Consider the following 187,943-nt stretch of genomic DNA (forward strand, 5'->3'; position numbering starts at 1 on the left):
TGCACGATCCGATACGCATGCTTATCCGGAACGAAGTGCATGACCGCCAGCATCAGCACCGCCACCGGCCGGTCATCCCCGCCGAAGATCTCCCGCGCCGCCTCGACGATCTTCTCCGGCTCGTACACATCCCCGTGCACCGCATGCGTGTGACGGTCGGTGGCCAGCAACGCCCGCGCGTGCGCCAGCACCACCGGATCGTTGTCCACATAGACCACTTCGGCATCCGCACGCGTGGCCTGCGCCACCTCATGAACGTTGTTCATCGTCGGCAGCCCAGAGCCGATGTCCAGGAACCGGCCGATCCCCGCCTTACCGGCCAGGAACTTCACCGCCCGACCCAGGAACCAGCGGTTCTGACGGGCCAGCAACGGCATCTGCGGAACGACCGCCTTGACCCGATCACCCATCTCCCGGTCGGCGGCGGAGTTGTCCTTACCGCCGAGCCAGTAGTCGTACACCCGAGCGATATTCGGCATTGTGGCCTTCACGCTGTCAGCCGGTAGAACGATGCCATGGATATTGCGCCGTTCATACTCAACCAAGCGCGCCCTAAGGATGTCGCTATTCGGTGCGCTTAGCTTGACTTCTTCGTTGTCAAGCCGCTGAGCGACCCATTCCTGATGGATGCCGCTTGGCTTCTGGTCACGCCATATGTTCCAGCGCTCGAAGTACTCGGCCTGCAATTCTTCAACCGAACTCGGCCACGGGCCATGCAGACTTTCAGCTCTCTCCCTCTCGGGTCTCACCTCTCCGCACCTCCTTGCCGCCCTGATTGCTGCAAAGGTAGGTGAGGAGTTCCCCACTAAACAGGAGCGCAGCACAGCCATTTGACTGTGCTGCGCCGGGAAAGGACTACGTTACGTGGTCCTACTCCTGGATGCCCATGAAGTCTGCCAACTGCCGTTGATGCTCTGTGAGTGATCGAACTCGCAGGGTGATCACGTCGCGTACCGTATCGCGCGCCATCTGCTGGTAGCGAAGCCATTGCGGGCTTCTCTGTCGTATGTCCAGCAGAAGCCCAACTGCCTTGTCTGGGTCGTTCGTCTGCACGTGCGCACGCGCTTCGTCGAGCAAGTGACGATCCCACTCCTCGCCTGTCATGTTCGCGTCTCGGGTCAACGAGGCAGACAGTTCGAGCGTCTTGGAAGGGTTGCCACCAACTAGGGCGTTCTCTGCGGACTTCAGGGCAACTGTTGTCGGGCCGAACGTCTTGCTATCGACGGTCTTGTGCTCGCGGTGGAGCGGGCCAGCCGCCGCCGCCGCCATGCCTATGTACTCGCGAGCCTCGTGAGGGCGATTATTCCTCGCTGCGGCTGCACTCGCTCTCAGGAGCATCCAGCCCCACGCTGCTAGCTGATCAGGCGTGGCTTTGGAGATCTGCGGCTCAAGCTCTTGCGCGGTCGAGGCACACAACCGCTCGACCTCATCGAAACGCCCCTGACGCAACATTGCGTGCGCTTGGCCACTTACCGCCGCCGCCGCAAGCGGCGTATCTCCGATCTCCAGCGCATCACGCAACGACATGTGAAGCGCCACCAGCGCCAAGTCATGTGCTCTGACTTGGATGAGGTATCGACCGGCCAGCCCCACGATGTTGGCACGCGTGCGGAGTGTTTCGCCTCGTTGCGCCTCCCCGCCGCCTTCGACGTGGTGATGAGCCGACCGGATCAGCGCAGGAAGGAATCCGGCAAGACGATCGTAACGGTCAGAGTGATAGGCGTCGGTCATCGCGTTGACCGCCCTGTTCAGGCGCGCTAGATCGAGTTCATCGCCGTCAGCCGTGCCATATACAGGACGACCGCTTAGGCCCAACGGCGGATTGATCGCAGACCGGATATCACTTAGCACGGCTTCATCGTGATCAGCTTCACGTGGTTCGGGTGAGGTAGATCCGACGAACGTAAGGGTTACCACGCCAAGTGCGCGCGCTAGCTGATGAAGCGTCTCCAGCCGGGCACTACCGCCCTGTTCGATCTTCTTTACCACTCCCACACTGAGGTTGGCTGCGTGGGCTACCTCCTCCTGGGTCATCCCCCGCCGTCTGCGAATCTCTCTTAGGCGATCCCCGATTGACTCATGATCAGGCACTGTGCACCTTCTCCTAGCCCGTCCTAGATGCACTCCTAGGCTATCTGCCCGTAGCCGAGAGCGCTTAGTCCCGAAGCCCACCCCGGATTCCTGAGTCATGCCCGAGGGGGATAGATCAAAATCAGGGGGCGCTCAGCTCTGGGAGGGGGAGGCCCGCTCATCCTGACGGCCCGTTGTGGCTGGGGTGGGCTGGTTCTCCCGCCCGACTTCGGCCCCGGGGCAAGCTGAGCATGCCGACTCCTCCAGATCAAGGCCGTCTGTGCGGGATGGCATCCCATGACCGAGGAACGACGACCGGTCAACGTACACGCGAAGACGGCCTTGACCTTCCGTCCCCGGCATGCTGCCCCGGTATCGGGCCGAAGCAGACGGGAGAACCAGCCAGCGGGTATGGTGCGGGAAGCGAGGCGACCCCCACGCCACCGGCCCGCGAGCCGACACAGACTAGGCCCCTGACCAGGGGAAACAGCCCGCCAACGTTGGCCCGTGTATGGCCCGTGAACAGTGAGCCCCGGCGAGTCTCAGCGAGTACCAGTGAGACACCGCCACCTACCCCAACGCCGCATCTTCCCAGGTCAGAGCACAGATCAGCCCCATGACCAGCTACCCAGCTCCGCTGTGGGATGGTGCGTCCTTTTGTCGTGCTGATGGACATCCGCATGCCCGGCGTGGACGGCCTGGTCGCCACCAGGCGGATCACCGAGGACCCGGAGCTGGCCCACACCAAGGTGATCGTGCTGACCACCTTCGAGCGCGACGAGTACGTCTTCGACGCCCTGCGCTACGGCGCCAGCGGCTTCCTGCTCAAGGACACCAAGCCCGCCGACCTGCTGTCGGCGATCCGGCTGGTCGTGCAGGGCGGCGCGCTGCTGTCGCCCTCGGTCACCCGCAAGGTCGTCAGCGAGTTCGTCTCGCGGTCGCCGCGCCCGATCCGGCCCCACCCCGGCCTCGACCGCCTCACCGACCGCGAGCGCGAGGTGCTGTGCCTGGTCGCGGAGGGCCTGAACAACGACGAGATCGCCGCCCGGCTCGGGGTCAGCCCGGCCACGGCCCGCACCCATGTCAGCCGGACCATGATCAAGCTCTCCGCCCGCGACCGCGCCCAGCTCGTGGTCTTCGCCTACCAGTCGGGCCTGGTGCCGTGATCCTTGTGTGGTCTGTTCAGCCCTGCCCGATCAGATGCGGTTCGGCGCCGCGCCGCAGGATGCGCCGCCGCAGCCGTACGATGCCGGGGCCCGGCTCGGCGCCGGCCTCCTCGGCGAGCCGGTTGCGGAACCTGGTGTAGACGTTCAGCGCCTCGACCGGGCGGCCGGAGCGCTGGTAGGCCAGCATCAGCAGCTCGGTCACCCGCTCGTCGGGCGGCCCGGCGTGCGCCACGGCCGACAGCTCCGGGATGAGCCGCGCGTGGTGCCCCAGCCGCAGCTCGGCCTCCAGGCACTCGATCACCGCGTCCCGGTGCTCCTGCCGCAGCCGCTCGCGCTGCTCGGCCGCCCACCGGCCGGGAAGCCCGCGCAGCGGCTCGCCCGCAGGCACCAGCCCGTCGGCGCCCCACTCACGCAGCGCCGCGCGCAGGCCCCGCGCCGCCGCCTCGTCGTCGTGGCGCAGCGCCGCCCGCGCCTTGTGCGCCTGGTCGCGGAAGCGGTGCACGTCCACCTCTTCGCGCCCCGCGATCAGCCGGTAGGCCCCGCCCCGGCCGTCGGGCAGCATGTCCTGGGTCCCGGACGCGGTCCTGCCCAGGCTGTGGCGCAGCTCGCTGGCGTAGTGGTGGACGACCTTGCGCGCGCTCTTGATGGGCTCGTCGTCCCAGAGCGTGACGATCAGCTCGTCGATCGAGACCGGCTCCGCATCGGCGAGCAGGAGTACGGCCAGCATTAATCGCTGTTTCCGGTCGCCGATATGCACCCAGCTCTGTCCCCTGTGGGCGTCCACTTCGCGTAACAATCGAAAGCGCATCATGTGCCTCCTCCTTCCGGGCGTGCGCATGGGCACGGGGTACGGCATTCGCGTGCGGTCCCGCGCAATTCCGCGGCGGGCCTGTGGTGAGCCGCCAGGATCATCTCCCCGCCGAGCGCGGCAGGCGATATTTGATGCGTATCGCGCGCAGAAGGAGAAATGATGGGCAGCGCTCGGGAAAACCGGCGGCGGGGCGCCGAATGGTTCAAGGCGAGCTTCAGCGACAACGGCGGCGGCTGCGTCGAGGTCGCCATCGGCGATGACGGCGTCGCGGTGCGCGACTCCAAGGACCCCTCGGGCCCGGTGCTCCGCTTCACCGACCTGGAGTGGGCGGCGTTCATCGCCGGAGTGCACGCCGGGGAGTTCGACCTCGGATAAGGGCCCGAGCCCAGGCGAGGGCCACGGCGGGCGGGGGGCGCCGCGTACGGGGAGCGGCGCCCTCCGTCGCCGCGGGCGGCCTGGCTGAGCGGCGCGGACATCGAGGTCATCGGTCCAGGGCGCGGACGTCGGCGGCGAGCGCCGAGAGGAACTCCCGCGCCTCGTCGTCGTAGATCGCGGTGCCGCTCAGCAGCGACCACTGCCGGGTGTAGATCGCGACGTCCTCCGCGTCGTGCGCCGTCAGCCTGACGTGGGTGGTCTCGATCTCCACGAAAGTGCCCTCGGCGGCGTCGTCGCCGATGTCGGTGTCATAGATGGTGAAACCGTGGGAGGGGAACACCACGGCCTCCCTGTTGTGCGGTATCAGCCCGATGGTGACGTTCTCCAGCGTGCTGACCGACGCCACCCGGTCCAATTGCGCGAGCAGCAGCCGGGGCGGTCCGGGCCGGCACCGCAGCGCCGCCTCGGTAATCAGGAATTCGAAACGCCGGCTTTCCTGATAAAGCGCGAGCTGGCGCTGCAACCGGGCCGCGAGCGCCATCGCGAGGTCACCGTCCGAATACGGAGGGTCGAACAGCGCGAACACCCGCCTGGCGTACTCGGCCGTCTGCAGCAGGCCCGGAATCAGCGTCGGCTGGAAAACCCGCACCAGCCGCGCCTGGTCCTCCTGCTCCCGGATGTCGTCCTGGAGGTGGGCCTGCCGCTGCAGCTCCGCCCGCCAGGTGTGCACCTCGGTGAACGCCGACTCGGTCATCTCGCTCAGCCACGCCCGCGTCTCCGGGGACGCCTCCACCGCCTCGGCCCACGCCGTGACCTCCGGCATGGTGGGGATCACGGTGCCGGACTCGATCCGGGACACCTTGGACTGGCTGATCCCGATGCGGGTGGCCAGATCGCGCCCGGAGATCCCGGCGAGATCGCGCAGCCGGCGCAGTTCCGTGGCGAGCCGCTGCCGCTTCCCCGGCGCCGCCCCCGTGCCCTTCATCTTCCGCACCCCCGGGGCCGCCCGGCAATCGCGCACGGCCCGATTACCTGATTCGATCAGATGCCAAACGATGTAGCACTTAATCAGTCCGCACGGAGGATGTCAACACCGTGTAGATCTGACGGCGTTGCCGGGCTTGCAGGGGTAATGGGGGTAAGGCCGGGTTCGCCGACCCGAACCGAGTTCGGGTGATTCGCTTTGAGTTGTTTTGATGCGAACGCCCACGTTTACCGGGCGAGCCTGCGGACTGAGTACTCTCACATGGCTGGCGGTGACTCAAAGGGCGGGTGCGATGACGACGGCGGCCACAGGCGACGACATCATGGCGGAGGCGCGGCGGCGGCGGACCTTCGCGGTGATCAGCCACCCCGACGCGGGCAAGTCCACCATGACCGAGGCCCTGGCGCTGCACGCCTCGGCGATCATCGAGGCCGGCGCGGTGCACGGCAAGGCGGGGCGGCGCGGCGTCACCTCCGACTGGATGGAGATCGAGCGGGCCCGCGGCATCTCCATCACCTCGGCCGCGCTGCGCTTCGAGTACCGCGGCCACATGTTCAACCTGGTGGACACCCCCGGCCACGCCGACTTCTCCGAGGACACCTACCGGGTGCTCGCGGCCGTCGACTGCGCGGTGATGCTGATCGACGCGGCCAAGGGCATGGAGCCGCAGACCATGAAGCTGTTCGAGGTCTGCCGGCACCGCCGCATCCCGGTCATCACCTTCGTCAACAAGTGGGACCGCCCGGGGCGTGAGGCGCTGGAGCTGCTGGACGAGATCGAGCAGCGTACCGGCCTGCGGCCCACCCCGATCACCTGGCCGGTCGGCATCGCGGGCGACTTCCACGGCGTCGCCGACCGCCTGGAGGACCGGATCATCCGCTACGTGCGCACCCCCGGCGGGGCCACCAAGGCGCTGGAGAGCGAGCTGACCCCGGCGCAGGCCGAGGCCGAGCTGGGCGACGACTGGCGGCGCGCGGAGGAGGAGATCGCGCTGCTCGCCGAAATCGGCGCCGACCACGACCAGAAGGAGTTCGAGGCGCACCAGTCCACGCCGGTGCTGTTCGGCGCGGCGCTGTCCAACTTCGGCGTGGCCCGGCTGCTGGACGCGATGGTGGATCTGGCCCCGCCGCCCTCGCCGCGCGACGACGTCGCCGGTGCGCCGCGCCCGCTGGCCGCGCCGTTCTCCGGCCTGGTGTTCAAGGTCCAGGCCAACATGGACCCGGCCCACCGCGACCGGATCGCGTTCGTCCGCGTCTGCTCCGGCCACTTCCGGCGCGGCATGGTGCTCACCCACGCCGCCACCGGCCGCCCGTTCGCCACCAAGTACGCCCAGGCGGTCTTCGGCCAGGACCGCGCCACCATCGACGACGCCTTCCCCGGCGATGTGGTCGGCCTGGTGAACGCCGGCGCGCTGCGCCCCGGCGACACCCTGTACGAGGGCCCGGCCGTGACCTTCCCCCCGATCCCGAGCTTCGCCCCCGAGCACTTCGCGGTGGCCCGCTCGCGCAGCAGCGGCAAGGCCAAGCAGTTCCGCCGCGGCATCGACCAGCTCGACGCCGAGGGCGTGATCCAGGTGCTCCGCTCCGACCTGCGCGGCGACCAGGCCCCGGTGCTGGCCGCGGTGGGGCCGATGCAGTTCGAGGTGGTCCAGCACCGCCTGGCCGCCGAGTTCGGCGCCGAGATCACGCTGGACCGCCTCGACTACACCCTGGCCCGGCGCACCGACGCCGCCTCGGCCGAACGGCTCGCGCGGCAGCGCGGCGCGGAGGTCCTGACCCGCAGCGGCGACCAGGCCCTGCTGGCCCTGTTCACCGACCGCTGGCGGATGAACTCCATCAAGGCCGACCACCCGGACCTGCTCCTGGCCCCCCTGATCGCCGACACCACGGCCGGGAGCTGATCGGGCGGCCGATCAGGCGCCGGCCTTCTGCAGCGCCTTCTCCAGCTCCTCCCTGGACATGTGCGAGCGCCCCGGGATGTCGGCCTGCTGGGCGCGCTCGTACAGCTCGGCCTTGGTGAGGTGTTCGCCCTCGGCCTTCCGCTGGCGGGGCGGGCGGGCGCCGGCGGCCTCGACGGCCAGCGCGTTCATCTCCTCCTTGCGGCGCTCCATGAACGCGGCGCCGAGCTTGCTCCGCTGCTTCTCGTCGGTCTTGTCCGCCAGTTTGGGCAGGATCTCGTTCTCCTCCTCCTGGACGTGCTGCGTGACGGACTTGATCAGCTTGTCCAGCGCCTGACGGAACTCCGGGGAGCCCGGCTCGGCCCGCCTGACCGAGTCCATGAGGATCTCGGCCTCCTTGTGCTCCTCCAGGCTGTGGTGGGCGTCGAGCCCCGGGTAGACGCGGTCCTCCTCGGCGCGGGCGTGCGCGGTGAGGAGGGCGTGCAGCTCCAGGACGGACTTCTTCTGGTCGCCCTGGCCCGACTTGATCCGCTCGAACAGCTCCTCTATCTTGCGATGGTCGTCCGTGATCAGCGTGATGACGTCGTTCTTCATACTGACGCCGCTACCCGTGACCCGCGGTCCCATTCACCCGGCCGCGTCTTGTCACCTGGCCGGATCGTCCACGGCGGCGCTCCCCGCGGCACACGCCGGCCGGGGCACGTCCGCGCCCCGGCCGGTGGCTCCGCCGCTCAGCCCTTCTCGACGGCGATCCGGCGTCCGGGCTGCTTCTCCTCCTCCAGCCCGACGCTCACCTCCAGGACGCCGTCGGTGTAGGACGCCTTGACGTCCTCCTCGTTGGCGCCCCGGGGCAGCATCACGCTGCGGCGCAGCGAGCCGTACCGGAACTCCGAGCGGTGTTCCTCCTTGGTCTCCGAGGTCCGCTCGGCGCGGATGTCCAGCATCCCGTCACCGACCGTGATCTCGACGTCCTTGTCGGGGTCCACGCCGGGCAGCTCCGCCCGCACGACGTAGCGCCCCCCGGCGACGAACTCCTCGATCCGGATGGCCGGGGCGAGCGAGCCGAACCCCGCGAGCGGCGACTCCAGCCAGTCCATGATCTCCGGGAACCCCCACCGCACGGGCGCCGTGCGGCCGCGGTCCCGGCGGGACAGCAATGCCATCGTCACATCCCTCCTTGACGCGAACACCTCCAGTCCACGCCCGCCGCGCGGGCAGGACCAGGGACGAACGTCCCTACTCCCGCTACCCACCTCCCCGTCCGGCAGGCACCCCCTGCCATCGCCGGACTCGCTATGCCATGATAACGACAACCGTTTTCATACTTTCGGACACCGAGGAGGTCCTGTGCCGACCCCACTCGTCCTGGTCGCGGGCCTGCACGCGGGGGCGCGGACCGCCGCGGTCGATCGGCTGCTCCGCCGCCATCCCGGCGCCGTCGCGATCCACCACGACATCCACCTCGCCGCCGGTCGGGCGGAACGGGTCGTACGCGACGCCTCGGGCGTCCTGGAACGCGCCCGCATCCGGGTGGCGCGGAGCCGCGCGGCCCGCGGCGTACGGGAGGACCTGCGCGCCCAGCTCGCGCTCCACGCCGGCTCGGCGCCCCTTGTGATCGCCGACCTGTGGGACTCCGCCGAGCCGCGTCCGGTGGCCGAGGCGCTGGCCGGAGCCGGCCCGTTCCGCCTGACCTGCGTGCTCACCGCGCTCGACGCCGCGCACACGCCCCTTGACCTGTGCCGGGGCGACCGGCTGGCCGAGACCGGCCGCGAGGAGGCGACCGGCGACCGGCGCTACCTGGCCGAGGTGCTGGCCCGGCAGATCGAGTACGCCGGCGCGCTGAGCCTGCACGGCGGCGACGAGGAGGACATCGACCTGTCGGCCGCCGTGCTTCGCCACCTCGCGCCCGCGACCCCGATCACCGCCGATCCCCCCGTCACCGGCCCCACGCTCTCCGTACGCGCGCTGGCCGAGCGCGTCGATCCGGCCACCGCCCTGCTCCCGGCCGAGACGCGCACCGGCGAGATCACCACGGTCGCCTGGCGCCGCCTGCGTCCCCTCCACCCGGGCCGCCTGTTCGAGGCCGTGGACGAACTGGTCACCACCACCGTGCGCTCCCGCGGCCGGTTCTGGCTGGCCAACCGCCACGAGCGCATGCTGTCCTGGGACGCCGTGGCCGGCGTGATCGACATCCGCGACGCCGGCCCCTGGCTGGCCGCCCTCCCCGGCGCCGCGTGGGACCTCGCCACCCCCACCCGCCGCGTCGCCGCCGCCCTCGACTGGCACCCCGAGGTCGGCGACAGGGTGCAGCACCTGGTCTTCACCGGCCCCGGCCTCGACCGGCGCCGCATCCACGCCCTGCTCGACTCCTGCCTGATCGACCAGGGCCCCGCCGTGCCCGCCCCCGCCGACTGGAGCGGCTTCGACGACCCGTTCGCGGGCGTCCTGACGCCGCCCCCTCCGGTCAAGGGGTGGTGAGACGGGGCATCACCTGGGCGTGGGCGAGCCGGACTGCGGCGTACGAGTGCTCTCCGCCGCGCCGCGGCGCCCCGCCCGCCCCGGGACCGGCAGGCCGACGCCCGCCGCCCAGAGCGCGACGCCGATGTAGAGGACCTGCTCGGGGATGCGCTGCCACAGCGGTGAGGCCGCCTCGCCGCCCAGGGTCACCCCGGCGAGCGCGGCGTGGATGTTGGCCGGGAGCATCAGCACGAACAGCAGGGCCAGGCAGACCCCGGCGGCCCGCCGGGTGGCCGGGAGCACCAGCCCCACGGCCCCGGCCAGCTCCAGCACCCCGGTCAGGTAGACCACGGCCGCCGCGAACGGCACGAACGGCGGCACCATCGCCACCATGTCGGCGTGGTTCGGCATGAACGTCACGCTCGATGGGACGAAGTGCGCGCCGGCGGTCATCACCAGCATGACGGCGAGCCCGTGTCCCGCGCTCACCCGCCAGGTCGCGAACCGGCTCACGCCGAGCGCCCCGAGCAGCCGGAACCCCAGCGTGGCCACCAGTAGCACGATCACGGTCATAACAGCCCCCCATTAGATAGTGGAGCTATCCTAGCATTTGGATAGCGCCACTATCCAGTCGCGAGGTGCGGCCAGTGGAGGTTCGGGGCCGCGTTGGGGCGCGACGCGCTCCTGGAGGCCCGATCAGTGCAGTCGGTTGCCCGCACCCATCTGCCGGTCATGACCGGCCCCGGACGGTCTCACGCGCCGTAGGGCAGGGTCACGTCGAGGACGGTCGGCCCGCCGGGAGGGCTGTCCAGCGTGAACGACCCGTCGTGCGCCTCGACCCGCCGGCGGATGCCGACGAGCCCGGAGCCGCTCTCGTCCGCCCCGCCCCGCCCGTCGTCCACGACCTGGAGGCGCAGCCGGTCGTCCAGGCGGCGTACGCTGACGACGGCCTGCCGGGCCCCGCTGTGCTTGGCGATGTTGGTGAGCGCCTCGGCCACCACGAAGTAGGCGGTGGCCTCGACGGACGCGGCGGCCCTGACCGGGAGGTCGGCGTCGATCGTGCAGGGCACCGGGCAGGCCGCGGCCAGGCCGGCGAGCGCGTCGGCGAGGCTCTTGTCGGCCAGGATGGGCGGCAGGATGGTGCGCACCACGCCCCGAAGCTCGGCCAGCGCCTGCTCGGCGGCGCTCTGCGCCCGTTCGAGCGACGCCTTGGCGGTCGCGGGATCGCGCTCCAGCGCCCGCAGTGCCGCGCCGAGCAGCACGTTGACCGCGACGAGCCGGTTCTGCGTCCCATCGTGCAGCGACCGCTCGATCCGGCGCAGCTCGGCGGCGTGCGCGTCGAGCACGGCGGCGCGGGTCGCGGTGAGCTGCGCCACGCGCAGGCTCAGATCGACGTCGGGGCCGGGCCGAAGGAGGCGCCGGCCGAACCATGCCTGCAGCCGGGCCATCCGGGGCGCCAGGAGCAGGGTGAGAGCGACGTCGATCGGGGCCAGGGCGGCGACGGCGAGAGCGCTGGGCGTGTCCCTGACCTCCCACAGCCCGTAGGCCGCGGTCGCGGCCTCCTCCGGAGGCAACAGCCACCACCACAACGCGAAGGTCGCGTCCTGCACCGCGTGGACCGGGAGGGTGAGGGCGACCAGGCCAAGGAGCAGCCCGGCGGAGCCGTGCGCGACCACCCAGGCCAGTTCGCGCCGTACCGTCGGGTCGGCCAGGGCGGCGCGCAGCCCGGCCGGCGGCGGGGGCGGGGCGATGATCTCTTCCGTGCCCCAGCGGGAGAGCCGGTCCCGTTCCCGGTCGGCCACCGCGCGCAACCCGCGCAGTACGGCCGGCCCCATTTTCACCCCCACGCCGACCAGGCAGGCCAGGGCGGTGACGGCCACCGCCATGAGCACGACCAGCGCCAGGACTCCCGTGCTCATACCGCCGACGAGGTGTTCGAGCGCGTCCAGGGTGGCACGGCCGCGGGCGCCCAAGTCCCACCGTCCCGGCCGCCGCAGGGGCAGGTGCCGCAGGGCCCGGCCATTTCCGGCCGCCATAGGTACGTACCTCCTCGGCTGCTCACAGGCCGTTCGCGATCGCGGGAGGTTCAGCAGGCTATAGCGGACTTGTCGTTTTGTCAGGGTCTCCGGCTTGGCGGGGTCTCCGTCTTGTCAGGGTCTGGGAAAGGTTCCGGGACGCCGGCGCGCAGGTCTCGATCGCCTTCCCCATCACCGCCGGCGCAGGAAGAGACGGCCGGCAGCGCGTACGACGGCCGCGTGGTGCACGGCCCGGTCGCCGACGTCGGTCATCGCGCCGTTTCGTGCTCGATGCCGGCGCACCACACCCGCAGGACGCGTTCCGTCGCGGTGATGTCGGCCAGCGGGTCGCCGTCGATGAGGAGCAGGTCGGCCCGCTTGCCAGGGGCGATGACACCCCGGTCGGTGAGGGAGAAGTGCCGTGCGGGCAGGGAGGTGGCCGAGCGCAGCGCCTCGGCGGGGCTCAGCCCGGCCTCCACCAGCAGTCGCAGCTCCTCGTGCATGCTCCGGCCGTGCCGCACCGGGAACGGGGCGCCGGGTTCGTCGTTGGCGTCGGTTCCGGCCAGGATCGGCACACCGGCCGCGTGCAGTGCCGAGACGGTCGCCATGCTGCCGGCGAAGCCCTCGGGGTGGCCGACGGACCGCGCCACCCCCTCCATCATGATCAGAGTGGGGATGGTCACGCGTCCCTCGGCGCGGATGCGCTCCACGTCGGCGGGGTCCGCGGGCGGGCCGATCGGGCAGTGGGTGATGAAGTCCGCGCCGGAATCGACGGCCATCGTGTACGCGCCCGCGGACGAGGCATGCGCGACGACCTGCTTGCCGCGGGCGTGGGCGGCCTCGACGAGCGCCTTTGCGACCCCGGCCTCCAGGCCGCCCCCACCGGGCGCCTCCATGACGATCTTGATGTACTCCGAGCCCTCGGCGATCCGGTCCGCCACCCACTGCTCGGCTTCGCCCGCGTCGGTGACGACGGCCAGCGGGGTCATCGCGGCCATGCGTGCGTGGGGACCGGCGGGCCCGATCGCCGGGATCCCGGCGCTCATGATGTCGGTGGTGCCTTTCGCGCCGCGCAGCGATGCCGGCAGCTCCGGCGGCCAGGCGGCCATGTCCAGGGCGGTGGTCACGCCGTACCGGGCCAGCGCGTCCAGGCTCTCGGGACCGTGCAGGTGGACGTGGGCGTCGATCAGTCCGGGAAGCAGCACGGCGCCGTGGGCGTCGATGCGCTCGGCCCCGGGCGCATCCCGTGTGATCAGACCGTTCTCGACCTCGACGGTGGTCGGTTCGGTCAGGTGCCGCCCGTCGAAGACGCGCACGTTGACCAGGGCGAACGCGGTCGCCATGGCATACCCCCTCAAGTTAAGGGACAGTTTTGTCCTCTATGTGGGAGACTAGCCAGCCGGAAAGGCCGCTGTCCACCGAGATCGTGATCACGGCGGTTCGGGCAGATTGGAGGGAGCATCCGGGATGCCCCGTCGAGGACGCCTCCCAGGGACGTACGGACGACTTCCCGGGTCGGCTATAACCGGAAGCGTGGTCACTCATCCCGCTGCCTCGGCGCCTTCCGGCCACCCGGAGAAGAGCGCCACAAGCCCGAAAGGGACGGCGAAGACCACCCGCAGGCGCGGCGTGGCGCTCACCCGCGCGATCTATCGCGCCGCGTTCGAGGAACTGGCCGAGAACGGCTTCGACGCCCTGGCCTTCGACAAGCTCGCCCCGCGCGCCGAGACCGGCAAGTCGGTCCTCTACCGGCGCTGGTCAACCCCCTACGAGCTGCTGCTGGAGGCACTGAACGATCCGGTCGAGGGCTTCGGCGACCCCCCGGACCCCGACACCGGCACCCTGCGCGGAGACCTCCTCGCCCTGCTGGAAGGGCTGGCGCGCGTCCTCGACGAGCCTCGCGGCAAGGCCCTCATCCCCCTGCTGACCGACCGGGGCCGCCCGCCGGAGCTCCACACCGCCGCCCGCGAACGGGTCATCACCCCCCACCAGAAGATCCTCATCGGCCGCCTGCGAGCCGCCGCCGAACGAGGCGAAGCCGACCCGGCGTCCGTCACACCCCTGGTCGCGTCGGTCGGCCCGCGCATGATCCTGTTCGAGTCGATGGACAAGGGACATGTGACCCGGCAAGACGTCGTCGCCATCGTGGACCACGTCCTCCTCCCCCTGACCGCACCACGCCACCGCCCCTAGCCAGAGCACCTTCCGGGCGCCCGGAAGGGCGCGTACCAGGTACGCCGTCGCCCAGCACAGCGGCAGCGCGAGGATCGCGAGCAGCGCGGCCTTCGCGACCGCGGGCGCCTGTACGTCGCGGAGCGCGTAGTTCAGGACGACCACCACGACCGGGTGGATGACGTAGACGGCGTAGGCGTGCGCCGACAGGAACCGGCGGCGGCGTCCCTGGTGGCCGAAGCGCTCCCGGAACAGAACCAGCAGGCCGAGGATGATGCCGACGGCGAGAGCCGACTCACAGGCCGCCGCCACCAGGGACGGCAGGGTTCCGCGACCCAGGCCCGCCTCCCCGCCCGCGCCCAGGACGAGGACGAGCGCGACCGCGGCGACGGCCGCGGCGGCGAACCCGGCCCGGCCCGCCGTTCTGGACAGGCTCCCCAGCCGGCCGCGCCGGGCCGCGAGCAGCCCGACGGTGAACAGTGCCGCGTACTGCGGCAGGTAGGCGGGGGAGGGCAACCCCAGGATCGTGACCCCCATCGCCCATCGACCGCGGCCTGCACGGTGACGGACATCATGCGGGGGTCGAAGGAGCGGAACTCGCCGTTCTGCCGGCCGAGGCGGAACAGCGCCTCCCGCGCTTCGTAGATCGGCTCGTTCAAGGAGATGCCGTAGCGCGGCTTGCCGTCGGGGAGGCGGAAATTGTCGCGGATCTCTCTCGGGTCAGGTTCGACGGCTGCCGATGGGCTTCCTGGCGTCGTAGTCCAGCCGGGCCTGCTCGACCTTGCCCAGATTGACCGACCACTCGGCGAGTGCCGCGAACACCGGCGCGAGGCTGCGCCCCAGTTCGCTGATCTCGTACTCCACCCGCGGCGGAACCTCGGGGTGGTAGGTGCGCACGACGAGCCCGTCGCGTTCCAGTTGCCGCAGCCGTTCGGTCAGCACCTTGGGCGTGATGGTGGAGATACGGCGTTCCAGCTCCACGAATCGATGCCGCCCGTATTCATGGAGCACCCACAGGATCGGAGTGGTCCAGCGGCTGAAGACGATGTCCACCACCGGGGCGATCGGGCACGCCTGCTCGGGGGCGACGTCCGCAGGAGCCGCCCAAGCTGTGTCGTTGGTCACAATGAGCCTTCCTCGCCAATACTTTCGTCTAGGTACCTACTATCACGCCACTAGTAGCTTCCATCGAGTCCGCAAAGGGGCATCGACAACCGGGAGCGAAGATGATTGTGGTGACTGGAGCCACGGGCAACGTCGGGCGGCCGCTCGTGCAGGCGCTCGTTGCGGCCGGCGAGCAGGTGACGGCGGTGTCACGAAGGATCTCAGAGCCGGACGTGCCGGTGGGGGTGCGGCACCGGCGAGCCGACCTGGCCGAGCCGGCGAGCCTCAAGCCCGCCCTCGAAGGAGCCGAAGCGCTGTTCTTGTTGACCTCCGCCGACTTCATGGCGAACGGCGATCTCGGTGAGGTCATGAACGTCGTGCGGGCGGCCGGCATTCGGCGGGTCGTGTTGCTGTCCTCCCATGGTGTGGGCACGGGACGCCACCCCTCGGGCCTGGAAGACGCCGTCAAGCAGTCGGGTCTGGAATGGACGATGCTGCGGCCGGGCAACTTCGACTCCAACACGTTCCGATGGGCCGATTCGGTCCGGGCGCAACGGGTGGTCACGGCACCGTTCGGCGACGTCGCGGTGCCGGCCATCGACCCGGCCGACATCGCCGAGGTCGCCGGCGTCGCTCTGCGCGAGCCGGGCCACGAGGGCAACGTCTACACGCTGACCGGACCGGCTCCGATCTCACCCCGGCAGCAGGCCACGGCGATCGGGGACGCCCTCGGCGAGCCGGTGCGGTTCATCGAGCAGAGCCGCGAGGAGGCACGCCGCCAAATGCTGCGATACATGCCCGAACCGGTCGTGGAGGCCACCCTCGGCGCCCTGGGCGCACCGTCCCCCGCCGAGCAGCGCGTCAGCCCCGATGTCGAGCCGATCCTCGGCCGCCCGCCCCGCACCTTCGCCCAGTGGGCGGAGCGCAACATCGCGGCCTTCAGATAGCGCGTCCGGGCGACCGCCAGACCCTGGCGGTACGCGCCTCAGCCCGTCGTCCAGCGACGGAGTTTCTCGGGGTTGCGCACTACCCAGATGTGCTTGATCCGGTCGCCCGCGACCTCGAACGCGAACACCGTCACGGTGACGCCGTCTTGCTGAGCCACCAGACCGGGCTGACCGTTGACCGTACGCTCCAGCAACGTCATGTTGCCGGAGATCCGGTCGGCGATCTCGGCCCAGGCGCGCGCGATCTGCTCGGCGCCTTCGATGGGGCGCAGGAAGGTGGTGGCGAGGCCGCCGCCGTCGGCGATCGCCCTGGCGTCGGGGTCGAGCAGGCCGATCAGGGCGTGGATGTCCTTGGCCTCCCATGCCTGCTTGAAGTCCCTGACGATGCCGGCGTGCTGGGCTGCCGGACTCGCGGGGCCCCGCGACTCGCGAACGCGGCGGCGGGCCGAGGAGGCCAGTTGGCGGCATGCCGCCGGAGTCCGGCCAACGATCTCGGCCACTTCGGCAAAGGAGTGGCAGAAGACGTCGTGCAGGATGAACGCGACGCGTTCGGCCGGGGTCATCGATTCGAGCACGACCAGGAAGGCCATGCTGACCGACTCATCCAGGGTGACCCGGTCGGCCGGGTCGGCGGTCGCACCGCCCGGCCGCCCGCTGATCCACTCCGTACGCTCGGGCAGCGGTTCGGGGATCCACTCGCCCACATACCGCTCCCGCCTCGCGCGCGCCGAGCCGAGCACGTCCAGGCAGATGCGGCCGGCGACCCGCGTCAGCCAGGCGCCGGGGGACTCGATGGCGTCCTGCTGCTGCCGGGACATGGCGTACCAGCGGGCGTAGGTCTCCTGTACGACATCCTCGGCCTCGGCCAGGGAGCCCAGGAGCCGATAGGCGAGATTGATCAGCTGACGCCGCTCGCTCATGATCGCACTCAGGCCGGGATCTGGCCGGCCGTGTCCTGGCTCGGATGGGGTGGTCACGGTATCGACGGCTCCCTTGGTCGCATCTAGCCTCCCCCGTCCGACGAGATAGCGCGCCGGACTGTGAGGTCGGCCCGTCGCCTGACATCCCGGAGGGCTGTGTCGTCGTACGGCCGAGACGAACACATCATCAAGCGAACAGGAAGCTCAGCGACATCATGACCATCTCAATGCCGGCATCACCCTTCGCCGACCCGGCACCCGCGCAGCGCCTGGAGCGGGCGGCCGCCGCGCTGACGGAACACGGTTTCACCGTGGAAATCCTCGACGACGCCGCCGCCGCGCGTGCCCGCGTCAAAGCGCTGATACCCGAGGGCGCCAGCGTGTTCACCGGGGCCAGCGAGACCCTCCGCCTGTCCGGCATCGAGGAGGACATCAACACCAGCGGGCGCTACGACGCCGTCAAGCCACGCGGCCTGGCCATGGACCGCGCCACCCAACTGCGCGATATCTGGCGGCTGATGTCCGCCCCCGACGTCATCGTGGGCAGTGTCGCTGCGGTCACCGAAACCGGCTCCCTCGTGGTCGCCTCGGCCAGCGGAAGCCAGTTGCCCGGCTACGCCGGCGCCGCCGCCCACGCGATCTGGATCGTCGGGGCGCAGAAGGTGGTGTCCGACCTGCCCACCGCACTGCGCCGCGTCGAAGACCACTGCCTCCCGCTGGAAAACGACCGCGCCATGAAGGTCTACGGCAAGCCCAGTGCCCTTAACCGCCTTCTCATTCTCAACGCGGAACCCCACCCTGGGCGCGGCACCGTCCTGCTGCTCCGCGAAACCATCGGATTCTGAACCACCGGCATTCCTCGTTGGGGGACCCCGCCCGGAGAGTGCCCGGTGCCGCACCGGCGCCGGGCACTCTGGTCCGGCGGGCGGGGGTTTCATCGTGCCGGCGACGGCAGGACGCCAACGAACCCCTCAGCGTCTGGCCGGCGACCGTCGCCGGGCGCGTCCGCCTGGCCCTGCTCGGCCGGTGACGCCCCGGTCATCGGTTGCGCGTCGGTCACCAGGCGACGGGGCCGAGGCGATCGATGAAGATCCCCGTCGGCCCGTCGGCGTCGATCATCGCGAGCTTGACGATCGGGTCGGTGCCTTCTGTGACCGTGAGCTGGCCGGTGTGATGGTTCATGTCCGTGGCGGCGAACTTGTGGTTGGCGACCTCTCCGGGAGTGACGAGGTTGAATTTGATCTCCGGGAGCGCCTGGGCGTACCGGACGGTGATCATGTTCAGCGCCGCCTTCGACGAGGTGTAGGCGAGCTCGTGCATCTTCGAGACGGGCTGCTCCGGATCGGTCACGACCGCGAAGGAACCGCCGGCGCTGGACACCATCACCACCCGCGGATTGTCCGCCGCCCGCAGCAGGGGCAGGAACGCATGCGTGACCCTGATCGGCCCGTACACGTTGGTGTCGTAGACGGAATGAATCTCGTCGGCCGTCGCTTCTGCCGGCGGGACGGCCCTTCCCGGCGTGCCGGCGTTGTTGATCAGCACATCCAGCCGATCGGTGTGCTCGCGGACGAGCCGTACGGCGTCGGTCACCGACTGGTCCGAGGTCACGTCCAGCGGGACCATGACCACGTTCGCGCCGCCGGCGGTCAGCTTGTCGGCGGCAGCCCGTCCTCGCCCTTCGTCGCGTGAGCCGAGGAAGATCGTCCAGCCCTGTTCCCCGAGCCGGCGGGCCGCCTCGAAGCCGAGCCCCTTGTTGCCTCCGGTGATCAACACAGATGTCTGTTCCGAGTTCGTCATGCCCTCTGAGACGAGATGCCCCGATGGGCTGTGACACGGTGTGAGCGGCCTCACAACGCGAGCGTGTGGGCCGGTATCCATCAGCCAGCCAGTCACCATATTTCGGAGATGTCACTGGTGGGGGTCGCTGTCTCGTCCAGGGGATACAGGCAATCCTCCATCAAGGAGCAGATGATGAACCTCACCCCGCAAGCGGCGGTTTCCGCTGGTCGAGGGCAGTACCGGCTCCTCCTCCCGGGTGCGTCTGGACGAGGCGGCGAGTGCTACGGTCCTAGCGGTGAAGCAGAAGGCCAGAGGGGTGTTCGACATCGTGGACGACGAACCGGCCCCGGTCGGCGAACGGCTGCCGTATCTGGCGGAGGGCGCGGGAGCGAAGCGGCCGAAGCGGCAGGCGGCGGTGACGACGATGACCGGGGGGCGCGGCGCCTCCAACGCCAAGGCCAAGCGGGAGCTCGGCCGGCGGCTGCCGCAGGGTTTCCCGGAGGAGCCGGCATGAGCAGGGCCGAGGAGTTCCAGGAGCTGCGGCCGCTGTTGTTCTCGATCGCCTACCGCATTCTGGGCAGCGTGAGCGAGGCCGAGGACGCGGTCCAGGAGACCTGGCTGCGCTTCGAGGCCGCCCCCGCCGAGCCCAGGTCGGTCAAGGCGTTCCTGTCGGCCACGGTGACCCGGCTCTCGATCGACGTGCTGCGCTCGGCCCGCGTCCGGCGGGAGGAGTACGTCGGGCCGTGGCTCCCCGAGCCACTGCTCGCCGACCCTTACCAGGACCCGGAGCGCTCGGCGGAGCTGGCCGACTCGTTGTCGATGGCGGCCCTGCTCCTGCTCGAACGGCTCAGCCCGCTCGAACGGGCGGTCTTCGTGCTGCGGGAGGTGTTCGACTTCGCCTTTCCCGAGGTCGCGTCGGCCGTGGGGCGCTCGGAGGCGGCGTGCCGCCAGCTTGTGGTGCGGGCGCGGCGCCACATGGCCGCAGGCCGGCCCCGCTTCGAAGCGGACCGCAAAGAGCGAGAGGCGCTGGCGTCGCGGTTCTTCGACGCCCTCCGCGAAGGCGACGTCGCCGGCCTGCGGAACCTGCTGGCCGCCGACGTGTCGATGGTCGGCGACGGCGGCGGCAAGGCCCCGCAGTTGGCCAAGGCCGTCATCGGCGCCCAGAGCGTGGCCCGGCTGCTCGCCTCCGTCTTCCCCCGGATGGCCCGAATCGGCGTCGCCGCGGAGCCGCACGAGATCAACGGCCAGCCGGGCGCGATCTTCCGCGACCGGGACGGCAAGGTGCTCCACACCCTGGCGCTCGACATCCTCGACGGGCAGATCCAGACGATTCGCGCGGTGATCAACCCCGACAAGCTCCGGCATGTGGGCCCAGTGGCCGATGCCTGGGCGATCGACCGCGAAGTAAGACAGGCACGACAGGCACGCCGACCCACCGAATAGCCGCGACAGGCGGGCCGGCGCATCCGGCACGTTGGCGCAGGAGGCGCTGCTGCGCCGCATGGCGGTCCTTGCCGTCACACCAACCTGGGTGAATCCACGGCGGCTCTCGCGCGGTGGGCTCAGCTTCGCGCCTGATCCGGGAAGCTGAGCTTCTCCTTGGCCACGAACTCGGCGAACGTCTGCGGCCTGCGGCCACCCAGCCTCTCGATGTTCTCCGGCCCGTTGTACTTCGCGTACTCCGGCGGCTGGGTGCGGAGGGTGGCCCACAGCTTGGACAGGTGCTCGACCGCATGGGCGTTGATCCGGGTGGCGGCCGCCTCCGCCCAGAACTCGTCGGACACCTCCTGGTACCTGATGTCCCGGCCGAGCCCGTGCGCCAGGGTCGTGACGATCTCCTTCACCGTCAGGACCTGGCCGATCAGCGAGTGGGACGTGCCCGCGGGTACGTCCTCGGCGGTGAGCACACCGGCGGCCACCCGCGCCACATCGTCCCCGGCGACCAGGGGGATCAGGGTGCTGTCGTCGCCGAAGGGCGCCATGAAGACGCCCGAGGCGATCGTCGCGTTCGCCAGGGCGCGGATGTTCTCGAAGAACACGGTTGCGCGCACGTGCGCCGCGCCGATCCCGGCCCACTCGAAGACCTGCTCGGACAGGTAGTTCTCCCGCATGCGCGGCGTCGGCGCGTCCGGGGTCGAGACCAGCATCACCATGTCGACAAGCCGGGTGACTCCGGCGTTGCGCGCCGCCACCGCCATGTTGACTGTCGCGTCGAGCAGGCCGTGCTGGACGGGGTAGGCGAAATAGACGGTGGAGACGCCGTCCACGGCCTTCTGGATCGACGGGAAGTCGAGGAAGTCGCCCACCACCACCTCCGCGCCGAGGCCGCGCAGGTATTCGGCGCGGTCGTCGAGCGTGCGGACCATCGCGCGGACCGGCACGCCGCGCTCCCGCAGCAACTCGGTGACGCGCCGCCCGGTCTTGCCCTGCGTGCCGCCGGCCGCGCCGGTCACGAGCACCGTTCCCTCCACCATGATCCTGCCTCCTTGGCATCACCCCACGCTGGTACCGACCGGTACCAACACTTGGATGCTATGGTACTGCCTGGTACCAGGTCAAGGGGAGGTGCTGTCCGCAGTGGCGGTGTCGAAATCAGAGGGGGAGGCCGCCGGCGAAACACCGGTTCGCCGGCGCATCCTCGAAGCGGCCTTCTCGGCGTTCATGGAGGCCGGCTATACCGAGACCAGCACGCTGGAGATCGCCAAGCGCGCGCGGGTGTCGAAACGGGAGCTCTATGCCCTGGTCGGCAACAAGCAGGAAATGCTCGCGGCCTGCATCCGCGAGCGGGCCGAGCGGATGCAGGCCCCCGCCGAGCTGCCCGAGCCCCGCGACCGCCAGACCCTTGAACGCGCGCTCGTCGCCTTCGGAACGCAGCTCCTGTCCGAAACGACCAACCCCACGGTCATCGCCGTCTTCCGGCTGGCGATCGCCGAAGCGGTGCGCGCGCCCGAGGTCGCCCGCACCCTGGACTCCTTCGGACGCCAGACCGGCCGCGCCGCACTGACTTCGATCATGGACAAGGCCAAGGCGCACGGATTGCTCAACGGCTCCCCGCCAGAGATGGCCGAGCAGTTCGCCGGGCTGCTCTGGGGCGACCTGATGATCAGCCTGCTGCTCCGTACCGCCGACTCGCCGGACCCCGAGGAGATCACCCGGCGAGCCCGCAGCGCGGCGACCGCTTTCCTCCAGGCGTTCATCGGAGCCGGACAATCCGGATAGGACCTCGCGGCCGGGCTCGGCCTCCGCGGCGACACCGCCGCGGAGCCCGAGGCCGGGCGCGGCCCGGCCGAGGTTCGGCATCGCCCCTGGCGCCGAGCTCGCCGGCGAGGGGATGACAAATGATCAAGGGCCGGGTCTCCGATTTGGAGAACCGGCCCTCTGCCTGGGAAAACCCAGTCGGGGTGGCGGGATTTGAACCCACGGCCTCTTCGTCCCGAACGGAGCCAGCGAATCCGGCCGATCAGGGAGATCAAGGAACGGCCTGGTAGAACCCTAAATGCGAGTAAATTTTGCGAAATCCTGGGGCGTCTCGATAAACCTCAATCAAGATCGTTTCTCCCAGATTTCTCCCACGCTCTCCCGCCCCGATGTGACGGCGAGGCCTTACTCGATAGGCACTCTGATCTCGGCCACCTCGGCCGGGATCACCTCCGCGTCGCTGTCGAGTCGCTCGATCACGAACACAGGGGCGCCGGGGGTCACGGCGAACTCCTCCGCTTCCATCTCGGTGGCGGAGCGAGCCGTGATTCTCATGCCGGGCTCGGCGGTGATGGTCTGGCGGCCGTGGGCGACGTAGCTTCCGCGGTTGCGCACGGTGTAGACCAAGCCGAGCGAGCGCAGATGTGAGATCGCCTGTAGCACGGTGTTCCGCGCCACGCCGTACTCCTGTTCCAGATGTACCACGGACGGAAGTCGGCGCCGTGGCTGCCATTCGCCTGCGTCGATCCGGGCCCGGATCTTCGCAGCCACCTGCATATACACAGGAATCTCCGACTCGTGATCGATCACGCCTGAACCGTAGGCGCGATAACCGTTAGGTCCCGGTTCGGCTCAACTTACCGGGTGAAACCTAAACCATCATGGGGTGAAACCTGCGATGGACCCTAGACTACTCATCAGTAACGCTTTACGGTCTGGCACATGGCCCTCCTACCGAATTCGCTTCACGGGATCGGACTCGACCACGAGCTGGGCGTCGACGAGACCTCGCTCCCGCGAGCGCAGTGCAGGCACTGCCAGCTCGACATCATCGAGATCAGGCCGGACGTATGGCGTTCCGACACGGGCGACGTGCGCGAGGACCGGATCAAGTGCACGGCCGCGCCGGCCCCGGACCAGCACCACGCCCCACGGCGTCGCGACCGGACGTGAGTGTGCGGTGGCGGTATCGACCTTCATCTACCGCGGCCGAATCGTGCCGTACGTGACCAGGTGGTCAGCCGAGGTCCTCGATGAGAGACAGCCGATCTACCGGAACGGCCGGCTCACCTACTCCGACCCGCTCCCGTCTGATTGGCGGCACGGCGCACTGTGGCGACGCGATGGCATCGCTCGCGGGCGGGGTACGCCTGAATGGCGCAGCGTGCACAGCGCTCGGCAGCTCCGGTGCATGGAACGCCGCCTGTGCCAGGTGTGCGCCAGGACCGCCTACGCCCAGGGGCGGATCTGGTGGCTGCTGCCTCGCCGCGAGTCGGAGGCCTCGCTGGCGGATGCGCGCCCCTGGACCACGACCCCGCCCACCTGCCGCTCCTGCATCCGGTTGGCCATGGAGGAGTGCCCGATCCTGCACCGGGATGGCGCCGTGACGGCCAGCGTCCTGGACGTCACGGTGTACGCGTTGACCGGTGACATGTTCCGGCCGAACCGGGCCGAGCCGATCGAGTGGGGCGTTGCCGTACCACTGGGCTGGGCGCAGGCCCTGCGCAACCTCCGAGCGACGCAACTCGGCGTCCTCTTGATCGACCTCCGCGAGGAGGTCATCACCTGAGACACCGGCCGCCGGCGACACGCTGAAGGCGGCGGCCGGTCCTGGTGGCCCCGCGGCGCTTGGGAGGGCCTCGGGGTTGAGGAACCTGCGGACAGCCGTTGGCGGTACCCGCGAGTAACTTAGCTGGACGCTTCGGCAGGTCGTCCTATGGTTGATCATTGCCGTTCAAGATCTGGACGTACGGCGTGTGTCCGCTTGTTACCGGGCGCTAGGTGATGTGCCTACGGTCGTCGGTCATGCCTGCGGAGTTTTTGTCTGATGAGCAGAGGACGGCGTACGCGAGGTTCAACGAGATGCCGTCGCTGCCGGACCTGGAGAAGTTCTTCTTCCTGGACGCGTTCGACCGGGAAGTGATCGCGCGCTCGCGCCAGGATTCGCATCGCCTCGGCGTGGCGATCCAGATCGGGACGGTCCGGCACAAAGGTCTGTTCCTGGAGGATCCGCTGGAGGTGCCGTGGCCGGTGGTGGACTACCTGGCCGAACAGTTGGGTATCGGGGACCCGTCGCAGGTGAAGCGGTACGGCGAGCGGCCCAAGACGGTCTATGAGCATGCGTGGATGATCCGGGATGTCTACGGCTACCACGGCTTCGATGATCGGGAGTCGTGGGAGGGCCGGGTGCTGTCGAAGCGGTTCTTGACGTTCCTGCACGGGCGGGCGTGGACGCATGCCGAGGGGCCGACGGCGTTGTTCGATCAGTCGGTGGCGTGGCTGCGCCGGCATCGGGTGCTGCTGCCGGGGGTGACGGTGCTGGAGCGGCTGGTCGGCTCGGTGCGGGAGCGGGCTGATGAGCGCCTGTATGCGACGGTGACGCGTCAGGTGGAGCGCGCTGATGCGGGGTTGCCGCGGGCGTTGTCGGGGCTGCTGGTGGTTCCTGAAGGTGCGCGGATTTCGGAGTTGGAGCGGTTGCGGCAGGCTCCTAAGCGGCAGTCGGGCACGGAGATGGCCAAGGCGCTCAAGCGGGTGGACGACATCGCGGCGTTCCGGCTGGGGCGGGTGCGGGTGGACAAGGTGCCGGTGCGGCGGATGAAGACGCTGGCCAAGTACGGGGCGGGCACCAAGGCGCCGCTGCTGGCCCGGCTGGCCGAGCCACGCAAGACGGCCACGATGCTGGGGGTGACCCGGTCGTTGGAGGCCGAGGCGATCGACGACGCGCTGGATCTGTTCGCGCTGCTGATGGCCACCCGGTTGATCTCGCCGGCGCGGCGCAAATCGACGGGCGAGCGGCTGGTGATGCTGCCGAAGCTGGAGAAGGCCTCCAAGTTGCTGTCGCGGGCGGGCCGGGTCCTGGTGGAGCGGCTGGACCTGGTCGCCGAAGTGGGTGCCGATCTGGATGTGGCGGCGTTGTGGACGGCGGTCGCCGACCAAGCGGGCGCGAGCAAGCAGCAGGTGCTGGCCGCGCTGGAGCAGGTCGAAGAGCTCGTGCCGGAAGACGACGGGGCCGCGGAGGCGGCGCTGCGCGCCGCGCTGGTGGACAAGTACAACACCGTCCGGCCGTTCTTGAAGCTGCTGGGGGAGTCGAAGGCGCTGGAGGCTGCGGCCGGAGGCCGCAAGGTGCTGGCCGCGGTACGGCGCCTGCCGGAGCTGGCGCGCCGGCACGTTTCGCGCAAGCCGCTGCTGCCGAAGGAGATCGACGTCTCGCTGGTGAGCGCGGCGTGGAAGCGGCCGGTCTTCGCCAACCCCGACCTGCCGGCGGGGGCGGTCGATCGTGACGCCTACGCGGTGTGCGTTCTGGAAGCCCTGTTTCGCGCGCTGCAGGTGCGGGACGTGTTCGCCACGCCGTCGCTGCGCTGGGCCGACCCGCGCGCCCACCTGCTGGACGGGGCGGCTTGGGAGGCGATCAGCGAGGACGTGCTCGCCTCGCTGTCACTCACCGATCCGGTCGAGGCGCACCTGGACGCCAAGCTGCTGGCGCTGGATGCGGCGTGGAAGCAGATGGCCGGCCGTCTCGAGGAGGCCGGTGACGACGCCCTGGTGCGGGTGGTCACCCCGGCCGATGGGCACGCCCGGTTGTCGGTGGAAAAGCTCGGGGCGCTCGGTGAGTCGCCGTCGCTGAAGTGGCTGCGCACGGCCTGCCAGGCGATGCTGCCCCGCATCGACCTGCCCGAGCTGCTGCTGGAGGTGCACTCCTGGACCGGCTTCCTGGACGCCTACTCGCATCTGGCCGACATCTCCACCCGCATGCACGACCTGCCGAGATCGCTGGCGGCGCTGCTGATCAGCGAGGCCTGCAATGTCGGCCTCACTCCGGTGATCAAGGACGGGGACGAGGCGCTCACGCGCGGCCGGCTCTCGCACGTCGATCAGAACTACGTGCGCGCTGAGACTCACGCCGCGGCCAACGCGATCCTGATCGAGGCCCAGCGCGGTGTGTCGATCGTGAAGTTGTGGGGTGGCGGGCTGCTGGCCTCGGTCGATGGGTTGCGCTTCGTCGTTCCGGTGCAGACGATCAACGCCGCTCCCTCGCCGAAGTACTTCGGCTACAAGCGCGGTCTGACGCTTTTGAACGCCGTCAATGATCAGGTGATGGGGATCGGGCAGGTGGTCGTCCCCGGCACGCCGCGCGACTCGCTGTACATCTTGGACTGCCTGATCAACATCGACGCCGGGCCGAAACCCGAGCTGGTCACGACGGACCAGGCGTCCGAGAGCGACATGGTGTTCGGGATCTTCTCCATGCTCGGCTACCGGTTCGCGCCCCGCTTCGCCGATCTGGGCGATCAGCGGTTCTGGCGCGCTGAGCTGCCCGACGGGACGGCGCCGGCGTACGGGCCGTTGGAGGCGATCGCCCGCAACAAGATCAACCGGAGCAAGATCCATACCCAATGGGCGGACATGACCCGGGTCGCCGGATCGCTGGTGACCAACCAGGTCCGCGCCTACGACCTGCTGCGCATGTTCGCCCGTAACGGGCGCCCGACTCCGCTCGGGCAGGCGTTCGCCGAGTACGGGCGGATCGACAAGACCCTGCACCTGCTGTCCATCCTGGACCCGATCGACGACACCTACCGGCGCAAGCTCAACAAGCAGCTCACCGTGCAGGAATCCCGGCACCGGCTGGCCCGCAAGATCTGCCACGGCAACGGCGGGAAGATCCGTCAGGCCTACCGCGAAGGACAAGAAGACCAACTGGCGGCTCTGGGCCTTGTCGTCAACGCGGTCGCGCTGTGGAACTCCAAGTACCTGTCGGCCGCCGTCGACCGGCTGCGCGCCGAAGGCGTCCCGGTCAAAGACTCCGACGCCGCCCGGCTCAGCCCGCTGGGTCACGCCCACCTCAACGTCCTGGGCCGCTATGCCATCTCCTCCTCCGCGCCGGCCGAAGGACTGCGGCAGCTCGGCGAGATCCCCGACGTGCCTGAGGTCGACGGCGGCGTGGACGAGGAGGGCGTGTAGCGACGGCGATCGCGGCCGCTGCCATTCTGATGAAACGTGAACCGGACTCCTTGCCTTCGTGCCTGACAGGCCTTCGAGCCGCTGACCAGCTAGTTCGCTTGACAACACCAGATAACAGGGGCTGCCCCCTTCACCCCGCGCGATGATCTGCACGTGCTGGCCGCGCCCTTCGCACGCGGCCTGCAGGCCCTGGTCGATGCCCGGGTCAGCGCGGGCGCCAGGCGTGTCCAGCCACGAGGGGGATCACGGCGAGGCTGGCGAGCATCCAGGCGGCGGCGTAGCCGAAGGCCACCGCCGGGGACACGGTCGCCCACAGCAGCCCGACCACGGCGGAGGAGAGCAGGTCACCGCCGGCCTGGACGATGCCGAGCAGCCCGAACCCGCTGCCCCGCAACCGGTCCGGCAGCGCCCGCGCCACCAGCGTGGACTCGGCCGTCTCGGCCAGACCGATCCCGACGCCGGCCAGGGCGAACGCGGCCACCAGCAGCGGCCAGCCGCCGATGCCGGCGGCCAGCGCGGCGTAGGCCAGCACGTAGGCGGCGGCGCCGGCGGCGAACACCGGGCGCGGGCCGGCCCGGTCGATCAGCGCCCCGCCCGCCAGCGACGCGGCGGCGGCGACGGCGTTGTGACCGGCGTAGATCAGGATGGCCAGCGAGGTGGCGGCGGCCAGGTCCCGGCCATCGGTGTGCAGCAGGCCGGTGGCGCGCAGGATCAGCAGGGTGGTGGCGATGTTGCCGCATTCGAACATGGCGACCGGCAGCAGCGCCCGCCCAAGGCCGGCCTGGCGCAGCTCGGCCACGTTCAGCCGCAGCCGGCGCCGTCCCTGGGGCGCGCGCACCGCCCGGCCCGCCTCGCGGGCGGCGATGCTGATCGCGATGGCGGCCAGCAGCCCCGGCAGCGCGGCCAGCAGCAGCGTGTGCCGCAGCCCGACCACCGCGACCAGGGCGGCGGCCAGCAGCGGGCCGGCCACCGCGCCCAGGTTGTCCCCGGCCCGTTCCAGCCCGTAGGCGCGCCCGTAGCCGGTACGCGGGGCCAGCACCCCGAGCAGCGCGTCCCGCGACGGCGAACGCAGCCCGCGGGCCACCCACGAGCCCGCCCGCAAGATCGCCACCTGCCACACCGCGGCGGTCAGCCCGATCGCGCCGCCGAGCAGCGCGGTGCCCAGATAGCCGCCACGAGCCAGCCGGGCCCGCATCGGCGGATCATCGGCCAGCGGCCCACCGGCCAGCTTCGACACCCCGATCAGCGCATCGGAGGCGCCCTCGATCAGCCCGAGGGCGCCCGGCCCGGCGTGCAGCGTCGTGGTGAGAAAGGACGGCAGCACCGCGGTGGTGATCTCGTGGCCGGCGTCGGAGAAGAAGCTGGCCGCGCCGACCCCCGCCACCCCGGGCGTCAGCCACCGATCCTGCCGGGCCTCGCCGGGCGCTGCGGCGTCCTCGTCCGCATGGCTGGCCGGGTCGCTGGTGTCGCTGGTGGGGTTCTCCTCAGATGTCATGCGTGTTCTCCTTCAGCAAGGGGCGGCGCGGGAGCGGCGAACGTCGGAGACGCGGAGCAGTCCGGTCGGCGGATGGGGGCCTGTCGGGCGTGAGGGGATCCGGTCGGCGACCCACCAGCAGCCCAGCCCGAAGCCGAGGCCGGCGATCACGTCAGCCGGCCAGTGCACGCCCAGCGCCACCCGGCACAGCCCGACCGTCACCCCGGCCGCCGCCGGCACCGTCCACCGCGCCGGCGCGGGCAGCCCGGCGGCGCGGACGATCGCTCCGGCGGCCAGAACGGCGAGGGCGGTGTGCTTGGACGGCAGGCTGTAGCCCTCGGCCGGGGCCAGCCGGGCGCACTGCGGCGGGCGGGGACGGCGAACCAGCTCGCAGCACAGGCGCCGCACAGCCCCGCTCGCGCACACCACCGCCACCAGCCGCAGTGGCCCATCACCGGCCTGTTCGCCGGCCCGTACGACTCGCGGGCGGGCCGTCACGCCCGCCACGGCAGCCGCCGCGGCCACAGCGGCCAGCGGATAAGCGAGCTTGGGGTCGCCGAGCGCGCCGACCACCCGGGCGGCGGCCACCATCGCGGGGCTGCGGCGCCGCCACACACCCGCGGCCAGCGCCCGATCGGCCCGCACCAGGCACGCGGCCGCACCCACCAGCCCCGCCCCCAGCATGCCGCGGGCCACGCCCGGGCGGCGGCGCAGATCACGGTCCCGGTCGATGGCGGTCGAGGCTACGACGGACCTGCGTGGCCGCAAGGACGTCATCCGGTCACGGCGCGGGCCAGGGCCATCCCGCACACCCCGCCGCCGAGCCCGGCCATCACACTCGCCAGGACGTTGGCCAGCGCCGCGAAGCGCGAGCCGTCCTGGGCCAGGCGCAGCGTCTCATAGCTGAAGGTGGAGTAGGTGGTCAGCGTTCCGCAAAAACCGACCCCGGCGGCGGCCATCACCGCAGCATCGGCGGGCAAGGCGGCCAGGAAGCCCAGCGCCAGGGAACCGCACACGTTGACGGCGAAGGTGCCCCACGGAAACACGGTGTCGTGACGGGCCTGGACGAAACGATCGGCCAGGTAGCGCAGCGGCGCACCCAGCGCCGCACCGAGCGCCACAAGCAGGATCGTCATCGGGGCTGCTCCGCGCCGGTACGGCCGACGTAGCGGATCACTTCGACCGGGTCGATGATGACCAGCCCCTCGGTGACCAGCTCGTCCAGTTGAGGCAGGAAGGCACGGATCTTCTCGCCGGCGTCCACGATGATGATCGCCAGCGGCAGGTCTTCCGACAGCGACAGGATGCGGCTGGTGTGGACGCGGTTGGAGGCGCCGTAGCCTTCCATGCCGCGAAAGACGCTGGCGCCGGCCAGCCCGGCCTGGTGGGCGCGGTGCACGATCTCGTGATACAGCGGCCGGTGGTGCCAGATGTCGGTGTCGCCGACGAACACGGTCAGCCGGAGCGCGGACCCTTCCAGCTTCATGCCTGCCTCCTTCGCCCGGCCCGGCGGGCCACGGTACGTGTCGCCGCGCTGCCCGCCCATACCGCTGCCAGCGCCATCACCGGCGTGGCCACCAGATACAGCAGCGCCTCACGCGGGGCACCGGCCGTCAGCAACTGGCCGGTATCGACGATGTAGGTGGAGAACGTGGTGAATCCGCCCAGCACGCCCACACCCAGCAACGGCCGCACCCACGCAGGCGCGTCCCAGACTTCGGTGATGGCCACCATCAGCACCCCGATCAGCAGACAGCCGCAAACATTGACAGCGAACGTCGTCCACGGGAACTCGCCGGGAAAACGCGGGAAGGCCACCCCCAGCCCGTAGCGGGCCAGCGCACCCAGCACACCGCCCAGCGAGATCACCGCCAGCGTCGCCAATGGGGCACGGCGCAGCTCAGCACGCTGAGCGGGCACACGCAAATCGACATCGGCGTCCACCGGACGCTCCACCTCACGACGGGACACTCCAAGCCTCCTACCGGCATGACGACCACACCTGGTAGGGACCGTTGGCGGCCGAAAGCCACGGTTACCCGCCGCCGGACGGCAGCGAGGCGGTGGGCCCCACCACCGCGACCTCCCCACAGGGGAGATTCCCCCCGAGTCTACCGATCAGCCAGATCTTGCCAGTACCGGACCCTCCTGCCACCGCCCTGCGACGACGGCGCCACGGGTACGGCGCCCAGCACAGTAGCCCTGCCCTGGCCACCGTCATCGGGGTTATCGCCGGTGAGCACGCCATCCCTGGGCACCCCCTGGATGCGGTCAGGGCCCACGCGGTGCGCGGGCCCTGATCCACTGTGGGGTTGCTGGGTTACGCGGTGGCGGGCTGGAGGAGTTCGATCTCGATGGCCAGCACGCCGAGCGCTTCCTTTTCCGGGCCGTAGATGCGGCGGATGTTGGCCAGCTGCTGCTCGCGGGGGCTGTCGGGGTTGACGTTGGCCGGGCCCTCGGCGTCGAGCATCTCCTCGAACGAGGCGTACCGGCTCACGCGCTTGACCCGGGTGAGGGCGTCGTCGCGGCCGCACACGAACCGGATGTGATCTCCGGTCTTGAGGTTGCGCAGGTTGGGGTACTGCACGCGGACTTCGATGGTTTTGCGGCCGTCGGCGACCAGGTCGAAGTAGCGGCGGTAGAGGTTCATCTCGCGGGCGCGCACGCCCGGGCTGCTGGCGGGGCGGGCAATCATGATCTTGTCCAGTTCGGCGGTGGTGTAGGAGCGGTAGAAGTGCTTGGGGTCGGCGAGCATCTTGCTGACCAGCCAGACCAGGGCGTCGACGTAGGAGTCGGTGTCGCCCTCCCACGCGGTGACATCCAGCATCCACGCCCGAGCGCCGGGAGGCGGGGCGACCTTCCCCTCCCGGATCAGGGACTTCGACAGTTTCGCGCCGGTGTCGGTGAGCACCATCGGCGTGAAGATCCTCGGTGGTGGAGGCAGGCCGGGCAGCTGGGCGAAAGCCTCGTCGACGAGTTGGCAGCCGAACGCCCAGTCGCCTCCCTTGACCATCACCGACAGGGTGACGTGGTCGCGGGCGGCCAGGCGTTCCTTGACCAGGTTCCGGTACAGGGTGGCCAGGTCCAGGTAGGTCGTGGTGGTGTCGGCGCTGACCGCGACCTCGTAGTCGCCGTGGTCGGTGCAGACGGCGGCGAAGTCCGCGCCTCCCGACCCGGCGCGCAGCAGCTGTGTGCGCTCGGCCCGCTTCTCCGCCCAGCCGCATTCGGGGCACGGCAAGCGCAGGTGGACCTGGCCGTGGGAGGGGGCCAGCGGCCAGCGGATCTGATCCAGCCGTCCGAGGGTGGCCAGGAACTCGTGCCGGAAGGCCGGTGAGGCCTGCTGGTCGGAGTAGGTCTCGATCTCGTAGTCGACGCCGGTCGCATCCGCCAGGGAGTCGAACATGGCGCGGTAGTACTTGCCGAGGAGGTCCTCGATACCGTCAGCGCCCAGGGCGTGGAAGTAGGTCTGCTGGTAGGCGTGGTGGGTCTCGGGATCGAGGCGAATGTCGTACGGCGCGTTGTCCAGCGCTCCGAACCGGACCACGGTGTCGACGCCGAAGGCCCGCTTGGTCTGCTTGGCCAGCAGGAACGCGGCCGTCTGCACCAGCGAGGTGCCCAGGTGCGGGGCTCCGTTGATCTGGGTGCCAACGCAGAAGGCGACCCGGTCCGGTCCCATCGCCTGAAGCCGGGGGCGCACCATGTCCACCGAGCGGAGCATCGCGTTGGCCAGCACGTTGTTCGGGCTGATGATCTCCACACTGGCCTCCAGGTCAGGCTGGGACGGGGAGCTGGGCGAGGATGAAGTCGACCCGCCGGGCGGCGTCGTCGGCGGGCACGAAGATCGGCCGGTAGCCGGCGTCGTAGTAGCCCTGGATGATCAGTTCATGGACGCGGCGGATCTCGCGCTCCTTGGCCCACACCAGGTCGTCTTCGGAGTCGAAGTCGTCCAGCGGGTCCAGCACGAACACCGCGTCGTAGCGGTAGACGCGCGATGCCTCCTCCAGTTCGGCATACGGGCCCAGGCCGAAGAAGGCGTCCCAGCCGTATCCGTCGGGGATGCCCCGGTTGTAGAACCGCAGCCCGAAGGTGTGGTCGCAGAACTCGGCGACGAACGCTTCCAGCACATCGCGGGAGTAGGCGCGGCGATCGCCCACCTGCAGGTGGCGGCCGAGCCGGTCGCGGTGCTTGCGGTAGATCTCCCGCGCGAACTCGCCCTGGCTGGCGGGAATGCCCCGCTCGTGCAGCTCGGCGAACACGCCCTCCTTCCCCGAGGAAGGGCCGCCGGTGATGACGTAGCGGCGGGGCGAGGTGGAGGGGTCGAGAAGCTGGTCGAGACTCATGCCGGTTGTTCTTCCTGTTCGAGGCCAAACCCGGTGAGGGAATGGCCGGTGAGTGCCTGCCGCCAGGTCGCGGTGAGCTCGCTGCCGCCGCGGGCGGCGGTCAAGGCGGAGGTGAAGTCGGGCAGGCTCGCCTCGGGGTCGGCGAGCTCGGCCAGGAGCAGCTCCTGGGCGGGCGTCAGCTCCGGTGTCCATCCGGCCGAGGCGGCGATCTGCGCGGGGCCCAGAGCAGGGCCGAGGTCAGCCGCCGTGTGCAGCAGCACGTGGCCGTAGCAGGCCCGGTAGGACGCGGCGGCATGCAGCACCTGGGCGTGCCGCCACAGCGACCTGTCGGCGGCCGCTCGCAGGGTCGGCTGGTCGGCGGCCATGCTGACCAAGGCGGCGAGGCCGAGGAGTTCGGCGCGCAGCAGGTAGACCGTGCCCCACAAGGCGGCCAGGGCCTGCTGGTGCTCGGCCGCCTCCCAGGCGAACACATCGGCTGGGAGCACCAAGGGGCCGCGGGCGGGCTGCAGCACGGGCGCGATCAGACGGGCGGCGTCGCCGGCGCGGGCGAGTTGCCCGGTGAGGAGATCCCGGATCTTCGGTTCGATCCGTTTGCGGAAGTGGTGGAGTTCGTAGCCGGCGACCCGAGCCGCCGCCTCACGGCGCACGGTCAGCCTCGCGCCCGCAGTCGACGGGTCGATGCCCAGCAGCAGCCGAGCCGCGGGCGCGAGCTCGTGGTTCAGCCGGTCCAGTTCCTCGCGCAGCGCCGCCTCCAGCGCGCGGGCCAGGCTGGCCCGGTCGCCGAGGTCGCCGGCCCGCGCCCGGACTGCGGGCAGGGCCAGCAGATGCGGGCCTGCCCGGTCGGGGTGAACCGGCAGCCCGTACCGCACGATCGCACGCATCTCCTCGGCGAGCTCCGGCAGCGAGCTGTCCTCCTGATCAGGAAGGGAGATCTCGGAAGGGGTCATGACCCCAGCATCTCACAAGATGCCCACAAAAAGCCCACTCGATGGCCCAGAAAATGCCCATCACGGATCCGTGCATCCGTTCATCTAACGACCGTTTGACGAACACGCGCCAGACACACACCCAGGAGGCCCCCGAACCTGGCCCGAACGTTCATTTTGCCGTTCATTTTCCAGTACGGTTCATCTACCTCATGCAGGACGTTTGATGAACGGAAGGCGGTCACCATGGCGCTCATCGGCCTGGTCCGGGTCAGCACCGACAAGCAGAAGACCAGGCGGCAACACGACGCCCTCGACCCCATCTGCCTGAAGGTGTTCGAGGAGAAGATCAGCGGCAAGCTCGCCACCGACGACCGGCCCGCACTGCTGGAGGCGCTGTCCTACATCCGCGACGGGGACATGCTGACCGTCCAAGAGGTCGACCGTCTCGGCCGTAACCTCCTCGAAGGGCTCATCGTCCTCAACGACCTGTTCCAGCGCGGCATCGCGGTCAAGGTGCTGGAGGGCATCGCGGCCGGCGAGCACACCGAGCGCTCCCTGATTCTCGACCTGGCCCTGGCCCTGTCAGAGGACCGGCGCCGTGACATCGTCCGCAAGACCAAGGACGGCCTGGAGGCGGCCCGCCGCCGCGGTCGGGTCGGCGGCCGCCGCCCCGTGGTCGACGACGACAAACGCGCCGCCATCCTCGCCCGCCGCCAGCGCGGCGAATCCATCCGCACCATCGCCGCCGGCGTCAAGGTCTCCATCGGCGTCGTCCACAAGACCCTCGCAGACGCCAAGGATTCGTAGGCCGCCCCGGCAGCCACCCGGATCGGAACGGCGAGTGGCGGTAAGCCGGGCCCCGACGCCTCGCTAACGCCACTGTCCGTTTCCATTGCTGCTCGCCCCCCCACCCTCGTGGGACGGCTGACGCCAAACCCCAACCCCGACAAGCCGGCCGCCGGCCGCTTGCGTACGCCGACCAGCCGGCGGGCCCGCGGCTACAACCGGCCGGTCAGGTCTCGCCAGACTTGGCGCACCTCGGCGGACAACCCGCGCTTGCTCTCAAGGGCTGTCCCGCCGTTGCTCGGCGTGAGCCGGATGAAGTACTCCCCGCCCTCGCTCATCAGCTCCAGCTCGGCCGCTCCCACCGTGGCGAAGTCGACCACGCGCGGCCGAGGCGACCGGCACCCGTACGGGTCCCACTTCAAGCTCTCGACCGCCATCACGGGTCCCTCGTCGGACCTGTCACGCCTGGCGCCCATGCACCAACGGTAAACCCATGGCCCGACCTGCGGAAGCGAATTGGAGCGCCCGCGTCCGATCAAGCCGAACCCGGACTTGCCCGCCGCATTCATCACGAACCGCAATCGTGATCACTCACACAGCTACTTTGGGGCTGGGGACACCTTCAGGAGCGGACAGCCGTGGCACCCACCGCCACGCGCTGACCTGCAGCTTGCTCCTTCACGTCACTACCCGGCGAATGGGGTTCCCGGATCATACGACGACCCCGCTGAGGCCTCCAGCTAAGTTACTCGCTGGTACCGCCAACGGCTGTCCGCAGGTTCCTCAACCCCGAGGACCTGGCGGCCGTGCGCGCCGGCGAGCTCGTGCTCTCGGCCGGTCGGCTCGTGGTCGCCGAGGTGGACGAGATCCCGGCCGATGAGCAGGACACGGCGCCGATGCCGGCGATCGCCGCGGCGGCGATGAGCGAGGCTGCGCACTGGGCCCAGCGCTTCGTGCCCTTGCAGGTACCCGGCCAGGTACCCGAGGTACCTGAGGATGAAGCGCTGCAGATCCGGGCCGCTGCCACGTTCCGACCCGAGCTGGAACGCGGGCGCGTGCCGGGGGTGAAGCGGATCAAGACCACGCTCAACGTGGGCCAGCCGAAGGCGCAGGAGGTACGGGCCTACCTGCGGACCGCGGCCGCCCGGGCCTGACCGTACCCGGGCACGACGAAAGGGCCCCCGCTCCTTCGGGAGCGGGGGCCCTACGTGTGCCCGGCCGGGGCTACCCGCCTACGGCGGTGCGTGTGGCCCTGGTGCCCAGCCGTGGTGCGGCACCAGGGGTGTTACCTCAATGGGGCGGGGGGCCAGGGCCCGCTTCCGGTTGCGGGAACCGGCCAGCACGTACGCCACGGGCGACGGCTGATCTACCCATCCCTGAGCGGCCCCCTATCGGGAGTCCTTCGGCGTACGGGCGCGCGTACGCCTGGCGCGGATCTTAATACGGCCGGCGCTGCGCTGGCACCAGTGGCACGCCCTCGGCGTTCCGCGGAGTGGCCACGGGGGTGACGACCCGGTGAATGCTCCGGAACGTCACACCCATGATCACCACGTCAATGGCGCGCTCGACGTCGGCGGCGTCGATCTCGCCCCACTCCGGCGGCACCCACCCGAACGCGACGGCCGCGCGGATGAGGCCGAGCAGGATGAGCGCAACGGCCGCGCGCAGCAGCAGCGGCTGCCGGGCGTTGATCTTCTTCAGCATGGCGATCCCCTCAGACGAAGGTGGAAAACAGGAAGCAGGCCCATGCAGGAGCTGGTGGCTACGGAGAGGGCCAGGGTCGGGAAGCGCCGGGTACTGCTCGCCGGCGCGCATGAGGTATTGCAGGATGGCGCCGTGGTTCACGACGTCTCCGGCGGCCGCCAGGACCAGGTCATGTTCCAGGTGGCGCGATCGACCCGGCCGGTCACGGGCAGGCCGGTGGCGCGCTGGTAGCCCTTGCAAACGGTGCGGGACTGCGGGCCGTACCAGCCGTCGACATCGATGGTCCAGCCGCGGCGGGCCATTCGTTCCTGCCAGGTCTCGACGTCCTCGCCGTGCATCATCGGGTCGGTGACCTCCAGGACGCGGCCGGGGAACAGGGCCACGTCGCCATCCCACCTGACCTTCGGCACGGGCTTGGGCGCGGCCGCGCCCGGACGGGGCGCGCCCTCCTGAATCCACTCGTACAGCCGGTCGCCGGGGCATTCGGTGGCGTACCCGTCGCGGTGGCCGGCGATCTCCCGGCCGGCGCGGCCGTGGGCGCGCAGGTAGGCGATGGCGTCCAGGATGCCGTGCAGCATGCCCGGCGGCGGGACCACCAAGCCGGAGGTGCCGACCAGGCCGAGTACGGCGTAGTGCCCGGAGTTCAGGCCGGGCCCGTTCGCGGCCGGCAGGTTGTTCGGGCCGCGCCCGACGAACACACGCCGGTGTGGACAGCAGGCATAGGTGTACCCGATGTCCATCCAGCCGTTACCGTCCTGGTGCTGCTTTTGGATCTGGCGGACCAGCGCCTCGCACCGGTCGTGATCCTCGACGATCGCGGGGTCGACCCGGCCGCCGGTGTAGTGGATCTTCACCCCGCGCGGGCGCGGCATCCCGTCGTAGCGGCCGCGCGCAGGTCGCGCGCCCCACTCGCGGCGGGTCACGAGATCGATCGACATTCAGCCTCCTCCTACGACCGACAGGGCGGCCTGGATGATCTGGGCGGCTATGGACAGGAACGCGGTGAGCAGGGCGCTGACGACCATCCGCCGGTCGGCCTGGCGGCGGTCGGCCTCGGCACGCCGCTCCGCCACGTGGCTTTCCTGCTCGGCGCGCAATGCCTCGCGCAGCTCGGTGATGTCCTCGACCATGGCCACGCGTTGCACCTCGTACAAATCCCGCGTGACCATTAGGGCCATGGAGGCGGACAGCTCGGCGAAGCGGGCTTTCGTGTCGGCCTCGAAGCGCTCGATGGTCCGCGTGATCTCGCCGAGGCTCGGTTCGCTCGCAGGCATGGGCATGGGCCCCCTCTCTGTGCTGTCCGGATGCGGCCACGCCGGGGCGTCATCCTGACGATCACCTCGGGCGTCTCATGAGCACCGCCGACCACAGGAGAGAGTGCAGCAGTGTCTCAGCCGCAGCCGCCCGCGCAGTACGGGCACCAGCCGCAGTACGGGCAGCCGATGCCGTATCACCCTCCGGCGCCCCCCGCGCCTCCGGTGCAGCACACGCAGCCGGTGGCGTACCCGCCGGTGGTCCCGATGCCGTACCCGCCCCAGGTGCTGCCGCCGCAGGGGTACCCGGTGCCCCCGGCCGGATACATGCCCATGCACGTGGGCCACGCCTCGCAGGTACAGCAGGTACGGCAGGTCGGTATGAGCGTGACCCGCCCGGCCTGGTCGCTGGGCGAGATCATGATCGTCGTGATCACCTGCGGCCTGGCGTGGCCACTGGTGTGGCTCGCCCGCCGCGGGAAGACCACCTACACCACCCACCGCTAGAACTTCTCCAGGCTCATCCAGGAGCCCTGCTTGAGGATCGTCGCGGTGGCGTTGGCGGCGTTCTGTGCCCACTGCAGCCGCAGGGTGCCGGGGGCGGCGCTGGTGACGAGGGTGCCCTTGAACCAGATCGGGCTGAACGCACCCACCCCGCACCCGAACTCGGTGAAGCCCGCACCGGCCCCTCCGGAGAGGTTGAACCACTGGAAGGTCGGCATCTTCAACTGGCTGTCCGTGGTGGCGCCGATCTGGTAGCCGAGCACGCTGAAGAAGATGTTGGTGTTGGTCGGGCCGGTGAAGCACATCTTGAAGTCGCCGGCGGCGCTGCTGGTCACCCACAGGTACATCTCGAATCGGTAGGTGCTGTTGGCCTCGACCGGCAGGAACAGGTGGTCGTCATCCTGGTAGGTGATGGAGTTGCCGACCAGCTCGTCATTGGTCTTGGTGGCCATCAGCCGATCGAGGCCCTGGGGCACCCACGCGCCCGCCTTGTAGACCAGGAACTTGCCGGTGTCGGTCTCGTAGATGTGCCAGCCCTCGCCCGGGCTCAGCGGCCGGGTGGTACTGGTGCAGCGGATGATGACCTGCTGCATCAGGTAGGTGTTGACGTCGCCGGCGGTCAGCACGTCGAACGGGGCCCAGGTCTTAAAGGGCATGTCGGGTCACCATCCCAAGACGTTCTCGTCGAGCCGGCCGAGGCCGAAGTGATCAAGGGTCAGGGCCGCGGTGCCGGAGAGCGGGGAGGTGTCCAGGGCCATCTCCCAGGTGGAGTCCCCGATGACCTCGGAGATCCCCTCCACCCACAGGTCCAGCAGGTCGCTGGGCGCCTCGGGGGGCAGGTCGGTCACCTGGACGCGGTCGCCGATCTCCAGGAACAGCAGGTCCAGCCACAGCTCGGGCACCTGGTGCGCGGCGATGGTGATCGGCGCAGCCCGCGGGCGCGGCTCCTCATACATCCGGAACATCGCCCGGCCGCGGTCGATGATCTGATCGGCGGGCAGCAGGGTGTCCAGGGTGTAGCTGTAGCGGCCGTACTCGCCGATGCTGGTCGCGCCCAGCGAGCGATGCTCGGTGCCGTCGAACGCGCGCACCGTGATGTCGTTGTAGAGCAGGGCGTCGTCCACCTGGATGGTCAGGTCGCTGCCGAGCAGGTGGGCGGGCAGTTCCAGGACCTGATTGGTCACCGCCTGACGGCGGCCGCGGTCGTGGAAGGCGGGCAGCCCGTCGCTGCGGAAGAAGAACAGCCCCGCCTCGCTCACCTCGCACGCGCGGATCAGCGGCGCGATCTTCTGGCCCTCCTCCTGTCCGGACAGGCGCAACTGCGACAGCCCGTTGTCGATGTGCTCCAGGTCGGTGATGCCGGCGATCGTGAGCAGGTCCGCGATGCGCTCGCCGGAGAGCTGGAAGTCGGCCAGGGCGTCGTCCAGGCTGGCCCGGGCGAGGATCTTGGAGCTGTTGGTGCAGGTGATCGCGGCGTACCCGAGCACGCCGTTGTACCAGGCCAACGGCCAGCGATCGACGTAGCCGCGGTAGCGGATGAACTCCCTGCCCGGGCTCGTCCAGGTGGTCGGCGCCGGTGCCTGCTCGAACTGCAGAGCCGCCACGTAGACATCTATGGATGCGCCGGGGGTGACGCGGTGCTCGACCACCACGCGCGCCCACTCGGCGCCGGCGGGGGCGGTACCGGTGGCGGTGACCGGCTGCCAGCTCGTGGTCAGCGTGACGTCGGCGCCGACGCTGTCGCCGAGCTGGTCGCCGGCGACGTCGTACCAGCGGATGAACATCCGCACCATCGAAGGGCCGGTGGCGCCGCGGCGGGCCAGGCACTGCACGGCGTAGGGCTGGCCCTCGGTCACCGTGATGGCCTGGTCGGTGGGGGTGCTGACGGTCGAGCCGCCCACGTACAGCAGCTCGCCGTTCCACAGCACGCCGCTCCACCGGATGCTGCGCATGAACGAGAACCCCGGCGGGATCACCGCCAGATCCACGGCCAGGTCCCCGTCTGAGGCGGCGAACATGCTCGCGTTGGAGGCGGTGGCCTGGCCGGAGTAGAGCAGGTTGGGCGAGATCGGCCAGCGCGCCCGCACCCTGATCGGCCGGTTGATCTTGACGTTGGGGTAGTACGGGCTGTCCGGCCGATCGGGGGTGAACCGCCCGTCGCTGTTGAGCAGCTCCAGGGTCATGGTGCCGGGCGAGACCTGGTCGAGCTCGTGACTGCGGCGCCGACTGATCTTCACGCCACGGTGCCACTGCACCCACGGGTTGACGTTCACCCACAGCGGGCTGTCGTCCAAGGGGTCTCGGGCGAACGCGATGTCCAGCCAGACCTGCGGCAGGACCAGTTCCAGGGTCATACGGTCACGCTCCCGATCGGGCCGAGCGGGAAGCCTCGCCGCGCCGCCTCGGCCACACCGTCGATCACCAGCCGGGCGATCTCCTCCCGGGAGACCAGCGGCTGTCCGGAGAAGTGCAGGTGCAGGTGCGTCTGGCCGGCCTCGCGAACCACGGTCACCCCGGCCGCGTAGCCGCTGCCGGCGGACAGGCTGCCGGCCAGCGAGGCACGCACGCGGCCGAACGCGGCCTGCCGCTCGGCGCCGGCCAGGACGTCCAGCAGCCCGGACTGGCGGGCGAGCTGCAGCGCCCGGGCCGGGCGGGTCAGCGGCAGCACCACCTCATCGCCAGCCTCGCCCACCAGCGCCAGGGTGGGGCGGCGGATGATCGCGCCCTGGGCCAGGCGCGGCAGCCGTACAACGGGCAGGCCAGGCACCAGACCGGCGAAGCTGTTCATGGCGCCTTCGACCCAGCCGATGATGTCGTTGATCCATTTGCGGATCGCGTCGCCGATCCGACTCAGGCCCTGGTTGACCATGTCGGGGCTGCCGATGACCACGCCGATGAAGGTCTGCACGGCGCCGAGCACGAGTTCGAACGCGCGTTGCAGGGTCTTCAGGGCGAAGACCCCGTTGTTGGCCAGCATCTTGACCGCAGCCAGGGCCTCGGGGCTCTCCAGCAGCTTGGCGATCAGGGGCGACGCTTTGGCGAACAGGTCGGCGAAGATCCGTACCAGGTCGATGAAGGGCGGCAGCAACTTCGGGACCTCGGGGATCAGCGGCTTGACGATCTCCAGCAGGAGCTGCAGCATCGGCGGGATCAGGGGCGTGGCAGCCTGGAAGATCGCCAGGAGCTGCTCGGCCAGGTCGGCCAGCATCGGGGCGAGCACCGGCGCCTGGTTGATCAGCTCGACCAGGATCTCGCCTCCGAAGCGGATCAGGTCCGGTAGGAGCTTGACCAGCTCGGCCGCCACGCTGGCGAAGGCGCGCGCCAGGTCGCCGATGTGGGGGGTGACCTGGGGCAGGACCTGCTGCAGGGCGGCCAGGACCTCCCCGCCGACCTCGCGCAGCGCGTCGGTCACCGGCTGCAGGAAGGACTGCGTGTCGCGCAGCGCGCTGGCGAGCTGGCCGCCGAGCTGCTCGGCGAAGGGCAGCACAGCCTCGGCCACCTGGCGGAACAGCTCGGCGAGCTGGGGCAGGATCGGGGCCAGCACGTCGGCCAGGGCGGAGACCACCGGCTGTAGCAGCGTGGCCAGCAGGGTGAGGTTGGTTCCCAGCCTCTCGACAAGGATTCCGGCGAGCTCGACCAGCGGCGGGATGAGGGGCGACAGGGCGATCAGCAGATTGCTCAGCCCGGTGCCCAGGGTGAGCAGGCCCTGGGAGACCTGCGGTGAGGCGAACGCGCGGGCCAGGGCGTCGGCCACGGACACCAGGCCGGGCCCGAGCGCGGCCACGGCCGGCCCCAGGGCGGAGATCGCGGCCGACAGCGCCGGCCCCAGGGCGGCGGCCAGGTCACCCACCTGGGGGGCGATGTGGGCGACGGCGCCGGCCAGGGACTCCAGCACGGGCCACAGGGCCCGCCCGATCTGCTCCAGCGCCCGGAAGACCTCGACCAGGACCGCCTGGCCCTCGGCGCTGTTGACCCAGGCGTTGAACGCGTCGACCAGGTTGCCGACCACGCCGAGCGCGCTGCCGCCGGCCGCCGACACGGCGCTGAAAACGCCGCGCACGATCCCGCCGACGTCGGCGGCGATCGAGCCCAGGGCCCGGAAGACCTCCAGGGCGGTCTCCATCCAGACCAGCGCCCGGCCGCTCTCGGCGGCCAGGGTCAGGAACCGGCCGAACTGGGCGGCCGCCTCGCCGATGCCCGGCGCCAGTCCGGTCAGGAACCCCGACCCCACCACGCCGATGTCCCGGAACCCCGCCAGCAGCGGGGCCAGGGCCGGGGTGACCTCGGAGATCGAGGTGCGCAGGTCGGCGAACACCCTGCGCACGGCCTCCAAGGACTCGGCCGAGCGGGCGAACTCCATCAGCCGCACCGCGCCGTTGCCGAACTCGCCGGCGACCAGGACCATGCTCGGCCGCAGCACCTCCAGCAGGGCCCGGCCGGTCTCCTGGATCTCGGCGACCAGGGGCGCGAAGACGGCGTCCTGCACCGCCCACTTGAGGGTGTCGAAGGTGGGCTTGAGCGCGCGCAGCTCGTACGCGGCCGCGACCGCCCGTTCGGACAGGCCGTCCAGGGAGAGTCGGCGAAGCCGAGGAAGTCCTCGGTCAGGGCCGCGCTGAACGCTTCCCCGACGCCGGCGAAGGCGACCTTGAGCGTCGTCATGGCCGCGGCGCCGAGCAGCGCGGCGCCGGGCAGCGCCGCGACGATGCCCACGGCCGGGGCGAGCGCGGCGGCCAGGCTGGCGGCGCTGGATGCGGCCGAGGCGGCCGCGCCGGCCATGACCGACAGGCGGCCGGCGGTGGCGAACGCGTTCGCCCCGGTGCTGGCCAGGCTGGTGCCGAGGCTGGCCAGCGTGCCGCCGATGCCGCCCAGGCGGGCGCCCAGCCCGGTGACCGCATCCGACAGACCCGACAGTCCGTCGCGGGCGGAGGAGCCGGAGCGGCCGAGGGACTCGATCCGCCGGCCGGCGCGGTCGGCCTCATCGCCCACGTTGCGGAAGGTCTTGCTGGCGAAGTCCCTCGCGAAGATGTCGAAGGACATCGTTGAGGCCACGAGGGGTCACCCCCCCTCATGGCGGCATGGCCGACCGGCCTCAGCCGGTCAGCGCGTCTGCTTCAGGTATTCGTCGATCCAGCGGCACATCAGCTCGAACTCCACCCACGTCAGTGCGTCGACGTCGCGGGGGGTGAGGTGCAGCAGATGGGCCAGCAGCGGCAGGTACCTCAGCCGCTGGAGTTCGATGTCTTCGCCGTCGCGTCGGCGCCGGTAGGGCCCGGCGCCTCCTGGTCGTCCACGATCTCCACGGCGGTCAGGTCGACCACGTACTTGCCCTCGGCGATCTCATCCAGGGTGACCTCGTCATAGCCCATGCGGAACTTCATGATCAGCCAGACCAGGGCCAGCATGGCCTCCATGTCCTGGGCTTGCAGCCCTTCGGCCATCTGCGGTACGCGCATGCCGGTGGTGCGCTGCAGCGCCAGGCCCTCGTGCAGCGCCAGGCGGTCCAGGTCGATCTCTGCGGGCTTGCCGTCGATCATGATGCGGGAACGCGGCATCGGTGTCTCCTAGCTCTCGATCTCTTTGGCCAGCTCGTCCATGGCCTTGAGGATGGTTCGGCGGATCTTGCGGACGTGCTTGCGGATGGTCACCTCGAACCACGGCTTGCCGCTCTGGGCGTACCAGCGGTCGCGGTCACCGAACAGGGGGTGTCTCCAGCCGCGCTTGCTGTTGAGGTGCCGGGGCAGCGTGCGCTGGTCCTGGGGCAGCTTGTTGGCGTCCACGACGATCCGCACGCCGGCCTTGCGGCCGCCGGTCTGGATGTCGGCCTTGATCGCCGCGGCGATCGAGCGGCGCAGGCCGCTGCGGGCCGCGGCGCGCTTGCGGGCGCGCTCGCTCTCGGGGTCCTTGACCCGGGTCAGGTGGTGCTCGGTGCGGGCCTTGCCGCCGCCGCCGCGGGCGCCGGTCACCGGGATGGCCAGCACCGCCCGCTTGGTGTCGGCCACGGCCGGGCGCACGCCGTCGCGGATGCTCTTGGACAGCCGCCGCCGCACCTTGGCGTCGGCGCCCTTCAACCGCTTGGCGAGCTCGGCCATCTGCTCGGCCCCGCGGACCTCGATGCGGGCCATGCCGCTACAGGGTGGTGTCGGCCGAGATGCTCATGATCTGCAGCGGCGCGTTGACGCCGTCGTCATACGCCTCCCAGGACAGGTCCATCATGACCGTGCCCGGGCCCTCGACCACCGCGGGCGCCTCCTTGATCAGCATCGCCGGCGTGATGAAGCTCAGCGTGTCGACCTCGCCGCTGACGCCGATGGGCTCACCGGTCAGGCCGAACTCCATCGCGACCGGATCACCGGACTTGAACAGGTCGTAGACCTCGACCTGGGAGAACTCGGCCTTCATGCTGCCGGTGATCGTGGGGATGTCGTTTTCCAGCGGCTGCGCCTTCACTCCGCCGTTGCCGATGCCGTAGCGCTCGGTGTCCAGCGGAGTGGTGCCCTTGATCGACAGCTCCCGGATGATGGTCGCCACCGCCGTGCCGCCGGTGATGGACATCAGCCCGCTGTTGGTGGCGGCGGTGCCGCCGAGCTTGAGCGTGGCCTGGTGGAAGCCGAACAGGTTCGCCGCGGGGAAGCTGGCGGTGGCCAGCGCGGTGGCGGTGCTCTCGTCCATGCCGTCCAGCGACAGCTTCAGCCGCAGGACGTCGTTGTCGCTGAGGCTGATCTCCCACTCGGTGATCTTGCATCCGCGGTAGGTGAACGGCCGCACGATGCCGGTGGCCGGCTCCGGCCTGCCCACCTGGACCGTGAGCCCGAGCCCGAGCTTGCCGACCGGGACGTGCACCTGCCGGTAGGCGGTGGTGGACCCGATCTGCGTCGCCACCGCCGTACTGCCGATCATGTGCTGGAACAGTATGCCCATGCCGCGGCTGCTGACCGGCAGCTCGATCTCGCCCGAGACGGTGATGCGGCTGCGGGTCACCCGGGATGCCTGCTTGTACTTGCGGCCCGCGCGCAGTGTGGTCGGCTCCAGGAACCCCGGGGAGTACTTCAGGCTCTCCTTGTCGATCTCGTGGAACCGCGACACCGTGACCGGCGTGCCCACCACGGTCTCGGCGGCCAGGCCGATCTGTGCATCCAGGCCCGTGCCCGTGGCCATCACTCACCACCACCCTTCTTCTTCGGCGCCGGCGCCGGCGCGCCCAGCAGCTCCCACGTGACCTTCGGCCAGGCGCGCAGGGCGCCGCGCTGGCGCACGATGTAGGCGTCGGCGAGGTCCTCGGCCAGCTCGGCGTCGTCGACGATGGCCACCTCGCCGGCGCGTACCACGCGGCCCTCGCGGTGGTCCAGGTGCAGGTCCTGGTCCGTGATGTTGCGGAACCTGATCATGTCCTCGGCCACGCGGGCCCCCTTCCTAGATGCGGGCCTGAACGCCCACGGTGAACGGCAGCCGGACCTCGACCCCATCGGCGTTGCACTCCTGGTGCAGGCGCCCCTGGGCGACGGTGGCCACGCCGGGCGGCGGCAGCCCGATCGACACGTCACCGCGCAGCCCGGTCTCGATCGCCCCGAACAGCGCGAACGCGTCCTGCCGCACGGCGCGCAGGTCATCGCCACCGGATCGGCAGATGACCACGCACGTGACCGTGATCAGCTCCTGCTTGGCCTTCGCGCCCAGGCCGTTCCACTGCTGGTCCCACTCCACCGCCTGGCCGTCGCCCTCGTCATCGCCGTCCCAGCCCACGCACACCACGCGGGGCTGCGGGTCGGCGGTCACCTCGGGCCCGTCGAGCACGTCGACGTCGGGGTGCGCGCTGGCCAGGGACACCCGGATGATGTCCACCAGGGTGTCCAGGACGAACGGGATCTGTGAGGTTCTCATGCGATTCCCATCGGGTGATCTCCCAGGAGCTCCAGGGCCCGGCGGGGAATGGAGTAGCCCCAGCGCGGGTCCCAGACTTCTTCCGAGCCGCCGGCCCGGACGCTGCCCATGCGGCCGCGCTGCGTCTCCCACAGGTGCTGGATGATGATGCGGGCCGCCTGGGTGATCGTGTCGGGCACCACCGCGCGGCCGGCGGTGTAGTTGACCGTGATCCGGCCGGGCTCCCAACAGCTCTCGTAGTCGCCCACCATGCGGGTCAGCACCCCGGCCTCGGCGTCCAGCTCGTACCCCGTGGGGTCCAGGACCTGCCCGCCGGGCAGGGTCACGCTGGCCACGGACACGACCGGCCGGTGGTCCAGCAGCAGGTCCCGCCACCCGCCCCGCAGCCGGGCGGTGACCGGGAGGGGCAGGACGCTGCCGGCGTGCCGCTGGACGATCTCCGTCGTGGCGCGGATGAACGTGCTGATCTCGTCATCGTTGCTGGTGTCCGCGGGGGAGACCTTGAGCTGCCGCTTGGCCGCGCCGAGGCTCACGATGCCGGCCTCGCCCCACATCGGCGCGACGTCGAACGGCTCCTCATCGACGCCGCTCGGCGCGGTGGTGATCCAGCGGGCGACGTGCCGCCCCGCCTGCACGGTGGCGTAGTCGTACCGGTAGACGCCCACCCCGCCGGAGATCAGGTCGGCACCGGTGAAGGGGCCGGCGATCGTGCCATCCGGCAGGCGGATCGACAGCGAGACCGTGGCCGGGGTGACCAGCGCGCCGTCCGCGTACACCTGCGTGGCCAGCCGTACGGCGGTGCCCAGCGCCCAGGTCATGAATCGCTCCCTCTCAGTGTGGCGACCGGTGCCGCCGAGGACCTCAGCCGGGCGGGCCCGGCCACCGGCGCGCCGGGCGTGCCGCGCGCGGCGAGGATGCCGCCGCCGGCCATGGCGGCCGTCATGGTGAGGCTGGGACCAGGCGTCGCGGCCGCGGCCGCCAGGGCGCCGCCGGACAGGCGCGCGGTCATGGTCACCGACTTGATGCCGACCGCGCTCATCAGCCCGCCGCCGTGCAGGGTGGCGGCGGCCGGCGCCGAGCCGAACCCGTACTCGGAGAAGTCGACCGGGACCGGCTTGACCAGGTCGACCTGGCGGGAGGCGTCGGGGCACTGCACGCCCATGTCGGCCAGCAGGTTCATCACCATCTGCTGGATGTCGGGCTGGGCCGGCCGCACGGTGCGGTCGTGCCAGGCATCCAACCCCCACGCGAGCTGCACGGTCCCCACGCCCAGGACCACGGCGCCGGAGGGCGCCTGGTAGGCGCCCATGTGGTGCGTGACGGTGCCGCTCCCGCTGTAGTCGTTGCCGTTCTCGTTGGAGATCAGGTTGGTGACCGTGAACGTGGTCTCGGACAGGCGCACCCATCCCGGCGGCCGTTCCTGCTCGCGGTCCTCATCGGTCTCGAACCCGATCAACCCCGGGTAGGAACGGGACTCGCCGGGGCCGAGCTCGGCCACCGTGGTGTCGCGCCAGATCGGGTGTGCGGCGTAGGCGTCGGGCACCGTTAGGGCGAACTCATGCAGCCCATTGACCCGGAAGAACTGGCCGGTCACCGTCGCCGGCGAGCGGCGCTGCGGGTTGAACGCCCGGGTGTCCTGCCAGGTCCCCGAGTACAGGCCGGTCGGGTTGAGCTGCCCGTCCATGCTGTCTTTCCAGCAGGCGTACGTGCGGCGGCCGCCGTCCCACCGGATGCGCCAGAACAGCTCATTGCCCGCGGCGATGATCAGGTGCACGCCGGCGTCGCGCGCGGCCACCAGGTTGTCCCACATGGTCGCCGACCAGTACTCGCTGTGCCCGTGCACGATCACGATCTGGCGGCCGGTCAGCAGGCTGGGATCGGCGTCGATGTCGGGGCAGCTCGCGTAGTCGACGTCGTAGCCGTTGCGCTCCAGCCACCTGATCGCGGGGTACTCGCTGTTGAACAGCCACGTCTGCGGCAAGTGCTCCCGCGTCACCCACGGCCGGTCATAGCTGACCGCCCGGCAGCGCTGGGAGAGGTTGAACACGAAGCTTGCCGCGGTGCCGGCGCCGTACAGCGACCGCCCGTTGAACGGGTCGGCCGGGTTCGCCCCCGCGTGGTTGTACGCCTGCCACGTGCTGTCGCTGGTGACGACCAGGATCGGCGCCTTGCGGGCGGGGTTGCGCACCACGAAGGGGATGTGGCTCGCGCCCCCACCGCCGAGCACCGGCCGGGCCAGGTAGACACCCGGGCAGGCGTCGGGGGGAACCGTCCAGCTCGCCGACACCGTCCAGGACGCGCAGCTCGCCATGAGCGTGGTCGGGTCGATCGTGCCCGTGGGCTGCGTCGTTGGGGTGCCTGTCACGGTATCGATCAGGCGGGCGCCCGCCCCGTTGTAGTAGCCCAACCGGTAGATGGCGACGTCGAACGGCGCGCCGCCGCTGTGGATCTTCAGATCCAGCGTGCCGCCCTGCTCGACGCTCATCGCGGTGGCGAATCCCTGGATGCCGGGATCGCCGGCGCCGTCGATGTCCCACCCGGCGCTGCCCTGCTCGCGGTTCTCGGCCTCCACCGGATTCTCCGGCGGCGGCAGGCTCCCCCCGCTGTTGGAGAAGACCGCGATCACGCCCTGCTGGATCGGGCCGCTGGCCAAAAGCCCGGTCGCGCTGTAGGCGAGGTTGCCGGTCGACGGCGCGGTGCCGCTCGCGGCCGCCAGCCACACGTCCTCATCGCCGGAGACCGCGGCGCCGAGGATGCGGTCCAGGTGCTCATCCAGCGGCGGCGTCCAGGGGCCCACCGCCTCGCCGGCCAGGCTGATGTGGTGGATCGCGCCGAGCGCGACGAACACGTGGTCGCCCTCGTTCATGGCCAGCGCGTTGAACGCCCACGACCCGCTCGGCGCTTGGTTGCGGCCCACCGCGGTGATGAAGGCGTCGATGTCATCGCGCTCCAGCACCACCGCCTGCAACCGCCGCGGCCCGGACAGGTTGACCTGGATCGAGGTCTCGCCGCCGGCCATGTCCATGGAGAAGATCGACACATCGGCGTTGGACACGTTCGTGCCGCGCTTGATCGCCCCGGGGATCGTGATCACGGCGGGCGCGGCCGCCAGGATGATCAGCGTGCTGCCGGCGGTGGCCGGCTGGTCGAGCGGGACCGTATGGGTCGACGCGGCGGCGCCGGGCGGGGCAGCCGGGTAGATGACCTGCTGCAGGAGCATGACCAGGTCCTCGGGTCAGACCAGGGTGAGCAGGTCGCCCACGGTGGGTTCGGCGACGGTCAGCACCCCGGCGCTGGCGAACGTCTCCACCGTGATCGGCATGATGATTCCGGCGCCGTCCCCGGTCAGGTTGATGGCGGCGCCGCCCTGGCTGGCGGCGAGCTTGAGCGTGGCGCCGGCCACGTCTCGAACGTGGTAGACCGTGCCCGCGGTGAGTCCGGCGGGCAGGCTGGCCGCGGCGCCGGGGAAGACCACCACGGTGTCGCCGTCGACGAAGGCGTGCCCGGGCGCGGTCAGCACGTCCGTGGCCGCGGCCGCGGTGTACGCCGCCGGCGGGGCGGTCACATCGGCACCCGTGAGCGGGGTCATCCCGCCGTGGATGCCGCCGCTGGCCTGCGACCACCAGCCCACCCAGCCCACGGTGGAGCCGGCCGGGACCTGGAACGCCACGGAGGCGGCCAGGGCCTTGCTGCCGCCGGACGCCGCGGCGTAGGTCGGCGCGACCCGCGCGTACCCGCCGCCGGTCAGCTCATTGCCGCCGGTGGCGCTGTAGGCGCTGTGCAGCGACAGGTGCGTGCCGCGGCCGGTGACGAACTGGTCGAGCATGTAGTCCCGGCCGGCTACCGCGAACGGCATGGGTCCTCCTGTCAGGCCGTCTTGGCGGGGCGCTTGGCGGCCGCGCGCTTCGGTACGGCCTGCTCCGGCGGCGCCGGCGTGGCTGCGTCCTCGGTGCCGGCCGCGTCCGGGTACAGCGGGCGCAGCCGCTCGGGCCGGTGCTCGGGCGGCAGCTCGGCCGCCAACCGCTTGGCCTCCACGCGGGCCTGAGCGGCCAGGACCTCCTGCCCCTTGCTCTCGTGCTCCTCGGCCTGGTCGAGCAGCTCGCCGATCCGGTCCTGGATCGCGGCGATGACGCGCTCGCCCTCACGGCGAGCAGCGGCCGCGCGGTCCTCACGGCCGCTCTGCTCGTAGCGCTGGTACTCCGCGGCGTACCCGTGCAGCTCGGCGATCAGGTCATGACTCATCGCCTCGTCCTCTCTTCTCAGGGTCGGGGGTGGTGGCCCCGGGCGGCCGGGCCTCACTCGGCAGCCGGCCGCCCGGGCGCGATCAGAAGCCGGCCTGCGGGATCATCCCGGTGCCGGAGATGACCGAGATGGACTCGGCGCGGCGGTCGGGCATGAACGCCAGGTAGTTGTAGACCTGGAGCCGGACCTGCAGGGTGCCGGACAGCACCTCGGACAGGACGCGGCTGCGCATGCCGCCCTCCCACAGGTACTGGTCGGAGGTCCGCAGCGTGATCGTGCGGGTCTCGTTCGTGGCGGCGCCGAGGTTGGTCGGCATGTTGCCGGCCAGGATCACCGGCGTGCCGACCGTGAGCCGGCCGACCGGACCCTCGGCGGCCTCGCCGGTCTGCAGCGCCAACGCATTGAACGGGCCATGCTGCTCCGGCAGGATCAGCGGCCGGCTGTTCCCGTCGAGCTGGGAGCAGGCCCAGTACCAGATCGCCGGGTGCACGAATGTCGCGGTCGCCGGCATCTTCCGCTTGGTGAAAATCTGGGAGACCGACTGGACCCACGGCACCCACATCTCCGGCAGCGTCGGGTCCGCGTCGGTGTAGGTCACCGCGTTGATGCCCGCGACCGTGAGCAGACCCTTGAGCTGCGTGCCGGTGCCGGTGCCCGCGATGATCTGCAGCTCCTTGCGCATCGCGTAGTCGGCCAGCAGGTCGGCGAACACGACCTCGTCGAAGGAGATCGGGCTCTGGTCCAGGAGCTGCAGGGCGATGTCCTGCTGACCGGCGAGGGTCTTGACCGGAGCGCTCACGAACGTGTCGGTCAGGTCCACGCTCGTGACCGCGCCGCCATCGGCCTGCATGCCGGTCTGCGTGCCGGTCGCGACCTTCGGCACGTTGATCGAGTCGGTGCCGGGCGGCAGAGTCAGGTTCCGCACGCTGTTGGCGATCGGCGAGCCGAAGCGAGCGAAGTCGATGTACTCATCGATCAGCCACAGCGGCGGCACGAAGTACCCGCCCTGGCCGTCAGTGCGGTTCGGCGCGACCCGCTGCTCGGGGGCGCCGCGCTCGAACAGCGACTCCAGGCCGCGCCGGTGGTGGCCGAGGTCGCGGTCGAGCTGTTCCAGGTCGCCCCGGGCACGGGCGAGGCGGCGCTGCTCGCGCTTGGGCAGATCCACGTCCAGCTCCTGGGCGTGGCGCTGCAGCCGCTCGCGGGCCGCCTGCACACCGCCGTCGCCGTCGCCGCGGTTGAGCTCGGTACGCGCGAGGTCGAGCCAGTAGGAGTGCCGGCGGCCGCGGCCGTACTGCGTGGGCTCCGACAGCACCTCGACCCGGGGGCGGTGGGGGTCCTCCGGGCCGGTCTGGCCGAGCTTGGCGGCGAGCTGGTCGGCGTTGGCGCGGCGCTGCTGGGCGGCCTCCACCTCCTCCACGCGGGCGCGGGCCTCGGCGATCTCCGCATCGTGGGCGCGCAGCGCCGCGGCCGCGGCATCGAACGCGCTGCGCTCCTCCTCGGTCAGGTTGCGGCTCTCGGCCTTCGGCTTCTCCAGGACCGCGGTCAGCTCGCTTTCGAGCGCGGCCCTCTTGGCCAGCAGCTCCTGAAGCTGCTGGCGCAGGAACTCCAGCATGGAGTCCTCCCATCTACTGTTCGGGGGTCGCGCCTGCGATCCGCGGTGGTGGCGGCAGTGGTGGCACGCAGGCGCGCGTGCTCCGGCTGCGGCTCCGGCACGTCGGGTGAGCAGGCGTACAGGGGGATCAGCGGCCGAGCAGCAGGGCGTGCGCCTCTGCCTCGGCCAGGCCCAACGGGTAGACCCGCCGGGAGTCTGGGGCGCCGTCCAGGCGGCGCTGCAGGCGGGCGATCAGCGCCCGAGCCTCCTCCTCCGGAAGCTGGTCGAGCTGGGCGGCGCGCACAGCCTCGACCGAGGTCTCGGGGTTGGCGCCGAAGTTCACCACCGACACGTCGCCGCGGTGCATGTCCACCTCAAGGATGTCCCGCTGGTCGTAGTCCGGGGACCACTGCGACTTCCCGTAGGGCACGCGGAACGCGAACGACATCTCATCCACGTTGCCGTCCTCGATGGCGATCACCATGTCACGCACGTCCGAGCGGGTCGCGTTGACCTGCGCGCGCATGTGCAGGCCCTGGGAGTCCTCGGAGAGCTCCAGGGTGCCGGCCTTGGTGTAGGCCATGGACAGGCCCCGATGGTTGAGCAGGAGCTGCACCTGCGGGTGCTCGGACAGGGTCTTGGCGAACGCGCCCGCCCTGATGACCTCGGTGTAAGGGCCGTACCAGTCGTACATCTCGTACGGCGCCTCCGTCACGGACGCGTAGCCCTCCACGATGGTGGGGCCGCCGCCGCCCTGGGCACGCACCTCCAGCCGCACCGGGTAGGCCCGGCGCTCCAGGCCGGAAATCTTCGCGCGGTCGCTCTTGTCAGGCACGGCTACCTCCCGAGTCGCTGGTGGGTGCAGGGCTGGGCAGGCTGTCGAACTCGGCCTGCTGTTCAGGCGTCAGCGGCGGCAGGTCCTCCAGCTCGCGCGCCTCGGACGGGGCCTGGATACGGTTGCGGATCGCGAGCTGGTAGGCGCGGTAGCGGGTGAGGATGTCCGTGCGCAGCAGCGCGCCGCGGTTGATCCGCACGTACTGGCCGCGCGGCAGCATGGCCGACAGCGCTCGCTCCAGCCGGACCAGCCACGGGTCCAGCGCGTAGATCAGGAGCTGGATGTTGCGCTCCTGGATGTTCTGGTAGGTGAGCGCCCCGCCGGTCTCGTACCCCAACACCTCGGCCAGACCGGGCCCGAAGATGCGGCAGCACTCGATGCTGGTCAGCTTGTGCGTCTCCAGGAACTGCGACTCCTCAGGCGCGATCTGGATCGCCTGGTACTCCCAGTCGCCGCCGAGCACCACCGGCTCACGACGCCCACTCACCGCGGCGAGGAATCGGGTCTTGGCCACCCTGGCCGCGGTCTCGTTCAGGCTCGCGGTCGTCTTCAAGATCGCGGTCGGGTGTCCGCCGTCCTCGAAGAACTGGTTGCCGAACCGCAGCACGTTCAGGCCCAGGCCGATGGTCGCCGCATGGTGTCCGATCGGAGACAGGCCCTGGATGCGGCCCGGCATCGGATAGGCGCGCTGGTGCCAGATGTCCGAAGTCGGAATCTGGGTGCCGGCCACACGCCACTCGACCTCGCCCGTGGTCGGATCGCGGCGCACGCCGATCTCATCCGGGTGCTGCATCACGATCTGCGTCGGCAGGCCGCGGGGGCCGCGTGCGGCGATGATGCCCACGGCGTTGCCGCGCAGCATCTCGCTGGCCAGCACCTGATAGGCCCAATCGCCGTACCCGTAGCCATCGCCGGCCGGGTCCTCCATCCACGTGGGCAGATCGATCTGCCGCGTGCTGGTGCCCGTTCCATCGAACGCGTCCAGGGGCAGCATGCCCGCGGTGCCGGCGATCAGCGACACCGACGCCCACACCGCGATCTTCTGCAGCGAGACCTCGGTGGCGCGTAGATCCACCCCAGCGCCGGCCGCGCCGGCCTGGCTGGGCGGGGGGATCACCCACCGGCTGGGGTGAAAGATCCGCTGCTCGCTGCCGAAGAACAGGCTCATATCGACACCTCGCGGCGCTGACTCAGGCGCGCGTATGCGCGGTCGACCAGAATCAGCGCCCCCAGGGTCATCCACCCGGCCGGCGGCCAGGCCAGCCACGCTCCGTAGGAGACCGAGGCCAGACCCACCAGGCCCGGCCCGGCCTGGCGCAGGACCCTCACCACCGTCCCGGCCGGGCCCGCGGTGGCCACCATCACGGCCCCCAGGCGCGCGCGTACGCTCATCGCCCACCCCCTCACCAGATGTTGTTCAGCGGGTCGACCTCGGCCGGCGCGGTCGCCAGGCCCCACGCGGCACCGGTGACCGCGACGATGGGGGAGATGTCCACGCTGGCGTGACGCCGGGCCCACCCCCAGCCGCCGTCCCCGATGACTCGCTTGACGGCGCCCGCCACCGCGGTGGTCAGCGGCGCCTGTCCGATCGTGCGGAACTGGCCCTGCTCGATCAGGTCGTACAGGCCACCGCACGCCTGGGCCATGTCCCGGGCGCCCATCACGGTGACCTCCAGGCCCGCCTGCTGCAGCGGCGCGATCAGGCTCCCGGCCGGGCCGGCACCGTCCACGACGATCGCCAGCGGCCGGTGGTCGGCGGCGAGCTGGGCGGCGCGCTCGACCATCCACCCGGTGCCGCGCTCGTAGGCGATCAGCTCGCCGTGCACGCGCCCGTCCGCGCGGCGGCCGGCCACCGCGATGACGCCCATGCTGCGGTCGGGCGGGACGTCCAGGCACAGCGCGATCGCACCCGAGCGGCGCGAGCCAGGGTCGATGCAGGAGGTCCACAGCTCCTCGCCGATGACCTGCCAGCCGCCCTCCTCCATCGGGTAGGTGCCGATCCCGAGCCGCTCGCGGGCGAAGGATTCGGGGTCCATCGCCCGCAGCTCCTTGGCGATGTAGTCCTCGGAGATCCGGATGCCGAGCGCAGGGTTGGCCATGGCCCACAGCCCGCGGTCGGCCAGCGCCGTCTTGACGTCGGCCAGGGGCCGGCCCTGCAGACGCGACAGGGTGTCGTCCGGGGCGCTGTACTCGTGGAAGCACAGCGACGGGTCATCGCCGGCGAGGCCCCGCTGGCGTACGGCGCCGAGCTGATAGGAGTCCTCGAACCCGGCCGAAGACCCGTAGAACAACTGCGGGTTGCGGCGGGCGGACATCGTGGGGAGAAGCGCGGCCATCTCGGCCGGGCCGAGCCGGAACGCCTCGTCCATGATGTTGCAGTCACCGGAGAAGCCACGGCCGGAGGAACGCGAGCGGGCGATGATCCGCAGTCGCTGCCCCGACAGCAGCTCGATGCCCTCCTCACCGTGGCTGGTGATGACGCGGCGCACGCGCCGGCGATAGGCGTCCTTGCCGTCGATCAGGTCCTTGATCCGCAGGAACATCTCGCTAGCCGTCTTGAACTCGTGGGCGCTGTAGAGGATCAGCCGCTCATCGAACAGGAACAGCCCAGCGAGCACGCGCGCCTCGAAGATCCCGCCCTTGCCGTTCTGGCGGCTGACGATGATGCCGCACTCGAAGCACACCCACATACCGCGCTCGTCCTCGGCCTGGGCGTCGTTGAGGAACAACTGCTGCCAGGGGTCCAGGACCAGACCGACGTCCGCGGCGAGCTCGGCCACCTCGGGCCCGCTGGTGTGGGTGTAGGGCGGGACCGAGCGGATGCGCGGGACCTGGCAGCCCAGGGCCAGAGCGGCGGTCACGCCTGCTGCTCCTGCTGCTCCTGGCGGCGCTTGCGCTGCTGGCGGCGCTGACGCAGTTCGTCCAGGTTGTCAGCGACGGGCTTCTTCGTCCCGACGCGGCCGAGCTCGACCAGCGTACGGCGCAGCTCGGCCGCCAGGCGAGCCTGCTCGCCCGGCTCCAGGTTGCCGGCGTCCAGGCGCTTGGCGAGCTCCAGCGCCACCGCGGTGTACGCCTCGATGCCCGTACGATCCGCGAGCGCTCGAACATCTTTTCGAACGGCGCGCTCGTGGGCACCGATCGGCCGCCGCTCGGCCACGATCACCCCCTGGTTTGCGCACGTGGGGAGAGAAACGGGAGCGGATGGACTGGGGTCCCCCAGCTCGCAGTCAAAAACGCTCTGACCTGCGGAAACGCGAATGTCCGATTCGGTTCGGATTTCGCGCGAGCACCCCGAGTTCGCATCGCACCAGGTCAGGGCATGTGTGCATGCCTCGCCGCGTCACCAGTCCTCGGACGTGGGCAGCGCGCGCCCGCGCGAGCCGAGGCGGTTGCCCCTGCTGCTGTTGCAGTGCCGGTGCGCCGGCCTCAGCAGGCGAGGATCTCGCGGCGCTCCGCCGAGGCTGATCGGGTCCACGTGGTCAGCGGTCCAGCTCTCCCGGTGAGTGGCGGGCAACGTCTTGTCGATCGGTTCGCCGCACAGCCAGCACACCTCACTGCCGGGGCTGTCGCGCAGCCGCTTCCATATGCGGCGCCACGGGCGGCCCGTGCGCCCCTTGCTACGCGCCATGGCGAGTTCCTCCGACATGGAGTGCGGGCGGGCGGCAGGGCCCAGGACCAGTGAATCCTGCCACCCGCTCCAGCTTCCCGGGGCGCCGACCACGGGAAGATCATCTATCGTCTCGGCCACGGCCGCCTCGGATGGCGAGGGAAGGTCCGGGGCGGCCGCGGGGCCCTGCAGGCCGAACGGTCCCGGGGGCCGAACATGCGAAAGCCCCGCTCGCGGGCGGGGCCTGTCCTGCGGGCACAGTTCACCTCGCAGGTCTTCAGCCTGACATACAGACGATCATGACGGCAAGTCGGCGCGCGCCGCTCGCCGCGGCTACGATGGGGGCAACTCCTCTGGGAGTTGTCAACCTGCTGGGACCGGCGAGCTTGCCATACAGCGCTTCGGCGCCGCTCGCCGGTCCCGTTGGTTTCGGGGGGTTGACGTCGTGAGAGGGGCGGGCGTGGGGTGCCGCCCCGGGCGGGGTGCCCGGGGCGGCGACGGTTCAGCTTGCGTCGAACCGTTCTTCCAGGACCTGCAGGAGCGTGGCGAACCGGAGGAGTCCGAACTCCGCCGCGTCCAGTCGCCAGGGGGTCACCCCGGCTTCCTGAGCGAGGCCGCCCAGCTCGTACACGGTGAACCACTCAAGTACGAGCTTGTCCAGGATGGAGACGGTCAGTTCGTCCATGGGCTGGATTTCGAGGTAGGTCCGGGCCCTCTGGAGGGTGACCAGGGCCTCGCCCGGCTCCCAGTCCTCGGTGAGCGGGCTCAGCGTGAGGGGCAGGGGGAGCCGCTGGAGGGTCTTCTCCAGCATGCGGTAGGCCCCGAGCAGATTCTCGCTGATCCACTCCAGCCGCTCGTGCGGGTCGCTGTGATCCACGACCACTTCTCCTCTCTTGACTTGTCAACGTGCTGCCGGTTCGGGGTTGCCACCCCCTTGCCGACATCTCCAGTATGACATAAGCCTTGCGGTATCGCAAGTCTTCTGACATGCTGAATCCATGACCACGGAGAACACGACCTCGCGCGAGCTGGAGATCGTCAACGCTGTCCGGCGCGTAGCCGTCGCGCTGGGCTACGACGATGCGGAGGCGGCCAGAGTCGCCCAGGACCTGGAGCAGGACGGACGGGAGGACTGGAGCAGCGCCGAGCTGCTGCTGCTGGCGCTGGGCGAGCTCACCAAGCGCGATCCCGACCGGCGCGACCTGGTGAGCGCGGCCGAGGCGGCGGAGATACTCGGGGTGTCCCGGCAGCGCGTGCACCAGCTCGCCGATCGGGACGACTTCCCCCGCCCACGCTATGAGCTCGCGACCGGGAAGCTGTGGACACGCGCGGACATCACGGAGTTCAACAAGCGGTGGGAGCGCAAGACGGGCCGGCCGCGCCGCGCCAAGTGATCACAGACGCGGGTCGTTCAGCAGCGTGAAGCCGTCCGCGTCCCGCTCGGTGAGGATGCGCACGGAGAACTCCCGGCCGGGCAGTTCGTTGGCCGGGAGGCCCGCCTGCTCGGCGATGCGTGCGGCGGGCACGCGCAGGGGCGCGGCGGCCGGGTGCAGCGCGGTGCGCAGCTCGGCCCACTCCCCGACCAGCAGCAGCACCCGCACCACCGAGTTGGGGGCGACGTCCTCGGCGACGTCGGCGGGCGCGGCCGCGGCGGTGCGCGCGGCGAGCAGCCCGTCCGCGGCCGCGGCCAGGCGCCGCGCCGCCTCCGCCACCACGGTGAGCTGCTCATCGTCCATCTGCTGCAGCGTTGCGCCGAGTCGCTCGGCGTCACGCTGCATCGCCCAGCCCATCGCCCCCTGGGCGGTCAGGGTGCGGGCGGCGCGCTGCAGGCCCTGGGTGGCGCGGTACAGGGCTTCCGTAAGGTCGGGCTGATCGGTCATGGCGTGTCCCTTCGGTGTCGGTTCTATGGTGAGGGGTCAGGCGGCACGGCCCGACCGGGCGCGGCGGGCGCGGATGAGGCGGCAGGTGTCGTGTCGGCATCGGTGACGGCAGGCGGGGCCGTGCAGCTCGTCCAGGCCCTCCAGCAGCGTCATGACCTCGCCGACGCGGTACAGCGGGATCAGGCGCCGCCCCTCGCGGCGGTAGCCGCGGACGGTCAGGCGGCCGCGGTGGGCCCACTGCCAGATTCGCTCCGGCGTGATCGGGTGGTCCAGGCTGGTCAGCGCGCGGGCGATCTCGGTCGCGCTGGCCAGCGTGCGCCAGGCAGCGCGCAGCAGCCGGTCCCGCCGCTGGGCCACGTCCCAGATCGCCCCGCAGCGGCACTGCACGCGGCCGGCCCCTGCACGGGCGTACAGGTGCATCTCGCACTCGCCCTGCATGGTCCAGGCGCCGCAGGGCCCGCAGTACAGAAGATCGGCACCGCGGGTGGTGACGGCCTGGGCCCGGCGGATGGCGTCCAGGATCTCGTCCACGCCGGCGGCGCCGTGCGGATGCCGCCGGATGGCCTCGGCCCTGCTGGCCAGCCATTCGGCCATCGCCGGCAAGGTCTCCTCCGGCGGGCGGCGGGGGTTGCGAATCCACCCGCAGGACGGGTGCCCGCAGCCGGTGCGGCCGCACGTGGCACCGCGCGGGCGCGGCTGCTCCTCATCCAGCATGACGAGGACCCAGGACACCAGGGTGGTCCGCAGGGCCCATGCCACCTCGCTGGCGGCCACGCCGAACGGGATCGGCGTCTCGCGGCCGGGGCGGCCGCCCGTGCCGGCGCCGAGCCGCTCCTGCCGCGTGATCGCCATCTCCAGGTCCTCATCCATGGCTGGGACGGTGAGCAGCTCCTGGCGCAACAGGTCCCCGCAGGACCTGCACGCCGGCGCCAGGTCCGGGCTGGGGCGCGCGCATCCCGGGACCCGGCACAGCGGGTAGGTCACGGGCACCCTCCCTGTTCGGTGGCATCGCCCGGCTGGTTGCGGTAGCGCCAGCGCTGCCACCAGGTCGCACGCCGCCAATCGCGGATCTCGATGAGACCGGTGTCGTGGCTGACCACGACCCGCCAGAGCATCCGGCACGCCTCGCAGCGCCAAAGGTCGCCAACGGCGCCATCGGCCATGGGAAACCCGCTGGTGTACGGGAGCACGCAGCAATGCCGCGAGGCAGGCTCGATGCGGCGGACCCAGATCATGCGTCCTGGCGTTCGGTCTCGGTGGTGTCCGGGACGAAGTCGCCGGCGGCGAGGCAGTGCGGGCCGCCGGTGTGGCGGTGACAGACCGCCTTCCAGGTGCGCGCGACGCGGAACCAGCGCCATCCCACGGCGCCGTTACGGTCGCCGAAGGAGCAGGCGCTGGCGCCACTCGGCGGCGGCGGCAGCGGGCGATCGGCGGTGTTCATGCTGCCCATCATGATCCGTTCGCCGCGCTGCCCTCGATGGCGCTCAGGGCCTCGATGTAGGCCCGGGTGGCGTCGATGAGCTGCCGCTGCTGGGGCAGGCTGAGCTCGCCGGCGGCGCACGCCGGGCGCTGCTCGGGCGCCAGGGCCTCCCACGCGGCCAAGTGCTCGCCGGCCTGGCTACCCACGATCGTCCCCGCCGGCGATGAGGGAGGGGATGGCCGGGGCCGTGCCGTGCGAGGTCATCTCCAGGTCGCTCAGGTCCTGCATGGACCACCGGCCGCGGAGTTGGTACACCGCGGGGGCCTTGCACAGCGAGCAGCGCATCAGCGCCAGCGTGAGGACTCCGCCGAAGGGGCCGGCCGCCTCGTGCTGGACGGTGACCGCGCGGTACTGGTGACGGTGCCCGACCCAGCGCCTGAATATGATCATGATCACTTCCTTGTGTCAGCGCCGCCGGTAGCGGCGGGGTCGGGGGCGGCCGCCGGCGAGCACCAGGCCGGGCAGCGGGCGCTGCGGCGGCGGTGCGGGTCGGCAGGCCGGTGAGGCGGCCACGTGCGGCATGAACACGTGCTCGTAGGTCTGCACCGGCATGGCGTCGGCGGCGTTCAGCGCGCGCGAGCGCCAGGTGCCGGTGCCGGTGCGATGGATGGCCTGGTTACCGGCCGGGTCGGGGGTCGGCTCGACGGCCAGGCGGCGGCCGTGGTCGGTGATCGTGACCAGCACCAGCCGGCGGCAGCCGTACGGGCACCACTCCAGGTCCGAGCGGGTGGGGATCATGGCGGCTCGCCTCCTCCGGGCCGGGTCACTCGACGCGGGTACGGGTGCGCAGGCACAGGGCGCACCGCGAGCTGACCACGCGCCCGATCCGCTCGTATGTGCGCCAATCATGCGGGCATAACAGCCGCCTGATCAGGTCAATTATCAGCATTCGCAGTCCTGTTCGAGTGTGTTCGAGAAAGTTAGGCGGCGCGGGCGCGACGGCGGGCCAGCGCGTCCGCGGCGGCGCCGCCGCGGCGCAGCATCGCCTCGCGGGCCGCGGCGGCACCGCGTACGGCTGCGGCCTGCGTATCCTGCGGCGCCTCGGTGGCCACCGCGGGCGGCCGCCAGGACTGGGCGACCTCGGCCGGGGCCGGGGCGAGCAGCAGCCGGTCCAGGCGCCACCGGGCGGCCGCGGCCGGGTGGTCGGCCGCCTCGATGCCGACCAGGGTGCGGCTGATCTGGCCCGGGGTGTAGCCGGCGGCCATGAGCGCCATCACCCGCGGGGCGAGGTAGAAGCCGAGGCCATGGTGGGCCAGCACGCCGAGCGCCTGGTCGGCGTGCCGCGCCGGGTAGTGCTCGGCCAGGCCGAGCACCTGGGCGGGGGTGAGCCACAGGTCGCTGAGCTCCTCCGGTGCGGGCAGCGGCGGCAGCGTGGCCAGGCGGCGCAGCCCTGCCAGGGTCGCCACCACGCTGGGGCCAGGCTCGCGCTCCTGATCGGAAGGGGATGAAGAGGAGGAGAAGGGGTTAACCGGTTTTATGTGCGCGTTTTCGGCAGATGTTGCGACCTGGGGCGATGCCGCAGCGGTGCTGGTCGGGACATGTGCCCTCTGCGGCGGCATGTCGGCCTCGGCGGCGGGGGCGGCCTCCGGCGCATCGGCGGGGGCGGTGGCCGCGGCGGCCGCGAGGGAGGCGTCCAGCAGCGCCCACGCCTGGGGGGCCGTGGGGAGGCTGCCCGGGGTGTCGGTGACGAGCAGCAGGTGCTGCCAGGTCCCGCGGACTGAGCGGCGAATCTCGCGCAGGTACCCGGCCTCGGCGAGCTCGCGGTTGTCGCGGCGCAGGGCGTGCAGCGACAGCCCGTACAGGGCGGCGAGCTCCGCCCGGCCGATGCCGGGCGCGGGCGGGCAGGCGAGGTAGCGCAGCAGCAGCCCCAGCGCGGCCGTGCTCAGCATGGTGGCGCGCGCCAGGGCGTCGACGGGGTCAGCATGGGGGAAGGCCAGAACGAACGTGCCAGCGATGGTGACCGTGCTCATCGCCCCCCTTCCGATCGGGCGGCGTGGGTCACAGCGGCCACCCGAACGCCCAGGAGAGTCCCACGGCGAAGATCGCCATACCAAAGAAGGCGGCGCTGCACCCGGCCGCGGTCACGCCGTCGACGCGTCGACCGGCGATCCAGAAGCGTCGGCCGAGCGATGCGAACGTGACGGCGAGGCCCAGGAGCAGCGCCACTACGAAGACGAGGCTCATTCGGTGTCGCCGCTGTCGTGCATGGTGTCCGCCATGAGCGCTTCGTACATGCCGCGCAGGTGCTCCAGACCGCCATCGCTCAGCGCGATGGCCACCGCGGCGGCGTATCCGGCGTAGTGCGGGCCGGCGAGGTAGGCGCGCTGGGTGTCGGTGGCGATCACCAGCAGATCGATCAGGGCCGCGTGGAAGGCGTCGGGCTTGGTGCCGGTGGCGTGGTCGTAGTACCACAGGACCTCGGCCAGGATGCGCGGGGTGATGTCCTCGCGGGTCGGGGGCGCGTACTGCAGGCGTGCGGCCAGCTCGCGCGCCTCGCGGGCGGGCATGGCCAGCACCCCGCGCAGCGCCTCGCCGCTGCGGATCTGGACCAGTTCGTCGGTGCTGTCTTTCCGGCCGGGCAGGCGGACCACGTGCAGGCCAGGGTGGCCGGCGGGCGCGGGGACCGGGACAGCGTGAGGTGTCAGGATCATCATCGTTTCCGGGTCAGTGCGGGTAGGGGGGCGCGCGGCGTAGGAGGGAGCACCGCGCACCGAGGTAGGGCAGGTGACAGGCCCGGGCCGCCCCCGAGGCAGGGCCCGGGCCGGCCACCGTCAGATCCAGGCGTCCGGCCGCCAGACGGGCTCACCGGCGCGGCGCCAGTACCGCGTCACCGTGAGGCGGGCCCGCGCGTACAGCACGCGGATGCGGCGGCGGCGCAGAGCGGGCGGGATGGCGTGGCGGCCGCGCCGGCCCGGCCGGGTCACAGGCGAGCCGCCAGGGTAGGGTCCGGCCCCGCCTCCCCGGCCTCAGCGTGGGAGCCGGGCGGGGTGTGGGGGGTGAACGGCGCGCGCACCGCCGCGACGGGCGACTCGGCGACGTACGGCCGGCCCAGCTCGGGCTCGGTCGGCGCGGGCTCGGCCGAGCGCGGGGCCGGGAGCGGCCCGAGGGAGGTCACCTCTCGCGCCTCCTGCTCCAGCTCCTGGGCACGCTTGCGGTGGGCGCGCTCGGCCTCCCGCAGCAGCTCCATCCGCTCCAGGTGGTCAGCGAAGATCGCCTGAAGCTCTCGGATCTCCTGCTCGGACACCACCAACTGCCGGTTCGGCCCGAACAGGACCACCCCCGCGTACACGCCGGGTTCGGTCTCCTGGACACCACCGTTGGCCGGTGGCTGCAGACGCGAGTGTGCGGTCTCGGAAAGCAGACTCATGATCTGGCCTTTCGCATCGGGATCGTGACCACGGTCACGTGACAGCCGCTGATCAGGCCACTGGACGTCAAGCGGCCAGGGCGGTTGTCCTCGTGGGCCACCAGGCCCAGGGCCTCGACCCACTTCTCGTAGATCGGGATGGGGTTACGGTCGACGGCGTGGCCGGGGAAGATCTCGGCGCGCAGGGCGGAGCCACGGCGGGCGATCTGCCAGGTCAGCGTGGGCAGGTCGCGGTGGCGGGAGAGGATCTCGCCGAGCACCCGGTGAGCGCTGCGCTGCAGGGCGGTGTTGTCGATCCCCCGGGCGGGGCGCCGGGATGCAGCAGACGGGGCGGTGGTCATGACGTTCCTTCCTCGGCTGCAGCCAGCGCCGCGTCGACTTCGGCGGTCGCGGCCTTGATCCGGGGCTTGTGGTACAGCTCGGCCGTGCGGCCGGTGCTGGTCACACAGGGGCGGCCGGGCTGTGCCGAGCAGGTCGTGCAGGTCTCCTGCAGGGCCTGCTCCTGGATGGCGGCCTGCCGGGCGGCCTCGCGGCGGCGCGCGGCCCGGGGCGACTCCCACTCCTCCAGGTCGGGCAGGCCCTCGATCCCGGCCAGGTACGGGATACCGGGCTCCTCATCCCGCCAGGGCAGGTCATCGGCGGCCAGGTAGATGATCTGCCGCATGGACAGCACGGTGGACAGCCGCTTGCCCCACTGCTCCCGGTCGCTGCCGTGCGCGCGGGTGCCCCACGGCTCGCGCTGGTGCAGGTACGGGCGCAGCGGCTGCAGCTCGGTGATGATCGTGTCGATGCGCGCCACGTCGCGGGCGAGCGTGGCGAGCTCCTTGCTCATGTGCTCCAGCCGGTCGCACACGTTCTCGCCGAGTTCGACCGGAACGGCGGGCCGCTCGGCTGCGATCGACAGATCGCGCAGCCACACCGCCGCGCCGTCCAGGTCGACGGCGAGCTGATCGAGGGTGATTCGCCTGGACTGGCTCATGATCCTCCGTTCGCCGGCTCGGCCGCGTGCTGTACGACCCAGGTCGCGGCGGCAGTGCGAGAGGTCAGGGCATCGTGGGTGTGCCTCGGGTGGGCCCCGTACCGACTGGGCGTGAAGTGGGCGCCCGCGGACCAGCGGGACTTGACCTGGCGCCCCCGCCTTCGCGCGGGTGCGATGACGCCGAGCACGTCGGCCCAGGTAGCGGGCGGGGTCTTGCTCCGGGTGACGGCGAAGTAGTCCGGGCGCGACTCCGGCCAGCCGAGCAGCGCGGGGCCCGGGTGCAGCCACACGCCCAGTCCAGGCACCGGGACCGGGCGGACACCGTAACCGATGCCCTCGACCGGCCCCCCGCTCGTCGTCACCTTGGACCGGGGGTCTCCGTGCTCGTCGCGGTCTGCGGCGATGGTGATCTTCCACTCGTGGTACGTACCGCACCCGCCGTCCTGCGGGCACACGGCCTGCACGGTGGTCACCTCGCCGCCACGCGGGCGGTCGACGGTGTGCACGCGCAGGTCCCAGCCACGTCGGCGGCATCCCTCGCGATGGGGGATAGCACGCCAGTCCAGGAGGTCCTGCTGCAGGCTCATCGGTCCCACCTCGGGCAGGTGCAGCGCCGGGCCGGGGCGCAGATGGAGGGGGTCGTGCAGTACTGGAACTCGTTGGGCTGGGCGGGGGCGAGATGCGCCCCGGCGGTCTGCGCGTAGGTCAGGGGGATGGTCTCCATGCGCTGGGCCAGGAGTCGGGCGCCGGGCCCGATGTGCCACGGCACCGGATCGTCCAGCGCCCAGCGCAGGATCTCGACCACGTGGTGCACGCGCCGGGTGATGACCTGGCCCCGCGCTGCCTCCCCGGCCGGGGAGGCGTGCGGGATGTCCAGCGCCTGCCGGATCGCCTGCAGCAGCGCGAGCTGGTCGCTCGCGCGTCTCGTCGCTGCGGCGGCGCGCTCGCGCTCCTTCTCATAGGAGGCGATCAGCGACAGCACCTCCGCCGGGGCCATGAATACCGGATCGGAGACCCCTGCCTCGTGCTCGTAGAGATCGCGTATGGCCGCGATCTCCTGCTCGGTGAACGCGCGCCGGGTGCTCATCGTGGTCATCAGCCCCGCCGGGTACGCCGGGCGCGCAGCTCGGCCGCGCGGGCACGCAACTCCTTGGCGGCGCTGGTCGCCTCGATGGCGAGCTGCTCCATGGCCTCGGCCTCGGCCTCGACCTCCTCCGGCTTCAGGCTGAAGCCGAGCTCGTAGAACACCGTCACGCGCGACGTGGGCTCGTTCTCGGTCAGCCCGAGGTACAGGCTGCCGGGCATCTCGGCCGACCTGAGCTCGATCCGGCCGGCCCGGGGCGCCAGCAGCGCGACCTCCACCGGCCCCTCGAAGTCGCCCGGCCGCACCGGGCGGAGCATCGCCGGCGGCATCTCGGCAGCGCGCGGGCTGTCCGCGGTCTGGGGGGTGTCACTACGATCAGTGATCGTCATCTGTTGTGTCCTCATCAGGTGGTTGGGGTCCCTCGGCGGTGGCTCGCCGAGGGACCCGGCTTGTCGGGGGTGGGGTGTAGGGTCCGCCGCTTGCGCCCGGCCATCAGTCGTTACGCCCGTAGCGGCTACCCCGGCGGATCTCGAAGGGGGCGATGTTCCCGGCCCGCGATGCGTCGGGCGTCTCCTGCTTTCGCTTGGCGCTGTCGGGCTTCTTCGCGCGCTTCCCGGCGCCCTGGCTGAGGTGCTGCACCACGGCGGCGAGGTGCTCGTCCGTCCACCCGACCTTCCGCCCGTTGCGCACGTGGGGGACAGCGCCGGTGCGTGCTAGCCGGGCCAGGGTGGAGGGCCGGATCACCTTGAGGTCGTTGCTGATCCGCTGCGCGCCCTCGGTGTTGTCGTAGATGTGTGGAACGCTCATTCTGCGAGCAGGCCCTCGATGTCGCACTCGAGCGCTGTGGCGATCCGGTGCAGCATCTCCACCGACGCAGACCTGTGCCCCCTCTCGATGTTGCACATGTGGTTGGCGCTGACGCCGGCCTTCTCCGCCAACGCCTTCTGGCTGAGGCCGGCGATCAATCGCTGACGGCGGACTGCCTTCGGGTTCTGGTTGAGGCGTCCCGGGGCAACAACCTGTCGTGTCGTCATGCGGTGGGACACTACTGAAGAGTTCTGGTGAATTCAAGAGAAGTCTAGAGAATTCGCCAGAACTCACCGAACTGAAGTTGCACTCCCCTGTTGCGCTGCGGGATCCTGCCGGAAGTTCTCCGAAATTCTCTACAGTTCTCCGAGGTTGGTGATCATGGACCAGGTGGAGCCAACCCCTGAGGGTGCTCTGATCAGGCGGATCAGACTGAGTCGCCGTATCACACAGGAGGTGGCAGCCCGGAAGGCCGACATCACTGCCGAGATGTGGGGGCATGTAGAGCGAGGCCATCGCTCTGCTGGTCGCGGCCAGGGCCGAGTCAAGGTCACGGCCTCGGAGGCGACGTTGGCGCGGATGGCGCATGCCATTGGACTGCAGCCGGCAGACCTTGTTGCGGTCGGGCGCTCAGACGCTGCGGAGATACTCGCTGAGATGCTTGAAGTGGAGCCTGACCGCCCAATCCTTGAGGTTCGGGAGCGGGAGCCTGAGGTGATGGAGGTTCCGGTCAGTGCGGGAATCATGCTGGTGGCCGTGGATCCTCGGCTGCCGGAGAGTGCGCGCGAATTGGTTCGTCGGCAGGCTGAGCAACTCGCTCAATCGCTCATCGAGGAGGGTCTCGTCAAGATCGACGATGAGCAGTCGTAGTACCTGCAAGGCCATAAATTACTTACCTGGCTTCCGGTAAGTCCCTTTTGTTACCTATTTGCTCAAACGTAACTATGCCTTCGTGGTGCACCGTAGTGCTACGAAACGCGTCCTTTATCCCATAAAAGGACATCTGTCACATGCACCACCCGAAAGGCATCCTGCAACATGCACTATGTGAACCACGTGCACCACATTGTTCGATTCGGCACATTCTGTTCCCGCGAGCTCCCCTTCCTCGGCCCCGCTGTACTACTCGCGGCACGGCAGTTAACGTACGTCCTGGTCGACGGGGGCCAGATCGACCCCCGCGCGCTCTGGCTTCTGAGCGACATCGGAACAAGGCTCGCGAGCGAGATTCACCTACGGTCGGCGTGCCTTCCGCCGTGGCAGCGCCGTATTCGCCTCCTGCTGGAGGAGGTCAGCGCCGAGGCAATAGCACCTCGCTGGACGTCTCGCGGCGTCGATATCCCGTTCCCTCACCACCTCACGACCGAGGCGGTGGCCCGGTCTTTAAGCTCCCACGGCACGGCCCGTTGGAACGAGGGCGACTTTATGTCGGCCCCAGGCATCCCCTGAGGAGGAGGAATGGCGTACGCAGAAAGGCGCGGCGACAAGATCCGCGTCCGCTGGAAGCAGGCCAACGGCAAGTACAACGGCGGTGTCACCTACAACGAGGAGACCGGCGAGGACTTCACGACTCTGGAGGAGGCGAAGGCATACGGCGAGCTGCAGGAGAAGCGCATCCAGCTCGGCCTACGGCGAGACCGGGAGCGCATCAAGTTCGGCGAGTGGGCGTGGACGTGGTACACGGGCCTGGAATTGGAGCCGTCGACCATGGCCACCTACCGCAGCATGCTCCAGGGGCACCTGCTCCCGGAGTGGGCGGACACCTGGCTGGACGACATGAAAGACACCGACTTCGACCCGTGGGAGCGCGGCATCGTCCGGGCAGGATATGCGCCGCGCACCGCACAGGACGCACGTCGCCTGATGGGCAACATTCTCGGTGACGCGATCCCACGCTACCTGGATCGCAACCCGGCCGCCCGCAAGCGTGGCAAGGGCAAGAAGGGGATTCGGCGGATCCAGGCCTACCAGCGGGCGACGAAGGTATGGCCCAGCCCCGGCGAGGTCCTGGTGATCGCCGAGCGGGCGGCGCTGCTCGCCGGGGACCCAGATCTGCTCCTGGCGGCGATCACAAAGGCCTGGACTGGCCTGCGCTGGAGTGAGCTCATGGCGTTGTCGCCGGACCAGGTCCTCGCGGATGACGCGCTGCTGGACATCAACCGGAAGCTCTACGAACTGCGCGGGTTCTACATCGGATGGCCCAAGGACGGCAGCGTGCGCCAGATCGATCTGCCCGCGTTCCTGGTGCCGCTGCTGAAGGAGCTGGCCGGCCGCGCGCGCAAGTGCACGTGCCGGGGCCGCGATGAGGACCTGCCGCCCGTCGACGGCGGCGAGGAGGTCACGTGGTGCCCGGGGGCCCGGTACCTGTTCCTCACCCCGGAGCGGACCCACTACGGCCGCGGCGAGGCCTCGGCCATCATGCGCCCGGCCGCGGACGGGGTCTATCCGGAGCGCAAGGACAAGCGGTGGCCACGACCGGCTCGGCCGGTGCTGGCCGACGTCGCAGTGTACGGGCCGCGCCCGGCGCGCGGCCGGCCTGAGGTAGTGGCGGCGAACGCATGGCCGGGCGTGCCGGTGCATGTGCCCTGGCCGTACGCCGTCGCCGATGAGCCCTTCGTCCCGCCCCGCGGCCGCGGCCGCCCTGACTACGCCGCCTGGCCGGATCGTGAGCAGCCGCACCTGGTGACGTGGTTGCCCATACGGCCGGGCCTGACCTGGCACGGCCTGCGCCATGGCCATCAGACCTGGATGGACGACGCCGGGTTGCGCAAGGCGTTCAAGACGCACCGGATGGGCCACGAGGACAGCACCATGTCCGGCCGGTACGGGCACATCACCGCGGGCATGCAGCGGGCGTTTCAGGAGGCGTCAGAGACCTGGTGGGAGAGCGCGATCGCCGAGCGGTTCCAGCTCTGGCCGACCTCGCAGATCCCGATCCTGGACGCCGAGCTCGCGCGGTGGCGGGACGGTACGGCAAGCCAGGTGGTTACGGCGATCGGGCCGCGGAACCGTGCGAGGTCGCGGTCTGCCTAGCCTGCCCATAAGACCTTCGTGATCGTGATCGCCTCGGCCTCATCGTCCACGACGAAGTGAACCACCCCGTAGCCGCCGAACGTTGTCTGCCTCAGGTCTCGCCGGTCTGGGCGGATGAGCTCGGCGTCCCAGGGTTCTTCGGTCAGGTCGGCGACGCGGGCGGCCAGGGCAGAAAGGGCGTCCCCGGGCAGGCCCTGCATACCGGCCAGAGCGGACAGGGCCAGGGTGAACTTGTAGCTCACCGCTCGCGCCGCGCACGGGCTTGCGTGACCAGTTGGTCGAAGCCGGGGACGGCCTGCTCGATGGGGATCGTGGCGGCGGTACCGTCCAGTACCTCTTGAAGGGCGCCCTCGTAGCCGGGGTCAGACAGGGCCAGGGAGGTCAGCGACCACATGTGCAGCACGTCGTGCACGCGGTGGTAGTTGTCGGGTGTGCGGGCGTCCTCCAGGGCCTGCCAGTACTGGGTGAGGAACTCCTGGCGGTACGGCTCCGGCAGAGATTCCAAGATCGCCTTGGGGTTATGGGACGCCTCGTGGACGGGCTGGGCGCTCATGGCGCGATCCTAGGCGCGTGGCCGGGCCGATTGTCCAGGATGACCGTCATGAGCGTCTCCCGTCATCTCCCAGATTTCTCCCACCGAAAGCGTCAGGGCCTTGCCCGCCTTAGCAGGCAAGGCCCTGACCTTGCACTTTCGGGTCGGGGTGGCGGGATTTGAACCCACGGCCTCTTCGTCCCGAACGAAGCGCGCTGCCAAGCTGCGCTACACCCCGGTGCGCGGGCTTCTTGCGTGCCCGTGCTTGGGAAAGTCTAGCGGACTTCCGCGGTGCTTGCGTCACGCCGCGGTCAGCGGTGGGGGACGAGGGTGAGGAGGGTGGCCTCGGGGTAGCAGGCGAAGCGGGCGGGGGCGTACGGGTTGGTGCCCAGGCCGGCGGAGACGTGGAGCCAGGCGGTGTCGTGGCGGTGCAGGCCCTTGGCGCGGGCGCGGTCGATGCCGCAGTTGGTGACCAGGGCGCCGTAGAAGGGGACGCAGATCTGGCCGCCGTGGGTGTGGCCGGCCAGGAGGAGCTGGTAGCCGTCGGCGGCGAAGCGGGTGAGGTTTCTGGGCTCGGGGGAGTGCATGACGCCGAGGCGGAGGTCGGCGTCGGCGGGGGCGGGGCCCGCGATCAGGTCGTAGCGGTCGCGGTCGATGTGGGAGTCGTGGATGCCGCCCACGGCCACGTCGAGGTCGCCGACCTTCATGCGGGCGGTGGTGTTGTTCAGGTCGAGCCAGCCCTCGGCCGCCATGCCCGCGCCCAGCTCGTCCCACGGAAGGTCGGGGACGGTACGGCGGTTGCGGTCGCCCTTGGAGGTGCGCCACAGGTAGCGGGCCGGGTTGCGCGGGGCGGGGGAGTAGAGGTCGTTGGAGCCGTAGACGAAGATGCCGGGGCGGGCGAGCAGGGGCTCCAGGGCGTGCAGGAGCGACGGCACGGCGTCGGGGTGGGCGATCGAGTCGCCGGTGTTGACCACGAGGTCGGGGCGGAGGTCGCCGAGCGAGCGCACCCAGTCGATCAGCCGGCGGCGGCGCGGGGTGAGGTGGAGGTCGGACAGGTGCAGCACGCGCACCGGGCGCCGGCCCCGGGGCAGGACCGGGACGTCGAAGCGGCGAAGCCGGAACGCGTTGCGCTCGATGACGGTCGCGTAGCCGAGGCCGGCCGCGCCAAGGCCGAGCAGGGACAGGGGTATCGCTGCTGCTTTCCGCACTTTCCCATCATGCCCGACTCCCCGTCGCTCGTACGCCGCGGCGCTCGGGAAGCGGCAAGATGGTGCGCATGAGCGCTTTGAAGGACAAGCTGAAGGCCGACCTGTCGGCCTCGATGAAGAGCCGGGACGAAGTGCGTACCCGGACCATTCGCATGGCTCTCGCCGCGATCAGCACCGAGGAGGTCTCCGGCAAGGCGGCCAGGGAGCTGTCGGACGACGAGGTGATCAAGGTCCTGACCAAGGAGGCCAAGAAGCGGCGCGAGGCCGCCGAGGCGTTCGCCGGCGCCGGGCGGGCCGAGCAGGCCCAGGCCGAGCTGGACGAGCAGGCGGTGCTGGAGGAGTACCTCCCGGCGCAGCTCTCCGACGAGGAGCTGGCCGCGCTGGTGGACGAGGCCATCGCCGAGAGCGGCGCCGAGGGGCCGCGGGCGATGGGCCAGGTCATGAAGGTGCTGAACCCGAAGGTGGCCGGGCGCGCGGAGGGCGGCCGGGTGGCCCAGGCCGTACGGGCGCGGCTGGGCGCCTGAAGCCCGGGGCGGCGGGCCGTCAGGGCGGTCTGGGGTAGCGGGCGGGCCGTCAGGGCGCCCGGGGGGAGTGGGCGGGCCGCGATGGTGGTCTGGGGTAGCGGGCCTCGTCATGGGCCCGCGTCATCGTCCCGCGCACGGGCGGGCCCGGCCTGGGCGGTGGTCGCGGGGGGCCGCCCAGGTTTCCGGGTCACTGGCCGGGGGTGATGGGCACGTTGCCGGGGCCGTCGTCGTCGCCCCACCAGCCGCCGCGGCCGTCGTCGTCGCCGCCGTCGTCACCGCCGCCGTCGCCCCGGTCGTCGTCGCCTCTGTCGTCGCCGCCCCGGTCGTCGCCCTTCTTCTTCTTGGGCGGCTTGGGGGCGCAGGCGGTGCTGCAGCCGCCGAAGCGCTCCATGTTCATGGGGTGGAAGCTGGTCGGCTCGGTGCCCTTCAGGGCGTCGATCATGGAGTACTTCCAGATCGGGCCGGCGATCGAGGCGCCGTACACGTAGCCGTAGGAGCGTCCGCCGATGGTGACGCCGATCAGGTCGTTGCCGAACGCGCCGCGCGGGTCGCCGATGCTGACCGCGGAGGCGAGGTCGGGGGTGTAGCCGGCGAACCAGGCGGCGGTGTAGTTGTCGGTGGTGCCGGTCTTGCCGGCGGCGTCGCGGCCGATGCCGCCCACCCCGCTCATCGTGCCCTTGGTGAACACCCCGGACAGGATGTGGCTGGCGGCGTCGGCGACCTCCTCGTCCAGCACCTGCTTGCACTTGGGCTCGTACTCGGTGGCCTTGCCGTAGCGGTCGGTCACCTGGGTGATGGCGATCGGGCGGCAGTAGGTGCCGCGGGCGCCGAGCGTGGCGTAGGCGGCCGAGACGGTGATCGGGTCCATCTCGTTGATGCCGAGCGTGAAGGTCTCGAACTCCTTCAGCTTGCGGCCGTCGGCGCGCTTGATGCCGAGCTTCTTGGCCATGGTCACGGTGTCGCAGAGGCCGACCTTCTGCTCCAGGGCCATGAAGAAGGTGTTGACCGAGCCCCAGGTGCCGGTCTTGAGGCTCTTGAAGCCGCCGCCGCCCTCGCTGGAGTTGTGCACGGTGTGGGAGGGCTCGCCCACCCGGTCGCCGTCGCAGTTGCGGAAGGAGCTGGGCGCGGGGGCGCTGTACGCGTCGGGCGCGACGATGCCGTCGTCGACCTTCATGCCCTCGTCGAGCGCGGCGACCAGGGTGAAGACCTTGAACGTCGAGCCGGCCTGGAAGCCCGCGCCGCCGCCGTGCTGCGCGTCGGCGGGCAGGTTGTAGCTGATCTCGTTCTTCTTCTTGTCGCCGCCGAACTTGCGGCTGGCCGCCAGCGCCCTGATCTCGCCGGTGCCGGGCACCACCATGGCCTGCGACGCCACCGGCTTGTCGGTGGTGTGGACGTAGCGCTTGATGGCCTTCTCGGACGCCTTCTGCATGTCGGTGTCGAGGGTGGTCTTGATGGTCAGGCCGCCCTCCTGGAGCAGCTTGAGCCGGTCCTTGGCGGTCTTGCCGAACGCGCTGTTGGTCAGGATCTCGTTCTGCACGTACAGGCAGAAGTAGGGGTACTTGCTCTCCTCGCAGCCGCCGGGGACCTCGATGTCCTTCCAGCCGAGCTTGGCGGCCTTGGCCTCGTCGAGCTGCTGCTTGGTGATCTTGCCGATCTCGAACATCCGGTCCAGCACGACGTTGCGCCGGTCGAGCAGGAGCTCGCGGCTCTCCTTGCTCACGTTGGGGTCGGTACGCGAGGGGTTCTGCACCGCCCCGGCCAGGGTGGCGGCCTCGGGCAGGGTGAGCTTGCTGGCGGGCTTGTCGAAGAACCGCTTGGCGGCGGTCTGGATGCCGTGGGCCCCGGCGCCGAAGTAGGAGATGTTGAGGTAGCGCTCCAGGATCTCGTCCTTGGAGTACTTCTTCTCGATCGCCATCGCGTAGCGCAGCTCGGTGAGCTTGCGCGAGAGCGTGGTCGCGGTGGCGGCGAGGCGCTCCTCCTCGGTCTCGGCCTTGTTGATCAGGACCTGCTTGACGTACTGCTGGGTGATGGAGGACCCGCCCTGGGTCACGCCGCCGGTGGTGAGGTTCTTGGCCAGGGCGCGGATGGTGCCCTCGATGTCGAGCGGGCCGTGCTCGTAGAAGCGGAAGTCCTCGATGGCGACGATGGCGTCGCGCATGACCGGGGCGACGTCCTCCAGCTTCACCGACTCGCGGTTTTCGAAGTAGAACTTCGCGAACTGCTTGCCGCTGGAGTCGAGCAGCTTGGTCACCTCGGGCAGCGGCGGCTCGTCGAGCTCCTCGGGGGTCAGCTCCAGTGCCTCGGTCGCCGACTTCACCCCCATGCCCGCGCCGCCGACCGCGGGCAGCGCGACCGCGGCGATGAGCACACCGGCGACTCCGCCGGCCGCGATGAGTCGCAGGACGTTCCCGATCACCGACCCACGATCTTTGCCCTGAGCTTGCACAACATCAAGAGTACGACGGACTGATGACCTAATCGGCGTGGTAAGTCGGATTTGCCGTGAACGTGATGTGGTAACCCAAGGGAAGTGTGTCCCTTCCGATGGGGTGACTAGTCATTCCCGGCCACGTGGCCCTAGATGACCATGCGGGAAATTGGTCCAGCCGGGGACTGTCGGCCCGAACGCATGGTTGCGTACGTTCTCCTCTGCGGCAACTGAATAAGGAGGCTCGACGCCCGCGCCCGTCGGCCGACAAGACGACTGACCACCTAAGGGGAGTGGGGTCGAAATGTGGATCACGGATTGGACCTCCCGAGCCGCCTGTCGTGGTGCGGATCCTGACGCGCTTTTCGTGCAGGGTGCCGCCCAGAACAGGGCGAAGCTGATCTGTCGAGGATGCCCGGTCCGGACCGAATGTCTGGCGGATGCGCTGGACAATCGCATCGAGTTCGGTGTCTGGGGCGGCATGACCGAGCGGGAGCGCCGCGCGCTGTTGCGCAGGCGTCCCGAGGTCACGTCCTGGCGCGAGCTCCTGGAGTCGGCCAAGGAACAGTACGAGCGGACGAACGAGTTGATCGCAGGCTGAGCATGGCGACCGGCCGCCCGCCCCACACCCCGGGGCGGCGGCCGGTCGATGCATGACCGCCCGCGAGCCCCCGATCAGGCGCCGGAAGGCGCCAGGGGGGTGGCCAGCAGGTCGGCTATCCGGCGCAGGCCGTCGAGGTCGTGTACGTCGTCGGGCATGGCCGGCACCTGGGCCAGTGGCACGGTCGGGTGAGCGGAGACGAAGTGGTCCTGCTCCCTGTGCTCGCGGGCCGCGAGCTGCATCCGCCCCGTGTGAAGCCGCAGCACGGCGGCGGTCAGCAGATGCTCGCCCCGGGATTCCAGGTCCTCGGCCGCCGCGGCGCTGCGCGCGGCCGAGAGCCCCCCGGCGGGCGAGACGTGCACCCGGTTCACCACGATGCCCGCCAGTGGCATGCGGTCCTCGGCGAGCCGCTCCACGAAGTACGACGCCTCGCGCATCGCGTCGCGCTCGGGCGCGGCGACCACCAGGAACGCGGTGCCGGGGGCCTGGAGCAGCCGGTAGGTCTGCTCGGCGCGCTGCCGGAACCCGCCGAAGACCGCGTCGAGCGCCGAGACGAACATCTGGATGTCGGTGATCACCTGGGCGCCCAGCACCTTGGTCATCATCCCGGCGACCAGCCCGAAACCCGCGTTCAGCAGCTTGAACGCGTTGCGCCCGCCCGCCTTGGCCGGGGCCATCAGCAGCCGGATCAGCCGCCCGTCCAGGAAGCGGCCCAGGCGCTCGGGCGCGTCGAGGAAGTCGAGCGCCGAGCGCGAGGGCGGGGTGTCCACCACGATCAGGTCCCACTTGCCCGAGCGGCGCAACTGGCCCAGCTTCTCCATCGCCATGTACTCCTGCGTGCCGGAGAAGCTGGAGGACAGCGACTGGTAGAACGGGTTGGTCAGGATCTGCCGGGCGCGGTCGGGATCGGCGTGCGCCTCGATGATCTCATCGAAGGTGCGCTTCATGTCGAGCATCATGGCGTGCAGCGCGCCGCCCGCCTCGGTGGTGGTCACCAGCCGGGGCGTGTTGTCCAGCTCGGTCAGCCCCATCGACTGGGCCAGCCGCCGGGCCGGATCGACGGTCAGCACCACGACCGTACGCCCGCGCTCCGCCGCCCGCAGCCCGAGCGCCGCCGCCGTCGTCGTCTTGCCCACGCCGCCGGAGCCGCAGCAGACCACGATCCGGGTGTCGCGGTCGTCCAGGATCGCGTCCATGTGCAGTGTGGGCGCGGTGCGCGCCATCATGCGGCCCCCTGTGAGGTGATCTGCTCGGCCAGCTCGTACAGGCCGGCCAGGTCGACGCCGTCGGCGAGCAGCGGCAGCTCGTAGCGGGGCATCTCGGCCTCGGCCAGCGCCTCGCGCTCGCGGTGTTCCAGTGCGGCGCGCTTGGCGTGCTCGACGACCTCGGCGGCCAGCGCCTCGCCGATCGCCGAGGCGTCGGCGGGGCCGTCGGCCAGGCCCGCGGCCTTGAGCCCGAGGGCCAGCTCGCCGACGTCGAACCGGCCGGCCAGGGCGGCCTCCAGCGACTCCGGGGGCAGCACGGCCGGGCGCACCATGTTGATGAAGATCCCGCCGGCCGGCAGGCCCGCCTCGCGCAGCTCGGCGACGCCGTCCAGGGTCTCCTGGACCGGCATCTCCTCAAGCAGGGTCACGAAGTGGACCGCGGTCTCGGGCGAGGCGACGACGCCGCGCACCAGGTCGGCGTGGTTCTTGATCGGGCCGACCCGGGCCAGCCCGGCGACCTCCTGGGTGACGTTCAGGAACCGGACGATCCGGCCGGTCGGGGGCGCGTCGAGCACCACGGCGTCGTACACGCGGCGGCCGTTCTTGCCCCGGCGGCGCACGGCCTCGGTGGTCTTGCCGGTCACCAGCACGTCGCGCAGGCCCGGGGCGATGGTGGTGGCGAAGTCGACGACGCCCATCTTGGTCAGCGCCCGGCCGGCCCTGCGGATGCCGTAGAACATCTCCAGGTACTCCAGCATGGCGTCTTCGGGATCGACGGCCAGCGCGTAGACGTCGCCGCCGCCCGGAGCGACGGCGATCTTGCGCTCCTCGTACGGCAGCGGCGGTATGTCGAAGACCTGGGCGATGCCCTGCCGGCCCTCCACCTCGACCAGGAGCACCTTCTTGCCCCCGGACGCCAGGGCGAGGGCGAGCGAGGCGGCGACCGTGGTCTTGCCGGTCCCGCCCTTGCCGGTGATGACGTGCAGCCGCACGCCGTCCCAGTCCGAGTCCCGAGCGCTCACGTTTTGAAGGCTACCGAACGGTCAATTGAGGAGCGGGACCGGATGCGAGTGAAATGGTTCACGCACCCCGGCCTCGCTAATGTGACCCCCATGAAGAAATGGGAGTACGTAACGGTGCCGCTGCTCACGCACGCGACCAAGCAGATTCTCGACAACTGGGGCGAGGAGGGCTACGAGCTGGTTCAGGTCGTGCCGGGGCCGAACCCGGAGCAGCTCGTGGCCTACATGAAGCGGGAGAAGGCGTGAGCGCGGGCCCGACGCCCGAGGAGCGGCTGGCGGAGCTGGGGCTGACGCTGCCCGAGGTGGTGCCGCCGGTGGCGGCGTACGTGCCGGCCCTGCGCACCGGCGACCTCGTCTACACCTCGGGCCAGATCCCGGTCGCCGAGGGCAAGGTGCTGGCGACCGGCAAGGTCGGCGCCGAGGTCGATCCGGAGCGGGCCAAGGAGCTGGCCCGGGTCTGCGCGCTCAACGCGCTCGCCGCGGTGAAGGCGCAGGTGGGCGAGCTGTCGAATGTGGCGAGGATCGTGAAGGTCGTCGGGTTCGTCGCGAGCGCGCCCGACTTCACGGGGCAGCCACAGGTCGTCAACGGCGCCAGCGAGCTGCTCGGCGAGGTCTTCGGCGAGGCGGGCAAGCACGCGCGCAGCGCCGTGGGGGTGGCGGTGCTGCCCCTCGACGTGCCGGTGGAGGTGGAACTGATCGCCGAGGTCCGCTGAGGACCCCGCCACTTGTGCGTCCAGAATGACGTTCTAGGCTTGCGTGGCGAGAGCAGGCGCGCCGACCCGAGCCCGCCTGCGGGCGGAGGCAGCATGAACGGCATCCCCCTCCCAGGGGCGATCGGCGAGCACGCGCGCGACATCCTGGCCGGGCGGGTCAGTCCCGTCGCGGCCAGGGACGCGGCCACGGTGGTGATCCTCAGGGACGGACCACCGGGGCTCGAGGTGTACATGATCCGGCGTAAGGCGAGCATGGCGTTCGCGGCGGGCGCGTACGTCTTCCCGGGCGGGGCGGTCGATCCGCGCGACGCCGACCACGCCGTGGCCTGGGCCGGGCCCCCGGCCGCGGAGTGGGGCGCGACCTTCGGCGCCGACGAGAGCACGGCCCGCGCGCTGGTGTGCGCCGCCGTGCGCGAGACGTTCGAGGAGTCGGGCGTGCTGCTGGCCGGCCCCGACGCCGGCTCGGTGGTCGCCGACACCACCGGCCCCGGCTGGGAGGACGACCGGCTGGCCCTGATCGCCAAGAGCCTGTCGTTCGCGGAGTTCCTGAACCGGCGCGGGCTGGTGCTCCGCGCCGACCTGCTGCGGCCGTGGGCGCACTGGATCACGCCGGAGATCGAGTCGCGCCGCTTCGACACCCGGTTCTTCCTGGCGGCGCTGCCGCCGGGGCAGCGTACGCGCGACGTGGGCGGCGAGGCGGACGAGGTCGCCTGGGTACGCCCGGCCGAGGCGGTCGAGCGGGCCCACGAGGGCGAGATCTTCCTGATGCCGCCCACCTTCCACACCCTGGGCGAGCTGGCGGAGTACGGGAGCGTGGCCGAGGCCCTGGCGACCGGGCGGACGATCGAGGCGATCATGCCCGCGGCCGTCGAGGTGGACGGCGAGCTGCGCCTGCTGGTCCCCGACATGGACTACCGGATGCCCGGAGGACGCCCGTGAGCGGTCTGGTCATCCCGATCGAGGGGCCCGACGGCGCACGCACCCCGCGCGCCACGAACCTGCTCGCGCCCAACCCCTCACCGATGACGCTCGACGGCACCAACACCTGGGTGCTGGCCGAGCCCGGCGCCGAGGCCGTGATCGTGGTGGACCCCGGCCCGCAGGACGAGGGTCACCTGCGCCGCGTCGCCGGGCACGTGGGGGAGCGCAGGGTGGCCGTGATCCTGCTCACGCACGGCCACGGCGACCACAGCGACGGCGCCAAGCGGTTCGCCGAGATGACCGGCGCCCCCGTACGCGCCCTCGACCCGCGCCACCGCCTGGGCGGCGAGGGCCTGGCGGACGGCGACGTGGTGACGGCGGACGGCCTGGAGGTGCGCGTCATCGGCACGCCCGGCCACTCCTTCGACTCGCTGTGCTTCTGGCTGCCGCAGGACCGGGCGATGCTGACCGGCGACACCGTGCTCGGCCGGGGCACGACCGTGATCGCCCCCGACGGCGGCCTGACCGACTACCTGCACAGCCTGGACCGCCTGCGCACGATGGCCGAGGAGGCCGGCGCCGAGGCGCTGCTGCCCGGCCACGGGCAGGTGCTGCCCGACCCCACCGGCGCGCTGGACGGCTACATCGCGCACCGGCGCCAGAGGCTGGACCAGATCAGGGCCGCCCGCGCGGCCGGGGCCCGTACGCCGGCCGAGATCGTCGAGATCGTGTACGCCGACGTGGACCGCTCGCTGTGGCCCGCGGCCGAGATGTCGGTACGGGCGCAGCTCGCGTACCTGGACGGGAGCGGCTAGATCACCGGGAGCGGTTGTACAGGCGCTCCATGTCCATGATCACCACGGCCTTGGCCTCGATGCGCAGCCAGCCGCGCTGGGCGAAGTCGGCCAGGGCCTTGTTCACCGTCTCGCGGGAGGCGCCGACGAGCTGGGCCAGCTCCTCCTGGGTGAGGTCGTGGTGCACGCGCATGCCGTCGTCGGTGCGCTGGCCGAACTTCTCCGCCAGGTCGAGCAGCGCCTTGGCCACGCGGCCGGGCACGTCGGTGAAGACCAGGTCGGCGAGGACGTCGTTGGTGCGGCGCAGCCGCTGGGCCAGCGCGCGGAGCAGGTGCAGCGCGACCTCGGGCCGCCCGGTGAGCCAGGGACGCAGGTCGTCGTGGCCGAGGGCGGCCAGGCGCACCTCGGTGAGCCCGCTGGCGCTCGCCGTGCGCGGGCGCGGGTCGAACAGGGACAGCTCGCCGAACATCTCCCCGGGCCCGAGCACGCTGAGCAGGTTCTCGCGGCCGTCCGGGGCGGTGCGGGACAGCTTGATCTTTCCTTCGAGTACGACGTAGAGCCGATCACCGGTCTCGCCCTCGTTGAAGAGCGTCTGGCCCTTCGACAGCTTGACCTCGTGAACGCTCGTGCGCAGCGCAGCGGCCCCCTCGCGATCGAGCGCGGCGAACAGGGGGGCCTTGGCCAGCACGTCGTCGGTGTTCACAGTGCCTCCATGAGTCAGCTCGCTGTCGCGCGGTCCCCCTCGGGCCGGCTCGGCGATCCACACCCAAACATTGTGACGTACCCCACGCGGCGGGTCGTGCGGGGCTACCCGCGTAGGCTGTTGCAGGTGCCCCACGATGCAGAAACCCCTACCGGGGAGACCCGTCTCGCACTTGTGCGGCGTGCCAGGCGGATGAACCGGATTCTGGCGGAGACCTACCCCGACGCCCACTGTGAGCTCGACTTCACCAACCCGCTTGAGCTGCTGGTCGCCACGATTCTCTCTGCCCAGTGTACGGACAAACGGGTGAATATCGTCACACCCGTAGTTTTCGCGAAATACCGGACAGCGGAGGAGTACGCGGCGGCCGACCGCGGCGAGCTGGAGGAGATGATCCGCTCCACCGGCTTCTTCCGCGCCAAGGCCAACAGCATCATCGGCATGGCCCAGGCGATCTGCGAGCGCTACGGCGGCGAGGTGCCGAACAAGCTCAAGGACCTCGTCACCCTCCCCGGCGTGGGCCGCAAGACCGCCAACGTCGTGCTCGGCAACGCCTTCGGCGTGCCGGGGATCACCGTGGACACCCACTTCGGCCGGCTCGCGCGCCGGTTCGGCTGGACGGGCGAGACCGATCCGGTCAAGGTCGAGCACGAGGTCGGCGCGCTGATCCCCAAGCGCGAGTGGACCATCCTGTCGCACCGCATGATCTGGCACGGCCGCCGCATCTGCCACTCCCGCACGCCCGCCTGCGGCGTCTGCCCGCTGGCCGCGCTGTGCCCGTCGTACGGCACCGGCCCCACCGACGAGGCCCGCGCCGCCAAGCTCGTGCGTCCGGGGCCGTTCTCATGACCCACCCCGGCACCACCCCGCCCCCGCCCCCCGACTGGCTGTACGACCTCGCCCGGCGCGCCGCCGAGCGTCCGGTGCCGCCCGTGATGCGCCCGCCCGACGGCCGGGGCCGCAGGGCCGCCGTGCTGCTGCTGTTCGGCGAGGGCCCCTTCGGCCCCGACATCCTGCTCATCCAGCGCAGCGCGCGCGGGCGCAGGCACGCCGGCCAGCCCGCCTTCCCCGGCGGCGGCGTCGATCCCGGCGACGACGGGCCGATCGGCGCGGCGCTGCGCGAGGCCGAGGAGGAGACCGGGCTCGACCCCGCGGGCGTACAGGTGGTCGGCACCATGCCCGAGCTGTACATCTGGCGCAGCGACAACCGGGTGACCCCGGTGCTCGGCTGGTGGCACACCCCCGGCACCGTCCACGCCGCCTCGCCCGACGAGGTGGACGCGGTGGAGCGGGTGCCGATCGCCGAACTGACCGACCCCGCCAACCGGCTGCGCCTGCGCCACCCCAGCGGCCACTCCGGCCCGGCCTTCCGGGGCAGGGGCCTGCTGGTGTGGGGCTTCACCGCGGGCGTGCTGGACGACGTGCTGGCCATCTCCGGCTTCGAGCGGCCCTGGGACCGCGACCGGGTGGAGGACCTGCCCCCGGACGTCCTCGACCTGGCCGCCCGCGGCTGAGCCGCCAGGCAGCCACCCGGCAGTCACCAGGGAGCGCTCGCCACCGGCCGGGGTCGCTTACCGGCCGGGGTCGCTTACCGGCCGGAATCGTCTACCGGTCGGAATCGTCCAGGTCGCCCGTGACGAGCGCCATCCCCAGCCGGGCCCAGTCGGCGACGTCCTCGTCGGGGTCGTCGGCCAGCTTGCGCAGCGTGGCCAGCCCTTCCTCGTCCGGCGGGTCGCCGAGCACGTTCGGCAGCGCGTACGCCGCGCCGTAGCGCACCCTGGAGTCGGGATGCGCGGCCAGGTCGATCACCGACGGCAGGGCCTTGGGGTCCTTGAGGTGCCCGAAGGCGATCAGCACGGAGTACAGCACCATCACGTCGTGCTCGCTGGCCGCGATGTAGCGCAGGACCGGCATGCTGCGGTGCGCGAACGGCAGCCCGGGACGGCCGAGCTGACCGAGGATGTCGACGCCGAGGATCCGCTCGTGGCTGGTCGCGCCCGCGCACAGCCGCCTCGCCTCGGTGAAGGTCTCATGGTCGGCGCGCTTCTGCAGCAGGGTGATCGCCTGCCACCGGGCCGCGCCGTCGGGATCCGGGTCCGTCAGCGCGGCAGTGACGAGATCCCGCACCGTTCCCCCGATCGATGCCATGGGGCAACGATAGCCACGGGTAGGCGTCCGTGTGGCTCAGGTTACCGGTGTGTCAGAAGACGTGCCGCACTTTCCCGTGTGCGGCAAGACGTGCACGCCGGGCCCCGCCGCTGGCTACCGTTGAGGGGTGCGCGGCGATCTCCTCGACCTCATCCTGATCGGGCTCGCGATTGCCTTCGGCATCTCGGGCTACCGGCAGGGCTTCATCATCGGCGCGCTCAGCTTCGTCGGGTTCGTCGGGGGCGCCTTCCTGGGAGTCGCCATCGCACCGCCGATCGCCAAGGCGGTCGTCGACGGCGAGACGGAGCGGGCGCTGCTCGCCATCGTGATCGTGTTCCTGGCCGCCACCATCGGCCAGTTCGCGGCGTCCACGCTCGGCGCCGTGGTCAGAAGCCATGTGACCTGGGAGCCCGCCAAGGTCGCCGACGCCGTCGGCGGCACCTTCGCCAGCGCCCTGTCCGTGCTCGTGGTGGTCTGGCTGATCGGCGGCCTGCTCGCGCACGGCCCGTTCCCGCCGCTCAGCCAGCAGGTCAACAACTCGCTGCTGCTCGCCACCGTCGACCAGACCCTGCCCGAGGCCGCCAAGGACTGGCGGCGCAAGTTCAAGGAGTTCGTCGACACCTCCGAGTTCCCGCAGGTGTTCGAGGCCATCGGCGGCGGCCAGTTCGTCGATGTGCCGCCGCCCGACGCCGGCGTGCTCAAGGGCCAGCGGCTCGCGCGGGCCCGCAACGGCATCGTCAAGGTGCAGGGCACCGCGCCGAGCTGCCGCAAGCGCATCGAGGGCACCGGCTTCGTCTACGCCAACGACCGGGTCATGACCAACGCCCACGTCGTGGCCGGGGTCACCCAGGAGCTGCGCGTCACCGACTTCGAGGGCACCTCCCACGCGGCCAGGGTGGTGCTGTACAACCCCGACCGCGACATCGCGGTGCTCTACGTCCCCGGGCTCGACCTGCCCGTGCTGCGCTTCGACGGCACCGCCGAGAAGGGCGAGGACGCCATCATCGCCGGCTACCCGCGGGGCAAGGGCTTCACCCCGCTGCCCGCCCGTATCCGGATCAAGCAGGACGCCGAGGGCTACGAGATCTACAACCGCAAGAAGGTCGTGCGCGAGGTCTACGCGATCCGCGGGCTGGTCCAGCCGGGCAACTCGGGTGGCCCGCTGCTCACCACCGAGGGCCGCGTCTTCGGCGTGATCTTCGCCGCCGCCACCGACCAGGCCGAGACCGGCTACGTGCTGACCGCCAAGGAGGTCACCCCCGACGCCGAGGCCGGCGCCACCGCCACCGAGCGGGTGGACACCCAAGACTGCGACTGAGCCCCGGCCCAGGGCCCGGGTCGGGGCCCCGGACAGGGCCCGGCCAGGGCCCGCGTCAAAGCCCGGGGCGGGCCTTAGGACGGGGACAGGACCGGGCCTCAGAGCCGGATCGGGACAGGGCCGGGCTGGATACGGGACAGGGCTGGATACGGGACAGGGCCGGATCAGGGCGCCAGCGTCGCCCTGATCCGTGCGATGGCCGCGTGCGGCGCCACCTCGTCGGCCTCGGCCGCCAGGTCGTGCGCCTGCCGCACCGTGCGCGGGAGGTCCATCCCGTACGGCGTGCGGGGCTCGCCGCCCCGCCCCTCCCAGGCCTCGCCCCCGGTCTGGTCCCCGGGCTGGTCCCCGGTCCGGTCCCCGGCGAAGGGGCCCGGCCGCCGGGCCGGCCCGCCGTACGGCGTGATCCTGGCGGCGCCGCGCGTCAGCAGCACGGCCGCACCGCGCCGGTTGTCGCGCTGGAGGTGGGTGAGCCCGACGCAGATCTGCGCGAGCCCCTGCCACAGCTCCCGCTCCTCCTCCGGGCCGTGCTTCCAGCGCGCCTCAAGCACCTCGTGGGCGTGGAACGGCCGGTCCTCGGCCAGCATCCGCACGGCCTCGGCCACCGCCTCGTCGCCGCTCGGAGCGTAGTCGTCGGGCACCCGCGGCACGCCTTCGGCGTCGCGGGGCAGCGGGCGGCCGAAGGCGTCGCGCGGGCGCGCGTTCCGCGGCCTGCCCTGGGGGTCCCTGTCGCGCATGGTCATGGTCACGTGGTCACTGGTTCTCGGTCATCGGTCGGGCTCGGGGTCGGCGAGCCAGGCGAGCAGCTCGGCGTCGAAACGCTCGGGCTGCTCCTCGTGCGGGAAGTGGCCGACGCCCTCCAGCAGGCGCCAGCGGTAGGGGGCGGCGACGTACCGGCTGGAGCCCTGGGCGGTGCGCGGCAGCACGCACGAGTCGAGCGCGCCGTGCAGTTGCAGGGTCGGGGCCTCGATCTCGGCGCGCATGCCCCGCGCGTACCGCGCGCCGTCGGGGCGGAGCTGGGAGCGGGCGAACCACCGGTAGTACTCAAGCGCGCAGTGGGCCACGCCCGGGATGCGGAACACGTCGCGGTAGGTGCGCGCGACGGACTCGTCGGGCCAGCCGGGGCCGGACCACGCCTTGAGCAGGTGGCCGACCTTGGCGGCCCCGCGCCTGGTCAACTGGATCTCCGGCAGGAAGGGGAGCTGGAAGCCCAGGGTGTACCGCGAGGCGCGCAACTGGCCGCGCAGGTCGGTGAACATCGCCGCGCGCAGCCGCAGCGGGTGGGCCGCCGAGACCGGCACCAGCCGGTGCACGACCTTGGGGTCGCGGGCCGCCATGGTCCAGGCGAGCAGGCCGCCCCAGTCGTGGCCCACCACGATCGCGCCGCTCTCGCCCAGGGCCCGGATCAGGCCCGCGGCGTCCTGCGCCAGGGTCGGCAGGTCGTAGCCGCGCGGCGGCTTGTCGCTGGCGCCGTAGCCGCGCAGATCCACCGCCACCGCGCGGTAGCCCGCCTCGGCCAGCGAGACGAGCTGGTGCCGCCAGGTCCACCAGAACTGCGGGAAGCCGTGCAGCAGCAGCACCAGCGGCCCCTGGCCGGCCTCCACGACGTGGAAGCGGGTGCCGCCCGCGTGCACGCCCCGGTGGGTCCAGGGGCCGTCGAGGGTGGTCAGCGACTCGTCAGGGCGCATGGGACACCGACTCGCGGTGAGCGCCGATCTCGCCGGCCCTCGGTCCCGTCGTGATCTCGGCCTTCTCGTCGGCCGGCAGCTCCGGCCCGCTCTTGAGGTTCTTCAGGCTGCGGGTCGTGCGCTTCATACCGGACAGGCCCTTGAGCCTGCGTACGCCGATGAAGCCGAGCAGGGCGGCCGTCAGCAGGTAGAAGACGGTCACGATGGTGAAGGCCAGCCACTGCCACACGCCGAGCCCCACCAGGGCGTACGCGATGGCGAAGGAGGCCAGGATGAGGCACAGGTGCAGGATGAACGCCGCCGCCGCGAACAGCCCGGCGGCCGTGCCGACCCGCTTGGCGTCGAACCTGAGCTCGGCCTTGGCCAGCTCGATCTCCGAGCGGATCAGCGTGGAGATGTGGTCGCTCGCCTGGGCGACGAGCTCTCCGAGGCTCTCTTGCTGCGGATCCACGGCCGGGTTGTTCGGCATGGACGATCTCCTATCGCTACCCGAGGACGATGTCAATCATCCTGTCCACTCACGCGCCCGAGCGCGCAACCGGCCCCTCCGCACGGTCGATCCGCCCCGGCTCCGGCCGTACGCATCCCATGCCCCGGCAGGGGCGCCCCCATACACCGGCTCCCGCCCCGGACAGCCGGAGGGCCGGCGACCCCGCAGGTCACCGGCCCTCGCGCGCGATGATCCGTCAGTCCTCGGGCTTGGCCGTGGGCAGCTTCTCCGAGATCAGCTTCATCACGGAGCTGTCGGTCAGCGTGGTCACGTCGCCGAGGGAGCGGTTCTCGGCCACGTCGCGCAGCAGGCGACGCATGATCTTGCCGGAGCGGGTCTTGGGCAGCTCGGGCACCACCAGGATCTGGCGCGGCTTGGCGATGGGGCCGAGCGTCTTGGCCACGTGGTTGCGCAGCTCGGCGGCGATGTCGTCGCTCTCCTCCGCGCTGCCGCGCAGGATCGTGAACGCCACGATGGCCTGGCCGGTCACCGGGTCGGTCGCGCCCACCACGGCCGCCTCGGCGACCTTCGGGTGCGAGACGAGCGCCGACTCCACCTCGGTGGTGGAGATGTTGTGGCCGGAGACGAGCATCACGTCGTCCACGCGGCCGAGCAGCCACAGGTCGCCGTCCTCGTCGCGCTTGGCGCCGTCGCCGGGGAAGTACATCCCCTCGAACCGCGACCAGTACGTGTCGATGTAGCGCTGGTCATCGCCCCAGATCGTGCGCAGCATCGACGGCCACGGCTCGCGTACGACGAGGAAGCCGCCCCCGCCGTTCGGCACGCTCGCGCCGGTGTCGTCCACGACGTCGGCCACGATGCCGGGCAGCGGGCGCATGGCGGCGCCCGGCTTGGTCGCGGTCACGCCCGGCAGCGGGCTGATCATGATCGCGCCGGTCTCGGTCTGCCACCAGGTGTCCACGACCGGGCAGCGGTTGCCGCCGATGTGCTCGCGGTACCAGACGTACGCCTCGGGGTTGATCGGCTCGCCCACGGAGCCCAGCACCCGCAGGCTGGACATGTCGTACTTCGCGGGGATGTCATCGCCCCACTTCATGAAGGTACGGATCGCGGTGGGCGCGGTGTAGCAGATCGTGACCTTGTACTTCTGCACGATCTCCCAGAACCGGCCGCGGTGCGGGGTGTCGGGCGTGCCCTCGTAGATGACGCTGGTCGCGCCGTTGGCCAGGGGGCCGTACACGATGTAGGAGTGGCCGGTCACCCAGCCGATGTCGGCCGTGCACCAGTAGATGTCGGTCTCGGGCTTGAGGTCGAACACCGCGTGGTGGGTCCAGGCGACCTGGGTCAGGTAGCCGCCGGTCGTGTGCAGGATGCCCTTGGGCTTACCGGTGGTGCCGCTGGTGTAGAGGATGTACAGCGGGTCCTCGGCGTCGTGCGGCACCGCGGCGTGCACGTCGGACTGCTTGTCCACCAGGTCGTGCCACCAGATGTCCTTGGGCGTGACCGCCACGTCCTGGCCGGTGCGCCGCACCACCAGCACGTGCTCCACCCCGGGACACTCGGCCACGGCCTCGTCCACGGTCGGCTTGAGCGCGCTCGGCGCCCCCCGCCGGAACCCGCCGTCGGCCGTGATGACCAGCTTGGCGTCGGCGTCGTCGATGCGGCTCTTGAGCGCGGTCGCGGAGAACCCGCCGAAGACCACCGAGTGGATTGCCCCGATGCGCGCGCAGGCCAGCATCGCGATCGGCAGCTCCGGGATCATCGGCATGTAGATCGCCACCCGGTCGCCCTTGCCGACGCCCAGCTCCTGCAGCGCGTTCGCGGCCTTGTTCACCTCCCGCTGGAGGTCGGCGTACGTCAGCGTCCGCGTGTCGCCCTCGGGCTCGCCCTCCCAGTAGTAGGCGACCTTGTCGCCGCGCCCCGCCTCGACGTGCCGGTCGACGCAGTTGTACGCGACGTTGAGCTGCCCGCCGAGGAACCATTTGGCGAACGGCGGGTTCCACTCCAGCGTGGTGTCCCACCTCTTCGCCCAGGTCAGCCTCTCGGCGGCACGCTCCCAGAAGGCTAGGCGATCCTCGGCCGCCTCGTCGTAGGCCGCGGCGGTCACGTTGGCCGACGCCGCCAGCTCCTCCGGAGGTGCGAACCGCCTGGTCTCCTGCAGCAGATTGGACAGCGTCTCCTGGGACTGGTTGGCTCCGCTAGGGCCTTGACCAGGGGTTTCCGGGGCCACAATGCACTCCTTCAGGCCTGTTTCGTGTCTACGGGGTCCACTTCACCAGTCGCCGGGCGCGGAGGACAAGAGATCCGGCCAGGTCAACACCGAACGGCGCACACCACGCCGGGGGCAGAGGTGATCCCGGCACCTCGTACGGCACACGTCTGTCCCTCTCCTCCCCTCCACCACCATGACAAACTCCGCGAAACCGTTGTAATACCGAAATCTTAGGAATGTGGCGGGAGTAGCGGTTGAGGCATTTTCCAGGCTGCGCCGGACGGCGCGAAGGCGTCGCTGAACGGTCGCTGAACGACGTTCGGAGGCCACTCGCTAGGCTCATCCGTCGTGAGTGACCCATTGGCCGTGATCGCCGACCTGCCGGGCGTACCCGAGGCCGTCGCAGAGGCACGCGAGGCGGTGGACCGCCTCTACCGGCACCGCGTACTCCGCCGGCGCAGCCCCGAGGTGTCGGCCGAGTCCGCCCTGCGCGGCGCCCGCGCCTCCGCCGCCCTGGAGGGCGTGGACGTCCCGCTCGGCTCCCTGCGCGCCGGTGAGGTGACCGACCCCCTCGTCCAGGGCGCCCTGCGTGTCTCCGCCGAGATCGGCCGCCTGGGCGCCACCTGGCGCACGGCCCCGCGCCAGGTCCTGGCCCGCCTGCACACCGTCGCCGCCGCCGACCTGGCCCCCGAACCCGCCCTCGGCCGCCCCCGCTCCGCCGCCACCCCCGCCGCCGACCCCCACGACCTGGGCGAGGCCCCCTCACCCCCCGAGACGGCCGCCCGCATGGACGCCCTGGTCGCCCTCCTCACCGAGCCCACCAAGGCCCCCGCCCTCGTGCTCGCCGCCGTCGTCCACGCCGAACTCGCCGTCCTACGCCCCTTCGGCACCGCCGACGGCATCGTGGCCCGCGCCGCCGAACGCCTCACCCTGGTGGAGTTCGGCCTCGACCCGAAGTCCCTGGCCGCCGTCGAGGTGGGACACAGGGGGCTCCCGTACGCCGAGAGCCTGCGCGCGTACCTCACGGGCACCCAGGAGGGCGTCGGCCAATGGCTCCGGCACTGCGCCCAGGCCGTCGTCGAAGGCACGAGAGAGACGACCGCCATCTGCGAGGCCCTGATCCGCGCCTAGCCGGGCCCGGCACGCCCGCCGCGCCGCGCCTGCCTCGGGTGGCCACGCCTCCTCGGTGGCCGCGTTGCTTGCCCACTTGCCGCACCCGTGCGCGCGACAGGACGCACTGGGCGGCGGTGCGCCTTCATTCGTCCGGACCCCGCCCACAACGGCCCGTGCGCGCCCCCTCGGTCACGGCGTCCACGTGACGCAGTCAACCCGAGCGCGGCCTCCGGCGTTCGCCCAAGCACAGGACCTCAGCCTCACATGCCCCTCCGCCCAGTGCCCGTCCAACACACCGGCCTCGCACCCACTGGCCCGCAGGCACACAGCGCCCCCACAGACACACCCCGGGTAGACACACGCCTCGGGGTGGACACAACCCCGCTCACACAGCCCTCGCCCACACCGCCGGGGCCGACACACCCGGCCGGCATCGCAGCGCCAGCCGACACCAGCGGCTCCGCACAGGCACACACGGCCACGCACAGGCACAGACCACCCCGCACAGGCATAGACCGCCCCCCACAGGCACAGACCGCCCCCGTAAGGCACACACCGACGCCGCCGGACACAACAGACAGCCCGTCTAGGCGCATCCGCTGCCTCAGACACAGCGGACGGCGTCCCTGGCATGGGACGCCGTCGCCTGTGCGCGCACCGGGTTACCAAGCGTGCACCTTCAATTCGTCGGAGCGGGTCAAGCCCGTCTCGACGCGCCTCCCGCGGCTGATCGCGCGTGGGTGCCCGGATGACGCACGTCGGACAAGTGGTCCGTGACACCTTTCTACGTCGGATCTGCATCCATGGGAACCCCTGAGAGCAAGACCTTTACTCATCACAGGGACGCATCACCACAAACCCCCTCAGACGCCGCGAAACCCCTCCCGCAACGGCCTTCCGGTCGTCCGCGTCATCCGCCTCGGCGATCACAGAACGTGACGGAGAGGGGCCGATTGAGGGTGGACCGGATTGGGCGACAGACCGTAGTCGTATCGTTACCTCGAAAAAAACTAGCGAAAATTAGAGATTGCTCCTCGACGAAACTCAAGTGGATCGGGCAGCATACGGGGGTATCTCCCTAAACTGGAGCGACTGTGCACGGGGTAGCTTTGCAAGTCCCTTGCCATGCTCTGGTCAAGTGTTGAAAGCTTTCTTCTGAAACGGGACCGGCTCTACCCCCCCGGAGCCGGACCGGTTGGCGACCCCCGCTCTCCCCCCCGGCGGGGGTCGCCCCTTTTCCCGCGATCCCGCGCCCCGCGATCCCCGCGATCCCCGCGATCAGAGCCCCGCGATCCCCGCGCCCCGCCCCGCGATCCCATCAATCAGAGCCGCGCCGCCGCACGCATGGTCGCGATAGGCGCCGCCGTCACCCCAACGGCCAGGCAGCCGAGGAGACTCCGCAGGAACGCCGGCGACACAAACGCCCAGCGACACACCCGCCCCTCGCGGCCCCTCACGGCCCCTCGCGTCATCCACAGCCACCCATTCCCCACACACGCGCCCCGAAGGTTGTCCACAGAACGCCGTTCGGCTCCCCTCCGTGACCGCCCCATGACCAAAAGTGGACCTCCCACACCTCAGGGAGGCATCCATGACACCCCACGCACCCACCACAGCCCTGTATCGCCCGCTGGTCATCACCCAGGACGACGACCTGCTCGACGACCTCCTCCGCATAGCCGCGGCCGCGGGCACCGAGATCGACGTGGCACACGCGCCCGCGCTGGCGCGTCCGTACTGGACCCGGGCCCCGGTCGTCGTGGTCGGCGACGACATGGCCGACGCCCTCGCCGCCGCCGATCCTCCGCAGCGATCCCGGGTCCTGCTGGTCACCAGGGCGAAGGACGACCCCGACATGTGGCGCCGCTGCGTCGCGGTCGGCGCCCAGGAGGTGCTCGACCTGCCCTCCGGCGAGCGCCGGCTCGTCAACGAGTTCGCCGACACCGCGCTGACCGGCGAGATGACCGGCCTGCTCGTGTGCGTGGTCGGCGGCAGAGGCGGCGCGGGCGCGAGCGTGCTCGCCGTGTCGCTGGCCCGCTCGGCGGCCCGGCGCAGGATCTCGACGCTGCTCGTGGACGCCGATCCGCTCGGCGGCGGCATCGACGTGCTCCTCGGTCAGGAGGATCTCGACGGTTCCCGCTGGGCCGAGCTGGTGGAGCGCGAGGGCAGGATCAACCCGGGCGCGCTGCGCGAGGCGCTGCCGGCCTCGGGGCACCTCTCCGTGCTGGCCTTCCACCGCGGGGACGCCGAGCCGGTCCCCGCCGAGGCCATGCGCTCGGTCCTCGAAGCGGCCCGGCGCGGCTTCGACCTCGTGGTCGTCGATCTGCCCCGCCACCTCGACCCCGCGACGACCGAGGCGCTCGCCCGCGCCACCACCACGCTCCTGCTCGTCCCGGCCGAGGTGCGCGGGGTGCTCGCCTCCGCCCAGGTCCTCAGCGTCCTGAAGGCCAACACCGGCGACATCCGCGCCGTCGTGCGTCCGGGCATCCTCGACGAGGACGTCGTCGTCGGCTCGCTCGGCGTGCCCGCGGCGGGCGTGCTGAACGACCAGCCGCGTCTCGCGGTGGCCCTCAACCGGGGCGACGCGCCGCCGCTCGGCCCCAAGACCCCGCTCGGGCTGTTCTGCGAGTCGTTCCTCGACACGATCCTGTCCGAGCAGACCGGCACCTACGTCGTCGAGCACGGGCGGGAGTCGTGAGGGCCGAGGGGGCGGCGGCCCCGGTCATCCCGCCCGAGCTGGTCGAGGCGGTGCGCGTACGCCTGGCGCGCGCCCGGGTCAAGCCGAGCGCCGCCCACGTCGCCGTCGCCCTGCGCGCCGAGAAGGCGGTCCTGGGCGACGCCGAGGTCCTGAGCGTCGCCAGGGAGCTGTGCGCCGACCTGATCGGCGCCGGGCCGCTCGAACCCCTGCTCGCCGAGCCCGACGTCACCGACGTCCTGGTCAACGGCCACCGGGAGGTCTGGGTGGACGACGGCCACGGCCTGCGCCGCACGTCGGTGTGCTTCCCCGACGAGGACTCGCTGCGCCGCCTGGCCCAGCGGCTGGCCTCGTCCGCGGGCCGGCGCCTCGACGACGCCTCGCCGTACGTCGATGCCAGGCTGGCCGGCGGCGTACGCCTGCACGCGATCCTGCCGCCGCTGTCTCCCGACGGCACCTGCGTATCGCTGCGCCTGCCGCCCCGGCGTACCTTCACCCTCGACGACCTGGTCGCCACCGGCATGGTCCCGCCCGGCGCGGCCTCGATCCTCACCGCGATGGTCACCGCCCGCAGGGCCTTCCTCGTCACGGGCGGCACGGGCACCGGCAAGACCACCCTGCTCAGCGCCCTGCTCTCCCTGGCCGACCCCGCCGAGAGGCTGCTCCTGGTCGAGGACTCCGCCGAACTCCGTCCCCTGCACCCCCACGTCGTCCGGCTCGAATCGAGGCCGCCCAACCTGGAGGGCAAAGGGGGAGTGACCCTGCGCGACCTGGTGCGCCAGGCCCTGCGCATGCGCCCCGACCGCCTGGTGGTGGGCGAGGTCCGGGGCCAGGAGGTCGCCGACCTCCTGGCCGCCCTCAACACCGGCCACGAGGGCGGCTGCGGCACCCTCCACGCCAACACCGCCGCCGACGTGCCCCCACGCCTGGAGGCCCTGGCCTGCGCCGCCGGCCTGACCCGCGAGGCCGTCCACAGCCAACTGGCCGCCGCCTTGGACATGGTCGTCCACCTGACCCGTGACCCATCGGGCGGCCGGCGCCGCATAGCCGAGATCTGCCTCCTCAACCGCCGCCCCACCGGCCTGGTGGAGGCCGACCCCGCCCTGACCTTCCCACCCACCGGCCCACCCGTCCCCGGCCCCGCCTACTCCCGCCTCCCGCAGCTCTCCCAACTCTCCCAACTCTCCCAGCTCTCCGAGCTCTCCGAGCCGCACACCCCGATCCCGCCACCACCCCCACGACCACCGAGGTGACACCAATGACCACCTCGCGGACGTCCCGCCCCCTGCCCTCCCCGCTGAAGGCCCTGGCCGCCCGGACCCGCCGCACCGACACCCCGGCGGCCTGGCACCGCGCCACCCTGGACCTCTGCCACGGCCTGAGCGCCGAACTCGCCGCCGGGCGCCCACCGCACGAAGCGCTCGCCCGCGCCCTGCCGTACGTCCGCTTCCCGACCGAGGCCGCCGCCCACATGCTGCTGGCCGCCACCCAGGACGGCGGCGACGTACCGGCCGCGCTGAGAACCGCGGCGCCCCTCCACGGCGGCGAAGGCCTCCGCCGCCTGGCCGGCTGCTGGGAGGTGAGCATCACCGCCGGAGCGGCCCTCTCCGGCCTCCTGGACCGAGTAGAAGCGACGCTCAGAGCCTCTGAGGCCCATCGTCAAGACGTGGCGGCACAACTAGCCGGACCCCGCGCCACAGCCCGTCTCCTTGCCGCTCTGCCCCTCCTGGGCCTACTTCTCGCCGTAGCCCTCGGCATGAACCCCCTCGGCTTCCTCCTCGGGCACCCCGCGGGCCTGGCCTGCCTGACCCTCGGCGCCGCCCTCGACGCCTGCGGCCTGTGGTGGACCCACCGCCTAGTCACACGAGCCGAAACCGCCTGCCCCTCCTGACCCAAGCCACCCCGGTCATCCCGACCCGAGCCAGCGTGCCCGTCCTGCCCCGAGCCCGCCCGGTCGTCCCGACGCGAGCCCGCCCGGTCGTCCCGACGCGAGCCCGCCCGGTCGTCCCGACGCGAGCCAACCTGTCCACCTCGACCCGAGCTGGCCTGCCAGTCGTGAGCCCAACCACCCCGCCATTCGGAAGGAGCGAGCCTCATGCATCTCACCCTGCTGACCGCCGCCTGCCTGGCGGGCGCCGCGGCCTGGCTCTGGCATTCACGCGACACGCCACAGGACAGGCTCCACAGGCTCCTGCCCCCAAGAATCCCCACCCTGGGCGCCGCACAGCCACGGCAGGCCACGCGTCCCCGAACCCGCCACCCAGAACGACCGCCGCACCACCTTCACCACTCGGAACGACCCGCGCCCCACCCCTCGGAACCCTCCCCACTCTGGCCATCCCCGCCCACGCTGGCCTCCCGCCAACCACCCCCAGCGCGCCGATCCACGGTCCCCGCCACTCCCCGGCCACACCCCTCCCCGATCGCGCCGACAGCCCTGCCGCGACCACCCCAGCACCCACGCCCCGCCCCGCCGCAACCACCACCAATCGCAGTAACCTCCGATCCCCAGCCACCGCCACTCGCAGTAACCGCCGATCCGCAGGCACCGCCACTCGCAGTAACCGCCGATCCGCAGGCACCGCCAATCGCAGTAACCGCCGATCCGCAGCGACCTCCGGTCGTGCCGACCGCTACTGCTCCGCCGCGACGCCGGCTCCCGCCGAGCGTCGCTGTTCCCCAGCCGGCCCAGTTCCCGCTGACCGTTCCGCAGCCATCTCCGGTCGTGCCGACCGCTGCCGTTCCGCAGCCACCTCCGGTCATGCCGACCGCCACTGCTCCGCAGCCACCCCAGCCACCCCGGCTCCCGCCGACCAGCATCCCGCAACCAGCCCGGCTCGTACCCACCCCCACGCCACCGCTCGCGCCCACTCCCACCCACGTCCACGCTTCCCCAGCATGGACACCCACATCCGCGCTCACGCGATGGCAGTCAGGCTCGGCATCGGCCACCCCGGCGGCCCATGCCCCACCTTCACCCCACGACACCGAGAGAAGCCGCACCGGCAGGAACACACACCGCACCAGGAGGAACAGTCCCGCCACAACGCACCCCGAGCTCCCCACAAGCAACACCCCCGCCAGGACGAACACCCGGCGTGAGTTGGCCGCCGCGCTGGCCGCGGGCGTGATGGGCTTTCTCCTCCTGGAGGGCGTCGCCGGGATCGTGCTCGGCCTGTGCGCAGCCGTCGCCACGGTCGTGGTCCTGCGCAGACGCAGCGCCGCCGACGACGCAGCAGAGCTCGAACGCGTAACGGCCGATCTCCCCTTCGCGACCGACCTCATGGTGGCCTGCCTGCGCGCAGGCCGGTCCCTGGACGCGGCCGTGGAGGTGACCGCGGCCACCGTGGGAGGCCCGCTGGGCAGGCGCCTGGGCTGGGTGAGCGGGCAGTTGCGGCTCGGGGCCGATCACGAGGAGGCATGGTCCTCACTCGCGTACGAGGAGGCGACGGCACCGCTCGCCCGGGCGATGATCCGCGCCACCTCCACCGGCTCGCCCGTGGCGGACGCCCTCATCAGAATCGGTGACGACGCCATGCACGCCGCCCGCGCCCGCTCCTCAGCCTCCGCGCGCCGCGTGGGCGTCCACGCCGTGGCCCCTCTCGGCCTGTGCTTCCTGCCTGCCTTCGCCCTGCTGGGCATCGTCCCGGTGATCGCCGCCCTGGCGTCCCAGATCATCATCCCCTGACGAGGCACAAGGCATATCCCGGCCGACGGCCCAAAATGCCCAGCACACATCCCGAGCGGCCAAGGGGGAAGGATCGGACCACCAACCTCACACACATCCGAACCGGCACGGCGAAAGCCACCACTCCCAGGCCGGGCCCCACGATCGCGGCTGCCCAGCCTCATGGACCGGTGCTGCCCCAGCCCCATGGTCCGACCCGGGCCACCCCGCGAGGGCCGTACTCACGCTGCCCGGTCGACTGACGCTGCCCGGTAGGCGTCCTCACATGGCAAGGGGCAGCAGTCCCGCGCTCTGCGTAGAACCGCAGGGCACGTGGTGCCTGCCGACCGCGGCCGAGGCACCGCCGCCGATGCGCATCCCACCCCTCAAGGCCCTCCAGGCCCGCAGACGGGGCGGGGGCACCCGTCCGAACGTCATCACGAACCCGAGGTGCCGTCTGTCGATCACCTCGCGCCGCGCCAGCGTGCTGACGGCCATCCAGAAGTGGTGGTAGGCGGTCGTGTCTTGTGAAGGTAGGCGGTCACGGAAGTGGCGGTGGTCGGACAGCGAAAGTGCAGTCCAGGTTCGGTCAGGACGGCGGTTCCGTGTCGCGGGGACCCGGGTGATGGGCTGGGCGGCCGACTCGGTGGCCGTGGTGTCCAGGGCAGCATGGCTGCGCTGGTTCAGGTCGATGGCTAGGTTGCGTGAATTCTCCTCCGCTTGACCCGGCTGGGAGTCTGCTGCCGGTGGGCCGCGACGGTGGTCGCGGTGCGGACGAATGCCGCGAGTGCGGATGCTCGGTGTCCTTGTGGCCAGGCGAGGATGAGGGTGGTGGGCTGGGCGTCGGTGACGGGTACGCAGGTCAGGTCGTCGCGGAGTTGGCCGCGTACGGATGCGGGCACCACGGCGATCGCGCGGCCAAGTGCGATGAGCTGCATGAGTTGGCCGACGTCTCGTACGGACAGCCTGTTCGGGGTGTTGTGGGGATCGGCCGACCAGTGGGGCATTGTCTCGCCAGCCAGGTCGGCAAGACATACGCTTACCCGGTCGGCCAGGTGGTGGCTGTGGGGGAGGACAACGACCTGGTCTTCGGTCAGGAGTTCCTCGATGTCGAGACCGGTCAGGTCGGTGTTCGAGCGGTGCAGCAGGCCGACGTCGGCGCGGCCGTCGCGGATCACCCCGGCGCACTCGTGGGCCGAGCACAGGACGATGTCGACCGGGACCGCGTCCGGGTCGGTCTCGTAGGCGGCCAGGATGTCGGGCAGCAGGCCGCAGTCACCGCCGGGTTTCATCACCAGGACCAGCCGCGAGGCGGGCCGGCCCGCGCGCTGGGCGCGTCGCACGGCAGCGTCGACCGCATCCAGGGCCCGGCGACTCTCGGTGAGGAACACCTCGCCGGCCGGGGTGAGCGTGACCTTTCGGCTGTTGCGTTCCAGCAGGGGCACGCCCATCCGGCGTTCGAGCCGGCTGATGGCCCTGGACAGCGGCGGCTGCGCGATGCCGAGACGCTCGGCCGCCCGGCCGAAGTGCAGTTCTTCGGCGACCGCCACGAAGTACGCGAGTTCGCGGGTCTGTAGTCGATCCATACCGTGAGGGTATCGGCTGAGACTCAGCCGGGCATTGTCCTGATGCGGCCCCCGGTGGTGAGGTCATCCCATGACTGACGAGACGATCGCCCTGATCACGGGAGCGAACAGAGGAGTTGGGCGTGCCGTCGCCCGCCAGCTCGCGGATCGCGGCGCGACGGTCCTTCTCGGCTCCAGGGACCTTGGGCGTGGCGAGGAGGCTGCCGAGGCGCTCAGGTCCGGCGGCGGTGATGTACGCGCCCTCATGCTCGACGTCACTGACGCGGCGACGATCGAGTCGGCTGCCAGACAGATCGACGAACGCTTTGGCCGACTCGACGTGCTGGTCAACAACGCCGGAATCTCCGGCAGCCCCGGACCGACGGAGCCGGCGACCGCCGACCTTAACCTGGTCAGGCGGGTGTTCGAGACCAACTTCTTCGGTGTGATCGCGGTGACCAACGCCATGCTGCCGCTGCTGTCGCGCTCGGCGGCGGCCCGCATCGTCAACGTGTCCAGCGGTATCGGGTCGCTCACCTACATGACCGATCCGGATCACTACATGTCCCGGTTGGCGGGGCACGCGGCGTACCCACCCTCGAAGACGGCGCTCAACTCCTTGACCGTGCAGTACGCCAAGGACCTTCGGGAGCAGGGCATCCTGATCAACGCCTGTACCCCTGGTCCCTGCGCGACGGACTTCACCCGGCACCTCGGCCTCCCCGTCACCCGCACGGCCGACGACGGCGCCGCGATCGTGGTGCGACTGGCCACCCTGGGCGCGGACGGCCCGACCGGAGGGTTCTTCGACGACGACGGAGTGGTGCCGTGGTGATCGCTCGTATGCAGGCCCGCGTATTCGGCTGACCGATCCAATCCCGGCCCACCAGATTTCCGCCCGCGTCCCGCAACCTGACGTACCGCCGCACCGTCGCCGGGCTACACCCCACCGGCTCAGCAGCCGACCACACACTGCGTGTCAGATCGTAGGCGCCCAAGATCTCGCTGATCTCCGTGCCAGACTTCACCTATCGGGGTCCCCTCCGTGAGACAGGTTCGATGACCGACATCACCGGACCTCACCCCTCACGGAGGGGACCCCGACGCATGAACACACCCACTTGATCAACACAGGCCCGATCCCCGACCTGCACTTTCCCTGTCCGCCTACCGCCACTCCGCTGTCCGCACACCGCCACATTCGCTGTCCGTCAGCCTCCACCTAGGTGTCCGCCTGCCGCCGCTTCCACTGTCCGCCTACCGCCACGCCCTGTCCGCCTACCTGCAGTTTTCGGTGTCCGCTAGCACCAGCGGAGCCCGCGCGATGCCCGGCACGCGCACATGCGGGACAAAGTTCGTACGTACGAGGAGGGCTGCGTCTGATCAGTGCCCGGCACGCGCATGTGGCCTCATGCGGGACAAAGACTTCCCTGGAGCACAGCCAGGCGCCGAGGCCGCCGTCCCACTCCGTCCGCGCTCGCCCGTCGTCTGGGCCCCGCAGCCGTGCATCGAGATCCGCTTGAGGATGAGCTGGTACGCGTCCAGCCCGACCGGTAGTTCCGCGCCAACCGCTCCACTTCGCCGGGCGATCCGGTACTGCCGATCACGTGGCCCGCGCGGCACAGCCGGGCGATTTGTCATGCCTCGACCTGTTCGCCCCGGCCCCGCCGCTGACGAACACCCTGTCGTCCGGTGACAGCCCGCCGAGCCGGATGAGGGTCGCGCACGCCGTTCGGCCCTGGTTCAGGCGGGCGACCGGCTGGGGGAGCGCGTCGTCAAGCATGTCGAGCGCGACGCACTGGTGCGCGGACACGCGGCGTATGCGCGCCTTCCCCTGCCGGTGCGTGACCAGGTCGCCCAGACGCAGACCGTTGCCCTCCGGCGCCAACACCACGTTGCCAGCCCTGGTTCCGAAGAGAGTGTCGCCGGTAAGTATCGGCAGCAGCGACGCGCCCGTGGCCCCGCCGCCAACCGGGGCGGGCAGCGCGCCGGAGACGGGCAGTAGCGGTCCTCGAATCGCGACCGTGACTGTAGGCCGAACCCAACACCCAGCGCGAGCAGCGGGAACACCTGGACGCCGACGTGCAGACCCTGCCCCGCTGCCGGCCGGCGCACGCTGGGCACCAGCACTTGGCCGTCCTGCCGCACCGGCAGCGGCACCTCGCACACCTCCAAGTCCTCGGCCCACGACAGCCGTCGCGCAGGGTGGCGAGCCGCACTTCACCGGAGACGCCCGGCACCGGCAGAGATGACATGGACCTCCACAGCACGATCGGTGAACCCGAGACGACCTCCGCCGGGCGCCATCACCCTGACCCCTGACACGCACCTCACAGACAAGCCCTCACCCGGGGAAAGACCACCGCTGTCCACAGGTTGTGCATAGCCACGCCAAGCCGCCCCGCCTGTCCACAGAACCGCGTTCGGCGCCGAACGCCTCACGTCGAATCGGCGAACCTGGCCGCACATCGCCGGGCGCAGGGTCCGGCGCCGGAAAGCGGGAGGCACGATGCGCGGGTCAGAGACGAGAACACAACCGAAGCGCTTGCTCGGTCAGGGACGCGGCACCATCTGGCTGCGTTCGGCCTCCCGGGTGGACGCGCTCCGCGCCTGGGCGGCGAGACGGTGCGCCCTGATGGTGACGGTTCGTGGCGACCGCGGCATGTCCACGGCCGAGTACGCCGTGGGCACCATCGCAGCCTGCGCGTTCGCCGGCTTGTTGTTCAAGGTGGTGACGAGCGGCGAAGTCCAGGAGCTCCTGGTCGGCTTGATCGACCGGGCGCTGAAAGTCGCGGAGTGAGTGGCGCCCGGCCGTCGCGGCGCGGGGCGGGGTGCCGCGGCTCCGTCACGGCCGAGACGGCCGCGGTGCTCCCCGCCCTGATGGCGGTGCTCGCCGGCGCCCTGTGGATGGTCGCGGTCGTCGGCGCGCAACTCGAATGTGTGGACGCCGCGCGGGCCGGCGCACGGGCGGCGGCACGGGGCGAGTCGTTGGAGGAGGTGCGCCGGATCGCCGCCCGACTCGCCCCGGCCGGTGCCGAGATCGCCATCGACCGCGGAGCGGAGACGAGCAAGGTCGAAGTGTCGGCCACAGTACGTCCGAAATGGGGGGAAGCACTCCCCTCGGTTACCGTCGAGTCGGTTGCGGTCGCCGCAACCGAGCCCGGAGCGGCGTCATGAACCAGGGCACATCCGAACGCGATCCCGAGCGGGGATCGGCCACCTTGTGGGCGGTCGGCCTGATGGCCGTGCTCATGGCCGCAACCATGGTCATCGTCTACGTGGGCATGGCCCGCGTGGCCCGGCACCGCGGCCAGAGCGCCGCCGACCTGAGCGCGCTGGCCGCCGCGAGCCGGGCCCTGCAAGGCCAGGAACCCGCGTGCACCGCGGCCTCCGAGGTGGCCACCGCCAACGGCGCCCAGCTAGAGCGCTGCACGATCAACGAGGACGCGACGGCCGACGTGTGGGTCTCGTTCCCCTTCACCGCCCCCGCCGCGGCGACCGGCGTGACAAGACGCCCGCACTACCACGCCCGAGCCGGCCCGGTCTCCCCGCCCATCCACCCCACCCCCAGCGGCCAGACGCCATAGCCCCAGCCCGATCGGCAAACCGCGAGCGGTCATGACCGGCCGTAGGAAGTCGGCATCCCCCCAGGAACGGCCTGCGGGAAGTCGGCATCGGCCGAGGACGGGGCGGTCCGCGGCAAGAGCACATCGGCCGGAGCTGCCAGCCCGTGGAAAACCTGCATCGGTCCGGGGCGGTGGTCTGCGGGGTGGGTGTGTCGGTCCGGGGGGTGGTTGGTGGGATGGGTGTGTCGGTCCGGGGTGGTGGTTGGTGGGGTGCGTGCGTCGGTCCGGGGAGGTGGTCTATGGGATGCGTGCGTCGGCCTGGGGGTGGTCTGCGAGAAGCGTGTATCGGCCGAAGAGGGCGGCGGTCTGCGGGAAGCGTGCATCGGCCCAAGAGGGCGGATCGCGGGACGTTCGGGTACGCCTGCTGGGCCCTTTGCCCGGTTGCACGTACGCTGCTCGGCCTGCAAGCCGATCAAGGCTGCCCTAATGGTTCGCACCTCAGGCCAGGGCACCGACGTCTGGCTTCGCCGTAGAGAGGCTTCGCCATAGAGAGCTGACCGGGGGCGTGATCAGGCGGGCCCGACGCGATGGGTGCGGGCCCGATGCGGTCGTCGAGACGCGGCCCCGGCATCGCACTGGGCCGGGGCGAGCACGAGGAGACCCGCCGGCTCATGGCCGACCTGCGCACGCTCGCCACCGGCATTCGCTTGACCCGTTGGGGCGCCGCCGCCCTCGCCCAGAACATGATCGCGTGGGGGCACGCCGAGGGCGACATGGACGGCGCGCTCGACGCGACCGAGGAGGCGCTCGACCGTTTCGCACCGATGACCACTCCCTGGTACCTGTGGCCCATCCTGCTCGCCGGGATGCGGGTCTGCGCCGACGTGGAGCCCCGGGCGGCGGCGCGCGGGCGTGGCGGGCGGCGGGAGCGCGTCTCGGCCGTACGGGAGCGGTTGCTGGAGGTGGCGGGGCCGCTCGCCACGCCGGGGCGGTTCTACCGGGCGCGGCGGGTGGCGTTCGAGGCGGAGGCCGCCGGCCGGCACGACGTGGCCATGTGGGACGCCGCCGTCACCACGTGGGAGGAGGCCGGCGAGCCGCACCACCTGGCGTACGCGCTGCTCCGGGCGGCCGAGGCGTCCGGCCGGGCCGGCGACAGGGAGGCGGCGGGCGCACGGCTGCGACGGGCGGGCGAACTCGCCGCGTCCCTGCGCGCGGCGCCGCTGCTGGAGGAGATCGAGCGGATGGCCCGGCGGGTCAGGATGCCCGTGGGGACGGACGCGGAGCAGGAGCGCTTCGGACTGACCCCACGGGAGTTCGAGGTACTGCGGCTGGTGGCGGCGGGCAGAAGCAATCGCGAACTGGCGCAGGAGCTGTTCATCTCGGTCAAGACGGCAAGCGTGCACGTGTCCAACATCCCTGGCCAAGCTCGGCGCCGGCACCCGTGGCGAGGCGGCGGCCCTGGCGCACCGCCACCGCCTCTTCGACCGATCGGATGAGGGGGTGGGTGATCGGTGATTGCGTCGTCCGCTCGGGTGACGGGGTGGGTGATCGGTTATCCGTCATCGCTCGGGTGACGGGGTGGATGATCCGTGATGCGCCATCGCCGGTACGGGGTGCGGATCGGGGCCGGGGGAGAGGGGGAGCGGGGCCGGTCCCGTCGGCACCGGCGACGGCACCGGCGGCGTGTGATGGTCGGCTGGATGGTGGATGGTGGGCGGTGGCGATGGAGTGCGCATTGCGGCCGACGTCCGGGTGATCCGGGCGCTTGGGGCGGCTCGCGCTGTCGGCGTCGGTGGCGTGCGGTGGCTGGCCGGGGGGTTGGTGGCGGTGGAGTGCGCATTCCCGCCGCCACCCGGATGGCCTGGGTGTCCGGGCGGCTCGCGCCGTCGGCGTCGGCGTCGGCGGTGTGCGGTGGTCCGCTAGGTGGTGGGTGGTGGCCGTGGAGTGCGCATTGCCGCCGCCGCCTGGGTGGGCTGGGCGTCCGGGGTGGCTCGCACGCTGTGGTCCGGTGTGTGCTGATCAGTCCTCCGCGAGGGCTGTGGGCGTGGCGGGGGCGGGAGAGGGGCGTGTGACAGCGAGCCCTTGGGGTTGGTCGCCTGGGGTGGTGAGCGAGCATCGCTGCTGGTGGCAGTGAGTGAAGGGCTTTGGCGCGGTCGTGTCGGCGGGCGGACGGGCGGCGCGAGGGCGGGGTGTGCGGGTGGGGAAAATGCTTTGACGAGGCGTGATGGGGGCCGTTAGGTTGCCGCACATGTCCAGCCCCGAGGCGAACAGACCGTAGCTCTGCGATCCTGCGAATCGCGGGATCAGCCCGGTTAGTCGGGAACGCGCTGGTTGATCCGCGGGATCGGCCGGTTGGCGGTGCGCTTCTGTCGAATCCCGTGCCTCTGTTCACCTCTGTTCGTGGCCGGTTGATTCCTTCGCTCGGTGGCCGCGTCGCGGTCCGGCGTCCATCTGTCCATCCGCCTATGTGAGTGCGGAAACCATGTCGTCTGTTGCTTGCCCGCTCGGGGCTGCCGCTGCGCTGCGGCCGGTCGGCGAGCGGTACGCGTCCGTGGGACTCGCGCTGAGCCTGCGGCCGGAGATCGGTCCTGATCCGCCACGGCTCTCCTTAATTCGCCGATCACGACGTCAGCTCAGAAGGAGAAGCCAATGGCCGCATCAGGGTTCAGGAAGAAGTCGCGGGCGAACACGCGGGCGCGGCGCTCGCAGTGGAAGACCGCGGCTCCGACCTTGGTCACCTGCCCGAACCCGGCCTGCCGGAAGCCAAGGCGGCCCCATACTGTCTGCTCAGCGTGCGGGCAGTACCGGGGACGCCAGGTCATCCCCCCGACCACCCCGGCCTGACGGCTCCGGGGAGAGGGACGCTGCCCGGTGTGCGGCCGTACCGCTGCGCACCGGGCGGCTCCCCGCCATCTCGGGCATCCGGGCCTTCGGGGTGGGGGCCGGTGTAGTGGGGGTTCTGGGTGGTTGGTGCGCTGCTCCTGCCCTCCTTCGCCGCGGTGACTCGGGCCACCACGGGTGCCTCTCGCTCGGCTTGGGCTATCTCGGGCATGCCGGGCCTCGCTGGCACCCCGCGCGGCCCGGCGTGCCCCGGGCAGCCTGGGCATCCCGCACTCCGGGCCGATGTGGGGCGGGTCAGGCGCAGTGGGGGCCGGACGGTTGGTGCGCCTCCGCAGTCTCGTCACCCGCCCGGGCATCACGGCCGGGGGCTGGATGGGGTTTCGGAGGCGGGGGGTGATCGGGCAGGATCGGCGGGCGTGGGTGAGGCGGAGTGTGAGGGATGGGGGATTCGTGGGATCTGCGTTTGACGCGGTGCTGTGCGACTTCGACGGTGTGGTGCGGCACTACGACACGAGCGCGTTGAGCGAGCTCGAACGTTCCTACGGCATCGCGACCGGCACCACGGCGAGGGTCGCGTTCGCGCCCGAGGTGATGGGGCCGGCGGTTCTGGGGCGGATCACGGTCGATGAGTGGGTGGTGTCGATCGCGGCCGAACTGGAGGGGGTGCTGGGCGACGGCTCGGCGGAGCGGGCGGAGGAGCTGGGGCGGGCGTTCACCCGGGCTGAGGTGCGGCTGGATGAGGAGGTGCTCGATCTGCTGCGGGCGGCGCAGGCGCGGGTGCCGGTGCTGCTGGTGACGAACGCGACGCTGCAGTTGGAGGACGACCTGCACGCGCTGGGGCTGACGCACTTCTTCGATGACGTGGTGAGCAGCGCTCTGGTGGGGGTGGCCAAGCCGGAGCGGCGGATCTACGAGATCGCCGCCGAGCGCGCGGGGGCCGCTCCGGAGCGGTGCCTGTTCGTGGACGACCGGGACGAGAACGTCGAGGCCGCGCGGGCGCTGGGCATGACCGGGGTGGTGTACGGCGGGGTCGCGGATCTGCGTGCCGCGCTTGTGGGGGTGTAGGGGCCCGGCCTCGTAGAAAGGCTTCTGCTGGGGATGGGGTGGGCGTCCGGGGGATGTGGCTGGGGGCGGGGACGAGGGGGGTGGGCGGTGGGCGGAGGCGGCTGCTGCTGCTGCTGGGGATGGGGTTCGCGGGTGGTGGGTGGATGCGGCTGAGGGCGGGGACGAGGCTTGTGGGGGGCGGGCGGAGGCGGCTGCTGCCGGGGGTGGGGGGTCCGGGCGGTGGGGACGGGGCTGCTTGGTGAGGGTGGGCTTGGGAGGGGGACGGATGTGGCTGGACGGTGGGAACACCGGGGGTGCGTACCGGGTCGGGGACACGGTGCGGCGGCAGGCGGGGCCGTGGACGGTGGCGGTGCACGGTGTGCTGGGGCATCTGCGGGACAAGGGGTTCGCGGGGGCGCCACGGCCGCTGGGGTTCGATGCCGAGGGGCGGGAGGTGGTGTCGTACCTGGACGGCGAGACCGTGGGCGTTCGGAGGCCGTGGCCCGCGTGGGTGTACGCGGAGAGCGCGCTTGACGATGTGGGCCGTTGGACGCGGGGCCTGCATGAGGCCGTCGCCGACTATGTGCCGCCGGAGAGGGCGGTCTGGCGGGGCGGGGGCGAGTGGGCTCCCGGGCTGGTGATCGGGCACAACGACGCGGCGCCGTACAACGCCGTCTGGCGGGACGGGCGGGTGGCCGGGTTCTTCGACTGGGACTTCGCCGGGCCTGTGACGCGGGAGTGGGATCTGGCGTTCGTCGCGTTCAGTTGGGTGCCGCTGCACGCGCGGAGGGTGGTCGAGGCGGAGGGCTTCGCGGACTTCGCCGGGCGCCCGCGCAGGCTGCGGCGGCTGCTGCGCGCGTACGGGTGGGAAGGCGACGCCGGCGACTTCCTGGACGTGGTGCGGGCGCGGGTGGAGGCGCACGCGGACGGCGTCCGCCGCCTCGCCGCCGGGCCGGGTGGCGATCCGGTGTTCCGGGAGCTGGTGGAGCGGGGGGTCGTGGCGGATCTCGATCGGGCGCTGGTGGAACTGGCCTCGTTCACCGTGTGACCGGTGTGACCGGGCCCTCCGGTGGTGCGCCTCGCCGCCTGGCGGGCGCCTCCGGTGCGTGGAGGGCGGACAGGAGCTTGTCCATGGCCGATCTCGCGCTCGCCGACGCGTACGGCCCCACGGCCACCAGGGCGACGACGAGGGCGGCGGCCTCGCCGGGTGTGAGGGCGATCGGGGCGAGGCTGGGGCGGGTGTCGAGGGCGTACCCGCCGCCTGGACCCGGGCGGACCTTGATCGGGACGCCGGCGGCCCGGAGGCGCGCGATGTCGCGCTCCACGGTGCGTACCGCCACTCCCAGGCGCTCGGCGAGCAGTCGGCCGGAGGTCGTGCGCGGCGCGCGGGCCCGCAGCACCTCGATGAGCGCGTGCTGCCGTTCGACCCGGCGCAGCACGAGGTGCTGCTGGTCCGGTGAGGGCGCGGGGCGGTTCGACGGGGTCATCGGGGCGTCCGTGGAAGGGGGGCGAGGGAACGGGGCGGTATGACCGACAGCAGCCTGTCGGAGATGCCCCGTTAGCTTCGCGGTATGCGGATCGACGAGTTCTTCGCAACCTATGCCGCTGCGCTCGTTGCGGGCGATCTCGATGGGATCGCGGCGGCCTATGCCTATCCGTGCCTGATTCTCGCGGACGACTTCTCGCTGGCCGTGCAGGAGGCGGCGGAGGTGAAGCGGGCCTTCGACGGGGCCGCCGAGCGGCACCGGGCCCAGGGGCTGGTGGGGGCCCGGCCCCTGGTCGGTGCGGTGGACAAGGTCACGGAGCGGCTGGTGGACGTGGACGTGCGGTGGGAGTACCTCGACGACGGCGGGGTGGTGCGCGAGCGGGATCACTACCGCTACACCCTGCACCTGGGCGAGGGGGGAGAGGCGGCGATCCGGGTCGTCGTGGCGATCCCGGGGTGACTCACACGTACGGCTTGAGCAGGGTCAGGTCGGCGGGGGACAGGCGGTCCTTGGCGGTGCGGGCCTGGTGCCAGTAGGGGTAGATCAGCGGGGGCGCGCTGGCGGCGTCGAGGCGCTCGATCTCCTCATCGGACAGCTTCAGGTCGGCGGCGGCCAGGTTGTCGGCCAGTTGCTCCTCGGTGCGGGCGCCGATCACCAGGGAGGTGACGGCGGGCTTGCGCAGCAGGTACGCCAGCGCGACCTGCGCCGCCGAGACGCCGTGCTCCTCGCCGATCGCGACGAGGACGTCCACGATGTCGTACAGGCGGTCCTGGTCGTAGACCGGGGGCTCGTTCCACTCGGTGAGCTGGCGGCCGGAGGAGGGCTGAACGCCACGGCGGTACTTGCCCGACAGCAGGCCGCCCGCGAGCGGGCTCCACACCAGGACGCCGAGGCCCTGGTCCACGGCGGCGGGGATCAGCTCGTACTCCGCCTCGCGGGCCTGCAGCGAGTAGTAGATCTGCTGGCTGACGAACCGGGGCAGGCCGCGCAGGTCGGCGATGCCCAGGGCCTTCATCAGGTGCCAGGCGGAGTAGTTGGAGGTGCCGACGTAGCGGACCTTGCCGGAGCGTACGAGGAGGTCCAGGGCCTCCAGGGTCTCCTCCAGCGGGGTGTGGCCGTCCCACTCGTGCACCTGGTAGAGGTCGATGTGGTCGGTGCCGAGGCGGCGCAGGCTGGCCTCGCAGCCCGAGATGATGTGGTGCCGCGACAGGCCCGCGTCGTTCGGGCCGGGGCCCATGGTCATGCGGACCTTGGTGGCGATGAGGACGTCGTCGCGCCGGCCCTTCAGCACCTCGCCGAGGATCTCCTCGGACATGCCGGCCGAGTAGACGTCGGCGGTGTCGATGAGGTTGATCCCGGCGTCGAGGCACCGATCGACCTGGCGGCGCGCCTCGTCCACGCCGGTCGAGCCCACGTGCGCGAAGGGGCCGGTGCCGCCGAAGGTCATGGTGCCCATCGTGAGCACCGACACCCGAAGGCCCGACTTGCCCAATGCCCGATATTCCACGTGTCCCACCATACTCAGAACGCGATCATTTGCACGGGCGACGCGCCCCGCGCCGTCCCGTTATGGTCGGATGATGGACGGCGGAGACGTGCGGCGCGCGGTGGCGGAGATGGCGCGGGTGCTGGGGCCGCACGAGGCGGCCGACTGGAGCCTTCCGGCCGGGCCGCTGGAGTGGAGCTGCTGGACGACGGCCGCGCACATCGCGCACGACCTGCTCGCGTACGCCGGGCAGCTCGCGCACGCCGGCGAGGCCGGCAGCGGCCTGCCGTACGGCGGCGCCGTGCGGGAGGCCGAGGCGTACCTGCCGTTCGACCTGCGGGTGGCGGAGGGGGCGTCGCCGGGCGAGGTGATCCAGGTGGTGGTGGCGTGCGGCGGGCTGCTGAGCGCCGCGCTCGCGACCGCCGATCCGGGGGTGCGGGCCTGGCACTGGGGGCCGTGCGACCCGGCGGGGTTCGCCGCGATGGGCGTCGCCGAGACGATCCTGCACACCCACGACATCACGCGCGGGCTCGGCGTGGCGTGGCAGCCGCCGGCGACCCTGTGCGCGGGCGTGCTCGACCGGCTGTTCCCGGACGCCCCCCAGGGCGATCCCGTACGCGTGCTGCTGTGGGCCACCGGCCGGGGCGAGCTGGAAGGGCGCCCCCGGGTCACGTCGTGGGTGTGGCGGGCGGCTCTCCCTCCAGAAGGGTCGTGAGGAGGCGGACCGCGCCCCGCTTGTCCAGCGGGTCGTTGCCGTTGCCGCACTTCGGCGACTGGATGCAGGACGGGCAGCCGTGGTCGCACTCGCAGGACTCGATGGCCTCGCGGGTGGCGCGCAGCCACTCCAGGGCCCGGGTGTAGCCGCGCTCGGCGATGCCGGCGCCGCCTTCGTGCCCGTCGTAGACGAAGACGGTGAGCAGGCCGGTGTCGGGGTGGATCTCGGTGGAGACGCCGCCGATGTCCCAGCGGTCGCAGGTCGCGAACAGCGGGAGCAGGCCGATCGAGGCGTGCTCGGCGGCGTGGGCGGCCCCGCCGAGGTCGTGCCCGGCCTCGACGAGGGGGACGACCCGGCCGGGCGGCAGGGTCCACCACACGGCCCTGGTGCGCAGGGTGCGCGGCGGCAGGTCGAGCGGCTCCTCGCCGATGACCTCGCCCGTCTGGTAGCGGCGCATGAGGTACGACACCACCTGCCGGGTGACCTCCACGGTGCCGAAGTGGATCTCGCCGGGGCCGAGCGGCCGGGAGCGGAGCGAATCCAGGATCGTGATGTCGGTGGTGTCGCGGGCGAAGGTGGTGTAGTCGGGGTCGGCCGCGGTGACCAGGGCCACGCCGGCGTCGAGGTCGAGGGTGTCGACGAGGTAGGTCTCGCCCTGGTGGATGTAGACGGCGCCCTCGTGCACGGTGGAGTGGGACGAGGGCTCGTCCACGGTGCCGAGGAGCATGCCGGTGTCGCCCTCGACCACCTGCACCGGGCTGCCGCCGGAGCCGCGGATGTCGGCCAGGTCGGTCGCGCGTTCGCGCCGGGTCCAGTACCAGCCCGACTCGCGCCGGCGCAGCAGGCCGCGGCTGACGAGGTCGTCGAGCACCTCGGCCGCCGCCGGGCCGAACAGGTCGAGGTCGGCCTGGGTGAGCGGGATCTCGGCCGCCGCGGCGCACAGATGGGGGCCGAGGATGTACGGGTTGTCGGGATCGAGGACGATCGCCTCGACGGGGCGGCCGAACAGCGCCTCGGGGTGGTGCACCAGGTAGGTGTCGAGGGGGTCGTCGCGCGCGATCAGGACGGCGAGGGCCTCCTGGCCGGCGCGGCCCGCGCGCCCGGCCTGCTGCCACAGGGAGGCGCGGGTGCCGGGCCAGCCCGCGATCAGGATCGCGTCCAGGCCCGAGACGTCCATGCCCAGCTCCAGCGCGTTGGTGGTGGCCAGGCCGACGATCTCGCCGGAGCGCAGCGCCTTCTCCAGCAGGCGGCGGTCGTCGGCGAGGTAGCCGGCGCGGTAGGCGGCCACCCGGTCGGCCAGGTCGTCCGGGATCGCCTCCCAGGCGGCGTTCGCGGGCTCGGCGGGGTGGGGGGCGAGCTCGCGCAGCCTGGCCTTGGCGGTCAGGGCGACGGTCTCGGCGGCGCGGCGGGAGCGTACGAAGGCGAGGGTGCGGACGTCGGCCGCCACGAGGTCGGCGAGCAGATCGGCGGTCTCGGCGGTGGCGGCGCGGCGTACGGGGGCGCCGCCCTCGCCCCTCAGGTCGGTCAGAGGGGGTTCCCAGAGGGCGAAGGTCATACCACCGCGAGGTGACATGTCTGTAGCCACTTCGGCCATGTCCAGGCCGGTGAGGCGGGTGGCGGCCACGGCCGGCTCGCTGGCGGTGGCCGAGGCGAGCAGGAACACCGGGCTCGTGCCGTAGCGGGCGCAGACGCGGCGCAGCCGGCGCAGGATCTGGGCGACGTGGGAGCCGAACACGCCGCGGTAGCCGTGGCACTCGTCCACGACGACCATACGGAGCCGGCGCCAGAAGGAGGACCACTGGGAGTGCCGGGGCAGCAACGTCCGATGCACCATGTCTGGATTTGTCAGGACGTAGTTGGCGTGGCGGCGGACCCACGCCCGCTCCTCGTACGGGGTGTCGCCGTCGTAGCAGGCGGCCCGCAGCGCGCCGAGCCCCAGCCCGCGCAGGTTCTGGAGCTGGTCGGCGGCCAGGGCCTTGGTCGGCGTCAGGTAAAGCACGGTGCCGCCGTCGAGCACGTGGGTGAGCGCCGGGACCAGGTAGGCCAGGGTCTTCCCCGAGGCGGTGCCTGTGGAGATGATCACGTTTTGGCCACGGTGAACGTGCTCGGCGGCCTCGGCCTGGTGCGGCCACAGGCCGGTCACGCCCTGGTTCGCCAAGCGCGTAACCAGGGCCTCTGGCACCCACTCGGGCCAGCGGGTCTGCCCGGCCTGACGTGCCGGAACATGCTCCACATGGGTGACGCGGTCACGGCGCGCGGGACCGGCGAGCAGGTCGGCCAGGAGGGAGCCTGCTCGCTGCGGGTAAGAGGCTGCGGTAGTCACTGGTTTCCAGTCTGGCATCTGCGGGCAGAGTCGCCGGGACTCGCGATTTCGTATAGACACAGAGGCAGACCGTGGTTGAATGCCGCGCGTCGGGGTCTTGCGTTCTGGAGCGGCCACGCTCCGGATTGCCAGTCCTAGAAGAGTACTTTTCGCAGGCAAGGCGCTGGAGGATCTGTGGATCTGAAGTTGGACCACCGTACCGAGGACCGGCTCACCATCGTCGAGGTTGAGGGTGAGATCGACGTCTACACCGCGCCGAGGTTGCGTGAGCTCCTGATAGACCTGGTCAACAAGGGCAACTTCCACTTGCTCGTCAACATGGAGAAGGTCGATTTCCTCGACTCGACCGGCCTTGGCGTGCTCGTGGGCGGTTTGAAGAGGGTCCGGGCGCACGATGGCTCGCTGGAGCTCGTGTGCACCCAGGAACGCATCCTGAAGATCTTCCGCATCACCGGCCTGACCAAGGTCTTCGGGATCTACGCCTCGGTGGACGAGGCCAAGGAAGCCCACGGCCGAGACAAGTAGTCATGGCTACAGTCGAGCTGACGTTCAGCGCCCTCCCGGCGCATGTACGTACGGCGCGCCTCGTGGCGACCGCCATCGCGCGGCGCACGGGGGTGGAGGAGTCGCTGCTTGACGAGGTACGGCTCGCCGTGGGCGAGGCGTGCTCCCGGGCCGTGGAGGCGCACCGCGTCCATTGCCCGGGGGAACCCGTGCGCATCGAGTTGCGCGACGATTCGGGGCGCTTCGAGGTGGTCGTCACGGACGTGGCGCCGAGCGACGACATCGAGGCCGACCTGCCCAGCGTGGTGGACCAGCCGCTGGGCATGATGCCCGACCCGCTCGCCGCGGGCTTCGGCATCGCCGTCATCGCCGGCCTGGCCGACGACGTCGAGGTCCAGGCCAGCCCCAAGGGCATGCGCATCCGCATGAGCTGGCCCGCCGCGGCCAACGGCCTGGCCGCCCCCGCCTGACCCTGCTCTGCCCGCCGGGCCCCGGCGCGTGCTTCCAGGTCCGCTCCTGACCCGATCGGCGGCTCCGGGGCGGGCCATCAGCCATGCCTGGAGCCCTGCGAGGGAACGTCCTGCTGCCGGGCGGGCCCGCGGCACTCGCCCCGCCGGCTCGGGAGCGGTCGCGGGGCCGCGGGAGATCAGGGGGAGCGTCGCGCGTCCGGCCCCAGCCGACGGAATGACACACCTGGAACGCGCGGCGAGGTTTCACCCTTTCGCCGGATCGACCATGCGGCCTTCCGGTGGATGCGGCCTTCCGGTGGATGCGGCCTTCCGGTGGGTGCGGGCCGAACGGTGGCCGGTCTGCCGGGTGTGGGTGGGGCGGAGTGCGGGCCGTGTGCGGTCAGGGTGTGCGGTGGTTGCAGGGGGCCATGGTGGACGGTGCGGAGACGGGTTCGGGGGCAGGGCCGAGCGGATGGCGGGTCTGCCGGGTGACGCGGGCCTGAGGTGCGGTGTGGTCGCCATGGTGTGTGCGTAGGGGGAGCGGGCCTGGGCTGATGTCGCGGTGCCGAGGCGGTTCCGGCGGATGTGCGGCCTTCAACGGCCGGGCTGAAGTGGGTGCAGGGCCGGGTGGATGGCGGGCTTGTCGGAGAGCCGGTCGGCCGGGCCGTGTGGCCGGCACGGTGTGAGGTGGTTGTAGCGGGCCTCCGGTGGAGGAGTGCCGAGGCGCGCTCGGTGGGGTGTGCGGCCTTCAGGGGTGGACGCTGAGATGGGTGCACGGCCGGACCGCTGGGGTGAGGTGGCTCGGGCGGACGGTGTGGCCCGGGAGGCTGTGGGTGGTGGTCGTAGGGGGCCTTGGGGATGTGCGGTGCGGAGGCGCGTTCGGCGGGGGTGTGCGGCGCGCTCAGGGGCGCGGCCTGAAGCGTGCGGCTGAGGCCGGTGCAGCTTGAGGCGGGTGCGAGCTGACGCCAGCAGGCTGAAGCGGGTGCGGGCTGAGGCCGGTGCGGGCTGAAGCGGGTGCGGGCTGAAGCGGGTGCGTCCTGAGGCGGGTGCGTCCTGAGGCGGCGCGGGGACGAGCGGGTGGTGGCGGGTCTGGTGGGTGAGGTGGGGTGGGCGATCTTCGGGGGGGGCGTAAGGGCGATCTTGCGCGCCACGCCCGGCGGGAAATTCGGGTGGGCATTAATGAGGATCAGTGTCGGCCCGGAATCTGCCGGAAAAGTGGCGATCTATGCCGCACGCCAGGTCAAATCAGGGTGACTGCCAGGGCAAGCGTCGGTGAATAACGGACGTGGCGTTAATTCCAGACGCCGAGAGCCTTCATATCCGCGGTCGCCGTGCGTAGACTCCCCGGCACCGGCCAAGGTTTGTCCCGCGGGCTTCGACATGCTGCGGGAGGTCTGCGGACTCAACCGGAAGCGGCACAGCCCACCGACCCGGATGCGCGCCGCCGCCCGCCGAACGATTATCGCAGCGCCGTCCGGGCAGGACGTACCCGTCTTGCCGAGGAGAACGGATGTCTGGCCCCTATCTCGCCGCCGTAGACGATACAGCGGTGTCCCTGAGCGGAAACCACATCACGCTCGTGATCGTGGTCGCCGCCGTAGCCCTGCTCGCGCTGGCCGTCGCCGGCGGTCTGGTGCGCGAGGTGCTCGGTGCGAATCAGGGCACCGAGCGCATGCAGAACATCGCACGAGCCGTGCAGGAGGGCGCAGCGGCCTATCTGGCGCGGCAGTTCCGTACGCTCGCCGTCTTCGTCGTCCTGATCCCCTTTCTGCTGCTGTTGTTGCCGGCGCCCTCGACCGGCGTGCAGATCGGACGGTCGGTCTTCTTCGTGGTCGGCGCGGTGTTCTCCGCGCTGACCGGTTTCATGGGCATGTGGCTGGCGGTGCGCGGCAACGTGCGCGTCGCCGCCGCGGCCCGCGAGTCGGGTGAGAAGCGCGCGATGCGGATCGCGTTCAGGACCGGTGGCGTGGCGGGCATGTTCACCGTGGGCCTGGGCCTGCTGGGCGCGGCCATCGTGGTGCTCATCTACAAGGGCGACGCGCCCGCCGTGCTCGAAGGCTTCGGCTTCGGCGCCGCGCTGCTCGCCATGTTCATGCGAGTCGGCGGCGGCATCTTCACCAAGGCGGCCGACGTCGGCGCCGACCTCGTCGGCAAGGTCGAGCAGGGCATCCCCGAGGACGACCCGCGCAACGCCGCCACCATCGCCGACAACGTGGGCGACAACGTCGGCGACTGCGCGGGCATGGCGGCCGACCTGTTCGAGTCGTACGCGGTCATGCTGGTCGCCAGCCTCATCCTGGGCAAGGTCGCCTTCGGCGCCGAGGGCCTGGTCTTCCCGCTGCTGGTGCCGATGATCGGTGTGATCACCGCGGTGATCGGCATCTTCGTCACCGCGCCGCGCGACGGCGACCGTAACGGCATGGCCGCCATCAACCGCGGCTTCTTCATCTCCGCCGCGATCTCCGCGGTGCTCGTCGCCGCCGCGGCGTTCCTGTTCCTGCCGGCCCGCTTCTCCGAGCTGACCGGCGTCAGCGCCGAGATCGCCGGGCTCACCGCCGACCCGCGGCTCATCGCGATCGGCGCGGTGCTGATCGGCCTGGTGCTCGCCAGCCTGATCCAGATCCTCACCGGCTACTTCACCGAGACCAACCGGCGCCCGGTCCGGGAGATCGGCGAGAGCTCGCGCACCGGCCCGGCCACCGTCATCCTCGCCGGCGTCAGCGTCGGCCTGGAGTCCGCGGTGTACTCCGCGCTGATCATCGGCGCCGCGGTGTACGGGGCGTTCCTGCTCGGCTTCGGCAACGTCACCATCGCGCTGTTCGCGGTCGCGCTCGCCGGCACCGGCCTGCTGACCACGGTCGGCGTCATCGTCTCCATGGACACCTTCGGCCCCGTCTCCGACAACGCGCAGGGCATCGCCGAGATGTCCGGCGACGTGGAGGGCGAGGGCGCCCAGGTGCTCACCTCGCTCGACGCGGTCGGCAACACCACCAAGGCGATCACCAAGGGCATCGCCATCGCGACGGCGGTGCTGGCGGCGACCGCGCTGTTCGGCGCGTTCCGCACCGCCGTGGAGAGCGAGCTGGCCGCGGCCAGCGCCTCGGTCAAGGAGGCGCTGGGCACCTTCCAGGTGTTCAGCCTGGGCGTTGACGCGCCCAACGTGCTGGTCGGCCTGGTGATCGGCGCGGCCGTGGTGTTCATGTTCTCCGGCCTGGCGATCATGGCCGTGGGCCGCGCGGCCATGCGGGTGGTGTTCGAGGTGCGCGAGCAGTTCCGCACCAAGCCCGGCATCATGGACGGCACCGAGAAGCCCGAGTACGGCCGCGTCGTGGACATCTGCACCCGCGACTCGCTGCGCGAGCTGGCCACGCCCGGCCTGCTCGCGGTGATGACCCCGATCGCGGTCGGCTTCGCCCTCGGCTACGCCTCGCTCGGCGCCTACCTCGCCGGCGCCATCGCGGCCGGCACCCTGATGGCGGTGTTCCTGGCCAACTCCGGCGGCGCCTGGGACAACGCCAAGAAGCTGGTCGAGGACGGCCACCACGGCGGCAAGGGCTCCGAGGCCCACGCCGCCACCGTGATCGGCGACACCGTCGGCGACCCGTTCAAGGACACCGCGGGCCCGGCGATCAACCCGCTGATCAAGGTGATGAACCTGGTGGCGCTGCTGATCGCGCCCGCGGTCGTGGTCTACGCCGACAACGCCGTGCTGCGCGTCGTCATCTCGATCGTCGCGGTCGCGGTCGTGGTCGGCGTGATCGTGATCTCCAAGCGCCGCTCGGCCAGCGCCGCGCCCTCCCCCGAGAGCGAGGAGCGCGAGCCGGAGCCGGTCGGTAGCTGACCCCCTCGTTCGGCGGGCATCGCGGCCCGCGGTCCCCTCGCCGGGACCGCGGGCCGCACCGCGTCCGGGGGATGCGAAACTTGGTCGCGAACGGTGAACGAAGGGGGGCCGCACGGTGACCGGACCCGATCGTCCCTCCGGGGCGAAGACCCTGGCGATCATCCTGCTGGTCATGATGGCGGTGCTGGCCGGCATCGCCGCCATCGCGATCTGGGCCGCCAATGGGAGCTGAGGCGATGACGGGCGAACAGGACACGAACGGCGGACGGCACCGCACCCTTATCGTGCTGCGGCACTGCAAGGCCGCGCACATCCCCGGCCTGGCCGACCGCGAGCGCCCGCTGACCGGGCGCGGCGAGCGCGACGCCAAGCGGGTGGGCGAGACCCTGCGCGCCCTCGCCCTGCGCCCGGACCTGGTGCTGTGCTCCCCCTCCGTGCGCACCCGGCGTACGGCGGAGCTGGCCCTGGTCGAGCTGGCCCCCGACGCGCCGGTGGAGTTCCCGCGCGGGATCTACGAGGCGTACGCCGACGAGCTGCTCGACCTGATCCGCGCGACCGACCCCGGCGTGCGCACCCTGATGCTGGTCGGGCACAACCCGGGCGTGCACGAGCTGGTCATGGGCCTGACCACCCGCGACGGCGACCCCGGCTTCCCGCCGGGGGCCTTCGCGGTCATCGAGGCCGACGGCGCGTGGTCCATGCTCGACTCCGGCCACGCCACCACGCGCTGGAACCCCAAGACCGAGGTCAGGTGAGGGTCGTGTGCAGGCCGTCCTCGGCGTCGGCGGCCTCGACCTCGGCGCGCGGGATGCCGAGCAGGTAGAGGATCGAGTCGAGGTAGGGCACGGTGACCGCGGTGTCGGCGGCCTGGCGCACGACCGGCTTGGCGTTGAAGGCGATGCCCAGCCCCGCCGCGGCGATCATGTCCAGGTCGTTGGCGCCGTCGCCGATGGCGACGGTCTGGTTGATCGGGATGCCCGCCTGGGCGGCGAAGCGCTCCAGGGCGCGGGCCTTGCCCGGCCGATCGACGATCTCACCGATGACCCGCCCGGTCAGCTTGCCGTCCACGACCTCCAGGGTGTTGGCCGCGGAGTAGTCGATGCCCAGCTCCGCCACCAGCGAGTCGGTGATCTGGGTGAAGCCGCCGCTGACGATGGCGAAGCGGTAGTCGAGCCGCTTGAGCGTGCGCACCAGGGTCCGCGCCCCGGGGGTGAGCACGACCTCCGAACGCACCCGCTCGAAGACGTCCTCGGACAGCCCGGCGAGCAGCGCGACCCGCTCGCGCAGCGAGGCGGCGAAGTCGAGCTCGCCGCGCATGGCGGCGGCGGTGACCTTCTCCACCTCGTCCAGGCACCCGGCGTGCCGGGCCAGCAGCTCGATGACCTCGCCCTGGATCAGCGTCGAGTCGACGTCCATGACGATGAGCTTCTTGGCCCGCCGGTACAGCCCGGAGCGCTGCACCGCGACGTCCACCTGCTGCGCTGCGGCCTCGATGGACAGCGCGGCGCGCAGCGCGTCGGGGTCGGCCCCCGACACGGCCAGCTCGATGCAGGTGACGGGGTAGTGGGCCAGCCGCTCGATCCGGTCGATGTTGGCCCCGGCGGCGGCGATGCGCCCCGCGATGCCGGCCATCGCGGCGGGCTGCAGCGGGGCGCCGAGCACGCTGACGTGCAGGCGTCCGCGGCGCCGCTGCTCCTTGGCCATCGAGCCGGTGGAGAGCTCAAGCTCCATGCCCAGGTCTTCGGCGATGCGCTCGACGGCCGTCCACAGGGCCCCGAGCGTGCCACCGGTCCCGGTGGGCGGGCCCCCGGCGTATGCGACGAGGACGCCCAGGGTGAGGCGTCCGCGGATGACGACCTGCTCCACATCGGCCACGGTCACCGGGAACCCGGCGAGCACCGAGAAGAGCCGAGAGGTCACGCCGGGTCGGTCAGGCCCGGTAAGCGTGATCAGGAGAGTGCGCTGATTCATCTCCTCCAACGGTACTTGGCCCTCTGAACGGTCGTTGACGGGGTTCATCATTCGGACGCCTGCCGTCGCTGAGTGTGCCGTGTACGCGTCGGGCTGTGGCCATTTTCCCATGTCTTCATGGGTGCGGTTGGGAGAACAAGGAGGACAGCCGGCCATGACGATCACTCCCTCACCCGTGACCCGCCGCGCCGCCGCCGGCTCCGCGGCCATCGCCGACCCCCGGGGACGCTACACGGTGAGCCTGGCCCAGACCGCCGCCGACGTCCTGGACGCGCAGCGGCTGCGCTACCAGGTCTTCGCCGGGGAGATGGGCGCCCGGCTCGACACGCCCATGACCGGCGTGGACGGCGACCGCTTCGACGCCTACTGCGACCACCTCCTGGTCCGCGAGAGCGCCACCGGGCAGGTCGTGGGGACCTACCGGCTGCTCGCCCCGGGCCGCTCCGACCGGCTGTACTCCGAGACCGAGTTCGACCTCGGGCCGCTGTCGGGGATCAGGAAGGGCCTGGTCGAGGTGGGCAGGTCGTGCGTGCACGCCGAGCACCGGGGCGGCGCGGTGGTGGGCCTGATGTGGGCGGGGATCGCCCGCTACATGGTGGAGGGCGGCTACTCGTGGCTGGGCGGGTGCTGCTCGGTGCCGCTCACCGACGAGCCGCTCGCGGCGGCGGTGCACGACCGGGTGATGACGCGGCATCTCGCGCCTCAGGCGTACCGGCTGGTGCCGCACCGGCCCTGGTCGCCGGAGGGCATCGAGCGGCCGGACGGGTTCCAGATGCCCGCGCTGCTGCGCGGCTACCTGCGGCTCGGCTCGTGGGTGTGCGGGCCGCCGGCGTACGACCCCGACTTCCACAGCGCCGACTTCTTCGTGCTGCTCTCGCTGGCCAACGTGGACACCCGCTACCTGCGGCACTTCCTGGGTGTGGAGTCGTGAACATGTGGGTGCCCGTGGCGCCGTGCACCCCCGCCGCGTGTGTGGCCGATCAGGGGGGCCTGGCGGCTCCCGGGTGGGTGCGGGTCGCGCGGGTCCTCGCGGGGGCCCTGGTGGTGCTGGCCGGGCTGCCGCTGGCCGTGCTCGCGGCCGGGCTGGGCACGGCGGGCCGGATCAGGATCACGATGCTGTGGTCGCGGGTGCTGCTGCGCGCGATCGGCGTGCGGGTGGAGGTGCGACGGGGGTTCACCTTCATCGCGGGCGCCGGGGAGCCCGCGGCCGAGGGGGAGGCGGGCCCGGCGGCCGGGACGCTGGTCGTGGCCAACCACGTGTCGTGGCTGGACCCGCTGGTGATCGCGGCGTCGGTGCCGTGCCGGGTGCTGGCCAAGCGCGAGGTGCGCCGCTGGCCGCTGATCGGCCTGCTCGCCGGCGGGTCGGGCGCGCTGTTCATCGACCGGGACCGGCTCTCGGCGCTGCCCGGGGCCGTGCGCGAGGTCGCGGCGGCGCTCGCCGCGGGCCAGTCCGTGGCGGCCTTCCCCGAGGGTACGACGTGGTGCGGGCGCGGCATGGGCGCGTTCCGGCCCGCGGTGTTCCAGGCGGCCCTGGACGCGGGCGCCGTCGTGCGCCCGATCGCGCTCCGCTTCGAGGTGCCGGCCGGCGGCGGGCGTACACGCACCTACGCGGCGGCGTTCGTCGGAGACGACACCCTGGTCAGTTCCGTGCGGCGGGTGATCGGGCTGCGCGGTCTGGTGGTCGAGGTGACCCTGCTCCCGCTGCTCGCGCCGCCCGTCGCGAACGGCAGGCCCCCGGCGCGGCGGGCGTACGCGCGACGGGCGTACGCGCGGCTGGCGGAGGCGTCGGTCGCCTCGGCGACGCTGCCCTCCGCGGCCCAGACGGAGCGGCACCGCGTGCCACCGGCGGCGGGGCGCGTCGCGCCCGCGCCGCCGGTCGCGGTGCGGTAAGGACAGGGACTAGGCGGCAGGCACTAGCGGACGATCTTGGTCTTGACGTTCTTGGCGAACAGCCAGCCCTTGATGCCGCCGATGCGGTCGAGCTCCTCCTTGCTCAGGTTCTCGGCGCCGGTCGGCACGTCGTACGCGATGACGCCGAGCTGGGCGCGGGCGTGGCCCTTGGTGGACTTCTTCAGCTTGACGTGGATCTTCAGGGCGTCGGTCTCGCCGACCTCCAGGGCCCAGTCGCCCCAGCACCAGAAGCCGGACTCGTCCCAGGCGCACTGGGTGCCCTTGGGACCGTTGTAGTAGACCGTGCCCACGATGCCCTTGGGCAGCTTGCCGCCGATGTAGTAGGCGTCGGCGACGTACGGGCCGGTGTTCTTGGCGGAGATCGAGTAGGTGATCTTGCCGCCCGCCTTGACCTTGGCCGGGGCCTTCACGCTTACCTTGAAGACCGAGTACGGGTCGTCGGCGACCGCGGTGACCGCCTTCGCGGGCGCGGCGACCTTGACCGGCGCGGCCGAGGCGGGGGCGGAGGCGGCGAAGAGCATGGCGCCCGCGAGCGGAGTGACCAGCGCGAGCGAGGCGACCTTCTTCAACGAGCGGGACATGAGGGGTTTACTCCCGGTGAGAAAGTGACACGGGAGCGCTGCGGAGGCCCCCGTGCAAACGGCACAGCGTTCTATCACGGGAAGCCGAGCGGCGTAAAGATCTACCCGCCCTTTACCTCAATCCAAACATGGTGTTAGGGGTGTCCGGCACGACGCCGACTGCCGGCGCCCGATCCCGCGCGGGGGGTGGAGGGCCCGCGAGTCCAAACGGGCTTTCGGCCGGCGCGCGGTGGTGGGTCGCGCCCTGGTCGGCGCCCGCACCGTGCCGGACACCCCGGTCCAAAGGGCCGGCTACCAGCGCACGATGCGGGTCTTGACCTTGACGTAGCGCAGGTCGGTGCCCAGTTCCAGGCCGTAGATGTCCAGCACCTCGGGCTGGCCGGCCGGGACGTCGATGGAGGCGGAGGCGAACTCGGCGTACGCGTTGCCGGTCGTGCGGCGGCTCAGCCACGCCTTGACCTTGATGGTGGCGGTCCTGCCCGGCTTGAGCGTGTCGAGCAGGCAGCCCACCTCGCGGCCGGAGCGCTCGCAGTACGCGCCGGACGGCTTGCTGATGATGCGGACCTTGCTCACGCCCTTGGGCACCAGCCCGCCGACGTAGGCGATGTCGGTGGCGTACTCGCCGACGTTCTTGGTCTTGAGGGTGTAGGTGATCGCGCCGCCCTGGTAGACGGCCTTCGGGTAGTAGACGGTCAGCTTGAGCGGCGACAGCGGCGGGCCCGCCTTCACGGGCGCGAGCGCCGGGGTCACGGCCGGGACGTGGGCCGGGGCCGCGGCGGCGGTGCCGGGCGTGGCCAGGACGGCCGCGGACCCGCCGATGGCGAGCGCGGCGAGGACGGACAGGTGCCGGCGCATGGTGCTACTCCAGTCGGACATCAGGTTCTCCCCCGTTTTCGTTGCCGGGATCAGCATGCGGGGCCCGACTTGGGATCTTCTTGTCGTCCGGCTGGAACGACTTGCGTCCGGCTGGAAGCCGCCTGCACGGCGCTCGCGGGCCGTTCCACGGGCGGCTGCCACAGGCCGTCTCACATGGCCGTCTACAGGGCGCTCAGGACGCCAGGATGAGGTGGGTGTCGCCGAACTCGTGCCACAGGTAGCCCTCCCGCAGCGCCTCCTCGTACGAGCGCGACACCAGTGTCTCGCCGCCGACCGCCGCGAGCATCATCAGGTGGCTCGACCGGGGCTCGTGCAGGCCGGTGAGCAGCCCTGTCGTCACCCGCACGCCGTCCTGCGGCGTCACCACCCGCGAGGTCCAGCCCTCCGCGGCCTCCACCCGGCCATCCGCCGTGACCGCGGTCTCCAGGGCCCGCACCACCGTGGTGCCCACCGCCACCACCCGGGCGCCGCTCTCGCGCGCCAGGTTGACCAGGCGCGCGGTCGGCGCCGGCACCCGGAACCGCTCCCGGTACGGCGGCTCGTCCTTCTCCGGCGACGCCACGCCCGTGTGCAGGGTGATCGGCGCGATCGTGACCCCGCGGGCGACCAGCGCGGTCACCAGCGCGGTGCTGAACGGGCGGCCCGCGCTCGGCATCTCGGCGCTCCCGGGCACGGTCGCGAACACGGTCTGGTAGTCGGCCAGCGGCCAATCGCGCGGCACGTACGCGTACCGGATCGGGCGGCCGTAGCGGGCCAGGTACCCCGGCACGTCCCGGTCGAGCCGGGCCCGCCACAGCCGCGGCGTCTCCCGGCCGAGGAGCCGCAGCGTCGCGCGTCCGGGCAGCGGCAGCCACTCGCCCGGCGAGCCGCCCGCGTACGGCTCGGTCGTGCCCTCCGGCGTACGCCGGCGCAGCTCCACCAGCCACGAGCCGTCCTCGCGCTCGGTGGAGAAGTGCACGGCCAGGCGGTCCAGGCGGACGGCGGCCGGCAGCGTGGCGGAGTTGTTCACCACGAGCAGGTCGCCGGGGGCGAGCAGGCCGGGCAGGTCGGTGAACGCGTGGTGCTCGATCGCGCCGGTGTCGCGGCGCGAGACCAGCAGCCGTACGCCGTCGCGGGGCAGCCCCCGCGCCTCGGGAGGTTCGTGCGCCTCCCGGACCGGCGGAAGCGCGAACTCCACGCTCATGCCGACTCCTTCGCCGGCGCCACGAGTGAAACCGCGTGTTCCATCGTTCACTCGCTCCGCTCGTTCACGTGCACCACCCGGCCGCTCCCCGGGCGCTCGGCGAGGAGGCGGAGGACGGTGGGGACCACGGTCTCCGGGGCCGGGGCGCCCCCCGCCTCGCCAGGGCCGATCGCGTCGGCTAGCATGCGGGTGTTCATCTCGCCCGGGTCCAGCCACCAGACCGCGACGTCGGGCTCCTCCACCGCGAGCACGTTGGAGATCTGGTCCAGCGCCGCCTTGGTCGCGCCGTACCCGCCCCATCCCTCGTACGCCTCGACGGCCGCGTCCGAGGAGATGTTCACCACCGCGCCCCGGCGGGCCCGCAGGCCGGGCAGCGTGAGCTGGAGCAGCGCGAGCGGGGCCAGCACGTTGACCGAGAACAGGTCGAGCAGCTCGCGTACGGGATAGTCGGCCAGCTTGGGCAGCGGCGTGGGGCCGAGCCCGGAGGCGTTGTTGACCAGCAGGTCCAGGCCGCCCAGCGCGGCGGCGGCCTCGGCCAGGCGGTCGCGGTGGCCCGGGTCGGCCACGTCGCCGGGCAGGGCGGTCACGGCGGCGTGGCCCAGCTCCGCCGCCGCCTTCTCCAGGTCCTCCGCGCCGCGCGCGGTGAGCACGAGCCGCCAGCCGTCGGCGGCGAGGGCGCCGGCCAGGGCCCGGCCGAGGCCCCGGGAGGCGCCGGTGATCAGTGCGTTTCTCGTCATGCCCCGACGTTAGGCACCGGTCCCGGGGCCGGGCATCGGCCCCGGGACCGGGTACGCCTGCGCACATGGGCGTAGGACCGCCGCCCCATGGCCCGCGCCCGCGATGCGCCTAAGGTGTGCCTATGAACCGGGACGCGATGAACCGGGAGGCGCTGAACCCCGACGCGATGAACCCCGACGCGATGGACCGCGACGTGGCGAACCGGCACGAGGTGGAGCGCGACGAGGTGCTGCACGCGGTCAGCTCGGCCGTGCTCTCGGTCACCCGCCACCTGTCGGTGCGCGAGGTGCTCCAGGTCATCGTCCGTTCCGCGCAGCGCCTGCTCGACGCCCGGTACGCGGCGCTCGGCGTGCCCGACGACAAGGGCGCGTTCGCCGAGTTCGTCGCCGAGGGCATCACCGACGAGCAGTGGGAGGCCATCGGGCCCACCCCGCGCCAGCACGGCATGCTCGGCGCGATGCTGCGCGAGGCCCAGCCGGTGCGCCTGCCCGACATCCGCAAGGACCCGCGTTTCGAGTGGTGGCCCCGGGCCCACCCGGTGGTCAAGGACTTCCTGGGCGTGCCGATCAGGGACGGCGAGGCCGTGCTGGGCATCATCTTCCTGTCCAACAAGCGCACGCCCGGCGGGTTCACCGAGGCCGACCAGGAACTGCTGACGCTGTTCGCCGCGCACGCCGCCATCGCGCTGACCAACGCCCGGCTCTACGAGCGCGGCCGGGAGCTGGCCCTGGTCGAGGAGCGCACCCGGATGGCGCGCGAGCTGCACGACGCGGTCACCCAGAAGCTGTTCTCGCTGCGGCTGGCCGCGCAGACCGCGGGCGCGCTGCTGACCAGCGCCCCCGAGCGGGCCGCGGCCGAGCTGGACCGGGTGCAGCGGCTCGCCGGCGAGGCGCTGGCCGAGCTGCGCGCGGTCATCGTGGAGCTGCGCCCCGCCGAGCTGGACCGGCACGGCCTGGCCGAGACCCTGCGCAAGCACGTGCGCCTGCTCGACCGCATCCACCCGGTGAGCGTGGTCTTCGAGGGCTCGGTGCGGGACCTGCCGGAGAACCTGGAGCCCGAGGTCGAGGTCGCGGTGCTGCGCGTGGCCCAGGAGGCCCTGCACAACGCGCTGCGCCACTCCGGCTGCTCCACGGTCTCGGTACGCCTGGAGCGCGGTGACGGCGGCCGGCTGGCGCTCGAAGTGCGCGACGACGGCACCGGGTTCGACGCGGCGGTCCCGCCCGCCCGGGGGCTCGGGCTGGCGTCGATGCGTGACCGGGCCGAGGCCGTGGGCGGCAGGGTGGAGGTCGCGTCCCGTCCCGGCGAGGGCACCACGGTGCGGATGGAGGTGTGACGCGGTGGCGGAGATCAGGGTGGTGATCGCGGACGATCATCCGATCGTGCGGGAAGGGCTGCGCACGTACCTCGACTTGCAGGACGACGTGAGCGTGGTCGGCGAGGCGGCCGACGGGGCGCAGGCCGTGGAGCTCGTGGCCGAGCATGCCCCCGACGTGCTCCTGCTCGACCTGCGCATGCCGGTGCTCGACGGGCTCGGCACGCTGACCGAGCTGGCCGCGCGCGGGCTGAGCGTACGCGTGCTGGTGCTGACCTCGGTCAGCGACCGCGGCGACGTGGCCCCGGCCATGCGGGCGGGGGCCTCCGGGTTCCTCTACAAGGACGTCGATCCGCCGGCGCTGGTGCAGGCGATCAGGGCGGTGGCGCGCGGCCAGGTGCTGCTGGCCCCGGAGGCGGCGGAGGCGGTGCTGGCGGGAGCCGCGGCCCCGGCGCCCGAGGCGCCCGCCCCCGAGGCGGCGGTCCCGCTGACCGAGCGGGAGCGCGAGGTGCTGCGCCTGCTGGCCTCCGGCCGCTCCAACCGGGAGATCGCCCGGGAGCTGACCGTGGCCGAGAAGACGGTCAAGACGCACGTGTCCAACGTGCTGATGAAACTCGGCGTACAGGACCGCACCCAGGCGGCCCTGTACGCCGTGCGCAACGGACTGGCCTGATCAGGTGTCCTTCTTCTCGTTGCGCTCCACGTTCTTCTTCGGCGGGGTCCAGTCGGGCTGCGGCGGCAGCGGCGACGGCGTGTAGCCGGTGTCACGGCGCGGCGGCTTCGGCCAGACGATCGCGGTCTTGGCGGTCTTCAGGAACCGCCAGCCCTGGACGCCGCCGATGCGGTCCAGCTCCTCCTCGCTCAGCCCGGTGGCGCCGGTGGGCACGTCGTAGGCGAGGATGCCGAGCTTGGCCACGGCGGTGCCCTTGGTGTTCTTCTTCAGCGTCACCTGGAACTTCAGCCAGTCGGTCTGGCCCTTGTAGAGCACGTAGGGCCCCCAGCACCAGAACCACTGCCCCTCCCAGGAGCACTTGGTGCCCTTGGGGCCGTCCCAGTAGAGGGTGGGCTTGACGCCCTTCGGCACCTGGCCGCCGATCCAGTAGTAGTCGGCGTAGTGGGGGCCGAGGTTCTTGGCCCGGATCGAGTAGGTGATCTTGCCGCCGCGCTTGGTGCGCTTGGTGTAGGACAGCGAGACCTGGAACTTCGAGTACGGGTCGTCGAGCGTCGCGCCGGCGGTCTTCGGCGCGGTCTTAGGCGCGGCGTTCGGCGCGGCGTTCGGCGCGGTCACGGAGGCGTCGGCCGTCTTGGCCGCGGCGGGCGGGGCGAAGGCGAGGGGAGCGACGAGGCCGATCCCGATGAGAGTGCCGAGTTGTCGGCGCATGGCGTCTCCGGGCGTAAACGTGGTTTGGGAGGCTATGGGAGGGATTGCGAAGATTCTTGGTGAACCCCCGAGTTGCCTAGATGATTATTACCTACAACGATCAGTGGCAAAGGCCGCAATCTTTCGAGATATGTCGGTCTCGCGTATCTTTGGTCACTTGAGCGCGCTATTCGGTCACGGTGTGACATGGCGTGTCGCGGTGGGGCGGGGAGGAAGGCGTGCCGGACATTCAGCCGCTGCGGCAGGGGGATCCGCAGACGCTCGGTGACTATCGCGTCACCGGGCGCTTGGGCGAGGGTGCTCAGGGCGTCGTGTACGCAGCCGACCGCCCCGACGGCACCCGGGTGGCGATCAAGCTGCTCCGCGCCCGCCTGGACGGCGACGGGATCGAGGCGGAGCGCTTCCTGCGCGAGGTCGACGCCGCCCGCCGGGTCGCCCAGTTCTGCACCGCCCAGGTGCTCGACGCGTCCCTGAGCGGCGAGTCGCCGTACATCGTGAGCGAGTACGTGGACGGCGTCTCCCTCCACCGCGTGGTACGCGAGGAGGGCCCGCGCACGGGCGGCGTACTGCACCGCCTGGCCGTCGGCACCGTCACCGCCCTGGCCGCCATCCACCGCGCGGGCATCGTGCACCGCGACTTCAAGCCCAGCAACGTCCTGCTCGGCTCCGACGGCCCCCGAGTCATCGACTTCGGCATCTCCCGGGCCCTGGACTCGGCCATGACCCTGACCAGCGGCGTCGTCGGCACGCCGGCGTACATGTCGCCGGAGCAGATCTCGGGCCAGCGCGTCGGCCCCCCGTCCGACATGTTCAGCTGGGCCCTGACCATGACGTACGCCGCCACCGGCCGGCCCGCCTTCGGCCACGACAGCGTCCCCGCGGTCATCTACCGCGTCATCAACGACGACCCCGACCTGTCCGCCCTCCCGGACCGCCTGCGCCCCATCGTCGCCGCCTGCCTGAACAAGTCCCCCGACCAGCGCCCCACCGCCGCCGACACCCTCTTCGCCCTCCTGGAGCAGCAGGACCCGGCCTCCGACGCCATCCCCCTCCCCGGCATAGCCCCCCTGGTCCACCCCGAACCCCAGGACGCCCCCCCAGCCGAACCCCAGGACCCCGCATCCCGGGACGAAGGTGCGGCCTCCACCCCTGGTACGTCATCCCCCACCCCGGTCGCGGCTCCCCCCGTGACCTCCACCCCCAGCACGGGCCAGCCCCCGACCACGGGTGGGGTTCCGCCTGCGGGCCCGGTCCCGACCACGGGCGGCCTTCCGTCTGCGGGCCCGGTCTCGGCTGTGGGCGGGCTTCCGTCTGCGGGCCCGATCCCGTCTGCGGGCCCGGTTTCGACTGCGGGCCCGGTCCCCAGCGCGGGCCAGGTTCCGGCCACGGGATGGAGTCCTGCCGCGGCCTCGCCGCCCGTTCCGGGCCCCGCTCCCACCGCGGCCCCCGCCTCCGAACCGGCACGCGATCCGCGACCGGGCCCGGACCAGCGACCGGCCGCCGCCGCAGGACCGGCCGGACCTGTCCCGACGCCCGTTCCCGCCCCCACCTCCGGTCCCACCCCGACCCCAGGCCCGCTTCCGGCCTCCGGCCCGGCGCCCGCTTCGGGCCCGGCCCCAACCGGGGGCCCGACCGCCACGCCGACACCGGGGCCGCTTCCGGCCTCGGGTGCGGGCCCAAGCGCGGGCTCGGGCCAGACCTCAGCCCCCGCCTCAAGCCCGGCCTCAGTCCCGGCCTCGGGCCCGGCTTGGGGGCCGCTTCCGGCTGTGGGGTCGGCGCCCGCTTCGGGGCCGGTCCCGGCCGGGGGGCCGACCGCCGCGCCGACACCGGGGCCGCTTCCGGCCCCGAGTGTGGCCTCGACCCCGGCCTCGGGTCAGACCTCAAGCCCTGTCTCGGGTCAGACCTCAAGCCCGGTTCCGGGGCAGACCCAAACCCCGGCCTCTGGTCAAGCCCCAACCCCCGTCTCGGGTCAAGCCCAGAGCCTGACCACCGCGACCTGGAGCCTGCTGCCCGCCTCGGGTCCAACCCCGGCCCCAACCCCGGCCCCGACCTCGGGCCCGGACTCGGCCCCGGCTCCGACGCCAGCCCTGGGCGCAACCCCAACCCCGGCCCCAACCGGGGCCCCTGCCCCGACTCCGGCCCCGGCTCCGGGGGCCGCAGGTGGCGCGGGTGTGTCGGCAGACCTCGGTTCGGGTTCCGCCACGGTGCCCGAGCAGGGGGCGGGGGATGGGCCGGTCGCGGCGAAGGGCTTCGGCGTCCCCGGAGCGGACTCCGCGGGAGAGCCCAGAACGGGAGAGCCCGGAACGGGCGGGCCGGGACCGGATGCGTCGGGAACGGGTGAGCCGCGAACGGATGCGTCGGGAACGGGTGAGCCGCGAACGGGTGCGTCCGGAACGGGTGAGCCGCGAACGGATGCGTCCGGAACGGGTGAGCCGGGAACAGGTGCGTCGGGAACGGGCGCGTCCGGAACGGGTGAGCCCGGGGAAGCTTCGGGTGTCCTGCCTGTGGTCATCGTGCCGGTCCAGCGGGGCAAGCCCGGCGCAGGTGGCGGCGCTTCGCAGGGTTCCTCTGCCCCTTCGCAGGGTTCCTCTCTTCCTTCGCAGGGTTCCTCTGTGGAGGGTGCCGTGACGCCGCCCTTCACCTCCATCCTCCCGCAGCAGGCCCCGTCCGCCGGTGACCCCACCGTGCGTACGCCCCTGGGGGAGCGGCCGCCGAGTCTGCCGCATCCGCCCGCGCCCGGGAGTGGGGCGCCGGGGGCGTTCGAGCCTCCGGGGCCCAGTGACCCCAGTACGCCCGTCCTGCCTCCCCCGGTGCCGTACTCGTCCCCGATTCCCCCGGGGGCGACGGTGCCCAAGGCCCCGCCGGCGCCGCCCGTGCCTCCCGAGGAGGAGGGCGAGTCCGAGGAGCGGGGGCGGCGGCGCGGTGTGGTGACCGGGGTGATGGTGGCGGCGGTGGCGCTGGCCGCGACCGTGCTCATCGTGGTGCCCAGCGCGCTGGACGACGGCGGCGGCAGCGGGACGGTCACGGTCACCTCGGCGCCGCCGAGTCAGGACCTGGCGCTGGCCACCTCGCCCGCCGTCACGGCCAGTCCGACGCCCACGGCCACCCCGACTTCCACCCCCACCCCCACCCCGACCCCGGGGGACAGCGTGGCGACCGTCGTGGCCAGCGTGGGGCTCGGTGAGCAGAGCGGGAAGTCGCTCAAGGGCCACAGCAAGGCGGTGCAGTCGGTGGCGGGGATCACGATCGGCGACCGCTACACGGTCGTCTCGGGCGGCCAGGACGGCAGCCTGCGCCTGTGGGACCCGGTCAAGCACAAGTTCCTGCACCGCCTCACCGGCCACCGCGGCGAGATCTACGCGGTCTCCACGATCACGATCAAGGGCACCCCGTACGCCGTGACCGGCGGCTACGACCACACCGTGCGGCTGTGGAACCTCAAGAAGCGCACGCACCGGATTCTCGGCTACCACCCCATCGCGGTGTTCGCGGTGGCGGCCGGGAACGTCAAGGGCAAGCCGGTGGCCGTCACCGGCGACGGCGACGGGATGCTGCGCTTCTGGGACCTGAGCAAGCGCCGCCAGATCGGCTCGGTGCGGGCGCACGGCAAGGACGTGAACTGGCTCGCCTGGGGCAAGATCGGCGACCGGGTCGTGGCGGTCTCGGCCAGTGAGGACGAGTCGCTGCGGGTCTGGGACGTCGCCAAGCGCAAGGCGTACGGCAAGCGCTACACCGGCCACACCAAGCCGGTCTTCTCGGTCACCCTGGGCGAGGTGGACGGCAGGACCGTGGCCATCTCCGGCGGCAAGGACGAGAAGATCCGCATCTGGGACCCCAAGACCGGCAAGTCGATCGGCAAGTCGCTGACCGGCCACAAGGACAACGTGTACACCCTGTGCCTCGGCACGGTGGACGACGCGCCGGTGCTCGTCTCCGGCAGCACCGACGGGACGATCCGGGCATGGGACCCGGTAGCTCGCAAATCCGTCGGAGAGTCGGTCAAAGCCCACAAGGGCGGTGTCTACACCGTGGCCATCACCGAGGTGGACGACAAGCCCGTGGTTGTCTCCGGAGGTAAGGACAGGTCAATCAAGATATGGAATCTGGAGACGACCTTCACCGGAAGCTGACCGGCGTATTGTGTGGACCCACCACAACTTACGTGGACCCCCCACAAGTACCCCGGGTCTCCGCGAACACCCGCGAATACCCGTGATCCCGGCCTTGCCGGAGGAGGTGCGCATGCCGCTCGCCCCATCCAGTGGGACGGGTGATCCCGATGCGCTCGGTGGTTACCGGATCTCTGGCCGCCTGGGCGAGGGCGACCAGGGTGTGATCTACGCGGCCGACGGCCCCGGCGACGAGCCCGTGGCGGTCAAGCTGCTCCACCCGCGGTTCCGGCTCACCGGCGAGGGCCCCGAGCGATTCCTGGCGGCGATCGACCCCCTGCGCGACGCCGAACACCCGCACACCCCGCGACTGCTGGACGCCGGCATCCACGACGGCCGCCCGTACGTCGTGCACACCCTCGCCCACGGCTTCCCGCTCTCGGTCAACGTGTCCGGCGACCGGCTGATGGACCTGGTCGAGGGCACCGCCGAAGCCCTGGCCTCGCTGCACGGGGCCGGCGTGGTGCACCGCGACGTCAAGCCGGGCAACATCCTGCTCGGCGGCGACGGCCCCTGGCTGCTGGACGCCGGCATCGCCGCCGCGCTCGACGCCGCCACCACGATGTTCAGCGCCGTCATCGGCTCCCCGCAGTACATGTCGCCGGAGCAGGTCGCGGGCGACGAGATCGGCCCGGCGTCCGACGTGTTCAGCTGGGCCGCCACGATGGCCTTCGCGGCGACCGGGCGCGGCCCGTTCGAGGACGACTCCGTGCCCGCCGTGCTCAACCGGGTCTTCGCCGCGGCCCCCGATCTGTCGGCCGTACGGGAGGACCTGCGCCTGGTCCTCACCCGCTGCCTGGCCAAGGCCCCGGACGCCCGCCCCACGATGCCGGAGGTCCTCACCTCCCTCCCGGCCCGCCCCGTCGTCCTCGCCGCCGCGTCCCCACCACCCGAGCCCGAGCCCGAGCCTGAGCTCGAACCCGAGCCGGAACCGGCACCTGAGCCTGAGCCCGAACCCGAGCCGGAACCGGCATCTGAGCCTGAGCCCGAGGCCGAGCCGGAGGCGGGCGCGGGATCCGAGCCTGAGCCCGAGCCTGAGCCCGAGCCGATGCCGGAACCGACGCCGATGCCCGTGCCGGTGCCGGTCGCGGCGCCGCGGCGGCGTACCGGACGCAAGGTGCTGCTCGGGATCGGGGTGGCGGCGGTCGTCGGGACGCCCGCGTGGCTGGTGTTCGGGGGCGGCGCGCAGGTGGTGTCCGGGCCGCGTCCGGTGCCCACGGTCGGGATCGTCAACCAGGCGGGCGTCGCCACGCCGGAGCCCTCGGAACGGCCCGTGGAGGAGGAGAGCGCGCCGCCGCCGACGGGCACGTCCTGGCTCGGCTACGGCTTCCGGGTGCGCTCGGTACGGGTGGCGGACGTGCGCGGCCTCGCCACCGCCGAGGTGGACGGCCGGCCCATAGTGGTCACGGCGGGCGCGGACGGCGCGGTGCGGCGCTGGGAGCTGGAGACCGGCGAGCCGGTCGGCAAGCCGCTCAAGGGCCACAAGGGCGCCGTGGAGGCCGTGGCCGTCACGACGCTCGGCGGCGCCCCGGTGGCGGTCTCCGGGGGCAGGGACGGGACGCTGCGGTTCTGGGACCTGGCCGACGGCGGCCAGGCGGCGCGGGCGTACCGGCTCAAAGGGGGCGGGGTGACCGCGCTCGCGGTGGTGAAGGCGGGCCGGCGCACCCTGCTGGCCGCGGCCACCGCGGATCGCCGGATCACGGTGCTCGACCTGAAGACCCGCCGCCCGGTCGGGAGGCCGCTGCGCGGGCACCGGGGCGCCATCGCCGCGCTCGCGGCGGCCGAGACGGCGAGCGGCCGGCCGATCCTGGTCTCCGGCGGCCGGGACGAGACCGTACGCGCGTGGGACCCGCTGCGGGCCCGCCCGTTCGGCAAGCCGTACCACGCGCACACCCGGCCGGTCGAGGCGCTGGCGTCGGGCGAGATCGGCGGCCGGCCGGTGGTGATCTCGGCGGGTCAGGAGCGGGCGATCCGGCTGTGGCGCCCCGACCGGCTCCGCTCGGTCCGGCCCGCGCTCGCGGGCCCCAAGGGCACCGTGCACGCCCTGGCGCGCGCCGAGCTGGACGGCAGGCCGACCCTGATCGCGGCGAGCGGTGACGGTGTCCTGCGCGCCTGGGACCTGGCCACCGGCAAGCTGCGCGGCAAGATCGAGGAGGCGCACGACGGCGCGGCGACCGCCGTGGTGCCGCACGTGGACGAGCAGGGGCGGCTGATGCTGGTCTCGGCCGGGAGCGACGACGCCCTGCGCATCTGGCGGTTCGGCTCGCTCACCTGATCCCGGGCTCGTGCAGGATCGCGTGGTGCGCGGCGACGCGGGCCCGGCGCACCGCGCGGTCCAGCTCGCGCAGCGCGTCGCCGCGGGCGGTGATCTGGCCCGAGGTGAGGCCGCGGTCGTCGGCCAGCCGCAGCGCGGAGGCGAGCCGCGCCGACAGCACCGCCACCCGGTGGGCGCGGGCGGGGTAGCCGGGCGCCAGCGCCTCCTCGGCGGTCTTCAGCGCCGAACCCGGATGGGCCTGCCGCGGGCCCTCGACGGTGCTGAGCGTCTCGGTGGCCGAACGCATCGCGCTGCTCAGCGCGTGCTCGGCCTCGGCGAGCGAGGGCAGGTCGGGCGTGGCGGGGGCGGCCGGCAGAACCGTCCACCGGATGCCGACGTAGGATGAGCCGCGCCGGTCCACCGCGGGCACGAGACCAAGACACGTGTCCGGCAACACGGCTATCGCGGCCTCGCCCGCCTCGATGGCCGCGGAGTTGAAGGAGGGCGGTCCTGTGAGGCCGAGCGGGTCGCCCGCGACGGGAAGCGCCAGACGCAGCGCGCTCAGCCCGGCCGTCCGCAACTCCGCCAGGAACCGGCGCAGGGGGATGTCCGCGCCCGGGTCATCGCCGGACGGACCGGAGAGGCCGGCGAGCCCGGAGAGCCCGGAGCGCTCAGAGACCCCGGAGAGCCCGCCGAGCCCGGTCGCCGGGTTCGGCGCGGCCGATGGGGGGAGGTGCGGCAGGGGTGCGGCGATCAGGCCGGGCCCGGCCGTACGCTCGACCTGGTCCACCGCCTCGTCGAGGCCGATGTGGCCGGTGAGCCAGGCGTTTCCCCAGCAGACGAGCGTCGCCGATATCGGTGAATCAACGTGCACCGCACCACGATATGCGCTGAGCCTGCAATAGGTTTTAGCCAGACGGATGTAAGGGAGTGATCGGGGATGGGCGGTCAGGTGCTGCGACTGGCGGATGTCGCCGTCCGCAGGGACGGTGCGGCGCTGCTGCGCGGCATCGACTGGGCCGTGGGGGCGGACGAGCGCTGGGTGGTCATCGGGCCCAACGGGGCGGGCAAGACCACCTTGCTCCAGGTGGCGGGGGCGTTGCTGTACCCCACCGAGGGCACCGTCGAGATCCTCGGCGAGCGGCTCGGCCACACCGACGTGCTCGAACTGCGTACGCGGATCGGCCTGGCCAGCTCGGCGCTGGCCGAGCGGGTGCCGCCGGAGGAGAAGGTGATCGACCTGGTCCTCACCGCGTCGTACGCCGTGCTGGGCCGGTGGACCGAGGAGTACGACTCCCACGACGTGACCCGGGCCGTGGAGCTGATCGACCAGCTCGGCTGCGCCCACCTGATCCGGCGCCGGTTCAACACGCTGTCCGAGGGCGAGCGCAAGCGGGTGCAGATCGCCCGCGCGCTGATGCCCGACCCCGAGCTGCTGCTGCTCGACGAGCCCGCCGCCGGGCTCGACCTGGGCGGGCGCGAGGATCTGGTCCGCCGCCTGTCGGGGCTGGCCCAGGATCCGAAGGCGCCCACGATGGTGCTGGTCACCCACCACGTCGAGGAGGTCCCGGCCGGGTTCACCCACGCCATGCTGCTGCGGCACGGCTCGGTGGTGGCCCAGGGGCCGATCGACTACGTGATGACCGCCGAGAACCTGTCGGCGACGTTCGGGGTGCAGCTCACCCTCGACCGGGGCGGCGACGGGCGATGGTACGCCAGGGCCAACGGCTACTGAGCCCCATACGCCCTCTTCTGCCGGGTTGACGGGCCGGTAAAGGGAAAACCAAATATCATTTCGGCCAACGTTCCACCGGCAGTGCAGTCGACATGGGGGCCGGAATGGCATGGGAACAGGTGCTCGCCGCCGTCGTCGTCGTGGCGTTCCTCGGATTCACGGTCGCCCGCACGATCCGGGTGGTGCCCCCGGCCACCGCCGGCGTCGTCGAGCGGCTGGGCCGTTACCACCGCACGCTCAACCCCGGGGTCAACGTGGTGGTCCCGTTCATCGACCGCATCCGCGACCTCACCGACCTGCGCGAGCAGGTCGTCTCCTTCCCGCCCCAGCCCGTCAGCACCGCCGACAACCTCGTCGTGTCCATCGACACGGTCGTGCACTACCGCATCACCGACCCCAAGGCGGCGATGTACGAGGTCGCGGGGGTGCTGTCGGCGGTGGAGCAGCTCATCACCACCACCCTGCGCGGCGTGGTCGGCCGGATGGAGCTGGAGCGCGCGCTGACCTCGCGCGATGAGATCAAGGAGGAGCTGCGGCTCGGCCTGGCCACCGCCACCGAGCGGTGGGGGGTGGCGATCGAGCGGATCGAGCTGAAGTCGATCGAGCCGCCCGCGTCCATCCAGGAGTCGATGGAGCGGCGGATGCGGGCCGAGCGCGACAAGCAGGCCGCGGTGCTGGAGGCCCAGGGCCGCCGGGAGGCCGCGATCCTCAGCGCCGAGGGCGAGAAGCAGGCCGCGCTGCTGCGGGCGGGCGGCGAGGCCGAGGCGGTGGTGCTGAAGGCCCAGGCCGACGCCGAGGCGCACGCGATGCGGGCCAAGGGCCAGGCCGACGCCATCGCCATGGTGTTCCAGGCCATCCACGAGGGACGCCCCGACGAGCGCCTGCTCGCCTACCAGTACCTCCAGACCCTCCCCGAGATCGCCAAGGGCGACGCCAACAAGGTGTGGATCGTGCCCTCCGAGATGGGCAAGGTGCTGGAGGGCCTGAACCTGTTCGCCCGGCCGCAGGAGCCCCGCACCGGCACCGACACCTGACCGGCGCGCACACCCATCGGCTCCCGCACTGACGGGCGCGCACACCTGACCGGCGCCGACACCGGACCGGCGCCTGAGGGTTGTGCTCCCGGCCCGTTGCGGACGCGACGTGGGCGTGAGCCGGGCACCCGGTGTCCGCATCCGGACGGGCCGCCCCATATCCTTCGGCGGACGACCGTACGAGGGGTGGGGCAGTGACGCCGTGGGAGGCGGCCGCGGTGGTCGCGGCCGGAATCGGAGCCGGAGGGATCAACGCGGTGGTGGGGTCGGGATCTCTGATCACGTTCCCGACGCTGCTGGCTCTGGGCTACCCGCCGATCGTCGCGAACGTGTCCAACAACCTCGGGCTGGTGCCCGGCGGGGTGACCGGCGTGCTCGGCTACCGCAACGAGCTGAAGGGCCAGGCGGGCCGCCTGCTCCGGCTCGGCGTCGCCTCGGTGCTCGGCGCGGTGGCCGGCGGGCTGCTGCTGCTCCGGCTGCCCGAGGACGCGTTCGAGGTGATCGTGCCGGTGCTGATCGGGCTGGCCTGCGTGCTGGTCGTGGTGCAGCCGAGGCTGAACAAGTGGCTGGCCGCGCGCCGCGAGTTCGCCCACCCGCACGGCGGGCCGTGGCTGTGGCTGGGCGTGCTGGCCGCCGGCGTGTACGGCGGCTACTTCGGCGCCGCCCAGGGCGTGGTGCTGATCGGCCTGCTCGGCAGTTTCCTGGACGACGGGCTGCAGCGCGTCAACGCGGCCAAGAACATGCTCTCGCTGCTGGTCAACACCGCCGCCGCGATCCTGTTCATCCTGGTCGCCCCGGTGGACTGGCCGGCCGTGGCCGCGGTCGCCGCCGGCACGATGATCGGCGGCTACCTGGGCGCACGGGTCGGCCGCAAGCTGCCCGCGCCCGTGCTGCGCGGCTTCATCGTGCTGGTCGGCGTGGTCGCGATCGTCAACCTCGTCTCGGAGTGGTAGTCACTCCGACGGCTGCACGTGGGTGGGCAGGTAGACGGTGAACCGGGTGTCGCCCGGCACCGACTCCACCTTGATGTCGCCGTGGTGCTTGTTCACCACGATCCGGTAGGAGATGTCCAGGCCGAGCCCGGTGCCCTCACCGACCGGCTTGGTGGTGAAGAACGGCTCGAAGATCCGCGGCCGGATCTCCTCGGGGATGCCGGGCCCGGTGTCGCCGATCTGCACCCAGATCCGGTCGGAGTCGTCGCTGCCGGTGCGGATCGTCAGCGTGCCCGAGCCCTTCATCGCGCCGAGCGCGTTGTCGAGCAGGTTGGTCCACACCTGGTTCAGCTCCGCGGCGTACGCCGGGATCTTGGGCAGCGACCGGTCGAACTCCTTGACCTTCTTCACCCCCGGCGGGATCTTGCCCGCCATCATGGTCAGCGTCGCCACCAGCAGGTCGTGCACGTCCACGGTCTGGTACGGCGCCCGGTCGAGCTGGGAGTACTGCTTGGCCGCCGCGACCAGGCTGGAGATCCGGTTGGAGGCGTCCTCGATCTCGCCCATCAACTGCTCGGTCTCCAGCGTGTACGCCAGCCACGCCACCGCCGAGTTCATCTTCTCGCCCCGGCAGGCGGAGGTCATCTGCTCCATCCACTCGACGTCCAGGCCCCCGGCCACCAGCGTCGGCGCGATGTCCCAGGCGCCCGCGATGTCGTGCTCCTCCAGCCAGTCGGCCATCGCGTCCTCGGCGTCGGAGGTCTCCATCGGGGACAGCTCCGGCGCGGAGGCGGCCCGCTTCACCGCGGCCTCCTGCAGCTCCACCAGGTCGTGGAGCTGGCTGCCGTCCAGCCTGCCGTCCGCGATCATGGCCAGCTTGTGCCGCATGCCCGCCACCCGGGTGCGCAGCACCGCCGTGGCGCGCACGGCCGCCGCCGCCGGGTTGTTCAGCTCGTGCGTGAGCCCCGCGGACAGCGCGCCCAGCGCGAGCAGCCGCTCCCGCTCGCTGATCGCCACCTGCGTCCTGCGCATCCCGACGAACAGCCCCTCCAGCAGGTGCATGGCCATCGGGAACCACTCGCGCACCGAGGCGCCCACCAGGTCGGCGGGCAGCTCGAACAGCTTCGCGTCGGTGATCGCGCGCAGCGAGTTGGCGTAGGTCTGCTGCTCCGGCGTGTTCAGGTACGCCTGCGTCGCGCCGGCGTAGACCCCGCGCTGGTCGGTGCGGCTCACCTCGACCCGGTCGCCGCGGAAGGTCCGGCTCAGCGCCACCGTGCCGCTCAGCAGGACGTAGAAACACGTGGCCGGGTCGCCCTCGGCGTAGACGTCCTCACCCGCCTGGCGGTAGGTGACCACGCCGGCGTCGGCGAACACCGCGAGCTGCTCGTCGGTGAGCGACTCGAACAGGAACAGCGTGCGGAGTTCCTCGGGGGTGAGCCGCTCACTCGTCGTCTCGGCCATCTTCGACCTCGCCGCCTTTCGATGCGCTGTACGTCAACCGCGAACCGCCCCCGGGAATTCCCCGGCCCGGGGTCACTGCGCCTCCAGGTAGCGGTGGATCAGCGACACCGCCATCGCGCCCTCGCCCACGGCCGAGGCCACCCGCTTGACCGAGTCGGCGCGCACGTCGCCCGCCGCGAACACGCCCGGCATGCTGCTCTCCAGGTGGTACGGGTCGCGGGGGAGCGGCCAGCCCGCCGGGCGCTTGCCGCCGCGCAGCAGGTCGGGGCCGGTCAGCACGAACCCCTTCTCGTCGCGGGCCAGCACCTGGTCCAGCCACTCGGTGCGCGGCTCGGCGCCGATGAACACGAACAGCCAGGACGTCTCCACCGTGCGGGTCTCGCCCGTACGCGCGTCGCGCAACGTCAGGCGCTCCAGGTGCTCCCCGCCCTCGCCCGCGGCCACCTCGGTGAACGGGTGCACCTCGATGTTCTCGATGCCCTCGATCTGCTGGATCAGGTAGTTCGACATGGACTGGGTCAGGCCCTCGCCGCGGACCAGGATGTGCACGCGGCGGGCGTACCGGGAGAAGTACACCGCGGCCTGGCCGGCGGAGTTGGCGCCGCCGACGATGTAGACCTCCTCGCCCTTGCAGCTCGGGGCCTCGGTGGAGGCCGAGCCGTAGAACACGCCGCGCCCGGTCAGCTCGGCCAGTCCCGGCGCCTCCAGCCTCCGGTACGACACCCCGGTCGCCAGCACGACCGTGTGCGCGGCGATGGTGCTGCCGTCGCCGAAGCGCAGCAGCCGGGTCGTGCCGCCCGACTCCAGCGCCACCACCTCGCGGGCGGTGAGCAGCTCCGCGCCGAACCGCAGCGCCTGCCGCCGGGCCCGGTCGGTGAGCTGCGCGCCCGACACGCCGTCCGGGAAGCCCAGGTAGTTCTCGATCCGGCTGCTCTGGCCCGCCTGGCCGCCGGTGGCGCGCTGCTCGATCAGGACCGTGCGCAGGCCCTCCGACGCGCCGTACACGGCCGCGCCCAGCCCGGCCGGGCCCGCGCCGACCACCACCAGGTCGTAGAAGTCGGCGGCCGGGGTGGTGGTCAGGCCGACGTGTGCCGCCAGCTCCTCCACCGACGGGCGTACCAGCGACTTGCCCTCGGTCGTCACGACCAGCGGCACGTCCTGCGCGGACGCCCCCGCCGCGGTGAGCAGTTGCGCGCCCTCGGGCTCGTCGGCCAGCAGCCAGCGGTACGGCACCAGGTTGCGGGCCAGGAAGTCGCGGACCTTGAACGACGGGGCCGACCAGCGGTGCCCCACCACCCGGATGTCGCTGGCGACCGCCTCGGGCGTGGACAGCCACGCGTCCAGCAGGCCGTCGCAGACCGGGTAGAGCTTCTCCTCCGGCGGGTTCCACGGCTTGAGCAGGTAGTGATCCACGTCCACGAGGTTGATCGCGTCGATCGCCGCCTCGGTGTCGGCGTACGCGGTCAGCAGCACCCGCCGGGCCAGCGGGAACAGGTCCATCGCGGATTCGAGGAACTGGATGCCGTTCATCTCGGGCATCCGGTAGTCGGCGAGGATCAGGGCGACCCGCTCGCCTCTCAGCTTGAGCTCCTTCAACGCGTCCAGGGCGGTCGCGCCGGAGTCGGCGCGGACCACGCGATAGCGGTCGCCGTAACGACGCCGGATGTCACGGGCGACCGCCCGGGAGACGGCAGGATCGTCATCGACGGTCAGAATCGCCGGATTCGCCATAGCCCCCATCAAAGCATGTGCCAGGGGATGCTCACTCGAACGCGCGAGCGCACCGGCTGAGGCTTATTGAAAGGGACGGACCTGCACCATCCCGTCACGGCGTACGCGGGTCTCGAACGCGGGCTGCGGCGCGGTCGCGGGACCGTGCATGACCGAGCCGTCGGAGAGCCGGAACGTGCTGCCGTGCCACGGGCACACCACGCACACCTCGCCGTCCTCGCTGACCAGGCGGCCCTGGTGCAGCGGCCCGGCCAGGTGCGAGCACCGGTCGGCCAGCACGCTCGCGCCGTCGCCCGTGCGCAGCACGAACAGCTCGATGTAGCCCAGCCTGCGCGCCACCGGACGCCCGTCGGGCAGGTCCTTCAGCTCGCACAGGTTGTGCCAGCCGAGCGGCATCAGGTGGATCACGGACTCGGCGTGGTTGGCGCCCGCCGCCTGCCGGTAGGCCATGTGCCCGCCGAGGAACCCGCCCAGCCCGGCGGCCCCGAGCCCGGCCATGGACAGCATCCGCCCCTGACGCTCGTGCCCGGCGAGCCGCAGCGCCAGCGAACCGGCGTACAGGGTGGTCGCGCTGAGGTTGGCGATGGCGTGCACGAACCCGACGCGCTGCTGTTCGCGGTGGAGAGAGGACCAGTCGGTCAGCCCGGCCGCGATCGAGGGCACCGCCCCGGCGAGCCCGGCGCTGACGAGAGTGCGCGCGGCACGCGAGTCGCCTCCGGTGGCGTCGAGAATGCTCGCGGCTATCCAGCAGCCGATGCTGAAGGTGGTCAGCGGCGGGTGCAGCGGCTTGCCGGTCGGCACGCCGTGCAGGAAGTCGCGCGTACGCCCCGGCTTGATCACCTTGCGCACCGCCTTGGCGACCGCGGCGATCGGCCGATCCATGACCGTCGCACGTTCGAGCCGGCCGGTGAGGTCGATCTGCGGCAGCATCTTCCGAAGAGACCGCCGCCCGGGTTTGACCGTTTCCTTCATGTCTCGCCCCCCTCCCTGCCGGGTGACCTACCCGGATAAACCGGTAAGACCACCGTAAATGACACAGGTTACGAACGAGCGAGGTGCCCCCGGCTCACCGAGAGTTCCACCATCTCGGCCGCGTAGGCCCCCAGCGCGGGCGACCCCTCCTCGATGATCTTCACGTTCTCCAGCACCTGCTCCGCGGTCACCTTGTACAGCGACCACGTGCCGCCCTCGGTGCGGTGGTTGGCCAGCATCGGCGCGAACCGGTCCAGCGCCCGCGCGAACCGCGCCTCGGGAGTGCGCCGCTCCTCGAACTCCTCCCACAACTCCCGCAACCGCTTGGCCTGCTCCTCCGGCAGCAACCCGAAGATCCGGTCCGCCGCCTTCCGCTCCAGCTCACCCTGCGCCGCCACCGCGGCCCGGTCATAGACGAACGTGTCACCCGCGTCGATCTCCACCAGATCGTGCACCAGCAACATCGCCACCACCCGATCCAGATCGGTCCCGGGCGGAGCGTGCTCACCCAGCACCATCGCCAGCATCCCGATGTACCACGAGTGCTCGGCGTCGTTCTCCCGCCGCGAGCCGTCCATCAGCGTGTTCCGCCGGATCACGCGCTTCAGCTTGTCGATCTCCAGAGCGAACTCGATCTGAGCATGCAGCCGATCCCCACCAGGCGCGATATTCACCCACGCAAGCCTAGTAGGTCGCGATGTGCTCAGGGTTGTGTTTATAGCGTGCTCATGGAGCATGCTCGCGGGGCGTGCTCAGGGTCACCGGCACGCCGTTGAGCACGGCGGTGCCGCTGGGGGCGTCCAAGGGGGTGTCGTCGGTGAGGGTGTTGGCGTTGACGCCGGGATGGCCGGCGGCGACGCGCTGCGGGGTGCCGTGGTGGCCCCAGCCGTGGGGGAGGCTGACCACGCCGGGCATGATCGCGTCGGTGGGCTCCAGGGGGACCGTCAGCTCGCCGGTCGCGGAGCGGATCGTCGCGTGGTCGCCCAGGCCGAGCTGGGCCACGTCGGCCGGGTTGATCTGGAGGGTGCAGCGGTTGGAGCCGCCCACCAGCGGGCGTACGTTGTGCATCCAACTGTTGTTGGAACGCAGATGGCGGCGGCCGATCAGGACGATGCCGGGCGGGGCGGCCGGCAGGGCGGCGCGCAGGCGCTCCACATCGGCCGCGATCGGCCCGGGGGCCAGGTCCACCTCGCCCGAGGGCGTGCGCAGGACCTCCGGGAGGCGGGGAGAGAGGGGGCCCAGGTCCAGGCCGTGGGGGTGCTCCAGCAACGTCCGCAGCGAGAGCCGTTCCGGGGCGCCGGACCACTCGCCGTACGGGCCCAGGCGGAGCATGGCGTCCAGGCGGAGTTCCGCACCGGTCGTGCCGGTGAGCTCGGCGCGCAGCGCGGCCGGGTCGCGGCCGGAGACGGGGGAACCGGGGGCGTCGGCGGCGCGGCGGAGCATCTGGTCCAGGATCAGCTCGTCCACCAGCGCCGGGTCCGCGTCCGCGCCCTGGCCGGAGGCGATCATGGTGAGCGTGGCCATGATCTCCGCCTCGGAGGGGCGGCCGGGCTCCAGGGGGAGCGCCGGCGGGGAGTACCGGGTGTAGTTGCGCACCGCGAAGCCGAGCAGGGCGAAGTCGTAGTGGCCCGTCTGCATGACCCGCGGCGGCGGCAGGATGACGTGGGCGTGCCTGGTCGTCTCGTTCAGGTACGGATCGACGCTGACCATGAAGTCCAGGTCCGCGAACGCCCGGTCCAGGCGGGGGCCGTTCGGCGCCGAGAGCACCGGGTTGCCGGCCACCGTGACCAGCGCCCGCACCTGGCCCTCGCCGGGGGTCTCGATCTCGTCGGCGAGGGTGGCCACCGGGAACTCGCCGTTCGCCTCCGGCAGGCCGCGCACCCTACTGTGCCAGCGGCCCGTCGCGTACGGCTTGCGCCTGCCGCCCGGCGCCTCCGTGGCGGCCTTGGGGAACATCGCCCCGCCGGGGCGGTCCAGGTTGCCGGTGAGCACGTTGAGCACGTCCACCAGCCACTGGGCCAGCGTGCCGAACTCGGCGGTGCAGGTGCCGATCCTGGCGTAGACGGCCGCCGCCGGCGCCGCGGCCAGCTCGCGCGCCAGGCGTACGATGACCTCCGCCGGCACGCCGCACCGATCCGTCACCGCCTCGGGGGAGAACGGCGCCAGGAGCGTCCGCAGCTCCTCCAGGTTCCGCACCGGGACCCGTACGGCCGTGCGGTTCTCCGCCAGCAGCGTGTGGGCGATGCCGGCCAGCAGGTACGCGTCCGCGCCCGGCCGGACGAACACGTGCTCGTCGGCGAGGGCGGCGGTGCGCGTACGGCGGGGGTCCACCACGACGAGACGGCCGCCCCGCTTGCGCAGCGCCTTCAGCCTGCCCGGGAAGTCGGGGGCCGTGCACAGCGAACCGTTGGACTCCAGCGGGTTCGCGCCCAGCATCAGCAGGTAGGAAGTGCGGTCGAGGTCGGGCACCGGGATGGCGAAGGGGTTGCCGAACATCAGCCCGCAGGCGACGTGCTTGGGCATCTGGTCGGCGGTGCTGGCCGTGTAGACGTTGCGGGTGCCGAGGGCGCGGATCAGCGCGCTGCCGTACAGGGCGCCGGCCATGGAGTGCGCGGTGGGGTTGCCGAGATAGACGGCCACCGAGCCGCGGCCGTGCTCGGCCGTCACCCTGCCCAGGCCCTCCTCGACCGCCGCGTACGCCTCCTGCCAGGTCGCCTCCCGCCACTCGCCGTCCTTGCGCACCAGCGGGACGGTGAGCCGGTCGGGGTCGCCGTCGAGCGCGCCGAGCCCGGCGCCCTTGGGGCAGATGAAGCCGCGCGAGAACGGGTCGTCGGCGTCGCCCCTGACCCCGGTCACCCGGCCGTCGTCGTCGAGGGTGATCCGCAGGCCGCAGACGGCCTCGCAGAGGGGGCAGGTCCGGTGCACGGTCGTCGTCGCCATGGGCGGGCTCCCTCGTCGCCTGGGTTCGCCGAGTGGACTCATCTTCACGCGTCCGGGGCGGTTGGGGAAGCCCCGACGGTGATCAGGTCCGATTTCCGCCTGCGGACCTCCTCGCCCGAGGACGGCGAAAGGCCCCGGCGGGCGCCGGGGCCTTCCGGTGCGGCGAGCTCCCCGTCATCCACGGACAGAGCTCAGCCGACTTGGGGGAGAACCAGGTGGTGCCGGGTATCGTGCGGCTCCTCAAGGTCACGCGTGGAGGGGATGGGCGTCCAGCCCGGCCCGCCGTAGCATCGGGCCAGACCGGGGGCCGCCACGCCGGGCGCGGCCTCGCGGCGTACGATCTCGACCGTCACCAGGGTGGCGTACCTGCGGTGCCGCAGGACGCGTACCCGGCGGGCCGCGCACGCCGCCTCGATCTCGCCGGCGAACGCCTCGAAGTCCTCGGCGCAGATGCCGGCCCGGGTGAGGATGAGCGCCCGCTCCCCCTCCGGGATCGGCGAGATCCACAGGACGAGGGGGATGCGTCCGGCCCGGGTGTGCATGGGGGTCTCCAGGCACACCCGCTGGATGCGGTGCCGGGAGATCACGCACCACGCGTGAGCCGTGACCCAGCCCCGGCCCAGCCTGGTGGCGGCCGGTGCCGAGACCGCGCTGGTCAGCAGCAGCGACGGCAGCCAGTTCCCGGAGGCCGCCGCGTTGACCGTCGCGGTCATCACCGTCATCGCGAGGAAGAGGAGCGCGATCTCGGTACGCCAGCGCCACAACAGGACCAGCGCGCGCGCCCGGTGCCCGGCGAGGACCTCACCGGCGGACTCGTACGGGTTGTTGCGCGGGTTACGCGGCGACATTGCCCTGCACCTCCCCCCGCACCCCCTCGCCCTGCGCCTCCTGGCACTGGACGTCCTGGCACTGGACGTCCTGGCACTGCATCTCCTGGCACTGCATCTCCTGGCACTGCGGAATCGCCTCCCCGGCGGGCCGCGCGGCCGTGAGCAGGTCGAAACGGGGGTCGCGGTACCGGCGGGAGCCGAACCCCGTCCTGGTGACGGTCCAGCCGATGCGGTGGGCGAACTCGTCCTCCTCCATGCACAGGGCGCGGTCGGCCCGGTCGGCGAGGTCGAGTACCCAGGATTTGATTCGAGCGAGTCCCTTGCTACCTTGTGAGTAGAACATGGGAGGCTCCTTTCGTCTGGCTTCGATGGAGCTCTTGTGAAACGTGCCGGGTCGGTGGCCGCCGACCCGGTCTTTCTTTGCGCGCCCCACGGATCTCGTGCGCGCGCGGTCGCTGCTCGAACGCGGCCGGTACGCCGCTGCGGTCGTCGTGTCCTTCGCTGGCCGCCTCCCTGACTGTCCTGACTGTCGCGGGCCAAGTGGGACGGCGCCGTTGCCGAGGTGCATGCGGGCCGGTGCCCGCGAACTCTCCGCGAGTGTGAGGGAGGTCAGAGCCTCCTCTCCTTTTAGATCGTCCCCCCGCGCGTACGCCCATGCAAGACCCGTCGCAAGGTAAAAAGCAAAATTCTTTACACTTGCAGGGACCTTTGCGATGCATGGAGACATGCAAGTTGCACGGCTTCTGTCGCCTCCGCAGTGACGCGCTGGGACCCCCGCCGCCCGGAGGGGCAGGCGTGACCTAAGGGAAAACCTCCCGTACAGCCCCCGTCCGCGCAAAGCTACGCCGGTGCATCCTCTTTACCCCGGGAAGGCTTGCGTCAATCGATCTGGTAGGCCACCTTGCCGGGAACTTTGCGAGTCGTAGTGCACTGACGCGTGCAACTTGCAGTGTACGATGAGCGCTGGAACCCCGGCTTTCCCGGGGTTCTGCAGGTCCTGGTGGCGAGTACGACACCTTCATAACGTGGAGGGGGTTCAGGGCGCGGTGCCCGAGCGTGGCAGTCCTTCTGTCCGCCGTCGCAGGCTCGGCCAGGAGCTTCGCCGGCTGAGGGAGCGTGCCGGCCTGACCGGAGACCAGGTCGCGGAGTCACTGAAGTGGTCCGCCTCCAAGGTCAGCCGGATCGAGACGGCCAAGACCATGCCCCGCAGAGCCGACGTCCAGGCTCTCACCGAGTTGTACGCCGTGGGGGAGGACAAGCAGCGCGAGCTGGTGGACCTCCAGGCCGACGCCGCCAGGAAAGGATGGTGGGAGGAGTATCAAGACGCTCTCCCCGAGGAGTACACGACGCTCCTCGGGCTGGAGGAAGAGGCCACCTTCGAACGGAACTGGGAACCCCAGATCGTTCCGGGCCTGTTCCAGACTCCAGAGTACGCGGAAGAAGTCATCCGGGCAGCGCAGGTGATCAGCCGGATACCTCCTGCCGACATCCGCACCAGAGTCGAGGCGCGCCTGGCACGCCAGAAGCTGTTGACCCGGGACGGGCCGCTCACGGTGTGGGTCGTGATGGACGAGTCGGCGTTGCTGCGCCGGTTCGGCGGTGCCACGGTGATGCGCGAGCAGATCGAACGGCTGATCGAGGTCAGCCGGATGCCGAACGTGCGACTGCAGATCCTGCCACAGGAAGCGTTTCACCCGGTGAACACCGGCTCTTTCATTCATCTTGAATTCAGTGAGTTCCAGGATGTCGTCTACCTCGAAACTCTGCTCGGCGGACGCTGGGTGGAGAACCGCAACGAGGTGTTCGAATATCAGATGGCCTTCGACAATCTGCGCTCCGAAGCGCTCGGTCCGGAAGCCTCGCGGGAGCTCATGCAGAAAATAATCGCTCGCTGGAAATAGTCATCCAGCCATCTTCGCAAAAGGACACGCCATGCAATCGGTCGACCTTACCGGCGCTGAGTGGAAGAAGAGCGCTCGGAGTGCCAGCAACGGCGCGTGCGTCGAGGTCGCCCATCTCGCCCGGGGGTACGTGGGGGTTCGCGACAGCAAGAACCAGGACGGTCCAGTCCTGATCTTCACTCCCCAGGAGTGGGAGGCCTTCGTCGGGGGAGTCAGGGACGGAGAATTCGACATATAGCGAGATGACCGTGCCCGGCCGGCGTGGCAGCGCCGGCCGGTGCGGTCGCAGCGGGCGGGCATGGACCGCCGCAGCCTGTGCGGCACCTGCCCACGCGACTCCCGGCCAGGTTGGGCACCGACCAGGCCGGGAGTCGCCTTGTCAGGCCCTCCGGCGCGCCTCCCTCTGATGCCCTCCGGCGCCTCCCCGCGATGCCGTCCGGCGCCCGCCCATGATGAACGCGTGCAGCGCGTACCCCGCCGCGACGCACACCCCTCCCAGTGCCAGAACCCCCGCCGCATGCGCTCATGCCGATCGGCGTGATGTGACGCGCCCGATGCCCCCGGCGGGGCGATCCGAATTCCGCCCGTCAGGTGCCGCCACTCGCGTACCCCGATCAGGGCTTGCTCGCCAGACGGTTCAGGATGCGGTGTATCGCCCAGCCCGCCGCCAGGCCGGCCAGGCCCCAGACCGCCGTCAGGGCGGTCTCTCTCACCCGCAGGGCGGGTGTTCGCCACGGGCCGCCCATCTCGTATTCCGAGTCCACGATGTCATAGAACCTGCGGGTCCTGCGGTTTCTCGCCGTGGCCAGGCGGTGCTCCCGGGTGTCGCGCCAGAACAGGCGGCCCGGCGGGGTGGCCAGCAGCTCGGCGCGTACGTGGGCGCGCAGCGTCTTCTCGGGCAGCTCGCCCAGCTCGTACAGCAGCTCCCAGTAGGACAGGATCAGGTTCAGGTGCAGATGCCGCCTGGCCTGCCGTGGCGGCCTGCCGCCCGGCGCTCGTACGGCGTTCGCCATCAGGCCCGCCTGGTAGGCGCGGGCGGCCTGCCTGCGTGCGGCGCGACGGTCGCGCGCCTGCAGCGCGAGCGCGTATCCCACCCCGATGACTCCGAAAGCCGACAAAATTCCGGATGTCACGCTATAGGGGGGCTCTCCACGCAAAGCGGCCATAATTCCCCCTAAAGTCAGCACAATCATGCTGAACAGCAGGGTGATCCCAGCCGATGGTCCGCTGCGCAATGGGGATCCAGCGCCCACTCCGCCACTGTCGCACAGAAAGAGCGATCTTGCACTGCGTGGCGCGAACGTGGAACTCTAGCCGGTCATCGCGCTTTACTCTTGGGTTGCGGCGCGGCGGGTGGAAGAGGTTCCTCCTCTGTGGAAAAAATGCTGCCCAAGGGTGGACAAAATTGGGTACGCTCCTGTCCCGGTCACGGGCGAGGTGGGGTGCCCGGATAGAGCAATATGTCCTATTTCGATATCATCAATGTCCTGTCATGGGGGATGAGAGGAAATAAATGCCGCTGGAGATCGCGGTGCTGGACCGCCACGTCGCGGTCCGCGACAGCAAGAACCCCTACGGGGCCGTGCTGTTCTTCACCCTGGCCGAGTGGGCCGCGTTCGTCGCCGACATCAAGGCCGGCTACTACGGCCCCTGACCACGCTCACCACGGCTCCACACGTAACGGGGTCGTCGAGAGCCTTGCTCGGCGGGCCCGTGGGGCCGTGTACTCCGACGCCCTGCTCGCCTCCCGCAAGCGCTGGGTGAGCTGGCCGCGCACGGGGCTCGGCACGCCGCCAAAGCCTGGCCCACGTAGGGCCAGGGGAGTGCCAGGCAGCGGCGGATCTTCCGCAGGGCGGGATGGCCGTGCGCGCCGGAGCCTTCGCGGTGATGCCCTCCCGCCCCCTTCTGCCGGACACGGCCCCCCAAGGCTCCCGCCGCCGCGAGGGCCCGCGCCGGGAAGGGCGCGTGCCGGGAGCGGGACGTGCCGTGAGCGGTCGTGCCGGGGAAGGGGCGCGCGCCGCGAAGCCCGCGCCCGCGAGGGGGCGTGTGGTGCAGGCTCGCGCAGCGGAGGGCGGCGCCGCGAAGGGCCGCGCCGCGAAGGGCCGGGCCGCGAAGGCTCGCGCTGTGTGGGCCCGCGCCGGGAGGGGGTGTGGGTGCAGGCTCGTGCCGGGAATGGCCGCGCCGTGCGGGCCAGTGCCGCGATGGCTGCGCCGTGAGGGCCCGCGCTGGGAGGCGGCCGTGCCGCGGAAGCCTTCGTGCTACAGGGCCGCGGCTGGGAACGCGCGGGGCCCTGCCGCTGGTGCGGCAGGGCCCCGGGGTCGGTCGCCGGTCGGACGGGCGGGGTCGGTAGCCGGTCGGACGGGCCGGTGTGGTCGGCGGTGGATGCGGCCGGTGGTTTCTCTGGGCTCAGGCGAGGCCCAGGCCCTGGGCGACGCCCTCGCCGAGGTCCTTGTGGATGTTGGTCCAGTACTCGACGACGCGCTTGCGCATGTCGGTGGTCACCTCGGGGGCCGAGGCGTGGCCGACGATGTTGCTGACCAGGTGGGCGCGGTCGGTGTCGGACAGTACGTTCTCCCACAGCGCGCGAGGCTGCACGTAGTCGTCGTCCTCGGCGTGCTTGGTGTACGCGCTGCGCAGGATCTCACCGGTCACGTGGTAGTTCTCGCCCTCGTACAGCGACGGGTCGGCGGCGGGGCCGTTGACCGAGTTGGGGGCGTACACCGGGTCGCCGGGGTTGCTGTAGCGCATGCTGCCGTCGCGGTTGTAGCTGTGCACCGGCGACCTGGGCGCGTTGATCGGGAGCTGGAGGTAGTTGGGCCCGATCCGGTAGCGGTGGGTGTCGGGGTAGGAGAACAGGCGGCCCTGGAGCATCTTGTCCGGCGACGGGCCGATGCCCGGCACCAGGTTCGCCGGCTCGAAGCCCGCCTGCTCGACCTCGGCGAAGTAGTTGATCGGGTTGCGGTTCAGCACGAACCGGCCGATCGTGATCTCCGGGTAGTCGGAGTGCGGCCAGACCTTGGTCAGGTCGAAGGGGTTGAACCGGTAGTCGGCCGCGTCCTCGAACGGCATGATCTGCACCTTCACCTTCCACGCCGGGTGGTCGCCCGCCGCGATGGAGGTGTACAGGTCGCGGATGTGCGCGTCGGGGTCCTCCGCCTGGAGCGCCTTGGCCTCGGCGTCGGTGAGGTTCTCGATGCCCTGCTCGGTCTTGAAGTGGTACTTGATCCAGAACTTCTCGCCCGCCGCGTTGTACCACAGGAAGGTGTGGGAGCCGAAGCCGTGCATGTGCCGCCACGTCTTCGGGGTGCCGCGGTCGGTCATCAGGAACGTCACCTGGTGCGCCGACTCGGGGGAGAGGGTCCAGAAGTCCCACTGCATGTTGTGGTCGCGCAGGTGGTTGTCGGCGCGGCGCTTCTGGGAGTGGATGAAGTCGGAGAACTTCGAGGGGTCGCGGATGAAGAAGATCGGCGTGTTGTTGCCGACGATGTCGTAGTTGCCTTCTTCGGTGTAGAACTTGATCGCGAAGCCGCGCGGGTCGCGGGCGGTGTCGGCGCTGCCGAGCTCGCCGGCGACGGTGGAGAAACGCAGGAAGAGCGGGGTCTCCTTGCCCTTCTGGAACAGCTTGGCCTTGGTGTACTGGCTCACGTCCTCGGTGATCTGCAGGATGCCGTGCGCCCCACCGCCCTTGGCGTGCACCACGCGCTCGGGGACCCGCTCACGGTTGAAGTGGGCCATCTTCTGGATGAGGTAGTGGTCCTGCAGCAGAAGCGGGCCGTTGGGCCCGACGGACAGCGAGAACTCGTCGCTCGGCGCGGGAATGCCCGCGTCCGTCGTGGTGATGGGCCTGTCGGTCATTGCGCGGTCCCTCCGGATCGTCGGTGATGGAGCACGGCTACGCCTGGACTCCGAATCGCAGCCGATGGTCGTGGGGGGTGCCGGGGCTAGGTGGCGGCTGCTGCCGCCTGGCAGGAGGGGCAGATGCCCCAGAACGTGACGTCGGCCTCGTCGATGAGAAAACCGGCGCTGTCGGACGGATCGAGGCAGGGCGCCTCGCCCCTCACGCAGTCGACGTCGGTGACCGCGCCGCACCTGCGGCACACGAGGTGGTGGTGGTTGTCTCCCACCCGCGCCTCGTAGCGCGCCGGAGACCCCATGGGCTCGATCTTGCGAAGGAGCCCGGCCTTGTGCAGCGCGGCGAGAGCGTCGTAGACGGCCTGGAGCGAGACGTGCCCGACGCGCTCGCGCACCCGCCGGTGCACGGCCTCCACCTCAAGGTGGTCGCCTTCGCGCACGGTCTTCATGATCGCCAGCCGGGCCGCGGTCACCCGCAACCCGGCCGCACGAAGCCGGTCCACATCGCTCACGTTCGTGAGCCTATGCGGTAAACCTGAATCATTCAAGTAAAGGAATCCTTCCAGGCTTGTGTCCGGGTATGTCCCAAGTATGGGGAAGTTCATGCCTCTGCCCAGAGACGGCATGGTTCGGTATGGCATGCTTCGGTATCAATGGACAGCCACCCGACCCCCCGCCGCCGCCTGGCGCTCGCGGCGGTCGCGGCTGTGTCGGCGCTGTCGGCCGCCGCCTGCTCGTCGGCCGCCGAGTCGCAGGACACGGGCGCGGGCTCCGCCGACAAGAGCGTCCAGTCGGTGGAGACGCCCACCGCCAAGCCGAGCCCGGTACGCCGGCCGTACACGATCAGCTTCGGCGGCGACGTGCACTTCGAGGGCGTGCTGCGCACGCGCCTGAACGCCAACCCCCGTACGGCGCTCGGCCCGATCGCCTCGGTGCTCAAGCGGGCCGACATCGCGATGGTGAACCTGGAGACGGCCATCACCACCGCCGGAACCCCCGCGCCGGGCAAGCAGTACACCTTCCGCGCCCCGCCGTCCGCGCTGACCGCGCTCAAGGCGGCCGGGGTGGACGTCGCGTCCATGGCCAACAACCACGGCATGGACTACATGGAGAGCGGGCTGGCCGACTCCCTGGCCGCCATCCGCAAGACGCGCTTCCCGGTGGTCGGGATCGGCAGGAACGCGGCGGCGGCGTACCGGCCGTACCGGAAGGTCGTCAACGGCAACCGCGTCGCGATCATCGGCGCGACGCAGGTGCTGGACGCGGAGTTCATCCAGTCCTGGACCGCCACCGACACCAAGGGCGGGCTGGCCTCGGCCAAGGAGGAGGACCGGCTGATCCAGGCCGTACGCGCGGCGCGCAAGAACTCCGACACGGTGATCGTGCACCTGCACTGGGGCACCGAGCTGCAGAAGTGCCCCAACGAGGCGCAGCGCTCGCTGGCCCCCAAGCTGATCGCCGCCGGCGCCGACGTGATCGTCGGCGGGCACGCGCACATCCTGCTCGGCAGCGGCTACCTCAAGGGCAGGTACGTCAACTACGGCATGGGCAACTTCGTCTTCTACAACTGGGGCCCCGAGACCGGCAAGACGGGCGTGCTGACCCTGACCATCAACGGGCGCAAGGTGCTCAAGGAGCAGTGGACCCCCGCGACCATCCAGGGCGGGGTGCCGGTGCCGCTCACCGGCTCGGCCCGCACCCAGGCGGTGGCCGACTGGAAGGCGCTGCGCTCCTGCGCCGGGCTCACCGCCAAACCGTAGGGCCGCGATGCCGAGGTGGGCCGTCGAAGGCCCGCTCGGCGACGAAATCCGGCGTCTGACGGGTAAAGCCTGACCAGAGTGCGGTCAAGCGGGCAAGATGAGGTGGTGTCCACCTTGCCAGCCGAACACCTTGACGACGGCACGGAGTCCACACCTTTGCGGCGTCGCCCCACACAGCGTCGCAGTGCCCGCCGGGTCGAGCGCATGCTCGACGCGTGCGCGGAGCTGCTCGACGAGATCGGCTACGAAGCCCTCTCCACCACCAGGATCGCCGAGCGGGCCGGGGTGGCCATCGGCTCGGTGTACCAGTTCTTCCCCGACAAGAAGGCCATCGCCCAGGCGCTGACCCGGCGCAACGTCGAGCTCTTCGCGGCGCGCGTCGGCGCCCGGTTCATGTCCGAGGAGCTCGGCGGGTGGTGGGACGCGGTCGATGCGATCATCGACGAGTACGTCGAGATGCACCGCACCGTCCCCGGCTTCCGCTCCCTGCACTTCGCCGACGTGCTCGACCTCCACCTGCTCGACACCGTGGCCGACAACAACACCGTGATCGCCGGTCGGCTGCGCGCGATGCTGCTGGCGGAGTACGGCCTGGCCGACAGCGCCGAGCTCGACCTGGGCCTGTCGGTCATCGCCGAGGCGGGCGACGCGGTGCTCAAGCTCGCCTTCCGGCACGACCCCGCGGGCTCCCCGGCCGTGGTGGAGGAGGCCAAGAAGCTGGTGCGCGGTTACCTGTCGTCCCTGCTCACGACGGCGGCGAGACGCGCCTGAGCCCGTCCCCGGCCCGCCGGGGCCGGTCGTCGTCCGCACCGCCGCGATCCCTCGCGCCGCGGCGGTCCTCGGCGACCGCCGGGGGCGGCTCGCACAGGCGCAGCCGCTTGGGGGCGTACACGCCGCCGCTCAGCCTGACCTCGCGCTCCCGCGAGCGGATCTCCGCCTCCAGGCTGCGCAGATCGCGCTCCGCCTTCTCGATCGCTTCGAGGCGGCCGGACAGATACCCGGCCGCCCCCGGCACGATGGCCGAGAGCGCTATCGCGCAGGTCACGGTGAAGGTCGCCTGCCTGGACAGCCCCATCGCAGCTTCCTTCCGCCGGCTGGATCGTCACGGCGTGTCGTATATGCCCGACTCGACGGAGGGACACGCTGTCCCGTAGTCAACCATGTACGATTCGTTGCCGAATCGAGGAGCCTGTCCGCTGTGCCCAATGTCCCGGCAAAATGGAGCGTCGCTCGGTAGTCTCGCGGTGTGGCGAATGTGACGCGTGAGCACCTTGATCGGTTGCTGGAGCATGCCCTTCTGGCGGACGACCACGAGTCGCTGGCCAGGCAACTTGACGAGCTCGCACAGTCGTACGTGTCGGGCGACGTCTCCCGCGCGGCCATCCTCGCCCTGGCCGCCGAGGAGTGGCGCCAGGCAGGCCAGCCCGCGCGCGCCCTCGACTGCTTCCAGCGTGCGGTTGACGACGGCGGCGAGGTGGCGGTGGACCCCCGCGCCGGGATCGCCGACACCCTCTTCGAACTCGACCGCCCCGACGAGGCCCGCCAGATAATCGCCAAGATCCACAGCGAGGGCACCGCGTCCCCCGCCACGATCCTCAACATCGCCGAGACCCTCGCCGCCTACGGCGACCTCAAAGCCGCCCACGAGTGGGCCACCCAGGGCGTCCTGCTGTTCACCCCCGGCGACGAGAACCCCGAACACGCCGCCCTCCTGCGCGCCCGCTACCGCATCCGCCTCGACCTCGGCCTCCCCGAGGACGAACTCGACGCCCAGCTCTCCTGACCCCGGCCCTCCGCCAGGGCACCCCTGAGGGGTCGTGTCCGGCGTGGGTGTGTCACCGTTCGGGAGGAGGCGGCCGGAGGGTGTCGCGTTTCCGCAAGTTGCGGCATCCACCCCCATCCCGTCGGGCGCAAGATCCACCGTTGCCCGGACACTCCCTCCGGCGTCGGTGTCTGCGGGGGGCCACGGGGAGGCTAGGCGCGCGCGCCTCTGTCGGGGTTCCGCGCGCGTCCGCAGGGTTCGGTGCCCCTCTGCCGGGGTTCCAACGCACGGGTCCTGGGCGCGCTCGCGTGGCGGCGAGGGGATGGGCGTTCGCGCATGGCGGCGGTTGGGCGCGCGTGGGGCGGTGGGATGGGCGTGCCGGGGTGGGGGCGGATGGGTGGGCGTGGGGCGGCGCGATGGCGCGCGCATGGCGGCGCGATGGGTAGGTACGTACCGGTGCGCGGTGATGGGGCACACGGGTCACGTCCCTCCGGCTCGCGCGTGCGTCAGGGCGCGATGGGCACGGCCGCACGGCCTTGCCTTGGCAGGCGTCGGCGGCTCTCGTGGGTGAGGGTGCCGGTCATCCGGCTCCGGGCCAGATCGACTATGGCGCTTGCCTCGGCCGGGCGCAGCGCGCTGGAGGCCGGTGGCCGGGCGCACCGCCTGGCTACGGCACTGCCGGTTGCGGCAGTGTCGGCTGCGGCACTGCCCTGCGGTGCCGCAGGTGCGCGGCGTGGGTGCCGCGCACCCTCGCGGCCGCCCGCTGCCGCCACGTGTTCTCCCGTGGCGGCAGTGGCACCTCGCCGATGACGGTGTCGATGAAGCCCATGACGGTGTCGATGAACGGGGAGGCACTTCGGCGGCACCACCTCGCCCCATAGTGCGGCAGCGCCTGCTGGGTGTGCGGGACCACGGCGTCCGGGAAGACCGCCTCCCGCAGCGCGGAGGTTGACCCCAGCCGGTGCCCGTCCCGGTCCTCAGGCGGCCCGACGTCCGCCACGACGGGCCCCGTACGCCCCTCCATCCGGGACTGGGACCGGTGTGCCATCGTGGCTGGTTACCAGGCCGGGAGCAGGCGGAGGGGGAGGGATGTCGTGCCCAGGGCCTCGGCGCCGGTGAGAAGGGCCGCCGGGGCGGGGCTGATCGACGCCGGGGCGGTCTCGGGGGCCGAGGGGAGGGCCGGGAGGCCGGGGATGTCGGGGAGGGTGGGAAGGGCGGGGAGGCTGTCCTGGGCCGGGAGGGGCTGCCTCGTGGCCCGGAGCGGCGTGTTCCGCGGGTGCCTGGCGGAGGTGTGGGGCCGGAGTGCGGCGGCCGGGTGGGCGGTGGTCGTGGCCATGCGCTTGGCGGCGGTGGGGAGGGCGGGCAGGTTGCCGCCCGCGGCGGCGCCGCCGAGGTTGCCCAGGCCGAGGATGGCGGTGGTGCGGGCCAGGCCGGGCAGGCCGGCCTTCTTGGCGGTGGTCTCCATGGTGCTCAGGACCTCGTCGCCGGCCGGTGGCTTGAAGCGGCGGGAGGTGGCGGTGGCGCGGATGCCGGTGTTCTTCTCGCACAGGGTGGCGAGGGTGGTGGGGTTCTCCAGCACCGTGAGCATCCGCAGGTCCTGACAGGTGGAGGCGGCGGCCGGGAGCGCGGTGAGCGCGGTCGCGGCGGCCGCCGCCAGGGCGGTTCCCACGGCGATCCCGATGCGCCGGGCCGGGCGCCGTGCGGCGCCCTGCCGGTTTCCTGCTGCGTTCGACATGCACGTCCCCCTGGTCGTGTCGGTGTCTTCGACCGTGTCGGTGTCTTCGACGGACGCCGAAGCTAGCAGGGGCGTGCGGGCCGCTCGCGGACTTGGGCCAATGGTGGGGAAGTGCTTACCTCAGCGGACGCTGGGCTCGCGGGCGGCCGAGACCGTGAGGGTGTCGCCGGCCTCGTCGAGGTCCACCACGACCTCGTCGCCGTCCTGGATCTCGCCGGACAGCACCTTCTTGGCGAGCTGGTCGCCGATCGCCGACTGGACCAGGCGGCGCAGCGGGCGCGCGCCGTACAGGGGGTCGTACCCGGTGAGGGCGAGCCAGTCGCGGGCGCCCGCGGTGACGGTGAGGGTGAGCCTGCGGTCGGCCAGCCTGCGGGCGAGCCGGGCCACCTGGAGGTCCACGATCCGGGTCAGCTCCTCCGAGCCGAGCGCGTCGAAGACGATCACGTCGTCGAGCCGGTTGAGGAACTCCGGCTTGAACGACGCCCGCACCGCGTTCAGCACCGCCGTACGCTTCGCGTCGGCCTCCATCGCCGGGTCCACCAGGAACTGGGAGCCGATGTTGGAGGTGAGGATCAGGATCGTGTTGCGGAAGTCGACCGTGCGGCCCTGCCCGTCGGTCAGCCGCCCGTCGTCGAGCACCTGGAGCAGGATGTCGAACACCTCGGGGTGGGCCTTCTCGACCTCGTCGAGCAGCACCACGGTGTACGGCCGCCGCCGCACCGCCTCGGTGAGCTGGCCGCCCTCCTCGTAGCCGACGTAGCCGGGAGGGGCGCCCACGAGCCGCGCCACGGCGTGCTTCTCGCTGTACTCCGACATGTCGATGCGGGTCATCGCCCGCTCGTCGTCGAACAGGAAGTCGGCCAGCGCCTTGGCCAGCTCGGTCTTGCCCACGCCCGTCGGACCGAGGAACAGGAAGGAGCCGGTCGGCCGGTCGGGGTCGGAGATGCCGGCCCGCGCGCGGCGTACGGCGTCGGAGACGGCCTGCACCGCCTGGTGCTGGCCGATCAGCCGCTTGCCGATCTCCTCCTCCATGCGCAGCAGCTTGGCGGTCTCGCCTTCGAGCAGCCGCCCGGCCGGGATGCCGGTCCACGCCGAGATCACCTGGGCGATGTCGTCGGGGCCGACCTCCTCCTTGACCATGGCGTCCTCGGGCTGCGCCTGCGCGGTGGCCTCCTGGAGCTCCCGCTCCAGCCTGGGCACCTCGGCGTACATCAGCCGGGACGCGGTCTCGAAGTCGCCGTCGCGCTGCGCCCGCTCGGCCGCGCCGCGCGCGTCGTCGAGCTGCTTCTTCAGCTCGCCGACCCGGTTCAGCCCGGACTTCTCCCGCTCCCAGCGCGCGACCAGGGCGTTCAGCTCCTCCTGCCGGTCGGCGAGGTCCTGGCGCAGCTTCTCCAGCCGCTGCCGGCTGGCCTCGTCGGTCTCCTTGGCGAGCGCCAGCTCCTCCATCTTGATCCGATCGACCGTACGCTGCAGCTCGTCGATCTCCACCGGCCGGGAGTCGATCTCCATGCGGAGCCGGGACGCGGCCTCGTCCACCAGGTCGATGGCCTTGTCGGGCAGGAACCGCGAGGTGATGTAGCGGTCGGACAGGGACGCCGCGGCGACCAGGGCGCTGTCGGCGATCTGCACCTGGTGGTGCGCCTCGTAGCGGCCCTTGAGGCCGCGCAGGATCGCGATCGTGTCGGCGACCGTCGGCTCGCCCACGAACACCTGCTGGAAGCGGCGCTCCAGCGCCGGGTCCTTCTCGATCCGCTCGCGGTACTCGTCCAGCGTGGTCGCGCCGATCATGCGCAGCTCGCCGCGGGCCAGCATCGGCTTGAGCATGTTGCCGGCGTCCATCGCGCCCTCGGCCGCGCCGGCGCCCACGACGGTGTGCAGCTCGTCGATGAAGGTGATGATCTGGCCGTCGCTCTCCTTGATCTCGCTCAGCACGGCCTTCAGGCGCTCCTCGAACTCGCCGCGGAACTTCGCGCCCGCGACCATGGCGCCGAGGTCGAGCGAGACGAGCCGCTTGTTGCGCAGGCTCTCGGGGACGTCGCCGGCCACGATGCGCTGGGCCAGGCCCTCGACGACGGCGGTCTTGCCGACGCCGGGCTCACCGATCAGGACCGGGTTGTTCTTGGTGCGCCGCGACAGCACCTGCACGACGCGGCGGATCTCGGAGTCGCGCCCGATGACCGGGTCGAGCTTGCCCGCGCGGGCCCGCTCGGTGAGGTCGACGCCGTACTTCTCCAGCGCCTGGTAGGTGTCCTCGGGCGTCTCGCTGGTGACCCGGGCGTGCCCGCGCACCTTCTCGAAGGCGTCGAGCAGCGCGGCCGGGGTGGCCCCCTTGGACTTCAACAGCTCGGCGATCGGCCCGCCGTCGGTGGCCAGGCCGACGAGAAGGTGCTCGGTGGAGACGTACTCGTCCTCAAGCTGCTTGGCCCGCGCCGCCGCGGTGTTGAGCACCACGAGGAGCTGGCGCGAGGTGGACGGCGCGCCGACCGTGGCCCCCTGTGCCTTGGGCAGCGCTTCGAGCTGCTGCTCGGCGGCGGTGCGCAGCGCCTTCCAGTCGGCGCCCACGGCCTCCAGCAGAGGTACGGCCGTGCCGCCGCTCTGGGCGAGCAGCGCGGTGAACAGGTGAGCCGGGGCGACCTCGGGGTTGCCTTCGGCGGCGGCCCGCCGAATGGCCGAGGAGATCGCCTCCTGGCTCTTCTTGGTGAGCTTGTAGTCCATGGCGGCTTCCCCCCGTAGCAAGGTTCGTGGCAGTTCGTATGGTTCGTCAGGCGGGTGGCAGTTCGTAGCGGATCAGCGCGCGGATCATGGAGAGCTCGGCCCGGAGCCGGTGGACCTCCTCGCGGAGGCGGATGTTCTCGTTCTCCAACTCCAGGATCCGCTTGATGCCGGCGAGGTTGATGCCCTCCTCCTGGGAGAGCCGCTGCACCTCGCGCAGCAGCACGATGTCTCGGGTGGAGTACAGGCGGCCACGACCGGCCGTACGGCCCGGACTGACCAGGCCGAGCCGGTCGTACTGCCGCAGGGTCTGCGGGTGCAGACCCGAAAGCTGCGCCGCCACCGAGATCACGTAGACGGGTGTCTCGTCGGACAGATCGAAGTAGTTGGCGTCCATGGGATCACTCGCTTCTGGCCAGCTCTATCAGCTCGGCGCGCGGGTCCTGGCCGGCGGTGATGTCGCGGAACTCGGTGAGCAGGCCGCGTGCCTTGTCGTCCAGGTTCTGCGGCACGGCCACCTCGACCGTGACGAGCATGTCGCCCTTCGTGCCGTCCTTGCGCGCCACCCCACGGCCGCGGACCCGGAAGGTCCGGCCGTTGGGCGTGCCCTCGGGGATGCGCACCGTCACCGGCATCCCCTTCAGCGTGGGCACCTTGATCTCCGCGCCGAGCGCCGCCTCGGCGAACGTGACCGGCACGGTGATCGTCAGGTTCTCGCCCGAGCGGCCGAAGACCGGGTGCGGCTTGACGTGGATCTGCACGTACAGGTCGCCTGCCGGGCCGCCGTTCTCGCCGGGCGCCCCCTTGCCCTTCAGGCGGATGCGCTGGCCGTCGCCCACGCCCGCGGGGATGCGGGCCTGGATCGTACGGGTGCTCTTGCCGCGCCCGCTGCCCTCGCAGACCGGGCACGGGTCGTCCACGATCAGGCCGCGGCCCTTGCAGTCGCGGCACGGCTCGGAGAAGGCGAAGTTGCCCAGGTTGCGGCTGGCCGCGCCGGTGCCGTCGCACGTCGGGCAGACGCGCGGGGTGGTGCCGGCCCTGGCCCCCGTGCCCGAGCAGGCCGAGCAGGCGGAGGAGCTGGTCAGCCGCAGGGACACCGTGGTGCCCTGCGCGGCCTCGGTGAAGCTCAGCGTCACCTCGGACTCGATGTCCTGGCCGCGCCGCGGGCGCGTGCCGGTGGTCGTGCGCCCGCCCCCGCGGTTGAACAGTCCGCCGAAGATGTCGCCGATCCGCTCGCCCGCCCCGGTGCCGCCGCCCGTGCCGCCGAACAGGTCGCCGAAGTCGAAGGGGAACCCGCCGCCACGGGGGGCGCCGCCCCCCGTGTAGCCGCCGAGCCCGCCCGATCCGAACAGGGTGCGCGCCTCGTCGTACTCCTTGCGCCGCTTGGCGTCGGAGAGGACGTCGTAGGCCTCCGAGACCTCCTTGAACTTGGCCTCGGTCTGCGTGTTGCCCTGGTTGGCGTCGGGGTGGTACTGCCTGGCCAGCTTGCGGTACGCCTTCTTGATCTCTTCGGCTGTCGCGGTCTTGGGCACACCAAGGACGGCGTAGTAGTCCTTCTCCAGGTAGTCCTTGGTGCTCATCTATTGCGTCCTTCGATCAAGAGGGGTGGTTTCAGTTCTCCGACGTGCCCTGCGCGCCGGGCTCACCGGAGGTCTCGCCGGACGGCTCGGCCCGCTCGGCCTGATCGGCGGCCGGCGCCGCCTGCGCCGCGGGCTCCTCGGGCTCGGCCACCGCCACCCTCGCCGGGCGGATGACCCGCTCGCCGATGCGGTAGCCGGGCTGCAGGATCTTGACGCAGGTCGGCTCGGTCACGTCGGGAGAGTAGCTGTGCATCAGCGCCTCGTGCACCGTCGGGTCGAACTGGTCGCCCTCGGCGCCGAAGGGCACCAGGCCCAGCTTGGTGAGCGCCGCCTCCAGCGACTCGCTCACCTTGGCGAATCCGCCGGTGAGCTCGCCGTGCTCGCGGGCCCTGCCGATGTCGTCGAGCACCGGGAGCAGCTCCATGAGCGCCCCCGCCACCGCCTGCTCGCGCACCGCGACCTGGTCACGCTGCACGCGCTTGCGGTAGTTCGAGTACTCGGCCTGCAGCCGCTGCAGGTCGGCGGTGCGCTCGGCGAGCTGCTCGGCGATGTCGCCCGGGGCGGCGGGCGCGCTCGCGGACGCGCCCGCTCCGTCGCCGGCGGTCTCGCCCGAGGGCGGGGGCGCGGCGTGCGCCCCCCGGCTCCGCGCCTCGCCCGTCTCGGGGTCGATCTTCCGGTTGTCGCGGATCACCGGCTCCTGATCGGGCCCGTTCTCACGCGTGTTCACGGATCGTTCCTCCTCGTCGCAGCCCGCGTCACTGGTCGCGCTTCGGCTGCTCGTCATCGACGATCTCGGCCTCGACGACGTCGTCGTCGGCCTTGCCGGCGTCCTGCGGCCCGGCCTGGTCGCCCGGGGTGGCACCCTGGGCGCCACTGGCCTGCTGCTGGGCGTAGATCGCCGAACCCATCTTCTGGCTGACGGTCGCGAGCTTCTCGGCCGCGGTGCGGATCGCCGCGGTGTCGGTGCCCTCAAGCGCCTTCTTCAGCTCGGCCAGCGAGTCGTTGACCTCGGTCTTGACGTCGGCCGGGACCTTGTCGTCGTTCTCGCGGAGGAACTTCTCGGTCTGGTAGGCCAGCGCGTCGGCGTTGTTGCGCGTCTCGGCCTCCTCGCGACGCTTCTTGTCCTCCTCGGCGTAGGACTCGGCCTCGCGCATCATGCGCTCGATGTCGTCCTTCGGCAGCGCCGAGCCGCCGGTGATCGTCATCGTCTGCTCCTTGCCGGTGCCGAGGTCCTTGGCGGAGACGTTGACGATGCCGTTGGCGTCGATGTCGAAGGTGACCTCGATCTGCGGGATGCCGCGGGGCGCCGGGGCGATGCCGGTCAGCTCGAAGGTGGCCAGCTTCTTGTTGTACGAGGCGATCTCGCGCTCACCCTGGTAGACCTGGATCTGCACCGACGGCTGGTTGTCCTCGGCCGTGGTGAAGACCTCCGACCGCTTGGTCGGGATCGTGGTGTTGCGCTCGATGATCTTGGTGAAGATGCCGCCCTTGGTCTCGATGCCCAGGCTCAGCGGGGTCACGTCGAGCAGCAGGACGTCCTTGACCTCGCCCTTGAGCACACCGGCCTGGAGCGCGGCGCCGATCGCCACGACCTCGTCGGGGTTGACGCCCTTGTTGGGCTCCTTGCCGCCGGTCAGCTCCTTGACCAGGTCGGCCACCGCGGGCATCCGGGTCGAGCCGCCGACGAGCACCACGTGGGCGATGTCGGACACCTTGATCCCGGCGTCCTTGATCACCTGGTGGAAGGGGCCCTTGCAGCGCTCAAGGAGGTCGGCGGTGATCCGCTGGAACTCGGCGCGGGTCAGCTTCTCCTCAAGGTGCAGCGGGCCCTCGGCCGAGGCGGTGATGTAGGGCAGGTTGATCGTGGTCTCGGACTGGCTGGACAGCTCGATCTTCGCCTTCTCGGCGGCCTCGCGCAGCCGCTGCAGCGCCATCTTGTCCTTGGACAGGTCGACGCCGTGGGCGTTCTTGAACCGGGTGACCAGCTCGTTGACGATGCGCTGGTCCCAGTCGTCGCCACCGAGGTGGTTGTCGCCGCTGGTGGCCTTCACCTCGACGAAGCCGTGGCCGTCCTCCTGGCCGACGTCGAGCAGGGACACGTCGAAGGTGCCGCCGCCGAGGTCGAAGACCAGGATGGTCTGGTCCTTCTCCTTGTCCAGGCCGTAGGCCAGGGCCGCGGAGGTGGGCTCGTTGATGATGCGCAGGACGTTCAGGCCCGCGATCTGGCCGGCCTCCTTGGTCGCCTGGCGCTGGGCGTCGTTGAAGTAGGCCGGGACGGTGATCACCGCGTCGGTGATCTTCTCGCCGAGGTACGCCTCCGCGTCCTGCTTGAGCTTCTGCAGCACGAAGGCGCTGATCTGCTGCGGGGTGAACTTCTTGCCGTCGATCTCGATGGACCAGTTGGTGCCCATCTCACGCTTGACCGAACGGATGGTGCGCTCGACGTTGGTCACGGCCTGCCGCTTGGCGACCTCGCCGACCAGCACCTCGCCGTTCTTGGCGAAGGCCACCACGGACGGCGTGGTGCGCGAGCCCTGCGCGTTGGCGATGACGGTGGGCTCACCGCCCTCAAGAATCGAGACGACGGAGTTGGTCGTCCCCAGGTCGATACCTACCGCACGTGCCATGAGTACGTCCTTGTAGTCAAAGTTGAGTCTGTCGGGCTCAAGGTTACGGGACTGGCCGACTTTGTCAAACAGTCCTTGTATCAAACACCTTGAGCCTACTCGACTCAACTCAGATGCGCGCGGAGACATTCCCGGCTTCGCGTGCCGACGTGAAGACGACTCAGACGGCGACTCGGGCGGCGACTCAGACGGCGGCTCGGGCGGAGGTGGCGGCTAAGGTCGCGGCTCAGGCGCCGTCGATCACCTTCCGGTCGCCCAGCGGGGCCTTGAGGGTGACCGTGGTCGTCTTCTCGATGGCTATCTCAATACAGGCGACGTTCTGGGCGTCCTGTGGAGTTCCCTCGTACAGCGTGATCTCCACCGTGCGGTCGGTCTCCTTGACGTCCACCCGGTCGAGGGTGTGGCACGGCTCCACGCCGGAGGTCCACAGGATCTGCACCCGGTTCGTGTCGCCGACGGGCGTCACCTTGGTCCAGCGGATCGGGCGCGGGTCGGCGACCCCGCCCTTGGGCGTGACCGGGCTCGGCGACGCGTACGGCGCGCTGGGCGCCGGCGTCGCGACCGGCGCGCTCGTCGATACGGGCTCGTCGGGCGAGCCGGTGGCGCCGGAGGGCGTCGCGCTGGTGGCGCCGCCACATCCCGTGGCGAGCAGCAGGCCGGAGAGCAGAAGGGTGGCTGTGGTCATCCGCATACCCCTACAACGTGCCTGGTCGCGCCCCGGTTCATCCCGGGGCGTTGACGGACGGCATGCCGGCACTTAAATTCATCGCATGATGAAATTAGAGGAGGCGGCGGTGGCCGTACGGGATCTCCGGGTCCGGCGCGGGCGGCGGGAGGTGCTGCGCGGGCTGACCTTCACCGTGCCGCGCGGCGGCGTCGTCGGCCTGCTCGGGCCGAGCGGATGCGGCAAGACCACGCTGATGCGCGCGATCGTCGGCGTGCAGATCGTCGAGAGCGGCACGGTCACCGTGCTGGGCGAGCCCGCGGGCAGCCCGCCCCTGCGCGCCCGCGTCGGCTACTCCACCCAGAGCCCCGCCGTGTTCTCCGACCTGACCGTCGCCGAGAACCTGGCCTACTTCGCCTCCGTGCTCGGCGCGCCCAGGAGCGACGTGTCCCGCGTGATCGAGGAGGTCGGCCTCACCGGCGCCGCGCGGCAGCTCGCCGGCACTCTGTCCGGCGGCCAGCGCGGCCGGGCGAGCCTGGCGGTGGCCCTGCTCGGACGGCCCGAGCTGCTGGTGCTCGACGAGCCGACCGTCGGCCTGGACCCGGTGCTGCGCGAGGAGCTGTGGACGCTGTTCCACCGGCTCGCCGGCGACGGCGTCACCCTGCTCGTCTCCAGCCACGTCATGGACGAGGCGGCGCGCTGCGGGCGCCTGCTGCTGATGCGCGAGGGCGCGATCCTCGCCGACGACTCGCCCGCCGCCCTGCTGGCGCGCACGGGCGGCAGGGACCTGGAGGCGGCCTTCCTCCGCCTCATCGCGGAACGGGAGGCGCAGCCGGCATGAACGTGTCGATCACCCTGGCCACCGCGCGGCGGATCATGACCCAGCTCCGGCACGACCACCGTACGGTCGCGCTGATGCTGCTGGTGCCGTCGCTGGTGATGATCCTGCTCTACTACGTGATCGACGACGAGCGGGCGTTCGGGCAGTGGGCGCCGGTCCTGCTGTGCCTGTTCCCGTTCCTGGTGATGTTCCTGGTCACCTCGATCGGCACGCTGCGCGAGCGCGCCTCCGGCACCCTGGAGCGGCTGATGGCCTCGCCGCTGGGCAAGCTGGACCTGCTGCTCGGGTACGGGATCGCGTTCGGCCTCATGGCCTGTCTCCAGGTCGCGCCGGCGCTGGCGGTGTCGCTGACCTGGCTCGGCCTCGACCTGGCCGGCTCGGCCGCGCCCCTGGTCGTGGTGGCGGTGCTCAACGCCCTGCTCGGCACCGCGTTCGGGCTGCTGTGCAGCGCGTTCGCGCGCACCGAGTTCCAGGCGGTGCAGTTCATGCCGGTCGTCATGATGCCGCAGATCCTGCTCGGCGGGGTGATCGTGCCGCGCGACCAGATGGCCACGGCGCTGGAGTGGATCTCCAACGCGCTGCCGCTGTCGTACGCGGTGGACGCGATGCGCGAGGCCGTCACCGCGAGCGAGGTCGGCCCCTCCTTCTGGCGCGACGTGACCGTGGTCGGCGGGTCGGCGCTGCTCGCCCTGGCGCTCGGCGCCGCGACCCTGCGCCGCCGCACCCCATGAACCTCCCCGGTACGGCCGCCCGGTGCGCGTAGTGTGGATTGTCTCCCTCCGCCCGTGAGCGACTACGGAAGGTGAGACTCATGCTGCGCCGACTCATGCTCGCCGCCGCCCGCCACGAGCGGGCCGAGCACCTCGCCCGCTCCTCGGCCCCCGTACGCCGCCTCGTCGCCCGGTACGTCGCCGGCGAGACCGCCGACGACGCCGTGCGCGCCGCGCGCGGCCTGACCGCGCTCGGCATGCGGATCGCCGTGGACCACCTCGGCCCCGCCGGAGAGGACACCGTGCCGGGAGGTCAGGAGGCCGGCGTCCGCGCCTACCTCGACCTGATCGACCGCCTCGCCGCGGCCGGGCTCGCCGCGGGCGCCGACGTCTCACTGCGGCCCTCCGCGCTCGGCCTGGGCCCCTCCGGGCACCGCGCCGCCGACATGACGGCCGCGGCCGAGCCCGTCTGCGCCGCGGCCGCCGCCGCAGGCGCCACCGTCACCCTGATGCCCGAGGAGTTCACCCAGGTCGAACCCGCCCTGGAGGCCCTGGAGACCCTGCGCAAGGAGCACCCCGACGTGGGCGTGGCCGTGCAGGCGTACCTCCGGCAGGCCGAGGACCACTGCCGCGCCCTGGCCGGCCCCGGCTCCCGGGTGCGGCTGACCAAGGGCGCCTACCGGGCGCCCGAGGCCCTGGCCTACACCACGTCCGCCGAGGTGGACCGCTCGTACGCCCGCTGCCTGAAGATCCTCATGGCCGGCCAGGGCCACCCCGTCATCGCCACGCACGACCGCCGCCTCCTGGAGATCGCCGCCGCCCTCGCCGTCCTGAACGAGCGCGAACCCGGCGGCTTCGAGTACCAGATGCCCTACGGCGTACGCCCCGCCGAGCAACGCCGCATGGCCGCCCTCGGCGCCCCGGTGCGCGTACACGTCCCCTACGGCCCCGGCTGGTACGCCCACCTCACCCGCCGCATCGCCGAACAACCGGCCGCCCTCGGCCTGACCCCGGTACGTGCCCCGCGGCCCCGCGGCTGACGGATCTCATCGCCATTCACACCGATAAAGCTAGAAATAGATGGCCGTCGCGCTAGAAATGCCGATAATCGCCATAGCAGGGTTTTTGGGCCGCCGGCGGGACACCTCTGCCCCACGTCCCTCCGCACTGTGGGGGGCGGGCGACACCCCGGCCCGCCTCCCTCCGCACGCCGGAGGGTAGGCGCCCCCCGCCCGCGCCTGGGGGCGACACTCCCGCCCGCCTCGGCGCCGTCTCGCACCCCGCTGTGGGGGCGTGGACCTCCGCCTGCCCCTTCGCGCCGTGGAGGTGCGCGATACTCCCGCCGCGTCCCCCGTGGGGATGCGCGGCACTTCCGCCCGCTCCAACGGGGGATTGGGCGGGGGACGTTAGCGGAGGGTGACGGGGCGGGAAATCGCGGGCTGCGCGTTCGACCGTACGGCGCAGGGGTCGTGCCGTTCGTCGCACGGGCTCTTGCGGGCGGTGGGGGGCATTCGGTTCGCTCGCCTCCAGCGGGCGGGTGTTGACCTCCGATCGGGGGTCTTGCGCCGGTAGCGTGGGAGTTGTAGAGGGCTGCCGAGAATGGTGACTCTTCACTCCGACAAGCTGTGGTGATTCCGTCAGTGAATCCAATGGGCTTATTCGATAACATGCCAGAATGGATGTGCGTCGACTCCAGGCTTTTCTCGCGGTGGTCGAATGCCGACATTTCGGCAGGGCGGCAGAGCGTCTGTCGGTGACTCAGCCGGCCCTGACCAAACAGATCCAGTCGCTGGAAGCGCAACTCGGCGGGCAGTTATTCGACCGGGGCCGGCACGGCGCCGTGCTCACCGACCTGGGCCGGGTGCTGCTGCCCGACGCTCGCGACGTCGTACGCCGGGCCGAGGTGCTCGCCTGGCGGGCGCGGCAGGTCGCCCGGGGCGAGGCCGGGCGGCTGTGCGTGGGCTTCGGGATGTCCAGCATCGAGCTGGCCCCGCGGGCCGTCGCAGCTTTCCGCCGCCGCTACCCCGACGTTGACATCGTCCTGGACGACATGTCCTCCCAGACCCAGATCGAGCGCCTGCGCGCGGGCGAGCTGCACGTCGGCTTCGTGCGGCTGCCGATCGACGACGACCTCGAACGGCTGGTCCTGCGCGAGGACTATTTGGCCATCGCCTCCCTGGCCTCCGCCGAGGAGCACGATCGCGTCCCCACCGAGACCGGCGAGCTGGCCCGCTGGCTCCCCGAGCGCCGCATCGTCCGCCTGGTCGCCTCCCAGGGGCCCGGCCTGGCCGAGCAGATCGAGCGCTTCCGCGCAGGCATCGGCACACGCCTGGACGTCGTGCAGGAGGCCCACGACCTGCAGACCGTCCTGGCCCTGGTCTCCGCGGGCGTGGGCATCGCCCTGGTCCCGGCCAGCGCCCGCAGCATCGCACCGCGTTCGGTCACCATCACCCCCATCCGGCACCACACCTCCAACTGGCAGGTCGCCGCGGTCTGGCGCCAGGCCGATCCCGCGGTCGTCACCGCCAACTTCCTGGAGGTCGTCCGCGAGGTCGCCTAGCCGCACGGGCGCGTGGCGGGACAGCGCTTCCCGGCACGCGCCCCCCGGTAGGCTGCTTGACTGTCGCCGGGTTGTAGTGAGGTGGGGCAATGATCGCGATTCTGGGGGCCGGCAAGATGGGGGAGGCCCTGATGTCAGGGCTGCTCCGGGCCGGGGTGAAGCCGAGCGAGATCGTGGCCACCGTGCGGCGGTCCGAGCGGGGCCAGGTGCTGGCCGAGCGCTACGGCGTGCGGATCGTGTCCAACGCCGAGGCCGCCAAGGTGGCCGACACGCTCATCCTGGCGGTCAAGCCGCAGGACATGGCGTCCCTGCTCGACGAGATCTCCCCGTACGTCCCCGCCGGCCGGCTGGTGATCTCGGCCGCGGCCGGGATCACGACGGCGTTCGTGGAGTCGCGGCTCGGCGACGAGGTGCCCGTGGTCCGGGTGATGTCCAACACCCCGGTCCTGGTGGACGAGGCGATGAGCGTGATCTCGGCGGGCGCGCACGCGGGCGACGAGGAGCTGCGGCTGACCGAGGAACTGCTGTCGCCGGTCGGCAAGGTGCTGCGCATCCCCGAGTCGCAGCAGGACGCCGCGACCGCGCTGTCCGGCAGCGGGCCAGCGTACTTCTTCTACCTGGTCGAGGCCATGGTCGACGCGGGCATCCTGCTCGGCATGCCGCGTGCGGCGGCGCTCGACATGGTGACGCAGTCGATCGTGGGCGCGGCGATCATGCTGCGCGACTCGGGGGAGCACCCGGTGATCCTGCGCGAGGCCGTCACCTCGCCGGGCGGCACCACCATCGCGGCCATCGCGGAGCTGGAGCGGCACAGCGTACGGGCGGCGTTCCTGGCCGCGATCGAGGCCGCGCGCGACCGGGGGCGCGAGCTGGCCAAGGGGTAGCCCGGCCAGAGGGGGGCGTTCGCCGGTGGGGCGGCGTCACCCCCTCCTACGATGTGATCGTGGCGATTCGTCGCGGTATCCCCCCGTTGCTGGTCCTGCTCGCCCTCGGCGGCTGCACGGCCGACGAGCCGAGCGGCGTCCAGGTGGGCGAGGTGCGCCGCGCGCCGGTCAGCGAGGTCGTCGAGGCCCCGGGCACGATCGGCGCCCGCGCCACGGCGACGCTGCGCTCGCCGGCCCAGGGCACGGTGGCCAAGGTCTACGTACGTGACGGCGAGCGGGTCGAGAAGGGCCGGATCCTGGTCAGGATCAGCTCGCCCCAGGCCGAAGACCAGCTCGACCAGGCCCGCAAGGCCGACGAGCTGGCCTCCGCCTCGGCGAACGCGCCCAGGCCCGCGTTCGCGGCGCCCACCGTCAACCTGGCCGGCCTGGACACCCGCGAGCTGGACCGCGAGGTGGCCAGGCGGTTCGACCGGGCGCGCCGGGAGGCCCGCAAGGTCGAGGACGCCACCGCGCGCAAGCACCTGCTCGGCGCGATCGACCTGGCCGAGGAGCAGCACCGGGCGCAGCGGCGCGCGCTCGCGGCGATCATGCGCGACCTGAACCGGTCGGTCAACGGGGTGCTCTCCCAGCTCACCGGGCAGCTCAGCAGCGGGCTGGGCGGCCTGACCGAGTCCATGGCCTCGCTCCAGGCCGCGTCCCGCACCCAGACCCGGGCCGCGCTGAGGACGGCGCGGGCCACCGTGGCGGGGCTGAGCGTCAAGGCGCCGTTCGACGGCGTGGTCACCCTGGGCACGTCCTCCGGCGGTGGCGGCGGCGCGCCCGACCTGTCGGCGCTGCTCGGCCAGGTCGGCGGCGGCCTCGGCCAGGCGACCGGCGGCCTGGGCGGCGCGGCCGAGGGCACCGGCGGGGGCACGGGCGGCGGCAGCGCCATCGCCGCCGGCGTCCCGGTCGGGGCGGGCGACCCGGTGGTCACCGTGACCGACGTGTCGGCGCTCAACGTCTCCGCCGACGTGGACGAGACCGACGTGCTGCTGGTCAAGCGTGGCACCCCGGCCCAGATCGAGCTGGACGCGGTGCCGGGCGCCACCTACACCGCCGAGGTCACCGGCGTCGGCATCACGCCGCTGCAGGGCACGACCGGCGGCGTCAGCTACCCCGTACGCCTGAAGCTCGGCTCCGGCCGCTACGACGACGGCCGCAAGGCCCCCACGCCCAAGCCCGGCATGAGCGCGGTCACCCGCCTGACGGTCAAGGACTCGCCCGACGCCGTGGCCGTGCCCGCCTCCGCCGTGGTGACCAGCGGGCGCGACAGCGTGGTGTGGGCGGTGCGGGCCGACGGCACGGCCGAGCGGCGCACGGTGCGGCTGGGCGCGCAGGGCGAGGCGCTGGTGGAGGTCCTGTCCGGGCTCGCCCCGGGCGACCAGGTGGTGGTGCGCGGCGCCGACGGCGTACGCGCGGGGCAGCGCGTCCGGTGAGCCCGGCCGAGCGGGGCAGCGCGGCGTTCGAGGCGATCGACCTGCGCCGGTCCTACCGCCTGGACGGGGTGTCGGTGGACGCCCTGCGGGGCGTGTCGCTGCGCATCGAGCACGGCGACTTCGTGGCGATCGTGGGCCCGTCGGGCTCCGGCAAGTCCACCCTGATGCACCTGCTCGGCTGCCTGGACCGGCCGACCTCGGGCACGCTGCTGGTGGACGGCGTGGACGTGTCCACGCTGTCGGAGACCAAGCTGGCCGAGCTGCGCAACCGCACGATCGGCTTCGTGTTCCAGTCCTTCCACCTGATGGGCCGCACCACCGCGCTGGACAACGTGGCGCTGCCGCTGGTGTACCGGGGCGTGTCGCGTGCGGCGCGGCGGGAGCGGGCCCGCGCCGCCCTGGCCGCCGTGGGCCTGGAGCACCGTCTCGACCACCGGCCCTCGCAGATGTCCGGCGGCGAGCAGCAGCGGGTGGCCATCGCCCGCGCGCTCGTCGGCGAGCCCAAGGTGGTGCTGGCCGACGAGCCCACCGGCAACCTCGACACCCGCAACGGGGCGGAGGTCATGGACCTGCTGGCCCGGCTCAACGCCGGGGGCGGGGTCGCGGTGGTGCTGGTGACCCACGACGCCGAGGTCGCGGCCCGCGCCGACCGGCGCATCCGCGTCCGCGACGGCCTGGTGGAGCCGGAGGACGGCCGGTGAGGACGGCGGAGGCGTTCGCCATGGCGCTGGACGCGCTGCGGGTCAACCGGCTGCGCAGCATGCTCACCATGCTCGGCGTGGTGATCGGCGTGTCGGCGGTGGTGGTGCTGGTCGCGATCGGCACCGGCGCCAAGGACGCGATCGAGAGCGAGATCGCGGGGCTGGGCAGCAACATCATCCTGGTCGTGCCGGGCCAGATCGGCGTGGGCGCGGTGCCGACGCAGAGCCGCCTGGACCTGGCCGACGTGGCGTACGTGCGGCGGGCCGTCGGCGACCCGTCCCGGGTCACGGTCTCGGTCACGTCCGGCGAGACCGTACGCGTGGGGCGTACCGAGGCGTTCGTCACGATCAACGGCACCGACGAGAACCTGCCCAACATCTTCGAGCGCCCGCTCGCCCGCGGCCGGTATCTCAGCGAGACCGACGTGGACACCCGCCGGCGGGTCGCGATCCTCGGCGCCGAGGTCGCCGACCGGCTGTTCGGCGACGTCGATCCCCTCGGCCGGCAGCTCACGATCTCCGGCGCCAGGTTCCGTGTCGTCGGCGTGTACGCCACCGTGGGCGCGACCTTCGGCGTCGCCCGCGACCAGGAGGTGCACATCCCGGTCACCACGGCGCAGCGGCTGCTCGGGCTCTCCCGCATCCAGGGCATCGCGGTCGGCGCGTCCGGGCCGGACCAGATCGAGCCGATGCAGCGGCGGGTGCTGGCCGCCCTCGCCGACCGCTACCCCGGCGAGCGGTTCTCCGCGGTCACCCAGACCCAGTTGCTCGGCACGATCGGCAGCGTGCTCGCCATGCTCACCGGCGTGCTGGCCGCCATCGCGGGCATCTCGCTGCTCGTGGGCGGGGTCGGGGTGTCCAACATCATGCTGGTGAGCGTGCGCGAGCGGACCAAGGAGATCGGGCTGCGCAAGGCGCTCGGCGCGCGCCAGCGCGACGTGCTCGCCCAGTTCCTGATCGAGGCGGTGCTGCTGACCACGATCGGCGGGGTGCTCGGCATCCTGCTCGGCGTCGGCGGCGCGCTGCTGATCCAGGCGCTCTCTCCGGTTCCGGCCTCGATCACGTGGTGGTCGGTCGCGCTGGCCTTCGGCGTGTCGGCGGCGGTGGGGGTGTTCTTCGGCGTCGCCCCCGCCCGCCGCGCGGGTCGCCTGGACCCGGTGGTCGCACTGCGCACCGAGTAGAAGCGCACCGAGTAGAAGCGCACCGAGTAGGAGGGGGGTCACGCGTCGCGGCGGACCATCAGCAGCGCGGCCGGGACCATGGTGAGGGTGATCCAGGCGCAGTAGACGCCGAACCCGGCCCACGGCCCCAGTCCGCCGTCCTGCGGCGAGGCCGAGAGGATGCGCTGGCCCGCGTTGGTGGTGAAGTAGTCGTGCACCACGTCGCCCCAGGTGCCCGGGAGCAGGTTCGTCATCTGCGGCAGCACCACGGTGGCCGCGGCGACCGCGACGATCGCGCCCGCGGTGTGCCGGATCAGGGCGCCGAACGCCAGGCCGTACAGGCCGCCGGCGGTCAGGAACAGCGCGCTGCCCAGGACCGCCCGCAGCACGCCGGGGTCGCCGAGGCCGGGGGCGTCCTCGCCGAAGACCATCGCGCCGACCAGGAACGATGCGAGCGAGGCGGCCAGCGACACCGCGAAGGCCACCGCGCTGAAGACCGCGATCTTGGCGGTGAGCAGGCGTAGCCGGTCGGGCACCGCCAGCAGCGAGGTGTGGATCATCCCGGTGCGGTACTCACCGCTGATCACCAGTACGCCGAGCGCGGCGATCACCAGCGACGCGACCGATCCGCCCGACAGGCTGGCCATGGTGGGATCGAACGCGGCCCGCTCGCCCAGGCTCGCCGTCGAGGCGGCGATCAGGAAGCCGAGCGCGATCATCACCACCACCGTGGTGAGCAGGGTCCACAGCGTGGACCGGACCGAACGGATCTTGATCCATTCCGAGCGCAGCACATCGGTCATGACACGTACTCCCCTATCTCCCTTGTCTCCCCTGTCCCCTTTGTCAGCTCCATGTAGGCGGCCTCCAGCGTCGGCTCGACGGTGGCCAGTTCGTGCAGGGTCAGGCCGGCCCCCGCGGCGGCCTCGCCCACTTCGGCGGCGGGCATGCCGGTGACGCGCAGGTGGTCACCGTGGTCCTCGACCTCGCCGGTCGTCTTGAGCAGGGCGGCCAGGTCGGCGAGGCGGGGCGCGCGCACCCGTACGTACCGGCGGGAGCTGCGCGCGATGAACACGTCCACGCCGGTGTCGGCGACCAGCCGGCCCCGGCCGATGACGATCAGATGGTCGGCGGTCTGCGCCATCTCGCTCATCAGATGGCTGGAGACGAAGACGGTGCGGCCCTCGGCGGCCAGGTCGCGCATCAGCGTCCGGATCCACAGGATGCCCTCGGGGTCCAGGCCGTTGACCGGCTCGTCGAACAGCAGGATGCCCGGATCGCCGAGCAGCGCCGCCGCGATCCCGAGCCGCTGCGCCATGCCCAGCGAGAAGCCGCCGACGCGCCGCCCGGCCACGTCCGACAGGCCGACGATGCCCAGCACCTCGCCCACGCGGGAGGCGGGGATGCCGTTGCTGCGCGCCAGGCAGAGCAGGTGGTCGCGGGCCGTGCGCCCGCCGTGCACCGCCCTGGCGTCCAGCAGCGCGCCGACCTCGCGCAGCGGGTGCCGCAGCTCCCGGTACGCCCGGCCGCCGATGCGGGCCGTGCCCGCGGTGGGGTGGTCCAGCCCGAGGATCATGCGCATGGTCGTGGATTTGCCCGCGCCGTTCGGGCCCAGGAAGCCGGTGACCCGGCCGCCGTCCACCTGGAACGACAGCCCGTCCACCGCCGTGACGCGCCCGTAGCGTTTGGTGAGTGACTCGACCTCGATCATGTATCCAGGTTCGCCGCCCGAACCCGCCCCGGCCTCCTCCCGGCGCACGGTCCTTGCGGTGGGAGCGGGGTACCGGGCGGGGCCGGGACTAGGAGGACGCTCCCGGGGTCACCAGCCCCGCCTCGTACGCCGCGATGACCGCCTGGGCCCGGTCACGGGCGCCGATCTTGGCGAAGAGGCTGGTCACGTGGTTCTTCACGGTGGACGGCGACAGGCTCAGCAGCTCGGCGATCTCGGCGTTGGAGCGTCCGCGCGCGATCAGCAGCAGCACCTCGCGCTCGCGGTCGGTGAGCCCGTCCAGCTCCGCCGCCGCGGGGGCCGCGGCCGGCCTGGCCGCGCGCACGAACGTGCCGATCAGGCGGGTCAGCAGCCGGGGCGCCACCGCCGAGTCGCCCCGGTGCACCACCCGGATGCCCTCCACCAGCTCCTCCGGCGAGATGTCCTTGGGCAGGAACCCGGACGCCCCGGCGCGCAGCATCGCCACGACGTACTCGTCCAGGTCGAACGTGCTCAGCCCGAGCACCCGTACGTCCGGCAGCTCGTCGGCGATGCGGCCCGTCGCGGCCACGCCGTCCACGCCGGGCATGTGCACGTCCATCAGCACGACCTCGGGCCGCAGCTCCCGGCTCAGCCGGACGGCCTCCTCGCCCTCGGCGGCCTCGCCGACCACCGACATGTCGGGCTGGGCGTCCAGGATCATCCGGAACCCGGTGCGCACCAGGGCCTGGTCGTCCACGAGCAGTACCGTGATCACTTGGCGTCCTCCCGCGCCGGCTCCGCCATACTCTCCGGGCGCCGGGGCGCCGGCATGCACGCGTACACCCGGAACCCGCCCTCCGGGCGCGGCCCCGTCTGGAGCTGCCCGTTGCACAGCGCCACCCGCTCGGCCATCCCGCCCAGCCCGAACCCGCCGCCCCGGGCTCCGGGCGCCGGGCCCGAGCCGTCGTCGAGCACCTCCACCTCCACCGCGCCCGGCAGGTAGCGCACCAGCACGCTCGCCCTGGCGCCGGCCGCGTGTTTGCGGGTGTTGGTCAGGGCCTCCTGCACGATCCGGTAGACCGCGTGGTCCACGGAGGCGGGCAGCGGGACCGGCTCGCCGGACACCTCCAGCCGGGTGGGCAGCCCGGCGCGCACCGCCTGCTCGACCAGCGTCGGCAGCGCGCCGGCGCCCACGCCCGCGTTGTTCTCCGGCGCGATCTTCCCCTCCTCCTCGGTGTCGTCGGCGCGCAGCACGTGCAGGAGCTGGCGCATCTCGGCCATCGCCTCGCGGGCGGTGCGCTCGGCGGTGCGCAGCGCCTCCTCGGCCCGCGCCGGGTCGGTGGCCATCGTGGTACGCCCCGCGCCCACGAGCACGTTGATCACGCTGATGTGGTGCGCCACCACGTCGTGCAGCTCGCGCGCGATCCGCTGCCGCTCGGCGCGTACGGCCGCCTCGGCCATGCCCTGCTCGCGCCGCTCGCGCAGCTCCGCCCGCAGCCGCAGCAACTGCCCCACCCCCACCAGCACCAGCGGCCCCAGCGTCGGCAAGGTGACCTCGCCGGGCGGGTTCACCGGAAGCCCGACGTACTGCAACGCGAATACGACGCACGAGACGGCTCCGGTGATCCACGCGGTCCGCGCGGGCGTGTGCCGGCCCAGGCTGTAGAGCGCGATCGTGGTCGGCAGCGTGGCCGGGTCGCTCACCCCGAGCCGGGTGTTCAGCACGTCGGCGGCGAGAGTCACGGCGAGCACCGTGATCGGCCGGGTGCGCCGGGCCACCAGTGCCGCCGCGCCCACGGCCGCCATCGCGTAGCCGATCAGCCGCTCGGGCGAATCCCCGGGGTGCATCGCGCGTACCGCGGTGATCTCCAAGGTGGCCACCAGCACCGCGAGCAGGCTGTCGAGCACGACGGGGCGGCGCAGGAAGCGCGACACGCGGCGTAAGCCCTCCAGGCGCATGGCTCGACAGTACGGCATGCGCTACAAGTCGGAAGCGGTGCTGTAACGTCGCCGGAAAGGCGTGAAACCGAGGAGAGCGCGGATGAGCCGGTCGGTACGGGTGGTATGGGATGACGAGCTCACCTCCTACGACTTCGGCCCGGGACACCCGCTCGTGCCGGTGCGCGTGGAGCTCACCATGGCCCTGGCCCGCGAGCTGGGCGTGCTGGACAAGGTCGAGGTCGTGCCGTGCCGTCCCGCCGGCGACGACGAGCTGGCCATGGTGCACAAGCGCGACTACATCGACGCCGTCAAGCGGGTCTCGGCGCACGGCCGTCCCGACATCGCGATCGGGCTGGGCACCGGTGACAACCCCGCCTTCGCCGGCGTGCACGAGGCGTCCGCGCTGATCGCCGGGGCCAGCCTGGCGGCGGCGCGCGCGGTCTGGTCGGGGGAGGCCGAGCACGCGGTCAACGTGGCGGGCGGGCTGCACCACGCCATGCCCGCGCAGGCGAGCGGGTTCTGCGTCTACAACGACCCGGCCATCGCCATCGCGTGGATGCTGGAGCAGGGCGCCGCCCGCATCGCGTACGTGGACGTGGACGTCCACCACGGCGACGGCGTGCAGGCGATGTTCTACGACGACCCGCGGGTGCTGACGATCAGCCTGCACGAGAGCCCGCGCACCCTGTTCCCCGGCACCGGCTTCCCCAGCGAGACCGGCGCCGAGGGCACCGCGGTCAACGTCGCGCTGCCGGCCGGGTGCGGCGACGCGGGATGGCTGCGGGCCTTCCACGCGATCGTGCCGCCGCTGCTGCGCGAGTTCCGCCCGGAGGTCCTGGTCACCCAGCACGGCTGCGACAGCCACGCGCTGGACCCGCTGGCGCATCTCATGCTGAGCGTGGACGGCCAGCGCACCGCGTACGCCGCCCTGCACGGGCTCGCGCACGAGACCGCGGGCGGGCGCTGGGTCGTGACCGGCGGGGGCGGCTACGAGCTGGTGCAGGTGGTGCCCAGGGCGTGGACGCACCTCATCGCCGAGGTGGCCGGGCACCCGCTCGACCCCGGCACGCCGACCCCCGCGGGGTGGCGCGAGCTGGTCGGGCGGCGTACGACGGAGGTGCCGCCGCTGTCGATGACCGACGGGCGCTCACCGGAATTTCGTGACTTTTCCACCGGTTACACCCCTGAAGACCCGATCGACAGGGCAATCGTCGCGACCAGGAACGCCGTGTTCCCCTCACACGGCCTCGACCCCCTCATGTGAGCCCCCGTGGATTTCGTAACCGTAGCCGGTGATACCGGCGTGCCCACCAGAGCCGAACTCCGTGACCACCTCGTGCGCACCCGCATCGCCGGGGACGTCGCGACCAGCCGCGAGAACAACCTCGACCACTACCGGTCGCTGGCCAACCGCGACCCGTACCACCTGTTCGGGCTGACCCTCTCCGACGGCTGGTCCTACCGCGACGTGCTCGCGCTGATGGCCAAGTCGGCCGGCGTCGTGGCCGACCCCGAGCACCGCTCGGGCCAGGACACCATCGACCCCGACCGGACCATCGACGCGATCGAGGCCATGGGGGAGCGCATCGGGCAGGTCCTCGCCGGCGGCCGCGCGCGGCTGATGTTCGCCACCGGCCACCCGACCGGGCTGCTGGCCATCCACCTCCCGCTCGCCCGGCTCGCGGTCCAGCACGGCGCGACGCTGCTGACCCCGGCCGAGGGCTGGAGCTACGTCGGCCACGGGTTCGGCCGCAGGCGCCGCATCCGCTACTTCGGCGGCGTCGCGATGCTCGACGACCGCGGCGGGTTCGTGCACACCCATGACGCCGACCCGATGCGGGCCATGATCGCCGAGCTGGACGGGGTGCGTCCGGACCTCGTCGTCGCCGACCACGGCTGGGCCGGCGCGGCGGGTGAGGCGGGGCTGCCGACGGTCGGGTTCGCCGACAGCAACGACCCCGCGCTGTTCGTCGGCGAGGCCGAGGGCAAGATCGCGGTGACCGTCCCGCTCGATGACAACGTGTTGCCCCGCTATTACGATCCGTTGACCGCGTACCTAGTCTCAAGGGTCACGCGGGCCCTGTGAGTCGCGGTTCGCCCCATTACGGTCCTCCCTATACCAGTTTTTCGCGCCTGCATTCCGGCCGCCTCGACGGTGGTTTGCCAACTTTTTGGGGTTCGTGGGCGACTCTTATGTGTAGACAAGTTGGTCCGTTCCAACAGCACGGCGAGGGCACGACCCGGCTGCTGGCCAGCGATTTCGTGGATTTCGCTGACAGGTGGCTCCGAAGACTGATGAACTAGGGGGTTTGCGCACTCGGAGTCCCGCCTTACGCTGACGGCAGTACACGTGCGTGAGCAATGGCACCAGTGGGGATAACCCGGATACACGTGCGGAAGAGGCGTCCGATGGGTGCAGGCGAAAGACCTCTCAGCGAGGTGAAGTTCCTGACGGTGGCGGAGGTAGCCACCGTCATGCGGGTGTCCAAGATGACGGTGTACCGGCTCGTGCACTCGGGCGAGCTGCCGGCCATCCGGGTCGGCCGCTCCTTCAGAGTGCCCGAGCAGGCGGTGCACGACTATCTCAGGGATGCCTACATCGAGGCGGGATGAAGCGGACAGGGCGAGGGTCCGCCGCTTCGCTGGAGTAGCGGCGCGACATGGTCATGCCCGGGAAAGCCCCCGGTCATGGTCATGATCGCGTCGCGAGTGTAGGCTCCGGGGTCCCCCCAGGGGGCGATCCACCGCGGATCGCCGGTAGGCTGTTGGGCCGGTGTGCTTCTGCACGCCGATCCGGCTTCCTATCAAGACCTGGGGGTCCCGTGGGCTCTGTGATCAAGAAGCGCCGCAAGCGCATGGCGAAGAAGAAGCACCGCAAGCTTCTGAAGAAGACCCGCATCCAGCGGCGAAACAAGAAGTAGACGCGGATCTGCGAGGCGCCGATGACCCACACCGTGCTCGTCACCGGGGTCGCCCGCCACATCGGCGCACGAGTGGCGAGCGTCCTCGCAGCAGACCCGGAGATCGACCGGGTCATCGGAGTGGACACGGTGCCGCCGCCATCGCCGGCCAAGCATGGCGGCGTGCCGCTCGGCCGCACGGAGTTCGTGCGCGTCGATCTGCGCAGCCCCGACATCGCCGAGGTGATCGCGGCTGCCGACATCGACACCGTCGTCCACGTCAGCCTGGTCAGCGCCCCCTCCCGGAGCGCCGGCAGCCGGGCGCGGATGAAAGAGCACAACGTCATCGGCACCATGCAGCTTCTCGCCGCGTGTCAGCGCTCGGCGCTGGTCAGGCGGGTCGTGGTGCGCTCCACCACGGCCGTCTACGGCTCCTCGCCGCGCGACCCGGCCGTCTTCACCGAGGACGCCGAGCCGCCGGAGGCGCCGAGCCACGGCTACGCCAAGGACGCCACCGAGGTCGAGGGCTACGTACGCGGCTTCGCGCGCCGCCGCCCCGACGTGACGGTGTCCACGCTGCGCTTCGCGAACTTCATGGGCCCCGGCGTCGACTCCCCGTTGACGCGCTACTTCGCCCAGCCGATGGTGCCGACCGTGCTCGGCTTCGACCCGCGGCTGCAGTTCGTCCACGAGGACGACGGCGTGGAGGTCCTGCGCCGGATGGCCCTGGAGGACCACCCCGGCACCTACAACGTCGCGGGCGACGGCGTGCTGCTGCTGTCGCAGTGCGTACGCCGCGCCGGGCTGCTGACCATGCCGATCCCGTCGCCCGCGTTCCGCATGCTCGGCGACCTCGCCCGCGGAGCCGGGCTGGTCGACTTCTCCCCCGAGCAACTGCGTCTGATGCGCTTCGGCCGCGCCGTCGACACCGCCGCCCTCGCCGCCGAGCTGGGCTGGCGGCCCAAGTTCACCACGGCGGCGGCCTTCGACGACTTCCTGCGCTCCCGTGACCTGCCCAACGGGCTCCCGGCCGTCGTGTTCGACTGGGCCTCGGGAGCGCTGGCCAGGAGATGATGAGATGGCGAACGCCCAGCCGGCCAAGGTGATCCCGATCACCTCCGCCCGCGAGGACCGCGCACGGAACGACGACGGGGTCCCCGACCGCCTCGCCGAGGCCCTGGCCTACCTCCGCCGCCGCATAACCGGCGAGTACGACGTGGACGAGTTCGGCTACGACCCCGAACTGACCGACAAGGTCCTGCTGGAGCTGCTGCGCCCGCTCTACCGCCACTGGTTCCGCGTGGAGACCACGGGCCTGGAACACGTCCCCGCCGACACCGGCGCCCTGGTGGTGGCCAACCACTCCGGCACGGTCCCCGTGGACGCGCTGATGCTCCAGGTCGCCCTGCACGACGAGGCGGGCCGCGCCGTACGCCTCCTCGGCGCCGACCTGGTCTATCAGCTCCCGTTCCTCAGCCACCTGAGCCGCAAGACCGGCCACACCCTCGCCTGCCGCGAAGACGCCGACCGCCTGCTGCGCAAGGGCGAACTCGTCGGCGTGTTCCCCGAGGGCTTCAAGGGCGTGGGCAAGCCCTTCTCCGAACGCTACAAACTCCAGCGCTTCGGCCGCGGCGGCTTCGTCGCGTCGGCGATCCGCGCCGGCGCCCCGATCCTCCCGTGCGCCATCGTCGGCGCCGAGGAGATCTACCCCAAGCTGGGCGACGTGAAGGTCCTGGCCCGCATGCTCGGCCTGCCGTACTTCCCGATCACCCCGCTGTTCCCCTGGCTGGGCCCGCTCGGCCTGATCCCCCTGCCGTCCAAGTGGATCATCGGCTTCGGCGAGCCCATCCGCACCGACGAATACGACCCCGCCGAGGCCGAGGACCCCATGGTCGTCCTCAACCTCACCGACCACGTCAGAGAGACCATCCAGCAACAACTGACCGAGCTGCGCCTCCGCCGCGGCCACGCGTTCCCGCCGCTCTTCTAGGCCCGCTCAGCCGGTGAGGCCCTCATGCCGTCCTGCTTCCGCATGCGGCTCACGCTCCGGCCCGGCACACTCCCCTGGGATCGTGGCTCTGTAGGCGGGCCCCTGGCGGACGCGTCCTCGTGCCCGGAGCCCTGGGCGTCCGGCTCAGGAGGGGGAGGTGGAGCGGTAGATGCGGCGGAGGGCTATCGCGGCGGCTACGCCGCCGGCCACCGCGCCGGCGCCGGCTGCTATGGGGAGGCCGATCATGGTGGCCTTGCGGCCGCGGCGGAAGTCGTCGATCTCCCAGCCGTGGGTCCTGGCGTGGTCGCGGAGTTCGGAGTCGGGGTTGATGGCGTGGGCGTGGCCGACCAGGGAGAGCAGGGGGAGGTCGTTGGCCGAGTCGCTGTAGGCGTAGCAGCGGGACAGGTCCAGGCCCTCGCGGCGGGCCAGGGCGCGTACGGCCTCGGCCTTGGCGGGGCCGTGGAGGAGGTCGCCGACGAGGCGGCCGGTGTAGACGCCGTTCTCGGTCTCGGCGACGGTGCCCAGGGCGCCGGTGAGGCTCAGGCGGCGGGCGATGACGTCGGCGAGTTCGATGGGGGTGGCGGTGACCAGCCAGACGCGGCGGCCGGCGTCGAGGTGGGACTGGGCCAGGGCGCGGGTGGGGGCCCAGATGCGGTCGGCCATCACCTCGTCGTAGATCTCCTCGCCCAGAGTCACGACGTCGGCGACCTTGAGGCCGGCGACGAAGGCCAGGGCGGTCTCCTTGGCCTCGGTGATGTGGTCGGGGTTCTCGTTGCCGCGCACGCGGAAGACCGCCTGGCCGATCGCGAAGCGGAGGAGGTCCTTGGTGGTGAACAGGCCGCGCGCGGCCAGGCCGCGGGCGAAGTGGTAGATCGACGCGCCGCGCATCATCGTGTTGTCGACGTCGAAGAAGGCCGCCGCCGTGGGGTCGGGCTCGGCGGGCTTGTCGACCGCGGTGGCCGCGGCCGCCGCTCCCGCCAGCTCGGCCCGTTCCCGCCGTCGTAATAGCCGCCTCATAGTCTCTCAGCTTAACCGTCACAGATGGCCGCGATCGGTACGCCGTGTAAGAGGAGCGTGACGTGTCTCCCACAGCAAGCGCTCAGTCGGGAGCGGCGAGGCCCTCGATGTAGTTGAGGTAGCCGCTGGCCTGGCGCTGGGCCTCCTCGTCCATCTTGGACAGCATCGGGGCGACGGTGTCGTGCTGCTCCTCGGCGAAGCGGCGCATCTTGCTCTTGGTGCCCTGGTCGCCGGGACGCTCGGCCCGTTCGAGGGTGCTGATGGCCGAGCGGGTCGTCTTCTCCATGTCGTCCAGCGTCTCGTCCACCAGGTTCAGCCGGTCGGGCGAGCCGAGCAGCGCCGCGACCTCGGCCGCGCGCTCGCGCGCCGCGTGCAGCTCGCGTTCGGCGCGGTCCACCTCGTCGGTGCTGAACCGCAGCAACGTGCTCTCGGCGCCGCGCTTGAGCGGGTAGAGGACGTCGCCGGGCACCGACCGGTACGCGACCAGGCCGGTGACGGTCAGCAGCAGCGCCACCCCGAACGTGGCGAGCTGGGGGATCATCGCGGGGTGCCGGCGGCGGGCGGGCGCGGCGGGCTGAGCTGTGGGGGTGGGCTCGGGGGTCCGGTCGTCTCGGTCGCGGTCTCGTGCGTACGCGGCCAGCAGCTCGTCCCTGAGCCGGGCGCGGAAGGCGGGGCGGGGGCCGGTCTCGTCGCCGGACAGGACGCCGGAACCCAGGCGCTCCAGGTGCTCGGTCAGGTGCTCGGTCAGGCGTGCCTGCGTGCGTCCCTGGGCGTGCCGTCGCCGCGTCCGCCGCCGCAGTGGTCGCCACATACGCATGAACGCTCCCTGCCGCCCCCGAGCGAGGGTGATCCTCGGTGTCCCACATGCCTAACGAGAAGCCGCCCCGACAGGTTACGTGCCCCGGCGGAGCACGCCCCAACGGCGCGGGCGGTCAGGCCAGGTGGGCTCTCAGGGCGCGGCCCAGGGCGCGGACGGCGCGGAACTGCAGGGCCTTGATGGCGCCGCTGTTCTTGCCCATCACGAGCGCGGTCTCGGCCAGGGTCATGCCGTGCAGGAAGCGCAGCACCACGCACTCCTGCTGCTCGGCGTTGAGCTCGCGTACGGCGCGCAGCACCTCGTCGTTGACCATGGCGGCGACCACGGCGTTCTCGGGGATGTTCGGCCCGTCGAGCGGGACGTCCAGCACCTCGGCGGTGGACACCTCCAGCCGGTAGCGGCCGGACTTGAAGTGGTCGGCGACGAGGTTGCGCGCGATCGTGACCAGCCAGGCGCCGAAGTCGCGGCCCTGCCAGGTGAAGTCGGCGATCCTGCGCAGGGCCCGCAGGAAGGTCTCGCTGGTGAGGTCCTCGGCGAGCGGGTGCGAGCCCACCCGGAAGTACACGTACCGGTAGACCAGGTCGAGGTAGCGGTCGTAGAGCGTTCCGAAGGCCTCGGCGTCGCCGGTCTTGGCGCGCAGGACCAGTGTCCGCAACTCGCCGTCCTCGGTCTCGGGGGCGTCGCGGGGCACCGCGGGGTCGCCGGTTCGCGCGGACTCTCCGGTGGTGGCGGGCGGGAGAACTCCAACGTACGGCCACGTATTCGGCATCCGGTGTCCCTGGGGAGGAGGGGAGCGGCGTGCGCCCACTCTAGGAACGATAGGGAAATATCACAATCCGGTGTGCCGTTTCTGGCGGGCGCCGTCGTGACGACCTGTAACCGCCGATACGGTATGGACCGGTTCATCGGCTGCGAATTGACTGGCGGAGTCCGAACATCCGCTACCGGTTGGGGTGAATGTCCGGCAGCATGGGAGGCACCATGGAAGTCCTCGTCGCTGTCCTCGCGTTCGCCGGTGCTCTGCTGTCCGCCATCGCCACCGGTGCGCTCGTCGGCCGGTTCCGCTCCGAGCCGACCGGCTGGCTGGGCGCGTGGGCCGCCGCGACGGCCGCCCTCTGCGTGTCACTCGGCGTAGTGGCGATCGGCCATCTGGTGGGGTTTGGGGCGACCACATTCCGGCTTTACCAGATGTCTGGATCACTGGTCGCGCCGCTGTGGACCGCCATCGGCCTGGTCCAGCTCCTCGCGCGCAAGACGCCGGTGAAGTTCCTCGCCTGGCTGTGGGGCGGCGCGTTCACCTTCGTCGCCCTGGTCATCCTGACGCTCGACCCGGTGAGCAAGGAGAGCGACCTCGGCAAGGTCCTGCCGACCGCGAGCGACCATTGGGGCACCCCGCCCACGTACCTGTTGGTGTGCGGCCACGTCGCGGTCGTGCTGATCATGCTCGGGTCGCTCGCCGTCGCGGCCAAGCGCTGGCGCAACGGCGACGAGTACGACACCGACAACCTGCACGCCTCGCTGGTGCTCGCCCCGGCCGCGCTCGCGCTGGTGGCCGCGATGCGGTTCGCCGACTCCGGGATCTTCACCACCGCGCTGCTCGTGGTGCTCGCCGCGGCCGTCTGGTACTCCGTGCTGCGCCCGCTCGCGCCGTACGAGGACGACGACGAGGATGACGAGATCGAGGGCGAGAGCGGCGGCTGGAACCGCGGCCCCCGGCAGGACCGGCTGGTCGCCGGCGCCAAGACGCCCGAGCCGGCCGCGCCCCCGGGCGGCAGGCGGCGCGCCCCCGAGCCCGTGCCGGTGACCACCGCCTCGGCCATGGACTCCGGCGGCCCGCCCTCCCAGCCCGGCCGGCCCGTACGCGAGGGCAGGCGGCGCTCCGGGCTCGGCGACCTGGTGGCCGAGTACCGCGCGGGCGAGCAGGAGGTCGATTACGCGGCGCGCATGCAGCCCGGCCCCGACGACCCGTTCGGCCGCCGCGGCGACCAGCAGGGCCGCCCCGACGACCCGTTCGCGCGGCCCGAGGAGCCGCACGGCCGTCCGGACGACCTCTTCGCGCGGCGTGAGGAGCCCCACGGCCGCCCCGACGACCCGTTCGCCCGGCGCGGTGACCAGCAGGGGCAGGGCCGCCCGGACGATCTCTTCGCGCGCCGCGACGGCTTCGCCGGCGACGACGACTCCTTCGGCGGGCCCGCGACCGGCTACATCATGGACGCCGACCCGCAGATGTTCGCCAACGGCGCCCGCCCGGCGGCCTCGGGGGCGGCGCTCGCGGCCGGGCAGCGCGGCCTCGGCGGCCCCGAGACCGGCGCGCACGCGCGCATCGACACCGGCGCGCACGCCCGGCCCGAGGGCAGGCGGGCCCGGCCGGAGCAGGAGTTCGGCATGCCGGGCACCGGCGTCATGTATCCGGGCGCGGAGCTGACCGGCGGGCCTGGTGGTCCAGGGGGGCCTGGCGGCGACGGCCGTCAGGGCGGCGGGCGGCCCTCGCCCAGCATCTACGGCCTGCTGACCGTCTTCACGCTCATCGACGGCGCGGGCGAGGCGTTCGACCGCCTCGCCGAGGAGACCGTCGAGGGCGTGCGCCGCAACGAGCCCGACAGCCTGGTCTACTCCTGCCACTCGGTGAAGTCGGCGCCGCTGCAGCGCATCGTGTACGAGCTGTACCGCGACGAGGTCGCCTACCGCGAGCACCAGCGCCAGCCGCACGTGGAGCGCTTCGTGACCGAGCGCGCGTCCCTGGTGCTGGCCACCAACGTGATCGAGCTGACCGTGAACGCCGCCAAGGTGATGCCGCTCCCGACGGCGTTCATCTGACGGGCCGCTCTGGTTCTAGCCGGTCAGCGCCTTGCGGAGGCGCTGCTCGTCCACCCGCCAGTAGTCGTGCTGGACGCCGTCGATCAGCGTCACCGGGATCATCTCCCAGTACTTCTCGTAGTCCTCCGGCGACTGGGTGATGTCCCGCTCCTCCCAGGGGACCCCCAGCTCGCCGGCGACGCGGGCGATCACGGCGCGGGCGTCGTCGCACAGGTGGCAGCCGGGCTTGCCCAGCAGGGTGATCCGATGCGAAGTAGGGCTCATGCCGCAACGGTAGCCGCTCACCTCCGCGCTTCCCCCTGGAGGCATCGGCGACCACTCACTTTGTGCATCTGTTCACAAAGGGATTAACCTGGAAGCCGGTGTCGTCACCTTGATATCCGTCGCATCCGTGAGCGCGGCCGTGCCGCGTCGGACGCCTGTCACCTGGAGTTCCGGCCGTGATCCGCCGCCTGCCGCAAGCCCGTGACCGTGGCATACCCGAGGCGACCGTCGCCCGGCTGCCGCTGTACCTGCGGGCCCTGACGGGCATGACCGAGCGCGGGGTGGCCACGGTGAGCTCGGAGGATCTCGCCGAGGCGGCGGGGGTCAACTCCGCCAAGCTGCGCAAGGACCTCTCGCACCTCGGGTCGTACGGCACCCGGGGCGTGGGCTACGACGTCGAATACCTCATCTACCAGATCTCCCGGGAGCTGGGCCTCACCCAGGACTGGGCGGTCGCCATCGTCGGAGTGGGTAACCTGGGCCGGGCGCTGGCCAACTACGGCGGCTTCGTCTCCCGCGGGTTCCGCGTGGCGGCGCTGCTCGACTCCGACCCCGACGTTGTGGGCGACCGCATCGCCGGATTGAATGTGGAGCACATCGACGAGCTTGAGACCGTGATCGCGCGGCGGGGAGTGTCGATCGTGGTGATCGCCACCCCGGCGGCCGCGGCGCAGCAGGTCTGCGACAGGGTGACGGCGGCGGGGGTCACCAGCATCCTGAACTTCGCCCCTGTCGTGCTTTCGGTTCCCGACGGTGTCGATGTCCGTAAAGTCGATTTGTCCATAGAACTGCAGATCCTTGCGTTCCACGAGCAGCGCAAAGCGGATCGCGAAAGTGGGGGGCCGGTAATGGCCGAGGAGTGGCAGCGAGGGGAAAGCGCATGAGCGTTCTCGCTGTGGGAGTCAGCCACCGCACCGCTCCGGTGGCCCTGTTGGAGCGCGTGTCCGTCTCCGGCGACGCGCTGGTGAAGCTGCTCCACGACGTCCACCGCGACGCGTGCGTGGCCGAGGCCCTGGTCGTCTCCACGTGCAACCGCGTCGAGGTCTACGCCGACGTCGATCGCTTCCACGGCGCCGTGACCGCCGTGACCGACATGCTCAGCCGGCACTCCGGCATCCCCGTCGAGGCGCTCGCCCCGCACCTGTACGTCCACTACGAGGAGCGCGCGGTCCACCACCTGTTCTCGGTGGCCAGCGGGCTCGACTCGATGGTGGTGGGCGAGGGGCAGATCCTCGGCCAGGTGCGCCAGGCGCTCCGCCTCGCCCAGGACCAGGACACCCTCGGCCCCACCCTGAACGAGCTGGCCCAGCACGCGCTGCGGGTCGGCAAGCGGGTCCACTCCGACACCGGCATCGACCGCGCCGGCGCCTCGCTCGTGGGCGTCGGCCTCACCCTCGCCGAGCGGGTGCTCGGCCCCATCGCCGGCCGCCGCGCCCTGGTCGTCGGGGCGGGCTCGATGAGCGCCCTGTCCGCCGCCACGCTGGCGCGGGCGGGCGTGAGCGACATCGTCATCGCCAACCGCACCTACGAGCGCGGCGTGCGCCTCGCCGAGACCGTCGGCGGCCGGGCCGTCGCGCTCGACGACCTGACCGCCGAGCTGGCCGCGGCCGACATCGTGATCTCCTGCACCGGCGCGGGCAACCTCGTGGTGACCGCCGACATGGTGGCGCCGCGCTCCGACCGGCCGGTGTTCCTGCTCGACCTGGCGCTCCCGCACGACGTCGATCCCGCGGTGCGCGCGGTGCCCGGCGTCACGCTGGTCGATCTGGAGTCCATGCAGGACTCCGGCCTCGGCCAGGACGGCGAGGACGGCGACGGCGGACGGGCCGCGGCCATCGCCGCCGCGCGCCGCATCGTGGTCGAGGAGGTCGGCGGCTACCTTGAGGCCGTCAGGGCCGCCAGGGTCACCCCCACCGTGATCGCGCTGCGTACCAAGGCGTCGGAGGTGATGGAGGCCGAGCTGGGCCGGCTGATGTCGCGCGTGCCCGAGATGGACGGGCGCACCCGCGAGGAGGTCACCCAGACCATCCGCAGGGTGGTGGACAAGCTGCTGCACGAGCCCACCGTGCGTGTCAAGCAGCTCGCGGCGTCCTCTTCGGGGGATCATTACGCCGAGGCGCTGCGCGAGCTGTTCAATCTCGACCCGCAGGTGCCCGAGGCGATCCGGCGTACCAGCGAGATTCCCGGCGACGCCGGCATTCCAGGCGACACCGACGGGGGGAACCCGCGATGAGCACCACCCCGCTCCGCCTGGGCACCAGGCGCAGCCTCATGGCCACCACCCAGTCACAGATGGTGGCCGACCGGCTGACCGAGCTGACCGGCCGCCCGGTCGAGCTGGTCGGCGTGACCACGTTCGGCGACGTCACCAAGGCGAACCTCACCCAGCTCGGCGGCACCGGCGTGTTCGTCAGCGCGCTGCGCGACAAGCTGATCGAGGGCGAGGTCGACTTCGCCGTCCACTCGCTGAAGGACCTGCCCACCAGGCCCGATCCCCGCATCGCGCTGGCCGCGACCCCCGTGCGCGACGACCCGCGCGACGCGCTGGTCGGCCCGGTCAAGCTGGCCGACCTCGCCCCCGGGGCCAAGGTCGGCACCGGCTCGCCGCGCCGGGTGGCGCAGCTCCGGCTGCTCCGCCCCGACCTCGACTACGTCGCCATCCGCGGCAACGCCGACACCCGGATCGGCAAGGTGCACTCCGGCGAGCTGGACGCGGTGGTGCTCGCCGCCGCCGGGCTGGCCAGGATCGCCAGAGAGGGCGAGATCGCGCAGGTCTTCGAGGTCGAGGAGATGCTGCCCGCCCCCGGCCAGGGTTCCCTCGCGGTGGAGTGCCACGCCGCGCGGGACGATCTGATCGAGTTGCTGTCCGTGCTGGACGACCCGGCCACCCGGGCCGCGGTGACCGCGGAGCGGGCGGTCCTCGCCGCGCTCGAAGCCGGTTGCGCGGCTCCGGTGGGGGCATACTCGGTCACCGACGGGCACATTCTGAACCTGACCGCCACCGTCGTCTCGGTTGACGGCACCGGGGCGGTGCGCAAGTCCGCCGCCGGATCTCCGCTGGAGGCCATGGCGCTCGGTCGCGACCTAGCGGCCGCCATGATCGCCGACGGGGCCGGCACGTTGATGGGGGAGCAGACCCATTGAGCCCCAACAGTCCGACCTTCGAGCAGCCCGCCGGGTTCGTCGCCTTCGTCGGCGCCGGTCCCGGTGACGAGCACCTTCTGACGCTGCGGGGGGCCGACCTCCTCGCCAAGGCCGACACCGTGGTCCTCGACGCGCAGGCGTACGGGCGGCTGCTGGCCCATGCCCGCGAAGGCGTGGAGGTGATCGACACCGCCGCGGACGAGGCCGCGTCGATCACCGCCGCCCAGGCCGCGGCCAAGGGCCGGCGCGTGGTGCGCCTGTGCCCCGGCGACCCGATGTTCTTCTCCTCGGTGGAGGAGGAGGTCGCCGCCTGCGTCAAGGCGGAGGTGGACTTCGAGATCGTGCCGGGCGTGACCCCGGCGACGGCGGTGCTGACCTACGCCGGCATCCCGCCGGCGGCGGGCGTGCCCGAGTTCCGGGTCGTGGACGCCCGGCAGGTGGACGACTGGTCCGCGCACGCCTCCACCCAGGGCACCCTGGTCATCTACAACGGGGTGGCCGAGGCCCCGGCGATCGGCAAGGCGCTGGTCGCGGCCGGCCGTCCCGACTCCACCCCGGTGGCGGTGACCAGCGCGGGCACCACCACCGACCAGCACACCGTGGTGTCCACGCTGGGCCGGCTCACCGCCGACCTGAAGCACGCGGGCATGACCGAGCCCGCGCTGATCGTGGTGGGCGACGCGGTGGGCATGCGCGAGCGGCTGTCGTGGTTCGAGACCAAGCCGCTGTTCGGCTGGCGGGTGCTCGTGCCGCGCACCAAGGAGCAGGCCGCGGGCCTGTCGGAGCAGCTCCGCTCGTACGGGGCCGTGCCCGAGGAGGTGCCGACGATCTCCGTGGAGCCGCCGCGCACCCCGCAGCAGATGGACCGCGCGATCAAGGGCCTGGTCACCGGCCGCTACGAGTGGGTGGCCTTCACCAGCGCCAACGCCGTCAAGGCGGTGCGGGAGAAGTTCGAGGAGTACGGCCTGGACGCCCGCGCGTTCGCCGGGCTGAAGGTCTCGGCGGTCGGCGAGGCCACCGCCAAGGCGCTGATCGACTTCGGCGTCCGGCCCGACCTGGTGCCCTCGGGCGAGCAGTCCTCCGAGGGCCTGCTCGCGGAGTGGCCGCCGTACGACTCGATGCTCGACCCGATCAACCGGGTGCTGCTGCCGCGCGCCGACATCGCCACCGAGGCGCTGGTCGCCGGGCTCACCGAGCTGGGCTGGGAGTGCGACGACGTGACGGCCTACCGCACCGTGCGCGCCTCGCCCCCGCCCGCGCCGATCCGCGAGGCCATCAAGGGCGGCGGGTTCGACGCGGTGCTGTTCACCTCCTCCTCCACGGTGCGCAACCTGGTCGGCATCGCCGGCAAGCCGCACAACGTCACGGTGATCGCGGTCATCGGCCCGCAGACCGCCAAGACCGCCGAGGAGTTCGGGCTGCGCGTGGACGTCATGGCCGACAAACCGTCCGCTTCGGCCCTCGCGGCGGCGCTGGCGGAGTACGGTGCCAAGCAGCGGCAGGCCGCGCTGGCTGCGGGCGAGACGCCCCGCAGGCCCTCCCAGACGCGCCGAGGAGCCCGCCGCAGGGCGAAGTGAACCGGCGTCCACGGGGCGCCGTACCAGGCCATATGAGCCACACGAGGAGATCCCCGATGAGTGCTGGAGCGAACCCGACGCAGCGAGCGGAGTGGGCCGTGAGGTACGAGCGGGCCGCGGAGCGAGTGAGGAGGGTGAGCGACCGATGAGTGCTGGAGCGAACCCGACGCAGCGAGCGGAGTGGGCCGTGAGGTACGAGCGGGCCGCGGAGCGAGTGAGGAGGGTGAGCGACCGATG

At 71.6% G+C, this 187,943-nt stretch carries 196 protein-coding genes, 1 tRNA gene and 2 pseudogenes; 81 read left to right on the forward strand and 118 right to left on the reverse strand.

All coding sequences use genetic code 11. The features are described 5' to 3' along the window. Both HNP84_RS35715 and HNP84_RS35720 read right to left on the reverse strand, forming a co-directional pair. Positions 1-749 (reverse strand): SAM-dependent methyltransferase (locus tag HNP84_RS35715; RefSeq protein WP_312926502.1); only part of this gene is annotated, 749 nt, incomplete at its 3' end. 121 nt (positions 750-870) lie between these two features. Next, positions 871-2,124 carry a helix-turn-helix domain-containing protein gene (locus tag HNP84_RS35720; protein WP_312926503.1) on the reverse strand — a complete coding sequence of 418 codons (1,254 nt, stop codon included), beginning with the start codon at positions 2,122-2,124 and terminating at the stop codon, positions 871-873. Between the two features lie 596 nt (positions 2,125-2,720). On the opposite strand from HNP84_RS35720, the pseudogene HNP84_RS35725 reads away from it, so the two are divergent. Beyond that, a pseudogene (locus HNP84_RS35725) lies at positions 2,721-3,236 on the forward strand (LuxR C-terminal-related transcriptional regulator); the annotation flags it as partial. 16 nt (positions 3,237-3,252) lie between these two features. On the opposite strand, the gene HNP84_RS35730 reads toward HNP84_RS35725, so the two are convergent. Beyond that, a complete protein-coding gene (locus tag HNP84_RS35730; RefSeq protein WP_185054439.1) occupies positions 3,253-3,963 on the reverse strand; it encodes an AfsR/SARP family transcriptional regulator in 711 nt (236 codons plus the stop codon). A gap of 240 nt (positions 3,964-4,203) precedes the next feature. Here HNP84_RS35730 and HNP84_RS35735 point away from each other — a divergent pair, with 240 nt between their 5' ends. After that, a complete protein-coding gene (locus HNP84_RS35735) occupies positions 4,204-4,422 on the forward strand; it encodes a DUF397 domain-containing protein (RefSeq protein ID WP_376772012.1) in 219 nt (72 codons plus the stop codon). 106 nt (positions 4,423-4,528) lie between these two features. On the opposite strand, the gene HNP84_RS35740 is transcribed toward HNP84_RS35735, so the two are convergent. Beyond that, entirely contained in the window at positions 4,529-5,407 is an 879-nt protein-coding gene (locus tag HNP84_RS35740) for a helix-turn-helix domain-containing protein (RefSeq protein ID WP_185054440.1), read from the reverse strand. 292 nt (positions 5,408-5,699) lie between these two features. Here HNP84_RS35740 and HNP84_RS35745 point away from each other — a divergent pair, with 292 nt between their 5' ends. Beyond that, positions 5,700-7,307 carry a peptide chain release factor 3 gene (locus HNP84_RS35745; RefSeq protein WP_185054441.1) on the forward strand — a complete coding sequence of 536 codons (1,608 nt, stop codon included), beginning with the start codon at positions 5,700-5,702 and terminating at the stop codon, positions 7,305-7,307. Positions 7,308-7,319: 12 nt separating this feature from the next. Here HNP84_RS35745 and HNP84_RS35750 read toward each other — a convergent pair whose 3' ends face one another. Then, a complete protein-coding gene (locus HNP84_RS35750) occupies positions 7,320-7,898 on the reverse strand; it encodes a hemerythrin domain-containing protein (RefSeq protein ID WP_185054442.1) in 579 nt (192 codons plus the stop codon). 137 nt (positions 7,899-8,035) lie between these two features. Next, on the reverse strand, positions 8,036-8,467 hold the full coding sequence (locus HNP84_RS35755; protein ID WP_185054443.1) for an Hsp20/alpha crystallin family protein: 432 nt from the start codon (positions 8,465-8,467) through the stop codon (positions 8,036-8,038). A gap of 184 nt (positions 8,468-8,651) precedes the next feature. Here HNP84_RS35755 and HNP84_RS35760 point away from each other — a divergent pair, with 184 nt between their 5' ends. After that, a complete protein-coding gene (locus HNP84_RS35760; protein WP_185054444.1) occupies positions 8,652-9,782 on the forward strand; it encodes a GTP-binding protein in 1,131 nt (376 codons plus the stop codon). Between the two features lie 9 nt (positions 9,783-9,791). On the opposite strand, the gene HNP84_RS57085 is transcribed toward HNP84_RS35760, so the two are convergent. From HNP84_RS57085 to HNP84_RS35775, 3 genes are all read right to left on the reverse strand, one after another. Further along, positions 9,792-10,334 (reverse strand): DoxX family protein, encoded by a 543-nt coding sequence (locus HNP84_RS57085; protein ID WP_246519147.1) that lies wholly within the window; start codon positions 10,332-10,334, stop codon positions 9,792-9,794. 179 nt (positions 10,335-10,513) lie between these two features. Continuing rightward, positions 10,514-11,797: a sensor histidine kinase gene (locus HNP84_RS35770; protein ID WP_185054445.1), complete on the reverse strand. Its 1,284-nt coding sequence runs from the start codon at positions 11,795-11,797 to the stop codon at positions 10,514-10,516. Between the two features lie 248 nt (positions 11,798-12,045). Further along, positions 12,046-13,119 (reverse strand): amidohydrolase family protein, encoded by a 1,074-nt coding sequence (locus HNP84_RS35775; protein ID WP_185054446.1) that lies wholly within the window; start codon positions 13,117-13,119, stop codon positions 12,046-12,048. Positions 13,120-13,243: 124 nt separating this feature from the next. On the opposite strand from HNP84_RS35775, the gene HNP84_RS56905 reads away from it, so the two are divergent. Beyond that, positions 13,244-13,969: a TetR/AcrR family transcriptional regulator gene (locus tag HNP84_RS56905; RefSeq protein WP_185054652.1), complete on the forward strand. Its 726-nt coding sequence runs from the start codon at positions 13,244-13,246 to the stop codon at positions 13,967-13,969. Between the two features lie 54 nt (positions 13,970-14,023). Here the strand turns inward: HNP84_RS56905 and HNP84_RS56910 are convergent. Both HNP84_RS56910 and HNP84_RS35785 read right to left on the reverse strand, forming a co-directional pair. Continuing rightward, positions 14,024-14,485 (reverse strand): annotated as a pseudogene (locus HNP84_RS56910) (acyltransferase family protein); the annotation flags it as partial. A 183-nt stretch (positions 14,486-14,668) separates the two neighbouring features. Beyond that, positions 14,669-15,073, reverse strand: coding sequence for a winged helix-turn-helix transcriptional regulator (locus tag HNP84_RS35785; RefSeq protein WP_185054447.1), 405 nt, complete (start codon positions 15,071-15,073; stop codon positions 14,669-14,671). 101 nt (positions 15,074-15,174) lie between these two features. On the opposite strand from HNP84_RS35785, the gene HNP84_RS35790 reads away from it, so the two are divergent. Beyond that, positions 15,175-15,999, forward strand: coding sequence for an NAD(P)H-binding protein (locus tag HNP84_RS35790; RefSeq protein WP_185054448.1), 825 nt, complete (start codon positions 15,175-15,177; stop codon positions 15,997-15,999). 38 nt (positions 16,000-16,037) lie between these two features. On the opposite strand, the gene sigJ is transcribed toward HNP84_RS35790, so the two are convergent. Next, positions 16,038-16,919 (reverse strand): RNA polymerase sigma factor SigJ, encoded by an 882-nt coding sequence (gene sigJ, locus HNP84_RS35795; protein ID WP_221337197.1) that lies wholly within the window; start codon positions 16,917-16,919, stop codon positions 16,038-16,040. Positions 16,920-17,134: 215 nt separating this feature from the next. Between sigJ and HNP84_RS35800 the strand changes: the two genes are divergently transcribed. After that, positions 17,135-17,764: an LUD domain-containing protein gene (locus HNP84_RS35800; RefSeq protein WP_185054450.1), complete on the forward strand. Its 630-nt coding sequence runs from the start codon at positions 17,135-17,137 to the stop codon at positions 17,762-17,764. Positions 17,765-17,975: 211 nt separating this feature from the next. On the opposite strand, the gene HNP84_RS35805 is transcribed toward HNP84_RS35800, so the two are convergent. Continuing rightward, a complete protein-coding gene (locus tag HNP84_RS35805) occupies positions 17,976-18,773 on the reverse strand; it encodes an SDR family NAD(P)-dependent oxidoreductase (protein ID WP_312926507.1) in 798 nt (265 codons plus the stop codon). A gap of 223 nt (positions 18,774-18,996) precedes the next feature. On the opposite strand from HNP84_RS35805, the gene HNP84_RS35810 reads away from it, so the two are divergent. Together HNP84_RS35810 and HNP84_RS35815 are read left to right on the forward strand one after the other, a co-directional pair. Further along, positions 18,997-19,215, forward strand: a complete 219-nt coding sequence (locus tag HNP84_RS35810; RefSeq protein ID WP_185054451.1) for a Rossmann-fold NAD(P)-binding domain-containing protein — start codon at positions 18,997-18,999, stop codon at positions 19,213-19,215. Continuing rightward, a complete protein-coding gene (locus HNP84_RS35815; RefSeq protein ID WP_185054452.1) occupies positions 19,212-20,144 on the forward strand; it encodes an RNA polymerase sigma-70 factor in 933 nt (310 codons plus the stop codon). Before HNP84_RS35810 ends, HNP84_RS35815 begins: the two co-directional genes overlap by 4 nt. Before the next feature lie 119 nt (positions 20,145-20,263). Here the strand turns inward: HNP84_RS35815 and HNP84_RS35820 are convergent, their stop codons facing one another. Beyond that, entirely contained in the window at positions 20,264-21,175 is a 912-nt protein-coding gene (locus HNP84_RS35820) for an NmrA family NAD(P)-binding protein (RefSeq protein ID WP_185054453.1), read from the reverse strand. 91 nt (positions 21,176-21,266) lie between these two features. Here HNP84_RS35820 and HNP84_RS35825 point away from each other — a divergent pair, with 91 nt between their 5' ends. Further along, positions 21,267-21,920, forward strand: a complete 654-nt coding sequence (locus HNP84_RS35825; protein WP_185054454.1) for a TetR/AcrR family transcriptional regulator — start codon at positions 21,267-21,269, stop codon at positions 21,918-21,920. 384 nt (positions 21,921-22,304) lie between these two features. Here HNP84_RS35825 and HNP84_RS35830 read toward each other — a convergent pair whose 3' ends face one another. Beyond that, positions 22,305-22,709 (reverse strand): GntR family transcriptional regulator, encoded by a 405-nt coding sequence (locus tag HNP84_RS35830; RefSeq protein ID WP_185054455.1) that lies wholly within the window; start codon positions 22,707-22,709, stop codon positions 22,305-22,307. 132 nt (positions 22,710-22,841) lie between these two features. On the opposite strand from HNP84_RS35830, the gene HNP84_RS35835 reads away from it, so the two are divergent. The 3 genes from HNP84_RS35835 (at position 22,842) to HNP84_RS35845 (ending at position 27,080) form a co-directional block, all read left to right on the forward strand. Continuing rightward, positions 22,842-23,072, forward strand: coding sequence for a hypothetical protein (locus HNP84_RS35835; protein WP_185054456.1), 231 nt, complete (start codon positions 22,842-22,844; stop codon positions 23,070-23,072). Between the two features lie 238 nt (positions 23,073-23,310). Continuing rightward, positions 23,311-23,688 carry a hypothetical protein gene (locus HNP84_RS35840; protein WP_185054457.1) on the forward strand — a complete coding sequence of 126 codons (378 nt, stop codon included), beginning with the start codon at positions 23,311-23,313 and terminating at the stop codon, positions 23,686-23,688. A gap of 236 nt (positions 23,689-23,924) precedes the next feature. After that, complete coding sequence (locus HNP84_RS35845; RefSeq protein WP_185054458.1) at positions 23,925-27,080, forward strand: Tn3 family transposase; 3,156 nt, start codon at positions 23,925-23,927, stop codon at positions 27,078-27,080. Between the two features lie 205 nt (positions 27,081-27,285). Here HNP84_RS35845 and HNP84_RS35850 read toward each other — a convergent pair whose 3' ends face one another. From HNP84_RS35850 to HNP84_RS35885, 8 genes are all read right to left on the reverse strand, one after another. After that, complete coding sequence (locus tag HNP84_RS35850; RefSeq protein WP_185054459.1) at positions 27,286-28,575, reverse strand: MFS transporter; 1,290 nt, start codon at positions 28,573-28,575, stop codon at positions 27,286-27,288. A 12-nt stretch (positions 28,576-28,587) separates the two neighbouring features. Further along, positions 28,588-29,322, reverse strand: coding sequence for a phosphatase PAP2 family protein (locus HNP84_RS35855; protein WP_185054460.1), 735 nt, complete (start codon positions 29,320-29,322; stop codon positions 28,588-28,590). A gap of 5 nt (positions 29,323-29,327) precedes the next feature. After that, on the reverse strand, positions 29,328-29,690 hold the full coding sequence (gene crcB / locus HNP84_RS35860) for a fluoride efflux transporter CrcB (RefSeq protein WP_185054461.1): 363 nt from the start codon (positions 29,688-29,690) through the stop codon (positions 29,328-29,330). Further along, positions 29,687-30,040 carry a DUF190 domain-containing protein gene (locus tag HNP84_RS35865; RefSeq protein ID WP_185054462.1) on the reverse strand — a complete coding sequence of 118 codons (354 nt, stop codon included), beginning with the start codon at positions 30,038-30,040 and terminating at the stop codon, positions 29,687-29,689. Before HNP84_RS35865 ends, crcB (HNP84_RS35860) begins: the two co-directional genes overlap by 4 nt. Next, the gene (gene crcB / locus HNP84_RS35870) at positions 30,037-30,498 is read right to left on the reverse strand and encodes a fluoride efflux transporter CrcB (protein WP_312926510.1); all 462 of its coding nucleotides are present in this window, start codon (positions 30,496-30,498) and stop codon (positions 30,037-30,039) included. The genes HNP84_RS35865 and crcB (HNP84_RS35870) overlap by 4 nt, the downstream gene beginning before the upstream one ends. A gap of 376 nt (positions 30,499-30,874) precedes the next feature. After that, complete coding sequence (locus HNP84_RS56400; RefSeq protein WP_312926511.1) at positions 30,875-32,311, reverse strand: ASCH domain-containing protein; 1,437 nt, start codon at positions 32,309-32,311, stop codon at positions 30,875-30,877. Between the two features lie 13 nt (positions 32,312-32,324). After that, positions 32,325-32,894, reverse strand: a complete 570-nt coding sequence (locus HNP84_RS35880; RefSeq protein WP_185054464.1) for an AAA family ATPase — start codon at positions 32,892-32,894, stop codon at positions 32,325-32,327. Beyond that, a complete protein-coding gene (locus HNP84_RS35885) occupies positions 32,891-33,841 on the reverse strand; it encodes a serine/threonine-protein kinase (RefSeq protein ID WP_185054465.1) in 951 nt (316 codons plus the stop codon). The genes HNP84_RS35880 and HNP84_RS35885 overlap by 4 nt, the downstream gene beginning before the upstream one ends. Before the next feature lie 225 nt (positions 33,842-34,066). Between HNP84_RS35885 and HNP84_RS35890 the strand changes: the two genes are divergently transcribed. After that, positions 34,067-34,630 carry a recombinase family protein gene (locus HNP84_RS35890; protein ID WP_185054466.1) on the forward strand — a complete coding sequence of 188 codons (564 nt, stop codon included), beginning with the start codon at positions 34,067-34,069 and terminating at the stop codon, positions 34,628-34,630. Positions 34,631-34,821: 191 nt separating this feature from the next. On the opposite strand, the gene HNP84_RS35895 is transcribed toward HNP84_RS35890, so the two are convergent. After that, a complete protein-coding gene (locus tag HNP84_RS35895) occupies positions 34,822-35,085 on the reverse strand; it encodes a hypothetical protein (RefSeq protein WP_185054467.1) in 264 nt (87 codons plus the stop codon). A gap of 330 nt (positions 35,086-35,415) precedes the next feature. Between HNP84_RS35895 and HNP84_RS35900 the strand changes: the two genes are divergently transcribed. Then, on the forward strand, positions 35,416-35,763 hold the full coding sequence (locus HNP84_RS35900; protein WP_185054468.1) for a hypothetical protein: 348 nt from the start codon (positions 35,416-35,418) through the stop codon (positions 35,761-35,763). Between the two features lie 283 nt (positions 35,764-36,046). On the opposite strand, the gene HNP84_RS35905 is transcribed toward HNP84_RS35900, so the two are convergent. From HNP84_RS35905 to HNP84_RS35915, 3 genes are all read right to left on the reverse strand, one after another. Continuing rightward, positions 36,047-36,313 (reverse strand): hypothetical protein, encoded by a 267-nt coding sequence (locus tag HNP84_RS35905; protein WP_185054469.1) that lies wholly within the window; start codon positions 36,311-36,313, stop codon positions 36,047-36,049. Between the two features lie 137 nt (positions 36,314-36,450). Next, a complete protein-coding gene (locus HNP84_RS35910) occupies positions 36,451-37,251 on the reverse strand; it encodes a peptidoglycan recognition protein family protein (protein WP_185054470.1) in 801 nt (266 codons plus the stop codon). After that, positions 37,252-37,587 carry a hypothetical protein gene (locus HNP84_RS35915; RefSeq protein WP_185054471.1) on the reverse strand — a complete coding sequence of 112 codons (336 nt, stop codon included), beginning with the start codon at positions 37,585-37,587 and terminating at the stop codon, positions 37,252-37,254. It lies immediately after the preceding gene. A gap of 111 nt (positions 37,588-37,698) precedes the next feature. Between HNP84_RS35915 and HNP84_RS35920 the strand changes: the two genes are divergently transcribed. After that, a complete protein-coding gene (locus tag HNP84_RS35920) occupies positions 37,699-38,073 on the forward strand; it encodes a hypothetical protein (protein ID WP_185054472.1) in 375 nt (124 codons plus the stop codon). Here the strand turns inward: HNP84_RS35920 and HNP84_RS35925 are convergent. The 20 genes from HNP84_RS35925 to HNP84_RS36020 form a co-directional block, all read right to left on the reverse strand. After that, entirely contained in the window at positions 38,070-38,726 is a 657-nt protein-coding gene (locus HNP84_RS35925; protein WP_185054473.1) for a hypothetical protein, read from the reverse strand. The two genes, HNP84_RS35920 and HNP84_RS35925, sit on opposite strands and share 4 nt — an antisense overlap. A 6-nt stretch (positions 38,727-38,732) precedes the next feature. Continuing rightward, positions 38,733-40,424, reverse strand: coding sequence for a hypothetical protein (locus HNP84_RS35930; protein ID WP_185054474.1), 1,692 nt, complete (start codon positions 40,422-40,424; stop codon positions 38,733-38,735). Then, positions 40,421-42,556, reverse strand: a complete 2,136-nt coding sequence (locus HNP84_RS35935) for a phage tail family protein (RefSeq protein WP_185054475.1) — start codon at positions 42,554-42,556, stop codon at positions 40,421-40,423. The genes HNP84_RS35930 and HNP84_RS35935 overlap by 4 nt, the downstream gene beginning before the upstream one ends. A gap of 733 nt (positions 42,557-43,289) precedes the next feature. Further along, positions 43,290-43,622 carry a hypothetical protein gene (locus HNP84_RS35940; protein ID WP_185054476.1) on the reverse strand — a complete coding sequence of 111 codons (333 nt, stop codon included), beginning with the start codon at positions 43,620-43,622 and terminating at the stop codon, positions 43,290-43,292. A 9-nt stretch (positions 43,623-43,631) separates the two neighbouring features. Then, on the reverse strand, positions 43,632-44,192 hold the full coding sequence (locus tag HNP84_RS35945; protein WP_185054477.1) for a hypothetical protein: 561 nt from the start codon (positions 44,190-44,192) through the stop codon (positions 43,632-43,634). 4 nt (positions 44,193-44,196) lie between these two features. Further along, a complete protein-coding gene (locus HNP84_RS35950) occupies positions 44,197-45,225 on the reverse strand; it encodes a phage tail tube protein (RefSeq protein ID WP_185054478.1) in 1,029 nt (342 codons plus the stop codon). Continuing rightward, the gene (locus tag HNP84_RS35955; RefSeq protein WP_185054479.1) at positions 45,225-45,467 is read right to left on the reverse strand and encodes a hypothetical protein; all 243 of its coding nucleotides are present in this window, start codon (positions 45,465-45,467) and stop codon (positions 45,225-45,227) included. Before HNP84_RS35955 ends, HNP84_RS35950 begins: the two co-directional genes overlap by 1 nt. 13 nt (positions 45,468-45,480) lie before the next feature. Continuing rightward, positions 45,481-45,948: a hypothetical protein gene (locus tag HNP84_RS35960; protein ID WP_185054480.1), complete on the reverse strand. Its 468-nt coding sequence runs from the start codon at positions 45,946-45,948 to the stop codon at positions 45,481-45,483. Then, positions 45,945-46,766, reverse strand: a complete 822-nt coding sequence (locus HNP84_RS35965) for a hypothetical protein (protein WP_185054481.1) — start codon at positions 46,764-46,766, stop codon at positions 45,945-45,947. Before HNP84_RS35965 ends, HNP84_RS35960 begins: the two co-directional genes overlap by 4 nt. Then, positions 46,763-49,168, reverse strand: coding sequence for a N,N-dimethylformamidase beta subunit family domain-containing protein (locus tag HNP84_RS35970; protein ID WP_185054482.1), 2,406 nt, complete (start codon positions 49,166-49,168; stop codon positions 46,763-46,765). The genes HNP84_RS35965 and HNP84_RS35970 overlap by 4 nt, the downstream gene beginning before the upstream one ends. A 15-nt stretch (positions 49,169-49,183) precedes the next feature. Further along, positions 49,184-49,804 (reverse strand): phage tail fiber protein, encoded by a 621-nt coding sequence (locus tag HNP84_RS35975; protein WP_185054483.1) that lies wholly within the window; start codon positions 49,802-49,804, stop codon positions 49,184-49,186. 11 nt (positions 49,805-49,815) lie between these two features. Beyond that, entirely contained in the window at positions 49,816-50,190 is a 375-nt protein-coding gene (locus tag HNP84_RS35980; protein WP_185054484.1) for a hypothetical protein, read from the reverse strand. Between the two features lie 82 nt (positions 50,191-50,272). Continuing rightward, a complete protein-coding gene (locus tag HNP84_RS35985) occupies positions 50,273-51,802 on the reverse strand; it encodes a phage major capsid protein (RefSeq protein WP_185054485.1) in 1,530 nt (509 codons plus the stop codon). A 127-nt stretch (positions 51,803-51,929) separates the two neighbouring features. Then, positions 51,930-52,616 carry an HK97 family phage prohead protease gene (locus HNP84_RS35990; protein ID WP_185054486.1) on the reverse strand — a complete coding sequence of 229 codons (687 nt, stop codon included), beginning with the start codon at positions 52,614-52,616 and terminating at the stop codon, positions 51,930-51,932. After that, on the reverse strand, positions 52,609-53,784 hold the full coding sequence (locus HNP84_RS35995) for a phage portal protein (RefSeq protein ID WP_185054487.1): 1,176 nt from the start codon (positions 53,782-53,784) through the stop codon (positions 52,609-52,611). Before HNP84_RS35995 ends, HNP84_RS35990 begins: the two co-directional genes overlap by 8 nt. Next, positions 53,781-54,008 (reverse strand): hypothetical protein, encoded by a 228-nt coding sequence (locus HNP84_RS36000; protein ID WP_185054488.1) that lies wholly within the window; start codon positions 54,006-54,008, stop codon positions 53,781-53,783. Before HNP84_RS36000 ends, HNP84_RS35995 begins: the two co-directional genes overlap by 4 nt. Positions 54,009-54,019: 11 nt before the next feature. Then, on the reverse strand, positions 54,020-55,477 hold the full coding sequence (locus HNP84_RS36005; RefSeq protein ID WP_185054489.1) for a terminase large subunit domain-containing protein: 1,458 nt from the start codon (positions 55,475-55,477) through the stop codon (positions 54,020-54,022). Next, positions 55,474-55,677, reverse strand: coding sequence for a hypothetical protein (locus HNP84_RS36010; protein WP_185054490.1), 204 nt, complete (start codon positions 55,675-55,677; stop codon positions 55,474-55,476). The genes HNP84_RS36005 and HNP84_RS36010 overlap by 4 nt, the downstream gene beginning before the upstream one ends. A gap of 279 nt (positions 55,678-55,956) precedes the next feature. Further along, positions 55,957-56,244, reverse strand: a complete 288-nt coding sequence (locus tag HNP84_RS36015) for an HNH endonuclease (protein WP_185054491.1) — start codon at positions 56,242-56,244, stop codon at positions 55,957-55,959. 481 nt (positions 56,245-56,725) lie between these two features. Then, positions 56,726-57,100: a hypothetical protein gene (locus tag HNP84_RS36020; protein WP_185054492.1), complete on the reverse strand. Its 375-nt coding sequence runs from the start codon at positions 57,098-57,100 to the stop codon at positions 56,726-56,728. Positions 57,101-57,221: 121 nt separating this feature from the next. On the opposite strand from HNP84_RS36020, the gene HNP84_RS36025 reads away from it, so the two are divergent. Continuing rightward, on the forward strand, positions 57,222-57,617 hold the full coding sequence (locus HNP84_RS36025; RefSeq protein ID WP_185054493.1) for a hypothetical protein: 396 nt from the start codon (positions 57,222-57,224) through the stop codon (positions 57,615-57,617). Here HNP84_RS36025 and HNP84_RS36030 read toward each other — a convergent pair whose 3' ends face one another. The 19 genes from HNP84_RS36030 to HNP84_RS36120 form a co-directional block, all read right to left on the reverse strand. Continuing rightward, positions 57,618-58,103, reverse strand: a complete 486-nt coding sequence (locus tag HNP84_RS36030) for a hypothetical protein (RefSeq protein ID WP_185054494.1) — start codon at positions 58,101-58,103, stop codon at positions 57,618-57,620. Positions 58,104-58,139: 36 nt separating this feature from the next. Next, positions 58,140-58,973, reverse strand: coding sequence for a hypothetical protein (locus HNP84_RS36035; protein WP_185054495.1), 834 nt, complete (start codon positions 58,971-58,973; stop codon positions 58,140-58,142). Between the two features lie 110 nt (positions 58,974-59,083). Beyond that, the gene (locus HNP84_RS36040; protein ID WP_185054496.1) at positions 59,084-59,338 is read right to left on the reverse strand and encodes a hypothetical protein; all 255 of its coding nucleotides are present in this window, start codon (positions 59,336-59,338) and stop codon (positions 59,084-59,086) included. Next, complete coding sequence (locus HNP84_RS36045; protein WP_185054497.1) at positions 59,335-59,544, reverse strand: hypothetical protein; 210 nt, start codon at positions 59,542-59,544, stop codon at positions 59,335-59,337. The genes HNP84_RS36040 and HNP84_RS36045 overlap by 4 nt, the downstream gene beginning before the upstream one ends. An 8-nt stretch (positions 59,545-59,552) precedes the next feature. Next, positions 59,553-59,729 carry a hypothetical protein gene (locus HNP84_RS36050; RefSeq protein ID WP_185054498.1) on the reverse strand — a complete coding sequence of 59 codons (177 nt, stop codon included), beginning with the start codon at positions 59,727-59,729 and terminating at the stop codon, positions 59,553-59,555. Continuing rightward, a complete protein-coding gene (locus tag HNP84_RS36055; protein WP_185054499.1) occupies positions 59,722-59,973 on the reverse strand; it encodes a hypothetical protein in 252 nt (83 codons plus the stop codon). The genes HNP84_RS36050 and HNP84_RS36055 overlap by 8 nt, the downstream gene beginning before the upstream one ends. A gap of 15 nt (positions 59,974-59,988) precedes the next feature. Continuing rightward, positions 59,989-60,321: a hypothetical protein gene (locus HNP84_RS36060; protein ID WP_185054500.1), complete on the reverse strand. Its 333-nt coding sequence runs from the start codon at positions 60,319-60,321 to the stop codon at positions 59,989-59,991. 182 nt (positions 60,322-60,503) lie between these two features. Continuing rightward, positions 60,504-61,553: a hypothetical protein gene (locus HNP84_RS36065; protein ID WP_185054501.1), complete on the reverse strand. Its 1,050-nt coding sequence runs from the start codon at positions 61,551-61,553 to the stop codon at positions 60,504-60,506. A 28-nt stretch (positions 61,554-61,581) separates the two neighbouring features. Beyond that, positions 61,582-61,767 carry a hypothetical protein gene (locus tag HNP84_RS36070; protein ID WP_185054502.1) on the reverse strand — a complete coding sequence of 62 codons (186 nt, stop codon included), beginning with the start codon at positions 61,765-61,767 and terminating at the stop codon, positions 61,582-61,584. Next, entirely contained in the window at positions 61,764-62,174 is a 411-nt protein-coding gene (locus HNP84_RS36075) for a hypothetical protein (RefSeq protein ID WP_185054503.1), read from the reverse strand. The genes HNP84_RS36070 and HNP84_RS36075 overlap by 4 nt, the downstream gene beginning before the upstream one ends. A 180-nt stretch (positions 62,175-62,354) precedes the next feature. Then, positions 62,355-62,507, reverse strand: coding sequence for a hypothetical protein (locus HNP84_RS36080; RefSeq protein ID WP_185054504.1), 153 nt, complete (start codon positions 62,505-62,507; stop codon positions 62,355-62,357). Next, positions 62,504-62,950 carry a hypothetical protein gene (locus HNP84_RS36085; protein ID WP_185054505.1) on the reverse strand — a complete coding sequence of 149 codons (447 nt, stop codon included), beginning with the start codon at positions 62,948-62,950 and terminating at the stop codon, positions 62,504-62,506. Before HNP84_RS36085 ends, HNP84_RS36080 begins: the two co-directional genes overlap by 4 nt. Continuing rightward, positions 62,947-63,291 (reverse strand): hypothetical protein, encoded by a 345-nt coding sequence (locus tag HNP84_RS36090; protein WP_185054506.1) that lies wholly within the window; start codon positions 63,289-63,291, stop codon positions 62,947-62,949. The genes HNP84_RS36085 and HNP84_RS36090 overlap by 4 nt, the downstream gene beginning before the upstream one ends. Further along, the gene (locus tag HNP84_RS36095; RefSeq protein WP_185054507.1) at positions 63,288-63,929 is read right to left on the reverse strand and encodes a zinc finger domain-containing protein; all 642 of its coding nucleotides are present in this window, start codon (positions 63,927-63,929) and stop codon (positions 63,288-63,290) included. The genes HNP84_RS36090 and HNP84_RS36095 overlap by 4 nt, the downstream gene beginning before the upstream one ends. Continuing rightward, positions 63,926-64,516 (reverse strand): hypothetical protein, encoded by a 591-nt coding sequence (locus tag HNP84_RS36100; RefSeq protein ID WP_185054508.1) that lies wholly within the window; start codon positions 64,514-64,516, stop codon positions 63,926-63,928. Before HNP84_RS36100 ends, HNP84_RS36095 begins: the two co-directional genes overlap by 4 nt. Further along, positions 64,513-65,016, reverse strand: coding sequence for a hypothetical protein (locus tag HNP84_RS36105; RefSeq protein WP_185054509.1), 504 nt, complete (start codon positions 65,014-65,016; stop codon positions 64,513-64,515). The genes HNP84_RS36100 and HNP84_RS36105 overlap by 4 nt, the downstream gene beginning before the upstream one ends. An 8-nt stretch (positions 65,017-65,024) precedes the next feature. Beyond that, complete coding sequence (locus tag HNP84_RS36110; protein ID WP_185054510.1) at positions 65,025-65,402, reverse strand: hypothetical protein; 378 nt, start codon at positions 65,400-65,402, stop codon at positions 65,025-65,027. A 103-nt stretch (positions 65,403-65,505) separates the two neighbouring features. After that, entirely contained in the window at positions 65,506-65,820 is a 315-nt protein-coding gene (locus tag HNP84_RS36115) for a hypothetical protein (RefSeq protein ID WP_185054511.1), read from the reverse strand. After that, positions 65,817-66,047 (reverse strand): helix-turn-helix domain-containing protein, encoded by a 231-nt coding sequence (locus HNP84_RS36120; protein WP_185054512.1) that lies wholly within the window; start codon positions 66,045-66,047, stop codon positions 65,817-65,819. The genes HNP84_RS36115 and HNP84_RS36120 overlap by 4 nt, the downstream gene beginning before the upstream one ends. 430 nt (positions 66,048-66,477) lie before the next feature. On the opposite strand from HNP84_RS36120, the gene HNP84_RS36125 reads away from it, so the two are divergent. Together HNP84_RS36125 and HNP84_RS36130 are read left to right on the forward strand one after the other, a co-directional pair. Then, the gene (locus HNP84_RS36125) at positions 66,478-66,690 is read left to right on the forward strand and encodes a hypothetical protein (RefSeq protein WP_185054513.1); all 213 of its coding nucleotides are present in this window, start codon (positions 66,478-66,480) and stop codon (positions 66,688-66,690) included. 588 nt (positions 66,691-67,278) lie between these two features. Next, positions 67,279-68,853 (forward strand): hypothetical protein, encoded by a 1,575-nt coding sequence (locus tag HNP84_RS36130; RefSeq protein ID WP_185054514.1) that lies wholly within the window; start codon positions 67,279-67,281, stop codon positions 68,851-68,853. Here the strand turns inward: HNP84_RS36130 and HNP84_RS36135 are convergent. The 4 genes from HNP84_RS36135 to HNP84_RS36150 form a co-directional block, all read right to left on the reverse strand. After that, positions 68,850-69,095, reverse strand: coding sequence for a hypothetical protein (locus HNP84_RS36135; protein WP_185054515.1), 246 nt, complete (start codon positions 69,093-69,095; stop codon positions 68,850-68,852). The two genes, HNP84_RS36130 and HNP84_RS36135, sit on opposite strands and share 4 nt — an antisense overlap. Further along, positions 69,092-69,406 carry a DUF6247 family protein gene (locus tag HNP84_RS36140; protein WP_185054516.1) on the reverse strand — a complete coding sequence of 105 codons (315 nt, stop codon included), beginning with the start codon at positions 69,404-69,406 and terminating at the stop codon, positions 69,092-69,094. Before HNP84_RS36140 ends, HNP84_RS36135 begins: the two co-directional genes overlap by 4 nt. Before the next feature lie 143 nt (positions 69,407-69,549). Beyond that, a tRNA-Pro gene (locus tag HNP84_RS36145) sits at positions 69,550-69,623 on the reverse strand. Between the two features lie 73 nt (positions 69,624-69,696). Beyond that, positions 69,697-70,593, reverse strand: coding sequence for a metallophosphoesterase (locus HNP84_RS36150; RefSeq protein WP_185054517.1), 897 nt, complete (start codon positions 70,591-70,593; stop codon positions 69,697-69,699). A 68-nt stretch (positions 70,594-70,661) separates the two neighbouring features. Between HNP84_RS36150 and HNP84_RS36155 the strand changes: the two genes are divergently transcribed. Further along, the gene (locus tag HNP84_RS36155) at positions 70,662-71,117 is read left to right on the forward strand and encodes a GatB/YqeY domain-containing protein (protein WP_185054518.1); all 456 of its coding nucleotides are present in this window, start codon (positions 70,662-70,664) and stop codon (positions 71,115-71,117) included. A 187-nt stretch (positions 71,118-71,304) separates the two neighbouring features. Here the strand turns inward: HNP84_RS36155 and HNP84_RS36160 are convergent, their stop codons facing one another. Beyond that, positions 71,305-73,533: a transglycosylase domain-containing protein gene (locus HNP84_RS36160; RefSeq protein ID WP_312926525.1), complete on the reverse strand. Its 2,229-nt coding sequence runs from the start codon at positions 73,531-73,533 to the stop codon at positions 71,305-71,307. 316 nt (positions 73,534-73,849) lie between these two features. On the opposite strand from HNP84_RS36160, the gene HNP84_RS36165 reads away from it, so the two are divergent. Next, entirely contained in the window at positions 73,850-74,146 is a 297-nt protein-coding gene (locus tag HNP84_RS36165; protein WP_185054520.1) for a WhiB family transcriptional regulator, read from the forward strand. Positions 74,147-74,220: 74 nt separating this feature from the next. Here HNP84_RS36165 and bagB read toward each other — a convergent pair whose 3' ends face one another. Then, positions 74,221-75,369 (reverse strand): ATPase BagB, encoded by a 1,149-nt coding sequence (bagB, locus tag HNP84_RS36170; protein ID WP_221337212.1) that lies wholly within the window; start codon positions 75,367-75,369, stop codon positions 74,221-74,223. Beyond that, on the reverse strand, positions 75,369-76,373 hold the full coding sequence (gene bagA / locus HNP84_RS36175) for an ATPase BagA (RefSeq protein ID WP_185054522.1): 1,005 nt from the start codon (positions 76,371-76,373) through the stop codon (positions 75,369-75,371). The genes bagB and bagA overlap by 1 nt, the downstream gene beginning before the upstream one ends. A gap of 90 nt (positions 76,374-76,463) precedes the next feature. Here bagA and sp36 point away from each other — a divergent pair, with 90 nt between their 5' ends. From sp36 to HNP84_RS36190, 4 genes are all read left to right on the forward strand, one after another. Next, positions 76,464-76,619: a Sp36 family protein gene (gene sp36 / locus HNP84_RS52085; RefSeq protein ID WP_221337198.1), complete on the forward strand. Its 156-nt coding sequence runs from the start codon at positions 76,464-76,466 to the stop codon at positions 76,617-76,619. Next, positions 76,616-77,086, forward strand: a complete 471-nt coding sequence (locus tag HNP84_RS36180) for a RidA family protein (RefSeq protein WP_312926527.1) — start codon at positions 76,616-76,618, stop codon at positions 77,084-77,086. Before sp36 ends, HNP84_RS36180 begins: the two co-directional genes overlap by 4 nt. 93 nt (positions 77,087-77,179) lie before the next feature. Beyond that, positions 77,180-78,025 carry an NUDIX hydrolase gene (locus HNP84_RS36185; RefSeq protein ID WP_185054524.1) on the forward strand — a complete coding sequence of 282 codons (846 nt, stop codon included), beginning with the start codon at positions 77,180-77,182 and terminating at the stop codon, positions 78,023-78,025. Further along, positions 78,022-78,822 (forward strand): MBL fold metallo-hydrolase, encoded by an 801-nt coding sequence (locus HNP84_RS36190; RefSeq protein ID WP_185054525.1) that lies wholly within the window; start codon positions 78,022-78,024, stop codon positions 78,820-78,822. The genes HNP84_RS36185 and HNP84_RS36190 overlap by 4 nt, the downstream gene beginning before the upstream one ends. Position 78,823: 1 nt before the next feature. Here the strand turns inward: HNP84_RS36190 and HNP84_RS36195 are convergent, their stop codons facing one another. Beyond that, positions 78,824-79,504 carry a Crp/Fnr family transcriptional regulator gene (locus tag HNP84_RS36195; RefSeq protein ID WP_185054526.1) on the reverse strand — a complete coding sequence of 227 codons (681 nt, stop codon included), beginning with the start codon at positions 79,502-79,504 and terminating at the stop codon, positions 78,824-78,826. Positions 79,505-79,630: 126 nt separating this feature from the next. On the opposite strand from HNP84_RS36195, the gene nth reads away from it, so the two are divergent. Both nth and HNP84_RS36205 read left to right on the forward strand, forming a co-directional pair. Further along, entirely contained in the window at positions 79,631-80,353 is a 723-nt protein-coding gene (nth, locus tag HNP84_RS36200; protein WP_312926530.1) for an endonuclease III, read from the forward strand. Beyond that, positions 80,350-81,018 (forward strand): NUDIX hydrolase, encoded by a 669-nt coding sequence (locus HNP84_RS36205; RefSeq protein ID WP_185054528.1) that lies wholly within the window; start codon positions 80,350-80,352, stop codon positions 81,016-81,018. The genes nth and HNP84_RS36205 overlap by 4 nt, the downstream gene beginning before the upstream one ends. Before the next feature lie 91 nt (positions 81,019-81,109). Here the strand turns inward: HNP84_RS36205 and HNP84_RS36210 are convergent, their stop codons facing one another. Beyond that, positions 81,110-81,652 carry a HEAT repeat domain-containing protein gene (locus HNP84_RS36210; RefSeq protein WP_185054529.1) on the reverse strand — a complete coding sequence of 181 codons (543 nt, stop codon included), beginning with the start codon at positions 81,650-81,652 and terminating at the stop codon, positions 81,110-81,112. A 127-nt stretch (positions 81,653-81,779) separates the two neighbouring features. Between HNP84_RS36210 and HNP84_RS36215 the strand changes: the two genes are divergently transcribed. Further along, on the forward strand, positions 81,780-82,970 hold the full coding sequence (locus HNP84_RS36215; RefSeq protein ID WP_185054530.1) for a MarP family serine protease: 1,191 nt from the start codon (positions 81,780-81,782) through the stop codon (positions 82,968-82,970). 164 nt (positions 82,971-83,134) lie between these two features. Here HNP84_RS36215 and HNP84_RS36220 read toward each other — a convergent pair whose 3' ends face one another. The 4 genes from HNP84_RS36220 to acs form a co-directional block, all read right to left on the reverse strand. Then, a complete protein-coding gene (locus tag HNP84_RS36220; protein WP_185054531.1) occupies positions 83,135-83,710 on the reverse strand; it encodes a DUF309 domain-containing protein in 576 nt (191 codons plus the stop codon). A gap of 24 nt (positions 83,711-83,734) precedes the next feature. Next, positions 83,735-84,655 (reverse strand): alpha/beta fold hydrolase, encoded by a 921-nt coding sequence (locus HNP84_RS36225; RefSeq protein ID WP_185054532.1) that lies wholly within the window; start codon positions 84,653-84,655, stop codon positions 83,735-83,737. Beyond that, positions 84,645-85,124: a phage holin family protein gene (locus HNP84_RS36230; protein ID WP_185054533.1), complete on the reverse strand. Its 480-nt coding sequence runs from the start codon at positions 85,122-85,124 to the stop codon at positions 84,645-84,647. The genes HNP84_RS36225 and HNP84_RS36230 overlap by 11 nt, the downstream gene beginning before the upstream one ends. Positions 85,125-85,341: 217 nt before the next feature. After that, a complete protein-coding gene (gene acs, locus HNP84_RS36235; RefSeq protein WP_185054534.1) occupies positions 85,342-87,336 on the reverse strand; it encodes an acetate--CoA ligase in 1,995 nt (664 codons plus the stop codon). Positions 87,337-87,666: 330 nt separating this feature from the next. Here acs and HNP84_RS36240 point away from each other — a divergent pair, with 330 nt between their 5' ends. The 5 genes from HNP84_RS36240 (at position 87,667) to HNP84_RS36260 (ending at position 94,814) form a co-directional block, all read left to right on the forward strand. Then, positions 87,667-88,449 (forward strand): Fic family protein, encoded by a 783-nt coding sequence (locus HNP84_RS36240; protein ID WP_185054535.1) that lies wholly within the window; start codon positions 87,667-87,669, stop codon positions 88,447-88,449. Between the two features lie 1,573 nt (positions 88,450-90,022). After that, on the forward strand, positions 90,023-91,129 hold the full coding sequence (ssd, locus tag HNP84_RS36245; protein ID WP_246519148.1) for a septum site-determining protein Ssd: 1,107 nt from the start codon (positions 90,023-90,025) through the stop codon (positions 91,127-91,129). Then, positions 91,126-92,379 carry a TadA family conjugal transfer-associated ATPase gene (locus HNP84_RS36250; protein ID WP_312926533.1) on the forward strand — a complete coding sequence of 418 codons (1,254 nt, stop codon included), beginning with the start codon at positions 91,126-91,128 and terminating at the stop codon, positions 92,377-92,379. Before ssd ends, HNP84_RS36250 begins: the two co-directional genes overlap by 4 nt. Before the next feature lie 5 nt (positions 92,380-92,384). Continuing rightward, positions 92,385-93,017 (forward strand): type II secretion system F family protein, encoded by a 633-nt coding sequence (locus HNP84_RS36255; protein WP_185054536.1) that lies wholly within the window; start codon positions 92,385-92,387, stop codon positions 93,015-93,017. A gap of 1,212 nt (positions 93,018-94,229) precedes the next feature. Continuing rightward, the gene (locus tag HNP84_RS36260) at positions 94,230-94,814 is read left to right on the forward strand and encodes a type II secretion system F family protein (protein WP_246519149.1); all 585 of its coding nucleotides are present in this window, start codon (positions 94,230-94,232) and stop codon (positions 94,812-94,814) included. A 674-nt stretch (positions 94,815-95,488) separates the two neighbouring features. Here HNP84_RS36260 and HNP84_RS36265 read toward each other — a convergent pair. Continuing rightward, a complete protein-coding gene (locus HNP84_RS36265; RefSeq protein WP_185054537.1) occupies positions 95,489-96,379 on the reverse strand; it encodes a LysR family transcriptional regulator in 891 nt (296 codons plus the stop codon). A 70-nt stretch (positions 96,380-96,449) separates the two neighbouring features. Here HNP84_RS36265 and HNP84_RS36270 point away from each other — a divergent pair, with 70 nt between their 5' ends. Further along, a complete protein-coding gene (locus HNP84_RS36270) occupies positions 96,450-97,193 on the forward strand; it encodes an SDR family oxidoreductase (RefSeq protein WP_185054538.1) in 744 nt (247 codons plus the stop codon). A 768-nt stretch (positions 97,194-97,961) separates the two neighbouring features. Here the strand turns inward: HNP84_RS36270 and HNP84_RS36275 are convergent. Next, on the reverse strand, positions 97,962-98,252 hold the full coding sequence (locus HNP84_RS36275) for an MDR/zinc-dependent alcohol dehydrogenase-like family protein (RefSeq protein WP_185054539.1): 291 nt from the start codon (positions 98,250-98,252) through the stop codon (positions 97,962-97,964). 741 nt (positions 98,253-98,993) lie between these two features. Here HNP84_RS36275 and HNP84_RS36280 point away from each other — a divergent pair. The 7 genes from HNP84_RS36280 to HNP84_RS36310 all read left to right on the forward strand — a co-directional run bounded on the left by HNP84_RS36280 (position 98,994) and on the right by HNP84_RS36310 (position 104,857). Further along, positions 98,994-99,158, forward strand: coding sequence for a DUF4244 domain-containing protein (locus HNP84_RS36280; protein ID WP_185054540.1), 165 nt, complete (start codon positions 98,994-98,996; stop codon positions 99,156-99,158). Beyond that, positions 99,155-99,535, forward strand: coding sequence for a TadE family type IV pilus minor pilin (locus HNP84_RS36285; RefSeq protein ID WP_185054541.1), 381 nt, complete (start codon positions 99,155-99,157; stop codon positions 99,533-99,535). Before HNP84_RS36280 ends, HNP84_RS36285 begins: the two co-directional genes overlap by 4 nt. Next, the gene (locus HNP84_RS36290; RefSeq protein ID WP_185054542.1) at positions 99,532-99,945 is read left to right on the forward strand and encodes an Rv3654c family TadE-like protein; all 414 of its coding nucleotides are present in this window, start codon (positions 99,532-99,534) and stop codon (positions 99,943-99,945) included. The genes HNP84_RS36285 and HNP84_RS36290 overlap by 4 nt, the downstream gene beginning before the upstream one ends. A 581-nt stretch (positions 99,946-100,526) precedes the next feature. Then, positions 100,527-101,420: a helix-turn-helix transcriptional regulator gene (locus tag HNP84_RS55485; RefSeq protein ID WP_281396394.1), complete on the forward strand. Its 894-nt coding sequence runs from the start codon at positions 100,527-100,529 to the stop codon at positions 101,418-101,420. 1,153 nt (positions 101,421-102,573) lie between these two features. Then, complete coding sequence (gene rpmF / locus HNP84_RS36300) at positions 102,574-102,768, forward strand: 50S ribosomal protein L32 (RefSeq protein ID WP_185054543.1); 195 nt, start codon at positions 102,574-102,576, stop codon at positions 102,766-102,768. A gap of 447 nt (positions 102,769-103,215) precedes the next feature. Then, complete coding sequence (locus HNP84_RS36305; RefSeq protein ID WP_221337199.1) at positions 103,216-103,830, forward strand: HAD family hydrolase; 615 nt, start codon at positions 103,216-103,218, stop codon at positions 103,828-103,830. A 265-nt stretch (positions 103,831-104,095) separates the two neighbouring features. Next, positions 104,096-104,857: a phosphotransferase gene (locus HNP84_RS36310; RefSeq protein WP_185054545.1), complete on the forward strand. Its 762-nt coding sequence runs from the start codon at positions 104,096-104,098 to the stop codon at positions 104,855-104,857. Here HNP84_RS36310 and HNP84_RS36315 read toward each other — a convergent pair. Further along, complete coding sequence (locus HNP84_RS36315; RefSeq protein WP_185054546.1) at positions 104,847-105,296, reverse strand: helix-turn-helix transcriptional regulator; 450 nt, start codon at positions 105,294-105,296, stop codon at positions 104,847-104,849. The two genes, HNP84_RS36310 and HNP84_RS36315, sit on opposite strands and share 11 nt — an antisense overlap. A gap of 84 nt (positions 105,297-105,380) precedes the next feature. On the opposite strand from HNP84_RS36315, the gene HNP84_RS36320 reads away from it, so the two are divergent. Next, positions 105,381-105,755, forward strand: coding sequence for a DUF6841 family protein (locus HNP84_RS36320; RefSeq protein WP_185054547.1), 375 nt, complete (start codon positions 105,381-105,383; stop codon positions 105,753-105,755). Position 105,756: 1 nt separating this feature from the next. Here the strand turns inward: HNP84_RS36320 and HNP84_RS36325 are convergent, their stop codons facing one another. Next, on the reverse strand, positions 105,757-106,803 hold the full coding sequence (locus tag HNP84_RS36325; protein WP_185054548.1) for an aldo/keto reductase: 1,047 nt from the start codon (positions 106,801-106,803) through the stop codon (positions 105,757-105,759). A 73-nt stretch (positions 106,804-106,876) separates the two neighbouring features. Here HNP84_RS36325 and HNP84_RS36330 point away from each other — a divergent pair, with 73 nt between their 5' ends. After that, on the forward strand, positions 106,877-107,497 hold the full coding sequence (locus tag HNP84_RS36330; RefSeq protein WP_185054549.1) for a maleylpyruvate isomerase N-terminal domain-containing protein: 621 nt from the start codon (positions 106,877-106,879) through the stop codon (positions 107,495-107,497). Here HNP84_RS36330 and HNP84_RS36335 read toward each other — a convergent pair. Further along, entirely contained in the window at positions 107,451-109,838 is a 2,388-nt protein-coding gene (locus HNP84_RS36335) for a DNA 3'-5' helicase SftH (RefSeq protein ID WP_185054550.1), read from the reverse strand. The genes HNP84_RS36330 and HNP84_RS36335 overlap by 47 nt on opposite strands. Before the next feature lie 156 nt (positions 109,839-109,994). On the opposite strand from HNP84_RS36335, the gene HNP84_RS36340 reads away from it, so the two are divergent. The 4 genes from HNP84_RS36340 (at position 109,995) to HNP84_RS36355 (ending at position 115,369) form a co-directional block, all read left to right on the forward strand. Then, positions 109,995-110,345, forward strand: coding sequence for an STAS domain-containing protein (locus HNP84_RS36340; RefSeq protein ID WP_111171502.1), 351 nt, complete (start codon positions 109,995-109,997; stop codon positions 110,343-110,345). A 2-nt stretch (positions 110,346-110,347) separates the two neighbouring features. After that, positions 110,348-110,794 carry an ATP-binding protein gene (locus HNP84_RS36345; RefSeq protein ID WP_185054551.1) on the forward strand — a complete coding sequence of 149 codons (447 nt, stop codon included), beginning with the start codon at positions 110,348-110,350 and terminating at the stop codon, positions 110,792-110,794. Positions 110,795-112,283: 1,489 nt separating this feature from the next. Then, positions 112,284-114,614 carry a sodium-translocating pyrophosphatase gene (locus HNP84_RS36350; RefSeq protein ID WP_185054552.1) on the forward strand — a complete coding sequence of 777 codons (2,331 nt, stop codon included), beginning with the start codon at positions 112,284-112,286 and terminating at the stop codon, positions 114,612-114,614. A 236-nt stretch (positions 114,615-114,850) separates the two neighbouring features. Further along, positions 114,851-115,369: a SixA phosphatase family protein gene (locus HNP84_RS36355; protein WP_185054553.1), complete on the forward strand. Its 519-nt coding sequence runs from the start codon at positions 114,851-114,853 to the stop codon at positions 115,367-115,369. On the opposite strand, the gene serB is transcribed toward HNP84_RS36355, so the two are convergent. Further along, positions 115,362-116,585 (reverse strand): phosphoserine phosphatase SerB, encoded by a 1,224-nt coding sequence (gene serB, locus HNP84_RS36360; protein ID WP_185054554.1) that lies wholly within the window; start codon positions 116,583-116,585, stop codon positions 115,362-115,364. The genes HNP84_RS36355 and serB overlap by 8 nt on opposite strands. Before the next feature lie 154 nt (positions 116,586-116,739). Here serB and HNP84_RS36365 point away from each other — a divergent pair, with 154 nt between their 5' ends. Continuing rightward, positions 116,740-117,516, forward strand: a complete 777-nt coding sequence (locus HNP84_RS36365; protein WP_185054555.1) for a GNAT family N-acetyltransferase — start codon at positions 116,740-116,742, stop codon at positions 117,514-117,516. Between the two features lie 2 nt (positions 117,517-117,518). Beyond that, positions 117,519-118,475: a lysophospholipid acyltransferase family protein gene (locus HNP84_RS36370; protein WP_221337201.1), complete on the forward strand. Its 957-nt coding sequence runs from the start codon at positions 117,519-117,521 to the stop codon at positions 118,473-118,475. A 23-nt stretch (positions 118,476-118,498) separates the two neighbouring features. On the opposite strand, the gene HNP84_RS36375 is transcribed toward HNP84_RS36370, so the two are convergent. The 4 genes from HNP84_RS36375 to HNP84_RS36390 all read right to left on the reverse strand — a co-directional run bounded on the left by HNP84_RS36375 (position 118,499) and on the right by HNP84_RS36390 (position 121,873). Next, positions 118,499-119,077 (reverse strand): DUF11 domain-containing protein, encoded by a 579-nt coding sequence (locus HNP84_RS36375; RefSeq protein WP_185054557.1) that lies wholly within the window; start codon positions 119,075-119,077, stop codon positions 118,499-118,501. Between the two features lie 291 nt (positions 119,078-119,368). Beyond that, a complete protein-coding gene (locus HNP84_RS36380; RefSeq protein ID WP_185054558.1) occupies positions 119,369-119,953 on the reverse strand; it encodes a DUF11 domain-containing protein in 585 nt (194 codons plus the stop codon). A 172-nt stretch (positions 119,954-120,125) separates the two neighbouring features. Beyond that, entirely contained in the window at positions 120,126-121,136 is a 1,011-nt protein-coding gene (locus HNP84_RS36385; protein ID WP_185054559.1) for an S-adenosylmethionine:tRNA ribosyltransferase-isomerase, read from the reverse strand. 47 nt (positions 121,137-121,183) lie between these two features. Next, complete coding sequence (locus HNP84_RS36390; RefSeq protein WP_185054560.1) at positions 121,184-121,873, reverse strand: SDR family NAD(P)-dependent oxidoreductase; 690 nt, start codon at positions 121,871-121,873, stop codon at positions 121,184-121,186. A gap of 122 nt (positions 121,874-121,995) precedes the next feature. Between HNP84_RS36390 and HNP84_RS36395 the strand changes: the two genes are divergently transcribed. Continuing rightward, on the forward strand, positions 121,996-123,207 hold the full coding sequence (locus tag HNP84_RS36395; RefSeq protein WP_246519150.1) for a GAF domain-containing sensor histidine kinase: 1,212 nt from the start codon (positions 121,996-121,998) through the stop codon (positions 123,205-123,207). A 4-nt stretch (positions 123,208-123,211) separates the two neighbouring features. Then, positions 123,212-123,859, forward strand: coding sequence for a response regulator (locus HNP84_RS36400; RefSeq protein WP_185054561.1), 648 nt, complete (start codon positions 123,212-123,214; stop codon positions 123,857-123,859). Here the strand turns inward: HNP84_RS36400 and HNP84_RS36405 are convergent, their stop codons facing one another. Further along, complete coding sequence (locus HNP84_RS36405; protein WP_185054562.1) at positions 123,860-124,567, reverse strand: hypothetical protein; 708 nt, start codon at positions 124,565-124,567, stop codon at positions 123,860-123,862. Between the two features lie 311 nt (positions 124,568-124,878). Between HNP84_RS36405 and HNP84_RS57145 the strand changes: the two genes are divergently transcribed. Together HNP84_RS57145 and HNP84_RS36415 are read left to right on the forward strand one after the other, a co-directional pair. Continuing rightward, on the forward strand, positions 124,879-128,697 hold the full coding sequence (locus HNP84_RS57145) for a protein kinase domain-containing protein (protein WP_512700968.1): 3,819 nt from the start codon (positions 124,879-124,881) through the stop codon (positions 128,695-128,697). Between the two features lie 112 nt (positions 128,698-128,809). Further along, positions 128,810-131,011, forward strand: a complete 2,202-nt coding sequence (locus tag HNP84_RS36415) for a WD40 repeat domain-containing serine/threonine protein kinase (RefSeq protein WP_185054564.1) — start codon at positions 128,810-128,812, stop codon at positions 131,009-131,011. Here HNP84_RS36415 and HNP84_RS36420 read toward each other — a convergent pair. Next, on the reverse strand, positions 131,004-131,864 hold the full coding sequence (locus HNP84_RS36420) for an Rv1486c family protein (RefSeq protein WP_185054565.1): 861 nt from the start codon (positions 131,862-131,864) through the stop codon (positions 131,004-131,006). The two genes, HNP84_RS36415 and HNP84_RS36420, sit on opposite strands and share 8 nt — an antisense overlap. Positions 131,865-131,930: 66 nt before the next feature. Here HNP84_RS36420 and HNP84_RS36425 point away from each other — a divergent pair, with 66 nt between their 5' ends. The 3 genes from HNP84_RS36425 to HNP84_RS36435 all read left to right on the forward strand — a co-directional run bounded on the left by HNP84_RS36425 (position 131,931) and on the right by HNP84_RS36435 (position 134,712). Then, the gene (locus HNP84_RS36425; protein ID WP_185054566.1) at positions 131,931-132,725 is read left to right on the forward strand and encodes an ABC transporter ATP-binding protein; all 795 of its coding nucleotides are present in this window, start codon (positions 131,931-131,933) and stop codon (positions 132,723-132,725) included. Between the two features lie 104 nt (positions 132,726-132,829). After that, on the forward strand, positions 132,830-133,759 hold the full coding sequence (locus HNP84_RS36430) for an SPFH domain-containing protein (protein ID WP_221337202.1): 930 nt from the start codon (positions 132,830-132,832) through the stop codon (positions 133,757-133,759). A gap of 194 nt (positions 133,760-133,953) precedes the next feature. Next, positions 133,954-134,712 (forward strand): sulfite exporter TauE/SafE family protein, encoded by a 759-nt coding sequence (locus HNP84_RS36435; protein ID WP_185054568.1) that lies wholly within the window; start codon positions 133,954-133,956, stop codon positions 134,710-134,712. Here the strand turns inward: HNP84_RS36435 and HNP84_RS36440 are convergent, their stop codons facing one another. The 7 genes from HNP84_RS36440 to HNP84_RS36470 all read right to left on the reverse strand — a co-directional run bounded on the left by HNP84_RS36440 (position 134,713) and on the right by HNP84_RS36470 (position 142,968). Continuing rightward, complete coding sequence (locus tag HNP84_RS36440; protein WP_185054569.1) at positions 134,713-136,152, reverse strand: ATP-binding protein; 1,440 nt, start codon at positions 136,150-136,152, stop codon at positions 134,713-134,715. A gap of 72 nt (positions 136,153-136,224) precedes the next feature. After that, positions 136,225-137,883 (reverse strand): NAD(P)/FAD-dependent oxidoreductase, encoded by a 1,659-nt coding sequence (locus tag HNP84_RS36445; RefSeq protein WP_185054570.1) that lies wholly within the window; start codon positions 137,881-137,883, stop codon positions 136,225-136,227. Between the two features lie 63 nt (positions 137,884-137,946). Then, positions 137,947-138,813: a Rieske (2Fe-2S) protein gene (locus HNP84_RS36450; protein WP_246519151.1), complete on the reverse strand. Its 867-nt coding sequence runs from the start codon at positions 138,811-138,813 to the stop codon at positions 137,947-137,949. A gap of 110 nt (positions 138,814-138,923) precedes the next feature. Next, positions 138,924-139,529, reverse strand: a complete 606-nt coding sequence (locus tag HNP84_RS36455; RefSeq protein ID WP_312926548.1) for an HD domain-containing protein — start codon at positions 139,527-139,529, stop codon at positions 138,924-138,926. Between the two features lie 52 nt (positions 139,530-139,581). Further along, positions 139,582-141,795, reverse strand: a complete 2,214-nt coding sequence (locus HNP84_RS36460; protein WP_185054573.1) for a molybdopterin-dependent oxidoreductase — start codon at positions 141,793-141,795, stop codon at positions 139,582-139,584. Between the two features lie 191 nt (positions 141,796-141,986). Beyond that, positions 141,987-142,643 (reverse strand): hypothetical protein, encoded by a 657-nt coding sequence (locus tag HNP84_RS36465; protein ID WP_185054574.1) that lies wholly within the window; start codon positions 142,641-142,643, stop codon positions 141,987-141,989. After that, a complete protein-coding gene (locus tag HNP84_RS36470; RefSeq protein ID WP_185054575.1) occupies positions 142,630-142,968 on the reverse strand; it encodes a hypothetical protein in 339 nt (112 codons plus the stop codon). The genes HNP84_RS36465 and HNP84_RS36470 overlap by 14 nt, the downstream gene beginning before the upstream one ends. A gap of 682 nt (positions 142,969-143,650) precedes the next feature. Here HNP84_RS36470 and HNP84_RS36475 point away from each other — a divergent pair. Both HNP84_RS36475 and HNP84_RS36480 read left to right on the forward strand, forming a co-directional pair. After that, positions 143,651-144,526 carry a helix-turn-helix domain-containing protein gene (locus HNP84_RS36475; protein ID WP_312926550.1) on the forward strand — a complete coding sequence of 292 codons (876 nt, stop codon included), beginning with the start codon at positions 143,651-143,653 and terminating at the stop codon, positions 144,524-144,526. Positions 144,527-144,557: 31 nt separating this feature from the next. Beyond that, positions 144,558-144,764 (forward strand): DUF397 domain-containing protein, encoded by a 207-nt coding sequence (locus tag HNP84_RS36480; RefSeq protein ID WP_185054576.1) that lies wholly within the window; start codon positions 144,558-144,560, stop codon positions 144,762-144,764. 376 nt (positions 144,765-145,140) lie between these two features. On the opposite strand, the gene HNP84_RS36485 is transcribed toward HNP84_RS36480, so the two are convergent. Continuing rightward, entirely contained in the window at positions 145,141-145,719 is a 579-nt protein-coding gene (locus tag HNP84_RS36485; protein WP_312926551.1) for a DUF6082 family protein, read from the reverse strand. 320 nt (positions 145,720-146,039) lie between these two features. Here HNP84_RS36485 and HNP84_RS36490 point away from each other — a divergent pair, with 320 nt between their 5' ends. Continuing rightward, positions 146,040-146,180: a DUF397 domain-containing protein gene (locus HNP84_RS36490; RefSeq protein WP_185054578.1), complete on the forward strand. Its 141-nt coding sequence runs from the start codon at positions 146,040-146,042 to the stop codon at positions 146,178-146,180. Between the two features lie 752 nt (positions 146,181-146,932). Here the strand turns inward: HNP84_RS36490 and HNP84_RS36495 are convergent. Then, complete coding sequence (locus tag HNP84_RS36495) at positions 146,933-148,381, reverse strand: catalase (protein ID WP_185054579.1); 1,449 nt, start codon at positions 148,379-148,381, stop codon at positions 146,933-146,935. Between the two features lie 86 nt (positions 148,382-148,467). Continuing rightward, positions 148,468-148,890: a Fur family transcriptional regulator gene (locus HNP84_RS36500; protein ID WP_312926554.1), complete on the reverse strand. Its 423-nt coding sequence runs from the start codon at positions 148,888-148,890 to the stop codon at positions 148,468-148,470. Positions 148,891-149,031: 141 nt separating this feature from the next. On the opposite strand from HNP84_RS36500, the gene HNP84_RS36505 reads away from it, so the two are divergent. Together HNP84_RS36505 and HNP84_RS36510 are read left to right on the forward strand one after the other, a co-directional pair. After that, positions 149,032-150,138 (forward strand): CapA family protein, encoded by a 1,107-nt coding sequence (locus tag HNP84_RS36505; RefSeq protein WP_185054581.1) that lies wholly within the window; start codon positions 149,032-149,034, stop codon positions 150,136-150,138. A 204-nt stretch (positions 150,139-150,342) separates the two neighbouring features. After that, on the forward strand, positions 150,343-150,909 hold the full coding sequence (locus tag HNP84_RS36510; protein ID WP_185054582.1) for a TetR/AcrR family transcriptional regulator: 567 nt from the start codon (positions 150,343-150,345) through the stop codon (positions 150,907-150,909). Here the strand turns inward: HNP84_RS36510 and HNP84_RS36515 are convergent. Further along, positions 150,884-151,213 (reverse strand): hypothetical protein, encoded by a 330-nt coding sequence (locus tag HNP84_RS36515; RefSeq protein ID WP_185054583.1) that lies wholly within the window; start codon positions 151,211-151,213, stop codon positions 150,884-150,886. The genes HNP84_RS36510 and HNP84_RS36515 overlap by 26 nt on opposite strands. A gap of 171 nt (positions 151,214-151,384) precedes the next feature. On the opposite strand from HNP84_RS36515, the gene HNP84_RS36520 reads away from it, so the two are divergent. Continuing rightward, complete coding sequence (locus HNP84_RS36520) at positions 151,385-151,921, forward strand: tetratricopeptide repeat protein (protein ID WP_312926557.1); 537 nt, start codon at positions 151,385-151,387, stop codon at positions 151,919-151,921. A 646-nt stretch (positions 151,922-152,567) separates the two neighbouring features. Here the strand turns inward: HNP84_RS36520 and HNP84_RS36525 are convergent. The 8 genes from HNP84_RS36525 to HNP84_RS36560 form a co-directional block, all read right to left on the reverse strand. After that, on the reverse strand, positions 152,568-152,948 hold the full coding sequence (locus tag HNP84_RS36525) for a hypothetical protein (RefSeq protein ID WP_185054584.1): 381 nt from the start codon (positions 152,946-152,948) through the stop codon (positions 152,568-152,570). Between the two features lie 9 nt (positions 152,949-152,957). Beyond that, positions 152,958-153,635: a hypothetical protein gene (locus tag HNP84_RS55490; RefSeq protein ID WP_185054585.1), complete on the reverse strand. Its 678-nt coding sequence runs from the start codon at positions 153,633-153,635 to the stop codon at positions 152,958-152,960. A 120-nt stretch (positions 153,636-153,755) separates the two neighbouring features. Then, positions 153,756-156,350, reverse strand: a complete 2,595-nt coding sequence (clpB, locus tag HNP84_RS36535) for an ATP-dependent chaperone ClpB (RefSeq protein ID WP_185054586.1) — start codon at positions 156,348-156,350, stop codon at positions 153,756-153,758. Positions 156,351-156,396: 46 nt separating this feature from the next. Next, complete coding sequence (locus HNP84_RS36540) at positions 156,397-156,744, reverse strand: heat shock protein transcriptional repressor HspR (RefSeq protein WP_185054587.1); 348 nt, start codon at positions 156,742-156,744, stop codon at positions 156,397-156,399. Positions 156,745-156,748: 4 nt separating this feature from the next. After that, positions 156,749-157,927, reverse strand: coding sequence for a molecular chaperone DnaJ (gene dnaJ, locus HNP84_RS36545; RefSeq protein ID WP_185054588.1), 1,179 nt, complete (start codon positions 157,925-157,927; stop codon positions 156,749-156,751). Between the two features lie 31 nt (positions 157,928-157,958). After that, complete coding sequence (gene grpE, locus HNP84_RS36550) at positions 157,959-158,654, reverse strand: nucleotide exchange factor GrpE (RefSeq protein ID WP_312926561.1); 696 nt, start codon at positions 158,652-158,654, stop codon at positions 157,959-157,961. A 28-nt stretch (positions 158,655-158,682) separates the two neighbouring features. Further along, positions 158,683-160,554, reverse strand: coding sequence for a molecular chaperone DnaK (gene dnaK, locus HNP84_RS36555; RefSeq protein ID WP_185054590.1), 1,872 nt, complete (start codon positions 160,552-160,554; stop codon positions 158,683-158,685). A gap of 226 nt (positions 160,555-160,780) precedes the next feature. Then, entirely contained in the window at positions 160,781-161,239 is a 459-nt protein-coding gene (locus HNP84_RS36560; protein WP_185054591.1) for a hypothetical protein, read from the reverse strand. Positions 161,240-161,324: 85 nt separating this feature from the next. On the opposite strand from HNP84_RS36560, the gene HNP84_RS36565 reads away from it, so the two are divergent. The 8 genes from HNP84_RS36565 (at position 161,325) to HNP84_RS36600 (ending at position 169,570) form a co-directional block, all read left to right on the forward strand. Further along, positions 161,325-162,059: an ABC transporter ATP-binding protein gene (locus HNP84_RS36565; protein ID WP_221337204.1), complete on the forward strand. Its 735-nt coding sequence runs from the start codon at positions 161,325-161,327 to the stop codon at positions 162,057-162,059. Continuing rightward, positions 162,056-162,790 carry an ABC transporter permease gene (locus HNP84_RS36570; protein ID WP_185054592.1) on the forward strand — a complete coding sequence of 245 codons (735 nt, stop codon included), beginning with the start codon at positions 162,056-162,058 and terminating at the stop codon, positions 162,788-162,790. Before HNP84_RS36565 ends, HNP84_RS36570 begins: the two co-directional genes overlap by 4 nt. A gap of 80 nt (positions 162,791-162,870) precedes the next feature. Beyond that, positions 162,871-163,809: a proline dehydrogenase family protein gene (locus HNP84_RS36575; protein WP_185054593.1), complete on the forward strand. Its 939-nt coding sequence runs from the start codon at positions 162,871-162,873 to the stop codon at positions 163,807-163,809. Between the two features lie 635 nt (positions 163,810-164,444). Next, positions 164,445-165,329: a LysR family transcriptional regulator gene (locus tag HNP84_RS36580; protein ID WP_185054594.1), complete on the forward strand. Its 885-nt coding sequence runs from the start codon at positions 164,445-164,447 to the stop codon at positions 165,327-165,329. 89 nt (positions 165,330-165,418) lie between these two features. Next, complete coding sequence (proC, locus tag HNP84_RS36585) at positions 165,419-166,213, forward strand: pyrroline-5-carboxylate reductase (RefSeq protein ID WP_185054595.1); 795 nt, start codon at positions 165,419-165,421, stop codon at positions 166,211-166,213. Positions 166,214-166,272: 59 nt separating this feature from the next. Continuing rightward, complete coding sequence (locus HNP84_RS36590) at positions 166,273-167,688, forward strand: efflux RND transporter periplasmic adaptor subunit (protein ID WP_185054596.1); 1,416 nt, start codon at positions 166,273-166,275, stop codon at positions 167,686-167,688. Then, a complete protein-coding gene (locus HNP84_RS36595) occupies positions 167,685-168,389 on the forward strand; it encodes an ABC transporter ATP-binding protein (protein ID WP_185054597.1) in 705 nt (234 codons plus the stop codon). Before HNP84_RS36590 ends, HNP84_RS36595 begins: the two co-directional genes overlap by 4 nt. Continuing rightward, entirely contained in the window at positions 168,386-169,570 is a 1,185-nt protein-coding gene (locus HNP84_RS36600; RefSeq protein WP_185054598.1) for an ABC transporter permease, read from the forward strand. The genes HNP84_RS36595 and HNP84_RS36600 overlap by 4 nt, the downstream gene beginning before the upstream one ends. A 38-nt stretch (positions 169,571-169,608) precedes the next feature. Here the strand turns inward: HNP84_RS36600 and HNP84_RS36605 are convergent, their stop codons facing one another. The 4 genes from HNP84_RS36605 to HNP84_RS36620 form a co-directional block, all read right to left on the reverse strand. Further along, positions 169,609-170,352, reverse strand: a complete 744-nt coding sequence (locus HNP84_RS36605) for an ABC transporter permease (protein ID WP_185054599.1) — start codon at positions 170,350-170,352, stop codon at positions 169,609-169,611. After that, complete coding sequence (locus tag HNP84_RS36610) at positions 170,349-171,260, reverse strand: ATP-binding cassette domain-containing protein (protein WP_185054600.1); 912 nt, start codon at positions 171,258-171,260, stop codon at positions 170,349-170,351. The genes HNP84_RS36605 and HNP84_RS36610 overlap by 4 nt, the downstream gene beginning before the upstream one ends. Before the next feature lie 88 nt (positions 171,261-171,348). Continuing rightward, entirely contained in the window at positions 171,349-172,014 is a 666-nt protein-coding gene (locus HNP84_RS36615; RefSeq protein WP_185054601.1) for a response regulator, read from the reverse strand. Further along, positions 172,011-173,198 carry a sensor histidine kinase gene (locus tag HNP84_RS36620; RefSeq protein ID WP_185054602.1) on the reverse strand — a complete coding sequence of 396 codons (1,188 nt, stop codon included), beginning with the start codon at positions 173,196-173,198 and terminating at the stop codon, positions 172,011-172,013. The genes HNP84_RS36615 and HNP84_RS36620 overlap by 4 nt, the downstream gene beginning before the upstream one ends. 82 nt (positions 173,199-173,280) lie before the next feature. On the opposite strand from HNP84_RS36620, the gene HNP84_RS36625 reads away from it, so the two are divergent. The 6 genes from HNP84_RS36625 to HNP84_RS36650 all read left to right on the forward strand — a co-directional run bounded on the left by HNP84_RS36625 (position 173,281) and on the right by HNP84_RS36650 (position 178,070). Then, positions 173,281-174,444, forward strand: coding sequence for an acetoin utilization protein AcuC (locus tag HNP84_RS36625; RefSeq protein ID WP_185054603.1), 1,164 nt, complete (start codon positions 173,281-173,283; stop codon positions 174,442-174,444). A gap of 39 nt (positions 174,445-174,483) precedes the next feature. Next, a complete protein-coding gene (locus tag HNP84_RS36630; RefSeq protein WP_185054604.1) occupies positions 174,484-175,266 on the forward strand; it encodes a phosphatase in 783 nt (260 codons plus the stop codon). Between the two features lie 323 nt (positions 175,267-175,589). Further along, complete coding sequence (locus tag HNP84_RS36635) at positions 175,590-175,793, forward strand: helix-turn-helix domain-containing protein (protein WP_012887307.1); 204 nt, start codon at positions 175,590-175,592, stop codon at positions 175,791-175,793. A gap of 209 nt (positions 175,794-176,002) precedes the next feature. After that, complete coding sequence (locus HNP84_RS54035; RefSeq protein WP_018654693.1) at positions 176,003-176,101, forward strand: 30S ribosomal protein bS22; 99 nt, start codon at positions 176,003-176,005, stop codon at positions 176,099-176,101. Between the two features lie 21 nt (positions 176,102-176,122). Then, the gene (locus tag HNP84_RS36645; RefSeq protein ID WP_185054605.1) at positions 176,123-177,154 is read left to right on the forward strand and encodes an NAD-dependent epimerase/dehydratase family protein; all 1,032 of its coding nucleotides are present in this window, start codon (positions 176,123-176,125) and stop codon (positions 177,152-177,154) included. Between the two features lie 4 nt (positions 177,155-177,158). Beyond that, positions 177,159-178,070: a lysophospholipid acyltransferase family protein gene (locus tag HNP84_RS36650; RefSeq protein ID WP_185054606.1), complete on the forward strand. Its 912-nt coding sequence runs from the start codon at positions 177,159-177,161 to the stop codon at positions 178,068-178,070. A gap of 144 nt (positions 178,071-178,214) precedes the next feature. On the opposite strand, the gene HNP84_RS36655 is transcribed toward HNP84_RS36650, so the two are convergent. The 3 genes from HNP84_RS36655 to HNP84_RS36665 all read right to left on the reverse strand — a co-directional run bounded on the left by HNP84_RS36655 (position 178,215) and on the right by HNP84_RS36665 (position 180,673). Then, positions 178,215-179,087 carry an HAD family hydrolase gene (locus tag HNP84_RS36655; RefSeq protein WP_185054607.1) on the reverse strand — a complete coding sequence of 291 codons (873 nt, stop codon included), beginning with the start codon at positions 179,085-179,087 and terminating at the stop codon, positions 178,215-178,217. A gap of 82 nt (positions 179,088-179,169) precedes the next feature. Further along, on the reverse strand, positions 179,170-179,904 hold the full coding sequence (locus tag HNP84_RS36660) for a DUF5667 domain-containing protein (RefSeq protein ID WP_185054608.1): 735 nt from the start codon (positions 179,902-179,904) through the stop codon (positions 179,170-179,172). Positions 179,905-180,019: 115 nt separating this feature from the next. After that, complete coding sequence (locus tag HNP84_RS36665; RefSeq protein ID WP_185054609.1) at positions 180,020-180,673, reverse strand: sigma-70 family RNA polymerase sigma factor; 654 nt, start codon at positions 180,671-180,673, stop codon at positions 180,020-180,022. A gap of 212 nt (positions 180,674-180,885) precedes the next feature. Here HNP84_RS36665 and HNP84_RS36670 point away from each other — a divergent pair, with 212 nt between their 5' ends. Next, the gene (locus HNP84_RS36670; RefSeq protein WP_185054610.1) at positions 180,886-182,721 is read left to right on the forward strand and encodes an antibiotic biosynthesis monooxygenase; all 1,836 of its coding nucleotides are present in this window, start codon (positions 180,886-180,888) and stop codon (positions 182,719-182,721) included. Between the two features lie 15 nt (positions 182,722-182,736). Here HNP84_RS36670 and HNP84_RS36675 read toward each other — a convergent pair whose 3' ends face one another. Further along, positions 182,737-182,985, reverse strand: coding sequence for a glutaredoxin family protein (locus HNP84_RS36675; RefSeq protein WP_185054611.1), 249 nt, complete (start codon positions 182,983-182,985; stop codon positions 182,737-182,739). Positions 182,986-183,161: 176 nt separating this feature from the next. Between HNP84_RS36675 and HNP84_RS36680 the strand changes: the two genes are divergently transcribed. The 4 genes from HNP84_RS36680 to HNP84_RS36695 are packed head-to-tail and all read left to right on the forward strand — an operon-like array spanning position 183,162 to position 187,706. Beyond that, entirely contained in the window at positions 183,162-183,869 is a 708-nt protein-coding gene (locus tag HNP84_RS36680; RefSeq protein WP_185054612.1) for a redox-sensing transcriptional repressor Rex, read from the forward strand. Further along, positions 183,866-185,218 (forward strand): glutamyl-tRNA reductase, encoded by a 1,353-nt coding sequence (locus HNP84_RS36685; protein ID WP_185054613.1) that lies wholly within the window; start codon positions 183,866-183,868, stop codon positions 185,216-185,218. The genes HNP84_RS36680 and HNP84_RS36685 overlap by 4 nt, the downstream gene beginning before the upstream one ends. Then, on the forward strand, positions 185,215-186,129 hold the full coding sequence (gene hemC / locus HNP84_RS36690; RefSeq protein WP_185054614.1) for a hydroxymethylbilane synthase: 915 nt from the start codon (positions 185,215-185,217) through the stop codon (positions 186,127-186,129). Before HNP84_RS36685 ends, hemC begins: the two co-directional genes overlap by 4 nt. Continuing rightward, the gene (locus HNP84_RS36695) at positions 186,126-187,706 is read left to right on the forward strand and encodes a bifunctional uroporphyrinogen-III C-methyltransferase/uroporphyrinogen-III synthase (RefSeq protein WP_185054615.1); all 1,581 of its coding nucleotides are present in this window, start codon (positions 186,126-186,128) and stop codon (positions 187,704-187,706) included. Before hemC ends, HNP84_RS36695 begins: the two co-directional genes overlap by 4 nt. The last annotated feature ends 237 nt before the right edge of the window (positions 187,707-187,943 follow it).

This window comes from Thermocatellispora tengchongensis (assembly GCF_014202315.1).
Taxonomy (GTDB): domain Bacteria; phylum Actinomycetota; class Actinomycetes; order Streptosporangiales; family Streptosporangiaceae; genus Thermocatellispora; species Thermocatellispora tengchongensis.

Excerpts from the sequence above, each read along its gene's own strand:
- HNP84_RS35730 (WP_185054439.1), bottom strand. The coding sequence starts at position 3,963 with ATGCTGGCCGTACTCCTGCTCGCCGATGCGGAGCCGGTCTCGATCGAC.
- HNP84_RS35735 (WP_376772012.1), top strand. The coding sequence starts at position 4,204 with ATGATGGGCAGCGCTCGGGAAAACCGGCGGCGGGGCGCCGAATGGTTC.
- HNP84_RS35740 (WP_185054440.1), bottom strand. The coding sequence starts at position 5,407 with ATGAAGGGCACGGGGGCGGCGCCGGGGAAGCGGCAGCGGCTCGCCACG.
- HNP84_RS35745 (WP_185054441.1), top strand. The coding sequence starts at position 5,700 with ATGACGACGGCGGCCACAGGCGACGACATCATGGCGGAGGCGCGGCGG.
- HNP84_RS35750 (WP_185054442.1), bottom strand. The coding sequence starts at position 7,898 with ATGAAGAACGACGTCATCACGCTGATCACGGACGACCATCGCAAGATA.
- HNP84_RS35755 (WP_185054443.1), bottom strand. The coding sequence starts at position 8,467 with ATGGCATTGCTGTCCCGCCGGGACCGCGGCCGCACGGCGCCCGTGCGG.
- HNP84_RS57085 (WP_246519147.1), bottom strand. The coding sequence starts at position 10,334 with ATGACCGTGATCGTGCTACTGGTGGCCACGCTGGGGTTCCGGCTGCTC.
- HNP84_RS35770 (WP_185054445.1), bottom strand. The coding sequence starts at position 11,797 with ATGGCGGCCGGAAATGGCCGGGCCCTGCGGCACCTGCCCCTGCGGCGG.
- HNP84_RS35775 (WP_185054446.1), bottom strand. The coding sequence starts at position 13,119 with ATGGCGACCGCGTTCGCCCTGGTCAACGTGCGCGTCTTCGACGGGCGG.
- HNP84_RS56905 (WP_185054652.1), top strand. The coding sequence starts at position 13,244 with ATGCCCCGTCGAGGACGCCTCCCAGGGACGTACGGACGACTTCCCGGG.
- HNP84_RS35790 (WP_185054448.1), top strand. The coding sequence starts at position 15,175 with ATGATTGTGGTGACTGGAGCCACGGGCAACGTCGGGCGGCCGCTCGTG.
- sigJ (WP_221337197.1), bottom strand. The coding sequence starts at position 16,919 with ATGAGCGAGCGGCGTCAGCTGATCAATCTCGCCTATCGGCTCCTGGGC.
- HNP84_RS35800 (WP_185054450.1), top strand. The coding sequence starts at position 17,135 with ATGACCATCTCAATGCCGGCATCACCCTTCGCCGACCCGGCACCCGCG.
- HNP84_RS35815 (WP_185054452.1), top strand. The coding sequence starts at position 19,212 with ATGAGCAGGGCCGAGGAGTTCCAGGAGCTGCGGCCGCTGTTGTTCTCG.
- HNP84_RS35820 (WP_185054453.1), bottom strand. The coding sequence starts at position 21,175 with ATGGTGGAGGGAACGGTGCTCGTGACCGGCGCGGCCGGCGGCACGCAG.
- HNP84_RS35835 (WP_185054456.1), top strand. The coding sequence starts at position 22,842 with ATGGCCCTCCTACCGAATTCGCTTCACGGGATCGGACTCGACCACGAG.
- HNP84_RS35840 (WP_185054457.1), top strand. The coding sequence starts at position 23,311 with ATGGAACGCCGCCTGTGCCAGGTGTGCGCCAGGACCGCCTACGCCCAG.
- HNP84_RS35845 (WP_185054458.1), top strand. The coding sequence starts at position 23,925 with ATGCCTGCGGAGTTTTTGTCTGATGAGCAGAGGACGGCGTACGCGAGG.
- HNP84_RS35850 (WP_185054459.1), bottom strand. The coding sequence starts at position 28,575 with ATGACATCTGAGGAGAACCCCACCAGCGACACCAGCGACCCGGCCAGC.
- crcB (WP_185054461.1), bottom strand. The coding sequence starts at position 29,690 with ATGACGATCCTGCTTGTGGCGCTCGGTGCGGCGCTGGGTGCGCCGCTG.
- HNP84_RS35865 (WP_185054462.1), bottom strand. The coding sequence starts at position 30,040 with ATGAAGCTGGAAGGGTCCGCGCTCCGGCTGACCGTGTTCGTCGGCGAC.
- HNP84_RS35880 (WP_185054464.1), bottom strand. The coding sequence starts at position 32,894 with ATGAGTCTCGACCAGCTTCTCGACCCCTCCACCTCGCCCCGCCGCTAC.
- HNP84_RS35885 (WP_185054465.1), bottom strand. The coding sequence starts at position 33,841 with ATGACCCCTTCCGAGATCTCCCTTCCTGATCAGGAGGACAGCTCGCTG.
- HNP84_RS35890 (WP_185054466.1), top strand. The coding sequence starts at position 34,067 with ATGGCGCTCATCGGCCTGGTCCGGGTCAGCACCGACAAGCAGAAGACC.
- HNP84_RS35895 (WP_185054467.1), bottom strand. The coding sequence starts at position 35,085 with ATGGGCGCCAGGCGTGACAGGTCCGACGAGGGACCCGTGATGGCGGTC.
- HNP84_RS35905 (WP_185054469.1), bottom strand. The coding sequence starts at position 36,313 with ATGCTGAAGAAGATCAACGCCCGGCAGCCGCTGCTGCTGCGCGCGGCC.
- HNP84_RS35910 (WP_185054470.1), bottom strand. The coding sequence starts at position 37,251 with ATGTCGATCGATCTCGTGACCCGCCGCGAGTGGGGCGCGCGACCTGCG.
- HNP84_RS35915 (WP_185054471.1), bottom strand. The coding sequence starts at position 37,587 with ATGCCTGCGAGCGAACCGAGCCTCGGCGAGATCACGCGGACCATCGAG.
- HNP84_RS35925 (WP_185054473.1), bottom strand. The coding sequence starts at position 38,726 with ATGCCCTTTAAGACCTGGGCCCCGTTCGACGTGCTGACCGCCGGCGAC.
- HNP84_RS35930 (WP_185054474.1), bottom strand. The coding sequence starts at position 40,424 with ATGACCCTGGAACTGGTCCTGCCGCAGGTCTGGCTGGACATCGCGTTC.
- HNP84_RS35940 (WP_185054476.1), bottom strand. The coding sequence starts at position 43,622 with ATGCCGCGTTCCCGCATCATGATCGACGGCAAGCCCGCAGAGATCGAC.
- HNP84_RS35945 (WP_185054477.1), bottom strand. The coding sequence starts at position 44,192 with ATGGCCCGCATCGAGGTCCGCGGGGCCGAGCAGATGGCCGAGCTCGCC.
- HNP84_RS35950 (WP_185054478.1), bottom strand. The coding sequence starts at position 45,225 with ATGGCCACGGGCACGGGCCTGGATGCACAGATCGGCCTGGCCGCCGAG.
- HNP84_RS35960 (WP_185054480.1), bottom strand. The coding sequence starts at position 45,948 with ATGAGAACCTCACAGATCCCGTTCGTCCTGGACACCCTGGTGGACATC.
- HNP84_RS35965 (WP_185054481.1), bottom strand. The coding sequence starts at position 46,766 with ATGACCTGGGCGCTGGGCACCGCCGTACGGCTGGCCACGCAGGTGTAC.
- HNP84_RS35970 (WP_185054482.1), bottom strand. The coding sequence starts at position 49,168 with ATGCTCCTGCAGCAGGTCATCTACCCGGCTGCCCCGCCCGGCGCCGCC.
- HNP84_RS35975 (WP_185054483.1), bottom strand. The coding sequence starts at position 49,804 with ATGCCGTTCGCGGTAGCCGGCCGGGACTACATGCTCGACCAGTTCGTC.
- HNP84_RS35980 (WP_185054484.1), bottom strand. The coding sequence starts at position 50,190 with ATGAGTCATGACCTGATCGCCGAGCTGCACGGGTACGCCGCGGAGTAC.
- HNP84_RS35985 (WP_185054485.1), bottom strand. The coding sequence starts at position 51,802 with ATGCTGGAGTTCCTGCGCCAGCAGCTTCAGGAGCTGCTGGCCAAGAGG.
- HNP84_RS35995 (WP_185054487.1), bottom strand. The coding sequence starts at position 53,784 with ATGAGCCTGTTCTTCGGCAGCGAGCAGCGGATCTTTCACCCCAGCCGG.
- HNP84_RS36000 (WP_185054488.1), bottom strand. The coding sequence starts at position 54,008 with ATGAGCGTACGCGCGCGCCTGGGGGCCGTGATGGTGGCCACCGCGGGC.
- HNP84_RS36015 (WP_185054491.1), bottom strand. The coding sequence starts at position 56,244 with ATGGCGCGTAGCAAGGGGCGCACGGGCCGCCCGTGGCGCCGCATATGG.
- HNP84_RS36025 (WP_185054493.1), top strand. The coding sequence starts at position 57,222 with ATGACCACGGAGAACACGACCTCGCGCGAGCTGGAGATCGTCAACGCT.
- HNP84_RS36030 (WP_185054494.1), bottom strand. The coding sequence starts at position 58,103 with ATGACCGATCAGCCCGACCTTACGGAAGCCCTGTACCGCGCCACCCAG.
- HNP84_RS36035 (WP_185054495.1), bottom strand. The coding sequence starts at position 58,973 with ATGGATGAGGACCTGGAGATGGCGATCACGCGGCAGGAGCGGCTCGGC.
- HNP84_RS36040 (WP_185054496.1), bottom strand. The coding sequence starts at position 59,338 with ATGATCTGGGTCCGCCGCATCGAGCCTGCCTCGCGGCATTGCTGCGTG.
- HNP84_RS36045 (WP_185054497.1), bottom strand. The coding sequence starts at position 59,544 with ATGAACACCGCCGATCGCCCGCTGCCGCCGCCGCCGAGTGGCGCCAGC.
- HNP84_RS36055 (WP_185054499.1), bottom strand. The coding sequence starts at position 59,973 with ATGATCATATTCAGGCGCTGGGTCGGGCACCGTCACCAGTACCGCGCG.
- HNP84_RS36060 (WP_185054500.1), bottom strand. The coding sequence starts at position 60,321 with ATGATCCCCACCCGCTCGGACCTGGAGTGGTGCCCGTACGGCTGCCGC.
- HNP84_RS36065 (WP_185054501.1), bottom strand. The coding sequence starts at position 61,553 with ATGAGCACGGTCACCATCGCTGGCACGTTCGTTCTGGCCTTCCCCCAT.
- HNP84_RS36070 (WP_185054502.1), bottom strand. The coding sequence starts at position 61,767 with ATGAGCCTCGTCTTCGTAGTGGCGCTGCTCCTGGGCCTCGCCGTCACG.
- HNP84_RS36085 (WP_185054505.1), bottom strand. The coding sequence starts at position 62,950 with ATGAGTCTGCTTTCCGAGACCGCACACTCGCGTCTGCAGCCACCGGCC.
- HNP84_RS36090 (WP_185054506.1), bottom strand. The coding sequence starts at position 63,291 with ATGACCACCGCCCCGTCTGCTGCATCCCGGCGCCCCGCCCGGGGGATC.
- HNP84_RS36095 (WP_185054507.1), bottom strand. The coding sequence starts at position 63,929 with ATGAGCCAGTCCAGGCGAATCACCCTCGATCAGCTCGCCGTCGACCTG.
- HNP84_RS36100 (WP_185054508.1), bottom strand. The coding sequence starts at position 64,516 with ATGAGCCTGCAGCAGGACCTCCTGGACTGGCGTGCTATCCCCCATCGC.
- HNP84_RS36105 (WP_185054509.1), bottom strand. The coding sequence starts at position 65,016 with ATGAGCACCCGGCGCGCGTTCACCGAGCAGGAGATCGCGGCCATACGC.
- HNP84_RS36110 (WP_185054510.1), bottom strand. The coding sequence starts at position 65,402 with ATGACGATCACTGATCGTAGTGACACCCCCCAGACCGCGGACAGCCCG.
- HNP84_RS36115 (WP_185054511.1), bottom strand. The coding sequence starts at position 65,820 with ATGAGCGTTCCACACATCTACGACAACACCGAGGGCGCGCAGCGGATC.
- HNP84_RS36120 (WP_185054512.1), bottom strand. The coding sequence starts at position 66,047 with ATGACGACACGACAGGTTGTTGCCCCGGGACGCCTCAACCAGAACCCG.
- HNP84_RS36125 (WP_185054513.1), top strand. The coding sequence starts at position 66,478 with ATGCTTGAAGTGGAGCCTGACCGCCCAATCCTTGAGGTTCGGGAGCGG.
- HNP84_RS36130 (WP_185054514.1), top strand. The coding sequence starts at position 67,279 with ATGGCGTACGCAGAAAGGCGCGGCGACAAGATCCGCGTCCGCTGGAAG.
- HNP84_RS36140 (WP_185054516.1), bottom strand. The coding sequence starts at position 69,406 with ATGAGCGCCCAGCCCGTCCACGAGGCGTCCCATAACCCCAAGGCGATC.
- HNP84_RS36155 (WP_185054518.1), top strand. The coding sequence starts at position 70,662 with ATGAGCGCTTTGAAGGACAAGCTGAAGGCCGACCTGTCGGCCTCGATG.
- HNP84_RS36165 (WP_185054520.1), top strand. The coding sequence starts at position 73,850 with ATGTGGATCACGGATTGGACCTCCCGAGCCGCCTGTCGTGGTGCGGAT.
- bagB (WP_221337212.1), bottom strand. The coding sequence starts at position 75,369 with ATGGCGCGCACCGCGCCCACACTGCACATGGACGCGATCCTGGACGAC.
- sp36 (WP_221337198.1), top strand. The coding sequence starts at position 76,464 with ATGAAGAAATGGGAGTACGTAACGGTGCCGCTGCTCACGCACGCGACC.
- HNP84_RS36185 (WP_185054524.1), top strand. The coding sequence starts at position 77,180 with ATGAACGGCATCCCCCTCCCAGGGGCGATCGGCGAGCACGCGCGCGAC.
- HNP84_RS36205 (WP_185054528.1), top strand. The coding sequence starts at position 80,350 with ATGACCCACCCCGGCACCACCCCGCCCCCGCCCCCCGACTGGCTGTAC.
- HNP84_RS36210 (WP_185054529.1), bottom strand. The coding sequence starts at position 81,652 with ATGGCATCGATCGGGGGAACGGTGCGGGATCTCGTCACTGCCGCGCTG.
- HNP84_RS36220 (WP_185054531.1), bottom strand. The coding sequence starts at position 83,710 with ATGACCATGCGCGACAGGGACCCCCAGGGCAGGCCGCGGAACGCGCGC.
- HNP84_RS36225 (WP_185054532.1), bottom strand. The coding sequence starts at position 84,655 with ATGCGCCCTGACGAGTCGCTGACCACCCTCGACGGCCCCTGGACCCAC.
- HNP84_RS36230 (WP_185054533.1), bottom strand. The coding sequence starts at position 85,124 with ATGCCGAACAACCCGGCCGTGGATCCGCAGCAAGAGAGCCTCGGAGAG.
- ssd (WP_246519148.1), top strand. The coding sequence starts at position 90,023 with ATGACACCCCACGCACCCACCACAGCCCTGTATCGCCCGCTGGTCATC.
- HNP84_RS36255 (WP_185054536.1), top strand. The coding sequence starts at position 92,385 with ATGACCACCTCGCGGACGTCCCGCCCCCTGCCCTCCCCGCTGAAGGCC.
- HNP84_RS36265 (WP_185054537.1), bottom strand. The coding sequence starts at position 96,379 with ATGGATCGACTACAGACCCGCGAACTCGCGTACTTCGTGGCGGTCGCC.
- HNP84_RS36270 (WP_185054538.1), top strand. The coding sequence starts at position 96,450 with ATGACTGACGAGACGATCGCCCTGATCACGGGAGCGAACAGAGGAGTT.
- HNP84_RS36280 (WP_185054540.1), top strand. The coding sequence starts at position 98,994 with ATGGTGACGGTTCGTGGCGACCGCGGCATGTCCACGGCCGAGTACGCC.
- HNP84_RS36290 (WP_185054542.1), top strand. The coding sequence starts at position 99,532 with ATGAACCAGGGCACATCCGAACGCGATCCCGAGCGGGGATCGGCCACC.
- HNP84_RS55485 (WP_281396394.1), top strand. The coding sequence starts at position 100,527 with ATGCGGTCGTCGAGACGCGGCCCCGGCATCGCACTGGGCCGGGGCGAG.
- rpmF (WP_185054543.1), top strand. The coding sequence starts at position 102,574 with ATGGCCGCATCAGGGTTCAGGAAGAAGTCGCGGGCGAACACGCGGGCG.
- HNP84_RS36310 (WP_185054545.1), top strand. The coding sequence starts at position 104,096 with ATGTGGCTGGACGGTGGGAACACCGGGGGTGCGTACCGGGTCGGGGAC.
- HNP84_RS36315 (WP_185054546.1), bottom strand. The coding sequence starts at position 105,296 with ATGACCCCGTCGAACCGCCCCGCGCCCTCACCGGACCAGCAGCACCTC.
- HNP84_RS36320 (WP_185054547.1), top strand. The coding sequence starts at position 105,381 with ATGCGGATCGACGAGTTCTTCGCAACCTATGCCGCTGCGCTCGTTGCG.
- HNP84_RS36330 (WP_185054549.1), top strand. The coding sequence starts at position 106,877 with ATGGACGGCGGAGACGTGCGGCGCGCGGTGGCGGAGATGGCGCGGGTG.
- HNP84_RS36335 (WP_185054550.1), bottom strand. The coding sequence starts at position 109,838 with ATGCCAGACTGGAAACCAGTGACTACCGCAGCCTCTTACCCGCAGCGA.
- HNP84_RS36345 (WP_185054551.1), top strand. The coding sequence starts at position 110,348 with ATGGCTACAGTCGAGCTGACGTTCAGCGCCCTCCCGGCGCATGTACGT.
- HNP84_RS36350 (WP_185054552.1), top strand. The coding sequence starts at position 112,284 with ATGTCTGGCCCCTATCTCGCCGCCGTAGACGATACAGCGGTGTCCCTG.
- HNP84_RS36355 (WP_185054553.1), top strand. The coding sequence starts at position 114,851 with ATGACGGGCGAACAGGACACGAACGGCGGACGGCACCGCACCCTTATC.
- serB (WP_185054554.1), bottom strand. The coding sequence starts at position 116,585 with ATGAATCAGCGCACTCTCCTGATCACGCTTACCGGGCCTGACCGACCC.
- HNP84_RS36365 (WP_185054555.1), top strand. The coding sequence starts at position 116,740 with ATGACGATCACTCCCTCACCCGTGACCCGCCGCGCCGCCGCCGGCTCC.
- HNP84_RS36370 (WP_221337201.1), top strand. The coding sequence starts at position 117,519 with ATGTGGGTGCCCGTGGCGCCGTGCACCCCCGCCGCGTGTGTGGCCGAT.
- HNP84_RS36375 (WP_185054557.1), bottom strand. The coding sequence starts at position 119,077 with ATGTCCCGCTCGTTGAAGAAGGTCGCCTCGCTCGCGCTGGTCACTCCG.
- HNP84_RS36380 (WP_185054558.1), bottom strand. The coding sequence starts at position 119,953 with ATGTCCGACTGGAGTAGCACCATGCGCCGGCACCTGTCCGTCCTCGCC.
- HNP84_RS36385 (WP_185054559.1), bottom strand. The coding sequence starts at position 121,136 with ATGAGCGTGGAGTTCGCGCTTCCGCCGGTCCGGGAGGCGCACGAACCT.
- HNP84_RS36390 (WP_185054560.1), bottom strand. The coding sequence starts at position 121,873 with ATGACGAGAAACGCACTGATCACCGGCGCCTCCCGGGGCCTCGGCCGG.
- HNP84_RS36395 (WP_246519150.1), top strand. The coding sequence starts at position 121,996 with ATGAACCGGGACGCGATGAACCGGGAGGCGCTGAACCCCGACGCGATG.
- HNP84_RS36405 (WP_185054562.1), bottom strand. The coding sequence starts at position 124,567 with ATGCGCCGACAACTCGGCACTCTCATCGGGATCGGCCTCGTCGCTCCC.
- HNP84_RS36415 (WP_185054564.1), top strand. The coding sequence starts at position 128,810 with ATGCCGCTCGCCCCATCCAGTGGGACGGGTGATCCCGATGCGCTCGGT.
- HNP84_RS36425 (WP_185054566.1), top strand. The coding sequence starts at position 131,931 with ATGGGCGGTCAGGTGCTGCGACTGGCGGATGTCGCCGTCCGCAGGGAC.
- HNP84_RS36430 (WP_221337202.1), top strand. The coding sequence starts at position 132,830 with ATGGCATGGGAACAGGTGCTCGCCGCCGTCGTCGTCGTGGCGTTCCTC.
- HNP84_RS36440 (WP_185054569.1), bottom strand. The coding sequence starts at position 136,152 with ATGGCCGAGACGACGAGTGAGCGGCTCACCCCCGAGGAACTCCGCACG.
- HNP84_RS36445 (WP_185054570.1), bottom strand. The coding sequence starts at position 137,883 with ATGGCGAATCCGGCGATTCTGACCGTCGATGACGATCCTGCCGTCTCC.
- HNP84_RS36450 (WP_246519151.1), bottom strand. The coding sequence starts at position 138,813 with ATGCTGCCGCAGATCGACCTCACCGGCCGGCTCGAACGTGCGACGGTC.
- HNP84_RS36460 (WP_185054573.1), bottom strand. The coding sequence starts at position 141,795 with ATGGCGACGACGACCGTGCACCGGACCTGCCCCCTCTGCGAGGCCGTC.
- HNP84_RS36465 (WP_185054574.1), bottom strand. The coding sequence starts at position 142,643 with ATGTCGCCGCGTAACCCGCGCAACAACCCGTACGAGTCCGCCGGTGAG.
- HNP84_RS36470 (WP_185054575.1), bottom strand. The coding sequence starts at position 142,968 with ATGTTCTACTCACAAGGTAGCAAGGGACTCGCTCGAATCAAATCCTGG.
- HNP84_RS36480 (WP_185054576.1), top strand. The coding sequence starts at position 144,558 with ATGCAATCGGTCGACCTTACCGGCGCTGAGTGGAAGAAGAGCGCTCGG.
- HNP84_RS36485 (WP_312926551.1), bottom strand. The coding sequence starts at position 145,719 with ATGATTGTGCTGACTTTAGGGGGAATTATGGCCGCTTTGCGTGGAGAG.
- HNP84_RS36490 (WP_185054578.1), top strand. The coding sequence starts at position 146,040 with ATGCCGCTGGAGATCGCGGTGCTGGACCGCCACGTCGCGGTCCGCGAC.
- HNP84_RS36495 (WP_185054579.1), bottom strand. The coding sequence starts at position 148,381 with ATGACCGACAGGCCCATCACCACGACGGACGCGGGCATTCCCGCGCCG.
- HNP84_RS36505 (WP_185054581.1), top strand. The coding sequence starts at position 149,032 with ATGGACAGCCACCCGACCCCCCGCCGCCGCCTGGCGCTCGCGGCGGTC.
- HNP84_RS36510 (WP_185054582.1), top strand. The coding sequence starts at position 150,343 with ATGCTCGACGCGTGCGCGGAGCTGCTCGACGAGATCGGCTACGAAGCC.
- HNP84_RS36515 (WP_185054583.1), bottom strand. The coding sequence starts at position 151,213 with ATGGGGCTGTCCAGGCAGGCGACCTTCACCGTGACCTGCGCGATAGCG.
- HNP84_RS36525 (WP_185054584.1), bottom strand. The coding sequence starts at position 152,948 with ATGGCACACCGGTCCCAGTCCCGGATGGAGGGGCGTACGGGGCCCGTC.
- HNP84_RS55490 (WP_185054585.1), bottom strand. The coding sequence starts at position 153,635 with ATGTCGAACGCAGCAGGAAACCGGCAGGGCGCCGCACGGCGCCCGGCC.
- clpB (WP_185054586.1), bottom strand. The coding sequence starts at position 156,350 with ATGGACTACAAGCTCACCAAGAAGAGCCAGGAGGCGATCTCCTCGGCC.
- HNP84_RS36540 (WP_185054587.1), bottom strand. The coding sequence starts at position 156,744 with ATGGACGCCAACTACTTCGATCTGTCCGACGAGACACCCGTCTACGTG.
- dnaJ (WP_185054588.1), bottom strand. The coding sequence starts at position 157,927 with ATGAGCACCAAGGACTACCTGGAGAAGGACTACTACGCCGTCCTTGGT.
- dnaK (WP_185054590.1), bottom strand. The coding sequence starts at position 160,554 with ATGGCACGTGCGGTAGGTATCGACCTGGGGACGACCAACTCCGTCGTC.
- HNP84_RS36560 (WP_185054591.1), bottom strand. The coding sequence starts at position 161,239 with ATGACCACAGCCACCCTTCTGCTCTCCGGCCTGCTGCTCGCCACGGGA.
- HNP84_RS36565 (WP_221337204.1), top strand. The coding sequence starts at position 161,325 with ATGATGAAATTAGAGGAGGCGGCGGTGGCCGTACGGGATCTCCGGGTC.
- HNP84_RS36570 (WP_185054592.1), top strand. The coding sequence starts at position 162,056 with ATGAACGTGTCGATCACCCTGGCCACCGCGCGGCGGATCATGACCCAG.
- HNP84_RS36575 (WP_185054593.1), top strand. The coding sequence starts at position 162,871 with ATGCTGCGCCGACTCATGCTCGCCGCCGCCCGCCACGAGCGGGCCGAG.
- HNP84_RS36580 (WP_185054594.1), top strand. The coding sequence starts at position 164,445 with ATGGATGTGCGTCGACTCCAGGCTTTTCTCGCGGTGGTCGAATGCCGA.
- proC (WP_185054595.1), top strand. The coding sequence starts at position 165,419 with ATGATCGCGATTCTGGGGGCCGGCAAGATGGGGGAGGCCCTGATGTCA.
- HNP84_RS36605 (WP_185054599.1), bottom strand. The coding sequence starts at position 170,352 with ATGACCGATGTGCTGCGCTCGGAATGGATCAAGATCCGTTCGGTCCGG.
- HNP84_RS36610 (WP_185054600.1), bottom strand. The coding sequence starts at position 171,260 with ATGATCGAGGTCGAGTCACTCACCAAACGCTACGGGCGCGTCACGGCG.
- HNP84_RS36620 (WP_185054602.1), bottom strand. The coding sequence starts at position 173,198 with ATGCGCCTGGAGGGCTTACGCCGCGTGTCGCGCTTCCTGCGCCGCCCC.
- HNP84_RS36625 (WP_185054603.1), top strand. The coding sequence starts at position 173,281 with ATGAGCCGGTCGGTACGGGTGGTATGGGATGACGAGCTCACCTCCTAC.
- HNP84_RS36635 (WP_012887307.1), top strand. The coding sequence starts at position 175,590 with ATGGGTGCAGGCGAAAGACCTCTCAGCGAGGTGAAGTTCCTGACGGTG.
- HNP84_RS36645 (WP_185054605.1), top strand. The coding sequence starts at position 176,123 with ATGACCCACACCGTGCTCGTCACCGGGGTCGCCCGCCACATCGGCGCA.
- HNP84_RS36650 (WP_185054606.1), top strand. The coding sequence starts at position 177,159 with ATGGCGAACGCCCAGCCGGCCAAGGTGATCCCGATCACCTCCGCCCGC.
- HNP84_RS36655 (WP_185054607.1), bottom strand. The coding sequence starts at position 179,087 with ATGAGGCGGCTATTACGACGGCGGGAACGGGCCGAGCTGGCGGGAGCG.
- HNP84_RS36660 (WP_185054608.1), bottom strand. The coding sequence starts at position 179,904 with ATGCGTATGTGGCGACCACTGCGGCGGCGGACGCGGCGACGGCACGCC.
- HNP84_RS36665 (WP_185054609.1), bottom strand. The coding sequence starts at position 180,673 with ATGCCGAATACGTGGCCGTACGTTGGAGTTCTCCCGCCCGCCACCACC.
- HNP84_RS36670 (WP_185054610.1), top strand. The coding sequence starts at position 180,886 with ATGGAAGTCCTCGTCGCTGTCCTCGCGTTCGCCGGTGCTCTGCTGTCC.
- HNP84_RS36675 (WP_185054611.1), bottom strand. The coding sequence starts at position 182,985 with ATGAGCCCTACTTCGCATCGGATCACCCTGCTGGGCAAGCCCGGCTGC.
- HNP84_RS36685 (WP_185054613.1), top strand. The coding sequence starts at position 183,866 with ATGAGCGTTCTCGCTGTGGGAGTCAGCCACCGCACCGCTCCGGTGGCC.
- hemC (WP_185054614.1), top strand. The coding sequence starts at position 185,215 with ATGAGCACCACCCCGCTCCGCCTGGGCACCAGGCGCAGCCTCATGGCC.